This window comes from Nocardiopsis sp. NPDC058789 (genome assembly GCF_042745575.1).
Taxonomy (GTDB): domain Bacteria; phylum Actinomycetota; class Actinomycetes; order Streptosporangiales; family Streptosporangiaceae; genus Nocardiopsis; species Nocardiopsis eucommiae.
The window spans coordinates 139,024-369,709 of the sequence record NZ_JBHYOW010000001.1; the positions used below are offsets into that span (position 1 = coordinate 139,024).

General features: G+C 71.5%; 192 protein-coding genes, 3 tRNA genes and 1 riboswitch (1 of these 196 cut by a window edge). Of the genes, 76 read left to right on the forward strand and 119 right to left on the reverse strand.

Annotated features, from left to right (window positions below; genetic code table 11):
* Window positions 1-221: 221 nt before the first annotated feature.
* Window positions 222-674, reverse strand: a complete 453-nt coding sequence (locus ACFW3L_RS00660) for an SgcJ/EcaC family oxidoreductase (protein WP_378734790.1) — start codon at window positions 672-674, stop codon at window positions 222-224.
* Window positions 675-740: 66 nt separating this feature from the next.
* Window positions 741-1,208 (reverse strand): SgcJ/EcaC family oxidoreductase, encoded by a 468-nt coding sequence (locus tag ACFW3L_RS00665; protein WP_378734792.1) that lies wholly within the window; start codon window positions 1,206-1,208, stop codon window positions 741-743.
* Window positions 1,209-1,475: 267 nt separating this feature from the next.
* Here ACFW3L_RS00665 and ACFW3L_RS00670 point away from each other — a divergent pair, with 267 nt between their 5' ends.
* Both ACFW3L_RS00670 and ACFW3L_RS00675 read left to right on the forward strand, forming a co-directional pair.
* Window positions 1,476-2,654, forward strand: a complete 1,179-nt coding sequence (locus ACFW3L_RS00670; protein WP_378734794.1) for an acyl-CoA dehydrogenase family protein — start codon at window positions 1,476-1,478, stop codon at window positions 2,652-2,654.
* Window positions 2,655-2,688: 34 nt separating this feature from the next.
* The gene (locus tag ACFW3L_RS00675) at window positions 2,689-4,248 is read left to right on the forward strand and encodes a GMC family oxidoreductase (protein WP_378734796.1); all 1,560 of its coding nucleotides are present in this window, start codon (window positions 2,689-2,691) and stop codon (window positions 4,246-4,248) included.
* A gap of 146 nt (window positions 4,249-4,394) precedes the next feature.
* Here the strand turns inward: ACFW3L_RS00675 and ACFW3L_RS00680 are convergent, their stop codons facing one another.
* From ACFW3L_RS00680 to ACFW3L_RS00690, 3 genes are all read right to left on the reverse strand, one after another.
* On the reverse strand, window positions 4,395-5,969 hold the full coding sequence (locus tag ACFW3L_RS00680) for an MFS transporter (protein WP_378734798.1): 1,575 nt from the start codon (window positions 5,967-5,969) through the stop codon (window positions 4,395-4,397).
* A gap of 6 nt (window positions 5,970-5,975) precedes the next feature.
* Window positions 5,976-6,644: a DUF899 domain-containing protein gene (locus tag ACFW3L_RS00685; protein ID WP_378734800.1), complete on the reverse strand. Its 669-nt coding sequence runs from the start codon at window positions 6,642-6,644 to the stop codon at window positions 5,976-5,978.
* 131 nt (window positions 6,645-6,775) lie between these two features.
* Window positions 6,776-7,195: an SgcJ/EcaC family oxidoreductase gene (locus ACFW3L_RS00690; protein WP_378734802.1), complete on the reverse strand. Its 420-nt coding sequence runs from the start codon at window positions 7,193-7,195 to the stop codon at window positions 6,776-6,778.
* A gap of 263 nt (window positions 7,196-7,458) precedes the next feature.
* Between ACFW3L_RS00690 and ACFW3L_RS00695 the strand changes: the two genes are divergently transcribed.
* Window positions 7,459-9,330, forward strand: a complete 1,872-nt coding sequence (locus ACFW3L_RS00695) for a hypothetical protein (RefSeq protein WP_378734805.1) — start codon at window positions 7,459-7,461, stop codon at window positions 9,328-9,330.
* A gap of 198 nt (window positions 9,331-9,528) precedes the next feature.
* Window positions 9,529-9,759 (forward strand): hypothetical protein, encoded by a 231-nt coding sequence (locus ACFW3L_RS00700; protein ID WP_378734807.1) that lies wholly within the window; start codon window positions 9,529-9,531, stop codon window positions 9,757-9,759.
* A gap of 13 nt (window positions 9,760-9,772) precedes the next feature.
* On the opposite strand, the gene ACFW3L_RS00705 is transcribed toward ACFW3L_RS00700, so the two are convergent.
* The 9 genes from ACFW3L_RS00705 to ACFW3L_RS00745 form a co-directional block, all read right to left on the reverse strand.
* Complete coding sequence (locus ACFW3L_RS00705) at window positions 9,773-13,027, reverse strand: BTAD domain-containing putative transcriptional regulator (RefSeq protein WP_378734809.1); 3,255 nt, start codon at window positions 13,025-13,027, stop codon at window positions 9,773-9,775.
* Between the two features lie 240 nt (window positions 13,028-13,267).
* Window positions 13,268-14,083, reverse strand: coding sequence for a TIGR03084 family metal-binding protein (locus tag ACFW3L_RS00710; protein WP_378734811.1), 816 nt, complete (start codon window positions 14,081-14,083; stop codon window positions 13,268-13,270).
* Window positions 14,080-15,054 (reverse strand): carboxymuconolactone decarboxylase family protein, encoded by a 975-nt coding sequence (locus ACFW3L_RS00715; protein WP_378734813.1) that lies wholly within the window; start codon window positions 15,052-15,054, stop codon window positions 14,080-14,082. Before ACFW3L_RS00715 ends, ACFW3L_RS00710 begins: the two co-directional genes overlap by 4 nt.
* Window positions 15,055-15,141: 87 nt before the next feature.
* Window positions 15,142-16,791 (reverse strand): FAD-dependent oxidoreductase, encoded by a 1,650-nt coding sequence (locus ACFW3L_RS00720; protein WP_378734815.1) that lies wholly within the window; start codon window positions 16,789-16,791, stop codon window positions 15,142-15,144.
* Window positions 16,788-17,357, reverse strand: a complete 570-nt coding sequence (locus tag ACFW3L_RS00725; protein WP_378734817.1) for a DUF5987 family protein — start codon at window positions 17,355-17,357, stop codon at window positions 16,788-16,790. Before ACFW3L_RS00725 ends, ACFW3L_RS00720 begins: the two co-directional genes overlap by 4 nt.
* Window positions 17,358-17,402: 45 nt before the next feature.
* Window positions 17,403-18,755, reverse strand: coding sequence for a cytochrome P450 (locus ACFW3L_RS00730; RefSeq protein WP_378734820.1), 1,353 nt, complete (start codon window positions 18,753-18,755; stop codon window positions 17,403-17,405).
* Window positions 18,752-19,699, reverse strand: a complete 948-nt coding sequence (locus ACFW3L_RS00735) for a DUF1702 family protein (protein ID WP_378734822.1) — start codon at window positions 19,697-19,699, stop codon at window positions 18,752-18,754. The genes ACFW3L_RS00730 and ACFW3L_RS00735 overlap by 4 nt, the downstream gene beginning before the upstream one ends.
* A 149-nt stretch (window positions 19,700-19,848) precedes the next feature.
* Window positions 19,849-20,829, reverse strand: a complete 981-nt coding sequence (locus tag ACFW3L_RS00740; protein ID WP_378734824.1) for a DUF1702 family protein — start codon at window positions 20,827-20,829, stop codon at window positions 19,849-19,851.
* Window position 20,830: 1 nt separating this feature from the next.
* The gene (locus tag ACFW3L_RS00745; RefSeq protein ID WP_378734826.1) at window positions 20,831-21,619 is read right to left on the reverse strand and encodes a helix-turn-helix transcriptional regulator; all 789 of its coding nucleotides are present in this window, start codon (window positions 21,617-21,619) and stop codon (window positions 20,831-20,833) included.
* A gap of 720 nt (window positions 21,620-22,339) precedes the next feature.
* On the opposite strand from ACFW3L_RS00745, the gene ACFW3L_RS00750 reads away from it, so the two are divergent.
* Window positions 22,340-23,014, forward strand: a complete 675-nt coding sequence (locus ACFW3L_RS00750; RefSeq protein WP_378734828.1) for a TetR/AcrR family transcriptional regulator — start codon at window positions 22,340-22,342, stop codon at window positions 23,012-23,014.
* Between the two features lie 4 nt (window positions 23,015-23,018).
* On the opposite strand, the gene ACFW3L_RS00755 is transcribed toward ACFW3L_RS00750, so the two are convergent.
* Genes ACFW3L_RS00755 through ACFW3L_RS00770 form a run of 4 tightly spaced genes read right to left on the reverse strand, consistent with a single transcriptional unit; the run spans window position 23,019 to window position 31,426 of the window.
* Window positions 23,019-24,632, reverse strand: coding sequence for an acyl-CoA carboxylase subunit beta (locus ACFW3L_RS00755; protein WP_378734830.1), 1,614 nt, complete (start codon window positions 24,630-24,632; stop codon window positions 23,019-23,021).
* On the reverse strand, window positions 24,629-25,147 hold the full coding sequence (locus tag ACFW3L_RS00760) for a flavin reductase family protein (RefSeq protein ID WP_378734832.1): 519 nt from the start codon (window positions 25,145-25,147) through the stop codon (window positions 24,629-24,631). The genes ACFW3L_RS00755 and ACFW3L_RS00760 overlap by 4 nt, the downstream gene beginning before the upstream one ends.
* A 1-nt stretch (window position 25,148) precedes the next feature.
* Complete coding sequence (locus ACFW3L_RS00765) at window positions 25,149-25,604, reverse strand: acyl-CoA thioesterase (protein WP_378734834.1); 456 nt, start codon at window positions 25,602-25,604, stop codon at window positions 25,149-25,151.
* Window positions 25,604-31,426 carry an SDR family NAD(P)-dependent oxidoreductase gene (locus ACFW3L_RS00770; RefSeq protein WP_378734836.1) on the reverse strand — a complete coding sequence of 1,941 codons (5,823 nt, stop codon included), beginning with the start codon at window positions 31,424-31,426 and terminating at the stop codon, window positions 25,604-25,606. Before ACFW3L_RS00770 ends, ACFW3L_RS00765 begins: the two co-directional genes overlap by 1 nt.
* Window positions 31,427-32,438: 1,012 nt before the next feature.
* Here ACFW3L_RS00770 and thpD point away from each other — a divergent pair.
* From thpD to ACFW3L_RS00785, 3 genes are read left to right on the forward strand one after another with little or no spacing between them, the layout of a single operon-like run.
* The gene (thpD, locus tag ACFW3L_RS00775) at window positions 32,439-33,347 is read left to right on the forward strand and encodes an ectoine hydroxylase (protein WP_378734838.1); all 909 of its coding nucleotides are present in this window, start codon (window positions 32,439-32,441) and stop codon (window positions 33,345-33,347) included.
* A 54-nt stretch (window positions 33,348-33,401) separates the two neighbouring features.
* The gene (locus tag ACFW3L_RS00780) at window positions 33,402-34,127 is read left to right on the forward strand and encodes an ABC transporter ATP-binding protein (RefSeq protein ID WP_378734840.1); all 726 of its coding nucleotides are present in this window, start codon (window positions 33,402-33,404) and stop codon (window positions 34,125-34,127) included.
* Window positions 34,124-34,855, forward strand: a complete 732-nt coding sequence (locus ACFW3L_RS00785; RefSeq protein WP_378734842.1) for an ABC transporter permease — start codon at window positions 34,124-34,126, stop codon at window positions 34,853-34,855. Before ACFW3L_RS00780 ends, ACFW3L_RS00785 begins: the two co-directional genes overlap by 4 nt.
* Window positions 34,856-34,925: 70 nt before the next feature.
* Here ACFW3L_RS00785 and ACFW3L_RS00790 read toward each other — a convergent pair whose 3' ends face one another.
* Window positions 34,926-35,570 (reverse strand): HNH endonuclease family protein, encoded by a 645-nt coding sequence (locus ACFW3L_RS00790; RefSeq protein ID WP_378735359.1) that lies wholly within the window; start codon window positions 35,568-35,570, stop codon window positions 34,926-34,928.
* Between the two features lie 227 nt (window positions 35,571-35,797).
* Window positions 35,798-35,898, forward strand: a riboswitch (TPP riboswitch).
* Here ACFW3L_RS00790 and ACFW3L_RS00795 point away from each other — a divergent pair.
* Window positions 35,888-36,541: a TenA family protein gene (locus tag ACFW3L_RS00795; protein WP_378734844.1), complete on the forward strand. Its 654-nt coding sequence runs from the start codon at window positions 35,888-35,890 to the stop codon at window positions 36,539-36,541. Its footprint overlaps the riboswitch before it by 11 nt.
* A gap of 6 nt (window positions 36,542-36,547) precedes the next feature.
* Here the strand turns inward: ACFW3L_RS00795 and ACFW3L_RS00800 are convergent, their stop codons facing one another.
* On the reverse strand, window positions 36,548-37,024 hold the full coding sequence (locus tag ACFW3L_RS00800; RefSeq protein ID WP_378734847.1) for a nitroreductase/quinone reductase family protein: 477 nt from the start codon (window positions 37,022-37,024) through the stop codon (window positions 36,548-36,550).
* 146 nt (window positions 37,025-37,170) lie between these two features.
* On the opposite strand from ACFW3L_RS00800, the gene ACFW3L_RS00805 reads away from it, so the two are divergent.
* The 4 genes from ACFW3L_RS00805 (at window position 37,171) to ACFW3L_RS00820 (ending at window position 42,181) form a co-directional block, all read left to right on the forward strand.
* Entirely contained in the window at window positions 37,171-38,094 is a 924-nt protein-coding gene (locus ACFW3L_RS00805; RefSeq protein WP_378734849.1) for a universal stress protein, read from the forward strand.
* 244 nt (window positions 38,095-38,338) lie between these two features.
* Complete coding sequence (locus tag ACFW3L_RS00810; protein WP_378734851.1) at window positions 38,339-39,268, forward strand: alpha/beta hydrolase; 930 nt, start codon at window positions 38,339-38,341, stop codon at window positions 39,266-39,268.
* Window positions 39,269-39,454: 186 nt separating this feature from the next.
* Window positions 39,455-40,282, forward strand: coding sequence for a peptidoglycan recognition family protein (locus tag ACFW3L_RS00815; protein ID WP_378734853.1), 828 nt, complete (start codon window positions 39,455-39,457; stop codon window positions 40,280-40,282).
* Window positions 40,283-40,504: 222 nt separating this feature from the next.
* Window positions 40,505-42,181 carry a glutamate synthase-related protein gene (locus ACFW3L_RS00820; RefSeq protein WP_378734855.1) on the forward strand — a complete coding sequence of 559 codons (1,677 nt, stop codon included), beginning with the start codon at window positions 40,505-40,507 and terminating at the stop codon, window positions 42,179-42,181.
* 35 nt (window positions 42,182-42,216) lie between these two features.
* On the opposite strand, the gene ACFW3L_RS00825 is transcribed toward ACFW3L_RS00820, so the two are convergent.
* The 10 genes from ACFW3L_RS00825 to ACFW3L_RS00870 all read right to left on the reverse strand — a co-directional run bounded on the left by ACFW3L_RS00825 (window position 42,217) and on the right by ACFW3L_RS00870 (window position 52,063).
* Window positions 42,217-43,077, reverse strand: coding sequence for a JmjC domain-containing protein (locus ACFW3L_RS00825; RefSeq protein ID WP_378734857.1), 861 nt, complete (start codon window positions 43,075-43,077; stop codon window positions 42,217-42,219).
* Window positions 43,074-44,192, reverse strand: a complete 1,119-nt coding sequence (locus tag ACFW3L_RS00830; RefSeq protein ID WP_378734859.1) for a hypothetical protein — start codon at window positions 44,190-44,192, stop codon at window positions 43,074-43,076. The genes ACFW3L_RS00825 and ACFW3L_RS00830 overlap by 4 nt, the downstream gene beginning before the upstream one ends.
* Window positions 44,173-45,162: a hypothetical protein gene (locus ACFW3L_RS00835; protein ID WP_378734861.1), complete on the reverse strand. Its 990-nt coding sequence runs from the start codon at window positions 45,160-45,162 to the stop codon at window positions 44,173-44,175. The genes ACFW3L_RS00830 and ACFW3L_RS00835 overlap by 20 nt, the downstream gene beginning before the upstream one ends.
* Complete coding sequence (locus ACFW3L_RS00840) at window positions 45,159-46,529, reverse strand: radical SAM protein (RefSeq protein ID WP_378734863.1); 1,371 nt, start codon at window positions 46,527-46,529, stop codon at window positions 45,159-45,161. The genes ACFW3L_RS00835 and ACFW3L_RS00840 overlap by 4 nt, the downstream gene beginning before the upstream one ends.
* A 552-nt stretch (window positions 46,530-47,081) precedes the next feature.
* A complete protein-coding gene (locus ACFW3L_RS00845) occupies window positions 47,082-48,452 on the reverse strand; it encodes a class I adenylate-forming enzyme family protein (protein WP_378734866.1) in 1,371 nt (456 codons plus the stop codon).
* Window positions 48,453-48,465: 13 nt separating this feature from the next.
* On the reverse strand, window positions 48,466-49,416 hold the full coding sequence (locus ACFW3L_RS00850; RefSeq protein ID WP_378734868.1) for an ACP S-malonyltransferase: 951 nt from the start codon (window positions 49,414-49,416) through the stop codon (window positions 48,466-48,468).
* Window positions 49,413-50,360, reverse strand: a complete 948-nt coding sequence (locus tag ACFW3L_RS00855) for an ACP S-malonyltransferase (RefSeq protein WP_378734870.1) — start codon at window positions 50,358-50,360, stop codon at window positions 49,413-49,415. The genes ACFW3L_RS00850 and ACFW3L_RS00855 overlap by 4 nt, the downstream gene beginning before the upstream one ends.
* Entirely contained in the window at window positions 50,357-51,142 is a 786-nt protein-coding gene (locus ACFW3L_RS00860; RefSeq protein ID WP_378734872.1) for an SDR family NAD(P)-dependent oxidoreductase, read from the reverse strand. Before ACFW3L_RS00860 ends, ACFW3L_RS00855 begins: the two co-directional genes overlap by 4 nt.
* Window position 51,143: 1 nt before the next feature.
* Window positions 51,144-51,797 carry a GNAT family N-acetyltransferase gene (locus ACFW3L_RS00865; protein ID WP_378734874.1) on the reverse strand — a complete coding sequence of 218 codons (654 nt, stop codon included), beginning with the start codon at window positions 51,795-51,797 and terminating at the stop codon, window positions 51,144-51,146.
* Window positions 51,794-52,063 carry an acyl carrier protein gene (locus tag ACFW3L_RS00870; protein WP_378734877.1) on the reverse strand — a complete coding sequence of 90 codons (270 nt, stop codon included), beginning with the start codon at window positions 52,061-52,063 and terminating at the stop codon, window positions 51,794-51,796. Before ACFW3L_RS00870 ends, ACFW3L_RS00865 begins: the two co-directional genes overlap by 4 nt.
* Before the next feature lie 166 nt (window positions 52,064-52,229).
* Here ACFW3L_RS00870 and ACFW3L_RS00875 point away from each other — a divergent pair, with 166 nt between their 5' ends.
* Window positions 52,230-52,412, forward strand: a complete 183-nt coding sequence (locus ACFW3L_RS00875; RefSeq protein WP_378734879.1) for an acyl carrier protein — start codon at window positions 52,230-52,232, stop codon at window positions 52,410-52,412.
* On the opposite strand, the gene ACFW3L_RS00880 is transcribed toward ACFW3L_RS00875, so the two are convergent.
* The 5 genes from ACFW3L_RS00880 to ACFW3L_RS00900 all read right to left on the reverse strand — a co-directional run bounded on the left by ACFW3L_RS00880 (window position 52,391) and on the right by ACFW3L_RS00900 (window position 60,146).
* Window positions 52,391-53,434: a 3-oxoacyl-ACP synthase III family protein gene (locus tag ACFW3L_RS00880; protein WP_378734881.1), complete on the reverse strand. Its 1,044-nt coding sequence runs from the start codon at window positions 53,432-53,434 to the stop codon at window positions 52,391-52,393. The two genes, ACFW3L_RS00875 and ACFW3L_RS00880, sit on opposite strands and share 22 nt — an antisense overlap.
* On the reverse strand, window positions 53,431-54,732 hold the full coding sequence (locus tag ACFW3L_RS00885) for an MFS transporter (protein WP_378734883.1): 1,302 nt from the start codon (window positions 54,730-54,732) through the stop codon (window positions 53,431-53,433). The genes ACFW3L_RS00880 and ACFW3L_RS00885 overlap by 4 nt, the downstream gene beginning before the upstream one ends.
* A complete protein-coding gene (locus ACFW3L_RS00890; protein WP_378734885.1) occupies window positions 54,719-57,664 on the reverse strand; it encodes an ABC transporter permease in 2,946 nt (981 codons plus the stop codon). The genes ACFW3L_RS00885 and ACFW3L_RS00890 overlap by 14 nt, the downstream gene beginning before the upstream one ends.
* The gene (locus ACFW3L_RS00895) at window positions 57,665-58,321 is read right to left on the reverse strand and encodes an ABC transporter ATP-binding protein (protein WP_378734887.1); all 657 of its coding nucleotides are present in this window, start codon (window positions 58,319-58,321) and stop codon (window positions 57,665-57,667) included.
* Window positions 58,322-58,958: 637 nt separating this feature from the next.
* Window positions 58,959-60,146: an alpha/beta hydrolase gene (locus ACFW3L_RS00900; protein ID WP_378734889.1), complete on the reverse strand. Its 1,188-nt coding sequence runs from the start codon at window positions 60,144-60,146 to the stop codon at window positions 58,959-58,961.
* Between the two features lie 73 nt (window positions 60,147-60,219).
* Between ACFW3L_RS00900 and ACFW3L_RS00905 the strand changes: the two genes are divergently transcribed.
* The 6 genes from ACFW3L_RS00905 to ACFW3L_RS00930 all read left to right on the forward strand — a co-directional run bounded on the left by ACFW3L_RS00905 (window position 60,220) and on the right by ACFW3L_RS00930 (window position 68,934).
* Complete coding sequence (locus ACFW3L_RS00905; RefSeq protein WP_378734891.1) at window positions 60,220-60,915, forward strand: TetR/AcrR family transcriptional regulator; 696 nt, start codon at window positions 60,220-60,222, stop codon at window positions 60,913-60,915.
* A 176-nt stretch (window positions 60,916-61,091) separates the two neighbouring features.
* Entirely contained in the window at window positions 61,092-64,463 is a 3,372-nt protein-coding gene (locus tag ACFW3L_RS00910; protein WP_378734893.1) for a pyruvate carboxylase, read from the forward strand.
* A gap of 268 nt (window positions 64,464-64,731) precedes the next feature.
* Entirely contained in the window at window positions 64,732-65,445 is a 714-nt protein-coding gene (locus ACFW3L_RS00915; RefSeq protein WP_378734896.1) for a PIG-L deacetylase family protein, read from the forward strand.
* Between the two features lie 78 nt (window positions 65,446-65,523).
* Window positions 65,524-66,384 (forward strand): NAD-dependent protein deacetylase, encoded by an 861-nt coding sequence (locus ACFW3L_RS00920; protein ID WP_378734898.1) that lies wholly within the window; start codon window positions 65,524-65,526, stop codon window positions 66,382-66,384.
* Between the two features lie 131 nt (window positions 66,385-66,515).
* Window positions 66,516-67,721 (forward strand): FAD-dependent monooxygenase, encoded by a 1,206-nt coding sequence (locus ACFW3L_RS00925; RefSeq protein WP_378734900.1) that lies wholly within the window; start codon window positions 66,516-66,518, stop codon window positions 67,719-67,721.
* A gap of 100 nt (window positions 67,722-67,821) precedes the next feature.
* Window positions 67,822-68,934: a CobW family GTP-binding protein gene (locus tag ACFW3L_RS00930; RefSeq protein ID WP_378734902.1), complete on the forward strand. Its 1,113-nt coding sequence runs from the start codon at window positions 67,822-67,824 to the stop codon at window positions 68,932-68,934.
* A 182-nt stretch (window positions 68,935-69,116) separates the two neighbouring features.
* On the opposite strand, the gene ACFW3L_RS00935 is transcribed toward ACFW3L_RS00930, so the two are convergent.
* Complete coding sequence (locus ACFW3L_RS00935; protein WP_378734904.1) at window positions 69,117-70,133, reverse strand: LacI family DNA-binding transcriptional regulator; 1,017 nt, start codon at window positions 70,131-70,133, stop codon at window positions 69,117-69,119.
* A 217-nt stretch (window positions 70,134-70,350) separates the two neighbouring features.
* Between ACFW3L_RS00935 and ACFW3L_RS00940 the strand changes: the two genes are divergently transcribed.
* From ACFW3L_RS00940 to ACFW3L_RS00955, 4 genes are read left to right on the forward strand one after another with little or no spacing between them, the layout of a single operon-like run.
* Window positions 70,351-71,643, forward strand: a complete 1,293-nt coding sequence (locus ACFW3L_RS00940) for an extracellular solute-binding protein (protein WP_378734906.1) — start codon at window positions 70,351-70,353, stop codon at window positions 71,641-71,643.
* Window positions 71,640-72,527: a carbohydrate ABC transporter permease gene (locus ACFW3L_RS00945; RefSeq protein WP_378734908.1), complete on the forward strand. Its 888-nt coding sequence runs from the start codon at window positions 71,640-71,642 to the stop codon at window positions 72,525-72,527. The genes ACFW3L_RS00940 and ACFW3L_RS00945 overlap by 4 nt, the downstream gene beginning before the upstream one ends.
* Before the next feature lies 1 nt (window position 72,528).
* Window positions 72,529-73,359 carry a carbohydrate ABC transporter permease gene (locus ACFW3L_RS00950; protein WP_378734910.1) on the forward strand — a complete coding sequence of 277 codons (831 nt, stop codon included), beginning with the start codon at window positions 72,529-72,531 and terminating at the stop codon, window positions 73,357-73,359.
* A 25-nt stretch (window positions 73,360-73,384) separates the two neighbouring features.
* Entirely contained in the window at window positions 73,385-74,986 is a 1,602-nt protein-coding gene (locus tag ACFW3L_RS00955) for a glycoside hydrolase family 43 protein (protein ID WP_378734912.1), read from the forward strand.
* A gap of 43 nt (window positions 74,987-75,029) precedes the next feature.
* On the opposite strand, the gene ACFW3L_RS00960 is transcribed toward ACFW3L_RS00955, so the two are convergent.
* Window positions 75,030-75,737 carry a MerR family transcriptional regulator gene (locus tag ACFW3L_RS00960; RefSeq protein WP_378734914.1) on the reverse strand — a complete coding sequence of 236 codons (708 nt, stop codon included), beginning with the start codon at window positions 75,735-75,737 and terminating at the stop codon, window positions 75,030-75,032.
* Between the two features lie 51 nt (window positions 75,738-75,788).
* Between ACFW3L_RS00960 and ACFW3L_RS00965 the strand changes: the two genes are divergently transcribed.
* The gene (locus tag ACFW3L_RS00965) at window positions 75,789-76,664 is read left to right on the forward strand and encodes a CPBP family intramembrane glutamic endopeptidase (protein WP_378734916.1); all 876 of its coding nucleotides are present in this window, start codon (window positions 75,789-75,791) and stop codon (window positions 76,662-76,664) included.
* Window positions 76,665-76,907: 243 nt separating this feature from the next.
* On the opposite strand, the gene ACFW3L_RS00970 is transcribed toward ACFW3L_RS00965, so the two are convergent.
* Complete coding sequence (locus ACFW3L_RS00970; protein ID WP_378734918.1) at window positions 76,908-77,588, reverse strand: LysE/ArgO family amino acid transporter; 681 nt, start codon at window positions 77,586-77,588, stop codon at window positions 76,908-76,910.
* 93 nt (window positions 77,589-77,681) lie between these two features.
* On the opposite strand from ACFW3L_RS00970, the gene ACFW3L_RS00975 reads away from it, so the two are divergent.
* Window positions 77,682-78,563, forward strand: coding sequence for a LysR family transcriptional regulator ArgP (locus ACFW3L_RS00975; RefSeq protein WP_378734920.1), 882 nt, complete (start codon window positions 77,682-77,684; stop codon window positions 78,561-78,563).
* A 7-nt stretch (window positions 78,564-78,570) separates the two neighbouring features.
* On the opposite strand, the gene ACFW3L_RS00980 is transcribed toward ACFW3L_RS00975, so the two are convergent.
* Window positions 78,571-79,620, reverse strand: coding sequence for a LacI family DNA-binding transcriptional regulator (locus ACFW3L_RS00980; RefSeq protein ID WP_378735361.1), 1,050 nt, complete (start codon window positions 79,618-79,620; stop codon window positions 78,571-78,573).
* Window positions 79,621-79,869: 249 nt separating this feature from the next.
* Here ACFW3L_RS00980 and ACFW3L_RS00985 point away from each other — a divergent pair, with 249 nt between their 5' ends.
* From ACFW3L_RS00985 to ACFW3L_RS01005, 5 genes are all read left to right on the forward strand, one after another.
* The gene (locus tag ACFW3L_RS00985) at window positions 79,870-82,179 is read left to right on the forward strand and encodes an AbfB domain-containing protein (RefSeq protein WP_378734922.1); all 2,310 of its coding nucleotides are present in this window, start codon (window positions 79,870-79,872) and stop codon (window positions 82,177-82,179) included.
* A gap of 116 nt (window positions 82,180-82,295) precedes the next feature.
* Window positions 82,296-83,414, forward strand: coding sequence for an ABC transporter substrate-binding protein (locus ACFW3L_RS00990; RefSeq protein WP_378734924.1), 1,119 nt, complete (start codon window positions 82,296-82,298; stop codon window positions 83,412-83,414).
* Window positions 83,415-83,453: 39 nt separating this feature from the next.
* Window positions 83,454-84,974 (forward strand): sugar ABC transporter ATP-binding protein, encoded by a 1,521-nt coding sequence (locus ACFW3L_RS00995; protein WP_378734926.1) that lies wholly within the window; start codon window positions 83,454-83,456, stop codon window positions 84,972-84,974.
* On the forward strand, window positions 84,971-85,933 hold the full coding sequence (locus ACFW3L_RS01000) for an ABC transporter permease (protein ID WP_378734928.1): 963 nt from the start codon (window positions 84,971-84,973) through the stop codon (window positions 85,931-85,933). The genes ACFW3L_RS00995 and ACFW3L_RS01000 overlap by 4 nt, the downstream gene beginning before the upstream one ends.
* On the forward strand, window positions 85,930-86,940 hold the full coding sequence (locus ACFW3L_RS01005) for an ABC transporter permease (protein WP_378734930.1): 1,011 nt from the start codon (window positions 85,930-85,932) through the stop codon (window positions 86,938-86,940). The genes ACFW3L_RS01000 and ACFW3L_RS01005 overlap by 4 nt, the downstream gene beginning before the upstream one ends.
* Before the next feature lie 51 nt (window positions 86,941-86,991).
* On the opposite strand, the gene ACFW3L_RS01010 is transcribed toward ACFW3L_RS01005, so the two are convergent.
* Window positions 86,992-87,786 (reverse strand): winged helix-turn-helix domain-containing protein, encoded by a 795-nt coding sequence (locus tag ACFW3L_RS01010; protein ID WP_378734932.1) that lies wholly within the window; start codon window positions 87,784-87,786, stop codon window positions 86,992-86,994.
* 172 nt (window positions 87,787-87,958) lie between these two features.
* On the opposite strand from ACFW3L_RS01010, the gene ACFW3L_RS01015 reads away from it, so the two are divergent.
* Entirely contained in the window at window positions 87,959-88,807 is an 849-nt protein-coding gene (locus tag ACFW3L_RS01015) for a TIGR03620 family F420-dependent LLM class oxidoreductase (RefSeq protein WP_378734934.1), read from the forward strand.
* A gap of 55 nt (window positions 88,808-88,862) precedes the next feature.
* On the opposite strand, the gene ACFW3L_RS01020 is transcribed toward ACFW3L_RS01015, so the two are convergent.
* Window positions 88,863-90,677 carry an AMP-dependent synthetase/ligase gene (locus tag ACFW3L_RS01020; RefSeq protein ID WP_378734936.1) on the reverse strand — a complete coding sequence of 605 codons (1,815 nt, stop codon included), beginning with the start codon at window positions 90,675-90,677 and terminating at the stop codon, window positions 88,863-88,865.
* Window positions 90,678-90,941: 264 nt separating this feature from the next.
* On the opposite strand from ACFW3L_RS01020, the gene ACFW3L_RS01025 reads away from it, so the two are divergent.
* Window positions 90,942-92,156 carry an acyl-CoA dehydrogenase family protein gene (locus ACFW3L_RS01025; protein ID WP_378734938.1) on the forward strand — a complete coding sequence of 405 codons (1,215 nt, stop codon included), beginning with the start codon at window positions 90,942-90,944 and terminating at the stop codon, window positions 92,154-92,156.
* Window positions 92,157-92,212: 56 nt separating this feature from the next.
* A complete protein-coding gene (locus tag ACFW3L_RS01030; RefSeq protein ID WP_378734940.1) occupies window positions 92,213-92,446 on the forward strand; it encodes a hypothetical protein in 234 nt (77 codons plus the stop codon).
* Between the two features lie 5 nt (window positions 92,447-92,451).
* Here ACFW3L_RS01030 and ACFW3L_RS01035 read toward each other — a convergent pair whose 3' ends face one another.
* The 4 genes from ACFW3L_RS01035 to ACFW3L_RS01050 all read right to left on the reverse strand — a co-directional run bounded on the left by ACFW3L_RS01035 (window position 92,452) and on the right by ACFW3L_RS01050 (window position 95,367).
* Window positions 92,452-93,189: a class I SAM-dependent methyltransferase gene (locus ACFW3L_RS01035; RefSeq protein WP_378734942.1), complete on the reverse strand. Its 738-nt coding sequence runs from the start codon at window positions 93,187-93,189 to the stop codon at window positions 92,452-92,454.
* A gap of 70 nt (window positions 93,190-93,259) precedes the next feature.
* Window positions 93,260-94,309, reverse strand: a complete 1,050-nt coding sequence (locus ACFW3L_RS01040; RefSeq protein WP_378734944.1) for an aldo/keto reductase — start codon at window positions 94,307-94,309, stop codon at window positions 93,260-93,262.
* A 51-nt stretch (window positions 94,310-94,360) separates the two neighbouring features.
* Window positions 94,361-94,684, reverse strand: coding sequence for a putative quinol monooxygenase (locus ACFW3L_RS01045; RefSeq protein ID WP_378734946.1), 324 nt, complete (start codon window positions 94,682-94,684; stop codon window positions 94,361-94,363).
* A gap of 170 nt (window positions 94,685-94,854) precedes the next feature.
* Window positions 94,855-95,367, reverse strand: coding sequence for a lumazine-binding domain protein (locus tag ACFW3L_RS01050; RefSeq protein WP_378734948.1), 513 nt, complete (start codon window positions 95,365-95,367; stop codon window positions 94,855-94,857).
* A 272-nt stretch (window positions 95,368-95,639) separates the two neighbouring features.
* On the opposite strand from ACFW3L_RS01050, the gene ACFW3L_RS01055 reads away from it, so the two are divergent.
* The 3 genes from ACFW3L_RS01055 to ACFW3L_RS01065 all read left to right on the forward strand — a co-directional run bounded on the left by ACFW3L_RS01055 (window position 95,640) and on the right by ACFW3L_RS01065 (window position 100,400).
* The gene (locus tag ACFW3L_RS01055; RefSeq protein ID WP_378734951.1) at window positions 95,640-97,274 is read left to right on the forward strand and encodes a bifunctional aspartate transaminase/aspartate 4-decarboxylase; all 1,635 of its coding nucleotides are present in this window, start codon (window positions 95,640-95,642) and stop codon (window positions 97,272-97,274) included.
* Window positions 97,275-97,298: 24 nt separating this feature from the next.
* The gene (gene aspT / locus ACFW3L_RS01060) at window positions 97,299-98,990 is read left to right on the forward strand and encodes an aspartate-alanine antiporter (protein ID WP_378734953.1); all 1,692 of its coding nucleotides are present in this window, start codon (window positions 97,299-97,301) and stop codon (window positions 98,988-98,990) included.
* A gap of 174 nt (window positions 98,991-99,164) precedes the next feature.
* The gene (locus ACFW3L_RS01065; RefSeq protein ID WP_378734955.1) at window positions 99,165-100,400 is read left to right on the forward strand and encodes a PucR family transcriptional regulator; all 1,236 of its coding nucleotides are present in this window, start codon (window positions 99,165-99,167) and stop codon (window positions 100,398-100,400) included.
* 60 nt (window positions 100,401-100,460) lie between these two features.
* Here the strand turns inward: ACFW3L_RS01065 and ACFW3L_RS01070 are convergent, their stop codons facing one another.
* Window positions 100,461-101,426, reverse strand: a complete 966-nt coding sequence (locus tag ACFW3L_RS01070) for an LLM class F420-dependent oxidoreductase (protein ID WP_378734958.1) — start codon at window positions 101,424-101,426, stop codon at window positions 100,461-100,463.
* Between the two features lie 175 nt (window positions 101,427-101,601).
* Here ACFW3L_RS01070 and ACFW3L_RS01075 point away from each other — a divergent pair, with 175 nt between their 5' ends.
* From ACFW3L_RS01075 to ACFW3L_RS01090, 4 genes are all read left to right on the forward strand, one after another.
* Window positions 101,602-102,132, forward strand: coding sequence for a YbhB/YbcL family Raf kinase inhibitor-like protein (locus ACFW3L_RS01075; protein ID WP_378734960.1), 531 nt, complete (start codon window positions 101,602-101,604; stop codon window positions 102,130-102,132).
* Between the two features lie 257 nt (window positions 102,133-102,389).
* Window positions 102,390-103,433: an ATP-grasp domain-containing protein gene (locus ACFW3L_RS01080; protein WP_378734963.1), complete on the forward strand. Its 1,044-nt coding sequence runs from the start codon at window positions 102,390-102,392 to the stop codon at window positions 103,431-103,433.
* Window positions 103,430-104,218, forward strand: coding sequence for an inositol monophosphatase family protein (locus ACFW3L_RS01085; RefSeq protein ID WP_378734966.1), 789 nt, complete (start codon window positions 103,430-103,432; stop codon window positions 104,216-104,218). Before ACFW3L_RS01080 ends, ACFW3L_RS01085 begins: the two co-directional genes overlap by 4 nt.
* A gap of 124 nt (window positions 104,219-104,342) precedes the next feature.
* Window positions 104,343-104,798 (forward strand): DUF1707 domain-containing protein, encoded by a 456-nt coding sequence (locus tag ACFW3L_RS01090; protein ID WP_378734968.1) that lies wholly within the window; start codon window positions 104,343-104,345, stop codon window positions 104,796-104,798.
* A gap of 21 nt (window positions 104,799-104,819) precedes the next feature.
* On the opposite strand, the gene ACFW3L_RS01095 is transcribed toward ACFW3L_RS01090, so the two are convergent.
* The gene (locus ACFW3L_RS01095) at window positions 104,820-105,314 is read right to left on the reverse strand and encodes a DUF3145 domain-containing protein (protein WP_378734970.1); all 495 of its coding nucleotides are present in this window, start codon (window positions 105,312-105,314) and stop codon (window positions 104,820-104,822) included.
* A 433-nt stretch (window positions 105,315-105,747) separates the two neighbouring features.
* On the opposite strand from ACFW3L_RS01095, the gene ACFW3L_RS01100 reads away from it, so the two are divergent.
* From ACFW3L_RS01100 to ACFW3L_RS01110, 3 genes are all read left to right on the forward strand, one after another.
* Window positions 105,748-106,227 (forward strand): RNA polymerase sigma factor, encoded by a 480-nt coding sequence (locus ACFW3L_RS01100; protein ID WP_378734972.1) that lies wholly within the window; start codon window positions 105,748-105,750, stop codon window positions 106,225-106,227.
* A gap of 3 nt (window positions 106,228-106,230) precedes the next feature.
* On the forward strand, window positions 106,231-106,650 hold the full coding sequence (locus tag ACFW3L_RS01105) for a hypothetical protein (protein ID WP_352387743.1): 420 nt from the start codon (window positions 106,231-106,233) through the stop codon (window positions 106,648-106,650).
* Between the two features lie 333 nt (window positions 106,651-106,983).
* Window positions 106,984-109,026, forward strand: coding sequence for a CHAT domain-containing protein (locus ACFW3L_RS01110; protein WP_378735363.1), 2,043 nt, complete (start codon window positions 106,984-106,986; stop codon window positions 109,024-109,026).
* A gap of 48 nt (window positions 109,027-109,074) precedes the next feature.
* Here ACFW3L_RS01110 and ACFW3L_RS01115 read toward each other — a convergent pair whose 3' ends face one another.
* The 4 genes from ACFW3L_RS01115 to ACFW3L_RS01130 form a co-directional block, all read right to left on the reverse strand.
* Window positions 109,075-109,728 (reverse strand): MBL fold metallo-hydrolase, encoded by a 654-nt coding sequence (locus ACFW3L_RS01115; protein ID WP_378734975.1) that lies wholly within the window; start codon window positions 109,726-109,728, stop codon window positions 109,075-109,077.
* Between the two features lie 99 nt (window positions 109,729-109,827).
* Entirely contained in the window at window positions 109,828-110,652 is an 825-nt protein-coding gene (locus tag ACFW3L_RS01120; protein ID WP_378734977.1) for an enoyl-CoA hydratase-related protein, read from the reverse strand.
* 257 nt (window positions 110,653-110,909) lie between these two features.
* The gene (locus ACFW3L_RS01125) at window positions 110,910-111,488 is read right to left on the reverse strand and encodes a DUF5998 family protein (RefSeq protein WP_378735365.1); all 579 of its coding nucleotides are present in this window, start codon (window positions 111,486-111,488) and stop codon (window positions 110,910-110,912) included.
* 86 nt (window positions 111,489-111,574) lie between these two features.
* Complete coding sequence (locus tag ACFW3L_RS01130; protein ID WP_378734979.1) at window positions 111,575-114,295, reverse strand: GNAT family N-acetyltransferase; 2,721 nt, start codon at window positions 114,293-114,295, stop codon at window positions 111,575-111,577.
* Between the two features lie 428 nt (window positions 114,296-114,723).
* Here ACFW3L_RS01130 and ACFW3L_RS01135 point away from each other — a divergent pair, with 428 nt between their 5' ends.
* Window positions 114,724-115,659, forward strand: coding sequence for a carbohydrate kinase family protein (locus tag ACFW3L_RS01135; RefSeq protein ID WP_378735367.1), 936 nt, complete (start codon window positions 114,724-114,726; stop codon window positions 115,657-115,659).
* A gap of 194 nt (window positions 115,660-115,853) precedes the next feature.
* On the opposite strand, the gene ACFW3L_RS01140 is transcribed toward ACFW3L_RS01135, so the two are convergent.
* Window positions 115,854-118,055: a RecQ family ATP-dependent DNA helicase gene (locus tag ACFW3L_RS01140; protein WP_378734981.1), complete on the reverse strand. Its 2,202-nt coding sequence runs from the start codon at window positions 118,053-118,055 to the stop codon at window positions 115,854-115,856.
* Window positions 118,056-118,649: 594 nt separating this feature from the next.
* Here ACFW3L_RS01140 and ACFW3L_RS01145 point away from each other — a divergent pair.
* From ACFW3L_RS01145 to ACFW3L_RS01165, 5 genes are all read left to right on the forward strand, one after another.
* Complete coding sequence (locus ACFW3L_RS01145; protein ID WP_378734983.1) at window positions 118,650-120,992, forward strand: glycosyl hydrolase; 2,343 nt, start codon at window positions 118,650-118,652, stop codon at window positions 120,990-120,992.
* A 209-nt stretch (window positions 120,993-121,201) separates the two neighbouring features.
* Entirely contained in the window at window positions 121,202-123,697 is a 2,496-nt protein-coding gene (locus ACFW3L_RS01150) for a DNA topoisomerase (ATP-hydrolyzing) subunit A (RefSeq protein ID WP_378734985.1), read from the forward strand.
* Window positions 123,698-123,781: 84 nt separating this feature from the next.
* On the forward strand, window positions 123,782-124,312 hold the full coding sequence (locus tag ACFW3L_RS01155) for a beta-class carbonic anhydrase (protein WP_378734987.1): 531 nt from the start codon (window positions 123,782-123,784) through the stop codon (window positions 124,310-124,312).
* A 208-nt stretch (window positions 124,313-124,520) separates the two neighbouring features.
* Complete coding sequence (locus ACFW3L_RS01160; protein WP_378734990.1) at window positions 124,521-124,847, forward strand: tetratricopeptide repeat protein; 327 nt, start codon at window positions 124,521-124,523, stop codon at window positions 124,845-124,847.
* Between the two features lie 403 nt (window positions 124,848-125,250).
* Entirely contained in the window at window positions 125,251-126,378 is a 1,128-nt protein-coding gene (locus tag ACFW3L_RS01165) for a PLP-dependent cysteine synthase family protein (protein ID WP_378734992.1), read from the forward strand.
* Between the two features lie 82 nt (window positions 126,379-126,460).
* On the opposite strand, the gene ACFW3L_RS01170 is transcribed toward ACFW3L_RS01165, so the two are convergent.
* Window positions 126,461-128,566, reverse strand: coding sequence for a type IIA DNA topoisomerase subunit B (locus ACFW3L_RS01170; protein ID WP_378734994.1), 2,106 nt, complete (start codon window positions 128,564-128,566; stop codon window positions 126,461-126,463).
* Window positions 128,567-129,058: 492 nt separating this feature from the next.
* On the opposite strand from ACFW3L_RS01170, the gene ACFW3L_RS01175 reads away from it, so the two are divergent.
* The gene (locus ACFW3L_RS01175; RefSeq protein WP_378734996.1) at window positions 129,059-129,283 is read left to right on the forward strand and encodes a hypothetical protein; all 225 of its coding nucleotides are present in this window, start codon (window positions 129,059-129,061) and stop codon (window positions 129,281-129,283) included.
* 287 nt (window positions 129,284-129,570) lie between these two features.
* Here ACFW3L_RS01175 and ACFW3L_RS01180 read toward each other — a convergent pair whose 3' ends face one another.
* Window positions 129,571-130,263: a GNAT family N-acetyltransferase gene (locus tag ACFW3L_RS01180; protein WP_378734998.1), complete on the reverse strand. Its 693-nt coding sequence runs from the start codon at window positions 130,261-130,263 to the stop codon at window positions 129,571-129,573.
* A 102-nt stretch (window positions 130,264-130,365) separates the two neighbouring features.
* Here ACFW3L_RS01180 and yaaA point away from each other — a divergent pair, with 102 nt between their 5' ends.
* Window positions 130,366-131,160 (forward strand): peroxide stress protein YaaA, encoded by a 795-nt coding sequence (gene yaaA, locus ACFW3L_RS01185; protein WP_378735000.1) that lies wholly within the window; start codon window positions 130,366-130,368, stop codon window positions 131,158-131,160.
* Between the two features lie 295 nt (window positions 131,161-131,455).
* On the opposite strand, the gene ACFW3L_RS01190 is transcribed toward yaaA, so the two are convergent.
* On the reverse strand, window positions 131,456-133,126 hold the full coding sequence (locus ACFW3L_RS01190) for an RNA polymerase sigma factor (RefSeq protein WP_378735002.1): 1,671 nt from the start codon (window positions 133,124-133,126) through the stop codon (window positions 131,456-131,458).
* A 196-nt stretch (window positions 133,127-133,322) separates the two neighbouring features.
* A complete protein-coding gene (locus ACFW3L_RS01195; RefSeq protein WP_378735004.1) occupies window positions 133,323-135,380 on the reverse strand; it encodes a SpoIIE family protein phosphatase in 2,058 nt (685 codons plus the stop codon).
* Window positions 135,381-135,961: 581 nt separating this feature from the next.
* Here ACFW3L_RS01195 and ACFW3L_RS01200 point away from each other — a divergent pair.
* Window positions 135,962-136,246: a three-helix bundle dimerization domain-containing protein gene (locus ACFW3L_RS01200; protein WP_378735007.1), complete on the forward strand. Its 285-nt coding sequence runs from the start codon at window positions 135,962-135,964 to the stop codon at window positions 136,244-136,246.
* 249 nt (window positions 136,247-136,495) lie between these two features.
* Window positions 136,496-138,109 carry a hypothetical protein gene (locus ACFW3L_RS01205; protein WP_378735369.1) on the forward strand — a complete coding sequence of 538 codons (1,614 nt, stop codon included), beginning with the start codon at window positions 136,496-136,498 and terminating at the stop codon, window positions 138,107-138,109.
* Between the two features lie 69 nt (window positions 138,110-138,178).
* Here ACFW3L_RS01205 and ACFW3L_RS01210 read toward each other — a convergent pair whose 3' ends face one another.
* From ACFW3L_RS01210 to ACFW3L_RS01225, 4 genes are all read right to left on the reverse strand, one after another.
* Entirely contained in the window at window positions 138,179-138,976 is a 798-nt protein-coding gene (locus ACFW3L_RS01210; protein ID WP_378735009.1) for a tyrosine-protein phosphatase, read from the reverse strand.
* A 44-nt stretch (window positions 138,977-139,020) separates the two neighbouring features.
* Complete coding sequence (locus ACFW3L_RS01215; RefSeq protein WP_378735011.1) at window positions 139,021-139,755, reverse strand: NDP-sugar synthase; 735 nt, start codon at window positions 139,753-139,755, stop codon at window positions 139,021-139,023.
* 35 nt (window positions 139,756-139,790) lie between these two features.
* A complete protein-coding gene (locus ACFW3L_RS01220; RefSeq protein ID WP_378735013.1) occupies window positions 139,791-142,313 on the reverse strand; it encodes an AAA family ATPase in 2,523 nt (840 codons plus the stop codon).
* Between the two features lie 205 nt (window positions 142,314-142,518).
* Window positions 142,519-143,238: a ribonuclease HII gene (locus ACFW3L_RS01225; RefSeq protein WP_378735015.1), complete on the reverse strand. Its 720-nt coding sequence runs from the start codon at window positions 143,236-143,238 to the stop codon at window positions 142,519-142,521.
* 224 nt (window positions 143,239-143,462) lie between these two features.
* Between ACFW3L_RS01225 and ACFW3L_RS01230 the strand changes: the two genes are divergently transcribed.
* The 3 genes from ACFW3L_RS01230 (at window position 143,463) to ACFW3L_RS01240 (ending at window position 145,151) form a co-directional block, all read left to right on the forward strand.
* On the forward strand, window positions 143,463-144,089 hold the full coding sequence (locus ACFW3L_RS01230) for a DoxX family protein (protein WP_378735018.1): 627 nt from the start codon (window positions 143,463-143,465) through the stop codon (window positions 144,087-144,089).
* 75 nt (window positions 144,090-144,164) lie between these two features.
* A complete protein-coding gene (locus ACFW3L_RS01235) occupies window positions 144,165-144,821 on the forward strand; it encodes a hypothetical protein (protein WP_378735019.1) in 657 nt (218 codons plus the stop codon).
* A gap of 141 nt (window positions 144,822-144,962) precedes the next feature.
* Window positions 144,963-145,151, forward strand: a complete 189-nt coding sequence (locus ACFW3L_RS01240; protein ID WP_378735021.1) for a hypothetical protein — start codon at window positions 144,963-144,965, stop codon at window positions 145,149-145,151.
* Between the two features lie 106 nt (window positions 145,152-145,257).
* Here ACFW3L_RS01240 and ACFW3L_RS01245 read toward each other — a convergent pair whose 3' ends face one another.
* Window positions 145,258-146,718 (reverse strand): SPFH domain-containing protein, encoded by a 1,461-nt coding sequence (locus ACFW3L_RS01245; RefSeq protein ID WP_378735023.1) that lies wholly within the window; start codon window positions 146,716-146,718, stop codon window positions 145,258-145,260.
* Window positions 146,719-148,476, reverse strand: a complete 1,758-nt coding sequence (locus ACFW3L_RS01250; protein ID WP_378735025.1) for an SPFH domain-containing protein — start codon at window positions 148,474-148,476, stop codon at window positions 146,719-146,721.
* A 270-nt stretch (window positions 148,477-148,746) separates the two neighbouring features.
* Between ACFW3L_RS01250 and ACFW3L_RS01255 the strand changes: the two genes are divergently transcribed.
* On the forward strand, window positions 148,747-149,052 hold the full coding sequence (locus ACFW3L_RS01255; RefSeq protein ID WP_378735027.1) for a hypothetical protein: 306 nt from the start codon (window positions 148,747-148,749) through the stop codon (window positions 149,050-149,052).
* Here the strand turns inward: ACFW3L_RS01255 and ACFW3L_RS01260 are convergent.
* The 3 genes from ACFW3L_RS01260 to nrdR all read right to left on the reverse strand — a co-directional run bounded on the left by ACFW3L_RS01260 (window position 149,049) and on the right by nrdR (window position 152,941).
* A complete protein-coding gene (locus ACFW3L_RS01260) occupies window positions 149,049-149,477 on the reverse strand; it encodes a CBS domain-containing protein (protein WP_378735029.1) in 429 nt (142 codons plus the stop codon). The two genes, ACFW3L_RS01255 and ACFW3L_RS01260, sit on opposite strands and share 4 nt — an antisense overlap.
* Before the next feature lie 103 nt (window positions 149,478-149,580).
* A complete protein-coding gene (locus ACFW3L_RS01265; protein ID WP_378735031.1) occupies window positions 149,581-152,328 on the reverse strand; it encodes a vitamin B12-dependent ribonucleotide reductase in 2,748 nt (915 codons plus the stop codon).
* A gap of 130 nt (window positions 152,329-152,458) precedes the next feature.
* Window positions 152,459-152,941 carry a transcriptional regulator NrdR gene (gene nrdR, locus ACFW3L_RS01270; RefSeq protein ID WP_378735034.1) on the reverse strand — a complete coding sequence of 161 codons (483 nt, stop codon included), beginning with the start codon at window positions 152,939-152,941 and terminating at the stop codon, window positions 152,459-152,461.
* 687 nt (window positions 152,942-153,628) lie between these two features.
* Here nrdR and lexA point away from each other — a divergent pair.
* Window positions 153,629-154,282 carry a transcriptional repressor LexA gene (gene lexA, locus ACFW3L_RS01275; protein WP_378735371.1) on the forward strand — a complete coding sequence of 218 codons (654 nt, stop codon included), beginning with the start codon at window positions 153,629-153,631 and terminating at the stop codon, window positions 154,280-154,282.
* A gap of 50 nt (window positions 154,283-154,332) precedes the next feature.
* Window positions 154,333-155,418: an alpha/beta hydrolase family protein gene (locus ACFW3L_RS01280; RefSeq protein ID WP_378735036.1), complete on the forward strand. Its 1,086-nt coding sequence runs from the start codon at window positions 154,333-154,335 to the stop codon at window positions 155,416-155,418.
* A gap of 179 nt (window positions 155,419-155,597) precedes the next feature.
* Here ACFW3L_RS01280 and ACFW3L_RS01285 read toward each other — a convergent pair whose 3' ends face one another.
* From ACFW3L_RS01285 to leuS, 3 genes are all read right to left on the reverse strand, one after another.
* Window positions 155,598-156,275 carry a hypothetical protein gene (locus ACFW3L_RS01285; protein ID WP_378735038.1) on the reverse strand — a complete coding sequence of 226 codons (678 nt, stop codon included), beginning with the start codon at window positions 156,273-156,275 and terminating at the stop codon, window positions 155,598-155,600.
* Window positions 156,272-156,853, reverse strand: coding sequence for a hypothetical protein (locus tag ACFW3L_RS01290; protein ID WP_378735040.1), 582 nt, complete (start codon window positions 156,851-156,853; stop codon window positions 156,272-156,274). Before ACFW3L_RS01290 ends, ACFW3L_RS01285 begins: the two co-directional genes overlap by 4 nt.
* A 118-nt stretch (window positions 156,854-156,971) precedes the next feature.
* Window positions 156,972-159,467 carry a leucine--tRNA ligase gene (leuS, locus tag ACFW3L_RS01295; protein WP_378735042.1) on the reverse strand — a complete coding sequence of 832 codons (2,496 nt, stop codon included), beginning with the start codon at window positions 159,465-159,467 and terminating at the stop codon, window positions 156,972-156,974.
* A gap of 278 nt (window positions 159,468-159,745) precedes the next feature.
* On the opposite strand from leuS, the gene ACFW3L_RS01300 reads away from it, so the two are divergent.
* Window positions 159,746-161,326, forward strand: coding sequence for a long-chain fatty acid--CoA ligase (locus tag ACFW3L_RS01300; protein WP_378735044.1), 1,581 nt, complete (start codon window positions 159,746-159,748; stop codon window positions 161,324-161,326).
* A 72-nt stretch (window positions 161,327-161,398) separates the two neighbouring features.
* On the opposite strand, the gene ACFW3L_RS01305 is transcribed toward ACFW3L_RS01300, so the two are convergent.
* The 6 genes from ACFW3L_RS01305 to ACFW3L_RS01330 form a co-directional block, all read right to left on the reverse strand.
* The gene (locus ACFW3L_RS01305; protein WP_378735046.1) at window positions 161,399-162,295 is read right to left on the reverse strand and encodes a carbohydrate ABC transporter permease; all 897 of its coding nucleotides are present in this window, start codon (window positions 162,293-162,295) and stop codon (window positions 161,399-161,401) included.
* Between the two features lie 29 nt (window positions 162,296-162,324).
* Complete coding sequence (locus tag ACFW3L_RS01310) at window positions 162,325-163,224, reverse strand: carbohydrate ABC transporter permease (protein ID WP_378735373.1); 900 nt, start codon at window positions 163,222-163,224, stop codon at window positions 162,325-162,327.
* A gap of 60 nt (window positions 163,225-163,284) precedes the next feature.
* Window positions 163,285-164,568, reverse strand: a complete 1,284-nt coding sequence (locus tag ACFW3L_RS01315) for a sugar ABC transporter substrate-binding protein (RefSeq protein ID WP_378735048.1) — start codon at window positions 164,566-164,568, stop codon at window positions 163,285-163,287.
* A 155-nt stretch (window positions 164,569-164,723) separates the two neighbouring features.
* A complete protein-coding gene (locus ACFW3L_RS01320; RefSeq protein ID WP_378735050.1) occupies window positions 164,724-165,209 on the reverse strand; it encodes a hypothetical protein in 486 nt (161 codons plus the stop codon).
* A 180-nt stretch (window positions 165,210-165,389) separates the two neighbouring features.
* The gene (locus ACFW3L_RS01325) at window positions 165,390-166,676 is read right to left on the reverse strand and encodes a class I SAM-dependent methyltransferase (RefSeq protein WP_378735052.1); all 1,287 of its coding nucleotides are present in this window, start codon (window positions 166,674-166,676) and stop codon (window positions 165,390-165,392) included.
* 77 nt (window positions 166,677-166,753) lie between these two features.
* Complete coding sequence (locus tag ACFW3L_RS01330) at window positions 166,754-168,238, reverse strand: FAD-binding oxidoreductase (RefSeq protein WP_378735054.1); 1,485 nt, start codon at window positions 168,236-168,238, stop codon at window positions 166,754-166,756.
* 269 nt (window positions 168,239-168,507) lie between these two features.
* On the opposite strand from ACFW3L_RS01330, the gene ACFW3L_RS01335 reads away from it, so the two are divergent.
* Window positions 168,508-169,299, forward strand: a complete 792-nt coding sequence (locus ACFW3L_RS01335) for a glutamate racemase (RefSeq protein WP_378735056.1) — start codon at window positions 168,508-168,510, stop codon at window positions 169,297-169,299.
* Between the two features lie 34 nt (window positions 169,300-169,333).
* Here ACFW3L_RS01335 and ACFW3L_RS01340 read toward each other — a convergent pair whose 3' ends face one another.
* On the reverse strand, window positions 169,334-171,082 hold the full coding sequence (locus tag ACFW3L_RS01340; protein ID WP_378735058.1) for a hypothetical protein: 1,749 nt from the start codon (window positions 171,080-171,082) through the stop codon (window positions 169,334-169,336).
* A 186-nt stretch (window positions 171,083-171,268) separates the two neighbouring features.
* Between ACFW3L_RS01340 and ACFW3L_RS01345 the strand changes: the two genes are divergently transcribed.
* A complete protein-coding gene (locus ACFW3L_RS01345; protein ID WP_378735060.1) occupies window positions 171,269-171,616 on the forward strand; it encodes a hypothetical protein in 348 nt (115 codons plus the stop codon).
* A 195-nt stretch (window positions 171,617-171,811) separates the two neighbouring features.
* Window positions 171,812-172,336: a DUF6315 family protein gene (locus ACFW3L_RS01350; RefSeq protein ID WP_378735062.1), complete on the forward strand. Its 525-nt coding sequence runs from the start codon at window positions 171,812-171,814 to the stop codon at window positions 172,334-172,336.
* Between the two features lie 127 nt (window positions 172,337-172,463).
* On the opposite strand, the gene ACFW3L_RS01355 is transcribed toward ACFW3L_RS01350, so the two are convergent.
* From ACFW3L_RS01355 to ACFW3L_RS01375, 5 genes are all read right to left on the reverse strand, one after another.
* Entirely contained in the window at window positions 172,464-174,584 is a 2,121-nt protein-coding gene (locus ACFW3L_RS01355) for an ATP-dependent DNA helicase (protein WP_378735064.1), read from the reverse strand.
* A 94-nt stretch (window positions 174,585-174,678) separates the two neighbouring features.
* Window positions 174,679-175,152: an SRPBCC family protein gene (locus ACFW3L_RS01360; protein ID WP_378735066.1), complete on the reverse strand. Its 474-nt coding sequence runs from the start codon at window positions 175,150-175,152 to the stop codon at window positions 174,679-174,681.
* Window positions 175,149-175,493, reverse strand: a complete 345-nt coding sequence (locus ACFW3L_RS01365; protein WP_378735375.1) for an ArsR/SmtB family transcription factor — start codon at window positions 175,491-175,493, stop codon at window positions 175,149-175,151. Before ACFW3L_RS01365 ends, ACFW3L_RS01360 begins: the two co-directional genes overlap by 4 nt.
* Before the next feature lie 86 nt (window positions 175,494-175,579).
* Entirely contained in the window at window positions 175,580-176,800 is a 1,221-nt protein-coding gene (glsA, locus tag ACFW3L_RS01370; RefSeq protein WP_378735068.1) for a glutaminase A, read from the reverse strand.
* A gap of 113 nt (window positions 176,801-176,913) precedes the next feature.
* Window positions 176,914-176,986: transfer RNA gene (locus ACFW3L_RS01375), tRNA-Ala, on the reverse strand.
* A gap of 211 nt (window positions 176,987-177,197) precedes the next feature.
* On the opposite strand from ACFW3L_RS01375, the gene ACFW3L_RS01380 reads away from it, so the two are divergent.
* Together ACFW3L_RS01380 and ACFW3L_RS01385 are read left to right on the forward strand one after the other, a co-directional pair.
* Window positions 177,198-178,736, forward strand: a complete 1,539-nt coding sequence (locus tag ACFW3L_RS01380) for an endonuclease/exonuclease/phosphatase family protein (protein WP_378735071.1) — start codon at window positions 177,198-177,200, stop codon at window positions 178,734-178,736.
* Between the two features lie 192 nt (window positions 178,737-178,928).
* On the forward strand, window positions 178,929-179,162 hold the full coding sequence (locus ACFW3L_RS01385; protein WP_378735073.1) for a hypothetical protein: 234 nt from the start codon (window positions 178,929-178,931) through the stop codon (window positions 179,160-179,162).
* Here ACFW3L_RS01385 and ACFW3L_RS01390 read toward each other — a convergent pair.
* Together ACFW3L_RS01390 and ACFW3L_RS01395 are read right to left on the reverse strand one after the other, a co-directional pair.
* Window positions 179,134-179,451: an ArsR/SmtB family transcription factor gene (locus ACFW3L_RS01390; RefSeq protein WP_378735075.1), complete on the reverse strand. Its 318-nt coding sequence runs from the start codon at window positions 179,449-179,451 to the stop codon at window positions 179,134-179,136. The two genes, ACFW3L_RS01385 and ACFW3L_RS01390, sit on opposite strands and share 29 nt — an antisense overlap.
* 6 nt (window positions 179,452-179,457) lie before the next feature.
* Window positions 179,458-180,315, reverse strand: a complete 858-nt coding sequence (locus tag ACFW3L_RS01395) for an SRPBCC domain-containing protein (protein ID WP_378735077.1) — start codon at window positions 180,313-180,315, stop codon at window positions 179,458-179,460.
* Window positions 180,316-180,443: 128 nt separating this feature from the next.
* Between ACFW3L_RS01395 and ACFW3L_RS01400 the strand changes: the two genes are divergently transcribed.
* The gene (locus ACFW3L_RS01400; RefSeq protein ID WP_378735079.1) at window positions 180,444-181,043 is read left to right on the forward strand and encodes a DUF998 domain-containing protein; all 600 of its coding nucleotides are present in this window, start codon (window positions 180,444-180,446) and stop codon (window positions 181,041-181,043) included.
* Between the two features lie 136 nt (window positions 181,044-181,179).
* Here ACFW3L_RS01400 and ACFW3L_RS01405 read toward each other — a convergent pair.
* Window positions 181,180-181,252 (reverse strand) — tRNA-Ala (locus tag ACFW3L_RS01405).
* Window positions 181,253-181,424: 172 nt separating this feature from the next.
* On the opposite strand from ACFW3L_RS01405, the gene ACFW3L_RS01410 reads away from it, so the two are divergent.
* The gene (locus tag ACFW3L_RS01410) at window positions 181,425-181,718 is read left to right on the forward strand and encodes a co-chaperone GroES (protein WP_017545236.1); all 294 of its coding nucleotides are present in this window, start codon (window positions 181,425-181,427) and stop codon (window positions 181,716-181,718) included.
* 31 nt (window positions 181,719-181,749) lie between these two features.
* Here the strand turns inward: ACFW3L_RS01410 and ACFW3L_RS01415 are convergent, their stop codons facing one another.
* Window positions 181,750-182,337 (reverse strand): TetR/AcrR family transcriptional regulator, encoded by a 588-nt coding sequence (locus tag ACFW3L_RS01415; protein ID WP_378735081.1) that lies wholly within the window; start codon window positions 182,335-182,337, stop codon window positions 181,750-181,752.
* 144 nt (window positions 182,338-182,481) lie between these two features.
* Here ACFW3L_RS01415 and ACFW3L_RS01420 point away from each other — a divergent pair, with 144 nt between their 5' ends.
* Together ACFW3L_RS01420 and ACFW3L_RS01425 are read left to right on the forward strand one after the other, a co-directional pair.
* Window positions 182,482-184,227 carry an ABC transporter ATP-binding protein gene (locus ACFW3L_RS01420; RefSeq protein ID WP_378735378.1) on the forward strand — a complete coding sequence of 582 codons (1,746 nt, stop codon included), beginning with the start codon at window positions 182,482-182,484 and terminating at the stop codon, window positions 184,225-184,227.
* 244 nt (window positions 184,228-184,471) lie between these two features.
* Entirely contained in the window at window positions 184,472-185,347 is an 876-nt protein-coding gene (locus tag ACFW3L_RS01425) for an alpha/beta fold hydrolase (protein WP_378735083.1), read from the forward strand.
* 128 nt (window positions 185,348-185,475) lie between these two features.
* Here the strand turns inward: ACFW3L_RS01425 and ACFW3L_RS01430 are convergent.
* From ACFW3L_RS01430 to nadD, 4 genes are all read right to left on the reverse strand, one after another.
* Window positions 185,476-185,548, reverse strand: a tRNA-Ala gene (locus tag ACFW3L_RS01430).
* Between the two features lie 76 nt (window positions 185,549-185,624).
* Complete coding sequence (locus tag ACFW3L_RS01435; protein WP_378735085.1) at window positions 185,625-186,248, reverse strand: histidine phosphatase family protein; 624 nt, start codon at window positions 186,246-186,248, stop codon at window positions 185,625-185,627.
* A gap of 42 nt (window positions 186,249-186,290) precedes the next feature.
* Window positions 186,291-186,689: a ribosome silencing factor gene (gene rsfS / locus ACFW3L_RS01440; protein WP_378735087.1), complete on the reverse strand. Its 399-nt coding sequence runs from the start codon at window positions 186,687-186,689 to the stop codon at window positions 186,291-186,293.
* A gap of 49 nt (window positions 186,690-186,738) precedes the next feature.
* Window positions 186,739-187,347, reverse strand: coding sequence for a nicotinate-nucleotide adenylyltransferase (gene nadD, locus ACFW3L_RS01445; protein ID WP_304413744.1), 609 nt, complete (start codon window positions 187,345-187,347; stop codon window positions 186,739-186,741).
* 256 nt (window positions 187,348-187,603) lie between these two features.
* On the opposite strand from nadD, the gene ACFW3L_RS01450 reads away from it, so the two are divergent.
* Window positions 187,604-188,659, forward strand: a complete 1,056-nt coding sequence (locus ACFW3L_RS01450; protein WP_378735090.1) for a M48 family metallopeptidase — start codon at window positions 187,604-187,606, stop codon at window positions 188,657-188,659.
* A gap of 70 nt (window positions 188,660-188,729) precedes the next feature.
* Here the strand turns inward: ACFW3L_RS01450 and ACFW3L_RS01455 are convergent, their stop codons facing one another.
* The 4 genes from ACFW3L_RS01455 to ACFW3L_RS01470 form a co-directional block, all read right to left on the reverse strand.
* Window positions 188,730-189,455, reverse strand: a complete 726-nt coding sequence (locus ACFW3L_RS01455; RefSeq protein ID WP_378735092.1) for an alpha/beta hydrolase family protein — start codon at window positions 189,453-189,455, stop codon at window positions 188,730-188,732.
* A complete protein-coding gene (locus ACFW3L_RS01460) occupies window positions 189,452-191,887 on the reverse strand; it encodes a bifunctional salicylyl-CoA 5-hydroxylase/oxidoreductase (protein WP_378735094.1) in 2,436 nt (811 codons plus the stop codon). Before ACFW3L_RS01460 ends, ACFW3L_RS01455 begins: the two co-directional genes overlap by 4 nt.
* 93 nt (window positions 191,888-191,980) lie before the next feature.
* A complete protein-coding gene (locus tag ACFW3L_RS01465) occupies window positions 191,981-193,690 on the reverse strand; it encodes an AMP-binding protein (RefSeq protein WP_378735096.1) in 1,710 nt (569 codons plus the stop codon).
* 34 nt (window positions 193,691-193,724) lie between these two features.
* Window positions 193,725-194,879: an acyl-CoA dehydrogenase family protein gene (locus ACFW3L_RS01470; RefSeq protein WP_378735098.1), complete on the reverse strand. Its 1,155-nt coding sequence runs from the start codon at window positions 194,877-194,879 to the stop codon at window positions 193,725-193,727.
* Between the two features lie 168 nt (window positions 194,880-195,047).
* Between ACFW3L_RS01470 and ACFW3L_RS01475 the strand changes: the two genes are divergently transcribed.
* A complete protein-coding gene (locus ACFW3L_RS01475; RefSeq protein WP_378735100.1) occupies window positions 195,048-195,974 on the forward strand; it encodes a PaaX family transcriptional regulator C-terminal domain-containing protein in 927 nt (308 codons plus the stop codon).
* A gap of 23 nt (window positions 195,975-195,997) precedes the next feature.
* On the opposite strand, the gene ACFW3L_RS01480 is transcribed toward ACFW3L_RS01475, so the two are convergent.
* From ACFW3L_RS01480 to ACFW3L_RS01510, 7 genes are all read right to left on the reverse strand, one after another.
* Window positions 195,998-196,429 carry a RidA family protein gene (locus ACFW3L_RS01480; RefSeq protein ID WP_378735102.1) on the reverse strand — a complete coding sequence of 144 codons (432 nt, stop codon included), beginning with the start codon at window positions 196,427-196,429 and terminating at the stop codon, window positions 195,998-196,000.
* Window positions 196,430-196,443: 14 nt separating this feature from the next.
* A complete protein-coding gene (locus ACFW3L_RS01485) occupies window positions 196,444-197,271 on the reverse strand; it encodes an enoyl-CoA hydratase family protein (RefSeq protein WP_378735104.1) in 828 nt (275 codons plus the stop codon).
* Window positions 197,268-198,032, reverse strand: coding sequence for an SDR family NAD(P)-dependent oxidoreductase (locus ACFW3L_RS01490; RefSeq protein WP_378735106.1), 765 nt, complete (start codon window positions 198,030-198,032; stop codon window positions 197,268-197,270). The genes ACFW3L_RS01485 and ACFW3L_RS01490 overlap by 4 nt, the downstream gene beginning before the upstream one ends.
* 193 nt (window positions 198,033-198,225) lie before the next feature.
* Window positions 198,226-199,197: a hypothetical protein gene (locus tag ACFW3L_RS01495; protein ID WP_378735108.1), complete on the reverse strand. Its 972-nt coding sequence runs from the start codon at window positions 199,195-199,197 to the stop codon at window positions 198,226-198,228.
* A 295-nt stretch (window positions 199,198-199,492) separates the two neighbouring features.
* Entirely contained in the window at window positions 199,493-200,767 is a 1,275-nt protein-coding gene (locus ACFW3L_RS01500; RefSeq protein WP_378735110.1) for a glutamate-5-semialdehyde dehydrogenase, read from the reverse strand.
* A gap of 166 nt (window positions 200,768-200,933) precedes the next feature.
* Window positions 200,934-201,467 (reverse strand): type II toxin-antitoxin system PemK/MazF family toxin, encoded by a 534-nt coding sequence (locus ACFW3L_RS01505; RefSeq protein ID WP_378735112.1) that lies wholly within the window; start codon window positions 201,465-201,467, stop codon window positions 200,934-200,936.
* A gap of 64 nt (window positions 201,468-201,531) precedes the next feature.
* Entirely contained in the window at window positions 201,532-202,116 is a 585-nt protein-coding gene (locus ACFW3L_RS01510) for a TetR/AcrR family transcriptional regulator (RefSeq protein ID WP_378735115.1), read from the reverse strand.
* 102 nt (window positions 202,117-202,218) lie between these two features.
* Between ACFW3L_RS01510 and ACFW3L_RS01515 the strand changes: the two genes are divergently transcribed.
* Both ACFW3L_RS01515 and ACFW3L_RS01520 read left to right on the forward strand, forming a co-directional pair.
* On the forward strand, window positions 202,219-203,079 hold the full coding sequence (locus tag ACFW3L_RS01515; RefSeq protein WP_378735117.1) for an SDR family NAD(P)-dependent oxidoreductase: 861 nt from the start codon (window positions 202,219-202,221) through the stop codon (window positions 203,077-203,079).
* Window positions 203,076-203,825, forward strand: coding sequence for an SDR family oxidoreductase (locus tag ACFW3L_RS01520; RefSeq protein ID WP_378735119.1), 750 nt, complete (start codon window positions 203,076-203,078; stop codon window positions 203,823-203,825). Before ACFW3L_RS01515 ends, ACFW3L_RS01520 begins: the two co-directional genes overlap by 4 nt.
* Before the next feature lie 57 nt (window positions 203,826-203,882).
* Here ACFW3L_RS01520 and ACFW3L_RS01525 read toward each other — a convergent pair whose 3' ends face one another.
* From ACFW3L_RS01525 to ACFW3L_RS01600, 16 genes are all read right to left on the reverse strand, one after another.
* Window positions 203,883-204,770, reverse strand: a complete 888-nt coding sequence (locus tag ACFW3L_RS01525) for an alpha/beta hydrolase (protein WP_378735121.1) — start codon at window positions 204,768-204,770, stop codon at window positions 203,883-203,885.
* 72 nt (window positions 204,771-204,842) lie between these two features.
* Entirely contained in the window at window positions 204,843-206,030 is a 1,188-nt protein-coding gene (proB, locus tag ACFW3L_RS01530; protein WP_378735381.1) for a glutamate 5-kinase, read from the reverse strand.
* A gap of 99 nt (window positions 206,031-206,129) precedes the next feature.
* Window positions 206,130-207,494 (reverse strand): GTPase ObgE, encoded by a 1,365-nt coding sequence (gene obgE / locus ACFW3L_RS01535; protein WP_378735123.1) that lies wholly within the window; start codon window positions 207,492-207,494, stop codon window positions 206,130-206,132.
* Between the two features lie 134 nt (window positions 207,495-207,628).
* On the reverse strand, window positions 207,629-207,889 hold the full coding sequence (rpmA, locus tag ACFW3L_RS01540) for a 50S ribosomal protein L27 (protein WP_378735125.1): 261 nt from the start codon (window positions 207,887-207,889) through the stop codon (window positions 207,629-207,631).
* Between the two features lie 13 nt (window positions 207,890-207,902).
* Window positions 207,903-208,214 (reverse strand): 50S ribosomal protein L21, encoded by a 312-nt coding sequence (rplU, locus tag ACFW3L_RS01545; protein WP_017545212.1) that lies wholly within the window; start codon window positions 208,212-208,214, stop codon window positions 207,903-207,905.
* 280 nt (window positions 208,215-208,494) lie between these two features.
* On the reverse strand, window positions 208,495-211,647 hold the full coding sequence (locus tag ACFW3L_RS01550; protein WP_378735127.1) for a ribonuclease E/G: 3,153 nt from the start codon (window positions 211,645-211,647) through the stop codon (window positions 208,495-208,497).
* A gap of 157 nt (window positions 211,648-211,804) precedes the next feature.
* Entirely contained in the window at window positions 211,805-212,587 is a 783-nt protein-coding gene (locus tag ACFW3L_RS01555; RefSeq protein ID WP_378735129.1) for a TIGR03936 family radical SAM-associated protein, read from the reverse strand.
* Window positions 212,588-213,203: 616 nt separating this feature from the next.
* A complete protein-coding gene (locus tag ACFW3L_RS01560) occupies window positions 213,204-215,141 on the reverse strand; it encodes a TIGR03960 family B12-binding radical SAM protein (protein WP_378735131.1) in 1,938 nt (645 codons plus the stop codon).
* A gap of 110 nt (window positions 215,142-215,251) precedes the next feature.
* Window positions 215,252-216,436, reverse strand: coding sequence for a rod shape-determining protein RodA (rodA, locus tag ACFW3L_RS01565; RefSeq protein WP_378735133.1), 1,185 nt, complete (start codon window positions 216,434-216,436; stop codon window positions 215,252-215,254).
* Window positions 216,436-218,568 carry a penicillin-binding protein 2 gene (gene mrdA, locus ACFW3L_RS01570; protein ID WP_378735135.1) on the reverse strand — a complete coding sequence of 711 codons (2,133 nt, stop codon included), beginning with the start codon at window positions 218,566-218,568 and terminating at the stop codon, window positions 216,436-216,438. The genes rodA and mrdA overlap by 1 nt, the downstream gene beginning before the upstream one ends.
* 4 nt (window positions 218,569-218,572) lie before the next feature.
* Entirely contained in the window at window positions 218,573-219,127 is a 555-nt protein-coding gene (gene mreD / locus ACFW3L_RS01575) for a rod shape-determining protein MreD (RefSeq protein ID WP_378735137.1), read from the reverse strand.
* Window positions 219,124-220,023, reverse strand: coding sequence for a rod shape-determining protein MreC (gene mreC / locus ACFW3L_RS01580; protein ID WP_378735139.1), 900 nt, complete (start codon window positions 220,021-220,023; stop codon window positions 219,124-219,126). Before mreC ends, mreD begins: the two co-directional genes overlap by 4 nt.
* 1 nt (window position 220,024) lies before the next feature.
* Entirely contained in the window at window positions 220,025-221,059 is a 1,035-nt protein-coding gene (locus ACFW3L_RS01585) for a rod shape-determining protein (protein ID WP_026129377.1), read from the reverse strand.
* Between the two features lie 231 nt (window positions 221,060-221,290).
* The gene (gene ndk, locus ACFW3L_RS01590; protein WP_049565932.1) at window positions 221,291-221,695 is read right to left on the reverse strand and encodes a nucleoside-diphosphate kinase; all 405 of its coding nucleotides are present in this window, start codon (window positions 221,693-221,695) and stop codon (window positions 221,291-221,293) included.
* Between the two features lie 202 nt (window positions 221,696-221,897).
* Entirely contained in the window at window positions 221,898-222,233 is a 336-nt protein-coding gene (locus ACFW3L_RS01595; protein ID WP_378735386.1) for a DUF4233 domain-containing protein, read from the reverse strand.
* Window positions 222,234-222,280: 47 nt separating this feature from the next.
* Complete coding sequence (locus ACFW3L_RS01600) at window positions 222,281-223,633, reverse strand: bifunctional folylpolyglutamate synthase/dihydrofolate synthase (protein ID WP_378735143.1); 1,353 nt, start codon at window positions 223,631-223,633, stop codon at window positions 222,281-222,283.
* A gap of 97 nt (window positions 223,634-223,730) precedes the next feature.
* Between ACFW3L_RS01600 and ACFW3L_RS01605 the strand changes: the two genes are divergently transcribed.
* On the forward strand, window positions 223,731-224,984 hold the full coding sequence (locus ACFW3L_RS01605; RefSeq protein WP_378735145.1) for a hypothetical protein: 1,254 nt from the start codon (window positions 223,731-223,733) through the stop codon (window positions 224,982-224,984).
* Window positions 224,985-225,090: 106 nt separating this feature from the next.
* Window positions 225,091-225,987, forward strand: coding sequence for a hypothetical protein (locus ACFW3L_RS01610; RefSeq protein ID WP_378735147.1), 897 nt, complete (start codon window positions 225,091-225,093; stop codon window positions 225,985-225,987).
* Between the two features lie 63 nt (window positions 225,988-226,050).
* Here ACFW3L_RS01610 and ACFW3L_RS01615 read toward each other — a convergent pair whose 3' ends face one another.
* The 4 genes from ACFW3L_RS01615 to ACFW3L_RS01630 form a co-directional block, all read right to left on the reverse strand.
* Window positions 226,051-227,415 carry an LVIVD repeat-containing protein gene (locus ACFW3L_RS01615; RefSeq protein ID WP_378735149.1) on the reverse strand — a complete coding sequence of 455 codons (1,365 nt, stop codon included), beginning with the start codon at window positions 227,413-227,415 and terminating at the stop codon, window positions 226,051-226,053.
* A 94-nt stretch (window positions 227,416-227,509) separates the two neighbouring features.
* Window positions 227,510-228,928 carry an LVIVD repeat-containing protein gene (locus ACFW3L_RS01620; RefSeq protein ID WP_378735151.1) on the reverse strand — a complete coding sequence of 473 codons (1,419 nt, stop codon included), beginning with the start codon at window positions 228,926-228,928 and terminating at the stop codon, window positions 227,510-227,512.
* A 139-nt stretch (window positions 228,929-229,067) separates the two neighbouring features.
* Window positions 229,068-230,477, reverse strand: a complete 1,410-nt coding sequence (locus ACFW3L_RS01625; RefSeq protein WP_378735153.1) for an LVIVD repeat-containing protein — start codon at window positions 230,475-230,477, stop codon at window positions 229,068-229,070.
* Between the two features lie 186 nt (window positions 230,478-230,663).
* On the reverse strand, window positions 230,664-230,686 hold the end of the coding sequence (locus tag ACFW3L_RS01630; RefSeq protein WP_378735155.1) for an LVIVD repeat-containing protein. The gene runs 1,333 nt beyond the window's last position; 23 of the gene's 1,356 nt are visible here — the last part of the coding sequence; the start codon falls outside the window, past its right edge — the gene reads right to left on this strand; it ends in the stop codon at window positions 230,664-230,666.

The window sequence follows — 230,686 nt, forward strand, 5'->3', positions numbered from 1 at the left end:
CCGCGCCCGCACCCGCCCCCCCCGATGCGGGGCGCGGGCCCGTCCGCGACTGTTGGTCGCGGGGGTGGGGGGCCGGTGTGGGGGACCCCCGGCCCCACCTCTGTTTTCTCCTTCTGGCGAGGATCCCCGGTCCGGGTGACCGGCCGGACCCACAACGAAGGAGGGGGCGGTCCCCAGGACCGCCCCCTCCCCTCCGGCGGCGAAACCGAAGGGCCAGCCCGTCAGGCCACGGGGCTGGACTGGTAGGAGAACAGCTTCCACTCCCCGTCCCTGCGCACGGAGATCCACACCGTCCTCGTTCGGTACTCGGCCGCAGGAGACTCCTCACCCTCCTTGGCGACCCCTCCCTCAGTGACGACGACCGCCGTCCCCTCGTCGAGGAAGCGCATGTCGATGGGGCTCTCAACCAGGCGCGTGCCCTTGAAGGATCCGGTCAGCGCGCCGGTCATCGCCTCACGGATCTCCTCACGGCTCGTGTACTGGTCGTCCCCCAGGAGCAGGCTGCCGTTCTCGACGAAGACATCGGCCAGCGCGTCCCCGTCCCCGGCCTCCCAGGACGCCCGGGCACGCAGGACCGCGCTCAGGGCGGCTCCCTCCTCACCGTTGGGGAAGGGTCCGTAACTTCCAGCCCACTCCTTCGCCTGGGCGACGAGCGAGGCGGCGTCGTTGGCCATCGGTGTTCTCCTCTCCCGGCCGCTCGGCCGGACTCCACGGTTGGTCGATTCGGAGCTCGGGCGGGGTCACCAGCGAAGGGTGGCGCCCTCTCCACGGGGGCTGTTCTGGTAGGCGGCGAGCTTCCACTGCCCGTCCCTGCGGACCAGGACCCACGTCGAGCGGACGGCCAGCTCGGGGTCGATCTCGGTCTTGCCGGGCGCGAGGATGCCACCGTGGGTGCGCAGCAGGGCCACGTCGTCCGCGGCGAAACGCACGTCCACGGGTTTGCCCGTCACCCCGGTCCCCTTGAACGGCCCCGCGTAGGCCGCGGTCATGAACGCGCGGATCTCCTCGCGGTTCTTCTTGTAAACGTCGCCGGGCAGGATCATGACGCCGTCCTCGGTGAAGGTGTCGGCGACCTTGTCCCCGTCGTTCTCCTTCCAAGCGGCGACCAGCTTGAGGGGAACGCCGAGGACCTCCTTCTCGCGGTCGGAGGTGAAGGAGCCGTAGTAGTCGTCCGGGCCCGCGGACTTGGTGGGTGCCTTCGTCGACACAGGTACCTCCATGATCGTTTCGCTCTGGTCCGGATCCGCCGCGCCCCGTCCTGAGTGACCGGCGTTTCCGTTCCTTCATTTTCTCCTCGAAACAGAAACCGAACATCTCCTGGATTGTGCTGATTCAGGGAATGGAAATGAGCAGACGAAAAGCCGCAACCGAGAAGTCGTTCCACTCTGGCGGAAAGTGCGATTCTCCGAGGAGCCCGGCCCGCGCACGGACGAACGTGCAGGAGTGCCCGGGTCCAGAGCCGGAAGGAGCAGACGGTGCAGAACGCCCCGAACCGAGAAGAGCTCGTCAAACGCGCACGGGCCGTACAACCCCTCGTGCGCAGGCACGCGCCATGGCAGGAGGAGAACAGGAGGCTGCACGACGAGGTCGTCGAGGCCCTCGATGACGCCGGTGTCTTCCACATGCGTGTACCGACCAGGTACGGCGGCTTCGAGTCCGACGCCCTGACCATGTCGGAGGTGGCGGCCGCGCTGGCGAACGCGGACGGCGCCACCGCGTGGACCGCCTCCGTCTCGTGGATTCCCACCTGGATGGTCGGCATGTTCCCCGACCATGTGCAGGAGGAGGTGTTCTCCACCCACGGCGGGCGGGTCTGCGGCACCCTCAGCCCCAGCGCCATGGCGGAGCCCACGAAGGGGGGGTTCACCGTCAACGGCCGTTGGGGGTTCATCAGTGGCGCCCCCAACAGCCACTGGCAGGAGATCATCGCGCTGGCTCCGACACCCGACGGCGCGGACCGCTATCCCGTGGTGGCCCTGGTCCCCTTGTCGGACCTGCGAACCGTCGATGACTGGCACGCGGTCGGGCTCCGCGGCTCGGGAAGCGTCAGCACGGTGGCCGAGGACGTCTTCGTCCCCTCTGAGCGGGTCGTCCCCCTCATGTCCGTCCTGAGTGGGGAAAGCGCTTCCGAGGCCAATCGCGAGCTCCCGATGTACAGGGCGCCGTTGTTGGCCGTCGCCGCCGCCGCGTCGGTGGGTACACCGACCGGCCTGGCCGAAGCCGCGCTGGAGCTCTTCCTGGAGCGCGCCGGTGAACGTGGGATCACCTACACGGACTACTCACGACAGATCGACGCTCCGATCACGCACCTCCAGGTGGCGGAGGCTTCGCTGCGCACCGACCGGGCACGGTTCCACGGTGAGCGCACGGCCCGGCTGCTCGACGTCAAGGGCGCTCTGGGAGAGGAGTGGTCCCTGCTGGAGAGAGCTCGCTGCCGGGTTGACGTGGCCGCCGTGTGCAAGCTGGCCAAGGAGACGGTCACCATGCTCGGCGAGGCGAGCGGGGGGCGGTCCGTCTACACGGACCTTCCCATGCAGCGGATCGTACGGGACGTCACGGCCCTCAACCTGCACGCCCTGATGTACCCCGAGACCGGCTTCGAGCTCTACGGAAGGGTGCTCTCCGGACTCGAACCCAACACCCTCTACGTCTGACGACGAGCACTCCCCCGGAAAGGGCGGTACGACCTTGTTCGACTACGTGATCGTGGGAGCGGGCTCGGCTGGCTGTGTACTGGCCGCGCGCCTGAGCGAGGACCCCGACACCAACGTGTGCCTCATCGAGGCGGGTCCCGCGGACACCTTCGAGAGGATCCACGTTCCCTCCACCTTCGGCCATCTGTTCCGGACCGAACTGGACTGGGACTACCACACGCACGAGGAGCCCCACCTCGGGCGCCGGAAGGTCTACCTTCCAAGGGGGCGCGTCCTCGGCGGGACGAGCTCCATCAACACGATGATCTACGTCCGTGGGAACCGCGTCGACTTCGACGGCTGGGGCCAGGCCGGGTGGACCTTCGAGGACCTCCTTCCCTACTTCCTCCGCGCCGAGGACAACGAGCGCGGGGCCTCGCGGTTCCACGCGACCGGCGGGCCGCTCTCCGTCTCCGAGAACCGTTCCCGCAATCCGATGTCCACGGCCTTCCTCGAAGCCGCGGCGCAGGCGGGCCACCCGACCAACGACGACTTCAACGGAGAGGCGCAGGACGGCTTCGGCTTCTTCCAGGTCACCCAGAAGGACGGGATGCGGGCCAGTACCGCCACCGCCTATCTGCGTCCGGCGGCGGCCCGTCCCAACCTCACCGTACGAACGGATACCAACGTCCACCGAGTCCTCATCGAGGAGGGCCGGGCGACGGGGGTCGTGGTGGGCGGCGCTTCGGGTGAGGAGGTGGTCCGCGCCGAACGCGAGGTCGTGCTGTGCGGCGGGGCCTACAACTCACCCCAGCTGCTCATGCTCTCCGGGCTGGGACCCGCCGACGCCCTGCTGCCGCTGGGCATCGGAGTGGTCGCCGACCTGCCCGGCGTCGGTGCGGAGCTCCAGGACCACCTGCTGCTTCCCCTCGTCTACACCCACGACCATCCGATCAGCCTCCTCACGGCCGGTTCCGCGGAGAACGCACGGCGGTTCCAGGAGGACAGGTCCGGCCCGATGACGTCCAACGGTCCGGAGGTCGGCGGCTTCGTGCGCACGCGCCCGGACCTGCCCGCCCCCGACGTGGAGTTCCTGACCGCACCCGTCATGTTCGCTGACAGCGGCCTGGCGGCGCCGACCGGACACGCGCTGTCGTTCGGGCCGTCCATGCTCACCCCGACGAGCCGGGGGCGCGTGGAGCTGGCCAGCGACGTCCCCACAGCCAAGCCACGAATCGTGCACAACTACCTGGGCACGCCGGAGGACGTGGACTCGGCGGTCGAGGCGCTGCGCATGGGTTTGGAGATCGCCCGTCAGGACGCCCTGCGGGACTACACGAAGACGCCCTACAGGGTGCCCGCCTCGGAATCCACGGACGACCTGCGGGACTTCGTGCGCATGTACGCCCACTCGATCTTCCACCCGTCCTCCACCTGCGCGATGGGCAGTGTCGTCGACTCCGAACTGCGGGTCAGGGGGGTGGAGGGACTGCGTGTCGCCGACGCCTCGGTCATGCCGACCCTGGTGCGTGGCAACCCCAACGCGGCGACGATCACGATCGCGGAGCGCGCCGCGGACCTGGTCCGGGGCGTCAGTGGGGCGCCGACGGGCTGACCCTCCGAGCCGAGCCCTCGCGCCTCGGGACCGCCGACCCTTGGTCGGCGGTCCCCACACGTATGTCGGCCGCCCTGCTCACACTCTGGGCGGCCGACACTCGCCTGGTGCGGTCCGCTCCGAAACCGGGACCGACACCCGCCGACTCAGGAGGGCTCCGCCAGGGCGTCCCCGCTCTCCTCCTCCTTGCCCCCGCTCCCCCCGGTGGAGGCCTGGGACGACGCGGGCGGGACGTGTCGCAGTGCCACGGTGACGACCAGGGCGAACAGGACGAGGAGCGCCGCACCCGCGATGGAGACCAGGTTCAGCCCGTCCATGAACGCCACCCGCGCCGCGTCCAGCAGCGCCCCGCCCTCGGCGGCCGGGAGGGACTCGGCGGCCGCGACGGCCCCCGCCAGCGAGCTTTCGCCGGGGGTACCCGACATCTGGCTCTGGTAGGCGGCGGTACCGACACTGCCGAGCAGGGCGATACCCAGGGCGATGCCGAACTCACCACTGCTCTCGGACATCCCCGCCGCAGCTCCGGCCTTCTCCTCCGGCGCCGAACTCACGACCAGATCGGTCCCCAGGGCTCCCATGGGGCCCGTCCCGAAGTAGACGAGTGCATAGCCGAACACCACCAGGCCGAGGCCGCCGGAGGGCCCCACCGTGGCCAGGAGCAGGCAGCCGACGGCCCCGAAGAGCATGCCGGCGGCGATGACGTAGGCCGGTCGTATCCACTCGATCAGCACGGGCGCCGACATGGATCCGAGGATCATGCCGCCGGCGGCGGGCAGCAACCACAGCCCGGCGGTCAGCGGGGACATCCCGGCGACCAGCTGGAGGTACTGGGTGACGAACAGGGACACCCCCGCGACGGTGAAAGTCGCCATCAGGATGCCGACCAGGGCCGCGCTGAAGGACCGGTTCCGGAACAGGGACAGGTCCAGCAACGGCTCGGCCAGTCTCTGCTGACGCACCGTGAACAGCACGCCCATGACCGCACCGAACGCCACGGACCCCAGCGGGATCGCCCCGAAGTCGCCGGAGGCGATCTCCTTCAGCCCGTAGATGACCGGAAGCACGCTGGCCAGGATCAGAGCGGTGCTGGGCAGGTCCAACCGGGCCGTGCCCCTGGCCGGGGTCTCCGGCAGCAGGAAGGGCCCGACCGCCAGGAGCAGCACCATGACCGGTACCCCGGCAAGGAAGACCGATCCCCACCAGAAGTACTGGAGGAGCAGACCCCCCACGATCGGTCCCACCGCGAACCCGACCATGAAACAACTCATCCAGACGGCGACCGCGACACTCCTCTGGCGCGCGTCCTGGAAGATCGTGCGGACCAGTGCCAGCGTGCAGGGCATCAGGCTCGCGCCCGCGATACCGAGCAGCGCTCTGGTGAAGATGAGCATCCAGGCACTGGTGGAGAAGGCCGCGGCGACCGAGGCGGCGGCGAAGACGACGGCGCCGACGAGTAGGAGTCTGCGACAGCCGATGCGGTCGCCGAGCGTTCCCATGATCAGCAGGAACCCGGCGACCATGAAACCGTAGATGTCGGTGATCCACAGGAGCTGAACGCCGCTGGCACCCAGATCCGCTGTCAGGTGTGGCAGCGCCAGCAGGAGGATGCTCAGATCGATGGACAGCAACAGCGTCGGTAGGGCGAGGACCGCGAGCGCGATCCACTCCCGGGCGTGCGCGCGGGGTGCGGTCCCCTCGGGAGCGGAGGTGTTGTCGACCATGACGGCTCAGCTCCCGTACTCGTCGCGCAGGCGCCACCACGCGTACGGCGCGCTCTGCGGGACGCCCTCGGGGCTGTCCTCCCAGAGTTCCTGTCGGCCCAGCGGGGTCAGGTCGAGGAGGCTCCAGCTGGTGCCCAGCTTCTCCACGCCCCGTCCCTGGGTGAAGTAGGTCCGGTACACGGCGTCCTCGTCCCGGATGAACACGCTCAGCCCGAAGTTCTCACCACCGTCCACGGTGACGCCCATGTCCTCGTTGAACCCGCTCCCGAAGGACGAGTACCAGGGCACCGTCCACCCCATCCGCTCACGCACGGCCGCGATCTCCGGGTACGGGGCCCGCGAGACCACGGCCAACGTGGTGTCCCGGGCGTTGAGGTGCTCCGGCTCGCCCAGGTTGTCCACGAACATGGAACAGCCCTCACACTGGTGCTCCGCACCGGGCGGGAGCATGAAGTGGTACACGATCAGCTGACGGCGCCCCTCGAACAGGTCCGCCAGGGAGAACTCCCCGCTACCTCCCGTGAACACGTACTCCTCGGACATCCGGACCGCGGGCTGCCTCCGACGCTCGGCCGCGAGCCGGTCCTGGACCCGGGTCAGCTCCTTCTCCTTGGCCAGCAACTCCTCGTGCGCCTTGTTCCACTCGGCGGGTGGGACCTCTTCGGGCAAACGCATGGCTTCCTCCTTCGACGTACGTTCCGGTGCGGGTCGGCGACAACGCGGGGACGACCCTCCGTTCCCCACGCTGTCACCCCGCCCTTACGGTCGGCTGTCCGTCGCGCTTACGGTGCCGCCGTACCGGAGCGTCAGAGGTCAGCGCTGGTCGCCTTCGAATTCTGGTAGGCGGCGATGAGCCAGCCACCGTCACGTCGCACCATCACGCACGTCGCGAAGAAGGCGAGGTCGTCCGTGTCGGCGGGGACACCCGGAATCTCGACCCGGCCACGTGTGAAGACCAGTGCGACGCCCTCCCGCACGAACCTGACCTCCAGGGGTTCGACCACGACCCCCGTGCCCTTGTAGGGGCCCTCGAACCCCTGGGCCATGAACCCCCGCACGCCCTCGCGACCGCGCATGTAGGCGTCCCCGATCAGCGTGGCGTCCTCGTCGAAGAGTGCCGCGAACGCGTCGGCGTCGTTCTCGGCCCAGGCGGCCTCCACCTCCTTCACTACCGCTCGTACGGCGGCTTCCTCCTCGCTGCCCTCCCACACCGCGTTCCTGGTCATGTCCGGTCTCCTCTGCCTCTGACTCCGGTGAGCCTGGTGCCCGCCGGCCGCTCCACCATGCTTCTGGCGGTCACGGGATCGGACGTCTCCTCCCTTGCCGCACGGAGACGGGGAGGAGGCAGTGCACAAGCGGGAGGAAGCCAGGGCCGCAGTACGGGTCCCAGGATGGCTCCGAAAACCCGCCCCGAAACCGGAGAGGTACGCAAGTGACCGACTCGTTCCGCCCTCCACGGCCCCGGAGCTCCCGAAGAGTGTGGAGCCCCGTGCTGGTGACCGCCGCCCTCGCGGTGTCCCTCGTCGCCGCGCCCGCCACCGCCGACTCCGGATCTCCACCGACCATGACCGGGAAACCCTCCACGGAGCTCCCGGCAGAGGAGGTCCGGCTCCCGACCGGTGACACCGCGCGGCTTCTGTCGGAAGCCGGCACGGTCTCCATCGACCCCGGTGAAGGCCGAGACGGCGTCCGCTTCACGACCGTTCGGCTCGGGGAGCGGTCCTACGTGCTCCCGTCCGACGCCCACGGCCGCGCCTCCAGCCCGGGGAACCCCGGACAGGCCCACGAACTGACCGCCGGGACACCCGCCACCCGGCAGTCCCGGGATGACACCTGCGCGAGGGACACCTGCCACTCACTGACCGTGCGTCACACGGGTCCGGACGGTGAAGCCACCGACGGAGCCTCCTCGATGGTCCTCGGTCTGGACAACGAGCTGATGGAGTTGGGCGCGGACACCGCCAAGCTCGAATTCGACCTCCCCGAGGGCCGCTACATGATCGTCACCGACGTCACGGACTTCGACGACCCCGAAGCGGACTGGCACCGACTGGTCCGTCCCCTCCTCGTGCTCGACGGGGACACCGAACTGCACATGGACGCCACCACGACCCGGCCTGTCGGGACCGAACTGGCCGATCCAGGAGCCAAGCCCGCCCTGGTCGAGGTCGGCGTGGGAAACCAGGCGGGCGACGTCCCGGTCAGCGTCTCCCTCAGGGCGGACGCGTTCTCCGGCCTGCACACCGCGGGGATCGGCCCGGACGGCGACGCGGACGGTCACGACGGCCTCACGTCGTTCGTTGCCTCCACCTGGGCCCACCCGAACGCCGACGGGTCCTATCTCGGGTCACCGTCCACCTACCACCTCCTGGACACCATCGAGGGTTCCTTCCCCACGGGTTACGCGAGGACGGTGGTCCCGGAGGATCTGGCCGCGGTCACCGCCGAGCACCTGTCGCAGACCCCGGGAAACGGCGCGACGAAGGCGATGTTCGGTACGGCGCCCGGCGTGGACCACTCGGCGACCGTCTTCCTGCCGCACGCGCTGCCCTCCACCACCACTCACCACATGGAGCCCGGGGACGTGGAGTGGAGCAGCGCGTTCGGAGAGAACCGCGAGAACGGGGACGGACGCGTCGAGGACGTCACCGCCCTGGGTTCGGTGGCCCGTTCCTACGAGGCCGGGCGGGACTACACCGATCGATGGAACGCCTCGGTGGTCGGGCCCATGTTCCTGTGGTCCGAACACGCGGTGCGGACCGACGACGAGTTGTGGTTCGGCATGCCCATGTACTCCGACCAGGACAGGCACCAGGGCGGATCACGAACGGACTCCGCCTCGATCCGGCTGTTCGAGGACGGCGCGCTCGTCGCTGAGTCGGAGACCGGGCACCTGAACGCCTCCCTCTCCCCAGGTGACGCCGAGCTACGGCTGGAGAGCCGGACCTCGCGCGGGTCCGTGTCAGACCTCTCCACCCGGGTGGAGGCCACGTGGACGGTCACCTCGGCCTCGACCGGTTCCGAGCAGGAACGGCTCCCTCTCCGAGTCGTGCGCTACCAGCCCGAGGTGGACGAGTGGAACTCGGTCGACGCCCGGGGCGTGCTCCGGCTCCCGTTCACCGTCGAATCACAGCCGGGGTCCAACGCGGGGTCCATCGAGGACCTGAGCATCGAGGCGTCAGGCGACGACGGCGACACCTGGAGCGCGGCCCGTGTGGTCCCGCGCGGGGACGACACGTACACCGCGATCATCCGGCTGCCTCGCCACGGAACCGAGTACGTCTCCCTCCGAGCGGAGCTCACCGACTCCGACGGCAACTCCCTGGAGCAGACGATCGAACGCGCCGTGCGCCTGGGCTGAAATCCGCAGTGAACACCACGAATCCCGGAGGTTCCCGTGAAACCCCTTCGATCCACGGTCCTGGCCGCCTGTGCCACCGCCCTCACGGCGGCATCACTCCTTTGGGCCGCACCCGCCGCGGCCGTGCCCTCGCCCACGTCGGTCCCCTCGTGTCTGTCCGTACCGGCCGACCCGGCGCTCACCGCCGGAGGCACACACGTGGGCACGAGCGCGAGCAGTACCTGCGGGGCACCGACCGTCCTCTGGCTGGTGCGCCTGGCCACGCCCACACAGCCCCGTCTGATAGAGGAGCGCTTCGTCCTGCCCGGTGCCACCGGGTCCGTCCGGGTCGACTGCCGTCGCAGTGGAACCCATACCTACGAGGCCGTGGTCTGGGACCCGAACATGATGTTCAACCGAGTGTCCGACACGGTCACCCTCACCTGCTGAACGACAGGCGAACTCACTGACGATCCCGGGGCGCGGGCCGGACGAGCGCGAAGGCCTCCTCCGGGCTGAGTCCGCTCCCCTCGTCCGTCCCCGCCTCGAAGTCCGCGGCGCCGAGCACACGACGGGACACCTCCTCGACCCGTCGGACGTCACCGTTCTCCGCCTCTGGGAGCGGGGCCCCGACGGACTCCCGTGTGGCTCGGGCGGCACCCAGCAGCCGAGCGGAGACAAGGTGACGATCCTGGGCCGCCGTGGCGGACGCCAGACCCTCCAGGGACAGCGCGACGGCCCGAGGGTCTCCGACCCTCGCGGCGGCCGCGTACCCCTCCTCTTGGAGTCGCAGCGCGTCGCCGACCCTGCCCTGGAACTCCGCCACCAGCCCCAGTTCGACCAGGAGCAGCGAGTCCACGACGTCGGTGTCCACCTCGGAGCGGCGGTTCCACTCGAGGACCCCCTCCAGGTGGTCGCGGGCCTGTTCGAGCTCCCCCTCCCGACGCGCCCCGAGTCCGAGACCGATCCGGGCGAACAGTTCGCCCACCTTGTACCCGCAGCCGGACGCCAGCCGGACGGCCCTCTCGTGGTGCTCCCGAGCTCCCGCGTAGTCCTTCTCCAACAGGTCGAGCCGGGCGAGGCCGGTGACGGCGTCGGCCTCGTCGGGCCACATACCGAGGACGCGCGCCCTCTGGGCGCTGTCCCGGTGCAGTTCACGAGCCCGCTCGTAGTCACCGACGGCCTCGGCCAACGAGGCCAGGACGAACGAGGCGTGACTGACGCCCCAGTCGTCTCCGAGCTCCGCGAACAGACCCCGACCGCTCTCCCCCAACCTGCGCGCGACCACCAGATCCCCTCGGGACAGGGCCTGCCCCGCCAGCACGCAGGCCGTGGCGGCCTCGGCCCAACGGTCCCCGGACTCCCGAGCCCGCGCCAAGGCACGCTCGGCCAGGGGTTCCCCCGCCGTGTCACCCCCGGTGCTGAGCAGCGCGTAGGAGAGGAACCAGGACGTCCTGTGCGAACAGGCCCCGTCCGAGGAGAGCAGTCGCTCCACGATCCGTCCCGCCCGACCGTCGGTGTCCGCCCCGGCACCGTCCAACAGGGCGAGGCCGAGCCACCAGCCGTCCACGTCGTCGCGGGCCCGCACGGGGAGTGCGGCGCTCTGACCGGAGAGTTGGTGGAGCAGGGCGCGCCCCTCGGCCATCCTCCCCCGAAGTACCCAGTACCAGGTCAGCGGCTCGACCAGCTCCCAGGCAGCAGCCACCTCCTTCGCGCGTAGGGCGGACTCCACGGCGGCACGGATGTTCGACGACTCCGCGTCCAACCGGGCCAGGGCCCCGCGCTGCCTGGTGCCGTTCAGCAGCGGTGCCGCGTCGCGTACCAGCGCGGTCTGGTTCTCCCAGTGACGCCGGGACACCGACTCCCGTTCCTCCGAGTCCTCAAGGCGCTCGGCCGCGTACGCCGAGATGGTCTCCAGGAGGCGGAACCGTCGCGCCGCGCGGGCGGGAGCGTCGACCGGTGGCCGCTCGGAGACGACCAGGGATCGGTCCACCAACCGGGCCAGGGCTCCCGCCACAGCCTCACGCCGGACACCATCCCCGGAGCACACGGCCTCCGCGGAGGCCAGGTCACAGCCGCCAGCAAACACCGAGAGGCGACGCAGCACGGCGCGTTCCTCGTCCTGGAGCAGGTCCCAGCTCCAGTCGATCACCGCGCGCAGTGTGCGACCACGGCGTCCGGAGGTGGTGCGTCCCCCGTCCAGCAGGTGGAAACGGCCGTCGAGGCGTTCGAGCACCTCCCCCACGCCCAGGGAGCACACACGAGAGGCCGCCAGTTCCAGGGCCAGTGGCAGCCCGTCCAGACGTCGGCAGAGAGCGACGACGTCGGCCGCGTTGTTCCCGTCCAGCGCGAACCCGTGGCAGGCCGCTGCGGCGCGCTCCACGAACAGGCGCACCGCGGAACTGCGCGAGGCCGACTCCGGGGACGGATCCTCCTCCGCGCCCGGCAGGTCCAGGGGGGTCACCTCATAGCGACGCTCCGGTGGCAGGGCCAACGGCTCACGGCTCGTCAGGAGGGCCCGCGTCCCCGGAGCGTGGCCGAGCAGCGTGCCCATCAGAACGGCCAGCGGCTCGACGACGTGCTCTCCGTTGTCCACGACCAGAAGGAGGTCGCGTTCGGCCAGCGCCGCCACGACCGACTCCTGCGGGGTGAGGGGTCCTGTGCCCTTCCTGAGGTCCAGGGCCAGCGCCACCTGAGCGAGGAGGGGGTCCGTGTCGGTGGGGTCCGCCGAGGACGCGAGGTCGGCCAGTTCGACGCACACCACGTCGTGTCCCTCCTCGGACTCCAGCGCGGCGACCTCCCGAGCTACGCGGGTCTTGCCCACGCCTCCCGGACCGACGAGGGTGACGAGCCGGTGGTGGCACAGGAGTTCCCTGACCTCGTCCAGCAGCGCCTCCCTGCCCACCAGACGGGTGAGGCCGCGTGCCGGGGAGCGGGGTGGCCGTGACGGCTTCGGCGGGGGCGCGGGAAGGGAGGACACTGCCCCTCGCAGGATCGAACCCTGGAGTTCACGCAGCGGCTCGCCCGGTTCGAGGCCGAACTCCTCCGAGAGACGAGAACGCAGGTGGGCGTAGCTCTCCAGAGCCTCGCTGCGTCGTCCCGCGCGGTGCAGGGCCGTCATCTGGGCCGCCCGCAGACGTTCCCGAAGCGGGTACCGGCGAACCAGCTCCTCCAGCTCCCCGATGACCCGGGTGTGCTCACCCGCCTCGACCAGCGCCTCAGCCCTGGCCTCCAGTGCCGCGACGCGCTCCTCGTCCAGCCGGCTGGCTGACGCACGGACTGCGGACTCGTCCTCGAAGTCGGCGTAGGCGGGCCCCCGCCAGAGGTCGAGTGCCTCGGTCAGGACATCGGAACGTCTTCTGGGGTCGTCCTGACCGCGTGCGGCTCTCAACAGGTCGAGGAAGCGCCAGGAGTCCACTCCGTCGCGTGGCACGGCGAGGAGGTAGCCCGCGTCCCTCAGGGTGACCAGTTCCCTGGCGTCCTTCTCCGCACCCTCCAGGGCCCGGCGGAGCTGCGACACCTTGGCGTGCAGCGCGGCCCCCGGGTTCTCCGGTGGACGGCCCTCCCAGATGTCCTCGATCAGCCGTGACGGGGATACCGGACGCCCTTCCGCGAGGATCAGTGAGGCCAGCAGCGCCCGGACCTTGCGCCCCGGAACGGTGACCCGATCGCCCGACTCCGTCCACACGGCCACGGGGCCGAGAACTCCGAATCTCATAGGCTTCCGAAGACACGCCCCGCGGAAACTGGCGCCGCGACGTGTCCTTCCCCTCCGCAGTCGGCGTGACCGCGCGCGGTTTCGCGGCGGCCTCGCGGCCACGTTACTCCCGCGGGTGACCGACCACCAGCGTCCACGACACGGCCGCCGGTCGCCCGGGGGGTCGGCCGCGACGCTGATGGTCGGCGAGGAACCATGGGTACGGTCAGGCGGGACCTCCTCTGTTGCCCGCCCCCGGGGTCAGCTCCGGAACTGGCCGGGGCGGCGGCCCTCACCGGCGGGGCCCCGGTAGGCCTGGGCGATGTCCAGCCAGTGGTTCGCCTCCGCGCCCACGGCGCTCACGGCGAGGTCGTCGCGGTGGCGGCGGCGTGTCACCAGGAGGCAGAAGTCCGCGGCCTCCCCGGTGACGCGCTGTTCGGCGTCGGCGGGGCCGAACTCCCACTTCTCCCCGGAGGGCGAGGTGAGCTCGAAGCGGAACTCCGTGTCCGGTGGGGTGAGCCCCCGGGACTGGTAGCCGAAGTCCCAGGTCAGAATCGCGAAGCCCACCACGTTGCCGATCCGGTCGGTGCGCTCGGGGACGACGCCCAGCGCGTCCGCGATGTCCTGCCCGTGGGCCAGGACCTCCATCATCCCCGCACAGGCGAGGACGCCCGGGGGGATCGGGCGCACGAGCCAGGGCACCGGCTGGTCCGCGGGGGCGGCGGCGAGCGCCTCCACGGCGAAGTCACGGTCGGCCCGCCAGCGGGCGAGCAGTCTCTCCGGGTCGTCCAGCGGGTAGGTCGCCAGGACCGCGTTGACGGCGCCGTCGAAGTCCTCGCTGGCCTTGGCCGTCATGGCGGCGAAGGCCTCGGCGTCCGAGGCGGCCGTTCCGGCGAGCCGGAAGACGAAGCACAGGTGAGCGACCTGGTGGGCCACGGTCCACCCGGTCGCCGGGGTCTCCCGGGTCCAGTCGGCGGGGTCGAGATCGGCCACGAGGGTGTCGATCTGGGCCGCCTCGGCGGACAGGTGCCCGATGACGGCGGGCAGTTCCGTGATGACGTTGGGAAGGTTGTTCACGGCTGGTTCCTCTCGTTCTCCGTTGGTGTCTGGTGGGTCCGGGGCGAAGACGCGCGGACGGTGTGGCGGGCCGCGGTCATGGCGGCCCAGGAGACGGCCCGCACGAGGGTCGCGTCGTCGGCCCCCGTCTCCCGGCACGCGGCGACGGTCGCGTCACCGACCTGGTAGGAGGCGCGGGCGGTGAGCAGGGTCAGACGGCCGAGGGGGCGATCGGCGGCGGGAAGGTCTCCGACCGCCGTCTCCGCCCAGGAGGGGCTGACCCCGGCCGGCCCCGTTCCGTGTTCGGCGAGGTGCCGGTGGACCAGGCCCCGGACCGTGCCGGGAAGCACGCGGGCGCCGGCCTGCTCGATCGCGGAGACGGCGGCGGCCAGGGCCCGCTGGATCCGGGGCTCCCCCGCGGCCCAGCGCAGGTCGTCCTGTACGGGGGACCGCCGGGCGGTGTCCGGCAGCAGTTCGAGGGAGGTCCCGGGGACGGCGCTCCCCCGGTCCCCGGCGATGACGGCGCCCGTCGCCCGTCGCAGCGGCCCCCGGACCGGCGCGGGGGCGAAGTCGGGCAGGGGCGAGTCGGGCAGGAAGACGTTCACCAGGCGGTTGATGTGCTCGAAGGTCAGCGTCACCGCGCCCAGTTCGGCCCGTTCGACGGGGTCCCCGGTGGACCGGACCCTCTGGTCGTGCGTGCCGACGTCCGGGGCCAGTGAGTCGAGCGTGGCGCCGTGCACCTCCACGCAGTAGGGACAGGAGTTGTCCCGGGAGACGGCGGTCGCCACCGCCTCCCGGGCGGCCCGCGAGGTGCGCCCGTCGACCAGCAGAGACTCACGCAGCGCCACCCAGGTGGCCGCCGCGCACTCGGGAGCGGGGGTGAGCAGCGCGATCGGTGGCGCGAGGACCCCGAAGTCCCCCTCCAGCTGGCGGTAGAGGGCGGCGGTGCCGCCCCGGGCCGCTCGCGGCGGAACCGGACGCACGTGACGCACGTCCCTCAGGGACCTTCTGACCGCGGCTCTCAGAGCGGTCCGGAACACGGAGCACCTCCCGGGGTTCGGTGACGGGGGCCGGGCGTCTCAGGTCCTCTGCCCGACGAGTTTGAGGACGCCCCCGCGACCCGACGTGGCGCCGTCGGGAGCGGGAGCGCCGTACGTGACGTCGACGCCGCGTTCGCGGGCGGCGTCGACGATGCCCGGAACCGAGCGTTCGGCCAGGGCCGCGATGGTCATCGCGGGATTGACCGTGAGGGCGCCGGGGACCGCGGATCCGTCCGTGACGAAGATGCCGGGGTGTCCCCTGAGCTCGTGCCGGTCGTCCAGGGCCGAGGTGTGCGGGTCGTCTCCGATCCGGCACGAGGCCAGGGGATGGACGGTGTAGGCACCGACCAGGTCGTTGGTCCACGGCGCGACGCTGGCGATCCCGTCCTTCTCCAGGATCTCCTTGACCTCGGCGTCCGACTGGGCCCAGCCCTTCAGGGTGTTCATGGTGGGGCGGTAGCTGAGGGTCCCCCGGCCCAGCATCTGCTGGGAGAGCCGGGTGGCGTTTCCGGTGGGCGGAGGGGCGCCGAAGACGCCCTCGTTGTCGTCCTCGCTCATGGTGAAGACGATCAGCCACGACTTCCAGCGGCGCAGCATCTCCTTCTTGTCGGCGCCGAACCAGGACGGGGCCGGGGCTCCGGGGACCTGGGCGAGGATGGTGCCGAGCGCCGGCGGGAAGTAGAGCTGTTCGAGGGAGTAGCGGGAGTACTCGGGCAGGGCCGCGTCCAACCGGTCCCAGTTGGCCACGCAGGGGCCCTTGCCGACCTGGAAGGCCTCGTAGGCCCGCTCGTCGTCACGTTCCAGGCCGAGCACGTCGCGGACGCGGTCCTCGTCGACCACCGCCGTGTTGAGGCGTTCGCCGTTGCCGGAGAAGTAGCGGCCGACCGCGTTGGGCATCGTGCCGAGGTCGGGCTCGGAGCGCTTGAGGATGACCGGGGTGGCACCGGCACCCGCGGCGAGCACGACGATCTTGGCGTCGATGCTGCCGGAGTCCGTCCTGATCCGGTAGTCGTCCTCGTCGATGACGTCGTAGTGCACCCGGTAGCCGCCGTCGTCCGTCCGCTCCACCCGCTGCACCTCGTGCAGGGGCCGGATCGTCGCCCCGTGGGCGAGGGCGGCGGGCAGGTAGTTGAACATCAGGGACTTCTTGGCCTCGAAGCGGCAGCCCGCCATCATCCAGTTGCAGTTGACGCAGGTGTCCTTGTCGACCGCGACCGGGACGGGGTTGGCCGTGCGCCCGGAGTGGTCGCAGGCGGCGCCCCAGAGACCGCCCGGGTAGCTGACGTCGTTCCAGTCCTGGGTGCGGACCCCCATCGCCTCGGCGACCCGGTCGTACCAGGGGTCGAGGGTCTCCCTCGTGACGGCCTTCGGCCACATGCGCCGGCCGATGGACCCCTTGCGGTCGAAGACGAACCGGGGTGCGCGCGGCAGGGCGGCGAAGTACACCATGCTTCCGCCGCCCACGCAGTTGCCGCCCAGGATGCTCATCCCGTCGCCCACGGTGAAGTCGAAGGCCCTGGTATAGGAGGACCCGAGGAGGAAGTCGTGTTCGAAGTCCTCGCTCTCCAGCCAGGGGCCGCGTTCGAGCACGGTGACCCGCGCACCGCCCGCCGCCAGGTGGTAGGCGGTGATGGCTCCGCCGAATCCGCTTCCGACGACGAGCACGTCTGTGGTGTCGGTGGTGCTCATGCGGGGCTCCCCGAGGAGGTCGTGTCCGGGTGGAGGCGGGCCAGGGGCCTGCCGTAGGAGTACTCCTTGAACCGCAGCAGACCGTCCGGGTCGGGTGCGGCGAAGCCCATGGCCGTCAGCCCCGGGTGTCCGTTCGCGATGGCGACGGGGGTGCTGATGTGGGCCGCGCTGTCGTAGGCCATGTTGCAGAAGAGCGAGAGCATCACCCAGAACTCCTTCTCCGGGTGGCCCGGCGAGGTCAGGGCCCTGACCAGCGCGGTGCGTTCCTCGAAGGGCAGCTGGACGAACGGCGGCTCCTCCTCGGTCAGGGGCAGGGCGCACAGGTCGGCGTGGTGGCGGGCGTGGTCGTTGAGGAGGCCGACGAACTCGCCCAGACCGGAGGTGACCCCGGTGGCCGGTGTCCTCAGCAGCTCCAGCGCCCCGGCCTCGACCGCCCCGGCGTCGTGCGATCGCCCGGCGATCGCCGTGTCGTCGGGGGTGCGTCTGGCCCCGGGAAGGATGGTGTCGGCGAAGGCCTCGAGTGTTCGTGTCTCAACGCTGTCAGCGTCCGGGATGCCCTGGGGCATGGTCGTCTCCTCTGTGGGGGGTGTCACGCCGGATCCGAGGTCCGGTCAGCCGTTCCGCGCGCGGCGGACCGTCATGGGCAGTCCGTCCTTCACGCGCAGCGAGAGCATGGGTTCCGGCACGGCCCTGTGTCCCGGCGCGAGCGTGAGGCGCAGTTCCCGGGAGACGGTCGCCAGCACGAAGACCGCCTCCAACATCCCGAGGTTGCTGCCGACACAGACCCGGGGGCCCGCCCCGAAGGGGATGTAGGAGTAGCGGTGCCGGCCGTCGCGGTGGGCGGGGTCGAAGCGCTCCGGATCGAAGCGCTCCGGGTCCTCCCAGGAGTCGGGGCGCCGGTGCAGGGTGTAGGGGCAGATGAGGACGTCCGAACCGGCCGGTACGTGGTATCCGCCCACCTCGTCGTCGGCCAGGGACTTGCGAGGCAGGATCCACACCGGCGGGTACAGCCGCATCGTCTCCTGCACGACCATCGTCGTGTAGGTGAGTTCGTGCAGGTCCTCGTAGGTGGGTGGCCGGTCGCCCAGGACCCGCACCGCCTCCTCCCGGAGGCGCTCCGCCGTGCCCGGGTTGCGGTCCACCAGGTAGAACGCCCAGCTGAGGGTGCTGGCCGTGGTCTCGTGTCCGGCCAACAGCAGGGTGACCAGCTCCTCCCGGACGCGGCGTGCGCGGGCGCGGGGGTTCGGCTCGGTCGCGGCGTCGGCGAGCACGCGGGAGAGCGCGTCGTCCCCGCCCTCGGGGACGTGGTCCCGGACCAGGCGGCCCACGATGCGCTGGAGTTCCCTGCGGGCGCGCCGGAACCGCGTCTGGGTGGGGAAGGGCAGCCAGACGGGCAGTCCGTTCATCGTGACCATGTCGAGCATGGCCTGGTCCTGGACGGCCTCGAAGGACTCCCCGATCGTGTCGAACGCGTGGAGGTCGGTGTCGAGCAGTGTGCGGCCCAGGACCCCCAGGGTCAGTCCGGTGGCCTCGGCCGCGACGTCCACCGGCCCGTTGCGGGAACGCGCCCAGAGGCGGTCCACGAGGGCCGCCGCCTCCTTGGCCACGGCGTCGGCCTGACCGGCGATCCGCTGGTGGCCGAACACCGGCCGCATGGTCCGGCGCTGGGCCTTCCACAGCTCGCCCTCGCTGGTCAGGAGCCCGTCGCCCAGAGCCCTCTTGGCGTGGACCTGGCCGATGCCCTTGTGGTAGTTGGCGCTGTTCTCCGCCAGCACGCGCCTGGCGTGGTCGGGGTGGTTGAAGAAGTACAGGGTCTTGGGGCCCGCGGCCATACGGACGGCGTCGCCGTGGTCTGCGGTCGCGGTGGTCATCATGGCGAGCCGGTCCGTGACGAGGTCGCGGAGCATGGCGGGCGCCGCGGACAGGGCCGTGCGCGGTGGGTGACGCAGGTCGGGCCGGGTCACGACACGCCCCCCTCGCGCGGGACGAGCTCGCGGGCCAGGGAGGCCCGCCACTCCTCGTAGTGCGGGCGGGCGGGATCGGCGACCGGTCCCGAGGCGTCCGGGCGCAGCTCGCGGGAGGCGCGTGCCGCGCTCTCGGCGTCCGTCCCGCAGAGCACGGCCGCGCCGAGCTCCGCGTGGGGGACGAGCAGCCCGGCCCGGATCCTGGCCTCGGCGGCGAAGGCGCTCCCCTGCGCGAGGAAGCCCCGGTGTCTCCCCGCGTGCTCCCGGAGCCGGTGGAGTTCGGCCTCCTCCGCCCCTCCCGCATAGGTGGCGGCCAGGCCGATCCCCGCGTAGAGGTCGGAGTGCCGGGAGGCGGGAAAGCGGTCCACCAGCCGGGCGACCTGGTCGACGTCGGTGCCGCCGACGAACCACAGGGCCCGACCGATCCCCTGGTCGGCGGCCCGCAGCGCGTAGGCTCCGTCCCCGGTCCGCCGTGCGGCCCTGGCGTCACGGACCTGCCGGTGCACGTACTTTTCCGTGTGGAAGTAGGCCTGGTGGAATCCGTAGCCGTCGTGGACCAGCCACCTCAGCAGCGGGTCGAGCCCCCCGGTGTCCGGCCACAGCGGTCGCGGGAGACGGGCCATGGCCCAGCCGATGCCCACGTAGGCCATGTACACGTGTGCCTCACCCGGCCCGCGGAGGAAGTCCGCCGTCCGGCGGCTGCCCGGCAGGATCCCGTCCAGGAGCGCGAAACCCATGGCCGCGCCCTCGTAGGCGAAGCCCTGGTAGCGGGTGGGCAACGCCGTCAGCCGTCGGTCCGTCGCGGACGGGGACCCCGTCTCCACCGCGTCCCCGAGGCCGGTGAGGAAGGACTCCCCCACCGTTTCCAGGACCTCTCGGGCCTGCGGCCCCTTGTCGTGGAACCCTCGGGTCTCCAGCCTCGTCTCGGATGCGTTGGGTGTCATCACCCGGCGCCTGAGGGCGCCCACCACGGTGGCCAACTGGTCCTCGCTCCCGTCGATTCCGGATCGGTCTGTCCCCCATCCTTCTCGCGGCGGCGCCTCCGGATCTACTCAGGAATTGCCGTGCCGAGGGAGCACGGGGTCGTCGCACGCTAGGAGAATCGGCGGCGTACTCCGGCACGCCACTTCTCGTAGGCGGGTTCGTCGTCTCCGGCACCCGGTTCGACCCGCTGCTCGTCGGCGAGCACGGCCGCGGCACCGGAGTCGAGGCCGGTCAGGGCTCGGACGGCGGGCTCCGTGTGGTCGGGAACGTGCCCGGAGAAGACCCGGGCCTTGGCCGCGAAGACCGCTCCCTGGCTGACGTGCGGCGCGTCCTCACCCGCCCGGTCCAGGAGCACTCGGAGCTCCTCGGGGGCCGCTCCGCCCGCGAAGACCGCGGCGAGTCCGACCCCGCTCCACAGGTCGGCGCGTCGCTGGCGGGGGAAGCGCCCGACGGCGGCCGCGACCCCGTCGTGGCGGGCTCCGTGGACGAACCACAACGCCCGCCCCACCCCCTGGTCGAAGGCACGGGGGAAGTAGTGGGGCGCTCCCTCCCAGGGGTAGGGCTCGGGCGTGCGCCGTTGGTCGATCCAGCGCGTGGCGTCGAAGTAGGCCAGGTCGAAGCCGTAGCCGTCGACCGCCAGCCAGCTCATGGTCGGGTGGTAGGGGTTGCCCTCCAGGTCCGGCAGGACGTTCCGCCAGAGCGGGCGGGGCAGCCGGGACATCGCGAAACCGATGCCGATGTAGGAGAGGAAGGTGTGGGGCAGCGCGGGCCCGAGCATCAGGTCGCGTGTACGGTTCCTCCCACCGAGGGGGAGGGCGTCACGGATCGTGTAGGCCATGGCCACGCCCTCGAAGGCGAATCCGCGCAGGTCCGACGCGACCGTCTCCAGCCGCCGTTCCACCTCCTCGGGGTCCCGGACCTCGATCCCCCACTCGAAGCCGCAGACCACGGCCTCGGGGATTCTCTCCAGGTGGCGGGCCGAGGGGGAGTCCCGGCCGGGATGCCCCAGGTGGGTGAGTCCGACGTGGTGGAGCCGCGGCGTGAGCAGCATGCGTCTGAGAGCGCCGACGGGGCGCGGACGGGCGCCCATCTCAGGCGACGGTCTGACGGATGCAGGCGGCGCGGGTGAGCTTGCCCTCGAACGCCAGCGCCGGAGCCGCCAGGGTGATGGCGAGGGGCGCGTCCGTCTCCTGGACGTCCTCCAGTGGCAGATGGACGAAGGTCCGCAGGCCCCTGGCGATCCTCACGGGGTGCCGGGTAGAACTCATGAGCATCCTTCCCGAACGCGTGCGATCGCTCTTGGGAACCGCGGCGGCGATGACCACGTGCGGCCCGGAGGGGACGTCGGCGATGGTGAACTCCGCCCGTCCCGTCGCCGAGAAGACCTCGAAGGCCACCGGTGATCCCTGGGGCACCGATTCGGGAAACACCGCGACGATCACGTCAACGGGTCCGGCCTCCTCCGGAACGTCGACCGCGCCGCTGATCGTGTGGGACGGCCCCGGGGTGCCCGGCTTCAGGAACCGGGCACGGCGCATCTCGTCCATCTTGGGCAGACAGGAGTACTCGTGGGAGACGACGACGAGCAGCTCGGCCACGCGCGGGTCACGGTACTGGGTGGGGGACATCCCCACCGCGCGGGTGAATCGGCTCGTGAAGGTGCCCACACTGTTGTAGCCGACCCCGCAGACGATGTCGGAGACCGTGAGGTCGGTCGTGAGCAGGAGCCGCTTGGCGGCGAACAGGCGTACGGATGTCAGGTATCTGCCAGGGGGTACACCGGTCGCGCGAGCGAAGACCCGGGAGAAGTGGTAGGGGCTCACGAAGACCTCGGAAGCGATCTGGTTGAGGGTGAGCGGCTCCGTGTAACGCTTGTGCATGGTGTGGATCGCTTGACGGACGGACCTGTCCATTCTCTCCATACGGTTCTCCCAGGCGCAGCAGACGTCAGGAAACTCTTCGCATTCATCCGAACCGGGGGGCCGGGGTTCGGCGTACACGCAAGTCAGTCATAAATAACTCTGAAACAGAAGAAGCCGAGACTGACAAGATGAGGCACCCAAACCAGCGGGCCTCTAGTTCACACGGGAATTCAAATCAAACATGACCACCGCACCAACTTTCCGCTCCGGAACCACAGGCAACGCGACTCTAAGGTCCGTCAAGCAATCCTCATAGTTCCATCGAGCCAGAGCGACCATCATCTTCCAGATTGCTCCATAGGCACACGAAAGGGACAGACCGCCCCTATATTTGTACCTTCAAAAAAACACACAAAGTGACACCGAACAACGCTGCGTGATTGCTGATTGGGTGGAGATTAACCGAACGTAGTCGTTGAACAATTAACCAAACTGACTCGGGCGGGATATTTACATCGCCTGAAAACTCTGACCCGCAGTTACGACAAAGCTCCCACGACGCCCCTGCGTCGGTTACCCCAGGCGACTCCCCGCCCGCAACCCCAAGCACGGAGACTCGATCTTTCGGCCATTAGTGGCCACCATGGAAGGAGAGACCGAAACACACACCTCCGATTGCCCGAAAGAAGCGCCAGCCACAAGTAGCGGCCCACCCGCTCGGAGGTCAGAATCGGTCGCATGAGTCCCCGAAAGGCAGATCCCCTCGCCCGCGCCCACCTCGTCGACACCGCTGCCCGGCTCCTCACCGACGAGGGGCCCCAGGCCCTGTCCACCCGCAGGATCGCCCAGGAGGCGGGCAGCTCGACCATGGCCGTGTACACCTACTTCGACGGCATCGGAGGGCTCGTGCACGCGATGGTCCACGAGGGCTTCACCCGGCTCCAGGAGCACCTCACCGGTGTGCGCCGCTCCGACGACCCGGTCTCCGACCTCGCCCTGCTCGGCCGGGCCTTCCGCCACAACGCCTCACAGAACGAGCACCTCTACGCGGTCATGTTCGGCGGGTGCTCCCTGGCCGGGTTCAGCCTGTCCGAGGCGGACCGCCAGCACGGCCGCTACACGCTCCGCAACGTGACGGAGTGCGTGCGGCGCTGCATGGAGTCCGGCCGCTTCCACCAGGGCGATCCCGAACTGGTCGCCCACCGGCTCTGGTGCGCGGTCCACGGGCTCACCACCCTGGACCTCGGCGGCTACCTCGTTCCTCCCTACGACGCGGACCGCTGCTTCGAGGACCAGCTCGTGTCCCTCATGGTGGGCTGCGGGGACCTCCCAGGGGCCGCCGGGCTGTCCGTGGCGGAATCGGCGACCCGTCTGCCCAGCCTGGGGGCGGCCGCGCCCGAGCACTCCTCCTGACCGGTCAGAGCGGCACGTTTCCGTGCTTGCGCCGGGGCTGCTCCCGGCGTTTGTCCCTCAGGAGGGCGAGCCCGTCGGCCACGGCGGCACGGGTGTCCGCCGGGTCGATCACGTGATCGACGAACCCCTCCTCCGGGGCGCGGTAGGGGTGCATCAACCGCTCACGGTAGTCCGCCACGAGCTCCCGCCGCCGCGCCTCCGGGTCGGCCGCGGCCCGCAGCTCCCGGCGGTGCACCACGTTCACCGCCCCCTCGGCACCCATCACGGCGACCTCGTTGCAGGGCCAGGCCAGGGAGAGGTCGGTCCCGATGGATCGGGAGTCCATCACGATGTAGGCACCCCCGTAGGCTTTGCGCACGATCACCTGGACCCGGGGGACCGTCGCCTCGCAGTAGGCGTAGAGCAGCTTCGCCCCGTGCCTGATGACTCCCGCGTGCTCCTGTGCGGTCCCCGGCAGGAAGCCGGGGACGTCCACGAGGGTCACCAACGGGATGTTGAAGGCGTCGCAGAAGCGGACGAAGCGCGCGGCCTTCTGCGCGGCGTCACTGTCGAGCACCCCGGCCAGGGCCATCGGCTGGTTCCCGACGACCCCGACCACCGCGCCGTCCACGCGGGCGAGCGCGCACAGCACGTTGGGCGCCCAACCCTCGTGGACCTCGAAGAAGTCGCCCCCGTCCACCACCTCAGCGACCACGTCCCGCATGTCGTAGGGCCGGTGGGGCTCCACCGGCACGATCTCGGCCAAACGCGGACGCTCGTCCCCCCGGGCGCCCGTGGGCGGACCGGCGGGCGGGGCCTCGAGGTTGTTGCCGGGCAGGAGGGAGACGAGGTGGCGGACGTCCTCCAGGCACTCGTCCTCGTCGTCGTGGACTACCGCGGCCACGCCCGTCCGCCCTCCGTGGACGTCGGCGCCGCCGAGCTCGTCGTGGCCCACACGCTCCCCGCTCACCGCGGCGATCACGTCCGGCCCGGTCAGGTACATCCTCGCGGTGCCGCGGACCATGAAGGTGAAGTCGGCGAGCGCGGGCGAGTAGGCGGCGCCGCCCGCGCACGGGCCCAGGACCACGCTGATCTGCGGGATCACACCCGACGCCGCGACCTGCCTCCGGAAGATGCCACCGTAGCCGTCCAGCGCGGCCACACCCTCCTGGATCCGGGCCCCACCGCTGTCGTTCAACGCGACGATCGGCGCGCCGGCGTCCAGGGCCAGGTCCATCACCCGGTGGATCTTCCTCGCGTGCTCGGCGCCGAGCGAGCCGCCCAGGATCGTGAAGTCCTGGGCGTAGACGAACACCCGGCGGCCGTCGATCGTCCCGGATCCGGTCACCACCCCGTCCGTGTGCGGGCGTCGGCCCTCCGTCTCCGGGCCCGCGTCCCGGCGACGACGGAACATCCCGAGCTCGACGAAGGACCCCTCGTCCAGGAGTCGGTCCAGGCGCTCCCGGGCGGTGCGCTTTCCCAGCTCGTGCTGGCGTTCGACACCGCTGGGGTCGCCCGCCTCGGTACGGTCCCGGAGCGCGTCGCGCTCACGGCGCAGCACCGCCATGGTGCGGGGCTCCGGGCCGGGCTCCGCTCCGCGGACGGGCACCGGCCGCAGGTCCACCTCGGACACGCTCATGCGGTCCCCACCCTTCCGTCGGGCGCGTCGGCGGTGGCGCCGTCGGGCAGCCCGCGGAGGGTTCCCCGGTGGAACAGCAGGGCGGCGTCTCCGCTGCCCGAGGCCGCCTCCAGCACGCGGCCGACGAACACCGAGTGGTCGCCCGCCACGACCTCCTCCGTCACCTCGCACTCCAGCCAGGCGAGGGCCCCGGTGATCAGCGGAGCCCCCGTGTGGAGGCCGGGTACCCAGCTCACCGTGGCGAACTGCGCCCACCCGTGCGGGCGGGAACGGTCCGCGAAGTGGCGTGCGGTGGCCTTCTGCTCGGCGGACAGGACCGACACCGCGAAGCGTCCCTCGACCGCGACGGCCTTGTGCAGGCGCGCGGTGCGGGCCACACAGCACAGCACCAGCGGGGGGTCGAGGGAGACCGAGCAGAAGGCGTTGGCCGTCATGCCGTTCGGGTTCTCACCGCCGACCGTGAGGACCGTGACCCCCGTGGCGAACGTGGACATCACCTTCCGCAGGTCCGTCACCTCAACCCACCGCCCCTCGAAGGACCGTCGCCTCGGCCCGGTACGGGGCGAGGGCCTCCCGGAGCTCCTCCGGCACCCGGGTCGGGACGGTCGCGGTGTTCGGGCCGCGCATGCACGCGATCCGCTGCCGTCCCCGTGCCACGAGCGTTTCGGCCTCCTCCCCCAGCAGGACGTAGTCGAAGGTGAACTGGACCTGGGTCTGGGTGAGCTCCTCCAGGCGCATCCGGATCGAGAGCTCGTCGAAGGCGGTGATCTCGGCGAAGAACTCACAGTCGACCCGCAGCGTGAAGAGCTTCAGGTCGCCACGGACGTCCGCCAGGACCCCCGGGGCGCGCTCCTTGAGGAACATCTCCCGGCAGCGGCCCTGCCAGCGCAGGTAGTTGACGTAGTAGACGTTGCCCACCAGGTTGGTCTCCTCGAACCCGACCGTGTGGCGAACCTCGTAGTAGTCGGACATCAGCGCTCCTCTCCGCTCAGGACGGCGAACACGACGGGGTCGGGGTTCCCGTTCAGGGTGGTGCTCCAGGTGGCGATCCTGGCGTCCCCGGACGAGAGGACCACCCATCCGTGCTCGCCCACCTCCTCCAACGTCAGCGAGCGGCCGGTGCCGCCCGCCTTGCGCAGGCACTCCAGGGCGCCCCACAGGCGGGCGGCGGCCAGGTGCGCGGACTCCCCCGCCTGCTCGGCGACCAGGTCGCGCACCGAGAGGAGTCCTCCGCCGAGCAACCCGGCCCAGTCCTCGTCGGAGCGTTCCCGCACCGCCTCCACGTCACAGGCCAGGCGACCGCTTCCGGCGAGCGCCAGGGTCACTCCGGCTCCGTGCGACGCGGAGACGTCGGCCCCCTCGGCCTCCGGCCGTCCGTCGGGCCGGTACCGGACCCTGACGACGCGGTTCAGGGCCCGCCCCACCGCGAGCGCGGTCCTGGCCCTGCGCTCCTCGGTTCCCGCGGGGCCTCCGGGCACGGGGTCGGGGTCGACCACCACGGCCCGGGATCCGCCGAGCACGCGCTCCAGCTCCCTCTCCAGGTGGGAGCCGAGCAGCGCGGGAACCCAGGGCCCCGGCCCGCCGCTCCTGCGGACCGCGCGCAGCCGCAGCCCCTCCCAGCGTTCGAGCACGCCGCCGGACGGCTCCCGCACGTCCACGTCGTAGACGTAGGAGTCACCCTCCTGGGACCGTTCGCTGGCGACGAGGAGCACGCGGTCGGGCTCCTCCTGGTCCTGGGGCCGGGCCAGCACGATCCGCTCGACCCCCTCGGGCAGCAGGGTCCCGTCGGGGACACAGGCCTGGAGGACGTGCATCGCGGCGTCCCGCACACCCGGGTCGGCCAGCACCCGGCCCTGGGGCAGGAAGGTCCCGAACCAGTCCCCCTGCGAGGCCGTGGACAGTTCGGCGACCACGTGGCGGGCGCTGGCGCGCCGGTACGAGAGCAGCCGTTGGAACCGCTTGCCCTGGAACAACACGTCGCCGTACAGCTCCGAGGGGTCGGCTGCGACCCGGGGCAGAGCCGGGACGACCTCGGCGGCGTGGTCGTGCCCCGGGGCGGGGTCCGTGCGCGGCCACCGCAGGACGGCCCGGAAGTGGTCCGCGTCGAACCCGGTCTCCTCACTGCGGATGACCACTTCCACCGAGTGGGGGTCGCGCACCAGCGCGGCCACCCGTACGGTCGTCGTCTCGCCCGGGCGGACCGCCACGGGACGCACGAAGCGCGCCCCCTCCATCACCGGCGGGCCCGAGTGACCGCTGACCGCGGTCGCCACCTGAGCCATCGCCTCCATACCGATGACGGCCGGGAACAGCAGGTCGCCGTCGAGGCGGTGGTCCTCCAGGTAGGGGTCGTCCGTGGAGGAGAGGACGGCCTCGGTGACGAGTTCGACGCCGGAGTAGTGCACCAGGACGCGGTCCAGGAACCGGCCCAGCGGGAGCTCGCGTTCCCGGACGTCGAGGGTGGGCAGCCCCCCGGTCCGCCCGCTGACCACCAGGACCGGCCCCGCCGAGCGGTCGGCGAGGACGCGGTGGAGGATCGCGATCCCCTCCTCGGCGGCCACCGGGGTGATGCCGTCGCGCATCAGCGCCTCCACGACGCCCAGCCGCTCCCCCATCCCCGCACCGGACCAGACCGACCACTCCAGGGCCAGGACCCGGGTGTGCGGGTGCTCCCGGCCGTACTCGACCGTCATCTCGGTGAGCCAGTCGTTGGCCGTGGAGTAGTGGGCCTCACCTCGCAGACCCGCGCGCCCGATGATGCTGCCGAAGGTGACGAGCAGGCGGAGCCGGTCGGGGTCGAGGGCGTCGAGGACGGCCTCCAGACCGTCGGTCTTGGGAGCGAGGGTGCGCCTGAACGCCGCTTCCGTCAGACCTCCCAGCGCGGTCGGCTCGTTGCGTCCCGCACCGTGGAGCACGGCGGTGACCGTGCCGAGCTCCGCCTCGGCCGCGCGCACGGCGTCGCGGACCTCCTCGGGCCGGGTCACGTCGGCGCGCAGGTACACGAACCGGGCACCGGCCGCCGTCATCCGCTCCAGGTTGTCGGCGAGTTCCGCGTCCTCTTCCTCGGCGGCCCGGCCCAGCAGCGCCAGCGCCGACCCGTACTCGGTGGCCAGGGACAGCGCGCACTCGGCGGTGATGCCCTTGCCCCCTCCGGTGACCAGGACGACGTCGTCGGGGCCGAGCGGCGGGTCCTGCCCGGGGTCGTCCAGGGGGGTGGGGCTCAGGACCGGCACCGAACGGTTCCCGTCCGCGTCATGGTGGACCTGCGTGAACTCGGTGGTGGCGGCGACCTCGGCGGTCACGAGGCCGACCGCGTCCCGCACGCCCTCCGCCGTCGCGGGCTCGGGGTCGTCGAGGGTGACCACGGTGGTGCGGGTTCCCGGGACCTCCAGGTGCAGGGTCCGCGCCACCCCGGAGGCTCCGCGTCTGCCCTGGACCACGACGAAACGGGTCCCGGAGCCGGAGGCCAGCGCGGACCGCGCCGCGTCGAGCAGGGTCCCGGCCAGCTCGGGGCCGCCGTCGGCGGGAAGGCAGAGCAGCACCCCGTGTCCCAGGCCCGCGAGGGACCGGCTCAGGGGCTCGGACAACGGATGTCCGGGAGAGGCGTACACGCTCCACCCGTCCTCCGCGGTGGCCCTCTCCTCGGCCGCGGTGCGCGCGGGAACCGGTTCCGCCACGTGCGTGACCTCGAACGCCCGGACCCAGGGGGCGACACCCGCGACCTCACCGTCCGTCGCGCCCGCTCCGGCGGTGTCGGCCAGCCCGTCGATCACCTCGGCCAGCTCCCCCAGAGTGGACGTCGCGTACCCGGAGGTCGCTTCGAGGGGCGGCAGCCCCAGGCGTCGCGTCGCCTCGTTGACCACCTGACCGACCGTGATGGAACTCAGGTGGAGGTCGTCGAGCGGTCGCGTGTTCGCTCCCACCATGGAGACAGGGAGCTCGACGCGCTCGGCGGCCAGCGCCCGGAGGAGCTCCAGGGTGTCGGCCGCCCCGGCCGTCTCCGTCTCCTCGTCGTTCACGCCACCGTCGCCGGTACCGGCAGGCCCCGTCTCGGTGCGTCCCACGTCCAGACCGGGCGCCGTCTCGCACGGGTTCGCCAGGAAGGAGAACTCCTCGGGGAGCTCCCGGACCAGGCGACCGGTGAAGAGCCCGCGCACGTCCACCGCCGCCCCCAGCGCGTATGCGGCGGCCACAGTCCGGAGGAAGGGCACCAGGGAGGGCGAGTCCGAGTCCACGGCCTCGACCGGAACGTCGGTGACGGCCGCCGACGCCAGGCCCGAGAGGACCCGTCCCGGTCCCACCTCGACCAACAGGTCCGCCCCGTCAGACAGTTGGACGACCGCCTCGTGGAAACGCACCGGGAGGACGACCTGGTCGCGCAGGAGCGCACGCAGGTCGGTGTCCGGTCCGAGCTCCCTCCCGGTGACGGTGGACACCAGGCCGGGGGCCGGCGCGGTGAACCGCGTCTCGGCGAGCCTGCCGTCGAGGACCTCGGCCGAGGCCGCCACCAGCGGTGAGTGGAAGGCGTGGGAGACCCTGACCCGCGTCGCGGTGACTCCCGCGTCGCGGGCCCGCGCGCAGACCCGCTCCACGGCGTCGGCGGGGCCGGAGACGACCGTCTGGCCGGGGCCGTTGTACCCGGCGACGACCACCTCGGACTCGGTCTCGACCAGGGTCTCCGCCACCACGGGCCCGGTCTCCAGCCCGGCCATGGCGCCGTCCGCGCGCCCCGTCCGGGCCATCGCCCGCCCACGCGCGGCGGCCAGGTCGAGGATCTCCCGACCGTCGACGGCGCCCGCCCAGCACAGGGCGGTCAGTTCGCCCAGGCTGTGCCCCACCGCTCCGTCGGCCCGCACACCGAGATCGTCCAGCACGGCCAGGGCGGCGAGTGAGCCCGCCACGATCCGGGGCTGCGCGACCTCGGTCGCCACCTGGTCGCCGCCCTCGGGCAGGCCCGCGGAACCCAGGACCCGGTCGGCCGCCCCGAACCGGCGCCGGAGGGCGCCGGTGCGCCCGGTTCCGGCGCCCTGCCCCGGGAAGAGGTACCGGATCGTGGGCGCGGTCGTGCGGTGGGCGAGGTAGGCACCCAGCTCCGGTGCCCACACCTCCGTCCGCCCGGCGTCCATCCGGTCCAGCAGGACCCGCACCGACCGTTCGGCGGCCTCCGGTGAGGACGCGACCACGGCGGCCCGCGCGGGTCGGCCCTCGGAGCGCGCGGCGAGCGAGGCCGCGAGGTCGGTGAGTTCGGCGTAGGAGAGGCGGGGAAGCGTCTCCGCCAGCTCCTCCAGGCCTCGGCGTACCTCGGCCGGGTCGGCGCCGTCCACGACGAGGAGTTCCGCGTCCTGTCGGCCCGCGGCCAGGGTTCGGGTCCGTTCGGTGACGCCGACGCCCCGCTGCCCCTCAGCGGCCTCCACCGTGATGTGGGTGTTGACGCCGCCGAAACCCATGGCCGAGACACCCGCCCGGACGGGGTGGCCGTCCGGCCAGGCGAGCGGCCGGTCCGGTACCCGCAGGGCCGCCGACTCCTCCTCCAGCAGGGGGTGCGGGTCGTGGTGGCCGGTGGCGGGCGGAATCACCTCGTGGCGAACGGCGAGGATCGCCTTGATCAGCCCGGCGACCCCGGCGGCCGCCTTCGTGTGACCGAAGTTGGCCTTGATGGTGCCGAGCGCTGCGGGGGGCGCGGTGGGGTCGGCGGAGGTCCTGGCTCCGGAGAGCGCCGCGAGTTCGGTGGCGTCACCGAGCGCGGTTCCGGTGCCGTGTCCCTCGAAGTAGCCGATGGTCTCGATGCCGTAGCCGGCACGCGCGTAGGCCCGTTCCAGGGCGAGGCGGTGCCCGCTCTCCTCCGGCCGGGTGATGCCGCCCCGGCCGTCGGAGGAGACGGCCCATCCGGTGATCAGGGCGTGGACGCGCCTGCCCTGGGCGATCGCGTCCTCCTCCCGCATGAGAACGAGCGCACCCGACCCCTCCCCCGGCCAGAAGCCGTTGGAGTCCTTGTCGTACACCTTCATCTCGCCGGTGGCCAGTGCGCCGGTCTTGGCGAAGCCGATCACCTCGAACGGGTCGATGGACAGGTCCACCCCACCCGCCAGAGCGGCGTCCAGGTCCCCGTCCGCGAGGGCCGTGGCCGCGGTGGCCACGGACAGGAGGGAGGAGGAGCACGCCCCGTCCACCGTGTAGCCGCCGCCCCCCAGGTCGAAGTGGTTGCACACGCGGCCCGCGATGGTGTTGGAGAGGCCGCCCGCGAGGGTGTCCTCGTCGATGCGCGGGAAGGGCGCCTTGTAGGAGGTCTCCAGCGTGGCCAGGAAGCCCTCGGCCTCCTCCTCGTCCCATCCGTGGTCGAGCAGGGCCGAGGCGACGGTCCGGCGGACGTAGGGCCAACGCAGCCGGAGCGTGTTCGCCCGGGAGAACTCACCGGTGAGGCTGTTGCCGATCACCACACCGGTCGAGCGGCGTGGGAGCCCCTCCCCCTCGGGAAAACCGGCGTCCTCCAGCGCGCGGGACATCGTCTCCAGGGCCAGCCAGTGCGTCATGTCGGTTGACCGAAAAGAGCTGCCGGACACCCGGTACCGTGCCCTGTCGAAAGAGAAGCCCCGGAGGACGGCGGCCTTCGTGGAGTAGAACCGATCCTCGGCGGAGGGGTCCTCCGACCAGTAGTCCGCCAGGTTCATGCGCTCGTCCGGAATTCTGCGAAAAGCCCTCCTGCCTGCGAGGACGTTCTCCCAGAGCTCACTCGGAGAATTCGCGTCCGGGTAGGTCAGACCGATTCCCACCACGGCGATTCTGGTGCTTCTCATAATCCAACCCCGCACAATCCAGAGAGTCATCGATAACCCGGCAATCCTGGATCAATGATGCGACACACGCACCCGGGTGTCTTCTTCCAGACTGCTGCCCCGGGCCAGCCCATTCCATAACAGCGTAATTATTGCGGCGAAAACAGAATGGCTTCCGGTGTGGCCCACGCCACCGCACCTCCGTCCCGACCGACGCCCCACCCTGGGGGTACGCGGCCCGGAGCGATCCGGGAGGCGGCCACGTTCCCATCCGCCACGGCACGACGCTCGGGGCGCGCGGGTTCCCCTCCGACTTCCGGAACCAGGAGTCGCGGGAATCACCACGGCGGCGTGAATCCCCGGAACCCGGGAAACAATCCGGGTGGGACATGAAGGGAGCGACCCGCATTCGCGAGGCCACGAAGAAACGGAACATCGGAACCTTCCGAATACGAGCAGGGAAGGAAAGGCCGTCTCCGCACCCCCGCCGGAGGAGTTCCGGCTCCCACGCGACGCCTCTCCGGAACGACTGAGGCGGACCACGAACGCGACCAGTGAAAGGAAAGGGATCCGAACCGCGACGGCGTGAACGCGGGACGCACATCGCATTCGAACGGGGAACCGAACGAACCACCCCCTCCCGGGGGCACGGACGAGGTGCGGCCGACCGGCCCGTCCGCCTGAGGTCCTGCGCGGCCGACCCGCCTCCTGTCGCCCACCGACACGCGCTCGTGCCCAGATTTGGGGCCGCGTTTCCTGCCCGGAGGACGTGGGGACCGGCGGGAATGACCGTCCGTAGGCCGGACGCGCCCGTCCGATGCCCCCCATGTTCCGGCCGTACAACCCCCGTTGGAACCCCGTTGTCCCCGTGCTGGTCGTCCCGGTGCCGCACCGGCCCGGACGATGATTACCCGCGCGCACGCCAGGGCAGGGCGTAGGCCAGGGGCGGATCACCGTCCCTGGTCGCGAGACGCACCAGTACGCCTTGGACCACCGAAAGGACGAAGAACGGACCGGAAGGGAGCAGTCTGCCGTGACACTCGTAGACGCCCACATCCAGGATCGCTATCCCACCCGCGTGGACCCCGGCCAGGGGCACGGGTGGATCGAACGCCATGAACCGACCGTCTGGCCCGGGGTGACGGAGGGGCCCGCCACCACCGCCGAACTCGTCGCGCACGCCCGCGACGGATTCCACATCCAGCGGGACCTGCTGTCCCAGCCGGAGGTCGCCGCGGCCCTGGCCGAGCTCCGGGAGATGGTCGAGGATCCCGTGATCCGCGCCGACGAGCGCACCATCACGGAGCCCGCCTCCGACGAGGTGCGTTCCGTCTTCGACGCGCACCTGCTCAGTGACCGGATCGCCCGGCTCGTCCGGGAGCCCCGCGTCCTGGACCACGCACGACAGATCCTCGGTTCGGACGTCTACGTCCACCAGAGCCGGGTGAACTTCATGCCGGGGTTCCGGGGCAACGGCTTCTACTGGCACTCGGACTTCGAGACCTGGCACGCCGAGGACGGTATGGAGGGAATGGCGGCGGTCAGCCTGTCCATCGGACTGACCGACAACTATCCCTTCAACGGCGGGCTGATGCTCATGCCGGGCGCGCACCGCACGTTCGTGCCCTGCCTGGGACGCACGCCGGACGCCAACTACCAGTCCTCGCTGAAGGCCCAGAAGGTCGGGGTCCCGCAGGAGGAGGACATCGCCGCGCTCGCCCGCGAGCACGGGATCGAGCAGTTCACCGGCCCGAGCGGGTCGGCCCTGTGGTTCGACTGCAACAGCATGCACGGCTCCGGCAACAACATCACGCCGTACCCGCGCTCGAACATCTTCGTGGTGTTCAACAGCGTGGACAACGCGCTGGTGGAGCCGTTCTCCGCCCGTGAACGCCGCCCGGGCTTCGTCGCCTCGCGCGACTTCACCACGCTGCGCTCCTGACCTCCGCGAGTGGCGCCTTGACCGGTACCGGTTCGCCGCGCATGATGCTGCGCTATGGACCATGACCCGACCGCCGCCGTCGTCGTCCGTGACCTCCGGGTCCGGCGCGGCGGCGGAGTCGTGTTCGACGGGCTCGACCTGGAGGTGGCCCGGGGCGGGGTCACCGGCCTCATGGGGCCCTCCGGATGCGGCAAGACCACCCTCATGCGCGCGATCGTCGGAACGCAGCGTGTCCAGGGCGGCGGCGTCACGGTGTTCGGCCAGGCGGCGGGGAGCGCGGGCCTGCGCCACCGCGTCGCCTACGACACCCAGGCGGCGTCGGTCTACTCGGACCTCACCGTCGAGCAGAACCTGCGCTACTTCGCCCGGTTGGTCGGCGCCTCCCGGAAGGACGTGGGACGCGTCCTCGACCAGGTGAACCTGCGTGACCGGGCCGGTCAGCGGGTCGACACGCTCAGCGGGGGCCAGGCAAGCCGGGTCTCGCTCGCGGTCGCGATCCTGGGCCGCCCCGAACTCCTCGTCCTCGACGAACCCACGGTGGGCCTCGACCCGCTGCTGCGCGAGGAACTGTGGTCGGTGTTCCACACCCTCGTCGACGAGGGGGCGACGCTGATCGTCTCCAGTCACGTGATGGACGAGGCGCTGCGCTGCGACCGGCTGCTCCTGTTGCGCGACGGCCGTGTCATGGCCGACACCACGCCCGCGCGGCTGCTCTCCGAGACGGGGGCGGACGACCCCGACCGCGCCTTCCTGGCCCTCATCGAGAGGGAGGTCGGATGAACCTCACGCGCACCTTCGCCACGAGCGGCCGGGTCCTGCGCCAGCTCGGCCACGACCCGAGGTCGATCGTGCTGCTGCTCGTGGCACCGAGCCTGCTGGTCGGACTCTTCGCCTGGCTCTTCACCGACACGTCGGTGTTCGACGGCATCGGTCCGGCGATCCTCGCCCTCTTCCCGTTCGTGGTGATGTTCCTGATCACGAGCGTGACCACCCTGCGGGAACGCCGGTCCGGGACCCTGGAGCGCCTGCTGTCGACACCGATCGGCAGGTTCGACCTCATCTTCGGCTACGCGTTCGCGTTCGGTCTGGCCGCGATCGTGCAGGCCTTCGTCACGGTGCTGTTCGCCGTCCGCGTGTGCGGACTCGACGTCGAGGGGCCGCTCTGGTCACTGGGCCTGGTCGCGGTCGTGGACGCCCTGCTGGGGACCGCGCTCGGGCTCCTCGCCAGCGCGTTCGCCCGCACCGAGTTCCAGGCGGTGCAGTTCATGCCCCTGCTGGTGTTCCCGCAGATCATCCTCGGCGGGCTCTTCATGCCGCGTGACCAGATGCCCGACGTGCTCCACGCGATCTCGGACTGGCTGCCGCTGAGCCACGCGATCGACGCGGTGAACGCGGTGGCGGCCGGGGACCCCGCCTGGGACGTGTACCGGCCGCTGTCGATCGTGTCCGCCTTCACCGTGGGCGCGGTGCTGCTGGCCTCCCTCACCCTCCCCCGCCGCACGCCCTAGGGGGTCGACGCGATCACTGACCGGGGCCGACCACGTGTCAGGGGCGGCCCCGGTCAGCGGGGGTTCCGGGCTACAGGGCCGGGGTGGTCTCCACGACCGCGTCGGGGCACGTGTCCGCGACGGTGTTCAGCGCTTCGAGCTCGGCCTCGTCGACCGACAGGCTCCAGCGGGTCTTCACCGTGGTCCACTCGGTGACGTACCGGCAGTGCACCTCCTCCGCCGGGGGCAGCCACTCGGCGGGGTCCCGGTCGGCCTTGGACCGGTTGGAGGCCGCGCTCACGGCCACGAGCGCCACCGGCTCGTCCAGGTCGTTGGCGAAGTCCCTGCGCTGGTTCGTGCTCCACTCGGACGCCCCGGAGTCCCACGCCTCGGCGAGCGGGACCATGTGGTCGATGTCCAGCGAGCCCGCCTCGGTGAGGGTACGGCCGTCGTAGTAGGAGAACCACTCGCCCCCGGTCAGACGGCAGCGGTCCCCGACCTCCGGGGCGATCTCGGCCTCCTCGATGAGGACCTCCGCGCGGGTGTGGCACCCGTTCCTGTCAGCGTCCACCCAGTGCGGGAAGAGGCTTCGGTCGTATCCCGTGCGGGACTCCTCCGCGACGGTGAGGGCGGCGATCGCGTCGGCCAGAGGGGTGGCAGCGGCGTACGCCGGAGCGGGGGCCAGGAGTGCGGCGGTGAGCGGGACGGCGGCGAGGGCCACCAGGTGCGGGCGCATGAGAAGGCCTTCCAGATCGTTCACGGAACGTGTAGGTCCTGTGCCTGGGGGTCACGAGTCAAACCCGTCGCCGCTCGACGCACCCCGGGACGGCTGTACAGGTCGGGACCAGCCCGGACAAGACCGCCATCGCGGGTGTGGTTCCGGTCGGCCTTCCCGCCTTCGGGACTCCGGACCGTAACCGACGCCCCGGAGGCGGTCAGGTCGGGGGCCGAGCGGTAGGGTCCGGCTCAGGCACGGGGTGCCCCGGACGACACCGGGGCTGAGATCACACCCGCCGAACCTGCTCTGGATCGTGCTAGCGAAGGGATCGCCTGATGACTGGTTTCTGTGCCCGCGTGTGGGAGGAGACGGCGCCGACACGGGACGCCATCGACGCCCTCCCGTTCGTCCGGGGGATCGGGGACGGCACCCTGAGCCGGGAACGGTTCGAGTACTACATGGTTCAGGACGCCCTCTACCTGCGCGGATACGCACGCGCCCTGGCCACGGCGGCGGCCAGGGCCGACACCAGCGAGGAGATCGCGTTCTTCGCCAAGGCCGCGCACGGCGCGATCGCGGTGGAGAGCTCCCTCCACGAGGGCGCGGTGGGCAGCGTCGGTGAGGACGTCCCGCCGTCACCCACCTGCACCGCCTACACCTCGTACGTGCTGTCGCTGGCGCACACGCAGGGCTACCCCGAACTCGTGGCCGGGGTCCTGCCGTGCTTCTGGGTCTACACCGACGTCGGTGAGCGGCTCATGGCCAGGGCCGGGAACCTCGACGACCACCCGTACGGCGACTGGATCGCCGCCTACGGGGACGAGGAGTTCGCCCGGTCCACCGAGCAGGTCAGGTCGATCGCGGACCGGCTCGCCGCCGGTGCGGGCGAGGCGACGGTCACCCGGATGCGCGAGGCGTTCCGACGGGCCACCACCTACGAGTGGATGTTCTGGGACGCTGCCTGGCGCCAGGAGGCCTGGGGAGACTGACCGGGTTCAGGCGTCCGGGACCGGGGTGAGGCGGAAGACGGGGATCACCCGGTCGGTCCGCCGCTGGTAGAGGGCGAAGTTGGGCCAGACCCCGCACAGGCGTGCCCAGGCCCGGTCCCGGTCCGCCCCGGTGAGCTCCTCCGCCCGGACGGTCACCCGCCGCCCCGTCCTCCCGATCTCCGCCGTGCGCGCGGCCCTCAGATTGTGCGCCCACGCGGGGGTGGAGGGGGCACCGAAGGCCGATCCGGCCACCAGGTGATCCGCGCCGTCGGGGACACACAGGAGGGGTGTGGAGCGCGGTCGTCCGCTCCTGCGCCCCCGGACGGTGAGCACGGTGTTGGGCAGCCCGGCGAGGTCGAGCAGCCCGAGGCGCCCTCGGCTGAGGCGGTCCAGGTTCCGGTCCAGCCAGGTGATCTGGGGCAGGAGTCGCGGTGTCCACGCGAGGGCACCGATCCGCACGGCCAGGGGTGTGAGCAGACCCATGTGCGCATCGTAACCGTGTGGCCGCCCGGCCGCACTCCATCGTGACCTGCGGCGACACGCCCCACGGACTGGGATCCGCGCGTGGCGGGTGGAAGACTCCAGGGCAGAGCCGTGACGTGCGCGGCCGCTGCCGGAGGGGGCTGTCGATGGTGGAGGACGGGATGGTCGCGCCGAAGGTGCTGGTGGGGATCGACGGGTCGCCCACCGCCTCGTGGGCCCTGCTCTGGGCGGCCGCCGAGGCCGACCGGCGCGGTTGGCCGCTGCACGTGGTGCACGCCCTGGCGATGCCCCTGGTGATGTCCGTCTACGCCGGGCCCACCCGTTTCCCGCCTCCCGAGGAGGTCGCCGACCAGGGCCGCCGGGTCCTGGCCGAGGCCGCCGCGCACGTACGGGGGCGCCACCCCGGGGTGTCCGTGGAGGAGGACCTGGCGTTGGAGGAACCGGGCACCGCGCTGGTGCGGCGGGCGGGTCCGGACGACCTCGCGGTGGTGGGTTCGCGCGGGCTGGGCGCGGCGCGGTCGGTGCTGGACGCCTCGGTGAGCGTCCGGGTGACGTCCCGGGCGGAGTGTCCCGTGGTCGTGGTGCCCGGGACCGGGTCGGAGGACGTCGCCGTCCCGCCGCGCCGGATCGTGGTGGGGGTGGACGGATCCGACGACTCCCGGCGCGCACTGGCCTTCGCCCTGCGGGAGGCCTCCCTGGTGGAGGGTGGCGCGGTCGTGGCGGTGCACAGCTGGCAGGTGCCGGTGCCGCTCGACTCGGCGTATCTGGCGGCGGGCGGCTGGTCACCCCCGGACGACCTCCTGGACAGCAGGTCGCAGGAAATGGTGACGGAGATGGTGACCCGGGTCGTGGACGACGGGACCGACGGGGTGGCGGTCTCCGTCGTGCGCAGCGACCGGGACGCCGCCGAGGCCATCGTGGAGGCGGGCGCGGCGGCGGACCTGATCGTCGTGGGCTCCCGTGGACGGGGCAGCGTGCGCGGTCTGCTCCTGGGCTCGGTGAGCCAGGGCGTGCTGCACGCGGCGACCGTCCCGGTCGCGGTCCTGCCGAGGCACCCCCGGCCCCGCTGACCGGCGCGGAGCGCTCCGTTGAGGTGTGAGCACGCTCCCCCACCGGTGTGACGCCTCCGGGCCCGGGAACTACCACGGGCCCGGAGGAGTTCCCTTCCATGAAGGAACGCACCGACACCCGGAGAGACCACCCCCTGGGGGGTGACCGCCATGGGACCTCGGCACGAACGCCCCGGCTCGGCCGGGCACGGTCGGCGGCACACCGCCGTTCCCTCGCCTCCGCCCTGTCACCCGAGGAACCCCGATGTCCCAGCTCCACCCTGACCTGGCCCCTGCCCGATTCCTGCCCACTCCGACGTTCGGCCCCCGCACGGCGCGTCTGGCGCAGCGACTCACCGAACGCATGCGGCCGACGCGGACCCCCGCCGACCTCCTGGTCGAGGAGCACACGGCGCCGGGGCCCGAGGGCGCTCCGCCGCTCAGTCTGCGGGTCTACCGGCCCCGGTCGGTGGAGGGCCCCTCCCCCGCGCTGCTGTGGAGCCACGGCGGCGGGTACCTGTTCGGCAGTCCGGTCCAGGACGAGAGGGGCAGTGTCGAGTTCGCCCGTGAACTGGGCGCCACCGTGGTGGCGCTCCGCTACCGCAAGGCCCCGCAGCACACCGCCCCCGCACCGGTCGAGGACGCCCACGCGGCGCTCTCCTGGATGGTGGACCGGGCCGGACCGCTCGGGATCGACCCCGGACGCGTGGCGATCGGCGGCGCCAGCGCGGGCGGTGGCATCACGGCCGCGCTGGCCCAGATGAGCCTGGACCGGGGCGGCCCGCGCCCGCTGTTCCAGCTGCTCGTCTACCCGATGCTCGACGACCGCACCGTGCTCCGCTCCGACCTGGACGGACTCGGCGTGCGCATGTGGTCCCCGGCCAGTAACCGGTACGCCTGGCGGTCGTACCTCGGCACCGACGCCGGAGGCGCGGAGGTCTCCCCCTACGCGGCCGCGGCGCGTCGGGAGGACCTGTCCGGTCTGCCCCCGGCCTGGATCGGAGTGGGGACGCTGGACCTGTTCCACGACGAGGACCTCGCCTACGCCGAACGCCTGCGCGCGGCAGGAGTGCCCTGCGCGACCACGGTGGTACCGGGGGCCTTTCACGGGTTCGACACGTATCTCCCGCAAGCGGAGGTGGTCCGTGATTTCCGTCGTGAGCAGGTCGCGGCGCTGCGGGGGGCCTTCGGGTGAACGCCTTCCCGTTCCTCTGTGAAATGCGTCCAATACATCATTGAATGATGGCGAAACAGGGGACGTCGAGTGAATTCTTCTGGCCGGACCCGGTCAGCAGAATTCCTCGTTTCACCCCTGTGCGCACGTGTGCCTTCGTGTCTTTCATTAACTGGCAAGTAACCACGCCGAACACGAAGGACGGCCATGACGCCTATCCCCCACTCCGGTATGGACAGACGCGCACTCCTGAGGACGGCGGCCCTGACATCGGGGGCCGCGGTCCTCGGCGGGTCCCTCGGCGCCCTGGGCGCCGGCGGCGCCTCCGCCGAGACCACCGACCTCGCCGCCCAGGCGGCGCCCGAGCTGTACTGGCGCGGCGCCTGGAACGCTCGTCCGCCGAGCAGCCCCATCCAGGTCCTGGCCAGCCCGCCGCAGTACATCGTGGTCCACCACACCGCCACGGCCAACAGCACGAACTACACGCTCGACCACGCCCTGAACCTGTCCAAGTCGATCCAGAACTACCACATGGACAGCAACGGCTGGATCGACACCGGCCAGCAGCTCACGATCAGCCGCGGCGGCTTCCTCATGGAGGGGCGCGACCGCACGCCCGAGGCGATCGCCGCACGCCAGCACGTGGTCGGCACGCACGTGGCCAACAACAACAGCACGTGCATCGGGATCGAGAACGAGGGCACCTACATGACCCAGGGCCCGACCCAGGCCCTCACGAACACGCTGGTCGACACCCTGGCCTGGCTGTGCGGGGCGTACGGCCTCAACCCGGGCAGCGCGATCCGGGGGCACCGGGACTTCAACGCCACCGCCTGCCCCGGCGACGTGCTCTACTCCATGCTTCCCGACCTGCGCAACAGGGTCGCCCAGACCATGCGGGCCCAGGGCATCCCCGTCGCCGCCGAGCCCGCGACCGCCGAGGACGGCCCGACCTTCCCGCCGGTCCCCGACGACGAGCCGGACCACGAGTTCTACCACGGGCCGCTCCGGGGCCCGGACGACTTCTCGCGCTGACGCCCACAGAGGACATCTCCCCGTTCGGTGTCGCTCCCGCCCCTCCCACGGCGCCCGTCCGCTCCGGTCCCCCGGGGCTGGCGGGCGCCGCCCGTGTCCGGCTCCAGGCATGTCGGTGAACACGAAGAGTAGTCATGTCAATACACTTCTCCGTGATCCGTGTCCGCGCGGAGGACCGTCCCCGAAGGGGCGCGCTGGCACCCACGACCTGAGGAGCACGGTATGCGGGCCACGAAGGTAGCCGACTGGGACGACCTGGAGCCCCTCCGTCCCGCCCACGCGCGGGTCTCCAACGTTGACCTGGCCGTGATCCGCCTGCCGAGGTCCTCCGTGTCCGCCGACGACCCGACCCCGGCCACGGACGCGGAGGCCACGGGCTCCGGTGACGAGGTGAGGGTCCTGTTCGGACGCTGCCAGCACCGGGGCGCGCTCATGTCCGACGCCACCGTGGAGGACGGCGACCGGCTGGTCTGCGGGGTCCACGGCTCCGTCTACGACGCGCGCAGCGGCGTCAACCTCTACTACGAGGGCGAGGACCTGGAGCGGTTCGAGGCCTGGGTGGAGGACGGCGGGGTCTGGGTCGACGAGGACGAGATCCGCGCCTGGGAACGGGACCACCCGCAGAACTTCGACCGCTCCGCCTACCAGGGCTCCTACGCCGACTTCGAGGGCACCCCCGAGGAACCCTTCAACGACCGCATCCACCAGCTGGCCGAGGAGGGGCTCACCCGGGTGGGCCACCACGGCGAGGTGGCGGCGATGGGCGTGCCCCGGGACGAGCTCCCCTCCTGGGACGACCTCCAGATCGTCACCGCCGAACTCCACCGGCCTCCCCTGCTCGACGACGATCCGGTGGGCACCAGCGTGGTGGTCGGCCCCAACGCCCGCCGCCCGCTGGTCCTGGACATCCCGCTCCTGGTCTCGGACATGAGCTTCGGCGCGCTCTCCGCCGAGGCCAAGACCGCGCTGTCCCGGGGCGCGGAGCTGGCGGGCACCGGCATCTGCTCCGGCGAGGGCGGGATGCTCCCCGAGGAGCAGGAGGCCAACAGCCGCTACTTCTACGAGCTCGCCTCGGCCCGCTTCGGCTACACGATGGAGAAGGTCGCCCGCTGCCAGGCCTTCCACTTCAAGGGCGGTCAGGCCGCCAAGACCGGGACCGGCGGCCATCTGCCGGGCAGCAAGGTGAGCGGACGGATCGCGGAGGTGCGCGACCTCCCGGAGGGGGTCCCGGCCATCTCCCCGTCCCGGTTCCCCGATCTCGTCTCCGTCGCGGACTTCCGTCGGGTGGCCGCCGAGGTGCGCGAGGCCACCGGGGGCATCCCCGTCGGCTTCAAACTGTCGGCCCAGCACATCGAACGCGACCTGGACGCGGCGCTCCAGATCGGGGTGGACTACGTGATCCTGGACGGCCGGGGCGGCGGCACCGGCGCCGCCCCCCTGCTGTTCCGGAACAACATCTCCGTACCGACCATCCCGGCGCTGGCCCGCGCCCGGCGCCACCTCGACCGGCTGGGCCGCCGCGACGTCACCCTGATCATCACCGGGGGGCTGCGGGTGCCCGCCGACTTCGTGAAGGCGCTGGCCCTGGGCGCGGACGTCGTCGCGGTGGCCAACTCCGCCATGCAGGCCATCGGCTGCCTGGGCATGCGCGCCTGCCACACGAACAACTGTCCCGTGGGCATCGCTACCCAGCGGCCGCACCTGCGCGCCCGTCTGCCCGTGGCGGAGGCCGCCGAGCGGCTGAACCGGTTCCTGCGCTCCTCGGTGGAGCTCATGCAGGTGATGGCCCGGGCCTGTGGGCACGACCACCTGAACGGGTTCGAGCCCGACGACCTCGTGGCGTGGAAGCGCGAGCTGGCAGACCTGTCCGGGGTGTCCTACGGCGGCGTCTCCGTCTGAGCGGAGCCCGGTCTCGACCGACGCGCCCACGCCCCTCAGCTCCGTGGGGCCACCGCCGCGTTCAGCCGCTCCACCGCCTCGGCCAGCAGGTCGCGCCCGTCGAGGTCGGTGTGGCCCAGCGGGAGCATCTCGCGCAGGGGCGCGTGCTGGGTGTCGCCACGCAGGTGGGCCTGGAGAACGTCCTTCCAGGTCCGGGGCTTCACGGCGAAGGACAGGTGCAGGGAGAGCTCGTCCGTGGCGGTCCCGGCGTGCGGGTGGCCCCGTGGGATGTACAGCGTCCGTCCCGGGGTGAGCACCGTCTCCAGGACGGGGTCGAACGCGGGCTGGGAGTCGGCGCTCGGGACCGTCGGCCACGGCGTGTCCGGGGCACCCACCGACCAGCTCTTGGAACCGTGGACCTGGCAGAGGAACCCGCTGGCCAGGTCGTAGTGCGGACGCACCCCGGAGTTCCCGGCGGGGGTCAGGAAGGCCGCGCAGTAGACGCCGAAGCCCAGTTCCTCCTCCAGTTCCGTCGCGAGCCTCTCCACCTCGGGGACGAGGAGCCGGACCTCCTCGAAGACGATGGTCGCCCCGGCGTCGTGGGCGCGTAGCAGCGCGGACCGGTCGGCCAGGGGCTCCCTGCCCCGGCCGGGTCGTCCCCGGTCCGCACTGAACTCCTCCTGGGGAAGGGGGGCGCCGTCCTGGAACACCCGGAAGCAGGAGGCGGGCAGACCGGCCCGGTTGACCAGCGACAACGCCGCTTCCAGGGGAAAGGCCTCCGTCACGGCGGGTCCGGCCTCGGCGACCACCGGGCTGCGCTCCCAGTGGTCGAGGAAGGCGTCGGTGTCCCCGACGATCCGTGCGAGGACGGGGTGGTCGCCTCCGAGGGGTCGCGGAGTGGGGCTGGCGGGCGTCATGTGGTCTCCCTGACCGGAGTGGTGCGTGACTCGGCTTCCCGTTCGGCGGTGATCAGGACCGCCAGGCGCGGCACGTGTGCGGCCGGTGGCAGCGGCGGCTCCCCGGCCCGCGCCCTGACGAAGGCGTATCCGCTGTCGGCCGCGAGCGCCCGGGCCTCCCGGCCAGCCTCCGACGCAGGCTCCAGCCCGTCCAGTTCGCTGAGCACCGCGAACAGCTCCGCCTCGTCCCGCAGTGCGCGACAGTGGTCCGCTGTCCGGTGAAGGATCCGGGCGCCGTCCTCCGCGCGCCCACGAGAACGCAGGACCTCGGCCCCCGCGCGCAGGACGGCCACGAGGTCGGCCGACGGCGCGCCCTTCACCAGGATGTCCAGGCACCGCAGGAGGGAGTCGGTCCGCGACCCGTCGGCCGAGGCCGCGTGGATCTCGACGGCGGTGCCCGCCAGCGTCGGCACGGTCCCCGGTGGGATCTCCGGGAGCCGCGCGCCGCCCCTCAACGCGAGCAGCGCGGAGGCCTCCCGCACGTGCGGAAGCGCGCCCGCCGTCCCCTTCCATCGGCTGACGTGTGCGGCCAGCAGGTCCGCGCGCCGCCCGCGCGCCAGGGCCTTGGCGGTCTCCACCACGTGGGTGTTGGTGACGAAGGCCCGGCCGCTCTCGGAGCCCAGGACGTCCTCGGCCTCGTCCGGTGTCAGGCCGTGGTTTGGTCCGGGGCCTTCGGCGAAGACACCCGCCTCGTGCAGCCCCTGAGGAGAGGGGAAGTGCGGCAGCGCGCCCTCCCAGTCACCGCGGATCACCCGGAGCCGCCCGAGGTTGATCCAGGGCTGGAGGACGCGGACGGTCTCGGCACGGGGTAGCAGCCCCCTCCGGACGAGGGAGAGCAGGACGCGGGCCTGGCGCCGACAGGACCTCTCGCTCTCCGCGAGGTCACCGGCCATCGCGAGGACCAGTGCGCCCCGGTTCGCGGCCCGGCAGAAGGCCTCGGCGTCGAAGGGGGTCCGGCGCGACGCCCGGTCCATCTCGGCGGCGCACTCCCGTGCCCGTTCCCAAACCGACACCTTGGTCAGACGGTTCTCGGGGGACAGCAGGCGCAGGGGAAGGTCATGAACCGGTGCGGGCATCCGCCCCCACCTCCTTGTTCCTGGGCGCGGGCCGCTGCGGGCGCGCGGCGCGGTGCATCTGGGGCGGGGCCGACCAGAACGTGTCGATCTCCAGGGAGCCGTCGCGTGAGCGGATGTCCGCCCGTGCCGGGACGGGGAGCGACTCGAAGGTGTCTCCCTCGACGCTGATCAACCGGTTGTCGAACGAGAACACGCAGGGGACTCCTCGTGCCGCCAACTCACCCGGCACGTCGAACCCCCTCCCGCTGTTGACGTTGACCAGACGGGTCGGCCCCCGGCCGGGGGTCCGGGCGATGAGCCACTCCCCGCTGTGTGAGGCGCGGATCGCGTCGGCCTCGACGCCGAGTTCCCGTCGGTAGACGGGGTCGGAGGGGTCGGTCTCGGTGCGGTGGAACCGCGCCGTCCCGGGGGAGGCGGCCGGGACCGCCCAGACACCGCCCAGCACCTCCTCGTAGCAGGCCAGACGGTAGGTCTCGGCACCGGGCAGGTTCGCGGTCTCGGTCGTCCCGGTGACGGGGTCCGTCCGCAGGACGGTCCCGTCCGAGAGCACGCACAGGACGGCGCGCCGGCGGTGCTGCCAGGCCAGGAGCAGCGGCGGCGCGGAGAGCCGACGCGACACGGGGTCCGCGGCCCCGGCCAGCAGGACCAGTTCCTCGGTGGAGGCCACGACCAGGCGACCTCCGCCCGTGCCGGGTGCGGGGGCGTCGAGCAGCAGGGCTCCGGGTTCCGCCGTGCCCTCGTCCCGCAGGCCCTGCGCGGGGCTCCACGACCGGACGGTCGCGCCGTCCTGGAGGAGGAAGCGCCCCGTGCCCGCCCCGGCGTACACGGAGGTCCCCGGCCCCAGTTCGGTGATCCGTCCGCTCCGGGGGCCCCACAGTCCGAGCGCCCTGACCGGCCCGGACTCCGAGGTCCAGGCGCACCAGGTGCCGTCGTCGTCCGCCGCGACCTCAGCGCGGCGCGGGCCGGTCACCGCTGCCTCCCGTTGGAGGCCGCCGTGGTGATGGTGGGTCCGATCCAGACCTTCTGCGGCGGGCAGGGACGCGTCCCCTCCTGGATACGCACGAGGGGGCAGTGCGCGCCCTGGCAGGAGGGGCGGAAGAAGCAGGAGTGGCAGCCGGAGTCCGTGGCGTCGTCGTTGTCCACCCACAGGCTCATCAGCTCCGGGTCCAGCCCCAGGTCGCCCTCGGCGTCGAGCCGTCCCACCGCGTTGCGGGGGTCGCGCAGGGCCACGGTGCACTTGTTGACCACCCCGTTGGGGCGGATCACGAAGGACCACGGAGAGGCCGCGTAGCAGACCGAGCCGTTCGGTCTCAGGAACACGTCGTCGGCCGTGGTCAGGCCCGCCTCCGTCGCGTTCGAGCAGAGGTCGAGCTTGGTCATCTCCGCCTGCTTGCCCGCGTAGGCCTCGGACTCCTCGCCCTGCGGGCCGCCCCAGTCGCCGACGGGACGGTAGATGACCCTGAAGCGGGGATCCCCGGCGTAGAGCCCGCCCAGCTGGTCGATGAGCTCGGGCACGTGGACGCTGTTCGCCTCGGTGAAGTTGGTCCGGACGATCACGCGGAAGTCCGCGTCCGTCTCCGCCATCCGCGTCAGGTTGGCGATGATCTCGTCGAAGGTCCTTCCCCCGCCCATGAGGAAGCGGGAGGAGTCGTGCGTGTGGGCCGGGCCGTCCAGGGTGACCTGGTAGTTGCTGATGCCCAGTTCGACGCAGCGCCGCGCGACCTCGGGGGTGAGCAGCAGGCCGTTGGTGGTGATGCCCGCGCTGTACTCGATGCCCTCCTCGGCGCAGAACTCCAGGAAGAAGGTGCTGAGCTCCTCGATCACGTCGAAGGCCACCAGCGGCTCGCCGCCGAACCAGGCGACCGTGAGGCTCTCGATCCCCTGCTCGCGCCGGTAGCGCCTGACCAGTGACCTGACGCCCTCCCGCACCTCGGTGAGCATGCGGCCCAGCGCGAAGTCCTCGTAGCAGTAGGTGCACCGGAAGTTGCACGCCTCGGTCGGCATGATGATCAGTTCGAGGCGGTCGGTCCGGGTCTTGCGCCGGTCGCGCAGGGCGTCGGCCTCCGCCAGCTCGTCGTGGTCCTCGGCCACCAGGAACCCCTTGGTGACCAGGGTGTCGAAGAGGCGCGACTCGTCGGCGGCCTCCGAACCGGGACGGCTCAGGACGCTCCTGCGGTTGTGCAGGAGATCGTGCACCCGTCGGCCGACGGGGTCCTGGACGCGGAACACGCTCCCGCGCATCGAGTTGTACAGAACGACCGCGTCACCGTCGTCGGTCCTGGTGACGACGTTGAACCGGGAGGGTCGGAAGGTACTGGTGACGGTGGTGTCTGCCATGGTCGGTCCTCTGGTGCCGCGGGTTGTGAGACCAGGGCCCCGTGGCGGGAACCGGGATCCTCCGGTGACGCCACGGGGCCTGTGACTACCTCGTCCTCGACCGCTGGGCCGAGGACGGTCTCGGGCTGCTAGCAGCCGAAGTCGATGACCGAAACCTCGTCACCAGCGACGGACTCGGTGATGATCTCCTCGAACTCCTGCATGGGAACCATTCCTCTCAGTAATGTGAAAAACAGGGGGAGAAACACGGGACAGGCAGACCCGAATTCTCACGATGAATCCCTGGCATTCGCGTCGAAGCACAATCGCGAACGGTGCCGAGTCTAGGAGTCCTATTTTTCCCGTGTCAACACTCGAAGATCGCTTTTCATCAGTTTTCCCCAAGCCCGTCAATCAACCGAAAAAAGGCATGGCGAAACGACCGAGGGCTCGGTGTGCCATCAATACGGGGATCCTCGGATCCCAGGTCGAACACACGGAATACACCCTCGGCGCCTCGCCCGGACGATCGGATTCACATTCTTCCGGTCACCCTTCGCGCACACCTTTCATTCAATGAGCCTGATCCTTCTCCTTTTCCAGGGAGGCGGCCCGTGCCCGCAGGGCCCGGCGGTCCGGCTTGTCGGTACGTGTACGGGGGAACTCGTCCAGCAGGTGGATCTCCCTGGGCCGCTGGTGTACCGGGAGGTGCTCCCGCAGGGCGAGTCGCATCAGGGGGAGCGCCCGCTCCCGGTCCCGCGCGTCCACCACGGCGAACGCCACCAGCCGGTCCCCCCTGGCCCGACCGGTCGGGAGGCCCACCACCGCCGCCTCCCGCACCGGGTCGCAGGCGGCCAGGACGTCCTCGACGAACCTCGGCGGGATGGTCTCCCCGTGGACGACCAGGGACTCCTTGATGCGTCCCTCGATGACCAGGTGGCCGTCGGGTTCGACCGACCCCCGGTCCCCGGTGCGCAGCCATCCGTCCTCGGTGAAGGCGGCGGCGTTGGCGGCGTCGTCGTCGAGGTAGCCGTCCATCAGGCCCGGCCCGTGGAGGAGCACCTCCCCCTCGGCCGGGTCGATCCGGGCGGACGACCCCTTGATGAGGGGGCCCACCGTGCCGGGCCGCCAGTTCCCGGGCAGTGACTGCGTCACCCAGGCCACCGTCTCCGAGAGCCCGTAGCCGTCGTGGATCGGGCCGCCGACCAGTTCCGCGTACTCGCGCACCAGGCCGACCGGGAGCACGTCGCCGCCGCAGCCGCGGAAGCTCAGCGCGCCCAGCGCGGCCGCCAGTTCCCGGTCGCGGCGGGCCGCGACCAGGAGCGCGGCGTACATCGAACCGACACCGTCGAGCCGTGTGTGGGAACCCTCGCGCAGCAGTCCGGCCACCCGGTCCATGTTCAGCCGCGACTCCACGTGCATCTCGAACCCGTGCGAGAGCCAGTACTGGACGATGCCCCAGCCGTACGAGTTGAGGAGGGACATCGGGACCAGCATCCGGTCCCGGGTGTCCACCTCGGCGTGGGCGGCGACGTCGTACCGGTGGTAGCCCACGGCCGCGTGCGAGAGCTCCACCGCCTTGGGCTCGCCGCTGCTGCCCGAGGTGTACAGCAGGGTGTGCGCGGACTCCGCGAAGTCGGGCAGTCCCGTGTCCGGTTGGGCCGTCACCGACGGAGCGCCGTCCGCCCCCGGGGCGACCACGGCGGCCACCCGCCGGGTGCGGGCGACGCTGCGCCACCGCTCTCCCTGGCACAGCACAGGGAAACCGAGCGACTCGGCGGCCAGGGCCGTGACCACGGCGGTGCGGGGGTCGTCACGTGCGATGACGACCCCCCGGCCCGGTCCGGCACCGGCGGACGCCAGGGCCGTGGCGAGCGCCGCGGTCTCCTGGTGGAGTCGGCCGCGCGGGATCTCCTCGCCGTCGATGACCAGTCTTCCTGTCACCTGTCCCTCCCTCTCACGTGGTGGACGCGACCCGGCCGCCGCTCACCCGGGCGGGGCCCGAGTCGGGGACCGCCAGGCCGCGTGCCCGGGCGTCGGGCACCAGGACCGTCACGTCGAAGTGCTCCTTGGTCAGCCGTTCGAACAGGTTGCCCGGGCCGACCACGTGCACCCGTCTCACCCCGAGGTCGCGGAGGCGGTCCACGACCAGGGGGAAGTCGACCGGCGTGACGCAGTCGTCCCGCAGCAGGGAACGCAGCTCCTCCGCGGAGTCGACGAGCACGCCGTCCGCGCCCCGGACGAAGCCGAGCCGCGCGTCCCGGAAGCGGAAGCCCGCCACGGCCTCCCCGATCCGGTCCCGCAGCGGGGCGTTCACCCCGCTGTGCTCGGCCTGGGGGAAGGTGAGCACGGGCACCCCTCCCCCGGCCCGGACGGCCCGTTCGAGCCGGGGGAGGCTCCCCGCGGAGACGTTGAGCAGGTGGATGGTGTCACTGAAGTGACCCGCCACCTCGGCCCACCCGCCCTCGGCGGCCACCTCCGCGACCAGCTCCGCGAGGCGGTCCCGCCCGACCCGGTACATGAAGTGCGAGACGAGCCCGTGGTCGGTGGCGTTCCACGTGTTCTCGCACTCCGCGACCGCCTCTCCGAGCCGCATCACGTCCGCGAAGGACAGCGCCCCGCAGTAGTGCAGCGCGGGCAGGTGCCCGATGCTCGCCGCCGCGCACACGTCGGCCTCGCCGTCCTCCTCCCTGGCCCGGTCGGCCAGGGCCACGCAGGTGACGAGGTAGGCCTGCCGCGCCTCGGGGGAGTAGGACTCCGTGGCCTGGGAGAAGCGGGGCAGGACGTGCTGGCCCAGGACCTCCTCGGCCTCCTCCAGACGGGCACGGGCGTAGGGGTCGGTCTCCAGGAACTCGCCGACCTTGGCGTGCAGCGGCGGCACCGTCCCGCCGAACAGCACGGCCCTCACGACCGGACCGCCGGCTCTGCCGCGAACGAGGACGCCTGGTCGAAGCGGACGACGCTGGCCCGCCTGGCGGTGGTCATGAACCGGAAGGACTTCCCGATGAAGTGGCCGGGTCCGACCACGACGAACCGGGTCGTGCCCAGGTCCAGGAGCCGCTCGATCCCCCTGGCCCAGTGGACGGTCCGGGTGTACTGGGTGATCAGGGCGTCGCGCACCGCCTCGGCCGTCGCCAGCGGAGTGGAGTCCATGTTGCAGATCAGCGGCACCCTGGGGACGCGGACCCGGTCGCGCTGCCCCCACTCGGCGGCGAAGCGCTCCTCGGCGGGCGCCAGCATGGGCGAGTGGCCGGGCGGCCCGTGCGGGATGCGGACACCGACCCCGCCCCCGGCCGCCGCGAGCTCGTTGACGGCGGTCAGGGCGGCGGCCTCCCCCGAGACGACCATCTGGTCGTCCCCGGTGATGGCGCAGGGCGCGACGTCGTAGCCCCGGGCCGCGAGTTCCTCGATCTTCGCGAACACCGACTCCAGGTCCACGCAGTAGCAGAAGGTGCTCCCGTGGTCCCGCCCGGCGAAGACCTCGCCCTCGACCGTCGCCATGGTCCGCACGGTGCGCACCGCGTCGTCGAACGACAGGGCGCCACCGGCCGCGGCGGCGGTGATCTGCCCCAGGCTCAGGCCCGCCATGTACTCCGCGCCGTCGCGGTACTCGGCGGGCAGGGAGTCGTGAAGCGCCACCCCCAGGGCCACCGACATCGGCCGGATCAGCGGCCCCTGGTTCACCAGGTCCGCGTCGGCGGAGTGGAAGGCCTCCTCCAGGTCGACGCCGATCGCCTCGGAGGCCTGTGCCAGGCGCCGCCGCACGGGAGGCAGCGCCTCGTACAGGTCCCGGTAGTCCCCCGGGCGCATGGCGACCTGGGGGTTGAACAGAATCGCGGTCCCCTGGCTCATCTGGTCTTCGCCATCCCCCGGATCACCGACGTCAGGCCGCCGTCGACCACCATGGTCTGACCGGTCATGTAGCTGGAGCCGTCACGGGTGAGGAAGACGACCGTCTCTGCGATCTCCTCCGGCTGGGCCGGGCGCTGGAGCGGGATGCGCTCGTTGATGATGACCTCCTTCTGCTCGATCGGGAACTGCTGGATCATCCCGGTGTCGTCCGAGTAGCCGGGGGCGACCGCGTTGACCCGGACGCCGTGCGTGGCGAACTCGGCGGCCAGGGACGCGGTGAGCCCGGAGAGCCCGGCCTTGCTGGCGCAGTAGGCGCTCAGCCCGCCCTTGCCGACCAGGCCGAGGATGGACGAGACGTTGACGATCGCCCCGGAGCCCTGGAGCATCATCGGCAGGGCGCACGCCTTGATGCAGTGGTAGGCGCCCACGAGGTTGGTCTGGATGACGTCGGTCCAGCCCTCGGTGGAGTCCGTGGAGACGATGGTGCTCGCAGTGCAGATACCGGCGTTGTTGACCAGGATGTCGATGCGGCCGTGTTCCCTGGTCAGTTCCTGGACGGCGGCCGAGACCGCCTCGTAGTCGCGCACGTCGACCCTGAGCGCCCGGGCCGACCCGCCCGCCGCGCGGATCTCCTCGGCCGTCTTCTCCGCGACCTCGGCCCGGTTGAGGTAGCCGACGGCGACGGTGGCGCCGAGGTCGGCCAGGCGCGTCGCCACGGCGCGGCCGAGACCGCTGCCTCCCCCGGTGACGAGGGCGACCTTCGATTCGAGTTCCTTTGTCATCTCACGACTCCTCTGCGTAGGCTCTGCGAATGTCCTGTGGCCACTGCTCACGCATGTGTTCGCGCAGGAGTGCGCGGGCCGCGGCCTTGTCCGAGGCGGGAACGGTGTCCCCGAAGAAGGCGTCCCCGGTCATTCCGCTCTCGTCCGCGCTGTAGTACTCCTCGCGGAGGTACGACGTGACGATCGCGTCGTGATAGGCACCGTCGAGGAAGAAGTAGTCGCGCAGGACCCCTTCGATGACCATTCCGGACTTGATCAGCATTCGTACGACGCGGACGTTGAAAGCGGCGGTGACGAACTCGACCCGGTGCGCGTTCTGGGCGTGGAAGAGCTCGTGGACCAGCAGCCACGACGCCTCTCCCCCGCAGCCCGAGTCCCAGAGTTCGCTGTCCCCGATGACACCGCCGACGGTGTAGCTGCCGGGGTACTTGCGCTGGCGCCACTGCACCAGCCCGACCGGGACGCCGTCGTGCGTGCGGACCATCGCGTACCGCTCCGGTCCGCCCGTGACGGCCGCGCGGATGTCCGAGGTGCTCGTGAAGCGGGCGGAGCCGCCGGTGCTGAGCGCCCCGACCATGCCGCGCCGGAACCACTGCGCGACCAGGGGGTACTCGTCCTCCTCGATCGCGGAGACCGTGACCAGGGCGCCCCTCACTCGGCCGTCCCCCCGCGCTCGGAGAGGAAGACGGCGATGGACGCGGGCGTACGGAAGGTCTCGGTCGCGATCTCGGAGACGTCGAGGTCGTAGCGCTGGCGCAGGTCGGCGAGGAACCTCAGGACGTCCATGGAGTCGATCCCGTAGTCGCACTGCGGGCCGAACAACTCCTCCTCGCTGCCGATCGACTCCGGTTCCACGTCGATCTCGAACAGCTCGACGTAGACCTTCTTGACTTCGCTTTCGTAGGACTCGATGGCACTCATCAGACAATTCCAATCACTGTGGGGATGATGGATTCTCTTGTATGTTCATTCCTGGCCGACACGGATTCATCGAACCGGAAGAACGAGGTGGAAAATGGCAGGGGAATACTCAGTGGACGACGCGGTGACTCTCGGGATCATTCGCGAGGCGGTTGACGCCGTGGGAATGGATCTCGAAAGGGACGACCTCCTCCAGGACGTGGGGGTGGACTCGATCGCCGGGTACGAGATTCGCCTGCTGGTCAGGGAGAGGTGCGGGGTGGAGGTGCCGGAGGAGGGGTTCGAGGACCTCGGCAGTGTGGGGGACCTGCTGGACCTGGTGCGGTCTCAGGCGGCGGAGGCCTGCTGACGGAGGCACATGCTGCCCCAGAGGAAACCGGCCCCGATGACGGCGATGAGCACGTGCTCGCCGGCGCGGGGCCGGCCGCTCCTGCGGAGCCGGTCGAGCACGGTGAAGATCGTCGCCGCACCCGTGTTGCCGTACTCCTCGATCGTGGTCGCGGCCTTCTCCCTGGGTTGCCCCAGGGCGTCCATCAGGCCGGTCACGAGGTTCCGGTTGGCCTGGTGGAAGACGTAGTGGTCGATCTCGTCCGCTCGCAGACCGGCCAGTTTCAGCGTCTCCTCCACGCTCGGCGGGACGCGGGTCATGACCTGCTCCCAGACCTCCGGTCCGTTCATCTTCAGGTACTGGCGGCCGGTGCCCACGACCTCGGGGCCGAACGGCTCGCGCGTTCCCCCCGCGGGCACCTCGACGCCGTGGGAGAGGGTCCCGCCCAGGCTCCAGGAGAGCACGCCGCTGGACTCCTCGACGGGGCCGAGCACGGCGGCGCCCGCCGCGTCACCGAAGAAGACCCGCGTGGTGCGGTCGGTGGGGTCCGTGATGCGGGACAGCGCCTCGGCGCCGATCACCAGCACCCGCTGGAACTGGCCGCCCTGGAAGAGGTGCAGCGCCGTCCACATGCCGTACAGCCCACCGGAGCAGGCCGCCTGGTTCAGGTCGAGCGCGACCGCCCGGCGCGCGCCGATCCGTTCGGACACCGTCAGCGCCGTGGAGGGGAGCAGCTGGTCGAACGTGAAGGTGGCGACGATGACGCAGTCGAGGTCGGCGGCGTCGGTCCCCGACTCCCTCAGCGCCTCCTCGGCCGCCGCGACGCACATGTCCGTGGTGCCCGTGCCCTCCGGCAGGAACCGGCGCTCCCGGATACCCGTCCGCTTGACGATCCACTCGTCGCTCGTGTCGAGGCCCCGCGCGAGTTCCTCGTTGGTGACCACGTTGTCGGGAACGTGGGAGCCCACGCCCAGAATCCCCACGGGAAACCTGTTGGAGAGCGTGCTGCCGGAGGTGGAGGGAACATCCTGGTGCGGTCTCATGACACTTCCTTTGCACTGGGGGGTGCGTGGTCGGGGGGATTCCCCGGAGAGCGGTCCGGGGACGGGGGGAGCGAGCCCAGCCGCCGTGTACTGGGGTCGAACGAGACCCACACGGCGACGACCAACATGAGCACGGTGAATCCCAGGAACAGGGGCATCGTTCCGGCGAACTGGAGACCGAATCCCGCGGCGAGGGGGCCGAGGGGCGCGGCGGCCCCCGTGACGAACGTGCAGGCGCTGCCCACACGGGCCTGGAGGCGGTCGGGCGTGTTCAGGAGCTGGTAGGTGCCGAGGATGATGGACAGCAGCGGTGCGGCCGCCATGGCCGCCGCGAGGGGGAACACCACGGCCCAGTGGTCGACGAGGGGGATCGTGGCCACGACGGTGATCGGGAGCCACCACAGGGTGGCCAGCACCAGGCCCCGAGGGGAGAAGCGGCGCAGCAGGGCGGAGGCTCCCAGCGCGCCGCCGATCCCGCCGAGGCTGGCCACGCCGAGCACGGTCCCGATCTGGCCGGTGCTGACTCCCGCCTCCGCGCCGACCATGACGACGGTGAGCACGACCCCGGTGATCACCAGGTTCGGGGCGACGCAGCTGAGGAGCAGCACGCGCAGCTCGGGCCGGGCCCAGATCCACGAGAACGCCTCGGTCCAGGTGCGGAGCCGCGCCCCGTCCCCGCGCGCGGCGGGGGTCCGGGGGTGCTGCAACCGCTCCCTGACGAAGAGCAGCCCGATCGCGGCGAAGGCGTGGCCCAGCGCCGCGGCACCGAACGGGAGGGTGCGCGACACAGCCATCAGCCACCCTCCCAGCACGGGACCGATCAGGGAGGCGATCTGGTTGCGGGCCTCGTTCCGGCCGACGGCGGCGGACAGGTCGGTCGATCGGACGATGTGGGGCAGCGCGGCGCGTTCGGCGAAGCGGTAGGCCTCGTGCCCGACCACGTCCACCAGCGCCACGATCACCACCAGCCACAGCAGCCACGGCGACCCGGTGAGCAGCCCCAGGCACAGGACCACCATGGCCAGGGCCCGGGTGCCCTGCGCCGCGATCATGAGGGTACGCCGGTCGAACCGGTCGGCCGCCGCTCCACCGGGGAGCCGGGCGGAGACCGCCGCGACCCCCAGGAGGAAGGTGACCGAACCCGTCAGGGCCGGTGTCCCGCCCAGGTCCAGGAGGATGACGGGGTAGGCGACGGCTCCCATGCCCGGGCCGAGCTGCGCGGCGAACTGACCGGTCCACAGGATGCGGAACGACCGGTTGCGGCGCAGCGGGGCCGGTTCGTTCTCAGGACTGACCACGGAGCGCCTCCGCCGGGGGTACCTCGCCCGCCCTCCGCGACGTCAGGACGGAGACCACCGTGGAGAACACCAGGGTGACTCCGACGACCCCGACCAGCACGGACACGGGCACCGTGTAGACGACCCCCGGCAGGTCCACACGCAGTGAGTCGACGAGTCCGGGCGAGACCGCGAAACCGAGCCCGACACCGAGGGCGATCCCGCTCACGGTGATGACCAGGGACTCGATCAGGAAGAGCCTGCGGACCCCGGAGATCTGCATGCCGATGGCGCGCAGGACGCCGATCTGGTTGCGGCGCTCGGAGATCGACCGGATGCTGACCACTCCGAGGGCCGCGCAGCCGACCACGAGCCCGAAGCCCATGAACGCCATGAGGAGCCACTGCACGACGCCGTTGGACGAGGCCCGGAACTCCACCTCCTCGCGCATCGGGGTGGTGGTGACCCCGTGGTCCATCAGCGCCCTCTGGAGGGCGACCTCCAGCTTGCCGACCTCGTCCCGGTCCTGTGCCCGGACGAACCAGTTCCCGGGTACGGCGTCCTCACCGGTGACCCGGCTCAACCCCTCGGTCGAGGTGACGACGTCACCCAGGTACTCGGCGCTGCGGTCCACGACGCCGATGACCCGGAGCGTCGTGGTGGTGTCGCCGTCCGGTTCGGTGACCTCCAGCCTCAGGTTCGCGGGCAGGCCGTCGTCCAGGACGTCGACGCCCTCCAGTTCGAGGTCGCTCCCGCCGCCGACGAAGGCGGCGGAGTCGCTGGGGATCATGGCGGCGGAGACCACGGCGGTGTTCGGGGTGCGCCGGAGCTCGTCCCAGACCTCCTCGGAGGTGTCCAGGCCGTCCGCGCGCAGGAAGACCGGGTAGCGGTTGCCGAGCAGGTAGTCGTCGTCGGCCCCCCACACCCGCACCTCCTCCGCGTCCGCGTCCGCGTCGACCTGGCGGGCCTCGGTCGTGACCTCCTGGTAGCCGCCGACGCGCTCCACCTTCGCGGCGTCCACGCGCGGGCTCTCCGCCAGGACGGTGCCCAGTTCGGGCGGCGCGCCCTGACCGGCGACCCACTCGGCCCGCACGTCGAACCCGCCGGTCACCGAACGGTGGTCGGAGTAGACCTGGTTGACGGCGGCGGTGACGAACCCGCTGAGGGTGATGGTGAGGACCACGATGCTCAGCATCGCGATCGTCATCCCCGCCTGGGCACGGTTGCGCACGGAGTAGGCCACCGAGATGGGCACCACGGAGGCCATCGACGGCAGGGGCGCCAGGACGCGGCGCAGGAAGCTCTGGACGAGGTCGCTGTTGGCCACGAACAGCCACACCCCGGCGGCGACCAGCGCCATCCCGGCGAGGAAGAACAGCGTGATCCCGGAACCGGTGTCCCCGAACAGCTCCCCCGGCACGGACCAGAGCGCGATGATCACGGCGGCGCACAGCGAGTGGGCCGGGCGCCTGGGCACCCGCAGCCTCGGCAGGAGCGCGCCCAGGCCCCCGAGCGCCAGCGTCAGACCGGTCAGGGTCTCGGTCGCGGTGCCGTTCTGGACGCCCAGAGCGGCCGTGGCCAGCCCGAGCAGCAGGATCAGGGAGAGCAGGGGCACGGTCCACCAGCGGCGCCGCGACGGGGCCTCGGACCCGCGCAGCGCGGACACGATGTCCACCTTGGAGGCGCGCGCGGCGGCGAAGGTGAACACCACCGTGATGACGCCGACGCCGATGAGGTAGGCGGTCGCCATGGCCACGGGGTCGAACCCGAACTCCAGCGCGGGCGGGGGCAGGGCCGGGTCGGCGACGCGGTCGCTCAGCACCCGCGAGGCGGCCACGCCCGCCAGCCAACCGGCCAGTGTTCCGGCCGCCGAGGCCAGCACCGCGTAGCCCAGCCCCTCGACGGTCAGGACGAGGCCCAGCCGTCCGCGTTTCATGCCCATCGCCCGCAGGACGCCGAACTCCTGGCGGCGCTCCCCCGCGAGCATCATGACGACGAGCACGATGAGGAGCACGCCCGCGACCATGGAGAGCTGGCTGAAGAGGAGGAACAGGGTCGCCAGGTCCGTCGTGAGACGGTCCGCGCTCTCGTGCGCGGAGGCGCGGAGCGGTTCGGCCTCCCACCCGTTGGTCCTGACCAGGGAGGAGAGGTCGGTGCGGACCGGGTCCTCGCCCGCCTCCCAGGTGACCTCCTGCCCGTAGGACAGGGTGACGGTGTTCACCCGGCCGGTCAGGTCGGCGGTGCGCTGGAGCGCGGAAAGCGGCACGAGGGCGGACTCGGGCGGGGCGAGGGGCGCACCGGCCTCGTAGACGCCGACGACGCGTGCCTGGCGTCCGGCGACGACGACCGTGTCGCCGCGGTCGGCGCGCAGCTCCCGCGCGGCCTCCCGGCTCAACAGGACGTCGTTCTGGCCGAGGCCGCCGCGCGCGATCTCCGTGCCGTCGCCGTCCACGAGCCGGATCGCGGCGTCGTTGTTGGCGACGCCGAGCACCGTGAGCCCGGGGTCGCCGCGGTCGGCGCGCTCGTGGGCCACGGGGAGGCGCAGGGTGAGCAGGGAGGAGACGGTGGTGTCGGGGTCGTCCAGGGCCCTCTCGACGGACCGGACGTCGTCGCGCTCCAGCATGGGAGGTCCGGCGTCGGGGTCGTTGTCGGGGTCGTCCTCGTCGCGGTCGTCGTCCCCGCCCGGCGTCACGACCGCGTCGACCTCACCGAGGTCCGCGGTCTGCTGCGCGCGCATCGCCTGGTGGAGCGTGGACTCCAGCGTGAAGGAGGCCGAGAAGAGCAGCGCGGCCAGAGACAGGCCCATGGCCACGAGGAGGGTCTGCCCCGGGCGCCGCCCGACGTTGCGCGCCGCGATGCGGACGCTCAGTCGGCCCCGCGCCGAGAGCGCCACCAGTGCGATCAGCGCCAGGGGGGACGCGACCGCGACGGCCAGCGTGATTGCGTCGTTCATCTACTGGTCGCCCCCGGCGGCGGCGTCGGCGGTCCGCGTGGTGTGGTCCTCGACCCGGTCCACGAGGCCGTCGAGCATGTGGACCTCGCGGTCGCCGTAGGCGGCCACGTCGGGGTCGTGCGTGACCATGATCAGGGTGAGGCCGTCGGCGTGGAGCTCCCGGAGCAGCGTCAGCACCTCCTCGGTGGAGGCGGAGTCCAGGGCCCCGGTGGGCTCGTCCGCCCAGACGATGGCGGGGGCGTGCACGATGCCGCGGGCGATCGCGACCCGCTGCTGTTGGCCGCCGCTCAGTTGGGCGGGGACGTGGTCGGCGCGTTCACCCAACCCCACGCGGGTGAGCGCCGAGACCGCCTTGCGGCGGGCCTCCCTCGGCCGGACCCCGCCCAGGAGGAGGGGCATCTCCACGTTCTCCACGGCTGAGAGGACGGGGATGAGGTTGTAGCCCTGGAAGACGAAGCCGGTCCGGCGGGCGCGCCACGCCGTGCGCCTGCGCTCGGACATGGAGTGGATGTCCTCACCCTCGACGAGCACGCTGCCCCCGTCGATCCGGTCCAGGCCGGAGGCGCAGTTCAGCAGGGTCGACTTGCCGCACCCGGAGGGCCCCATCACCGAGACCCATTCGCCCTCAGCGACGTCCAGGGAAACACCGCGCAGCACCGGAACCGCAATCCGGCCGTCACCGTATGTCTTTGTTATGTCTTTCAAGCGCACGACTGGGTTGGTCACGAGTTCCCTTACTGATGTCACGAGTCCACCACCGACCAGTGGTGTCCCACGCGCCTGGACCGCCCACTCGATCAGTTTCACAGTTGATCAAGACTTGCGAGCCAAATCGAAGCAGAGGCAATGCACCTTGTCAACACTCCCCAAGGATTTCCGAACCGAAATGATCCGACCCGATCGACCACCCCCGGAAAGGGACCGGGTACCGGCCAGAACAATGGTTTCACCTTTGCCGCAAGCCGACCCACGGGCAGGTTGGGCGCGCTTCACCGGCGGAAATGGGGTTCCGCCCCAGACGTTTTCCCCGCTGCGCACGGAACCCGCCGGGACGCCGGGAATCACTGCCAGTAGGCGCTTCTGCACGCCAAGCCTCTTCTGGAGGCACTCCCGGAGGGTGAAATCAGGGGACCAGAACAATGAGGACACGATCCTGATACCGACTCTTAGGACTCCTTTAAGTTGAATCCCGGACCATGTGTCGAATCGGGAACCGCAGAAAACGCGAAAGAAGGCCGACTCACCGTGATGCGGATATCACGCACCGGGTCCGTCGGCCCTGGGAATACGGGACCTACAAATGGTCGCCGAGGAAGTCGTCAATACTCTGCCGCGCGACCTGACTGGAGAATCCACCCCAGTTCAGGTCGAACATGTGCTCGGTCCACGGCAGTTCCACGTGGTGGTGGGGAACTCCGACCGACGCGAGGCGGTCGGCCATGCGGTCGTTGTCCTCGGTGCCGAGAAAGAAGTCGTGGCCCGCCGTGATCAGCAGAGTCGGGGGACCGTCCTCGTCCACCTGGAGAAGGGGCGACATCGCCTCGTACTCCTCCGGATACTCCTCCGGTGGGCCGCCGACCATGCGCTCACTCGACTCCAGCAGGTCGTCCCCCACCGGGGACCGCCGCTGCCGCCAGGGGACCGGCGGGGCCTCGTCGGTGCCGTCGGTGGCCGAGTACCACGCCACGACCGCGTCCACCTCCGGAACCTCGGTGTCACAACTGGGTTCGGGGCCGTCCGCGTGCGCGGCCAGCAGGACCAGGAGCCCGCCCGCCGACTGGCCGTTGAGCGCGATCCGCGCGGGGTCGCCGCCGTAGTCGGCGGCGTTCTCGTGCACCCAGCCCAGGGCGCAGCGCACGTCGGCCAGCGAGGCCGACCAGTCGCCGTCCGGGAAGTACCGGTAGTCCACGTCGAACACCACCCGCTCGCCCCCGCTGTCCGCGAGCCAGGTGTCCCAGCGGGGCAGCAGGCTCTGCGGCAGGTCCTCCGCGCCTCCGTGCACGTTGACCACCACCGGGAGCCGGGCGTCCTCGGGGACCCCGCCCTCGGGTCGCCACACGTCGAGCTCCAGCGGGTCTCCCCCGGGGCTGGCGTACTCCAGCGTGACCGGTTCGCGGTCGGCCGTCGTGGCGAACCCGGCCGCGTACTGGAACGGGTCCAGCCGCACGCCCTCGGCGCGGGCCGTCCGCCAGACGGACACCGAGGGAACCAGTGCCAGGACCAGTAGGAGCACGTTCACCAGCGCCAGCAGGAGCGCGCCGCGGCCGCCCCGGGAACGCCTGGCCCACAGTGCCAGCACCACGCCGCACAGGGAGACCAGGGCGAACACGGCGGAGAACTCCAGCGCGACCAGCGCGGCCTGCCACATCGCCAGGGACACGGGCGGCAGGAGGACGAGACCGACCCCGGCCAGGGTGGTCAGGCACAGCAGGGCCGAGCCGGCGAGGAGGAGCCGCGAGCGGGCGGGGGCATCTTCGAGCAAGCGCGCACAACCTTAATACGTACGTATCGATACGAGCGTATCATTCCTGCGCGCCCTGTGCCAGAATGCGTCCGTGCCGAAGAACGTGGACAGGGAGGGCCGGCGACGCGAGATCGCCGAGGCCCTACACCGGATAGCCGCGCGCGAGGGCCTGGAGGGCGTCAGCGTCCGGACCGTCGCCGCGGAGGCGGGCCTCTCGGCGGGCGCCGTCCAGCGGGAGTTCGACTCCAAGGACAGGCTGCTCCGCTTCGCCCTCCGAGCGACCGTGGACGAGGTCACCGAACGCTTCGGGCGATTACGGATCGGGCCGGGAGGGCTGGACTTCTCGGCGGCCCTGCGTCAGGTGCTGCTGGAGCTGCTGCCCACCGACGGACGGAAGCTGGCCCAGGCCCGCATCTGGTCGGCCTACTACGCCCGCGCCGCCGTGGACCCGGTGTTCGCGGACACCCTCGAGGCCCTGACCGAGGAGACCCGCGCGAGCTTCCTGCGGCTCCTTGAGTACGCGCGGAGCCAGGGCGCCCTCGCGCCCGGCACGGACCTCGAAGCCGCCACCGAGATGCTCCTGGTGATCATCGACGGACTCTGGATCGGCTGCGCGCGACTGCCCGAGGCCGCCTCCCTGGACGGACACCGCGCGGCGGTCGAGGCCACCGTCGAGCTGCTGGGCCAGCCGACACCGGAGGGACCCCGGAGGAACGAGGACCCAAGGTCCCGAAATGCGCAGATCATACGAAACACCCCAGCGCAGAACGAACCTACCCACGGGTAACCCCGACCGGCGCCCCACTCCGCGCCGCTCGTTAGGGTTCCCGTGGCCCTGCCTGGGCACCGCTTCCCTGGAGTGGCGCCCTGCGCGGCCACCGGCAGCACCCGGAGTACCGGCAACACCGGCGACGGCGCCGGCCCGTGCCGGTACCGCGTCACGGAGTCCAGGAGGCATCCGGCATGTTCGAGAAGATACTGGTGGCCAACCGAGGTGAGATCGCCATCCGCGCCCTGCGCGCGGGGCACGAACTGGGGGCCCGCACCGTCGCGGTCTTCCCCCACGAGGACCGCCACTCACTGCACCGGCTCAAGGCCGACGAGGCCTACCAGATCGGTGAGCCCGGGCACCCCGTCCGCGCCTACCTGTCCGTGGACGAGATCGTCCGCGCGGCAAGGGAGGCGGGCGCCGACGCCGTCTACCCCGGCTACGGGTTCCTGTCCGAGAACCCCGCCCTGGCCCGGGCCTGCGCCGAGGCGGGCATCACCTTCGTCGGTCCGCCCGCCGAGGTCCTGGAACTGACCGGGAACAAGGCGACCGCCATCGCCGCCGCCAGGCGGGCCGGCATCCCCGTCCTGGACTCCACCGCGCCCTCCACCGACGTCGACGGCCTGGTCACCGCCGCCGAGGAGATCGGCTTCCCGGTCTTCGTCAAGGCCGTGGCCGGTGGCGGCGGCCGGGGCATGCGCCGGGTGGACGCTCCCGGCGCCCTGCGTGAGTCCATCGAGGCGGCCATGCGCGAGGCCGAGACCGCCTTCGGCGACCCCACGGTGTTCCTGGAGCGCGCCGTGGTGGACCCGCGCCACATCGAGGTGCAGATCCTCTCCGACGGCGAGGACGTGATCCACCTCTACGAACGCGACTGCTCGGTCCAGCGCCGCCACCAGAAGGTCGTCGAGCTGGCTCCCGCCCCCAACCTCGACCCGGAACTGCGCGAGCGCATGTGCCGGGACGCGGTGCTGCTCGCGCGGGAACTGGGCTACCGCAACGCGGGCACGGTCGAGTTCCTGGTGGGCCGGGACGGCCGACACGTGTTCATCGAGCTCAACCCGCGCATCCAGGTCGAGCACACGGTGACCGAGGAGGTCACCGACGTGGACCTCGTGCAGTCCCAGATCCGGATCGCCTCCGGTGAGACCCTCGCGGAGCTGGGCCTGTCCCAGGACGCGATCGTCCTGCACGGCGCCGCGCTCCAGTGCCGCATCACCACCGAGGACCCCGCCAACGGGTTCCGGCCGGACACCGGGACCATCAGCGCCTACCGGTCCCCCGGCGGCTCGGGCATCCGTCTGGACGGCGGGACCGCGGCGGCGGGGTCGGAGGTCAGCGCGTACTTCGACTCGCTCCTGGTCAAGCTCACCTGCCGGGGCCGCGACTTCGCCACGGCGGTGAGCCGCGCCCAGCGCGCGGTGGCCGAGTTCCGGATCCGGGGCATCTCCACCAACATCCCCTTCCTCCAGGCCGTGCTGGAGGACGAGGACTTCCGACAGGGCCGGGCCACCACCTCGTTCATCGAGGAGCGCCCCCAGCTCCTGACCGCGCGCCCCTCCGCCGACCGGGGCACCCGCCTGCTCACCTACCTGGCCGACGTCACGGTGAACAAGCCGCACGGCGAACGCCCCCACCTGATCGACCCGGCGTCCAAGCTTCCCGCCGTCCCCGAGGGCGCCCCGCCCGCCGGGTCCCGGCAGCGCCTGCTCGACCTCGGCCCGGAGGGGTTCGCCCGCTGGATGCGCGAGTCAGCGACGCTGGGCGTCACCGACACCACCTTCCGCGACGCCCACCAGTCGCTGCTCGCCACGCGGGTGCGCACCCAGGACCTCCTGGCGGCCGCGCCCGCCGTCGCGCACACCCTCCCCGAGCTCCTGTCCCTGGAGTGCTGGGGCGGGGCCACCTACGACGTGGCCCTGCGCTTCCTGGCCGAGGACCCGTGGGAACGGCTGGCGGCGCTGCGTGAGGCCGTGCCCAACGTGGCCCTCCAGATGCTCCTGCGCGGCCGCAACACCGTCGGGTACACCCCGTACCCCACCGAGGTCACGAACGCCTTCGTGCGGGAGGCCGCCGCCACCGGCGTGGACGTCTTCCGGATCTTCGACGCCCTGAACGACGTCGAGCAGATGCGCCCGGCCATCGACGCGGTCCGCGAGACCGGCACCGGGCTCGCGGAGGTCGCGCTCTGCTACACCGCCGACCTCTCCGACCCGGCCGAGAAGCTGTACACGCTGGACTACTACCTGAGGCTGGCCGAGCGGATCGTGGAGTCCGGCGCGCACGTGCTAGCGGTCAAGGACATGGCCGGACTGCTGCGCGCACCGGCCGCCTCCCGGCTGGTGAGCGCGCTGCGCCGCGAGTTCGACCTGCCGGTCCACGTGCACACCCACGACACGGCGGGGGGCCAGCTCGCCACGTACCTGGCGGCGGTGAACGCGGGCGCGGACGCGGTGGACGGCGCGGTCGCGTCCATGTCGGGCACCACCTCGCAGCCCTCCCTGTCCGCGATCGTGGCCGCCTTCGACCACTCGGACACCCCCACCGGCCTCTCCCTGGACGCGGTGAACGAACTGGAGCCGTACTGGGAGGCGGTGCGCAGGGTCTACGCGCCGTTCGAGGCGGCCCTGACCTCACCGACCGGCCGCGTGTACCACCACGAGATCCCCGGCGGCCAGCTGTCCAACCTGCGCACCCAGGCGGTCGCGCTGGGGTTGGGCGACCGGTTCGAGGACATCGAGGCCGTGTACGCCGCCGCCGACCGCATGCTGGGCCGCCTGGTCAAGGTGACCCCCTCCTCCAAGGTGGTCGGCGACCTGGCTCTGCACCTGGTGGGCGCGGGGGTCTCGCCCGAGGAGTTCGAGGAGGACCCGGACCGGTTCGACGTGCCCGACTCGGTGGTGGGCTTCCTCCGGGGTGAGCTGGGGGTTCCCCCGGGTGAGTGGCCCGAGCCGTTCCGCACCAAGGCGTTGCGCGGGCGTGGTGAGGCCCGTCCCACCACCCCGCTCAGCGAGGTCGACCGCGCCGGGCTGGACGAGGAGCCCCGAGCCACGTTGAACCGGCTCCTGTTCGCCGGGCCCACGAAGGAGTTCGAGGCGCACCGGGCCGCCTACGGCGACACCAGCGTGCTGGACAGCCGGGACTTCTTCTACGGTCTGCGCGAGGGCGAGGAGCACGTGGTGGACCTGGAGCCGGGCGTGCGCCTGCTCATCGGGCTCCAGGCGGTGAGCGAGGCCGACGAGCGCGGGATGCGCACCGTCATGACCACCCTCAACGACCAGCTGCGGCCGCTGCACGTGCGCGACCGCTCCCTGGCCTCGGACGCGCCCGAGGCGGAGAAGGCCGACCGCGACGACCCCGCGCAGGTCGCGGCTCCCTTCGCCGGGGTCGTCACCCCGACCGTGGCCGTGGGCGACGAGGTCGCCGCCGGGGACACCGTCGCGACCATCGAGGCCATGAAGATGGAGGCCTCCATCACCACCCCGCGTGCCGGGGTGGTGGCGCGGGTGGCCGTCGAGGGCGTCCAGCGCGTGGAGGGCGGCGACCTGATCGTCCACCTCCGGTGAGACTCCGGGTGGCCGCCCCGAGGGCGGCCACCCGCCGTCCGGCACACGGGAACTCCCGCGTGGCGGGGGCTTCCGGGGGCCGGGGTCGGCCCCGCCCGTTGGGCCGCCCGGATCCGGTGGAGGTGGGCGGCCCGCCGGGGACCGACAGGTACGGCGCGGTCGCGCGCACGCCCTGACCCGCCCGCGCCCCGGGGTGGTCCTCTGTGGCGGTTTCGTACGATGAAGACCGACTCGATCACGCGGGGCGTCCCGCGACGAAAGGAACCCCGTGGCTGACGTACCCGAACGCGCCCTGGTCGTGATGGCCCACCCCGACGACGCCGACTTCTCCTGTGCGGGGACCGTCGCGGTGTGGACCGAGGCCGGAGCCGAGGTGGTCTACCTGATGGTCACCGACGGTGAGGCGGGCGGTGACGAACTCACGCTGGAGAGCGCGGAGATCGCCGCCATGCGCCGCGAGGAGCAGCGCCGGGCCGCGGCCGAGGTCGGGGTCAAGGACGTGCGCTTCCTGGGCTACCCCGACGGGAGGGTGGAGACCACCCTCGACCTGCGCCGGGACATCACGCGGGTGATCCGCCAGGTCCGCCCCGAACGCATGGTCATCCCCAACCCCGAACGTGACTGGGACAGCGTCGCCGCCAGCCACCCCGACCACAGGGCCACCGGCGCGGCCGCGTTCGACGCGGTCTTCCCCGACTCCCGCAACCCGCACGCGCACCGCGAGCTCCTCCACGAGGAGGCCCTGGCCCCGTGGACCGTCCCCGAGGTGTGGGTGGTCGGCGGCCCGGCGCCACACACCCACTCGGACATCACCGACGTCTTCGAGCGCAAGGTGGCGGCGCTGGCAGCGCACGAGAGCCAGATCGGTGACATCGCCGAACTGGAGCCCATGCTGCGCCAGTGGATGGGCGTCAACGCCGCGGAGGCCGGGCTGCCCGAGGGGCGCCTGGCCGAGGTCTTCCGGGTCGTGCGCACCGTCTGACGCGTCCGGGGGGGGCGGCCCCACCGGCCCCGCCCCCGGCGACCGAGACGTCGGCGAGGCACGACCTATCCTCGAAGGGTGACGAACACGTTCCACCCCACCGGGGCGACCGAGGCCGCCCACCGTGTACGCGACGTCCTCGGCGCGGGGCCGGTGGTCGTGCTGACCGGCGCGGGGATCTCGACGGACTCGGGCATCCCCGACTACCGGGGCCCGGACTCACCGCCGCGCAGGCCCATGACCTACCAGGAGTTCGTCGGGGACGCGGCCTTCCGGCGCCACTACTGGGCGCGTAACCACGTGGGCTGGCGTCACGTGGCGGCCACCGCCCCCAACGACGGCCACCGTGCCCTGGCCGAGCTCGAACGCGCCGGGCTCGTGTCCGGGGTGATCACCCAGAACGTGGACACCCTGCACGACGCGGCGGGCAGCCGGAACGTCATCGACCTGCACGGCCGCTACGACCGTGTGGTCTGTCTGGGCTGCCGGGCCGTGACCGGCCGCGCCGAGCTGGCCGTGCGGCTCACCGACCTCAACCCGGGCTTCGCGGAGGAGGTGGCCGACGTCGAGGTGGCCCCGGACGCCGACGCGGTGCTGGCCTCCACCGCGCACTTCCGGGTCGCCGACTGCTCCGACTGCGGCGGCGTCCTCAAGCCGGACATCGTGTACTTCGGTGAGAACGTGCCCCGGCCACGGGTGGAGGAGGCCTACGCGATGGTCGACGGAGCCGCCGGACTCCTGGTCGTGGGCTCGTCGCTCACGGTCTTCTCCGGTCGCCGGTTCGTGAAGCGCGCCGTGGGGCAGGACCACCCGGTGGTCATCCTCAACCGGGGGCCCACGCGCGCCGACGACGCCGCCACCCTGACCGTGGGGTCGGGCTGCTCGGAGGTCCTGCGCGCGCTGGCGGACGGACACACCGCGCGTCGCGGATCTCCCTGACGCCACCGCACCCGACGTCCCGCCGTTGTGTACCAACCGGACGGTACAGTACACCCGAGGGCGTCCCGACGGCCCTCCGCCGGCTCCTCCGGGCGGGGAGAACCACCATCCGAGCGCACACGGAGGTCCACGTGCCGATCAGCAACAGGAACATCCTCGTCTCCGGGGGCGGCGTGGCCGGAAGCGCGCTGGCCACCTGGTTGGCCCAGCGGGGCTTCCGACCCACGGTGGTGGACGTCGCTCCGGGGCCGCGCCCGGAGGCCTGTCCCGCCGAGGTCTCCCGCCAGGGGATGGCCCTCCTGGACCGGATGGGCGCGGGCGAGAGGGTCCGCGCCCTCGGCTCACCCGTGACCGAGGTCCGCACCCACGTCAGCGGACGCCGGGAACCCACCTGCGTGCCCGGGGACCCCGGGACCCTGGTCGTCCGACACGAGGACCTGGTCGGCGCCCTGCGGGAGGACGAGGGCCGGGTCGAGTACCTTCCCGGCGACGGGATCACCGCGCTGAAGCAGGACGCGGACGGCGTCGACGTCACCTTCGCGCACGCTCCCGCACGCAGATTCGACCTGGTCGTGGGCGCGGACGGCCCGTACTCACCCGTGCGGGGGCTCGCCTTCCCCGGCCCGGACGAGAAGCGCCTGCGCTACCTCGGCACCAACACGGCGACCTTCGAGACCGACAACGTCCTCGGCACCGACAACGCCACGGCCTGGCACGTGTGGCCGCACCGGGGCTGCCTGGTCACGACCCTGCCCGGCGGCGACCGCGCTTCGGTCACCCTGGTGGTGCGCGAGCGCTTCCCGGTCGACGCGGACTCCCTGGACCAGGAGGCCCGGCGACGCTGGGTGGAGGAGGCCTTCGGCCGGGACGGCTGGGAGATGCCCCGGCTGCTGCGCGCCGCGCGCGAGGCCGACCTGCGCGTGGCGCCGTCCACCCAGGTGCGTATGGACGTGTGGGAGCACGGTCGCGTGGTGCTGGTGGGTGACGCGGCGTGCGCTCCCGACCAGCTGAGCGGACAGGGTCCGACGATCGCGCTGATGGGCGCCCTGGCGCTGGCGGGCGAACTGGTGTTCACGGAGGGCGACCACGGTCGAGCCTACTTCTCCTACGAGGCGGCACTGCGGCACTCCGTGCGCGAGGCCCAGACCGTGGCTCCATACGTGGTGGACAGCGTGGCCCCGGAGGCGGGGCGCTACGAGACGTGGATCCGGGAGCGCGCCGAACTGGCCCTGGCCCGGGGTACCCGGCTGATGGGGCGCCTCGGCATCCGCCCGCCCGTGGACGCGGTGGGCGGGGAGTTCGCGCTGGAACGCTACGCCTCGGTCCTCGACGGCTGAGGTTCCGGGGCCCTCCCGACGGGCGCACCCTGGTGTTCCGGGGTGACGCACGCGTGCGCTACGATAATGATTATCGTTTCCGCCCCAGGGAGGATCCCCCATGACCGTAGCGACACCCCTGCGCGTGGTCGTGGTCTCCGGGCTGCACCGGCTGGCCCGGCGCGGCACCGTGGACGACCTCGTCACCACCGTCCCCGGTGCCGTCACCCTCCACCACGACCTGGACGGGATCTCCGAGGGCGTCGTCCTCCGGGTCACCCGCGACAGGTGGGGCGTCCTGGACCGCGCTCCCGTCGACCTCGACCACCCGTGCGCCACCTGCGCGCTGCGCGAGGACCTGCTCCCCGTCCTGCTGGAGCTGGCCGCGCGCGGCGAGCACGGCCTGTGCGTGGTGGAGACCTGGGACGCGGTCGAACCCCGCTCCGTGGCCGAGGCGATCGCCGCGCGCGAGGAACTCCACCTGGCCGCCGTGGTCACCGCCGTCGACGCCGAACGCCTGCTCCCGGACCTGTCCAGTGTCGACGCCCTCTCCGACCGCTCCCTGGGCGTCGTCCCCGAGGACCGGCGCACCGTCGCGGGGGTCCTCTCCGGCCAGGTCGAGTACCCCACGGTGGTCACCCTCCACGGAGACCGCCATCGGGAGGAGGCCCGCGCGCTCGTCGAGCACCTGAACCCGGCGACCCTGGTGGTCCCGCCCGGGGGTGGCCTGGTCGCCCTCACCGAGGGGCGCTTCCGCCCCGAGGTCGCCGCGAACCGGCTCAACCCGACGTGGGCCCAGTACCGGGACGCGTCCGACGCGAGGGTCGGCACCGTGGTGTGGACCCGGAGACGCCCCCTGCACCCGGTGCGGCTGCACGAGGCCCTGGAGCGGATCGTCTCCACCGGACTGCGCGGGCGCGGCCGGATCTGGCTGGCCAGCAGACCCGACACCCTGCTGACCTGGGAGAGCCACAACGGCACCCTGGTACTGGAGAGCGCGGGCCCCTGGCTGGCCGCCCTGCCCGGCGCCGCCCTCGACCTGGTCTCCGACACCCGGCGCGCCTCGGCCTCCCTGGACTGGGACCCGGTGGTGGGTGACCGCCGCCAGCACCTGGCCGTCACCGGGGTGGACCTCGACGCCGACCGGCTGACGGACCTCCTCGACTCCTGCCTCCTCACCGACGAGGAGGCGGGGAGCCCCCTCGCCGTGGACCCCTTCGCCGACGCGCTCTAGCCCGCCGACCCGTACCGGTGGTGTCCGCCGTCGGCACCCACCGGTCCCGAGAACGGGGCCGACCGTTCGTGATCCGGTCGGCCCGAAGGGTTCCCGGGGTCCTCCCTCCCCGGAGCCCCCTCCCCCGCCCCGGGAACCCGCCTCCGCCCGGGGGCCCGGCCGGGAGCAACCGGCTCCCGCGCTCACTCCTTGGGCGGTGCCGTGCTGTCGCGTCGGACCAGACGGGTGGCCAGTTCCATCCGAGTGGTCTCGGGCTCGCCCCCGTTGACCAGGTCGAACAGCATGCGCGTGGCCATCTGCGCCATGTCCCGCAAAGGCTGCCGGACGGTGGTCAGCGGCGGGGTCGCCCACCTGGCCTCGGGGAGGTCGTCGAACCCCACCACCGAGACGTCGTCCGGCACCCTCAGGCCGCGTTCGTACAGGACCTCGTAGGCACCCCGGGCCATCTGGTCCGAGCCCGCGAAGATCGCCGTCGGCGGTTCGGGCAGGTCGAGCAGGACCTCCGTGAGCTCCTTGCCGGTCCCGGCCAGGAAGTCCCCGTGAGTGACGTAGCCGTCGAGCACGGGGAGCCCCGCGTCGCGCATGGCGCTGCGGTAACCGTCCACGCGGGCCCTGCTGCACATGACGTCCGGCGGGCCGGCGAGCATGGCGACGCGCCGGTGACCGAGGCCGATCAGGTGCTCGGTCGCGGTCAGACCACCGTCCCAGTTGGCGGCGCCCACCGCCGGGGTCTCCCGCGCGGGGTCTCCGACGGGGTCGACGAGGACCACGGGGATCCCCAGCGCGTCCAGCTGGTCCTGCTGCTGGGGGGAGAGCTCGGACAGCACCAGCACCACCCCGTCGGAGCGCCGGTCCTGGATGTTGTCGAGCCACCTGCGGCCGGGCCTGCTGCGCTTGCGGTCGTGCACGGCGGAGACCACGACCCCGAATCCCGCGTCGTGCGCGACCTCCTCGACCCCGGTGAGGATCTCCATGGCCCAGGGGCTGCCCAGGTCCAGGAAGACGAGGTCGATCAGCCCGACCGGTCGGCGCTTGCGGTGACGCCGTTGCTGGTAGCGGTGCTGCTCCAGCAACCGCTCCACCTGGCGGCGGGTCTCGGCCGCCACGTCGAGATGACCGTTGATCACCTTGGAGACCGTCGAGACGGAGACCCCCGCCTCACCAGCGATCTCGGCCAGTGTGGGGCGACTCTTCGCCATGTGCCTCCTCGTCGTCGAAGACCGGTGTCCCGTGGTTCACACTGCGCTGGATTCTATCCCGAAAGTTTTCGGAACCGAACACCGCAACCTCCTCGCAATCCACACTCCCCTTGACGGAGGCACAGGGACGACTTAGCGTCAGCCTTCCGAAAGCTATCGGAAATCTTTCGAATACTTTCGGCACCCCCCGGAACAACGGAAGAACGGTGTACACGCCATGAGTCGCACCCACCGGACACGTGTGATCGGCAGTACCTCCCTGGCCCTCTCCCTCCTCCTCGCCACCGGCTGCGGCACCTCCGGCCCGGGTGGAGCCGACACCGTGCAGGTCTGGGCCCTGGAGGACGCGGCGGTCAACGAGATCGTCGAACGGGGCATCGAGGCGCACAACGCGTCCCATGACGTGCCCGCCGAACTCGTCACCTTCGTCAACGACGCCTACAAGCAGCGCCTCCAGGTGGCGCTCGGCTCCCCCAACGCGCCCGACGTGTTCTTCAACTGGGGCGGCGGCAACCTCGCCCAGTACGCCGACCAGGGCCGGGTCCTCGACCTCACCCCGGCCCTGGACGACAACCCCGGGTTCCGCGACGCCTTCCTTCCCAGCGTCCTGGACGTGGCCGCCATCGACGGCTCCTACTACGGCGTGCCCCTCCTCGGCGTGCAACCCGTCGTCATGTACTACAACAAGCCCGTCCTGGCGGCGGCCGGACTCCAGCCCCCGCGGACCCTCGCCGAGCTCCACGAGGCGATCGACGTCCTCCAGGCCGACGGCGTCACCCCGATCGTCCTCCCCGGCGCGCAGGGCTGGACCCAGCTGATGTGGTTCTCCTACCTCGTGGACCGGATCGGCGGCCCCGACGTGTTCCAGGCGATCGTGGACGAGGAGGAGGGCGCCTGGCGGCACCCCGCCGTCCTGGAGGCGATGGAGGCCTGCCAGGACCTGGTCGACCGGGGCGCCTTCGGCACCAACTTCACCTCCATCGACTACGACAACGGCAGCGCCTCCACCCTCCTGGCCACGGGCGAGTCCGCGATGTTCCTGATGGGCAGCTGGGACCTCGCCCAGCAGATGGACGCCAACCCCGAGTTCGTCGAGAACGGTGATCTCGGGTTCACCTCCTTCCCCGCCGTGGAGGGCGGGGCGGGGGACCCCGACGCGATCGTCGGCAACCCCAGCAACTACTTCTCCGTCAACAGCGACAGCGAGCACGCCGACGCGGCGACCGACTTCCTCGTCGAGACCATGGCCTCCGAGGAGTACGTGGCCGAACTCATCAGGGAGGGCCAGGTCCCCGCCGTCGAGGGCATCGAGGACCAGCTCCAGGAGAGCGACCACGCCGAGTTCGCCACCTTCACCCACGCACTGGTCTCGGAGGCGCCCACGTTCACCCAGTCGTGGGACCAGGCCCTGCCCCCCGCCGCGGCCGAGGCCATGCTGACCAACCTCCAACTGCTCTTCATCGGCGACGTCACCCCCGAGGAGTTCGCCGAGGACATGGAGCAGCGGTGAGGAACTCCGCCACGGTACGGCCCGGACTCCTCTGGGTCACTCCGGCCCTGCTGTTCTTCGGCCTGTTCGGCCTGGCCCCCGTGGCCGTCGTGGGGTACCTCAGCCTCACCTCGTGGGACGGGATCGGCACCCCGCAGTGGGTGGGACTGGCCAACTGGTCGGCGCTCCCGGGCGACGGCCAGGTCCGCGGCGGACTCACTGTCACCCTGACCCTGACCGCCCTGTGCTGGGCGACCCAGACCCCGCTGGCGCTGGCCTTCGGGGTGTGGGCGGCCGGTCCCCAACGCGTCCGGGCGGTGGTGAGCGCCGTCTTCTTCCTGCCGCTGCTGTTGTCCACCGCGGCCATCGCCCTGGTGTGGAAGGCCCTGCTGGACCCGAGCTTCGGCATCCCCTCCCAGGTCAGCGAGTGGTTCGCGCTGAGCCACAGCAACGCGCTGGGAGATTCCACACTGGCGCTGTACGCGATCGTGCTCATCCTGCTGTGGCAGTTCCTGCCGTTCCACATGCTCCTGTACCAGGCGGCCGCGCGACAGGTGCCGCGATCGCTCCACGAGGCGGCCGAACTGGACGGGGCCTCGGGTCTCCAGCGCTTCCTGCACATCACCGTGCCACAGCTGCGGCACACGATCATCGCGTCGTCGGTGCTGATGCTCGTCGGCTCGATGACCTACTTCGAGACGGTCCTGCTGCTGACCGGCGGGGGGCCGGGCAACGCCACCCGCATCCTGCCGCTGCACATGTACAACCAGGGGTTCGTCTCCTTCCAGATGGGCTACGCCAGCGCCATCGCGGTGCTGCTGGTGGTCCTGGGAACCGGACTGTCCCTGGCGGTGGTACGGGTGACCGGCTACTCCCGCATGACCAGCCAGAGGGAGGGGATGTGACATGGCGTCCCGAACCGGTGCGCGACCCGCGTACGCCTCGGGGATCGGCGCCGCCCTGTGGCTGCTGGTCGTGTGCGTGCCCCTGTACTACCTGGTCGCCACGAGTCTGCGCGGACCGGGCGACTACCTGTCGCGGGGACCGCTCTCCCTGCCCGAATCACTCACCCTGGACAACTACCGCAACGCCTTCGAGGTCGGGTTCCTCGGCTTCCTGGCCAACAGCCTGATCGTGGCGTCCGGAGCGATCCTCCTGGTCCTGGTGGTGGCCGTACCCGCCGCGTTCGCGATCGTGCGCGGGCGCAGCCGCGCCATCCGGATCAGCTTCACCCTGTTCCTCCTGGGGCTGGCGGTCCCGGCCCAGGCGGTGATCATCCCCATCTACCTGATCATCACCCGACTGCACCTGTACGACAGCCTGCCGGCGATCATCCTGCCGACCGCCGCGTTCACGCTCCCGATCTCCATCGTCGTGCTCACCAGCTCGCTGAGGGACGTGCCCGGCGAACTGTACGAGGCGATGGCGCTGGACGGCGCCGCGACCTGGCAGGTGTTCCTCCGCCTGGTCTTGCCGCTGTCACGGCCGGGCGTGGTGACGGTGGCGATCTTCGTCGGCCTCAACGCCTGGAACAACTTCATCTTCCCGCTGGTGCTCACCCAGAGCGAGTCCAACCGGGTCCTCCCCCTGGGGCTCTGGGCGTTCCAGACCCAGTACGGCACCGACGTCCCCGGCCTGATGGCCGCCGTGGTGCTCTCCACCCTCCCGATCCTGGCCCTGTACCTGTTCGGCCGAAGACACCTGCTGGGCGGCCTCGCCGCCGGTTTCGGCAAGTAGAGGACCACCCCACCGAAAGGCCGTGATGACGAACGCGACCATCACCAACCCCGTCCTGCCCGGGTTCCACCCCGACCCGTCGATCCTGCGGGTCGGCGAGGACTACTACCTGGCGACCTCGACCTTCGAGTGGAGCCCGGGGGTGCTCCTGCACCACTCCCGGGACCTGGTCCACTGGCGCCCCCTCGGCGGAGTCCTCGACCACGACCGGCTGCTCGACCTCACCGGCCACCGCGACGGAGCGGGTGTGTGGGCGCCGTGCCTGTCCCACAAGGACGGGGTGTTCCACCTGATCTTCACCGACGTGGAGAACTACGCCGGAGGCTTCTGGGACACGCCCAACTACGTGACCACCTCCCCCACGCCCGACGGGCCGTGGAGCGACCCCGCGCCGATCCACTCGATGGGCTTCGACCCGTCCCTGTTCCACGACGAGGACGGCCGCAGCTGGGTGGTCAGCAGCCTCATGGACTGGAGGCCCGGGCACCACGCCTTCGCGGGGATCGTGCTCCAGGAGCTGGACACCGAGTGGATGCGCCTCCTGGGCGAGCCGACGGTGGTCTTCGAGGGCACCTCGGCCAGGGTGACCGAGGCCCCGCACCTGTACCGGGAGGACGGGTGGTACTACCTGGTGACCGCCGAGGGAGGGACGCAGTGGGACCACCAGGTGACGGTGGCGCGGTCCCGGGAGATCACCGGCCCCTACGAGGTGGACCCGGCCGGGCCCACGCTGTCCTCCCGGCGGCACCCGTCACTGCCCCTGCAGAAGGCCGGGCACGGGAGCCTGGTCAGCACCCCGTCGGGTGAGTGGTTCCTGGCGCACCTGACGTCCCGCCCGCTCACCGAACGCGGCCGTTGCGTGCGCGGTCGCGAGACGGCCCTGCAACGCGTGGACTGGGTGGACGGCTGGCCCCGGGTCCGCGACGGGGTGCCGCACGTGGAGGTCGAGGGACCCGCGCTGGAACCGCACCCGTGGCCGGAGGTGCCCGCGCGGGACGACTTCGACGCGCCGGTGCTGCGCCCGGAGTGGAGCACGCTGCGGCGGCACGTGGACGAGGAGTGGCTCTCGCTGACGGAGCGCCCCGGCCATCTGCGGGTCCAGGGCGGACAGTCGCCCTCGGGCACCCGCGGCCCCAGCCTGGTGGCGCGACGGGTCCAGCACGAGCGGTGCGCGATGGAGACGGTGATGGAGTTCTCCACCCACACCTTCCAGCGGATGGCCGGACTGACGGCGTACTACAACATGCGGCAGTGGCACTACCTGCGCGTCGGGTTCGACGAGCGGGAGGGCCTGTTCGCGGGGGTGCTCAGCTCGGACCGGGGCCGGGTCCGCGAGTCCGGTGAGCGGATCGACGTGCGGGGCTGGGAGCGCTTTCACCTGCGCGCGGAGATCGACGGGGCCGAACTGGCGTTCGCGCTCTCCCCCGACGGCCGCGACTGGACTCCCGTCGGCGGGGTCCTGGACGCCAGCATCCTGTCCGACGACTACGCCGCCGAGCGCGCGGCCGACGGTGAGACCGCCACCATCTGGGGATTCACGGGCGCCTTCCTCGGGCTGTGGGTCCACGACCTGACCGGCACGGGCTGCCACGCCGACTTCGACCACGCCACCTACCAGGGATCCTGAGAATCGGACGGGGAGTGCCGGACGGGCACTCCCCGTCCGGCACTCAGAGCCGGTCGAGCGCGTCGAGCTGCGCGGCGTTCAGACGCAGGCGCCGCAGTTCGTCGAGCAACCCCGCGAGCCTGCCCTGGGGAACCCGCACGCCCGCGAGTGACGACAGATGCGGGCGCAGCGCGTCGGCGACGTGGCCCCGCGCCGTCTCGTCGGCGTCGGGAGCGAGTGCGACGAGAGCGTCGATCGCGGCGAAGAACGAGGGGGCGTCCCTCAGACCGCCGATCGCGGCGAGGCCCTCCTCCACCACCGAGGTGTCCCCGCCGGACAGGTGCACGACGAGGGTGGCGATGTCGGAGTCGAGCCTGGCGGCCTCCGTCGGCAGGCCCGACGCCCGGTGCACGGCGGCGAGGGCGCCCACCACCCCGTCAGCGGACTCGGGCTCCCGCCACTGCTCGCGCAGGGAGCGCACGAGTTCCCGTTGGGTCCGCAGACGCGACATCCGGGCCTCGATGTCGGCCTCCACCCGGTCCAGGACCGCGACGGCGGACGCGTCCTCGTCCAGTGCCTCCCCGACGTCGGTGAGGCCGACGCCCGCCTCCACCAGGTGCCGGATCCGCAGCAGCCGGACCAGGTCGTCCGCCGTGTACCGCCGGTACCCGTTCACCGACCTCGGCGGCTCGGGCAGCAGTCCGATCTGGTGGTAGTGGCGCACCGTCCGCACGGTCACCCCGGCCAGGTCCGCCAACTCGCGTGTGCGCATCTTCTGGGCCTCCTTGACTACGACGCTACGTCATGGTTTGGGATGGTCCGCATGAACGCATCCGCCGCACCCTCGTACGTACACGCCCTGCGGTCCAGGCCACAGGTCTGGCGCACCCTCCTGGCCTTCGCCACGGGTCTGGGGGCCCTTCTCGTCGTGCTCCTCGTGGCGGCCGTCCCCGCCGGGATCGCCCTGGACCGTCTCCTCGGCTTGGAGCCCTTCGACCCGGCCGACCCGAGTTTCACCGTCGGGTTCTGGCTCGCCGGGAACCTGCTGCTCGCGGCGTTGATCCCCGTCTCCGGCCTGGCCCAGTGGGCGATCTACCGGGAGCGCCCCGGGTGGCTGTCGTCGGTCACGGGCCGGTTCCGCTGGGGGGTGCTGGCCCGCGCCGCGACCGTCGTGCTCCCGCTCTGGGTGGTCTACACCGCCGTGCTGCACCTGGTCATGCCGTTCGGGACCCCCGAGTTCACGGCGGCGACCCTCACGCTGGCGATCGTCGCGATCGTGGTCGTCCCCTTCCAGTCCGCCGGTGAGGAGTACCTGTTCCGCGGGCTGCTCTTCCGAGCGGTCGGCGCGCGCTTCCGCCGCCCGGGCTTCTCCCTGGCCGTCGCCACGTCGGTCACCGCACTGGCGTTCGGCGCGATCCACGGTTCCCTGGACGCCTGGGCGCTGGGCTACTACGTCGTCGCCGGGGTGTGCCTCGCCCTGGTGACGCACCGCACCGGGGGCCTCGAATCAGCGGTCCTGGTCCATGCCGTCAACAACACCGTGCTGATGGTGTCGGTGATCCTGGCCGATCAGCTGGATGATCTGGCGGTGGTGACCGGCCCGGTCCTCGTGGTGCCGATGATCGTGATGGTCCTGGCCACCCTGGGCCTCTGGAAGCTGGCCCCGGGAAGAGAGCCCGCCCAGGCGGTCGCGCCCTGAACCCACCCCCGCGTCGCGCGGAGCACCAAGGGGAGCCCGATCGTGACCGCCACCGATGGGGACCATCCCCGCATGCGCGGGGATCACCCTCTTTGACCTGCGACGCTGTGGAGCGAACCCGGCGGAATCTGCAAGTTGTCGAGAAACGGACTCCGGCGACAAACACCCCAGAGAGCACCTGAGTTCACTGTCGGCGGTGGCGTCAACACCCAGTCTCCCGCATCGCACCGACCATCGGGACGGCTAACCGCCCAGGGCCAGGCTGACGCCCAGGGTGAGCATCACGGCCGCGATGATCCCGTCCAGCACCCGCCAGGCGCCGGGGCGGGCGAAGACCGGGCGGAGCAGCCTCGCGCCGAAGCCCAGGGCGAAGAACCAGAGGAAGCTCCCGGCCACCGCCCCACCCGCCCACCACCAGCGGGCCTCCCCGGCCTGCTGGTTGGCGACCGACCCGAGGAAGACCACCGTGTCCAGGTACACGTGCGGGTTGAGCCAGGTGAGCGCGAGGGCGGTGAGCACCGCCGCCCTGAGCCCGGTGGACCGGGTCGCCAGCGCGGTGCCCGCGCCCCGTTCGGCTTCCGCCGGGGCGGGGGCGCCCTCCGCCGGGACCAGGACCTCGGCCCGTCCCGGCCGCAGGGCCCGGTGGGCCGCCAACAGGCCGTACACCACGAGGAAGCCCGCACCCAGGAGGCGGACCACCACCATCGCGGTGGGCATCGCCTCGACCAGGCCGCCGATGCCCGCGACTCCGGCGGTGATGAGCGCCGCGTCGGAGACCGCGCAGACCAGCACCACAGCCAGCACGGCGGAGGGTCTGCCGTCGATGCCGAGGCGGAGCAGGTACGCGTTCTGGGCGCCGATGGCCACGATGAGCGCCAGTCCGGTGCCCAGGCCCATCAGTGCGGGAAGGAGTGTCTCGTTCACTGGGAAAGCGTCCACCATGAGGACCCGTGCAGTAAAGCTACACTTTCTCAGATCCCCTTAGGACTTCTTATGACTGCACGTCAGGAGCGTACGATGCCCTTCCAGTTCGACCATCTGCGCACCCTGACCGCCCTGGTGGAGGAGGGCACCTTCGAGGCGGCCGCCCGACGTCTGCACGTCACCTCCTCGGCGGTGTCGCAGCGGGTCCGGGCGATGGAGCAGGCGGCGGGCCAGGTCCTGGTCCGCCGCACCAACCCGGTCCTGCCCACCGAGGCGGGCGACGCGGTCCTGCGCCACGCCCGCCAGGTGCTGCTCCTGGACCAGGAGGTGCGCTCGGAGCTCCGGAGCGTCGGCCACGAGCGGGGGCACGCGCGGGTGCCGCTCGCCGTGAACGCCGACAGCCTGTCCACCTGGTTCCTGGAGGCCCTGCCACCCGGGCTGGGCGCCGTCTTCGAACTCCACCGGGAGGACGAGGAGCACACCACGGGCCTGCTGAGGTCGGGAGCGGTGATGGCGGCGGTGACCTCCACTCCGGAGGCGGTCCAGGGCTGTTCCGTCGAACCCCTGGGCAGCCTGCGGTACCAGGCCGTGTGCGCCCCGGACTTCGCGGAACGCTTCGGCGCCACCGACCCCCGGCGCCTCCCGGACGCGCCGATGGTGAACTTCGACCGCAAGGACGACCTCCAGGACCGCTTCCTGCGCGACCTCACCGGCGGCGGCTCACGGGGGCCGACCCACTACGTCCCGGCTTCGGAGGACTTCGCCCGCGCCGTCCTGCTGGGCTGGGGCTGGGGTGTGATCCCCGAGCAGCAGTGCGCCGAGGGCCTGGCGTCCGGGGCTCTGGTGCCGCTGGCCCCGGAGCTCCCGGTGGAGGTCCGGCTGTACTGGCAGCGCTGGAACCTGCGGTCACCGCTCCTCGACGAGGTCACCCGGCACGTCCGTGCCGGGGCCGCCGCCCACCTGCGTCCGGTGTGAGCGGTCCTCAGGGTTTTCCCACGGTGCTCTCCCTGGGGACGAGGGCGAAGCCCGGCTGGACCCGCCGGGGCGGGATCGCGCCCCCCGGACCCTCGGAGAGGCGTTCCAGGAGCGCGTCCGTGGCGGCCCGGGCGATCGCCCGCTTGTGCGGGGCGACGGTGGTCAGGGTGGTGGTGCAGTACCGGCCGTCCTCGATGTCGTCGAAGCCCACCACCGCCACGTCCTCGGGGATGCGCAGACCGCGCTCGGTGAGGGTGCGCATGGCGCCTATGGCCACGAGGTCGTTGTAACAGAACACCGCGTCCGGGCGGACCCCCGAGTCCAGGAGGCGGGCCATCGCCTGGGCTCCGTCCTCACGGGCGTAGCCGTCGGTGACCGCGACGAACGCGTCGCCGGTGGGCCGCCCGTGCTCCGTCATCACCTCGCGCCATCCCTGGAGCCGCAGGTGGGCGGTCTGACGGGCACGCCCGTGCCGGGCTCCGAGGAAGGCGATCCGCCGTCGGCCGATCTCCACCAGGTGGGCGGCGGCCGTGCGAGCGGCGGCGACGTTGTCGATGGCGACGTGGTCGTGGGGGGCGTCGTACTCGCGCTCTCCGAGCAGCACCAGGGGCGCGTCGCTCTCGCGGGCGAGCAGGTCCTCGTTCTCCAGTTCGATGGGGCTGAGGATGAGCCCGTCGATCACCCGGGCCCGCAGCCCCTGGGCGAAGAGCACCTCCTGGTCGCGGCGCCCTCCGGTGTGGTCGAGCAGCACGATGTAGTCGAGCCCGCCCGCGTACTCGATGACGGCGTCCGCGAGTTCGGCGAAGTAGGGGTTGCCGAGCTCGGGCAGGGCGAGGGCGATCATCCCGGTCCTGCCCTTGCGCAGGTGGCGGGCGGTGAGGTTGGGGCGGTATCCGAGCTCGTCGATGACCCGCTGGACGCGCTGGCGGGTCTCGGGGGTGACGTGCCGGTAACCGTTGACGACGTTCGACACGGTCTTGACCGACACCCCCGCCCGTAGCGCGACGTCCTTCAGGCTGATGCCCACTCGCTTCCCCTTCCGGGCCGCTGCACCCAGGGCCGTTGAGTTTTACATCGTTATACAACACGGGTGCGGGCCCTGCACAGCGATGCTGACGGGCCCGTTTCACCGACACCACAGGGCTTGGGTGTTCCCCCGATGTCCAGCGGGTTTCCGTTCAGGGTCTGGACAGGACTCCTTGATCGTGCTGTCATCTTGGCTAAGTCAGGTTTCCCACGTTGTAAAAAGCGGGGGTGGCGCTGCCTCGTGCAGGTCCTCCCGCACCACTCGACACGGAGAACCCCCATGAGACGTCAACCCCCCGCGTCCCCGACTCCCCCACCGCCCCGCCGGACCGTCCGCGCGACCGCCCCCGTTCTGGCCGCGTTCCTGACCGCCTCGGCACTGGTCGCGCTCCCGGCCGCCGCCTCGGCCGAACCCCGCCTGGAGACCCCCTGGACCTCGGAGGTCTCCCCGGACAACGCCCTGCCCGAGTACCCGCGTCCGCAGATGGTGCGCGAGGACTGGGAGAACCTCAACGGCCTCTGGCAGTGGGCCCCCGCCGAGGAGGGCGAGGACCCGCCGTTCGGCACCGACCTGGACGGGGAGATCCTGGTCCCCTACCCGGTGGAGTCCGCCCTGTCCGGCGTGGAGGAGCACCACGACCGCCTCTGGTACCGCCGCACCGTGGAGGTGCCGGACTCCTGGGACGGTGACCGCGTCCTGCTCAACTTCGGCGCCGTGGACTGGGACTCCGAGGTGTGGGTGAACGGCACCTCCGTGGGCTCCCACCAGGGCGGATTCGACAAGTTCTCCTTCGACGTCACCGACGCCCTCCAGGAGGGTGAGAACGAGGTCGTCGTGGGGGTCCACGACCCCAGTGACGAGGGTGAGCAGGCCGTCGGCAAGCAGCGGCTGGAGCCCGGCGGCATCTGGTACACCACCTTCACGGGGATCTGGCAGACGGTGTGGATGGAACCGGTCTCCGAGGCCCACGTCACCCGCCTGGACATCACCCCGGACGTGCCCGGCGAACGGGTCGAGGTGGTGGTCAACGCGACCGGCGCCGAGGGCACCGAGGCCACCGTCACCGTCCGGGACGACGAGGGCACCGAGGTGGGCTCGGCCAGCGGCGACCCGAACTCCGCGATCACCGTGCCGGTCCCGGACGCCCGCCTGTGGAGCCCGGACGACCCCTACCTGTACGACGTCGACGTCACCCTCACCTCCGGCGACGAGGTCCACGACGAGGTAGCGGGCTACACCGGGATGCGCTCCATCGAGACCGGGGAGGTGGACGGGGTCCTGCGCCCGCTCCTGAACGGCGAGTACGTGTTCCAGGTGGGCACGCTCGACCAGGGCTACTGGCCGGACGGCGTCTCCACCGCACCGACCGACGAGGCCCTGCGCTTCGACATCGAGTCGCACAAGGAACTGGGCTTCAACACCATCCGCAAGCACGTGAAGGTGGAGCCGGACCGCTGGTACTACTGGGCCGACCGGCTCGGAGTGATGGTCATGCAGGACATGCCGTCGATGTCCGGTGACCCGAGCCAGGCCGGGCGCGACCAGTTCGAGACCGAACTGCACGCCCTGGTGGACGAGCACCGCAGCTTCCCGTCCATCGTCAACTGGATCGTGTTCAACGAGGGCTGGGGCCAGTACGACGGCGACGTCCGCCTCACCGAGGAGGTCCAGGCCTCCGACCCCTCCCGCCTGGTCACCGGCGCCTCCGGCTGGCACGACACCGGCAACGGGGACATCGTCGACTCCCACATCTACGTCGGTCCGGGCGACCCCGCTCCGGTGGAGGACGAACGGATCTCGGTGCTGGGCGAGTTCGGCGGCTACAACCTGCCGGTGGAGGGCCACGAGTGGAGCCCGGGCGACGGGTTCGGCTACGAGGACATCAGCGACGGCCACTCCCTGGCCACCCGGTACACGGGCCTGATGGCGGGCGTGCAGCGGCTGGAGCGCACCCACGGGCTGTCCGCCGCGATCTACACCGAGATCACCGACGTGGAGACCGAGCTCAACGGGTTCTGGACCTACGACCGCCGGGTGCTCAAGGTCGACCCCGAGATCGTCGCCCGGGCGCACGCGCGACTGCTGGCCGGGGAGCCGGTCGGCGGCGTCGCGGAGGTACCCGTGGAGGAGAACCTGTCCCTGCGGGTCACCACGCCCGGCCACGAGGACCGCTACCTCGCCCACGAGGGCGGGCTCGGCGTCACCACCCCGGTCGACGACGGCAGCCCCGAGGCCGACAGGACCGCCGCCACCTGGCGGTTCGTGCCCGGCCTGGCCGACGACCAGTGCCTGTCGCTGGAGTCGGTGGACCACCCGGGCGAGTACCTGCGGCACGCGGAGTCGCGGGTGAGCCGGGAGCCCGCCGACGGTTCCGGGCTCTTCGAACAGGACGCCACCTGGTGCGCGGTGCCCGGACTGAGCGGCGAGGGGATCTCGCTGCGCTCCTACAACTTCCCGGACCGGTACCTGCGCCACTACGACTCCGAGCTCTGGTTGTCCGGGGCGGGCACCGTCGGCGAGGACCGCGACACCGCCGAACACTACGACCACGACACCTCGTGGTCCGTGGAGTCCCCCTGGGCTCCCTGACCCGACCCGAGTGAGCCGAACCCCCTCCCCGGGGCGCCCCCGACCCGGCGCCCCGCTCCCCCACCCCTGCGCCGACTCCCCCGTCGGCGTCCCCTCGACCCGGGCGGAGACCGGACATGAACGAACACCACACCCACCACACCGGTGCGGGAGCGCTCCCCCGCCCCCGTCGGATCCTGCTGGCCACCGCCGCCGTGGGCGCGGCACTGGCGCTGGCCGCCACCGGCTGCGCCCGGGGCGAGGACGACGCCGCGGGGAACACCGCCACCGGGGACACCGAGGGCCAGGCCCAGGTGCTGGACGAGGCGGCCAGCGGGGGCGATACCTGCAACGCCGGGGACCACGGGATCGAGCCCTTCGAGCTCACCGACAGGAAGGTCGGCTTCTCCCAGTCCGAGGCCGAGTCCAACCCCTTCCGCATCACCGAGACGCAGTCCATCAAGGACGAGGCCGCCGCCCGGGGGATCGACCTCATCACCTCCAACGCCCAGTCCGACTTCTCCCAGCAGATCAGCGACGTCCAGGACCTCATGTCCCAGGGCGCGGAGGTGCTGATCATCGCCCCCCTCAACTCCGACGGCTGGAAGCCCGTCCTGGACCAGGCACGCGCCGACGCCGTCCCGATCATCACCGTCGACCGGCCCATCAACGGCACCGCCTGCGAGGACTACGTGACCTTCATCGGGTCCGACTTCGTGGAGCAGGGCCGCCGCGCCGCCGACCAGATGATCGACGCGCTGGGCGGCGAGGGCGAGGTGGCCATCCTGCTGGGCGCACCCGGCAACAACGTGACCACCGACCGCACGAGCGGCTTCCTGGAGCGGATCGAGGCCGAGGCCCCCGGGATCGAGATCGTGTTCCAGCAGTCCGGCGACTTCACCCGCGAGGGCGGCCAGTCGGTGACCGAACAGCTCGTCCAGTCGCAGCCGGACATCTCCGGGATTTACGCGCAGAACGACGAGATGGGCATCGGCGCGGTCACCGCGCTCAACGGCGCGGGCAAGGCGCCGGGCGACGTCGAGATCGTGACGGTGGACGGCACCCGGGCGGCGGTGGAGTACATCGTCGACGGGTGGATCTCGGCGGTCGTGGAGTCGAACCCGCGTTTCGGACCGCTGGCCTTCGAGGCGGCCTCGGCCTTCGGCGCCGGTGAGGACGTCGGCACACAGCTGATCATCACCGACCGCGAGTACGACGCGGAGAACGCCGAGGAGGAGCTTCCGCATGCCTACTAGGCCGGGCGGGGCGCCCACACGCGCGGAGGAGGTGGGGCGGTGACCGTTCCGGTCCTCGACACCCGCGGGCTGACCAAGCGGTTCCCGGGCGTCCTGGCGTTGGACGGGGTGGACTTCGAGCTGCTTCCGGGCGAGGCGCACGCGTTGGTCGGAGAGAACGGCGCGGGGAAGTCCACCCTGATCAAGGTGCTGACGGGGGTGTACCAGCCCGACGGGGGCGAGTTGCGCCACCACGGCGAGCCCGCCCGGTTCGCGACGCCCCTGCACGCGCAGCGGGCGGGTATCGCCACCATCTACCAGGAGGTCGACCTGTTGCCGCTGCTGAGCGTGGCGCGCAACCTCTACCTGGGGCGTGAGCCGAAGCGGTTCGGGCTGATCGACTTCGCCCGCATGCACCGCGACGCCGCCCGGACGCTCGCGGACTACGGGGTGGACGTGGACGTGCGCCGTCCGCTGGGGACCCTGTCCATGGGCGCCCGGCAGATGGTGGCGCTGGCCCGGGCGGTGTCGGCGCGGGCCCGCGTGGTGATCATGGACGAGCCGACGTCGTCGCTGGAGCCGCGGGAGGTCGAGACGCTCTTCGGGGTGATCGAACGCCTGCGCGGGGAGGGTGTGGCGGTGGTCTACGTGAGCCACCGCCTCGACGAGCTGTACCGGGTGTGCGACCGCGTGACGGTGCTGCGGGACGGGCGTCTGGTGCACCGGGGAGCCATGGCCGACCTGGAACGGCTGCGCCTGGTGTCCCTGATGCTGGGCCGGGACATGGAGCGGGTGGAGCGCGAGGGCGCCACCACGTTCTCCGGGGACCGCGAGGCGTGGTCGGGGACGCCCGCGTTGGAGGCCGAGGGGTTGGGGGCCCGGCACCGGCTGCACGACGTGTCCCTGACCGTGCGCCCGGGCGAGGTCGTGGGGCTCGGCGGCCTGCTGGGGTCGGGCCGCACCGAGACCGTGAAGGCGATCGCGGGCGCGCTGCCGCTGGACGCGGGCCGCGTCTCGGTGGTGGGCGTCCCCCTGCGGACGGGGTCCACGGCGGCCGCGATCCGGGCGGGGGTGAGCCTGCTGCCGGAGGACCGCAAGCACGAGGGCATCGTCCCCGGTCTGTCCATCCGGGAGAACATCGCGCTCGCCGCCATGCCGGGGCTGAGCCGGTTCGGGCTGGTGTCCGAGCGGGCGGTCGACCGGGTGGTGGAGCGGTTCATGGAGCGGCTGCGGATCAAGGCCGTGGGGCCGCACCAGAAGGTGGAGGAGCTGTCCGGCGGCAACCAGCAGAAGGTGCTGCTGGCCCGGTGGCTGGCGCTCGAACCGAGGGTGCTGCTGCTCGACGAGCCCACGCGCGGGATCGACGTGGGCGCCAAGGCGGAGGTGCAGCGGTTGGTGGACGAACTGGCCGAGGAGGGGCTGGCCGTGCTGCTGGTCTCCTCGGACCTGGAGGAACTGGTGGAGGGTGCCGACCGGGTGGTGGTGCTGAGGGACGGCGCGGTCGCGGGCGAGCTGGTCGGTGACGAGGTCACCGAGGACTCCCTCCTTGCCGCGATCGCCCGGGGCGGTGGGGAACCGTGAACCTCACCCTGCGGGGGCGCCCCCGCGTGGGCCGGGAACACGTCCTGCTGTGGATGCGGGACTACGGCGTGTACGTGGGCGTGGCGCTGGTCGTGCTGTTCAACGTGGCGTTCACGCCGCACTTCCTGACCTTCGAGAACTTCCGCACGCAGGCCGTGCAGGTCGCCCCGGTGCTGATCGTGGCCCTGGGGATGGCGCTGGTGATCGCGACCGGCGGCATCGACCTCAGCGTGGGTTCGGTGATGGCGCTGTCGGCCGCGATGATCTCGCTGTACCTGGGGTACGGACCGCTGGTGGCCGTACTCGTCGCGGTGGGCGTGGGAGCGCTCGCCGGGGCCGCCAACGGTGTCCTGGTGGCCTTCGCCGGTGTGCAGGCGATCATCGTGACGCTGGCGATGATGATCGGCGGACGGGGGCTGGCCCTCGTCCTGCTGCCGCAGCTGGACGGCGTCCGCAACCCGGACCTGCGGGAGCTGGGTTCGGGATCGTTCCTGGCCGTCCCCTACGTGGTGTGGATCGCCGCGCTGCTGGTGGCGGTGGTGGCGTTCCTGGTGCGCCGGAGCGTGTTCGGCCGGCGGCTGGTGGCGGTGGGCGGCAACCGCCGGGCGGCGGAGCTGTCCGGGCTGCCGGTGCGCCGGGTGCTGCTCGGCGTGTACGCGCTGAGCGGGGCCCTGGCGGCGGTGGCCGGGGTGCTGGTGACCGCGAGGTTGCAGGCCGCCGACCCGAACTCGGTGGGCGTGCTGATCGAACTGTCGGCGATCACGGCCGTGGTGGTCGGCGGCACCCCGCTGACGGGCGGACGGGTGCGGATCGCCGGGACGGTGGCCGGGGCGGTGCTGATGCAGCTGCTCGTGGCCACGCTCATCAAGCACGACCTGCCGCCGTCGTGGACGCAGATGGCGCAGACGGCCGTGATCATCGGCGCCGTCTACCTGGCCCGGGATCGGGGGAGGACATGAGGACCACCGTGGACGGGGCGGGGCCGCGCGTCGGCGGCCGGGAGTCGGCCCGGGGTGTGCCCTGGCGTGAGCTGGCCGCGCGGCACGGTGCCCTGGTGGTGCTGTTGCTGGTGGTGGCGGTGGCCGGGGCGAGCCTCGACGGGTTCCTGGCCCCGGGGAACCTGAACCGGATCGCCGTGAGCGCGTCGTTCCTGGCGGTCATCGCTCTGGGCATGACGTTCGTGATCATCACCGGTGGGATCGACCTGTCGGTGGGCACGGTGTTCGCGCTCGGCGGGGTGCTGGCCGCGTGGGCGTCGCGGTACGGGGAGCTGGCGCTGATGGCGGTGCCGCTGGCGGTGTGCGGTCTGATCGGTCTGCTCAACGGGGTGCTGATCGCGCGGGCGCGGCTGGCCCCGTTCATCACCACCCTCGCGACCATGCTGGGCGCCTGGGGACTGATGCTGTCGGTGTCCGACGAGGGCAACACCACCTACCTGGTGGCGGACGGGCTGGCCCTCTCGGCGCTGGTGCACGGGAAGCTGTTCGGGGTGCTCGGGTATCCGTTCCTGCTGGTCGTGGCGGTGTTCGTGATGGGCGGCCTGGTGCTGCGGCGCACCACGGTCGGCCAGCACGTGTACGCGGTGGGCGGGAACGAGCGGACGGCCGCCCTGATGGGCGTGCCGGTGGCGCGGACCCGGATCGCGGTGTACACGTTCTCCGGCCTGTGCGCGGGCACGGCTGGGGCCCTGAACGCGGTGTGGCTGGGCTCGGGGGTGACGATCTTCGGGATCGGCACGGAGCTCCAGGCGATCTCGGCGGTGGTGATCGGCGGAACCCTGCTGACCGGCGGATACGGGTTCGTGGGCAGCACCCTGGTCGGGGTCCTGCTGCTGGGGGTCATCCAGAACGTCATCAACGCGGTCGGTTCCCTGACCTCGGCGTTCCAGGAGGTGGTCAGCGGCCTGTTCCTGATCACCGTGGTGCTCGTGCAGCGGCGCCTCAGCAGGGGACGCGACCCCGGCTGAGGCGGTCGGCGCGCGTGGCGTCCACCGTTCCGCGCCCCGGGTCGGCGGGCGCTACGCGAGGGTCCTGGAGTCGCCCTGGTCGTCGAGCAGGCCCAGGTCCCGTTCGGTGACCACGCCGAAGTGGAGCGCCTTGTCGATGAGGACCTGGGACCGCCAGCCCTGGCCCTGGCCACCGCCCTCCAGTTCGACCTTGAACTTGTCCTTGAGGAGGTAGTTCACCTGGGCGTTCACGGCAGCGGTGCCGATTCCCAACCGGTGGGCCACCTGGCTCTGGGTCGGGACCGGCGGGGTGAGGCCGCGCAGCCGGGGTTCGCAGAAGGCGACCAGGACGCGGTAGTAGGTGTGCCACCGGTCCATACGGAAGCTGTTGGCCTCGGTGCGTTCACTGGTCGTGTCCGACCACCCGTCGTCGGCGCCGACGCCCCTCGGGGAGAGGACGGCGCTGCAGGCCGCCGGAGCCATCACCAGGAAGCTGTGTTCCCCCGTCGCTCCGGGGATGCGCACGCGGGAGGTCTCGAAGGGCACCACCATGCCGTGGGTGTTCGGCTGGACCTGGACGTACCCGGCCGACCGTTCGGTGTTCTCCACGATGTAGGACTTGTTGGGGCTGAGATTGCTGATCCGCCAGTGGTCCCCGTGTGAGGTGATCTCTCCGGCGTGCCGGTGTACCGCCCGGTCCCCGGCGCCGAGTCTCATGTCCACGTCGCGGCTGCGGCCGCCGCGCCCGAAGGTCCGGGTCTCCCCCGGACTCAGGTGGTGGGTGTCCATGGGGGTGTCGCTCTCGTAGTCCTGTTGGACCGTGACGACCAGGTCGAAGTCGTCGACCGGGAACAGGTGCACGCTCATCTCGCCGTCTCCAGGGGGTCAGAGGAGAAGCCCACGGGGTCGGGGCCCGCCCCCGCAGGATACTTCGGGGACCCCGACGGGCGGGGCGGGCGCGGGTCCGCGCCAGCGGGCCCGCACCGCCGTAGGTTGGTGGCGGCACCGCCGGGATCACCGAGCTCACCGAGGAGTATCCATGGGTCTGAACGCGACACCGGTCGACCTGGGAAGGTACGGCGTCTGGCTGCGCCACCAGGACCTCGACGAGGACGTCGCCGCCGAGATCGAGCGCCTGGGGTTCGGCGCCGTGTGGCTGGGCGGTTCCACCCCGGCCGACCTGGAGCCGGTGGCCACGGCCCTGGCGGCGACGTCCCGTCTGGCGGTGGCCACGGGGATCGTGAACATCTGGGCGGCACCGGCCGAGGAGGTCGCGGACGCCTTCGCGCGCCTGGAGTCCGCCTACCCGGGGCGGTTCCTGCTGGGGATCGGTGCCGGTCACCGGGAGCTCAACGGACCCGACGCGGTCCGGCCGCTCCAGGGGATGCGGGACTACCTGGACGTGCTCGACCGTGAGGGTGTCCCCGCCGACCGGAGGGTGCTGGCGGCGCTGGGCCCGAGGATGCTCACGCTGAGCGCGGAGAGGGCGGCGGGCGCCCACCCCTACCTGGTCCCCCCGGCCTACGACCGGTTCGCGCGCGGGGTACTCGGGGACGGCCCCCTCCTGGCCACCGAACACAAGCTGGTGCTCGGCGCCGACCGTGCGCGGACGCGGGAGGAGGCCCGCCGGGGGATGGCGTTCTACCTCGGCATGCGCAACTACGCGGCCAACCTGGAGCGGCTGGGGTACACCGTGCTCGACCTGGCCGACGACGGCAGCGACGTCCTGATCGACGCCCTGGTCGCGCAGGGCGGGGCGGACCAGGTGGCGTCGGAGTTGCGGGCGCACCTGGAGGCCGGGGCCGACCACGTGGTGGCGCAGGCGATCCCCGGGGAGTCCGGTCTGCTCGGCTCGCTCTCCCGGCTGGCTCCGGCGCTGACCTCCTGACCCGTCCCGGGCCGGGCCGCGCGGCGGCGCCCGGCCCGGAACGGGACCCCCGGGCTCAGTCCCGGTAGAGGGCGGCCACCTCCTCCGCGTAGCGCTCCTCGACCACACGGCGGCGGAGCTTGAGGGAGGGGGTGAGCTCGCCGGTTCCGGGCCCCCACTCCCCTGCCAGCAGCCGGTACCGCTTGACCTGCTCGGGACGGCTGAGCCGGGCGTTGGCCGCGGCCACCGCGCGCTCGATCTCGGCCAGCACCTCGGGGTGGGCGTCCAGCCCCGCGCCGTCGGCGTCCAGCCCGCGTTCGCCCGCCCACAGCGGAGTCATCTCGGGGTCGAGGACGAGCAGTGCCACCAGGTAGGGGCGGGCGTCGCCGTGCACGAGGGCCTGCCCCACCAGCGGGTGCTCCTTGAGCGTGTTCTCCACCAGGACGGGCGGGATGTTCTTGCCGCCCGAGGTCACGATGATCTCCTTCTTGCGGTCGGTGATCCAGAGGAAGCCGTCCTCGTCGATCCGGCCGACGTCGCCGGTGGCGAACCAGCCCTCCTCGTCCGTGGCGGGGCTGACGGTCCCGTCCGGTTGGAGGTAGCCCTCGAAGACCGAGCGGCCGCGCAGGTGTACCTCTCCGTCGTCGGCCAGCCGTACCTGGATGCCCTCGATCGGGCGACCCACGGAGCCGAGGCGGTTGCGGCCCACGTCCGGGGTGTTGAGCGTGGCCACGCCGACGGACTCGGTGAGCCCCCAGACGTCCATCACGGCCAGGCCCAGGGACGCCCAGAAGCGCAGCACGTCCACGGGCATGGGCGCCGAGGCGCTGGAGGCCAGGACCACCCGGTCCAGGCCGAGCCGGGCGAGCAGCGGCGTGAGCACGGAGGCGTGGACCTCCCGGTAGCGCGCCTCCAGTCCGGGGGGTATCTCCTCACCGCGTTCCCGGTGGCTGTGGTAGTCAGCGGCCACGTCCCGGGCCGTCGCGACCACGGCGGCGATCTCCTCGGGCAGGGCGGCGAGGGAGGCCCGTACTCCGGTGGCCAGCTTCTCCCACACGCGCGGCACCCCCACGAAGTGCGGGGGGCGGATCTCGGGCAGTGCCCCGGCGAGGGCGGCGGGATCCGCGCACATCCACACGTGGGAGACACGGAAGAGCGGCAGGTAGAGGCTGAGCAGCCGTTCCGCGATGTGGGCGAGCGGGAGGTAGCAGACGTGGCTGGGATGGTCGGGCAGGTCCACGGCGGCGTCGAGGGCGGTCGCCTGGGCGAGGACCTGGCGGTGGGTGATGGCGGCGCCCTTGGGGTCGCCGGTGGTGCCGGAGGTGTAGACGACGGTGACCAGGTGGTCGGGGGTGAGGTCGCGCCAACGGTCGAAGGCTCCGGAGGGCACGGTGTCGATCAGGCCGTCGTAGGGGGTGTGTCCGCGTCCGGGGTCGGGCCGCTCCAGCACCACCAGGGTCTCGAGGGCGGTTCCGGGGTCGTCGAGGAGCTTCTCCCAGTGGACGGCGACGTCGGGGTCCTCCACCACGGCGAGACGGGCACGGCTGTGGCGGCAGACGTACCCGATCTGTTCGGGGGCGGCGGTGGAGTAGACGGTGGTGGGGACCGCCCCGGCATGGACGAGGGCGAGGTCGGAGAGCCAGTGTTCGGGCCGGTTGCCCATCATGAGCAGGACGTGGTCGCCGGGGCGGACGCCGAGCGCGGCGTAGCCCTCGGCCAGGGCGGCGACCGCCTCGCGCGCCTGCTCCCAGGTGAGGGTGGTCCAGCCGGTGGCCCCGGGCTCCCGCCAGGAGAGCGCGGGGAGGCCGGGGTGCTCACGAGCGTTGCGCAGGAGGAGTTCGGGGAGGGTGCGGTTCGTGGGATCGTCCGTGGTGCCGGGGGCGGAGGTCATGTGTGCTCCTGGGGCAGCTTCCTCGTATATGTGATCCAGAACACACGAGAGCCTAGCAGTCCGCCTTTCCCCGGAAAGGGCGACGAAGAGGCGCTTTCCCGTGAAAGGACGGACCGAAACGGGGGCGTCGCACACCCCCGGGCCACCCCGCCCCGACTCTCCGGGGAGCCGGACGCTACTGATAAGTAATATTCATCTGGGGTAACCACTGGTAACACCCCGAGCGCCGTCCCCCTGTCCCGCGTGACCCCAAGGAGCCACCCCGTGCCCGACTTCTCCCTCCAGCTTCCCGAAGAGATCAGCGACGTCCGGGACTGGGCCCACGGGTTCGCCGCCGACGTCATCCGCCCCGCCGCCGCCGAGTGGGACGAGCGCGAGGAGACCCCCTGGCCGATCATCCAGGAGGCCGCCAAGATCGGCCTGTACTCCCTGGACTTCTTCGCGACCCAGGCCTTCGAGGAGAGCGGCCTCGGCATGGCCGTCACCATCGAGGAACTGTTCTGGGGGGACTCCGGGATCGGCCTGGCCATCATGGGCACCGGCCTGGCCGCCGCGTCGCTGAGCACGACCGGCACACCCGAGCAGATCGGTGAGTGGGCGCCGCAGATGTTCGGCACCCCCGACGACGTCAAACTCGCCGCCTTCTGCGCGTCCGAGCCCGACGCGGGTTCGGACGTCTCCGCGATCCGCACCCGCGCCGTCTACGACCAGGCCAAGGACGAGTGGGTGATCAACGGAGTCAAGACCTGGGCCACCAACGGCGGCATCGCCCACGTGCACGTGGTGATCGCCTCCGTCGAGCCCGAGCTGGGCTCGCGCGGGCAGGCGTCGTTCATCATCCCGCCGAACACCCCCGGCCTGTCCCAGGGCCAGAAGTTCGCCAAGCACGGCATCCGCGCCTCGCACACCGCCGAGGTCGTCCTGGACGACGTACGCGTCCCCGGCTCCTGCCTGATCGGCGGCAAGGACAGGTTCGACGAGCGGATCGCCCGCGCCAGGGAGGGCAGGCGCTCCAAGGGCCAGGCCGCCATGAAGACCTTCGAGGCGACCCGTCCCACCGTGGGCGCGATGGCGGTGGGCTGCGCCCGCGCCGCCTACGAGTACGCCCGCGACTACTCCACCCAGCGCGAGCAGTTCGGCCGCCCCATCGGCGACAACCAGGGCGTGGCCTTCCTCCTGGCCGACATGGCCACCCGCATCGACGCCGCCCGGTTGCTGGTGTGGCGGGCGGCCTGGATGGCGCGCAACGGCAAGGACTTCACCCACGCCGAGGGCTCCATGAGCAAGCTCTACGCCTCCGAGACCGCCACCTACGTCACCCAGAACTCCCTGCGCATCCTGGGCGGCAACGGCTACACGAGGGACTACCCCGTGGAGCGCTGGCACCGCGACGCCTCCATCTTCACCATCTTCGAGGGCGCCAGCGAGATCCAGAAACTCATCATCGGCCGTACCATCACCGGCCTGCCGATCCGCTGACACGGGGGTGAACCCGCAGGTGAGCGGGGAGGCTTAGGGACGAGGAGGTGAGGCCGGTGTTCGCATGGCCCGCACTCGGAGTCCTGGTCGGCATCGCCGTACCCGTCGCCGTCATCTTCCTGGTGCTGGGCATCTTCCGGATCGTCCAGCGCCAGGCGGAGAAGGCCGTCCGCTCACCCGACTACTGGAAGCAGGTCCCCGACGGGACCGGCCCGGCCGAGGAGCAGGACGCGGCCGACGAGACCGAGGAACGGGACGGGGCCCGGGGCCGCCCCGGCGACGACCGCTAGGGCGCTCACACGGCGCGCGCGACGGTGACGATCTCGCCCTCGGCGCCGGTGAACGGCCCCCGTTCCCAGTCGCCGTACCGCTCCGCGACCTCGAACCCGGCCCCGGCGAGGAACCGGTCGAGTTCCCTCGCCGGGGTGAAGCGCAGCGCGCCCCGGTCCACCCGGAGCGGGGCGCCGTCCCCGGCGGCGACGGTCTCGGTCAGGGTGACGACCCCCTCCGCCACCGACTCCACACGGTGCTCCACCCGGAGCGCGCGCCCCTGGTGGTCCACCACCTCGGCGGCGTTCTCGGGGACCCACCGTTCCCAGGCGCGCGCCACCGGGTTCCGCGTGCCGAACACGAACCGCCCGCCCTCACGGAGCGCGGCGCGGATCGCTCCCAGCGACCGGCGCAGCTCCTGGTCGGAGACGAACTCCTGGAAGGCGTTCCCGCCCATCAGCGCGAGGTCGAACTCCCGGCGCCGCGCCAGGTCCACCGCGCGCCCCTCGACCCACTCCACGTCCGCTCGCGTCCGTGCCCGGCAGAGGGAGGGCACGTCCGGATCGATCCCGAGGAGCCGCCCCGTGTGCCCCTCCCTCCGGGCCCGGTGCAACAGCGTCCCGGTCCCGCAGCCCACGTCCACCACGGCGTCGGCCGCCATCACGTGGGACAGGTGGAAGTCGTCGCACGGGGCCCAGGGGTTGAGCAGGTCGTAGAGAGCGGCGCCGTCGTCGTCCGCGTAGGGGCGGGGGGAGGTGGCCATACGTGTCAGTGTCGCCGCCCGCCCCCGCGACCGCATCCGGTTTTCGGGTGTTCGGTTTCCGGGCGCCCGGCTACTCCTTGGAGGCGGTGGCGCCCCACCAGATGTTGACGTCGGAGTCGACCGCCCACCGGTCGATGTCGCGCAGTTCCTCCTCGGTGAACTCCGTGTTCTCCACGGCTCGAAGGTTCTGCTCCAGCTGCTCCACGCTGGAGGCGCCGACCAACGCCGTGGTGACCGTGCGCGGCCCCTGGTCCCGCAGGACCCAGGAGATCGCCATCTGGGCGAGGGTCTGGTCGCGCTCGGCCGCGATCTGGTTGAGCGCCCGTGCCCGGCCGAGCACCTCCTCGGTGAGCATGTTCTCCCGCCAGCTGGGCCGCCCCACCCCCGCACGCGAGTCCGAGGGCACCTCGCCGCCGAGGTAACGCGACGTGAGCAGCCCCTGGGCCAGCGGCGAGAAGGCGACCACACCCATGCCCTCGTCCGACGCCGCCTCCAACAGGCCGTCCTCGACCCAGCGGTTGAGCATCGAGTACGAGGGCTGGTGGACGGTCAGCGGTGTGCCGAGGTCGCGCATGATCGCCGCGGCCCGCCGGGTCAGCGACGGCCCGTAGGAGGAGATGCCCGCGTACAGCGCCCGCCCGGACACCACCGCGTGGTGGAGGGCCAGCATGGTCTCCTCCAGCGGGGTGTCCGGATCCGGCCGGTGGCTGTAGAAGACGTCGACGTGGTCGAGGCCCATCCGGGCGAGCGAACGGTCCAGCGAGGACAGGAGGTACTTGCGTGATCCGCCCCGCTGGTGCGGCCCCGGCCCCATCACCCACCCCGCCTTGGTGGTGATCACCAGTTCGTCGCGGTAGGAGCCGAGGTCCTTCGCCAGGACGCGCCCGAGGTTGGCCTCCGCGCTACCCGGCGGCGGACCGTAGTTGTTGGCCAGGTCGAAGTGGAAGACGCCCAGGTCGAACGCGCGGCACAGGATGCGGCGCTGCCCCTCCAGGTCCCGGTCGTCACCGAAGTTCTGCCACAGTCCCAGCGACAGCCGGGGCAGGTTCAGCCCGCTCCTGCCGCAGTTCCGGTACTCCAGAGAGTCGTACCGGTCGTCGTCCGCCACGTACGTGCCCAAACTTCCGCTCCCCTTCCGCCTGGTTCCCGCCACCGTCGAAACGTGCCGACGCTACTCGTCGATCGTCAGCTCGCCCATCCGGTCCCAGCCCTCGCCGTCGACCACGCGACTGACGATCAGCGGGGTCTCCTTCAGCAGCGGCTTCATCGAGGCCAGTCCGGCGCGGAAGTGGTCGCTGTTGACGTGGGCCTCCGCGGCACCGTCCTTGAAAGCCTCGACGAGCACGAACTCGTCGTCGCGCTCGACGCTGCGGGACCACTCGAACCACAGGTTGCCCGGCTCGGCTCGGGTGGCCGCGGTGAAGTCGGCGACCGCGTCGAGGAAGCCGTTGACGGCCTCCGGCCTGGTCCGGAACTTGACGACGATCAGGATCATCCCGCATCTCCTTCGTTTTGTGCCACGGGGCGCGCGGTCGTGCCGCACCCCGTCGACCACTCTCCCAGAGCCCGGGGGCCGGGGCCGCGACGGCCCGGGCACCCGAGGTGTTCGTCCCCTCACCCGGGTCCGTGTCCGACACCGCACCCGGGGGAGGCCGCCGTCCGGTCTCAGGCTCCGCCGAGGGTGGTGCCCGGCAGGCGGGTGGCGCGCCACTCGTCGTCGGAGACCTCGCGCACCTCCAGGGAACCGAGGGTCTCCTCGGGGTGGACCATCTCGACGTTGGCGACCAGGGCCTCCCCGTTCAGGTCCTTGTTCACGGTGATCTCGCCGACCTCGATCTCCTCCGCTCCGGGCAGCCCGGCGACGTAGTCGGGGAAGGCCTCCACACAGTCCTGGCCGTCGTCTCCCTGGCCGACGATCGCCGCCTGGGCGCTCTCGTCAGCGAAGGTGCAGGCCAGCTCACCGTCTCCGGCGATCAACGCGGCCACGAACCCCTCCGCCACGGTACGGGCGGCGTCGGTGGCCTCGGCGGCGTCCTCCTCGCTGGGTTCGGTCCCCTCCTGGCCGTCCCCCTGGGCGGCCTCCTCGACGGCCTCCCCGTCGGGGGCCTCGTCCCCTCCGGAGCAGGCCGTGAGCGCGAGGAAGAGGGGCAGGGCTGCACACAGCAGGGTGCGTCGCATGGGGGTCGCCTTCCGTGGACGGGCGGGGAGGGCCGACAGCGGACTTCGGAGAAGCCCGGCGCCCGTCGACGCCTCCGGGGGACGCACCATTGTTACCGCATTCACCTGATTGATGACTACGTGTGCCCGCACCCGGTTCTCCGCGCACCCACTGACCAGGCAAAGCATGGGCCCTAGTTCGGTTCGGCTTGACCCCGTCCCGGGCAGGCCCCTCCAGCGCGCACTTAGCGCACACGCGCACTCACTTTGGGTAACCGCCCAGAAGGGGTTCCATGACCCATCTCGACGACGACCGCGCGACCCAGCGCGGACTGGAGGGGCTGAGCCCCTTCGAGCTCAAGGGCCATCTGATGGACCTGGCCGGGGAGTCCTCCCGCAAGAGCGCCCACGCCCTGCTCAACGCCGGGCGGGGTAACCCGAACTGGACCGCCGCACCGCCCAGGGAGGCGTTCTTCCTGCTCGGCCGGTTCGCCGTCCTGGAGTCCCGGCGCACCTGGAACGAGTGGCCCGCGGTCGCGGGGATGCCCTCCGCCGAGGGCGTGGGTGAACGGCTGTCGCTCTTCCTCGACCAGAACGCGGGCGAGCCCGGTGCCGACCTGCTCCGGCGCGTGCTCGACCGGGTGGATCCGCACCGCTGGGACGAGGTCGTGCACGAACTGGTCGACGGCGTGATCGGCGACAACTACCCGGTGCCCGACCGCGTCCTGCCGTTCGTGGCCGAGTCGGTGCACGAGTACCTGGTCCGGGCGATGGGCGATCGGGCCCCTGAGACCCCCTACGACCTGTTCGCGGTCGAGGGCGGTACCGCCGCCATGTGCTACGTCTTCGACTCCCTCCAGGCCAACCGGGTCCTGCGCCGGGGCGACCGGATCGCGCTGATGACGCCGATCTTCACCCCCTACCTGGAGATCCCCCGCCTGGACCGCTACGCCTTCGACGTCGTGGAGGTCAGCGCCTCGCGTACCACCGAGGGCGACTTCCACGCCTGGGACTACGACGACGCCGAGCTGGACAAGCTGGCCGACCCGTCCGTACGTCTGGTGTGCCTGGTCAACCCGAGCAACCCGCCCTCGGTGGCGCTCTCCGAACGCTCCCTGGAGCGCCTCCGCGACATCGTGGAGCACCGCAACCGCGACCTGGTGATCGTCACCGACGACGTGTACGGCACCTTCGTACGCGGCTTCACCTCGCTGTTGGAGGTGTGCCCGCGCAACACCCTCGGCGTGTACTCGTTCTCGAAGTACTTCGGAGCGACCGGCTGGCGGCTGGGGGTGATCGCCCTCCAACCGGACAACGTCGTGGACGACCTGATCGCGCGTCTGGAGGGGGTGGACGCCGAGGCGGTACGACGTCGCTACTCCTCACTGTCACTGGACGTGCCGGGGATGCGGTTCGTCGACCGCATGGTGGCCGACAGCCGGTCGGTGGCGCTGAACCACACCGCCGGGCTGTCCACCCCCCAGCAGGTGCAGATGGCGCTGTTCGCCCTCTTCGCGCTCACCCATGCCGACGAGGAGTACCACGCACCGGTGATGAGCGTGCTGGACCGACGGCTCGCGGCGCTGTCCGAGGGGCTGGGCGTGCCCCTGCCCAAGGACCCCCGGCGCGCGGGCTACTACGTCGAACTCGACCTGCTGTCCTGGGCCGAACGCCACTGGGGGGCCGAGTTCGCCGCGTGGACGCGCGCGAACTACGAACCGGTGGACCCCGTCCTGCGCCTGGCGCAGGAGGACGGGGTGGTGCTGCTCAACGGCGGCGGGTTCGACGGGCCGGAGTGGTCGGTGAGGATCAGTCTGGCCAACCTCGACCACGAGGCCTACGAACGGATCGGCCGCGTCCTGAAGGAGATAGGAGAGGAGTACCACCGGAGGTACACCGAGGCCACCAGGGCCACCGACCACAGCTGAGACCCCGACCGTGAGGAGTCCGCCGTGGGCGGCTGGATCACCGACCTGTTCAGGAACACCCCGGAGATCGCGCTCTTCACCGCGCTCGCCCTGGGGTACGCGTTCGGCCGGGTGCCGTTCGGACCGATCCGCCTGGGCGGGGTCTGCGGCACCCTGCTCATGGCACTGCTGATCGGCTACCTGACCGGGGCCGAACTCAGCTCCGGGGTACAGAACCTGGCGTTCGCGCTGTTCATCTTCGCCCTGGGGTTCAGCAGCGGACCGCAGTTCTTCGCCAACCTCAACCGCAAGGGCCTGCGTTACCTGGGCTTCCCGATCATCGAGGTGGTGTCGGTGATCCTCGTGGTGCTGGCGTTCACGGTGATCATGGGTCTGGACCAGGGCACTGCCGCCGGTCTGATGGCCGGTGGCGCCACGGAGTCGGCCGCGCTGGGCACCGCGAGCGAGGCGATCGGGCGGCTGGGGCTGTCGGAGGCGGAGACCCGCACCCTCCAGAACAACGTGGCCACCGCCTACACCGTCAGCTACCTGTGCGGGCTGATCACCATCGTGCTGCTCACCAGCCAGATCGCGCCCAGGCTGATGCGGGTCGACCTGCGCGCGGAGTCCGCGAGGCTGTGGCACCGGTTGAGCGGCGGGCACGACTCCCGGCCCGGAGAGCAGCCCGCCCTCCCGGACCTGGTGGGCCGCGTCTTCCGGGTGGAGGGCGGCGCCGGGCGCACGGTCGACGACCTCACCCACGCGCTGCCCGGAAGCGCGACCGTGGAGGAGCTGCGCCGGGGCGACCAGAACACGCGCCCCGAGGCCACCACGAGGGTCCGGGAGGGCGACCTGCTGACAGTGGTGGGCCGCCGTGCCGCCCTGGTCGGCGCGGAGGGCGTGATCGGCCCCGAGCAGGCCGAGGAGCCCGACGTCAAGCTGCGCTCCCTGGACGTGGTGCTCACGCACCGGGCCGCGCACAACCTACCGCTGAGCGGGATCAGGGACGTGCTCGGCCCGGGGCTGCGGGAGTCGGTGTTCGTGGAGCGGGTGACCCGCACCGAGAGGGAGCTCCCGGCGCTGCCCGGCACGGTGCTCCAGGTCGGTGACGTCCTCACGATCCTGGGGGCGCCCAGCGACGTGGAGGCGGCGGAGCGCAGACTGGGCTACCCGGTGGCGTCGCGGTACACCACCGACTTGGTCTACCTGGGCCTCGGGCTGGTACTCGGCATCCTGATCGGGCAGATCGTGATCCCGGTGGGCAACGCGGAGCTCACCCTGGGCACGGGCGGCGGCGCGCTGCTGGCCGGGCTGGTCTTCGGGTACCTCCGGGCCAGGCGACCCACCTTCGGCACCCTGCACCCGGCCGCCGCGGGCACCATGAAGGACCTGGGTCTGGCGACCTTCATCGCCGCGGTCGGGATGTCGGCGGGTCCGTCCGCTCTCCAGCTGGTGCAGCACTACGGGGTGATGCTGCCGGTCGCGGCGGTGCTGACCACCCTCATCCCGGCGACGGTGTCGATCATCGTGGGATGGAAGGTCCTGCGCATCGAGCCACCACTGCTCATGGGGGCCGTGGCCGGTCAGCAGTGCAGCACTCCGGCGATCAGCCAGGTGGTGTCCACGGCGGGCAACTCGGTCCCGATGATCGCCTACACCATCACGTACGCGATCTCGAACATCCTGCTGCCGCTGACCGGTCCGGTCATCGTGGCACTGGCCGGGATGGTGGTGTGAGCGGCGGGCCCCGGAACCGGGGCTTGTCCCCGGGGGACGACCTCTGGTCATATGGAGGAGGGTGACCGGCATCACGGTATCCACTGGCGCACAGAGCACGCGCGGGCGTGCCACCGGAGGTTCGGCGCGCGGGCGTGCGCTGCCGCGTCGGTGTGCGCCCGTGCCGGAGGTGACATGTCGTACCGACCACGGGAGGGCGCCCACGGCGCCCTCGTAGCGGACCTTCCCCCCGCCCTGGGAAGCAGGCTGCGTCCCCTGGTGCCGCATCTGACGGAGGAGGCCGTGGAGGCCGTCCGGCGCCGGGCCGAGGCCCACTCCCAGACGTTGGAACCCGCGCACGTGGAGTCGGTGCGGACGGTGATCGGCGCCGCCGCCCACGCCTTCCTCGACCGGATCGAGGACGGCTCGGGGACCGTGCGCCGCGCGGGCGCGGAGGACACCCCGGAGGGTCCGGGGGCGATCGGGCGGACCTTTCGCGCGTTCGGGGCCGGGGAGGCCCGGCAGGGACGCTCCCTGGAGTGCCTGCACACCGGGATGCGCACGTCGGCGGCGGTGGCGTGGCGACGCCTGGCCGGGGCCCACTCGATCGACCGCGACCAGATGGCCGCCCTGGGTGAGGCGCTCTTCGCGTTCCAGGAGGAGATCTCCACGGCCGCCGCCGAGGGGCACGCCCAGGTGCGGGGCGCGGGTGTGGAGGCGCTGCGGCGGCGCCGGTCCCGACTGCTGGACGTGCTGCTGGCGGAGTCGGGCACGGAACCGGAGGCGAGGACGGTGTCGTCCCTGGCGCGGGCGGCGCGGTGGCGGGTGCCCGAACGGGTGGCCGTGGCCCTGCTGCACCAGGAGGACGCGTCCGCCCCACCGGTGCCGCCCTCGGACGTGCTGGTGGACCTGGACCGGCTGGAGCCGTGCGCGCTGGTACCCGATCCCGAGGGCCCGGGCAGGCTCCGGTCCCTGGAGCGTTCCCTTCGGGGGTACCGAGCGGTGCTGGGTCCGACCGTTCCCCTGGACGAGGCTCCGGCCTCTCTGGCGCGGGCGCGGGAGCTGGCCGAGCTGGCGCGGTGCGGGGTGGTGTCCGGGCCGGGCGTGCTGCGGTGGAGCGACCACCTGCCGGAGCTGCTCCTCTCGCGGGACACGGCTCTGGTGGCGGAGCTGACCCGGTCGCGGTTGGCGCCGCTGGCCGGGATGCGGGAACCACAGCGGGAACGCATGGCCGACACCCTGCTGGCGTGGTTGGAGTCGGGGTTCAACGCCAACGAGGCGGCGGAGCGGCTGCGCATCCACCCGCAGACCGTGCGGTACCGGATGCGGCAGTTGGAGGAGCTGTTCGGTTCCCGGCTCCGGGAGCCCGGAGCGCGCTTCGAACTGGAGCTGGTCCTGCGGGCCCGCAGGCTGTTGGGACCCCTGGAGTGAGCGCATACCGAACAGTCGGGATGTTCCCCGCGCGATACGGCGCGGGGAACATCCCGGGGTTCAGTCCCGGGGGGCCAGGGCCCGGACCACGGCGGCCGGGTCGGTTCCGGGCGGGCTGATCGGGGCGATCACCGGGGTGTCCACCCCCGCCTCGGCGTAGGCGCGGATCCGTTCACGGCAGTGCGCGGCCGGTCCGTGCACGACGAGTTCGTCCACCACCGAGTCCGGGATCGCCGCGAGCGCCCCCTTGCGGTCCCCCTCCTCCCACGCGCTCCACATGGGGCCGAGTTCGTCGCGGCCCAGCCACTCGTGGAAGGCCCGGTAGACGGGGACGTTCAGGTACGCCGATATCGCCCAGCGACCGATCCCCCGCGCGGTCTCGGGGTCCGTGTCGGGCACGGCGAAGATCCGCGCCACCACCTCCTTGTCGTCACCCGACTCGCGCACGATCGGGGCGACGGTGCGCACGTCCTCGGCGGACAGCCAGTTGAGGATGGCACCGTCGGCCTCGCGGCCCGCCAGGCGCAGCATGCCCGGGCGCAGCGCGGCCACCAGGACGGGCGGGGACTGCTCGGGGACGGCGCCGAGCGTGAATCCCCGGACGGAGAAGGTGTCGTACTCGGCCGTGACCTTCCGGCCGGTCAGCGCCTCGCGCAGGAACCGCACGGTGTCACGGACCCTCTTGTAGGGCTCCTCGAAGGGGAGGGAGTTCCAGCGCTCCACGATCACGTTCGAGGAGGTGCCCACCCCCAGGACGAACCGGCCGGGCGCGGCGGCGGCCATCGTGGCGGCGCTCATGGCCAGGGTGGCGGGGCCCCGCGTGTAGGCGGGGACGATCGCGGTGCCCAGCCTCAGCCCCGGCGCCCACACGCTGGCCAGGGCCAGCGGGGTGAACGCGTCGGTGCCGTTGGCCTCGGACGACCACGCGTCGGTGTAGCCGAGGTCGGGCAGGGCCTCGAAGAGCGGGCGCTGGTCGGCCAGGGGGACGCCCTCGAAGGGAACGGTGATGCCCCAGCGGTCGGTCATGACGGCTCCATGGGTCGGTGTACGAACCGAACCGGATTCGGCCCGGTGTGGCACGACCGTACCCCCGCGGCCCGCCGCGCAGAAGACCGCGCCCGAGCCAGCCGAGGCGTATGTTCGGAGTCGGGGCCCCGCGGGCCCCGAACGGACGACCCCGAGAACGAAGGAGGCCATCCCCGTGGCCAAGCCACCCTCTCCCTACGACTTCCTGCCCGTCGTCGACGCGTTCACCGTGACCAGCGACGACGTCAAGGACGGTCAGGCCCTGCCCCGGGCCCAGGTCAGCGGGATCATGGGTGCCGGGGGCGTGGACGTCTCCCCGCACCTGTCCTGGAGCGGGTTCCCCGAGGGGACCCGGAGCTTCGCCGTCACGTGCTTCGACCCGGACGCGCCCACCGCGAGCGGTTTCTGGCACTGGTCGGTCTGCGACATCCCCGTCGACGTGACCGAGCTGCCGACCGACGCGGGCAACGGTTCCGGTCTGCCGGAACAGGCCGTGACCCTGCGCAACGACGCCGGGAGCCACCGCTACGTCGGCGCGGCCCCGCCCGCCGGACACGGGCCCCACCGGTACGTGTTCGCGGTGCACGCCGTGGACGTCCCGACCCTGGGCATCGATGCCTCCGCGAGTCCGGCGTTCCTCGGGTTCAACCTGTTCTCGCACGCGATCGGCCGCGCGTTCATCACGCCCACGTACGAGCAGGACTAGCAGGACCCGGGGGGGTGACCCCCGCCGCCGGAGGGCGGGTGACGCACCGAGCGCGTCACCCGCCCTCTGCCCTTCCTCCCGGGGCCATGGAGTACACGCGCGAGGGGCCCGTTCGGTTGTCCTGGGAACCGCATCCGGCCAATCCCGGGTCGCGGGAGCACTCCCCCGTCTAGGCTCGATCCATCCCCCGGCCCACTCGAATCTCGCTCGGAAGGGTTCAGCCGGTGCCACAGCAGACTTCGAGGAAACCGACCGTCGTGGTGACGACGGCGGGTTCCGCACCCACCCCCGGAACCATCCTTCACCTGCGCGAGAACGGCTTCCGAGTGGTGGCCACCGACGTGGACCCGGCCGCTCCCGGCCTGTACCTGGCCGACCGGGGCCACCTGGTCCCGCCGGGCGCCAGCGAGGCCTTCCTCCCCCGGATGCGGTCCCTGTGCGCTGAGGAGGGGGCCGCCGCCGTGGTGCCGCTGGTGGACGAGGAACTGGTCCGCGTGGGCGGTCTGTCCGAGGACGGAATCGCCGTCCTGCTGCCCCGTCCCGGGTTCGTCACCACCTGCCTGGACAAGTACGCCCTCATGCGTCGGTTGGAGGACGCCGGGATCGGGGTCCCCCGCACCTGGCTCGCCTCGACCTGGCCCGCCGACGCCGCCGACCGGCCCCCGGGCGGGCTGATCGTCAAGCCCCGCAGCGGTCGGGGCAGCCGGGGCGTGCGGGTGGTCGAGTCGTCCCGTGACGTGGCGGGCGTGGTCGCGGAGAGCGGATACGCGGCCGACGAGCTGATCGTGCAGGAACGCGTCACCGGCCCCGAGTACACGGTGTCCGTCGTGGTGTGGCGGGACGGCGAGGTGCAGGCGGTCGTGCCCAAGGAGGTCCTGCTCAAGCAGGGCGTCACCAGGTACGCGGTCACGCGCCGCCACCCGGAGGTCGCCCGGGCCTGCCGCGCCGTCCAGAGCGCCCTGCGCGCGGACGGACCCTTCAACGTGCAGCTGTGCCTGGACGACCGGGGGCGGCCCAGGATCTTCGAGATCAACCCCCGGTTCTCGTCCACGGCGGCGCTCACGGTGGCAGCCGGGGTCGACGAGATCACCGGCCTGCTCCGCCAGGCCGTGTGCGACGGCCCCCGGCTCACCGACGAGTGGCGGGAGGGCGTCACGATGGTGCGGCGCTGGACCGACGAGTTCATGTCCGAGGAGCGGTTCGCCTCACAGGGGATCTCCCCGGCCCCGCCCGAGGGGTTGGTCCCGCCGGGACCGGTGACCTCCGGTGCGCCCGCGACCGTTCCGGCGCGGGTCCGATGAGCGCTGAGACCGCGCTCGTGGAGGCGATGGCGCGCGCGGTCACGGAGGTCGGCGGGCTGCTGCGCGCGTGGCGTCCGGACCCGGCCGCGCGGGACGGCGTGTGGGAGGGAAGCCAGTTCAAGGCCGAGGCCGACGCCCGGGCGCACCGGGCGCTCTCCCTGCGGCTCACCGCGATCGACCCCGGCGTCCCGGTGGTGAGCGAGGAGGACCCCGCGTCCCTCACCCGGGAGCGCCCGCCCCGGTACTGGCTGATCGACCCCATCGACGGGACCGCCAGTTACGTCCACGGGTTCGACGGCTACGTGACCCAGGCGGCGCTGGTCGTCGGGGGGCGTCCCGAGGCGGCGGCGGTCTTCGCTCCCGAGCGGGGCACCCTCTACACGGCCGAGCGCGGGCGGGGTGCGCGGCGGAACGGGCGCGTACTGCCCCCGCGGCCACCCGCCCCGCCCGGCCGGGGTGTGCTGACCGACAACACCCCGGAACCCTCGGGGGTGGCCCGTCGCGTGTACGACCACTTCGGCTACGGCGGGTACCTGGAGAGCGGGAGCATCTCGCTGAAGCTCTGCCGGATCGCCGAGGGTGACGCCCAGTTGTTCGTGAAGGACGTCCCGGTGCGCGACTGGGACGTGGCCGCGCCCGGTCTGGTGCTGGCCGAGACGGGGGGTCTGCTGACCCGTCTGGACGGCTCGGGGTTCACCTATCAGGGGGCCTTCGAGCACGTCGGCCTGGTGGGCGCGGGCGACCCGTCCACGTGCCGCGAGGTGTCCCGTTGGCTAGCGCTCTGACCTGCGACGAAACCACCTCGCCGACGGTGGTTCGCAAACCGCTGGAACTGGGGTCCATCATCCCTTTCGCGCGCCGGACACGGCGCGTATCGTGTGGAAACCAACGCGCCTTTGGGGGTGGGAAGTGGAGGCCCAACGTCTGCCGCTGAACCAGATGCGCGCCTCGGACACCGAGCGGGACCTGACGGTCGACCGCCTCGCGGTGGCGTTCTCCGAGGGCCGTCTGGACCACGAGGAGTACGAGCGCCGCGTGGGCGCCGCCCTGAGCTCGGTCCTGGTCGGTGAGCTGCGCTCCCTGACCGCCGACCTCCCCGAACCCGAGATCCCCGTGCCGCCGCCGAGAGTCCACCGTGAGCGCCACCGCGACCGCGATCCCGCGGGTGCTCCGGTGCCCTGGGAGGAGTGGGGCGAGGAGTGGCGCTGGTGGCTGGGTGTGGCCGGGGCGCTGACGGGTGTCTGGGGCGTGGCCAGCCTGCTCGGCGGCGAACTGGTTCCGTACTGGCCCCTAGTCCCGCTGGGGATCTGGGCGGCGGTCCTGCTCGCCTCCGCCATCTGGCCGAGCGAGGACACCCCTCCCTGAGGTTCGGCGCCGGGAGGCGGCTCAGCCGACGGCGTGCAGCCAGCGCACCGGGGCGCCGTCACCCGCGTAGCGGAAGGGTTCGAGCTCCTCGTCCCAGGCACGGCCGGTGAGGCGGTCGAGTTCGGCGGCGAGGTCGGTGCCCTCGGCGGCGGCGGTGGCCATGGCGGCGCGCAGTCGGCCCTCGGGAACGAGGACCTCACCCGCGGCGCTGGTCACGGCGGTGAACACGCCGAGGCCGGGCGTGTAGCTGTAGCGCATGCCGTCGCAGCCGGGCGAGGCCTCCTCGGTCACCTCGAACCGCAGGCGCTGCCATTCGTTGAGTGCGGAGGCCATGGCGGCCGAGGTCCCCGCCCTCCCCTGCCAGTTGAGCTCGGCACGGTGATGGCCGGGGGCCGCCGGCTGCGCGACCCAGTCGAGTTTGACGGGTACTCCAACGACACCCGCGACCGCCCACTCGACATGTGGGCACAGCGCCGCGGGTGCGGAGTGGACGTACAAGACGCCACGTGCGGACACCGAACCTCCTGATACGAACGAGTGCGCTTCCCCGACGCCCTCGTACTACGAGAAGGTTGCATACCCGCCTGAATGCCTTTTGCCCCATTGTGCCCCAATGGCACCCTGAGAACCATCTCGCACGCTGGTATTTTCCAGCGTTCCCACCGCACCCGGGACACCCAGTGATTAGCGTGTGGCCCAGGCGGCGACAGGGAGTCCGATCATAGTGGGGGCGGATGTGCCAGACCAGACTCGAGAGGGCATCCAGTCTCCGGAAACCCGCGACAGAAACGCCCATCAGTACTGTTCAGGGTATGTTTCTACCACTTCTTCGCCGGTTCCGGCCACAACCGGCCCCGTTCCCGCGCCGTCTCCCGAGCCGGCCGAGGCCACCGACGCCGAACTCGTCCTGGGCGCCTGCCACGGCGGGGCCGACGCGTGGGAGGCGATCGTGGACCGCCACCTCGCGATGGTGAACGCCGTCGCGCGGTCCTACCGGCTCCCCCGGCAGGACCACGAGGACGCCGTCCAGACGGTCTGGCTCCGCCTCAACCAGCACCTGACCCGCCTCCACTCACCGCACCGGCTCGCCGCCTGGCTGCGCCGGGCCACGCACACGGCCTGTGACCGTCAGCGGCGCCACCGGCAGCGCTTCGTCCCCGTGGACCCCTCGGACATGGACGGGTACGCCCACGACCGGGACGACCCCGAGCTCCGGTACCTGCACGCGGAACGGCACGCCGCCCTCCTGCGCGCCGTCGACGCCCTCACCGACCCGGTGGACCGCCGGGTCGCACGCCTCTACCTCGACGACTCCCCCGACGCCGGACCGATCTCCCACCGGACCACCCCGAACCAGCGGCGGCATCTGATCCGCCAACTCCGCCGCTCCCTTCGAGCGAACGCGGATCCGAGCGAAAGGCGTGCGTGAACCGTGCGGAACGACCCAGACCCACGTCAGGACCGATCCGGTCGGGCCGCCGCGCTGGCCGCCTTCGACCGCTCCCTGGACGAGGCCCGGATGGCCAGAACCGTCAGTGACTCGGCCCCCTCCCCGGAGGATCCGCTCCAGCGCGACGGTCGGGAGAGCGCCCCGAGCCTCCTGGGCTTCGACCTGGACGGAGTCCACCTGGACCTTCAGGTGCGCGCGAGCGGCGGCCAACGCCTCCTGTCCGGCCTGGTCAGGGGCGACTTCGACCACGTGGACGTGCGCCTCCGGCGCCCGGACGCCACGCTTCTCCTGTTCGTCGGGATGGACGGCCGCTTCGACACCTCCGTACCTCCGGGGCCGCTGTGCCTGGTCGTCGAGTGCCCCGGCCGCCCCCTCACGGTCACGGACTGGTTCACCGTCTGAACCCGGAACGGGGGCGGCGGTCGCGGGCGGGGAGCGAGAATCGGCCACGGTCCGAACCCGCATTCGGATCGTGCACCCGAGCGACCCCATGCCCTCATGCGCCCGGGTTCGTCCTGATCCACGAACGACCGGATATCCACAGGTTGACGCGGGCCACTCCCGCCCGGCCGGACACACTGCTATCACTGGAGTGGACCGCCCCCTGGCGAAAGAAGGCTGCCGGACGTGCTCCCCCGCGCAACGCCCGCCCGCTCGACCACAAGCCCTCCCCCAGACGACGACCCCCCGTTCCTGGCCACCGGACGCGCACTGTTGGCGCAGGTCAACCAGGGTGTGAGGTTGGCCCAGGCCGGACGCTGCGACCAGACCGTGGTACTCCTCGACGACACCCGCAGGCGTCTGCGCGGCCACCCCGTCTCGGAGCTCGGCCCGGTGCTCCCCGGCGTCCTCACCGACCTCGGGCTGGCCCAGACCCTCTGCGGACGCTTCGGCGCTGCCCAGGACCATCTTCACGAGGCGCTCTCCCTGGCCGAGTCGCGCCGCCTCCCCCTGCTGGGGTTGGTGGCCCGGCACAACCTCGGCTGTCTGGACCTCTACAGGGGCCACACCGACACCGCCATCACCACCTTCCACGACCTCGCGCAGCGGATGCCCGACGACCGCCAGGGCCCGCTGCGGGTGGACCTGGCCGAGGCCCTGCTCTCGGTGGGGCTGGTGGAGGAGGCGGGGCGCACCCTGGCCGAGGCCCCCTGGCGCACCGACGAGGACGGCACCGCGCGCGTGCTGGTGGAGGCCAAGCTCCGTCTCATGGAGGGGGACCACCCCGGCGCGCTCCTCCTCACCCGGAGAATCCGCGCGGGCCTGGGCCCGGGTTCGCTCTGGAACGGCCTGGCACGCCGGTTGGAACGCGTGGCCGACGGCGCCACGCGGAGCCGCGCGCCCGCCCGCAGGGCCAGGGACCTCCTGGAACTCCGTGTTCCCGCCGTGGCACCACCCTTCGGCCCGAAGCCCTCGGGGTGTCCCGGTGACCGGTCCCCCGGCCACCGGAACGCCTGGGACGTCGCCGGAGGGCGTGGTCCGCTCACGGACGCCCGTCGAGCACTGGAGCGTCTCTCCGAGCGCAGGGGCGCCGCGCCCGGGCCCTGGCTCGGGACCGCCGTCCGCGACCCGCACGTGCTCCGGGCCGGTTTGGAGACCTCCCTGCTCGCCGGGGACCCCGCGACCGCCCTGGAGTGGGCCGAGCTGGGCCGCACCTGGGCCGAGGGACTGACGCCGACCCCCGAGTCCGCCTCCGCGCCCAGGATGGCGGACCCGACCGGCCGCTACCGCCTGGCCCTGGGACGCGGCGCCGGTCCCGAGGCCCGCCACCACGCCCGGCGCTGGGAGTCCGCGCACTGGCGGGTGCCCCGTACGGGGTCCCACGCGCCACGCGAGCACCGGCTCCCGGTCCTGGAGACGCTGTTGGAGCGCCTGGACGGCCGGGCGTTCGTCCACTACACGGTGGCCGGATCCGAGGCCGTCGCGCTGGTCGCGGTGGCCGGACGCGTGCACGCGCGCGGTCTCGGGCCCCTCGTGCGCGTCCGTCGGGCACTCGGCAGGTTCGTCCACGAGCGGACCGTGCCACGGACACGGCCGCCCCGTCGTTCCGATCCCGACCGCCCGGTGTCGGGCGCGGCGGCGCTGGTCTCCTCGACCCTCCTCGCCCCGCTGCTGCCCCTGATCGGGAACCGTTCACTGCTGGTGACGGCCGCGCCGTACGTGGGTGACCTCCCCTGGGGGCAGCTCCCGGGGCTGCGCGGGCGGCCGGTGCGCCTGGTGCCCACGGCGAGGTCCTGGGCGGAACGACCGCCTGTCCGGCCCCGCCGGGACCGGGTCCTGCTGGTGTGCGGGCCGGAGCCACGCCGGGCACGGCTGGAGGTGGCCGCCCTCGCCGGAGCGCATCCGGGCGCGCGGCTCCTGGTCCACGCGGGCCGGAGGCGGATCCTCGACGCGCTGGCCCGCTGCGACCTCGCCCATCTCGCCGGGCACGGGAACGTCGGGGACCGTACGCCCATGCTCGACCGGTTCGAGCTGCGCGACGGGCCGCTGCTCGCCTGCGACCTGACGGCGCTCCCCTCCGCTCCGGCGCTGGCGGTCCTGTCCAGCTGCTGGGGCGGGCACGGCTTCGGCGGCGCGCCGGGGCGGCCGGGCGGCTTCGTGGGTGCCCTGCTGGCCCGGGGCACGCGCACGGTGGTGGCCAGTCCGGTGCCAGTGGACGACGAGCGGACCGAAGTGGCCATGCGCTCGTTCCACCGGGAGCTCGCGCACGGCGCCGAGGTGGCCGAGGCCGTGGCGGAGCACCTCGGCCACCTCGGCTTCTGCTGTTACGGGACCTGAGTGACCGGGGCGCGGCGGACCGTGTCACCACCGCGCCCCGTCACGTTCCTACCAACCGCGCTCGCGCCACTCCGCGAGGTGCGGACGCTCAGCGCCCAGGGTGGTGTCTCCGCCGTGCCCGGGGTACACCCAGGTGTCGTCGCCCAGGGCGCCGAAGAGCCGCTCCGACACGTCACCGAACAGCGTCTGGAAGTCAGTGTCGGACCAGGTCTTGCCGACCCCGCCCGGGAAGAGGCTGTCACCGGTGAACAGGTGGGTGTGGCCGTCGGGGTCGTCGTAGCGCAGGGCGATCGACCCGGGCGTGTGGCCGCGCAGGTGGATGACCGTGAGTGCGCTGTCCCCGACCGGGACGGTGCCGCCGTGGGCGACCGGCTCGTCCACCGACACCGGCAGTTCGTCAGCGTCGTCGGGGTGGGCGACCGTGCGGGCGCCGGTCTGGCCGACGACCTCGGCCAGGGCCTGCCAGTGGTCCTGGTGGCGGTGGGTGGTGACCACTCGGGTCAGCCCGTCCTCACCGATCATCTCCAGGATTCGGTCGGGTTCGGCCGCCGCGTCGATGAGGACCGCCTCGCCCGTGCTCCGGCAGCGGAGGAGGTAGGCGTTGTTGTCCATCGGGCCCACGGCCAGCTTGGTGATCGTCAGATGCGGTAGTTGGCGCAGGTCGGCGGGGCCGCCGACCTTGGTATCTCCGGAGTAGCTCACCCGACCATTGTGGCCTGTCGTGGGAAGAGTGGAAACCCGGGTGGGGCACCCGGTGATTCGGGTGTCCCGTCTCCGGCGCCGAGCGGTGCCCGGACGGCGTCAGCGTGCCCAGCGTGGCGGGCGCTTCTCGAAGAAGGACGCCCGGCCCTCCGCCGCGTCCTCACCGGCGAAGAACTCGGCGGAGAGCTCTCCCATGCGGGTGAACACCTCGGTGCGCCGGTCCGGGGCCGCCTGGGCTCCGCCGCCGAGCTCCCCCAGGAGTTCCTTGGTGCGGGACAGCGCGGTCGGGGCCGAGCCGCGCAGCCCTTGGAGGACGGCGTCCAACGCCTGGTCCATGTCGCGGTCGGGGACGGCCTGGGTGATGAGCCCCGCCCGGGCCGCGTCGGAGGCGTCGAAGAGCTCCCCGGTGAGGAAGTAGCGGCTGAGCTGGCGCGAGTGCATGCGCGCCGAGACCGGGACGGAGATGATCGCCGGAACCACTCCGATCCGCACCTCGGTGAAGGCGAAGGTGGCGCTCTTGGGGGCGAGCGCGATGTCGGCGGCGGCCACCAGGCCGATCCCGCCCGCGCGGGCCGCACCGTTGAGGGCGGCGACCACCGGTTTGGGGCCGCCCATGATCTGCTCGAAGATCTCGGGGAGCTCCGGCGCGGGTGCGACCGGGGCCCCCTGGAGGGCCGCACCGACCTCCTTGAGGTCCGCGCCCGCGCAGAACACCGGGCCGCTCCCGGTGAGGACCACGCCCCGGACCTCGTCGTCGGCCATGGCGGCGGAGAGCGCCGCCGAGAGCTGGGAGCGCAGCCGGGCGGACAGCGCGTTGCGGTTGCGCGGGGAGTCCAGAGTGATGGTGGCGATGGCCCGGTCGACGTTCGAGCGTACGAGGGGGGCGTCGCCCGAGGGGTTCGGGGGTGTCGGGTGCTGCGTCATCGCTGGCTGACCTCTCTCCGTTGGACGCGCGCGGAGGCCACGGCGTCACTGGCGGCGGTACGGCGGCGGTCCCGGCCATGCCGACCGACGACGAGTCTGCCGGGTCCGTGTTACGGGCGAGCGCGCTCGTGTTACGTGCACCACACGCTAGCGTTCACGCCCGCCCCGGCTCCCACCGCCCCACGGAACGGGGCCGGGGCGGCCTCCGTGGAGATCGCCCCGGCCCCGCCGGGTGTGCTTGGCTCGCGTCCGCCGTGTCAGCGACGCGTGGTCGCGGCGGACAGCGCGTCCGCGAAGTGCAGCATGGTGGTGACCGCCTCCGCGCCGTCTGCCGCCTCGCTGACCCTCAGAGTGAGCGGCTCGGCGGTGAGGGCGCCCGTGTATCCGTGGTCGAGCTCGCAGCTCTCGTCCGCGCACGAGGCCGGTTCGAGGTCGATGTGCGCGACCGCGCCCCAGTTCACCGAGAGGTTCACGCTGAGCACCAGCTCACTGGGCAGGCTGCCCGGCGTGTACTGGGCGGGGTTGGGAACGACCCGGGTCAGCGCCACCGACTGGATGTTGCCCAGCTGGATGCTGTCGGTCGTGGTGGAGGCGTGCGAGGTCCCACCGGGTTCGGTGGGCGGGTGCTCGTCGGTGTGACAGACGACGAGACGGGTGGCGGTCAGCAGCATGACGGTGATGTGCCGACGCATCTCCATGGCCGGGTCGAAGGTCGCCTCATGGTGCACGATGAACGCCTCGGCGTCCTCCTCGCCCAGGGTGGTCGCGACGGCGTCGATCACCAGAGCCGGGTAGTAACCGCTCCGCTCGATCTCCAGGCGCCAATCCGTGGACACGGCACGTGTTTTCCTCATACCTCTATCCTGCCCCCTTCCGGCGACACTTCGCGACCGTCCGCCGAAACGGGAGACCCATTCCCTGATCAGAACGTCACCCCGCGCAGACGGCGCGGTCCCACGTCGGGACGGACCTCGGGGGCCTCGCGCAGCCACATCCGGGCGCCCAGGACGTGCGCTCCGGTGGCGTTGACCAGAACCGGGTCCAGGTCCACGTAGCCGATCTCCGGGAAGGCCTCCACCAGTCGGGACACCCGGATGAGCAGTTCCTCCAGGGCCTCCACGTTGGGCTGCTCGGCCAACGAGGTGGCGCCCGCGGGCAGTCCGAACAGCAGCGGGGCGGCCCGAACCGCGTGGATGAGGTCGGCCGCGTCCATGTCGGTCAGCGGCGCCAGCCGGAAGGAGCGGTCGTCGAGCAGCTCGGCGGTGACGTCCGCCAGCCCGAAGGAGACCACCGAGCCGAAGGACTGGTTGTCGCCCGCGCGCACCACCGTGGGAACGCCGGGCGCGGCCATCCGCTGGACCACCAGCTCCGCCTCGCCACCGAAGCGGTCCTCCAGGGACAGGTAGGCGCTCCGAACGTCCTCGGGCGTGCGCAGGTCGGCGCGGACGAACGTGCCTCCCGCGCGCACCCGCAGGTCGGGGGCGTCGGCCTTGACCACGGCGGGGTAGCCGAGCTCACCGGCGGCGACCACGGCCTCCTCGGCGGAGGTGACCCTGATGTCCGGGTAGGCGGCGATACCGTAGCAGGCCAGGAGGTCGCGGGCGTCCTCGGAGGAGATCGCCGTCTCCTCGTCGTAGCGTCGCTCGCCGCCGAACCAGGCGACGTCGTCGTCGGTCGGCGCGGCCTTCTTGAGCGCGCGGCCGATGGTGGCACGGGCCCGGGCGCGGTCGATGTCGGGCAGTTCGGGGTGGCGTCCGGGCTTGCGGTTGCGCCACTGGGCGTACCGGGTGGCGTGGGCGACGGCCCGGACGGCGTCCTCGGGAGAGGGGTAGGAGGGCACCGAGCCGTGCAGGGTCTGCCCCTGGTCACCGACGTGCCTGAGCTCCTCGGGGAGGCCCTGGCGCGCGAGATAGGTGGTGACGATGGGCTTGTCCGAGTCCAGGGAGCGGGCACGCAGGACACGGGCGACGTCGTCACCGATGGGGTGCAGGGCCGGGACGAAGACCACCACGATCGAGTGGACGTCCTCGGCGGCCTGCGCGGCCCGGATCGCGGTGTCGAAGTCGTCGGCGGTGGCCTGCGGACCCAGGTTGACCGGGTCGTGCGGCTTGAGCCCCTGACGGACCGCCGCGTCCTTGACCAGCAGCTCCAGGGAGTCGGAGTTGCCGATGATGCCCACCCGCGGCCCCTCGGGCAGCGGCTGGTAGGCGAACACCTGGGCGGCGTCGAACATCTGCGTGATGTCGTCCACGCGCACCACGCCCGCCTGCTGGAACAGGGACGTGACGGCGTAGTCGGGCAGGGCCAGGCCACCGGCGGCGTGCCCGGTGGGGGTGGTCCGCGCGGATCCGCCGCTGCGCACGGCGACGACCGGCTTCTGCTTGGCCAGGCGCCGGGCGAGGCGGGTGAACTTGCGCGGGTTGCCCAGGGACTCCAGGTACTGGAGGACCACCTTGGTGGCGGGGTCCTCCTGCCAGTACTGCATGAGGTCGTTGCCGGACACGTCCGCGCGGTTGCCCGCCGAGACGAAGGTGGACAGGCCCATGCCGCGTTCGGCCACCCGCTGGAGGATGGCCCGGCCCAGGGCTCCGGACTGGGAGAAGAAGCCGATGGGGCCCTGCGGGGGCAGGTCCGGGGAGAGGGTGGCGTTGAGCGAGACCGTGGGATCGCTGTTGGCGATGCCCAGGCAGTTCGGCCCGACCACGCGCATACCGGCGGCGCGGGCGGTGCGCACCAGTTCGTCCTGGCGGGCGCGCCCCTCGGGGCCGACCTCACCGAACCCGGAGCTGACCACGATCAGCCCGTGCACGCCCTTCTCCGCGCACTGTTCGACCACGTCGACGACGGTGTCGGCGCGCACGGCCACCACGGCGAGGTCGATCTGGTCGGGGATGTCGAGGACGGAGGGGTAGGCGCGGACGCCGACGACGGCCTTGGCCTCGGGGTGGACCGGGTAGACGGGGCCCTGGAACTCGCCGCCGAGCAGGTTGCGCAGCGCGGTCTGGCCGATGGTGTGCGCCGTGCGGCTGGCCCCGATGACGGCGACGGACTCGGGGAAGAGCAGGCGGGCGATGGAGCGCGACTCGGCGCGCTGTTCGCGGGCCCGCATGACCTCGGTGGAGTCGTCCGTGGGCTGGAGGTCGAGGGTGAGGCGGATGACGCCCTCGTCGAAGGTCTGCTGCGCGGTGTACCCGGCCTCGCGGAAGACGTTGATCATGCGCCGGTTCTCGGGCAGGACGTCCGCGATGAAACGGCGCACCCCGCGTTCGCGGGCGGCGGCTCCGATGTGCTCCAGGAGCACCGAGGCCAGGCCACGCCCCTGGTGCCCGTCCTCCACGACGAAGGCCACCTCGGCCTCCTCGGGGGCGACCTTGTCATACCGCACCACGGAGACCATGGAGTCGGAGATGGTGGCGACCAGGGCCACGCGGTCCTCGTAGTCGACCGTCGTGAAGCGTTTCACGTCCCGGTCGGAGAGCTTGGGGTAGGGCGCGAAGAACCGGTAGTAGATCGTCTCCGGTGAGAGCCGGGAGTGGAACTCGCGCAGCAGGTCGGCGTCGTCAGGGGTGATGGGGCGCAGGTGCGCGGTGCCTCCGTCGGTCAGGACGACGTCGGCTTCCCAGTGGTTCGGGTAGGACTGCACGACAGCGAGACTAGACGACAATCGGTCGAATTCGGGGAAAGTCCATGCGGGATGACCGAAATCGACCCCTCAGGCGGGCCTCGCGAACGGGGGGTCGAGACCCTCGGACACGCGCGGCGACCGGTGCGTGGGCGTACAGAGAGGGCCCCGAGGTTCCGGTTCCACGACACGAGCGGGACCCACGCCCTCGGAGTGTGCCCGACCGGTTCCGGTGACGGTCGGGCGTCCGAGATCACGCCGAGTGCGGATAGTCTTCCTGGGTGGGTCGAAACCCCCTCGTACGCCGGGCCTCACGATCCGCGGCGGCCCCCGCGCGACCGCGTGTCCCGGGCGCTGTCAGTTCGTTACCCGACACTGATCGTTAAGCTGTTAACGTCGTGCGGGCACAGATTCTCAAACCCTCGGTGGTGGCTGGCGAAATGACTCGAGTGGTCGTGATCGGTGATCTGATGACCGATGCCGTCGCGCGCGCGTTCCACCCGTTGGCCCGCGGCAGCGACACCCCGGCGTCGGTGATCATGTACGGCGGCGGTTCCGGGGCGAACATCGCCTCGTGGCTCGCGGTCGAGGGCACCGAGACCACGTTCGTCGGTCGTCGCGGCTCCGACATCACCGGGCGCACCCGCGAGATGGAGCTCATGGGCTACGGCCTGGACTCCCGCATGGTGATGGACCCCGAGCGCTCCACCGGCACCTGCGTGGTCATGATCACCCACCGGGGCGACCGGACGATGCTGAGCGACCCCGGCGCCAACGCCCGTCTCCAGCCCGAGGACCTGCCCCGCGACGTGTTCGGCCCCGACGGCCACCTGCACGTGTCCGGGTACACGCTGATCAACTCCGACTCCCGCCGCGCGGCCCGGGTGGCCCTGCGCATGGCGCGGGAGAGCGGCATGTCCATCTCCGTGGACGGCGGCTCGCACGCGCCGCTGGAGCGCGCGGGGGCGGAGAACTTCCTCGACTGGACGCAGGGCGCGCGGCTGTTGTTCGTCAACGTCGACCAGGCCCGGGTGCTCACCGGTCGGGACGACGCCGAGGCCGCCGCGAAGGTGCTCACCGCCTGGTTCCCCAACGTCGTGATCAAGCTCGGCGAGGAGGGTGGCCTGTGGGCCTCCAAGACCCGCGAGGACTGCGTGCGGGCCCCCGCCGAGCCGGTGGACCCCTCCCCCGGTTCGGTCGGCGCCGGTGACGCGTTCATCGCCGGGTTCCTCCCCGCGTGGCTGACCGGCCGGCACCCCAAGGAGGCACTGGGCCGGGCCAGCAGGCTGGCCGCCCGTGCCCTGCACCAGCCGGGTGCCCGCCCGGACCTGGGTGAGGGCCAGCCGGTGCGCCGGGGCGCGCCCCGGGGCCAGCGCCTGCGCTAGACCCGTCAGGTTCCTCCGACGAGACCCCGCACCCCAGGGTGGCGGGGTCTCGTCATGTCCGCCCGGCGACCCCGCCCGGCACGGTGCGTTGCCGGATTGACCCGCGCACCGCGAGGAGGCCCCGCCCAGCGGTTCCCGGCCGGGGACCGCTGGGCGGGGCAGGCGCACCGTCAGGGCCGTCCCGACCCGCGTGGTCACCCTCCCGTGGTGGACAGGGTCAGCGGCAGCACCTCCGGGGCTCCCGCCTTGCGGAGCAGGGCCGCGCCGACGGTCAGGCTCCACCCCGTGTCGGTCTGGTCGTCCACCAGCAGGATCGGGCCCGGGGTGTCTCTCTGGAGCTCGGCCACGCGGTCGGCCAGCGCGGGATCCACCACCAGCGCGTTGTACACCTGCTCCAGTCGCATCGCGCTGTTGTGGCGGCGCGGGCCAGGGCCCGCCGGGGTCCGGTAGGACAGGGAGCCGAGCGGCGCGAGTCGGCCGAGTTCGGAGATACGGGCGGCCAGGTCCCCCACGAGGGTCGGGCGGGAGAGCGAGGGCATCGCGACCACCCCGACCGGTCGGTTCTCCCATCCCCACGCGGCGAGCACACGCACCACACCCTGGAGGAGTCGCTCGTCCACGGGGGTGTCCGGGGCGTCCTCGGCGAAGACGCGGCGCAGCTCGGTACCCCAGCCGATGTCGGTGAGCCGGCCCAGGGCACGCCCCTCGCCCGCCCGCAGGTTCTCGGGGATCTTGCCGGACAGGCTCACACCGAGCGTGTTCATGCCGGACGGCCACTGGCGGCGCGGCGCGAGCGGCGTGCCGGGCCGGTCCAGGTGGTCGGCGGCCGCCTGGCGGCGGCCGGTGTCGACGTCGGTGGGCCAGTACTGCCCGGTGCACACGTCGCAGCGGCCACAGGGTTCGGCGGCGGGGTCGTCGAGCTGTCGGCGGAGGAACTCCATCCGGCAGGTGTCGGTGGAGACGTAGTCGAGCATGGCGCGCTGCTCGCGTTCGCGGGCCGCGCTGACGGCGGCGTAGCGCTCCGCGTCGTAGGTCCAGGGTTCACCCGTGGCGGTCCAGCCGCCGCGCACCCGGCGCACCGCGCCGTCCACGTCCAGCACCTTGAGCATCTGCTCCAGGCGGGTGCGGCGCAGGTCCACCCTGGTCTCCAGGCTGGCGGTGGACAGGGGCCTGTCGGACTCCGCCAGAGCCTGGAGGGCCTGGCGCACGGTCTCCTCCGGGGGAAAGGACAGACCGGCGAAGTACTCCCAGATCCGGACGTCCTCGCGGCCGGGCAGGAGCACCACCTCGGCCCGTTCCACGCCACGTCCCGCACGGCCGACCTGCTGGTAGTAGGAGATCGGTGACTGCGGGGCTCCGAGGTGCACGACGAAACCCAGGTCGGGCTTGTCGAAGCCCATCCCCAGCGCGCTGGTGGCCACGAGCGCCTTCACCCGGTTGCCGAGGAGGGCGTCCTCGGCGAGCCCGCGCTCGTCGGGATCGGTCTGCCCGGTGTACGGCAGCACCTCCAGGCCCTGCTCGGTGAGGAAGCGGGCGGTCTCGGCGGCGGCGCTGACGGTGAGCGTGTAGACGATGCCCGATCCGGGGATCTTGGGCAGGTGCTCGGCCAGCCAGCTGAGCCGCGCGGTCGGGTCGGGGAGCTCGGCCACGCCCAGGCTCAGGCTCTCGCGTTCCAGGCTGCCCCGCAGGACCAGCGTGTCGGCCCGGTCGGCACCGGCCTGGAGCTGTTCGGCCACGTCATGGGTGACGCGTTCGTTGGCGGTGGCCGTGGTGGCCAGGACCGGCACCCCGTCGGGCAGGTCGTGCAGGAGGGAGCGGATGCGCCGGTAGTCGGGCCGGAAGTCGTGGCCCCAGTCGGAGACGCAGTGCGCCTCGTCGATGACGACCAGGCCCGCCCCGGCGGCGAGTTCGGGCAGGACGCGGTCCCGGAACTCCGGGTTGTTGAGCCGCTCGGGGCTGACCAGCAGGACGTCCACCAGCCCCTGGGAGACCTCGGCGTACGTGGACTCCCAGGCGGTGGTGTTGGAGCTGTTGATGGTGCGGGCGCGGATGCCCGCGCGCTCGGCCGCGGCGATCTGGTTGCGCATCAGCGCGAGCAGCGGGGAGACGATGACCGTGGGCCCCGCCCCCTCGGCCCGGCGCAGGGCGGTGGCCACGAAGTACACCGCGGACTTGCCCCAACCGGTGCGCTGCACGACCAGCGCCCGGCGGTGCTCGGCGACCAGGGCGTGGATGGCGGTCCACTGGTCCTCGCGCAGGCGGGCGGACTCGCCCGCGAGGGCGCGCAGGTGCCCCTCCGCGCGCTCGCGCAGGGCGCCTTCGGCGGCGGAGAGGGCTGGCTCGGTGGTCGTCGGCGCGTCGGGGACGGGGACGTCAGGCTGGGTGGGAGTGGCCATGACTCCTTGGTACCAGAGGCGGTGGGGGTGGAGGGGGTCGTCCACAGGCACGACGGTTCCGGGGCGCCCTCGCGGACGGGTCGGCGCGTCGGTGCCGTGGGCAAGCTCTCAGGCGGGCCCGCCCCGGGTGCCCCGTGACGCGGCCCGCAGCGGCTCCTCCGGCGGCTCCGGCGCGCGCCCGCTCCTCCGGCGGCGTCCGGCTCCCGAACTACCGGACTACCGGATGGAGACCGGCCCCTGGTGGTGTCCGGTCGATGACCGGCGGCGCCCCGGGCCCGCTCACCGACGGTGTCCCATCCCGGGCGGTGATCGGCCCCAGGCACCCGAGCAGGGTCCACTTCCCCGGTGAGGGGGTGGTTCCTGTTCGGTGTCCGTCCCAGGCAGCCAAGCGGGACCCGGATCTCGATGGGGGCGTGGTTCCCGGTGGTGTCCGGTTCCGTGGACGGGGGCCAGCGGTAACAGAATGGAAACTTTCCAGTTATGTGGCATTGCGCTCACCGAGTGTCACCTGAACACTCGACGCCAGGGCTCCAGCCCCCCAATGGGAGCGCTCCCGAACCGGTCGCCCCTTGAGAGAAGCACGAAAGGCAGACGATGGCGCAACCACGAGGCCGCCCCACCAGCGGCTTCCTCCCCCGCTTCCCCCGACACGCACAACCGCGGACGCGGACCTCCCTCGGTCTGCTCGCCGCCGCCTCCGCCCTCGTGGTCGGCGGCACGGCCCTCGCGGTCACCGGCCCCACCTCCGTCACCCCGGTCTCCGCCGAGGGCGCGGCCGAGGTCCCGGTCGGCTCCGGCAGCTACACCAGCACCCGCCCCGAGGGCGCCTCCGGCCCCTCCGACCTCAACGGCGCCCCCGTCTCGCCCAAGGTCACCGACGAGCACACGGGCCCGGCCCCCACCAACGAGTGGTGGTCCTCGCTGATCTTCCAGCGCTACCCCGACAACCCCCACGGCGAGAACCTCTTCGCGCACCCCCTGAGCTACAAGCCCCACGAGGGCGGCCTCGACATGGGCTACCCCGACTCCCACCAGATGGTCGGCGACGACCTCAAGTACGAGTACACGGCTGTCTCCGACCTCACCCTGGGGGCCGCCGGGCTCGACTCCCCCGACACCCGGACCGCCGACAGCGGCGACTGGACGGTCACCGCCCAGTGGGAGGGCGGCGGGGCCCAGCTGCGCGTCACCATCGGCCAGGGACTCCCCTTCGCCTACGCCGAGACCGAGGGCGCCGGGGCCGAGGTGACCTTCTCCGGCACCCCCGAGATCTGGCACGAGGACGGCTCCACCGTCGGCGCCACCGTCAACGGCAGGCACTACGCCCTGTTCGCGCCCTCCGACTCGCCCTGGTCCGTCTCCGGTGACACCCTCACCGCGGACACCGGCGACGACGGGTACTACTCGGTGGCCGTCCTGCCCTCACCCGAGGACCTGGACACCTTCGCCCCCTACGCCCACTCCTTCGTCACCGGCTCGGTCGTGGAGTACGACTACGACGAGGCGGCGTCCTCCCTCACCAGCACCTACCGGCTGGAGACCGAGGCCAGGGAGGGCGAGGAGACCGGAACCCTCACCGCCCTCTACCCGCACCAGTGGGCCAACGTCACGGGCGACCTCACCGACCTCGCCTACGCCTCCCCGCGCGGCGAGATGAAGGTCTCCGAGGGCGCCTCCTTCACCACCGAACTCACCACGCAGGGCATCATGCCCAGCCTGCCCACCGTCGACGCCGCCGACCACGACCGGCTGGCCGCACTGATCGACGACGTCCTCGCGGAGGAGGAGCTCTTCCCCGAGCCCGGCGACACCTACTGGGACGGCAAGGCCATGGGCCGCCTCGCGCAGCTCATCCCCATCGCGGACTCCATCGGCCACACCGAGGCCCGGGACGAACTCCTCGCCCTGGTCCAGGAGCGCCTGGAGGACTGGCTCACCGCCGGAGGCACCCGCCAGTTCCACTACGACGAGGAGTGGGGCACGATGCTCGGCTACCCCGACAGCTTCGGGGCCGCCACCGAACTCAACGACCACGACTTCCACTACGGCTACTTCGTCTCGGCCGCCGCCGTTGTCGCCCGCTACGATCGCGACTGGGCCGACGAGGACGCCTGGGGAGGCATGATCCGCCTGCTCATCCAGGACGTGGCCGGCACCGACGGGGACATGTTCCCCCGGCTGCGCTCCTTCTCCCCCTACGCCGGACACGGCTGGGCCTCCGGCCACGCCGGGTTCGCCGCCGGCAACAACCAGGAGTCCTCCTCCGAGGGCATGCACTTCGCCGCCGCCACCGCCCACTTCGGCGCGCTGACCGGCGACGAGGAGCTGCGCGACCTCGGCGTCTACCTCCACACCACCCAGGCCTCCACCATCGCCCGCTACTGGCAGAACGCGGGCGGGGACACCTTCCCCGAGGACTACCCCGAGGACGTCGTGGGCATGGTCTGGGGCGACGGCGGCGACTACCGCATCTGGTGGGACGGCGGCCACGAGGAGCACTACGGCATCAACTACCTGCCCATCACCGCGGGTTCCCTGTACCTCGGGCACGACCCCGAGCACGCCGGGGTGATCTACGAGTCACTCGTGGACAAGCTCGGCGGTGAGCCGGACATCTGGCGGGACATCCACTGGGCCCACCGCGCGCTCTCCGACGGTGACGACGCCCTCAGGATGTTCGAGGAGCAGTGGCAGACCTACGAACCCGAGGCGGGCGGCTCCAAGCCGCACACCTACCAGTGGGTCTCCACCCTCGCGGAGTTCGGCACCGTGGACGTGTCCGTGACCGCCGACACCGCCCACTACGCGGTGTTCGACAAGGGCGGGACCAGCACGTACACCGCCTTCAACCCGGGCACGGGCCCGCTCACCGTCACCTTCTCCGACGGCACCTCCCTGGAGGTCCCGGCCGGGGAGACCGCCGTGACCACCGGCTGACCGCCGCTCCTCCGCGCGCCCTCCCGTGACCGGGCGCGCGGAGGAGGGCACGCGCGCGACACGCGAGTCGTGTTCTCCGTCCCCGGGCCCTCCCGGGGACGGAAAACCGGGTCGAAGACGGTGCGAAACCCCCCAGTCGCGCGACTCACACACGCCCAACCACGCGCCCCCGTACGTTTCAGTCCCTGGCACAGGCCAGAATTACGGACATGGCCCGTACTACTTCCCGTCCCCCCGAGGATCTCGCCGAGAAGATCATCGACATCGACGTCTCCGAGGAGATGCGCGGCAGCTTCCTGGAGTACGCGTACTCGGTGATCTACCAACGCGCTCTGCCCGACGCGCGTGACGGCATGAAACCGGTCCAACGGCGCATCCTGTACCAGATGAACGAGATGGGCCTCCGGCCCGACCGCGGACACGTCAAGTGCGCCCGCGTGGTCGGGGAGGTGATGGGTCGGCTGCACCCCCACGGCGACTCCGCCATCTACGACGCCCTGGTCCGACTGAGCCAGTCCTTCGCCATGCGCGTTCCGCTGGTCGACGGCCACGGCAACTTCGGTTCCCTGGGCGGCGACGACGCCCCGGCCGCCATGCGGTACACCGAGGCCCGGCTGGACAGCGCCGCCGAGCTCCTGGTGTCCTCCATCGAGGAGGACGTCGTCGACTTCAAGCCCAACTACGACGGTCAGGAGACCGAACCCGAGGTCCTTCCCGCGGCCTTCCCCAACCTCCTGGTCAACGGCGCGTCCGGCATCGCCGTGGGCATGGCCACCAACATGGCCCCGCACAACCTGGGCGAGGTCATCGCGGCCGCGCGCCACCTGATCGCCAACCCTGAGGCCACCCTGGACGAGCTCACCGAGTTCGTCCCCGGCCCCGACCTGCCCACCGGCGGCACCATCGTCGGCCTGGACGGCGTCCGCGACGCCTACCGCAAGGGCCGCGGCACCTTCAAGACCCGCGCCACCGTCGCGATCGAGAAGGTGTCCGCGCGCCGCACCGGCCTCGTCGTCACCGAGCTGCCCTACAGCGTCGGCCCCGAGAAGGTCATCAGCCGGATCAAGGAGCTGGTGCAGTCCAAGAAGCTCCAGGGCATCTCGGACCTCAAGGACCTCACCGACCGCAACCAGGGCCTGCGCCTGGTCATCGAGCTCAAGAACGGGTTCAACCCCGAAGCGGTCCTGGAGGAGCTCTACCGGCTGACGCCGATGGAGGAGACCTTCGGCATCAACAACGTGGCCCTGGTCGACGGCCAGCCCCAGACCCTCGGCCTGCGTGAGCTGCTCGAGGTCTACGTCAACCACCGCCTCGACGTGGTCCGCCGCCGCAGCGAGCACCGGCGCAAGAAGCGCCAGGAGCGTCTGCACCTGGTCGCGGGCCTGCTCGTCGCCCTGCTCGACATCGACCGGGTCATCGCCCTCATCCGCGAGGCCGACGACACCGCCGCCGCGCGCGAGTCCCTGATGGGCGCCTACGACCTCTCCGAGATCCAGGCGCGCTACATCCTCGACACCCCGCTGCGCCGCCTCACCCGCTTCGACCGGCTGGAGCTGGAGACCGAGCGGGACAAGCTCGACCTGGAGATCGAGGAGCTCACCTCCATCCTGGAGTCGGACAAGAAGCTGCGCCGGGTGGTCTCCAAGGAGCTCAACGACGTCTCCAAGAAGTTCGCGACCCCGCGCCGCACGCAGCTGCGCGAGAGCGACGGGGTGGCCCGCGCCGCCGTCATCCCGCTGGAGATGGCCGACCAGCCCTGCCACGTGCTGCTCGGGGTCGACGGCCACATCGGCCGTACCAAGGGCGCGACCCCGCCGCGCGTGTACACGGGTCTGCGCGCCAAGCACGACGCGATCGAGGTCTCCGTCCCGACCACCTCGCGCTCGGACATCGGGTTCGTCACCGACCTGGGCCGGATGATCCGGGTCCCGGTGGTGGAGCTGCCCGAGCTGCCCGCTGACGGTGACGGCGAACCCGAGCGCCCACCGTTGGCCGCGGGTCTGGGCGTCGTCGAGTTCGTCCAGCTCGACGAGGGGGAACGGGTCGTGTCGATCGTGTCCATGAACGCCTCCGGGCCCGGCTTCGTCGTGGGCACCGTCGGCGGTGTGGTCAAGCGGGTCGCCCCCGACTTCCCGCCGAACAAGGACGACTTCGAGATCATCTCGCTCAAGGACGACGACCGCGTGATCGGCGTCACCCAGCTCTCCACGGGCGAGGAGGACCTGGTCTTCGTCACCTCCGAGGCCCAGCTCCTGCGCTTCTCGGCTTCCACGGCCCGCCCGCAGGGCCGCCAGGCGGGCGGCGTGGCCGGTGTGCGGCTCTCCGAGGAGGCTCGCGTACTGTGGTTCGGCGCGGTCTCCAGCCCCGAGGACTCGGTCGTGGTGACCGTGTCCGGAGGCGGCGACGCCCTGACGAGCAGCCTGCCCGGATCCGCCAAGGTCACCCCCTTCACGGCCTACCCCTCCAAGGGGCGGGCCACCGGCGGGGTGCGCTGCCACCGCTACCTGAAGGGTGAGGACACCCTGACGTTCGCGTGGGTGGGACGCGCCCCGGCACGGGCGTCGCGCGCCGACGGCAAGCCGGTCCGCCTGCCGGACCTGACCGAGCGTCGGGACGGCTCCGGGGAGGCCCTGACCAGTGCCGTCGTCACGGTCGGCAGTGGTCAGACCGACTCCGGGATCACCCCTCCCGGATCAGGAGCCTGAGTTTCACGCCAGCCGTGCGCACGGGTGTGCTTACCTGTGTGCACGGCAGTCCATGCACCCATACGACACAGGGAGTCACCACAAGTGAGCGACAGCACCAACGTCACCCCTCCCCCCGGGGCTTTCGACGACGTGTTCGGTTCCAACGCCGACTACGCCGCCGACTTCTCACTCACCGGTCTCGAACCGTTGGCCGCGCGGGGGTTGGCCCTCGTCACGTGCATGGACTCCAGGATCGAGCCGCTGGACATGCTCGGCCTCAAGCCGGGCGACGCGAAGATCCTGCGTAACGCGGGCGCCCGCGTCACGGACGACACCCTGCGTACGCTGGTGCTGGCCGTCTACCTGCTGGGCGTGGACCGTGTGCTGATCCTGCCGCACACCAAGTGCAAGATGGCGTCCGTGGAGAACGACGACGTCGTCCACGACCTCATCCTGAACGACTTCGGGGTGGACACGCGCAGCCTGGAGTTCAAGACCGACAACGACCAGCTCGGCGCGCTCCAGCACGACCTCGAACGCATCCGGCACCACCCGCTGCTGCCCAAGGGCCTGCCGGTGGCCGGGGCGATCTACGACGTGGACAACGGCAGGGTGACCCCGGTCGACCTCTAGTCCCGCTGGTTCCACGCGTCCGCCCCCGGCCCGATCGGCCGGGGGCGGTCGTGTCGGAAGGTGTCACCGGGGTCCGGCGCGGGGATCACTCTGGTGGGTGGTGCGCACCACCACCCCCGGGCCCCGCACCCGCCTCCCCCATCCCCGGGAATGCCGCCACCCCCGCGGCGGTTGTGACCCGGGACGGTGGACACCTGAGAGGAGCACCGTGGAAGAGAGCACCTACGACACCTACAACCGAGCCCGCATGTTCATGGAGCTGGGCGACCCCATCTACGCCGCCCAGATCCTCGAACCCGTGGTGGAGAACGAGCCGGGCAGCCGCTCGATGCTGGAGCTGCTGGGGCGCGCCTACTTCCACTCCGCTCAGCTCAACAAGGCCGAGTCGGCCTTCCGCAGCCTGATCGAGCTAGACCCGGTGGACAACTGGGCGCACATCGCCCTGGCACGCACGCTGGAGAGGCAGAGCCGCCACGAGGAGGCGGCCACGTACCGGCGTATGTACGCGGTGATGTCCGGCGGATCCCTGGACTGAGTCCCCTGGGGCGCTCGAACGGGTAACCCCCTGCGGCTGAGGTGACCGGCTCTGCTCAGCGGCGAGCGTGAGTCCTGGGCGCGCGTGCCCAAACCACAAGGGGGTGCCCCGTCCGGCGCCGGAGAGGGTTCTGGAGGTGCCGCAGGTGGGATCGCGAGGAACGAGCCATCACACCGAAGGTGCCGAAGGTTCCTCTGCAAAGGCGCCGGACCCGGGCCGAAGCGAAGCGGAGGCCCAAAAAGACGTGAGCGAGGCGCCGGAGAGGGTTCTGGAGGTGCCGCAGGTGGGATCGCGAGGAACGAGCCAGGCGCGGACGACGATGAAGAATCCCTCTGCAAAGGCGCCGAAGCAAAGGCGCCGAAGCGAAGCGGAGGCCCAAAAAGGTACGGGTACCCTCCTCACCATGGCTCCCATTCCAGACCCTGACCTGCCCTGGGTCGACCGATGTTCCGACAGCGCCCGTTCCTGGGCGGACGAGGCGGTCCGCAGGGTGGTCGCCGACGACACGCGTTCGGCCGACACCCACCTGCACGTGTTCCCCCTGCCTCCGGAGTGGGGCATCGACCTGTACCTGAAGGACGAGTCGGTGCACCCCACCGGCAGCCTCAAGCACCGGTTGGCGCGTTCGCTGTTCCTGTACGGGCTGGCCAACGGGTGGATCACCGAGGGCACCACGATCGTGGAGGCCAGTTCGGGTTCCACTGCGGTGTCGGAGGCGTACTTCGCGCAGCTGGTGGGGCTGGACTTCATCACGGTGGTCCCGAGGCGGACCAGCCCGGAGAAGATCGCGCTGATCGAGCGGTACGGCGGGCGCTGCCACTTCGTCGACAACCCGCCGGACATGTACGGCGAGGCCGAGCGCCTGGCCGCCGAGACGGGCGGCCACTACATGGACCAGTTCACGTACGCGGAGCGGGCCACGGACTGGCGCGGCAACAACAACATCGCCGAGTCGATCTTCGAGCAGCTCGCCATGGAGCGTCACCCCGATCCGGACTGGATCGTGGTGGGCGCGGGCACGGGCGGCACCTCCGCGACCATCGGCCGCTACCTGCGGTACCGGCGCCTGCACACCCGCCTGGCCGTGGTGGACCCGGAGAACTCGGCCTTCTTCCCCGGTTGGGTGACCGGTGCCGCCGACTACTCCACGGGCATGCCCTCCCGGATCGAGGGCATCGGCCGTCCGAGGATGGAGCCGAGCTTCGTGCCGTCGGTGATCGACCTGATGATGCCGGTGCCCGACGCCGCGAGCATCGCGGCGATGCGCCACCTCAACGACGTCACCGGCCGGTGCGCGGGCGGATCGACCGGCACCAACCTGTGGGGCGTGTGGCACCTGGTCTCCAGGATGCTCCGTGAGGGCCGCAAGGGCAGTGTGGTCACCCTGATCTGCGACGGCGGCGAACGGTACCAGCACAGCTACTACAACGACGCCTGGGTGTCGGAACGGGGCCTGGACCCCGGCCCGTACCGGGTGGCGATCGACCGTTTCCTCTCGGACGGGGTCTGGGAGCCTCCGAAGGCCCCCTGAGCGGAGACGTGAAGGGGCCCGCACGGGTCCGGGGTTCGAGAACCCCTGGCCCGCGCGGGCCCCTTCACGTGGGGGGGGACGGTCAGGCGTCGATGCGCTCCAGGTCCAGCTCCTGGGCGCCCTCCTGGATGAACTTGCGGCGCGGCGCCACCTCGTTGCCCATGAGCAGGTTGAACACGGACGCGGCCTCCTCCGCCTGTTCCACCCGGATGCGACGCAGGGTCCGGTAGCGCGGGTCCATGGTGGTCTCGGCCAGCTGGTCGGCGTCCATCTCGCCCAGGCCCTTGTACCGCTGCACCGGCTCCTTCCAGGAGATCTTGCGCTTCTCCAGGTCCAGAAGGGTGCGCCGGAGCTCGGCGTCGGAGTAGGTGTAGACGTACCGGTCCTCGGGCTTGGCCCCGCGCTTGCGCCGCACGTTGGTCAGCTCGATGCGGTGCAGCGGCGGCACGGCCGCGTACACGCGCCCGGCCTCCAGCATCGGCCGCATGTACCGGTAGATGAGGGTGAGCAGCAGGCAGCGGATGTGCGCGCCGTCCACGTCCGCGTCGGCCATGAGGATGACCCGGCCGTAGCGGGCCGCGTCGAGGTCGAAGGTGCGCCCCGACCCGGCCCCGATGACCTGGAGGATCGCCGCGCACTCGGCGTTCTTGAGCATGTCCGCGACCGAGGACTTCTGCACGTTGAGGATCTTGCCCCGGATGGGCAGCAGCGCCTGGAACTCGGAGTCGCGGGCGAGCTTGGCGGTGCCCAGCGCGGAGTCACCCTCGACGATGAACAGTTCGCTGTGCTCCAGCCCCTCGCTGCGGCAGTCCACCAGCTTCGCGGGGAGCGCGGAACTCTCCAGGGCGTTCTTGCGGCGCTGGGTCTCGCGCTGCTGTCGGGCGGCGAGCCGGGCCTTGGCCGCGCCGACGACCTTCTCCATGACCGTGCGGGCCCTGGCCTTCTCCGCCTTCTTGGTGGAGGTGAGGAACTCGCGCAGCTCCTTGCCGACCACCTGGGAGACGATCCGTGAGGCCGCGGAGGTGCCGAGGATCTCCTTGGTCTGTCCCTCGAACTGCGGCTCGGGCAGGCGCACCGTGACGACGGCGGTCAGGCCCTCCTGGGTGTCGTCCTTGGTGACCGGGTCGTCGCTGTTCCTGAGGAGCTTGGTCGCGCGCAGCTGGTCGTTGATCACCCGGACCAGGGCGCGCTCGAAGCCGTTGATGTGGGTCCCGCCCTTGGGCGTGGAGATCACGTTGACGAAGGAGCGCACGGTGGTGTCGTAGCCGGTGCCCCAGCGCAGGGCGACGTCCACGTCCAGGCGGCGCTCGACGTCGGCGGGCACCATGTGGCCGGACTCGTCCAGGACCGGGACGGTCTCGGTGAAGTTGCCGGAGCCCTGGATGCGCAGGACGTCGCTGACCGGGTCGTCGGGGGCGAGGAAGGTGCAGAACTCGCTGATCCCGCCGTCGAAGCGGAACTCCTCGGTGTAGGGGGCCTCACCCTCGGCGCGCTCGTCGCGCACCGCGATGGTCAGTCCCGGGACGAGGAAGGCGGTCTGCCGGGCCCGGTCGAGGAGGTTCTCCCGGGTGATCTCGGCGTCCTTGAGGAAGATCTGCATGTCCGGCCAGAACCGGATGCGGGTGCCGGTGATCTTCTTGGCGACCTTGCGGATCTGCTCCAGGCCGGACACCGGGGTGAACTCGGCGTCGGGGCCCGCGCCGGCGAACCGCCCGGCGATGCCCCGGCGGAAGCTCAGGGCGTGGGTGTGGCCCTGGCGGTCGATCTCCACGTCCACGCGGGCCGAGAGGGCGTTGACGACGGAGGCGCCGACACCGTGCAGGCCGCCGGAGGCGGTGTAGGAGCCCGAACCGAACTTGCCGCCGGCGTGGAGCTTGGTCATGACCAGTTCCACACCGGAGAGTCCGGACTTGGGCTCGTTGTCCACGGGGATGCCGCGACCGTCGTCGCTGACGGCGACGGATCCGTCGCTGTGCAGCGTCACGTCGATGCGCCCGCAGTAGCCGCCCAGCGCCTCGTCGACGGAGTTGTCGATGATCTCCCACATGCAGTGGGTCAGGCCTCGGCTGTCGGTGGACCCGATGTACATGCCCGGACGCTTGCGCACCGCTTCGAGGCCCTCCAGGACCGACAGGTGCCGAGCGGAGTAATCCTCGGGATCGTGGACGGCTGCGGTCAAGGCGGTCACTCGGACATCTCCTGCGTCTTGAGGGCCATCGTGGCTGTGCGGCGCGTGCCCTTTGTACCGCGCCGCGCCGACTGTTGAGGGGGCCAGGCTACGGCGAGCCGGGGACTTTGCCGTGGCACGGCCGTGTGTGGGCGGGGTCGTGTCCCCCGGGTGCGGGTCTCCGGCGTCGACGCCGGGTCCGCCGTGGCGGGCTCCACGAACCGTGTGCGGGTCGGAGCGGACCGACGTGGGGGTCGGACGGGCCTGCCCGCGCGAGACTACCACCTCTGGTGGATGCGACCTGGATACTCCCGTTTTCCGGGGATAGTCGGGCCTCCCCCAGGGGTACAACGACAACGAGGTAGCGTGTCCGACGAATTTGCCCCACGGGGCACCAGACGGACACGAACCGGGCGGATTCCGCTGTCGGCGTACACGGGACCCGGTTGGGAACGTCTGGGTCGGGTTAGATGTTGTCAGAGGTGACTAACGCCGAGTATTGAGGATGGCGAAGTGACTGGAACCCTTGCCCCCACTCAGCCGCTGACGGCTGCTGACCGCTGCGACCGCTGTGGTGCACAGGCGTACGTCCGGGTGCTGCTGAACTCCGGCGGCGAACTCCTGTTCTGCGCGCACCACATGCGCAAGCACGACGACTCGCTCCGCAAGATCGCCTCGGACATCCAGGACGAGACGGACAAGCTCACCAAGAGCGACAAGAACGCGGAAGAGCGTTAGCCACGACGACCACGAAACGTCGACGGCGGTCCCCGGATTCCGGGGGCCGCCGTCCTCGTTCCAGGGGGGACCCTGGGACACGAGTGACGTGCTCGATCTCGTGAGGGCTGCGGCGCCCGGCCCCGAGAACAGCCGGGTCCCGGGGTCCCATGCGCTGGGACACGGTGACGTACGCGACCTGACACGGGTGACGTGCTCGCAGCCGGAGAGGCGTGTCCCGGTGCCCGTGGCCGGAGCCCGTCCTCCGGACCCGCGCCAAGAACCCTCCGTCGGGCCGGGGCGGGGCCTCAGTCGGCCAGGACCCGGTTGTGGTAGCGCGAGACCTCCTCGAACCCCGCGCGCCGGTACAGGCGCAGCGCGGCCCCGTTGTCGGCCACCACGCACAGGTAGGCCCGTCTGGCACCCCGGTCATGCGCCCAAGCGAGGAGGTCGGCGAGGATCGCCCCCGCCACACCACGGCCACGGGCCTCGCGGGCCGTGACCATCGAGCAGATCGCCACCGACTCACCGTCCAGCACCGCGCAGCCCCGGCCGATCCCCTCCTCGTGGACCCCGTAGGCCGTGGTCACCTGCCCGAGGATGCGCACCACGCCCTCGGCCCACTCCGGCGACACACCCGTCTCCGCGAAGAGCTCCCTCCAACGCGGCGTCGGAGCCGACGAGACCCGGGTCCGCCCGGGGGCCTCGGGCCGCTCCGGGAGTTCCCTGGCGAGCACCAGGGTGGGCTCCACCCGCTCGTATCCGTGCTCCGCCAGACGGGCGTCCACCGCCTCCTCCCCCGGCCACACCTGCACGCAGGGACGCAGCCCGTGCTCACGGTAGAACCGGGTGACCTCCGCCACCTCGGCTCCGGGGTCCTCCACCAGGGCACAGTTCGCCCGCTTGGTGAACCCCTCCGCGAGGCCGAACCGCCAGCCGGCGCGCGACTCGGTCCGGAAGGCGGGCCAGTCCCTGGACACCCGTTCCGCCCACGTGTGCATGTACGCCCCTCACTGTCCCGGTGTCGGAAGCGGCACATCCTATCCAGCCGTACACGCCCTACCATGGGCACGGTCCCACCTCACCCCTGACCTGGAGAGTCCATGTTCATCCTGCTCCCGCCCTCCGAGGGCAAGGCCACCTCCGGCGAGGGCCCCAAGCTCGACCCGGGCGCGCTCACCCTGCCGGAGCTGGCCGAGAGCCGGGAACGGGTCGTGACCGCGCTGACCGCGCTCTGTTCGGGCCCCGAGGACACCGCTCGCGAGGTCCTGGGCCTGTCGGTCTCCCAGACCGACGCCCTCAAGCGCAACCTGGACCTGACCACGGCCCCCACGCTGCGCGCGGCCGACCTCTACACGGGGGTGCTCTACGACCGGCTCGGGCTGCCCGACCTGCTCAGCGACCACGGGGACACGGTCCGGGACCGGGTCCTGGTGTTCTCCGGCCTGTGGGGCGTGGTGGGCCCCGCCGACCAGCTCCCGCCCTACCGCCTGTCCATGGGGGTGAAACTGCCGCCGCTGGGCGCCCTGGGAACGTACTGGCGCGGTGCCATGACCGGCCCGCTCGGTGAGCTCACGGAGGACCGTCTGCTGGTGGACTGCCGGTCCGCGGCCTACGCGGCCGCGTTCAGGCCGACCGGTGCCGCCGCCGAGCGGACCGTCGCCGTGCGGGTGCTGCGCGAGCGCGAGGTCGACGGGGTGACCAGGAGGTCCGTGGTCAGCCACATGGCCAAGGCCACCCGTGGGGACATCGCCCGGGTGCTGGTCCGGGAGAACGTCCGAGCCGACAGCCCGGAGGAGCTGGTCGCGGCGCTGCGCGACCTAGGGCACACCGTGGAACTGCCGCCCGCCGCGAAGCCGCGCACGGCACGCACGATGGACGTCGTGGTCCGCGACTGATCCCGCCCTCGCCCCAACCGCAGGTCACACGGGACGCACCGCGCGGATAACCGGACCAGACCACCTTTATGCCGCACCTACAGCACGTGGGGCAGCATGGTGCGCATCGGATGGAGATCGGACTCCGTGCGGGGACAGTGAGTGCCTGATGGCATGCGAGGGACACGCGGGCGTCGCCACACCCGTGAGCATGGCAGGGGGCACGAACACCGGGCGCGCCCTCCCGATTCATCTCGGGAGGGCGCGCCTGTTTGCTTCTCAGCCTGAAGCGTGGGTCTGCTCCTGGACCGGCTGACTAGTCCAGGTAGTCGCGGAGCACCTGGGAGCGCGACGGGTGACGGAGCTTCGACATCGTCTTGCTCTCGATCTGCCGGATGCGCTCACGGGTGACCCCGTAGACCTTGCCGATCTCGTCTAAAGTCTTCGGCTGACCGTCGGTGAGCCCGAAGCGCATGGAGACCACGCCGGCCTCGCGCTCGGACAGGGTGTCGAGCACCGAGTGCAGCTGCTCCTGGAGCAGGGTGAAGCTGACCGCCTCGCCCGGCTGGATCGCCTCGGAGTCCTCGATGAGGTCACCGAACTCGCTGTCGCCGTCCTCGCCCAGGGGGGTGTGCAGGGAGATCGGCTCGCGGCCGTACTTCTGCACCTCGACGACCTTCTCCGGGGTCATGTCGAGTTCCTTGGCCAGCTCCTCCGGGGTGGGCTCGCGGCCCAGGTCCTGGAGCATCTGGCGCTGGACGCGGGCCAGCTTGTTGATGACCTCGACCATGTGCACCGGGATACGGATGGTGCGGGCCTGGTCGGCCATCGCGCGGGTGATCGCCTGGCGGATCCACCACGTGGCGTACGTGGAGAACTTGAAGCCCTTGGTGTAGTCGAACTTCTCGACGGCGCGGATCAGACCGAGGTTGCCCTCCTGGATCAGGTCCAGGAAGAGCATCCCGCGGCCGGTGTAGCGCTTGGCCAGGGAGACGACCAGACGGAGGTTGGCCTCCAGCAGGTGCTTCTTGGCGCGGCCGCCGTCCTCGGAGATCCACTCCAGCTCGTCACGGAGCTCGAAGGTGAGGACGTCGTTCTCCTCGGAGAGCTTCTCCTCCGCGAACAGCCCGGCCTCGATGCGCTTGGCGAGCTCGACCTCCTGCTCCGCGTTGAGGAGCGGGACCTTGCCGATCTGCTTCAGGTAGTCCTTGACCGGGTCCGCCGTGGCACCGGCCGCGACCACCTGGGCGGCGGGGGCGTCGTCGTCATCGTCGTACAGGACGAAGGAGTCGTCGTCCTTGCTCGGCTTGACGGGCGCGCCGACGGTCTCGGGCTTGGCCGGCTTGGTCTCCTTCTCGGGCTCGGCCGTGTCCTCGACCAGCTCCAGCTCGGCGCCGGTGTGCTCGAGGTCGTCGTCCAGGCCCTCCTCGGCGAAGTCACCGGAGTCGGAGGCGAGTTCGAGGTCCTTCTTCGTGGACTTCTTGGTCGCCGTCGCCTTCTTGGCCGGGGCCTTGGCCGCGGGCTTCTTGGCGGCCGCGGCCTTCTTGGGGGTGGCCGCCTTCTTCGCGGTCGCCGCCTTCTTGGCCGGGGCCTTCTTCGCGGAGGAGCCCTCGGAGGAGTCGACGACGGCGGTGACCGTCTCCGGCTGGTCCTGGGCGGCCGCGGCACGGGCGGGCTTGGCGGCCCGGCTCGTGGTGGTGGTCGAGCGGGTTGTGGTGGTGCTGGACCGAGGAGCCGCCGACTTGCGCCGTGTGGTCTTGCGCCGCGAGGAGGCCGACTCGGGGACGAGTACGGTCACGCCCTCCTTGGCGAGGCTGCGGAGCACGGACTGCGCCTGCGACATCGGGATTTCGGCCTCTTCGAAGGCACGGCGCACGTCCTCGGGCTCAAGAAAGCCCTGGGACCGCCCACGCTCGATCAGCTGCTGAATGACGGGCTCTTGCAGTGACTCGGACTGCTTCGAGCGAGTCGAACTGGCAGATGACACAAACACCTCTCGAACGGACGTGTGGCGAGAATTGATCGGACCCGGTGGTCCGGATTGGCCGGGACCGGGCACTGCACCCTCTCCCACCTGCGGCCTGGGATCGTCCCCACTGGGCGGGGAAGCCGTGGTCACCTCCGCTTCGCGGGGCGCGGCGGCTTCTTCACTGTAGGCAAGGCAATGGACTTGTTCGTACGGTCTACCGCTCCGACACGGAATCGATCACCGGAAGCTGAACGGCGAGCAGAGTGACATCATCGTCCTGCTCATACCCATCGAGCATGCTCTCAACAAGGTACTCCAGCATCTGCTGTGGATCGCCCACCACCTCGGGACGGGCCCTCGACGCGACCCTGACGAGCTCGTCCAGACCGGCGTCGACGGAACGTCTGCGGTTCTCAACCAGTCCATCGGAGTAGAGGGCGACAGTGTTACCGGGTTGCACGAAGAATTTGTGATGCCCCCTCGGAGAGCTGACGCCGAGCGGTGTGTCGGGCTCGGTGTCGAGCAGTGAGGGCCCGGCGTTCCCGGCGACCACGAGCGGCGGGAGGTGCCCCGCGTTGCTGAGGTCGAGCTGTCCGGTGACCGGGTCCAGGACGAAGTAGACCAGGGTTGTCACCTGATCCATTCCCTCTGTGGCCGTGAACATGCGGTCGAGCCCGGTCAACACGTCGGCGGGTTCCGGCATGGAGAAGGCCAGGGCACGCAGAGCGTTACGAATCCGGCTCATTCCGGCGGCGGCCTGGATGCCCTTGCCCATGACGTCACCGAGGACCCCGGCGACGCGTCCGTCGGACAGCGGGAAGGCGTCGTACCAGTCGCCGCCCACCTGCACGTGCTGCGAACCCGAGCGGTAGTAGGCGGCCAGGCGCACACCCGCGACCTCGGGGAGCTCCTCGGGCAGGAGACTGCGCTGGAGTTCCTCGGCGGTGCCGTGCTCGCGTTCGTAGACGATGGCCCGGCCGATGGCCAGAGCGCACTGTCCCGCGAGTGCCTCCAGGAAGACGCGTTCCTCGTCGGTGACGTCCCGCTGGGCCCTGAACGAGAAGCGCAGGGCTCCGATCGGGCGTCCGGCGGCCATCATGGGCAGTGCCACCCAGGCGCGCTCCCTGGTGCGTTCCAGCAGGTCCTCGACCTCGGGGGCGTGATCCATGAGCTCGCGCAGGTCGGCGGGGCCAGCCACCAGGCACGGCGCGCGGGTGGCCACGGCGCGGGCCGCGACGTCCGGGTAGTCCAGGGAGAAGCCGCGTTCGGGCAGACCCGCGCAACCGTCGGCGGAGAGGATCCGCAGGCGCAGCCGGTCGCGGTCGAACAGGGCGACCGAGGTGTGGTCGGCGCCCACGCCGGAGCGGCCGATCTCGGACATGGCCTGGACGACCTCGTCGGCGGTGAGGGCCTCGGCGAGGTCGGAGGTGGCCTTCTGGAGGCGGGCGGTGCGCATGGCCGCCTCACTGAGCTGCTGGTTGAGGCGCTGGCGGAGTTCGTCGGCCTCACGCTCGTTGGTGATGTCCACCAGGGTGCCGACCCATTCGGCGGTCTCCGCGCCGTCCATGACCGGGTTGGCTCTCGCCCGGTAGTGGACGTGGCCGCCCGCTCGGGTGCGCACGCGGAACATCGCGTCGAAGGCGGTGACGTCGAGGACGGCGTCGTCCCAGGCGCGTTCGACGCCGGGGCGGTCGTCCGGGTGCACGGCGTCCAGCCAGCCGCGACCGAGGTAGGCGTCCAGGTCCTGGCCGGTGATGGCCCGCCACTGGGGGCAGTCCTCGCGGACGTCGCCGCCCGACCCGGCCGACCAGACGATCTGGTTGCCCGCCTGGAGCAGGGCGCGCAGGCGCTGTTCCTCGCGGTGGGCGACCCCGTCCTCGTGGTCGCGGGCGGCGATGAGGGCGATGTGCCGTGCGCCGTCGGCGGGGTCGTTGACGGGGAACCAGGTGAGGTCCCAGGTCTGACCGGAGGCGGTCCGGTGGCGGCCGCGTACGGAGCGTCCGGTGTCGCGGACCCGGGCCAGGGAGGCGCGGTGGGCACTGGCTTCGGCGGGGGCACCGGCCTGCTCACCGGCCTCGTCGGGGGTGCGTCCCAGACAGCGGTCGGGGGTGCTGCCGAGGACGGAGGCCATGCGGGCGTTGATCGAGACGAAGACGTCGTCGGGGCCCAGGAGCGCGAAACCGATGGGGGCGTCGGTGAGGAGGGACTTCACCGCGTCCGGGAGTTCCGCCGCACTGATCCTGGGAGGGGGGATGGACGTCTCGGCGCTCAACTGCTCGACACCTCCGGAACCGTCGGATTCCCCAGCCGGTTTTCGATGGGGGGCTTTCTGGACCGCGTGGTCCCCTGTCGCACCGTGCTCGCCACCCGCTCGCGGTGGCACTCCGGCGCGGGGTGCGCGGCGCCGATTCCGGCCGGGGGGCTCCGCGGCTCCCAGGAGTCACGCTCCATGACTCCTCTCGGCCGCTGTCACGGCTCAAGCATAAGACACACCCGCTGACACGCAACGGCCGTCGGTGAGGGGAAGCCGCCGTGGACACGGAAGGTAAATGTTAGGCCACGGTGTCACCCCGACACCGACGACCGGGGGTCCTGCGGGCGTGTTTTCCCATAATTCACGATGGATGGCGAGGAGGCCCGGTTTGCGAGGAAGTCCGCGAAACCGGAGTGCCATATGTCCGATTCGCCCATTTATCCACTGTGACCTGCGGCGACGAGGGCCACAGGGTAAACGGCAGCTCCCCCAGGTTTTATCAACAGCGTGCCGCGACGGGGGTTGACTGTCCGCTCAGAACAAGTGGAATAGGTGGAGGTCACCGTCCAGACCATCATCAGCCAGGAGTGTGAGCGAGAATGCTCCAGACCTTCCCGGTCCAGGATCTCAGACAGATCTCGGCACGGCTTCACGACGAGTTCAGCGGGCTGTCGCCCCGCTGCGTGGAGCGCTGTGTCAGCGACACCTGGCACTGTGCCGAACACCTGGGCATCCCGGTCACACCGCACCTCGTCGAGCGGGTCGCCCGTGAGCACCTGGAGGCCATGGTGAACTCGGTGCCGCCCTCCACGGTCCGCAAGACCGTACGTCGATCGGGAACCACCCTGCTCACCGGCCACCGCGCGGTGCCCGAACCACGCTGACGCCGGTGGCACGACAGCCGGGCACGAACCCCCAGGGGACCCGCGCCCGGCTGTCGCGCCGCCCGCCTCGGAACGGCCGTGGCCGACCGCCCTCGCAGCCGCGCGCCGCCGCCCGGGGACCAACGCCTCGCGGACCGGTTGTCCACAAGCGGGAGCGGACCCGCTTCGCGCTGGCATACGCTTCAGTTCGTGCCATCCCCTTCACCCTCACCCACAGGCCCCGACGTTCCCGCCGCCGCCTTCGAGGAGATGCTGCGCGCGGCCAGAGCCCTGCTCGCCATGCGGCACCCGCTCGACGCGGAGCTGGCCTTCAGTGCGCTCCTGGGCTCATGGTGGGGTGAACGGCTGCCCGGGGTGGACGTGGAGCGGCTGCTCGGCGAGGGGCTGATCACGCACGCCACCGCCTCCGGAAAACCGGCCGGACTGGGCGTGTTGGCCGCGATCACCGCTCTGGGCACCTCGCCCTCCCAGCGGGAACTGGCCGAACAGGGGATGATCGCCCTGCGCGAGCGGGGGCTCCAGGCCCCGGCCTGGGCCGCCCAGCTGGGCGCGGTCTCCCCCGTGGCCGCGTACGTCAACGGCGACCGGTTCGGCGACACCGACGACGTCGTGTGCGTGTTCAGCCGGGACGCGCCCGACAGTGACGGCGCGATGCCGCCCGAGCACGCGCTCATCCTCGTCCTCGACCACAACAGCGGCGGCCTGCTCCGGGACGCCTGGGTCACCACCAAGGTGGACCTGCTGCTGGAGCAGTGCCGCGAGCGCGCCGAGAACGACGACCTGGCCCGGTTCGACCGGCTGGAGCTGAGCGAGGCGCGGGCGCTGCTCTCCCGCGCGCTGGAGCGCACGGAACGGGTGGTCACGGGCGCCACGGCGGATCCCTCCGCCGGGCCGACCGTGGAGCCGGTCGGGATCTCCGCCGCCGACCTCACCGGAGGTTCGCTGGCCTCGCACTTCGCGCTGGCCGCGTCCCGGGTCCAACGCCTCCCGTTGCCTCCCGAGGGGGTCACGGCCTCACCGGTCCCCGTGTGGCGGCGCGACCGGCGCGCGGTGCTGGCGGCGCGCTTCCTCGCCTCGGACCAGGCGGCCGAGCTGTCGGACTCCTACGCGGCGAGCCGGTGCGCGGACCACATCATCGCGCACGGCTGCGACGTCGACTCGGGCCGTCCGCTGCGCGTGAGCCCCCGCAAGGTGGAGTCGTTCCTGCTGCACTGGCTGCCCGGCCGGGTGGTGCTGCTGCCCGAGGAGCAGGAGGCCATGCCGCACGTCCTCGCCGCCTGGGTGCGCTGGGCCGGTGCCCGCTCCCAGCTCCCGGAGGTCGCCGTGGCCGCCACGCTGGACGCGGTGTGGGAGACCATCTCGGCCTTCGCCGCGACCTACCGGGACCCGGCCCGGCCCCTGGGCCTGCGGCAGGAGGCGGTCCGGCGGCTGCTCCCGGACGGCGATTTCGCCTCCCTGGCCCGGCGGATGTTCGCGTTTCCCCTGTTGGCCAGCGAGATCGTCACCGGTGCTCCGGAGGAGTTCGCCCCGGACACCTCCAGGGGTCGCCGGGCCCTCCTGCGGCTGGACCACTACGGCGAGTACGAGGCCGCCACCCCGCACAGCGGCCGCCACCACTCGACCGGGCAGGACCGCTGGTACCGCCCGGTGACCGGGCGCGATCCCGACCGGGAGCGCGAACTGGACCGGCACGAACGCCTCGCCAAGCGGCTCTGGGACGGCAGACCCGCCAACCTGTGGGCGGCGGCCCGCCGCATGCTCGACCGGGGTCAGGACCGCGCGACGGTGCTGGCCACCCTCACCGAGGAGCTGTTCAGCGCCACCAGCGAGAGCGACCTCCGCCGAAGACTGGACGCGCTGTAGGAGTGCGGGCTCCGGGAGGGCGAGGAACGGGAGGACGGCGCCGCCACCCCGTCCGGCGCCCTCGGGGTGTCAGTCGAGCATCCGGGTCCTGAGGGCCTCCAGGGTCCCCTCGGAGAGCTTCAGGCCGTCGGCCACGTAGGCGTCGAAGGAGCCGTACACCTCGTCGACGTGGGTGAAGGCGGTGTCCAGGTAGGAGGCGCGGACCCGGGTCATGGGCTCCACGTCCTCCCACGGGAGCTGGCTGTCCTTGGACAACTGGCGCATCCACTGGTCGGTGTTGGCCTGACGGTCGTTGCTGACCAGGAAGTCCTCGGTGACCGTCGTGCGGTCGACGCCCAGGAGGGTGAGGAGCAGCGCCGCTCCCCAGCCGGTCCGGTCCTTGCCCGCGCTGCAGTGGAAGACGAGGGCGGTCGGGCCCTTGGCGGCGCGTTCGACCAGGTCGCGGTAACCGTCCAGGGCCTCGGTGTCGGCGACGAGGGCGCGGTAGACCTCCAGCATGAACCGCTCGGCCGCTCCGTCTCCGAACATGGCCCTGGCCCGGTCCGGGTCCGCGAGCAGGTCGACGAAGTTGGCTCCCGCCGCCTCCGCGTTCTGGACGCCCACGGCGGCGTACTCGGCCCCCTCCGGGACCACGTCGGGCAGACGGTCGCGTTCGTGGTGGGTGCGCAGGTCGATCAGCTGGCGGATGCCGAACCCCTGGTACACGGGGAGGTCATGGTCGGCGATGGTGTGCAGGGCGTCGGAGCGGTAGAGGAGACCGCCGCGCACGGTCCGGCCTTCCCTCGTGCGGTGGCCGCCGAGGTCGCGGAAGTTGGGGGCACTGGAGAGGAGGAAACCGTCATTCGTCACGACGCAGACGATACCCACCGCCCCGGTGCCCCGTCACCCCACGATTCCGAGCGGACGGGCGCTCAGCCGTCGGTCGCGCGCAGGGCCTCGATCTCGGCGCCCGCCTCCTTGACGTCCTTCGCGGTGTCCACGCCGCGCCAGAACCCGTCGATCCGGTAGGCGGTCAGCTTCCCCTCCTTGGCCAGGTCGGGGAAGGTCGAGGACTCGTGGTCGCCCTTGGTCGGCAGGAGCGGCGTCAGGCCCGGCTCGAACAGGTAGACGCCCGCGTTGATCCAGACCGGCAGCAGCGGGCTCTGGGTGAAGCCCTCGATCCGGTCGTCACCGTCGACGTCCACGATGCCCCAGGTGGTGCGGAACCGGGCCAGGGCCAGGGTCCCGAGGCCGCCCCTGGCGCGGTGGCGCCGGGTGAGCTCGTCCAGCGGGAACCAGGTGAGCACGTCGCCGTTGAGGGCGAAGTACGGGGCCTCGGGGTCGCGGAGCCCGGTGGCGGCGTAACGCAGGGCGCCACCCCGCCCCAGGGGCTCGTCCTCGACCAGCAGGGAGATCTCGAGGCCCTCCCTCCGGTTCTCCAGGTGCTCGCGCAGGACCTCGGCCTTGTAGCCGCAGGAGACGACGACCTGCTCGACTCCGTGCGAGGCCAGCCACTCCAGCTGGTAGTCGATGATGGGCCGTCCGGCCACCTCCACCATCGCCTTGGGGCGGGTGTCGGTGTAGGGCCGCAGCCGGGTGGCCTGTCCTCCAGCGAGGATCAGCGCCTGCCTGACGGGGGACTCGGAGGATGTCGGTGCAGCGGTCATGTACTGGACAGTAGCAGGAGGGGGTCCGGGATTCCCTAGCTCTGCTGGGTCGCGTCGGAGTAGGCCCTGCGCACGTCCTCGCTGGTGACCACGGTCAGCTCGGCGGCGGTGGCCGACTCCCCCACTTCCTGGGAGACCCGCAGGTCACGGTGGGAGCAGGCCCGTTCGTAGAGCGACCTCGCGAAACGCCCGTTGCCCAGTTCGTCGATCCACCCGGTCTCACACACGTGGGTGAAGATGCTGTGCAGGTCCTCGCGGGCCGTGTCGTCGAAGGCGTCCCCGGTGCGCGCGGCCACCGTGTCCGCGATCTCGGACAGCTCGTCCGGGCTGTAGGAGGGGAACCGCACCCGCACGTTGAACCGCGAGGAGAGTCCAGCGTTGGAGGCCAGGAAGCGGTCCATCTCGTCGGTGTAGCCCGCGAGCACCACCGCCAGCCGGTCGCGGTCGTCCTCGGCCCGCTTGAGCAGGGTCTGGATGGCTTCCGCCCCGAACGCGTCGCCGCCGCTGTAGCCGGGGTTGACCAGGGAGTAGGCCTCGTCGACGAACAGCACTCCGCCCAGGGCGCGGTCCACCAGGCGGTTGGTCTTGACGGCCGTCGCGCCCAGGTGCTCACCGACGAGGTCGGCGCGCTGGGCCTCCACCACCTCGGAGCGGCCCAGCATGCCCAGGGCGGAGAAGACCCGGCCGAGCACGCGCGCGACCGTCGTCTTGCCGGTGCCGGGAGGGCCGGTGAAGACGAAGTGCCGCATGGGCGGCTGGTGCGGCAGCCCCTGCTCCTCGCGCAGGCGTGCCACGCGCAGCTGCGCGACCAGGGAGCGCACCTGCTCCTTGACCGGCTCCAGACCGATCATGCCGTCGAGCTCGGCCATCGCCTCCTCCAGGCCGGGGGACTCCCCGAAGCCCGGAAGACGCGAGGTGAGCTCGGAGTAGGCGGACTCGACGTCGGCCGCGTGCACGGTGACCAGGGCGTCGGCGGTGGGTCGGGGAGCCGGTTCGTCGCCGCTGGCCCCGGAGGTGACCACGCGAACGTCCCGGGCCTGGGAGGCCTTCTCCACCATGGAGCGCGCGAAGCGGCCGTTGCCGAGCTCGTCGACGGCCTCGCGCTGGACGGTCTGGTCGAACCGCCGCCGCAGGGCGCGGGCGGCGTCGGGGTCGAGGAGGTCGCCGCGCTGGGCCACGAGGGCCTCCGCGATGCGGAACAGTTCGGCGGCGGAGTAGCTGGGAAAGCTGATGCGGGTGGCGAACCTGGACGCCAGGCCGGGGTTGGTGGCCAGGAAGGCGTCCATCTCCTTCTCGTATCCGGCCAGGATGACGACCAGCTGGTCGCGGTCGTCCTCGGCCCGCTTGAGCAGGGTCTGGACGGCCTCGTTGCCGAACCGGTCGGCCTGGCCGTCACCCTCGTTGACCAGGGAGTAGGCCTCGTCGACGAACAGCACTCCGCCGAGGGCGCTGTCGATGAGCTCGTTGGTCTTGATGGCGGTGGCGCCGAGGTACTCGCCCACGAGGTCGGCGCGCTGGGCCTCCACCACCCGGGAGGTGGGCAGGAGGCCGAAGGAGTGGAAGATCGTGGCGAGGGTACGGGCGACGCTGGTCTTGCCGGTGCCCGGCGGCCCGGAAAAGACCAGGTGGCGCAGGGGGCGTTCCACGGACAGTCCGGCGTCGGCGCGCAGCCGGGCGGCCTCGATGGAGGCGGCGATCCCCCGGACCTGCTGTTTGACGGGGTCGAGGCCGATCATGCCCTCCAGCTCGGCCAGCGCCACGTCCACGGGGACGGGTTCCTCCGCACCGTCGGCGCCGTCGGCGGCGGCCACACCCCGGCGCGGAGTGTCCGAGCCCCGGCCGCGCAGCCCCTGGCCGCCCGCCTGACCGTCGGAACCAGCGGGGGTCCCGTTCCGGCCCGGCTTCCCGGAGGTGGTCCCCCGGGGTGCCTGGGCGTCCCGTGGCCCCGGCCCGGATCTGGAGGTGCTGTTCCTCCGCTTCTCGTCGTTCTCCCGGCTCTCCTTGGCCACCTGCCCGGAGGCGACCAGCCGCCAGACCAGGCAGGCTCCGGCCGCGGCGTAGAGCGCGGCGATCCCGGCTCCGGCAGGGAAGGGTTCGACGATCATGCCGAACAGGGCCACGGAGAAGCCGACGACCAGGCCCGCGGTGAGCGACAGCAGGGCGGTGTGCCAGGCCGGGAACTCACGGGCGCGACCCGCCGCGAGGACCACCAGGAGGGGCAGCGGCACGACCAGCAGGGTGACGGGCTCCCCGGTGAGGGGGATCTGGAACAGCGGCACGGCGATGGCGAGCCAGACCACCGAGACCACGACGGTGAGCAGGGCGTCGAGGGAGCGCATCAGGGCGGAGAACGCCACCAGCACGAGCAGCGTGCCGAGCAGGACGTTGAGCACCGGCAGGCTGAGGACGAGTGCCACGACGGCGACCACCGTGAGCACGACCAGGGCCGCCACCAGGCGGCGCCCGAGCGGAACCCGGTGGTAGACGGCGCGTAGGCGGTCCAGTCCCGATGCGCGGTCCGGCCGCGCGGCGGCGGTGGAGAGCGTCTCGCGCGTCATCCGTAGCCCCTTCCTGCGTGGGGGTCGCGTGGTTGGCCCCGGGGTGGGCCGGGGTCGGAGGGGGCCGACTCCCGCGATGCGGCCGTGGGCCGGGTCGTCTTCCTCTGGTCCCGTGCTCGGCGGGCACGGCCCAGGAACAGCCTTGCCCCAAGTGGGGCCGGATGTCCAGTGCGGGGCGGCGTGTCGCGGGCCGCCCGGGCCCGGATCAGAGCAGCGGGATCTGACCGCCGGGGGCGGGGCGCACCTGGCGCAGGTGGCTCCATCGGGGCAGGTCGTCAAGGTAGGACCAGCTCATGCGGTGCTGGGGGGTGGGTCCGTGCTCGGCCAGGGTCGTGCGGTGCGTGGGCGAGGGGTATCCCGCCGCCCGCTCGAATCCGTAACCGGGGTGGACCTCGGCCAGCTCGGCCATGAGGGCGTCGCGGCGCACCTTGGCCAGGATCGCGGCGGCGGCCACGCTCACGCAGGTGAGGTCGCCCTTGACCTGAGTGCGCACGCGCCAGGGTCGACCGATGAAGTCGTGGCGGCCGTCCAGGATCACGGCGTCGGGGCGGGGCTCCAGCGCGTCCAGGGCCCGGCGGGCGGCCCGGTGCAGGGCCTCGGTCATGCCGACCTCGTCGATCTCCGTCGCCTCGGACCAGCCGAAGGCGTGGTCGGAGACCCAGGGTTCGATCTGCGCGGCGAGCTCGCGTCGGCGTTTGGGGGTCAGGCGCTTGGAGTCGGTGAGACCGGCGGGGGGCTCGCCCTCTCCGGGGATCGCGGCGCAGACCAGGAGGGGCCCGGCCCAGGCGCCTCGGCCCACCTCGTCCACACCGGCCACCACCCGGGCTCCGGAGGCGCGGAGTTCGTCCTCGACCTCGGAGGTCGGAGCGGGGGGCGGGTCGCTCTTCGGGGAGGGGCTGTTCTTGGGGGCAGTCGTCGTCGGCACGCCACAACCCTAGGACGGTCGGGTGACCTTCCGGGCCGGTTCTCCGGCGCCCGGGGCTTCGGCCGGGGCCCGGGAGACGCCTCGGGCCGGACCGATCGGGCTCACGACGACCAATCCGGCGGGTTTTGCGCGACTCACCGAGCGTGACAACGAGTCATGCGACGTGACGTTCGGTAGTTTCCGCTTGTTGGAACCGCCGTGTCGGGCCCCCGGGAGGAATGGACATGCAGCACACGAGGCCGAGAACACGGCCCGTACCCCCACCGCGGCTCCCGGCCCGCCCGTCCCCGAAGCGCCGGACCGCGCCGCCGTTCCTGCACGGTCGGCTCTACGACGTCATCGCCGCCGCGACCCGGGTGGGCGTGGGGTGGGTGTTCGCGGGGTACGGCCTGGCCCTGCGCGGTCGGGTGGACCTGGTCGCGGACCGGCTGTCCGATTCCGGGGTGCCCGCCGCCGGGGTCGTCGCCCCCGTCGTCCCGGCGCTGCTCGTCGCGCTCTCCGTCTCCTTCGCCGTGGGTCTGCTCACATGGCTGACCGGCCCGCTCCTGGCCCTGTCCGCCGTGGTCGGAACACTCACCACGACGGCCGCCGACCCGTCCCCGTTCGGATCGTGGGGGGCGACGGCGCTGGTCACGGCGGTGTGCGTGCTCATGGCGGTCGGCGGGGGGCGGTGGTCGTGGGACTACCTGGTCCTCGCTCCCCGTCCCCGGGCATCCCGGCGGCTCCGGCGCCGGGCCCGCTCCATGGCGCGGCGGAAAGCTCCGGCCATTTCGCCCCGCCGCCCCGAACACGCCCCGCCTCTGCTCTATCCTGTGGAGCAGGCCGCACCGCGTCGGCCGAATCGACTGTGACGCGGCCCGTTCGCGCCCCCACGGCCGTCCATCGGGCCCGCGTCGCCGTGTCCCGGATCCGATGGAGGAATCGCCATGTCCGCCTCAGCTTCCGGCCCGAACCCTGACGGGTCCGTGGCCAAGCTGATCGAGATCGCCGAGAAGCCGACGCCGGGCCAGCGACTGATCAGCTGGGCCTCCCGTCCGCCCGGTCGCCTCTACATCCCCGCCTGCGCGGTGATCGGACTCGTCCTGCTCTTCGAGGACAGCATGCCCGCCGGGCACCTTCCCACGTTCGTCATCGGTCTCGGCGGCGGCCTCCTCCTCGCCGGGATGGGCGCGCTCCGCCTGGGCATCGCGCTGGCCGTGGCCCGGCCGATGATCCGCCACTACTGGCTGCGGTGGATCTCCGCCCCGCTCATCGCGTTCGTGGCCCTGGGCCTGGCCGTCGCGGACGTGCCCCTCCAGACACGCGTGCAGGCCTCCTCCGAACAGCTCCTCGAACTGCGCGACGCGGTGGCCGACCCCACGACCATCCCCCGCAACGGGGAGTGGACCGGCCTGTACTCCCTGCGCAGCGTGTCGGTGACCGGCGACGTCACCCACTACGAGGTGGAGAAGGCCGGGCTCCTCCAGCCCGCCGGGCTGGCGCACAGCACCGAGGAGATCCCGGTGGGGGTCTTCGTGCCCGGCCAGGGATCGCGGATCTACGAGCACGTCTCCGGTGACTGGTACGTCTGGGTCGACCACTAGAGCGGAACGGACCCCCTCTTTACTCGGCGCTGTCCCGCTCCAACCTGGCTCTCACCCTCGACGTGTAGACAGGACGCGTCCCCCGGGAGACACCCTCGCGGTGCTCCCCCACGGCAGTCTCGCCACCCGAGAAGAGGAACCATGCGCGAGTTCGCGCTCACCCTTCACCTGCGTCTGCACGACTCCCTCACCGCGCTGCGCCGAGCCCACGCCATCGGCGACGACGACCTGGCCGTCGCCCAGGCCGGAGAGGTCGAGGACCTGGTGGAGATCGCCGCCCGGCACGGGATCGACATCGCCGGGTACGCGGCCCTGACCACCGCCAGCTGAGCCCGCGCTCCGGTCACACACGCGAGGGCCCCGCCCCCCACCCGTAGTACGGGTGGGGGGCGGGGCCCTTCACGTTCCGCCGTTCCGTACGGTCGGTCAGCGGGGATCAGCGCTTGCCGCGACCGCCCCCGTAACCGTCACCGCGCTCGAACTGCTGGCGCATCGCGGTCTCCTGCTGGCTCTGGTACTCCTCAGCCATCTGCTGCTGGCGTCCGGCCGCGGCGGCCACCGAACCCTGCACGCCGTCGAGGACGTCCTGCGCGGACGGGGCGCCCAGCGAGCGGGAGGAACCGCCACCGCTGTTGAGCACCTGCGGCAGCAGCTGGGCGGTGAGCAGCGTCGACAGTGCCGAGCCGTCTCCGGAGCCGCCCTCGGTCTGGACCACGACCGGGCGCGGTGCACGCTCGGCCAGCGCCGCGCCCACGTCCAGGCGGCGGCGGGCCAGCTCGTACTCCAGCACCGCCCGGTTGTCCCGGTACGCGGTGGCCAGCCGGTGCTGCGCCTTGGCCTCGTTCTCGGCGGCGACCAGGTCGGCCCGGCCGCGCGTCTCGATCTCGTACCGCACCCGCTGGGCCTCGGTCTCCTGCTCCTCCAGCATCTGCGCCACGTCCTTGCGCGCCTTGTTCAGGGAGGCGTTGACCTCGACGATCTTGGCGTCGCGGGTCTTCTTGGAGCGCTCGATGTCCATGAGCAGGGTGTCGATGCGGCGCTTGCGCGTGAGCTCCCACTCCTGCTCGTAGGCGACCAGCTCCTTGGCGACCCGTTCCCGGGTGGCCAGGTGCTGCTGGTACTGGCTGGGCAGCTGCACGTCCGGGATGTTGCAGCCGGTGATGGTGACGCCGTACTTGTGCAGCTGGGTGTTGAGCAGGCTGCGCATGTCCTCGACGTTGGAGCCGCGCAGGTCGTAGGCGGACTCCGTGTTGACCATGCGGCTGCGCTGGCGGATGGCGTCCTGCACCGCGCTCGACAGCACCAGGTCGAAGTTGCTCGCGCCGATCGAGGTGACGAACCGGTACGGCTCCTCGATCCGGAACTTCAGGAAGAACTCGATCGACTTCAGCGGCACGTTCTCCCGCGTGGGGCAGGCCAGCACCGGGGCGGTGTACGGGATCTCCGTGCGGGTGTCCACCACGAAGTCCACGCGTGACCACGGGTGCCACAGGTAGTGGCGGCCCGGGCCGATGCTCTTGGCGAAGGCACCGTACTTCGTGAGGATGCCGGTGGTGCCCTCCTCGATCTCCACGATCGCGCCGCGCCACCACCAGAGACCGGCGGCGAGCACGCTGAGGACGCCGACGAACAGGGTGGGCACCGCCAGGGCGCCGTAGGCGAGGCCCGCCACGGCGCCGCCGAAGGCGACGTTCAGCGACATCATCAGTGCGGAGCAGATCGCGAACAGGCCGAACCAGACCAGGATGGTCCAGCGCAGGCCGCGGTTGTCGCGGGGGATGACCACGGGAACGATGGCTCCCTGGTCACCGCCGCGCAGCAGACCCGCGAGGTCGCTCCACGAGGCCAGGGACTCCTTGATGTTGGAGCCGCCGCCGGGATTGAAGGACTCACTCATCTACTGACCTCCCGGGTGCTGGCCCTCGGAACCGCCCTGCGACCACGGGGGCAGCGGCGGGTCCTGCGGGTTCTGGAACGGTGCGCCGGAGGGCTCCGGCGGGTCGACGGGGGCGGACTCGGAGATGCGCTCGTCGATGGCGTCGTCGCTCACCGACTGGCGGATCTCCTCCACCAGGTCCTCACCCGGGTCCTCGGCCGAGGGGCGGCGCTCGTCCGCCTCGTCCTCGACGATCGCGCTGATCTCCTGCTGGCGCTCGGTGATGCGGGCGTTGATGGCGCCCAGACGCTCGCGGATCGCGGCCATGTCCTCGTCGGAGAACAGGGCGGCGTCGGTCTGACCGATGATCTCCTGGGCGATCCGCAGGTAGTCGACACTGGCGCCGTCACCCGAACCGATCCGCAGCACCTGCGGGAGGCTGTCCGCGACCGACTCCAGCTTGTCCAGGAGGTTCTCCCGGAAGCGGTAGTTGAGGATCTCGGGGGCCTCGGCGGCGCTGACCGCGCGGATGTCCAGGGCCTGCGCCTGGAGGAGCGCGGCGTTGGCGTTGGCCTCGGACTCGGCCTCCACGAAGCGCTGTCGGGCCGTGGCGCGGGCCCGGTTGGTCTCGCGCTCCAGGGCGGTGTCCATCTGCGCCTGGTACTGGGCGATGTCGGCCTGGATCGCGGAGAGCGTCTCGTTGAGGGTGGCGAGTTCCTTGTTCAGGTCACCCTCGTTCTGCTCCTTGCGCAGCTGGAGCTCGTACTCGAAGGTGTAGGCGTCCTTGGCGACGCGGACCATCTCGGGCGCCGCCAGGTCCATCCGGTACTCCTGGCTGGAGGGCTCGGCGTGGGTGATGTTGGCGCTGGTCAGAACCACGATGCCGCCGAACTGGCGGTTCAGGGAGTCCAGCAGGGCCTGGGTGCTCTCCCCGACCATGTCGTAGATCGCCGAGGCCTCCTGCTCGTAGATGAGGCTGCGGGTGGTCTCGCTGATGGCGTTGTTGAGCTTCTCCTGGAAGCCCGGGACGCCGCCCAGCGTGTAGACGAAGTCGGTGGCGTTCTCGATCTTGAACTGCACGAAGAGGTCGACCGAGGCCTGGACGCCGCTCTTGGTGGGGGCCGAGCGGATCGGGGCGTTGAACGGGTACTCGCGCGTGGTGTTGACGATGTAGGAGACGCGCTTCCAGGGGTTGAACAGGGTGACCCTGCCCGGCTGGTAGAGGTTCTCCATCTTGCCGAAGCGGGTCACGATGGCCTGGCAGCCCTCGGGAACCATGACCATGCCCTGGCGCCACCACATGAAGCCGGTGACGGCCGCGGTGATGATCCAGTAGTGGACCCCGAAGAGGGGGTTGAGCAGGGGGTTGGCGCCCGTGACCATGGCCGTGGCGGCGGTGGTGGAGAAACCGACGACGCCGATGACGACCAGGGCGATCGCCGGGAGCATCGTCACGAAGGTGCGTCCGCGGGGGATGACCATCGGGCAGATGACGTGGACGGGGCCGCCCCGGCCGCGCTCGTAATAGCTGCGGTTGAGGGCCTCGCCCGCGTTGCTGAGCGAGGTGGTCTTCTGCTCGATCCGGGTGTCCACGGAGGCACCCTGCTCGCGTGCCGCGACGAAGTCCCGGGGATCGAGGCCGCCCTCCGAACTCTGACCGGACCGCTGGCCGGTCACCTGGCCTGCGGCCTGTTGGACTGCGTCGGTCACGGCCTGACGCGGGTCGCCCCCCTGGGCGACCGCGCTGGCCGCGCCGCGCACCGTTTGCGCGAACGACATAGGCATGCACTTCCTTGAGACGGAACGTCGGGAACTATCGGCTTCGACGTCGCGTACCGCGATCTGGTTCCAGCTCGGGGCGGGTCCGTCGTAGGACAAACCGGTAGTGGTCGGGCCCTAGCTTGTCACGGTGGCCAGCCGAAACCCATGGGTCGTGTCCCGAGCGTGACGCGGTATCGGCCACACGGTGACCCACGCGCGCCGGATGGCGCGCCCCCGAGGGCGGGGCTAGCCTCGTCATGACCGAAACTCACGGAACGGGAGCCCTCGATGCCCGCAGTACCCAGTGCCGTCCTGACCACCGCCGGGCTGATCGGCGGCTACTCCGTGGCACGCGCCACCGGCAACCGGCCCCTCGGCGGCGCCGTCCTGGCCGGGTTCGGCGCCGCGGCCTTCGAGACCACGCGCCGCAGCACCGGCCTGGGCACCGCCATCGCCCTGACCGGCGTGTACGTGGCCGCCTTCGGCCTGTCGCACCCGCTCGCCAGGAAGGTGGGCTCGTGGCCCGCCGTCCTGGGGGTGACCGCCGCGACCGCCGCCGTCGCCGTGGCCTCCAGCGACCGATCCGAGGCCTAGCGTCCGTGGATGTAGGCCTCCAGCTGGGCCCGGTCGTTCTCGAGGACCCGTAGACGGCTCTTGACCAGGTCACCGATGCTGACGATCCCGGCCAGCCGCCCCTCCGAGGTCACGGGGACATGGCGGAACCGGCGCACGGTCATGCGTTCGCTGACCTCCTCGACGGAGTCGTCGGGGGTGCAGGTGACCACGTCGGCGGTCATGATGTCGGAGACGGGGGCGGAGAGGACCTCGGGTCCCCGGCGCTCCAGGTGACGCACCACGTCACGCTCGGAGACGATCCCGACGAGGGTGTCGTCCTCCGCGACGACGACGGCGCCGATGTTGTGCCGGGCGAGTTCGGTGAGCAGCCGGGCGACGGTCTCCTCCGGGGCGACGCTCACCACCTCCGGGCCCTTCGCCCGCAGGATCGCGGCTATCAGCATGGGAACCACCTTCCGCCGGGGTTTCAGGGGGTACCCGCTCCCCTCCCCCGCCAACCACAGGTGTGGACCACGCCCCGGGACCGGGGTCCCGGGGCGCCGGCGGTCAGCTGCAGCCGCTGGTGGCGCCGCAGCCCTCGCACGCGTAGCAGCTGCCGGACGGGCGCATCCTGGTCCCGCACGTGGTGCACAGGGGCGCGTCGGCCATGAACCCCTCCGAGAAGTCCTCGCTGGGGTGCTTTTCCGGCGCCGGAACCTCGGCCGGGGCGGCCGACTGCGCGTACGACTCCACCTGCACGGCGGCCTGGACCGGGTCCTCCCCGTGCAACCGGGCCTCGCGCTCCGAGGCGGAGAGCACCCCCAGCGCGGCCCGCTCCTCGTAGGGCAGGTGGTCCAGGGCCAGGCGGCGGAAGATGTAGTCCACCACCGACTGCGCCATACGGATGTCCGGGTCGTCCGTCATGCCCGCCGGGTCGAACCGCATGTTGGTGAACTTCTCCACGTAGGTCTCCAGCGGCACCCCGTACTGGAGGGCGATGGAGACCGCGATGGAGAAGGCGTCCATCACCCCGGCCAGGGTGGAGCCCTGCTTGCCGAGCTTGAGGAACACCTCCCCGAGACCACTGTCCGGGTAGGAGCCCGCGGTGATGTAGCCCTCGGCCCCGCCCACCGAGAACGAGGTCGTCTCGCTCGGCCGCTTCTTCGGCAACCGCCGCCGCACGGGCTTCGGCGCCTCCACGGTCTCCCCGGCCGCACCCGAGGTGGACAGCGGCTGACCCACCTTGCAGTTGTCGCGGTAGACCGCCAGCGCCTTGAGCCCCAGGCGCCAGCCCTCGTAGTAGATCTCCTCGAAGTCGGTGACCGTCGCGGCCTCCGGCACGTTCACCGTCTTCGAGATCGCCCCCGAGAGGAACGGCTGGGTGGCGGCCATCATGCGCACGTGCCCCATGGGCTGGATGTACCGGCGTCCCATGGCGCAGTCGAACACCTCGTAGTGCTCCCGCCGGAGTCCGGGCGCGTCCACCACGTGCCCGTGCTCCGCCACGTGGTCCACGATCGGCGCGATCTGCTCCTCCTTGTAGCCCAGGTTTCGCAGCGCCCGGGGGATCGCCTGGTTGACGATCCGCATGGACCCGCCGCCGACCAGTTTCTTGTACTTGACCAGCGAGAAGTCGGGCTCGATCCCGGTCGTGTCGCAGTCCATCATGAACCCGATGGTTCCGGTGGGGGCCAGGAGGCTGGCCTGGGCGTTGCGCCAACCGTGGCGTTCACCGGTCTCCAGGCACCGGGCCCACTCCCGGGTGGCGGCCTCGTGGACGGGTTCCTCCAGGGCCCCCACGGTGCGCAGGTCGTCGTTGGCGGCGGCGTGCTTGCGCATGACGCGTGTGTGCGCCTTCTCGTTGCGCCCGTATCCCTCGTAGGGGCCGACCACACCGGCCAGTTCGGCGCTGCGACGGTAGGCGGCGGCGGTCATCAACGAGGTGATCGAGGCCGCCACGGCCCGCCCGCCCTCGGAGTCGTAGGCGTGGCCGGTGGCCATGAGCAGGGCGCCCAGGTTCGCGTAGCCGATCCCCAACTGCCGGTACGCGCGGGTGGTCTCCCCGATCCGCTCCGTGGGGAAGTCCGCGAAGGTGATGGAGACGTCCATCGCGGTGATCACCAGTTCGACGAGGCTGGTGAACCCCTCGACGTCGAACGTGTCGTCCTCGCGCAGGAACTTCAGCAGGTTGACCGAGGCCAGGTTGCAGGACGAGTCGTCCAGACTGAGGTACTCACTGCAGGGATTGCTCGCGCTGATGCGGCCGGTCTCGGGGTTGGTGTGCCAGTCCTGGATGGTGCCGTCGTACTGGATGCCCGGGTCGGCGCACTCCCACGCCGCACGGGCCATCCGGTGGAAGAGCTCCTTGGCGTCGACGGTGGCGACGACGTCGCCCGTGGTGCGGGAGGTCAGGCCGAACTCGGAACCGGTCTCCACGGCGCGCATGAAGGCGTCGGACACGCGGACGGAGTTGTTGGCGTTCTGGTACTGGACGCTGAACATGTCGTCTCCGCCCAGATCCACGTCGAAGCCCGCGTCGCGCAGGGCGCGGATCTTGTGCTCCTCACGGGACTTGGTCTCGACGAACTCCTCGATGTCGGGGTGGTCCACGTCGAGTACCACCATCTTGGCGGCCCGGCGGGTGGCGCCGCCGGACTTGATGGTCCCGGCGGAGGCGTCCGCGCCGCGCATGAAGGAGACCGGACCCGAGGCCGAGCCCCCGGAGGACAGCAGTTCCCTGCTGGATCGGATACGCGACAGGTTCACACCCGCGCCGGAGCCGCCCTTGAAGATCAGCCCCTCCTCCTTGTACCAGTCCAGGATCGACTCCATCGTGTCGTCCACGGAGAGGATGAAACACGCGGAGACCTGGGCCCTGGACGAGGTTCCGACGTTGAACCAGACCGGCGAGTTGAAGCTGAACAGCTGGTGGGCCAGGGCGTACTTGAGTTCGTGGTCGAAGACCTCGGCGTCCTGCTCCGTGGCGAAGTAGCCGTGCTCGCGTCCGGTGCTCGTGTACACGTCGACGACCCGGTCGATGAGCTGCCTGAGGCTGGTTTCGCGTTCCGGAGTGCCGACGGCCCCGCGGAAGTACTTGCTCGCCACGATCTGGGTGGCGTTCACCGACCAGGTGGTGGGGAACTCGACGCCGCGCTGCTCGAAGTTGACGGTGCCGTCGCGCCAGTTGGTCATGACGACGTCACGGAGTTCCCATTCGAGGGTGTCGTAGGGATGGACGCCCTCGGTGGTGTTGACCCGGCCGACGCGCAGGCCCCCGCCCTCGCGCCTGGTCGTACCGCTCGTCTTTCGCGCCATGGCGGCGCCTCCCCCGAAGGTCATGCGCGGACCCGGCGGTGACCGCGCGGACGTTCATGTGTTCGGGATGGTGCGGAGGTACGGTGTTCGCCGTGCTCCCGCCCACCTCGCGGTGGCGGTTCCGGGTTCCCTACCCGGTGGTGTCGACCGCGGGCTCCGCCTGGCCCTCGCGGTCCTCTCGCAGGCTGGCGATCTCGGCCTCGAAGTCCGCGAGGCTCTCGAACCCGCGGTAGACGCTGGCGAAGTGCAGGTAGGCGACCTCGTCCAGGTCACGCATGGGACCCAGGATGGCCAGGCCGATCTCGTGGGCGGGCACCTCGGCCACGCCGCGCCCCCGGATCTCCTCCTCGACCTGCTGGCCGAGCTTGGCCAGCGCGTCCTCGGAGACGGGGCGGCCCTGGCAGGCGCGGCGCACCCCGGCGATGATCTTGGTACGGCTGAAGGGTTCGGTGACCCCGGACCGCTTCGCCACCATGAGCAGGACCGTCTCCTGCGTGGTGAAGCGGCGTTCGCAGACGGGGCAGGTCCGACGGCGCCGGATGGCCGCGCCGTCGTCGGTGGACCTGCTGTCGATCACCCGGGTGTCCGGATGACGGCAGAACGGACAGTGCATCCCGGTTCACCTGGCTTTCCTGTACCCGACCAACAACCCTTGGAGTCTACTTAACCACAACTTATTGACCACGGCCCCCGTGTCAACACCAGATGTTGTGGTCGAACCTAGGCGCTCAGGCGGACACCCGCAACCCGGCCCACGGCGTGTCCCCAATCCGGCGGCGGAGGCCGCCAAGGAACGGGGTTCGAGGAGGTGGAAACGGGGGTGCGCGACTCCGGAAGCCGAATCCCAGGATAAGGGGGCGGGGACGCGCCGCCCGACGCCCGCCACACCGAACCGCCGACCGAATTCCCCTCCCTCCCGAGGCCGTGGAGCGACGGCGGGGCACGGCGAGACGAACCCCATACCGGATCCCGCATTCGACGGACAACGGCCACCGCACGCGTGTACACACATAAGTCCGGCCACCGGAAATCGGCGCGTGAAAACACAAAGGGAAATCCCTCCGCGACCCCGTCCACGGACTCTCGAACGCTTGTTTGATATCACCGTGTGCAACGACTAAAGTTGACCTTGATTTCACACCGGCTTCGCCGTCCGGTCCGCGTGGCCGGTGACCGGCCGCACACGCGCCCTGACCGAACCGAACACCGAGGAGGCCCGGCCGTGCCGGAGGAGAACCCCGGAGCCGTCGGCTCCGGACCCACCACCGTTCTTTCGCCCGTCGGCGAACCGGGCGCGTCCGTGCCCGACACCCCCAGGCTCACCGCGCGCCAGCAGAGTGTCCTCAACTGCATCCAGAGGTACGTCCGGGAACGGGGGTACCCGCCGTCCATCCGGGAGATCGGGGACACCGTCGGCCTGTCCAGCCCCTCCAGCGTGGCGCACCAGCTGAAGGTGCTCCAGCGCAAGGGGTACCTGCACCGGGACCAGAACCGGCCACGCGCCGTGGAGCTGCGGACCCCCGGCAGGGAGACCTCCCAGACCCTCACCCAGGAGGAGCTCACCGCCGACTCCACCAGGGCGGCCTCGGTCCCGCTGGTCGGCCGGATCGCCGCCGGTGGCCCGATCCTGGCGGAGGAGGCCGTGGAGGACGTCCTCGCGCTGCCGCGCCAGCTGGTCGGTGAGGGCCGCCTGTTCATGCTCACCGTGGTGGGCGACTCGATGATCGACGCCGCGATCACCGACGGCGACCTGGTGGTCGTCCGTCAGCAGCAGACGGCCGAGAACGGTGACATCGTCGCGGCGATGCTGGACGACGAGGCGACCGTCAAGGTGCTGCGCAGAGAGCCGGACGGGCACGTGTGGCTGATGCCGCGCAACGACGCCTACGAGCCCATCCAGGGTGACGAGGCCACCATCCTCGGCAAGGTCGTCACGGTCATGCGCAGGGTCTGAGCGCGGATCCCCGAAGCCGGGGGCGGTGGGTGGGCCGATACGCTGAGGACGTGTCGTCACCTGTCTCCGCCCCCGTGTCCCCCTCCCCGACCCGCGCCCTCCTGGCCGCGACCCTGGCCGCCGGGACGCTGCTGGTCTCCGCCTGCGCGCCCAGCGACGGCGGTGACGGGCCCGCCCTTCCCGGCGCCTCCGGGCAGGAGCGCGAGGTCTCCTTCGAGGGCGGCGGCTTCACGGTGCCCGGCACCTTCACCACCCCCGGGGGTGACGGGGGCACCGTCCCCGGGGTGCTCATCATCTCCGGCAGCGGCCCCACCGACCGGAACGGCAACGGCCCCGGGCGCCCCGAGGCCAACACCAACCTGAACCTCGCCCGTGTGCTGAGCGGGGCCGGTGCGGCGTCGCTGCGCTACGACAAGTTCGGCAGCGCCGACCCGGACGCCATGAGCGAAGCCGAGGAGGAGGCCCTCGACCAGCCGGTCGACCCCCTGGTCTTCGAGCGGCAGATGGCCGCCGCCTACGCGGAACTGGTCGCCCAGCCCGAGGTGGACCCCGAGCGCACCGTCATCCTGGGCCACAGCGAGGGCGCCCTGTTCGCCCTGCGCGCCCATGAGGTCCTCGACGCCGAACCGGCCCTGGTGCTGGCCGCCCCGCCCGGCACGCGCATGCTCGACCTCATCGACCGACAGCTGTCCGAGCAGGTCCGCACCGCCGAGGCCCAGGGCGGCGTCGGCGAGGTGACCGCCGCGACGATGCTCTCCGACCTGCGGGCGGGCCGGGCCGCGGTGCGCTCCGGCTCGGAGCTGCCCGAGACCGACTCCACCGGCCTGTTCGACGCGAACGGCGCGGACTACCTGGCGTGGATCGATTCCTTCGACCCGGTCGAGCTGGCCGAGGAGCTGCCCGGGGACACCCCGGTCCTGGTTCTGTGGGGCGACCGGGACGCCCAGGTCAACGAGGAGGAGATCGACCGGCTCATGACCGGTATGGACGGTGCCGAGCGGGTGGACCTGCCCGGCGCCGACCACATCCTGCGCGAGTACGACGACTCCCCCGGCGCCGCCGCCCTCGACGCGGACCGCGCCTTCTCACCCGACGTCACCCCGGCCCTGGAACGGTTCCTCGGCGGCCTGCGGTAGGCGGTCCCCGGACCGCGGGCCACCGGCCGGACTCGGTCGATCGCCCGGATCACCCGGGCGGGGACGCCCGCGAGGAAGTCCCGGCCGCCGGAGCGTTCCGCGACCGCGACGACGCCGGGCCGCCTCGCGCGTCCACGGCCGCTCCGCCGCCACCGGCGGGAGCATCCGCGGAACACGCCCTAGTCGTCCTGGTCGTCCCCGGAGGCGGGCAGCCGCTCGACGACGGCACGGGCGAGGACTTCGGCGTCCTCGGCCGCGACCGCCCCGTCCACGGACCCCACCGCGTCGTAGTCGGTGGCGGCGGTGTAGCAGGACTCGACGTACAGGTTGGAGACCCGCACGCCCACACAGCCCACCTCGAACGCGCCCTCCTCCACCCACGTGAGGGCCTCGTCGCCCAGGCCGTCCACCGGCTGGGCGTCGTTCCCTCCCGCCGTGGAGCGCAGGGTGTCGGCGGCGGTCTCCTGGCCGCCCTCGACCGGGGCGGCGACCATGACCAGGGTGGCGGCGGAGGGCACGGACTCGCCCGCACCCTCGGGGGTGGCCCAACGGCACTGCCAACCGGTCCCGAAGGCGTCCTGGGCGGTGCCGACGGTCTCCTCGATCTCGCTCTCGTAGCCCGGCACGAGTTCCGCCAGGGCCTCGGTCTCGCCGACCCCGCACTCGGGCGCGGCCTCGAACTCGCCCTCTTCCACGCCGTTGCCCAGCAGGTACCAGGCGAGCCAGCCCGCGAGAGCCAGCACGGCCACGATCAGGACGACGAGCAGGGTGACGGCCAGGCCCCGGCTCTGCGGCGGTGCGGCACCGGGGTCCTCCGGCTGACCGAAGTGCCGGGGTTCGGGATACGGGCCGGTCACAGGGCCTCCCCCAGCTGGTCGGCGAAGGCCACGATGGTCTCCTCGGCACGGTCGAAGGCCACCGGGTCGTCCTCGTCCACGGCGGTGTAGGAGACGCGGACCAGCAGGTTGTCGGTGTGGAAGGCGAGCTCTGCGGTGCCGGGGACCTGGCCGCGCCAGACCTCGGCCTCGGCTCCCGACCCCAGAACCACGGACGCGCCGCGCGGGGGCACGAGCGCGGCCTGGGCCAGGGCGGCGGACGCGTCACCGGTCACGGTCGGCTCGGCGGAGGCGTCGGTGAAGCGCGCGGTCAGGTCCACCCTCAGGACCCCCTGCTGGTCACCCCCGAGCCCGGCCGTGGTCCACACGCACGCGGTGCCGTCACCGCCCGCCAGGGGGCCGCCGTCGTCCGACTCCAGGACCGCCCCGGGCAGCGCCTGGGCGACCGCGTCCTCGGGGACCGCTCCGCACGGGGGCGCGGCGGTGTAGGCGTCACCGCCCCCGGGCTGGTCCGGGTCGCCCCCGGCGATCCAGAGGCCGCCTCCGACTGCGGCCGCGGAGACCACCACCGCGCCCGTCACCACGATCGCCGCCCGCACCCAGGGTCGTGGTCCAGCACCCGTCGCAGAGCCCACCCGGCCACCGCCTCCCAATCAGTTGTCACGCCCAAGGTAGGGGGCGGTGGTCGCCACCGCGACCACCGCCCCGCGCGACGGATCAACCGACGACGATGTTCACCAGCTTGGGCGCGCGGACGATCACCTTGCGCACGGTCTTGTCACCGATGAAGCCCTGGGCCTTCTCCGAGGCCAGGGCCAGGCGCTCCAGCTCGGCGGGGTCGATGTCGGGGGACACCGACAACTTGTCGCGAACCTTGCTCTGCACCTGCACCACGCAGACGACGGACTCCTGGACCACCAGCGCCGGGTCGGCCTCGGGCCAGTTGCCGACGGCCACCGAGCCGCTGTGGCCCAGCTTCTCCCAGCCCTCCTCCGCGATGTAGGGCGCGAACAGGGACAGGGCGACGGCCACGAACTCGGCCGCCTCGCGCACCGCCGGGTCGGCGGCGCCGGGGCCCGAGTCGATCGCCTTGCGGGCGGCCGACACCAGCTCCATGCAGCGGGCGATGGCGACGTTGAACCGCTTGTCCTCGACCAGCGCCGTGATCTGCTCGATGGAGCGGTGCGTGAAGCGGCGCAGGTCGGTGTCGCCGGTGGCCGGGTCGGCGCCGGGGGCGCTGGCCGCTCCGGCCTCGCTCATCACGCGGTAGGCGCGGTTGAGGAACTTCTGCGCGGCGACCACGGACACGTCCGCCCAGTCGACGTCCTCCTCGGGCGGTGAGGCGAAGAGCATGGTCAGCCGGACCGCGTCCACACCGTAGGCGTCGATCTCCTTGCCCAGGTCCACACCGTTGCCGAGCGACTTGGACATCGCCCGGCCCTCGTTGATGACCTGGCCCTGGTTGGTGAGGCGGCGGAAGGGCTCGGTGAAGTCGAGCATGCCCATGTCGTACAGGACCTTGGTGAAGAAGCGCGCGTACATCAGGTGCAGCGTCGCGTGCTCCTTGCCGCCGATGTAGTGGTCGACGGGGCCCCACTTGTTGACCTCGTCGGTGTCGAAGGGGGCCGTGTCCAGGTGCGAGGAGACGTAGCGCAGGAAGTACCAGGACGAGTCCACGAAGGTGTCCATGGTGTCCGTGTCGCGCTCGGCCGGACCGCCGCAGGACGGGCAGTCCACGTGCAGCCACTCCTTGGCGGCGGCCAGCGGGGAGATTCCCTTGGGGGCCAGCTCGGCGCCCTGGAGGTCGGGCAGCGTGACCGGCAGCTGCTCGTCGGGGACGGCCACCTCACCGCACGAGGGGCAGTGGATGATCGGGATCGGGGTGCCCCAGTAGCGCTGGCGGGAGAGCAGCCAGTCGCGCAGGCGGTAGTTGACCGTGGCGTCGCCGGTGCCGCGCTCGCGCATGATGCCGATGATGCGCTCGATGGCGTCGGTCTTCGTCAGGCCGTCCAGCGGGCCGGAGTCGCGCAGCACGCCCTCACCGGCGGTGGCCACGCCGGTCTCGGCGGGGTCGGCCTCGCCGGTCTCGACCACGACCCGCACGGGCAGGTCGAACGCGAGGGCGAAGTCCAGGTCGCGCTGGTCGTGCGCGGGGACCGCCATGATCGCGCCGTGGCCGTATCCGGCCAGCACGTAGTCGGCGGCCCAGACGGGCATGCGCTCGCCGTTGACCGGGTTGATCGCGTGGCGGCCCAGGAACACGCCGGTCTTGGGGCGCTCGGTGGTCTGGCGCTCGATGTCGGAGAGCTTGGCGACGTCCGCGCGGTAGGCCTCGAAGGCCTCGCGCTGCTCGGGCGCGCACAGGTCCTCGGCCAGGTCGGCGTCGGCCGCCACCACGAAGAAGGTGGCGCCGTACAAGGTGTCCGGGCGGGTCGTGTAGACGGTGACCGGCTCGTCGCGGCCCTCGATCTCGAAGTGCACGTCGGCGCCGCTGGAGCGGCCGATCCAGTTGCGCTGCATGGCCAGGATCTCGTCCGGCCAGCGGCCGTTGTCCAGCTGGTCCATGTCGTCCAGCAGGCGCTGGGCGTAGTCCGTGATCTTGAAGTACCACTGGTTGAGGGCGCGGCGCTCGACGTCGGCGCCGCAGCGCTCGCACCTTCCCTGTACGACCTGCTCGTTGGCGAGCACGGTCTGGTCCTGCGGACACCAGTTGACCAGGCCGTCCTTGCGGTAGGCCAGCCCCCGCTCGAAGAAGCGGGTGAACAGCCACTGGTTCCACTTGTAGTACTCGGGGTCACTGGTGTGCAGGCGGTGCGACCAGTCCAGGGCCAGGCCGTAGCGGCGCATCGAGGAGGCCTGGGTCTCGATGTTGGCGTACGTCCACTTGTAGGGGTGGTCGTTGTTCTTGATGGCCGCGTTCTCGGCGGGCAGGCCGAAGGAGTCCCAGCCGACCGGGTGCAGGACGTTGTCGCCGCGCTGGAAGCGGTAGCGGCCGATCACGTCACCGATGGCGTAGGCCTCCGCGTGGCCCATGTGCAGGTCACCGGAGGGGTAGGAGAACATGTCGACGATGTAGGAGCGGGGGCGCGTGTCGCCCGGGTCCATGGTGGCCTCGAACGGAAGCTCGGCGGCCCAGCGCGCCTGCCACTTGTCCTGGAGGGCGCGGGCGTCGTAGGTGTCGCCCGTCGTCTGGTCGCCGTCTACCGCTGTCATCGCTGAGTGTTCCTTAGCCGGTTCTGGGTGTGTTGCCTTCAGGTTAGCGGCTGCGGTACCCGGCCGAAGACCGGATTTCCGCCATCCGGGACGCACCTCGAACCTGGGCGTCCTCACGGAGGGTGATCGCGACACCGGTGGTCTTTCGGACCCTCGGCCCCTCCACACCGACCGCTCGGTTTGTTACTCTGCCGTCAAAGTGGCGCAGAACACGCGATTCAGGTCACACCCTGTCTCTCGTCTCACCGGTCCGGATTCACTTGTCTGCGGAGGCCCCCATGTTCAACCTGTCCGCTCTCCTGGAGGACGGCGCCCGTTCCGCGCCCGAGAAGGAGTGCCTGGTCTTCGGTGACACCCGGCTCAACTACGCGGTCACCGACATGATCGCCAACCAGGTGGCCAACCTGCTCGTCTCCCGGGGTGTCCGTCCGGGTGACCGGGTGGCGCTGGCCAGCCCCAACCTTCCGTACTTCCCGTTCGTGTACTTCGGCGCGCTGAAGGCGGGCGCCGTTGTCGTCCCCCTGAACGTCCTGCTCACCCCACGTGAGATCGCCTACCACCTGGAGGACTCCGGCGCCAGGGCGCTCTTCGCCTTCACCGGAAGCCCCGAGCTCCCGCTGGGCCAACGCTCCTTCGAGGCGTTCAACCAGGTGGAGGGCTGCGAGATCTTCGTGGACATGCCCGCCACCGCCGGGGCCACCGAGTCCACCATCGAGGGCGCCGAGACGATCTGGGCGGCGTTGGCCGGACAGCCGGGCACGTTCGAGACCGTGCAGTCCGGGGCCGACGACACGGCCGTCATCATCTACACGAGCGGCACCACCGGCAAGCCCAAGGGCGCCGAACTGAGCCACCACAACCTGATGATGAACGCGGTGGTCGCGTCCAGCCTGGTCAACGCGCACCCCGACGGACGCGACGTGTCCCTGACCGTCCTTCCCCTCTTCCACATCTTCGGCCAGACCGTGATGCTGAACGCGTCGCTGTACCGCCACGGCACCATGGTCCTCATGCCGCGCTTCGACGGGGACCAGGCGCTGGAGCTCATGCAGAAGGAGGGCGTCACCGGGTTCGCCGGGGTCCCCACCATGTACTGGGGTCTGCTCAACGCCGCCCGGAACGCCGAGCCCGGCCGGTACGACCTGGAGGGCATCGCCGCGAACGTGGTCGACGCCGTCTCCGGTGGTTCGGCCCTGCCCGGTCAGCTGGCCGAGGACTTCACCAAGCTCTTCGGCGTGGGCATCAAGGAGGGCTACGGCCTGTCCGAGACCTCCCCCGTGGCCTCCTTCAACAACCCCGCCACCGGCGCCAAGACCGGCTCCATCGGCCGCCCGGTCTGGGGTGTGGAGATGAAGCTGATCGACCCCGAGTGGAACGAGGTGGTCGGGGAGGGTGACCGGGACCCGGTCGGGGAGATCGCGGTCCGGGGACACCTGGTGATGAAGGGCTATCACCACCGCCCCGAGGTGAACGCCGAGGTGATCAGGGACGGGTGGTTCCGCACCGGGGACATCGCCCGCCGCGACGGGGACGGCTTCTACTTCATCATCGACCGTTCCAAGGACATGATCATCCGTGGCGGCTTCAACGTGTACCCCCGCGAGGTCGAGGAGGTGCTGATGACCCACCCGGCGGTCAGCCTGGCCGCCGTGGTGGGCGTGCCGCACGAGAGCCACGGGGAGGAGGTCAAGGCGTTCGTGATCCTCCAGGAGGGCGCCGAGACCTCCGTCGAGGACCTGGTCGCGTTCGCCCGCGAGCGGCTGGCCGCGTACAAGTACCCGCGCCACGTCGAGTTTCGCACGGAGCTGCCGATGACCTCCACCGGCAAGATCCTCAAGCGCGAACTGCGCGACGCCTAGGAGACGGTGCCCCGGTCGTCCGACCGGGGCACCGCGCCCTCACGGGGCGACCATCCTCCGCGGTCCTCGCGGCTAGCCCTTGACGGCACCCTGGACCAGGCCGGAGACCATCCATCGCTGGACGAGGATGAAGAACACCATCACCGGAATGGTGATGATCGTCGAGGCCGCCATCACGTGGCCCCAGTCGTTGGCGTACTGGCCGAAGAACTGGCGCAGGCCCACGGCGACCGTGTAGTTCGTGCTCTGCGTCATGAAGGTGAACGCCAGCACGAACTCGTTCCAGGCGACGATGAACGAGAAGATCGCCGTGGCCACCAGCCCCGGGGCCACCAGCGGGAACAGCACCTTCCAGAACATCTGCGGCCAGGTCGCGCCGTCGATGTAGGCGGCCTCCTCCACCTCCTTGGGGACCGCCGCCACGAAGCCGCGCATCATCCACACCGCCAGGGGCAGGGACAGCGCCACGTAGACGATGCTCAGCCCGATCACCGTGTTGAGCATCTGGAGGTCGCGCACCTGGATGAACAGCGGGATGACCAGCGCCTCCAGGGGCACCATCTGCACGATCAGGATCATCACCAGCACGGCGGTGCGGAACCGGAAGCGGAAACGCGCCACCGCCACGGCCGCCAGCATCGACAGCACGCAGGCGAAGGCCACGGTGATCCCGGCGACGGTCAGCGAGTTGCGCAGGTACCGGCCGAAGTTGCCCTCGGTCATGACGTACACGAAGTTGTCGAGCGTGAACGAGGTCGGCAGCAGCGCACCGGTCCCGGAGGTCGTGCTGTCCGAGAACGCGCTCATCAGCATGAAGTAGACCGGGAACAGCGTGAAGAACAGGAGCACGCTCACCCCGGCGGCCTTGCCAACCGTGCGCCAGACCCGGAGCGTGCCGCCCCGGCGCCGGGAGGCCCGGACCCGTGCCTCCCACGCTCCGGAGGACGTGTCGGGGGTGTGCGTCTCCAAGGGACCTCCTCGTCCGGGCGGGATTCGCGTCATCTCAGCTCCTCTTCCCGGAACAGCGCGCGCAGGTAGACGACGGTGATCCCCAGCAGGAGCAGCGTGAGCAGGGCCGCGATGGCCGAACCCATGCCGAAGTCGTTCTGCCCGAAGGACCGCACGTAGGCCCACACACCCAGGTTGAGCATCTGGGAGCCGCCGACGTCACCCCCGGGCATCAGGTAGATCTGCGCGAACACCTTGAAGTCCCAGATGGTGGAGAGCACAGTCACCACCGCGAACACCGGACGCAGCGTCGGGAAGGTGACGTGCCAGAAGCGCTTCCACGCGCCGGCGCCGTCGATCCGGGCCGCCTCGTGCAGTTCCTTGGGGACGGTGAGCAGCCCGGCCAGGACCGTGACCGCCACGAACGGGAACCCGCTGTGCACGATGTTGAGCGTCACGATCGCGTAGAACCAGAAGCGGTCGGCGAACCAGTTGTAGCCGGAGGGTTCGATCAGGCCCAGGGATTTCAGGGCCTGCGCCACGACCCCCTGGTCCACGTCGAAGATCCAGATCCACACGTAGGTGCCGCTGACGGCGGGCATCGCCCAGGCCACCATCACGCAGGAGACCACGACGACCCGCGTCACGGGCTTCAGGTTGGCCAGCAGCAGGGCGACGAGCGTGCCCAGCACGACGGTCGTGACCACCGCGACCACGGCGAACACGACCGTGTTGACCAGGACGACGCGCCACAGGTACGGGTCGGTGAGCAGGCTGACGTAGTTGCCCAGCCCGACGAAGTCCGAGTCCCCCGAGACCAGGTTGCGCAGCTTGAAGTCCCGGAAGGACAGCCACACGATCCGGCCGATGGGGAACAGCAGCAGTACGCCGATGACCCCGAGCGGGGGCACCAGCAGGGCCCAGGGCAGGAGGGCGCGCCGCCCCCTCATACCCAGGAGCGGCGCGCGTCGGCGGCCGTCGGGCGGCCGGACCGGTGTGGCGGGTGGCAACTAGTTTCCCTCGTTGAGGATGGTCTCGATGGACTCGGCGGCGCGGTCGGTGGCCTCCTCCACGGTCGCTTCGCCGTTGAGGATGTCCTGCTGCATGCCGACGATGATCCCCTCGGCCTCCACCTGCGACCAGGCGGGGACGGCCGGGGTGCTCTTGCCCGCTTCCAGGAGCTGGACGGCGAACGGTTCGACCAGCGGGTCACCGGACTCGGCGTAGGCCTCGATCTCCGCGACACCGGCCGGGAAGAAGCCGCTCTCCTCGCCCCAGCGGTCGAAGTACTCACCCTGGGTGAGGAGGTCGACGTACTCCCAACCGGCCTCCTCGTTGCCGGTCCCCTCGAACACCGACAGCAGGGAGCCACCGGCGAAGGAGTCCATGTAGCCCTCCTCCTGGCCGGGAAGCACGAACGCGCCGAGCTTGCCCTCCAGGTCGGGGTTGGACTCGATGATGGCCTTGGGGTTGGAGCTGTTGGAGATGGCCATGACGGCGTCCTCGTCAGCGAGGGACTCCATGACGTCGATCTCGTTCCAGTTGACCGCGCCCGTGGTGGACAGGCCGTCCTCCAGGGAGAGGTTGGTGAAGAACTCGACCCCCGCGCGACCCTCCGGGGAGTTGATCGTGGAGGTCCAGGTGCCGTCGGACTCCTGGACCGCGACCTCACCGCCGCCGCCCCACACCCACGGCATGACCGAGTACTGGGCCTGGCCGGGCACCGGGAAGCCGATCATGCCGTCCTCGGCCTCGGCGAGCTCCGTGGCGGTCTCGCGCAGCTCCTCCCAGCTGGTCGGCTCCTCGTGGCCGTGCTCCTCGAAGATGTCCTTGCGGTAGATGATCGAGCGGATCGACGCGTACCAGGGCACCCCGTACGCGGCGTCGTCCACGACGCCCATCGAGTACATCTCCTGCTGGAACCGGGAGGGGTCGTCGACGTACCCCGACAGGTCGTGCAGGGCCCCGGCGTCGGCGAACTCCGGGGTGAAGGTGGTGCCCAGCTCGACGACGTCGGGCACGGTGCCACCCGCGATGGCCGTGGAGATCTTGTTCTGGGCGTCGGCCCAGGGCACGAACTCGACCTCGACGTCGATCCCGGTCTGCTCGGTGTAGGTCTCGTTGACCGCGTCGAAGAAGGCGCTGGCGTCCGGGTTGGTTCCCTCCATGATCCACACCTGGAGGGAGTCGGTGTCCCCGCCGCCGCCACCGCCCCCGCAGGCCGTCGCCGCGAGCACCAGGGTCAGTGTGGCCGCGGGAAGGGTGACGTACTCGTGTACTCGTCTGCGGGCCATCGGCTCGCCTCCCGTTTCTTTCGAGGGTCCCCTGAGGGTTGGTAGGAAACCTACGTAAAGAACGACATCTTGTGAAGTAAACCACTGCGACTTGTGTCTGACCTGTTAGGCAGGCGGTTCCGGCCGGTGTTTCCTCCCGGTCGTGCGGGTCACCGTCAGTCGCTGAGACCGGTCACCTGGCGCAGGGTCGAGACGAGTTCGGCGCGTTTGTAGACGGCGAGCCCGACCGCCGAGCAGAAGGCGGCGAGCATGTGGGCGAACACCATGCGGTCGCCCTGCGCGAGGCGCTCGGCCGTCTCCTCCTCACCGATCGAGTGGGCCTCCCACGCGGTGGACACGGCGAACTCCAGCTCCGGCGGGAGCATCTCCGCGACGGTGCGCGCCACCGCCTCCCGCGAGTCGGCGGGTTTCCACACGACTCCGGTCTCCTGGACGCGGCGGCCGAGGAAGGCCGCGATCACCCTGAGCTCGGACATGACGTCCTCGACGTCGTCCGCCGCCCGGGGGATGACCCGGTCCAGCTCCTCGCGGTTGTGGTCCGCGTAGGCGCTGATCAGCGCGATCGCGGTCTCCCTGACGTGCTCCGGCAGGTCGTGGTCGGGTGTCGGGGCGCCCTGGGGCGCGTTGTCGTCGGAGGACACGGTGTGGGTCCCTTCACGGCTGCTGGATCTGACGGCTCCATGATGCCGCGTCGACGCCGTTCCATGGCGCAGGCGGAGGCTGGGTGCGGGGGTGTCCGCGCAACGCGAACGCCCCCGCCCGGGACGGCCCATGGAGCGGCGATCCCGGTGGACGGCCGTGGTGGGCCGACGTGGGCTCGGTCAGAAGTTCGGCCGCAGCGGCATGTGCGCGTCGGTGCCGTCGAGCTTGACCCCCAGGATCTGGTGGAGCTGCACGACGTTCCGCTCGAAGCCCAGGACGCACCCGGCCATGTAGAGGCGCCACACACGGGCGGTGCCCTCCCCCACCTCGGCGACGGCCCGGTCCCAGTCGCGCTCCAGGTTGGCGCCCCAGTGGCGCAGGGTCAGCGCGTAGTGCTCGCGCAGGTTCTCCTGGTGACGGATCTCGAAGCCGGCGTCGTTCATGGCGGTCTGGATCTGCCCGGGGCCCTCCAGCTCGCCGTCGGGGAAGACGTACCTGTTGATGACGCCCTTGGTGTTCATGGGCTTGAGGTTGTTGCTGGGACGGGTGATGCAGTGGTTCAACAGCCGACCGCCGGGCACCAGCTTGGCGTTGAGCGAGGCGAAGTAGGGGTCCAGGTTCCGGGCCCCGATGTGCTCGGTCAGCCCGATCGAGCTGATCCGGTCGAAGCTGCCGTCCGGGACGTCCCGGTAGTCCATGTGCCGGATCTCGGCCAGCCCGGTCAGGCCCTCCTGAGCGATCCTCTTCGCGCCCCACTCGGCCTGTTCCTTGGACAGGGTCACGCCGACCGCCCTGACCCCGTGCTCACGAGCGGCGTGGCGCACCATGCCGCCCCATCCGCAGCCGACGTCGAGCAGCCGCATGCCCTTCTCCAGGCCCAGCTTGCGCGAGACCAGGTCGTACTTGCGGAACTGCGCGCTCTCCAGGGCCCCGTCGAAGTCGCCCACCCGGTCCAGGGCGCCGTCCTCCTCGTCGAAGACCGCACAGGTGTAGGTCATCGACGGGCCGAGGACCGTCTCGTAGAACTCGTTGGAGACGTCGTAGTGGTGGTGGATGACCTCGGCGTCGCGCTTCTTGGAATGCCGAATCCCCCGCCCGAGCAGGGTGCCCCTCCGCATCTCCTGGGGCGGCGGCGCCACCCTGTTCACGAACTTCACCCACCCCACCGAGCCCACGATGGCGAGGAGGTCCCGGGGGGTCACGTTGACGCCCTCCGCGAAGGTGAAGTCCGCCATGTGTCTCAGCGCGGTGTACATGTCGCCCTCCAGCTCCAGGTGGCCGGAGACGTAGGCACGTGTCAGCCCCACCGCGTTGGGCGACTGGGCCAGGTAGTTGACGGCCACCGGGGTCCGCACGTTCACCGTGACCTCGCTGTCCGGGTCCCCCGCCGAGCTGCCGTCGTAGGCGGTGAACCGGATGGGCGCGTCGGGTCCGACGACACGCTCGAAGATCTCTGCAAGCCGCATGCTCATGTCCTTCCCTTCCGTACGCGGCCCCTGCCCACAGGTCGCCGCCCGGTGGTGCTGTCAACTCGGCGGTGGGTTCAGCGGTTGCGTACGCACTTGGCGTACAGGTCCAGGAGACGGCCTCGCGGGTCGTAGGTCTCCTTGAGGTCCTCGTAGTCGGTGCCGTTGTAGAGGGCCCAGAAGTCCTCCTCCGAATAGAAGGAGTCCGAGTACAGGGACTTGTGGCCGCCCAGCCGGGTGACCTCCTCCTCGACCCTGCGGTTGTGGTGGGCCCCGCCCTGGCCGGGCCGGGTGTCCACCAGCCCCCAGAAGCCGAAGTTCACGTACAGGCGGTCGTTCTCCAGGGGGTAGAGCGGCCAGACGTGCTCGTCCTCGGAGAGTCCCTCGCGGCGGGGCTCACGGAGCCGGAGCGGGCACATCCACAGGGGGGTCATGCCGATCTCCGCGTGGTAGAAGTCCAGGAACTCCGCGCCGCGCTCCACCCCCACCTCGATGTCCTGGATGAGGGGCTCCTGACGCGGGCGGCCCCGGTAGTGGTTCAGGAGACGGGAGAATCCGGTGCGCCGGTCCCAGGCCACCAGCCTGCGGTAGACGTCGGAGCGCTTGAGGGAGCGCGGCCAGAACGGGCGCAGGAACCGGTTCTGGGTGCCGAAGGCGCGGGAGCACCAGAACCAGTCGGTGTCCCAGCGCCAGAGGTAGTCGTGCACGGTGAGGTAGTCGCCGGGCCCGGTGGAGCCGTCCTCGGGGTCGGCGTAGCGCGCGATCGAGCGGTAGTAGACGTCGTTTCCGGTGTAGTCGCTGGTCCAGGGCGCGTGGTCGGTGAAGCGGGCCAGGGTCACGTACAGCTCGTCGGGGCCGAACACCACCCCGTCCACGAAGTCCACGGGCCGCCCCTCGTGGGAGCCGTCGGCGCAGATCCGGGCGAGCGCGTCCATCGCCGTCGAGGAGTCGTGGAACCGCAGGTGGCGCAGGTGCACGTAGGGGGAGACGGGGTCGAGCTCCACCCGCAGGCGCAGTGCGTACCCGAGCGTGCCGTAGGAGTTGGGGAAGCCGTGGAACAGGTCGCTGTGCTCGTTGTCCCGGGTCGCCGTGACGACCTCGCCGGAGCCGGTGAGGATCTCCATCTCCTGGACCGCCTCGTGCGGGAGGCCGTTGTGGAAGGAGGAGGACTCGATCCCCAACCCGGTGACCGCCCCGCCCACGGTGATGGTGCGCAGCTGCGGCACGACCGTGGGCATGAGGCCGTGCGGGAGGGTGGCCGCCACCAGTTCCTCGTAGGTGGTCATGCCGCCGACGTCGGCCAGGCGCTCGACGGGGTCGATGGCGATGACCCCGGAGAAGGCCGACACGTCCAGGGCCGGGGCGGAGGACCGCTCACGGAACCGGAACAGGTTGGAGGTCGGTTTGGCCAGCCGCACGGGGGCGCCCTCGGGGAGGGCCCGGTAGTCGCTCCGCAGCCGTTCGACCGCCGCGACGTGGTCCGCGAGCCCCGTACCCGCCGACGGCCCCCGTGGGGACCGGGGGCCGGGATCGGATGTCGTACCGGGCTGTTTCGGAGTCATACCGGGTTCCCCTGACTGTTGACGACGCACAGCTTGGGTCGGCCAGGACCGGTGGTGGCGTGCCGGGGCAGGCCGATCCCCTCAGTTCTACCTAGCGGTATCGGTCCACGGCCACCCCATTTCGGTACGTGTCTTACCCACTCTCGGGCGGCGAAGGGTGCGGGTGGGGGCGCGGAGGCCGGGAGGCGCGGGGGGACCGGAGGCGACGACGCCGCTGTCACCTGGGGTGATGTGAGTGTTACCGGACGGTCCGCATAGGATGCGGTTCCGTGCGCATCGCTCTCGTTGACTCCGGTATCGGCATGCTGTCCACGGCCTCGGCCCTGCACGCGGCACGGCCCGACGCCGACCTGTACCTGTCCATGGACCCGGACCACATGCCGTGGGGGCCCCGTACCCCGGAACAGGTGATCGACCGGGCCCTGGCCGGGGCCCGTGCCGCCCTGGACGCGGCCGGTTCCCTGGACGCCGTGGTGGTGCCGTGCAACACGGCGTCGGTGCACGGTCTGAACCGGCTGCGCACCGAACTGGAACCGGACGTCCCGGTGATCGGGACCGTCCCGGCCATCAAACCCGCGGCCGCCGCCGGGACCCCCATCGCGGTGTGGTCCACCGAGGCCACCACCCGCAGCGACTACCAGCAGCGGCTCGTGGTGACCTTCGCCCGGGACGTGGCGGTGACCCCGGTCGCCTGCCTGGGCCTGGCCGAGGCGGTGGAGTCCGCGGACCCCGCGCGGATCGGCGCCGCCGTGGCGTACGCCGCCTCCCTCACCCCACCGGAGGTCCGGGGGGTGGTGCTGGGCTGCACGCACTACGACCTGGTGGACGAGGAGATCTCCCGGGCCCTCTCCGGCAGGGCGGAACTGTTCACCGCGGCCCGGGCTGTGGCCGCCCAGACCCTGCGCAGGGTGGGCGCGGCCGAGGGGAGCGGTCAGGAGAACGCGACCGCCCCGGCCTCCGACCGTCCCGGCCGGGTCACCGTGCTCGCCAGTGGCCGTCCGGCCGAGCTCCCCCCAGCGGCCCTCACCTACCCGGCGGGCCGTTCACTCCTGCCCCGTTGAGCACCCCTGTCCCCGGTGGCACCAGTGGGTGCGCTCAGCCGCCGGCCCCGAACCGCACGGCCCCCGCGGCCTCCCGCGTCTCCCGGACGGTCGGGTGGTCCGGGACCGGCTGGGGCTCCACCACCTGGGGTCGCACCGGAACCCACGCTGCGTCGTCCGCACGCGGGCGGTCCTGGGCCGTCTCCGGTTCCCGCAGCTCCGTGACCGGCCTCCGGTCCCCCGCCTGAGGGCGGTCCGGAACCGGCGGTGACTCCACCCGCGACGCGTGTTCGCGTACGAGCGCCCCGGCCGCCAGAGTGCGGACGAGGTCGCGCACCCCGGCCGTGTCGTTGTCGTGCAGAAGCGTCTCCAGGAGCGACAGGGCGGCGCGCTGGTCTCCCGGCTGTTCACGGACGTGGCGCCACTGGGGTTCGGTGGCCACGTCGGAGAGCATCAGGGTGCGGCCCACCTGTCCGAGCGCGCTCAGCAGCGCGGAGTCGTGCGGGCGCTCCATGAGCGCCACGTTCACCTGCTCCGCCTGCTGCTCGGGGTTGACCTCCTCGGCCTTCTGTGCCCGGAGGAAGTCGAGGATGCCGCCGGAGGGGGCCAGGGGGTGGGCGGCCTCCAACCCCCGCACCATCGATCGCACCTCCACCAGGTCACCGGTGATCTCCTCGGCGGCACCGAGCTCCCGGATGAGGCGCTCGGCGCGCTGCGCGGAGCACTCGGCCACCCACCGTGCGCCCCGACCGCTGGCCAGCCGGGAGGCGGCCAGGGCGAGCTCGGCGCCACGGCGGGGCGCCCCCACCCGCTCGAAGTAGCGGGACCAGGTGGTCACCCGGACGCCCAGCCGCCAGTCGTTGCGGACACTGCCCTGGCAGACCAGGTTCTCCACCGACTCCACCCACGCCGAACGCAGCTTGGGGTAGGTCTCGGCCTCCTCCACGGTGGGCAGGAGGCCGATGGCCTGGCGGGCGTCGCAGAGTCCCAGGCGGGCCAGCCAGGACAGCAGCCGGGCGCGCTCGAAGCGGATCATCCGCAGCAGGGCGGCGCGGCGCGGGTTGACGGCGGAACCGTCGCCGCCCCGTCCGCCCAGCTCGAGCTCGGCCTCCATCCGGTCCAGGGCGTCCAGGGCGTCGGTGTGCTTGTCCTGGTGGCGCAGGGCCCTGACGAGGGCGAAAACACCCTCCGCGCCGAGCACGGCGGGGCCGGTGGCGGTGTGGTCGTAGCGGCGCAGCTCCGCCTCGGCGCGGTCGGCCTGCCCCTCGTCGATGAGGAGGTGGACGCGGGCCAGGGTGAAGGCGGGCCAGGCCGGGGTGGCCTCCCAGCCGGACAGGCGGCGGGCGGAGAGGAGTTCGCGGCGCTGGTCGGTGGTGCCCCTGGCGTCGATGTTGGCGTGGCAGCGAACCAGTGTCTCCAGGGCGGAGACGGCCAGCGGCCCGTACTGGTTCGGCGCGGGTTCGTCCTCCACGACGGCCCTGGCCTGTTCCAGGGCGCGCCGACCCTCCGCCAGGGATCCCACGCGCACGGCGAGCGGCCAGTGCGCCAGGAAGAACAGGGTCGGCGGGCCGAACACCCCCGGGACCGAGGCCGGAACCGCCGTGGGCGCGGGGTTGTCGGACTTCCCGGCCTCGGCGACGAGGCGGCGGGCGGTGCGCATGGCCGACCTGGCCAGCGCCTCCACCTTGACCGCGTCGCCCGCTTCGCTGAGTACGGGCAGCTCGGTGACGGCTTCGGCGAGTTCGTCCTGTCCGGCGGCGCGGAGTTGACGTCCGGTCTCCCCCACCCATGTCCACATCGTCATGGTGTCTCCCCCCAGTGGCATGTGCGAACAGAACGTAGCAGCGTGGTGACAGAGCTGTCTGGAGAACGCGTGAACCCGGTGTGGGGGAGGCACTCCGGCTCGGCCTGTGGCGGATCACGGCCGATAGACTCGGAGGTGTACAGCGGACGGCTGGTACAGGGCGGCACGAGGGAGACATGAGCGCCGATGGGATGGCGAGACCGGTTCGGACTCCGTAAGGCCAACCGCAAGGGCAAGGCCCGCTTCGACCGCGCCGCCGAGGATTCGGACATCAAGGCGCTGATCGACTTCGCCAAGAGCCGGGTGGGGGTCGAGTTCTTCGTGGAGCCCGAAACCTTCGCCACACGGGCCACGGCGGTCGCCGTCGCCACGGACGGGGAGTGGATCCGGCGGCGCTGCGGCTCCCCAGACGTGATCCGCAAGGTGGCGAGCGACCTGGCCACGCCCGCGTACGACGTGCAGATCGTGGGTTATCCGCAGCGGATGCGGGACTGGACCGCGCGCAACAAGCGCGGTCTGTCCATGGACGAGTGAACCCTCGACCGGTGCGGGCGGAGCATACCGCCCCCGCGTGAGACCGGCCACGTCCACACCCCCTCTGAGCACGTCCGAAACCCGTCACTCGGTCATTTTGGGCATTGATGACGAGTCCTTGCCGCGACTTCCTTGCCGAACGGGTTCCCTAACGGCCTCCATCCGTCGCATACTCGCCTGGGAGGGGGGACTCCGATGAAGCAGGATCTCACTGCCTTGTGTTGCGAATGCGGCATGGTTCGCGAGGTGAGCGACCACCAGAGTGTCGGTGAGGCGCAGTCCGCCTACGGACTGGCCCGCTGCGTGGTCTGGCGCAAGTGCCGCCCGTGCGGCTACCGCACCTACCACGCCTACCTGCGTGCCGACGAGGACCGTGACGAGCTGGAGGACGCGCTGCGGCTCGACGGCGCCCTGGCCGCGGAGGCCCTCGACGAGGAGGTCGAGCAGCTGCGGTTGTGCGGGGTCGAGATCGGCCACGCCACCGTCCCGGCGATCTGGGACGGCCAGTCCGTGGGCATGGTGACCCAGCGGCTCACCGACCACGCCTACGCGATCGTGCTCGACCCCGAGGCCTCGGTGGTGTCCCGGCTCAAACTCATCGACATGATGTGGAACGAGCTGCTGGTGGGCGAACACGACGACCGCTGGCAGATCCAGGAGCCGGAGGACGACTCCCCCGGGTACGCGATCCGGCTCTTCGGTTACCGCACGCGGGGCTGACCCCGCGCGACACCGGGACGACACGGGCGGCGCACGGGCGCGGGCCGTCGGCCCCCGGCTCGACAGCGACCACGGCAACGGCCGGGCACCCCAGGGGCGCCCGGCCGCCGTCGTGTCACGGACACGTTCAGGCGGCGGACTCGTCCCGCGCCGCCCCGGCCTTCTCGGCCAGACGGCGCAGGGCCGAACGCGCGACCTCGGGGTCGGCCGTCCCCCAGTAGGGCGGCAGGGAAGCCCGCAGGAACCCCCCGTACCCGGCGGTGGCCAGGCGCGGGTCCAGGACGGCGATCACGCCCCGGTCGTCGGTGGAGCGCAGCAGACGCCCCGTCCCCTGGGCGAGCAGCAGCGCCGCGTGCGTGGCCGACACCGAGAGGAAGCCGTTGCCCCCGTGCGCGGAGACCGCTCTCTGGCGGGCCGAGGCGAGCGGGTCGTCGGGGCGCGGGAAGGGGATGCGGTCGACGATCACCAACTGGAGCGAGGGGCCCGGCACGTCCACCCCCTGCCAGAGGGACAGGGTCCCGAACAGGCAGGACCGCTCCTCCTCGGAGAAACGGCGGACCAGCTGCCCGGTGGAGTCCTCCCCCTGGCACAGGATCGGCTGGTCCAGGCGCTCGCGCAGTTCCTCGGCGGCCTGCTGGGCGGCGCGCATCGAGGAGAACAGGCCCAGGGCACGGCCGTCGGAGGCCTCGATGAGCTCCGCGATCTCGTCGAGGTAGGCCTCGGAGAGCCCGTCGCGACCGGGTTTGGGCAGGTGGCGGGCGACGTAGAGGATACCGCTGCGGCCGTGGTCGAAGGGCGATCCGACGTCCAGGCCGCGCCAGCGCGGTTCCCCGGCCGCCCGGTGCGGGCCGTCCTCGTCGGTGTCCGCCCCGGTTTCGGTGTCCGGGTCCGCGGGACCGGCCGGGGCCTCCTCCACCGCTCCGGCGCCGCGGGCGGCGCGTTCCGCGGCCTCCTGGGTGACCTCGCGGCCGAGCCCCCACTGCCGGGCCAGGGCGGTGAAGTCGCCGCCCAGGGTGAGCGTGGCGGAGGTGAGCACCACGGTGCGGTCACCGAAGAGCTTCTCCCTGAGCAGGCCGCCCACGCCGAGCGGCGCGACGTTGAGTGTCGGCGGACGCGCGGGGACCTTGGTGAGCCAGACGATCTCGGTGCGGTCGCGGAGCGGCGGCTCGAAGGACTCCAGGACCCGCTCGGCCGCCTCGCGGACCTCGGAGAGCGCCGCCAGGGCCAGGCGCCGGTCGGAGGCGGTGTCCGGGTCGAGTTCGCCCGGTGAGGGGCCGATCGCGGCGATACAGGCGGCGGAGGCGTCCCGTGCCGCCGCCACGGCACCGGCGAGCCCCTCGTCGATGTGGTCGAGGCGCCCCTCGGGCACCTCGGTGAACATCAGCGCCAGTCCGTCCGCGCACTCGCTGAGGCGTTCGCTGATCCCCGGCTCGACCAGGCGGGCGGCGCGTTTGGCGGCGGTGGTCACGGTGCGCTCGGTGAGGCTTCCGGTGGCCACGGAGGTGGCACGGTCCACCAGCTCGTGCGCCTCATCGATCATGATCGTGTTGTGCTCGGGCAGGATGTGGTAACCCTGCGACATGTCGATGGAGAGCATGGCGTGGTTGGTGACCACCACGTCGACCCCGGTGGTGGCCTCGCGGGCGAACTCCGCGAAGCACTCCTGACCGAAGGAGCACACGCGGGCGCCCATGCACTCGTTCCCTCCCACGGACACCTGACGCCAGGCCAGGTCGCTCACGCCGGGCACGAGTTCGTCGCGGTCCCCGGTGAGGGTCTCCTCGGCCCACTCGTGCACGCGGGCGACCTGGCGGCCCAGGGAGGAGAGCTGGCGGGCGTCGAAGAGCTCGCTGCCCTCGGCCTCCTCCTCCGACGCGGTCTGCATGCGGTTGCGGCACAGGTAGTTGCGTCGCCCCTTGAGCACCGCGAAGGTGGGTTCACGGGGCAGCAGCGGCGCCAGGGCGGCGGCCAGGCGCGGCAGGTCGCGGTCGATCAGCTGGTTCTGGAGCGCGATGGTGGCGGTGGAGACGACCACGGTGGTCCGTGTCGCCATCGCGTGTCTGATCGCGGGCACGAGGTAGGCCAGGGACTTACCGGTACCGGTACCGGCCTGGACCACCAGGTGTTCACGTTCTTCGACCGCCTCGGCGACGGCGCCGGCCATGGTCTGCTGACCCTCTCGGCTGCTGCCGCCCAGGGACTTGACGGCCGCGCCGAGCAGGGTGGGTACGTCGGGGAGATCTGCCACGGATCGACAGTACCCGCCGGTGACGACAGGTTCGGCGCCGTCCACAGGCCCGGTTCGCGGCCCGTCCGCAGGCCGGGCCCCGAGTGCCCGTGGTTCAGACCAGGGAGCGGACCAGTTCCTCCAGCTGGTCCATGGACTGCCCGGCGCCGGTCTCCATGCCGGAGGCGAGCATGCCGTCCCGGTCCTCCACGCTCTGGAAGACCGCAATGGAGGTGTACCTCGTACCTCCGTCGACCTCCTCCAGGCGGTGGGTCTCCATCAGGACGTGCCCGGGCATGCCCTCGAACTCGAAGGTCTGGGTGTAGCTCTCGGGTGCGCTGACATCGTGGATGACGCCGTGGAAGCCGTACTCCTGCCCGTCCGCGTCGCGCTCGACGATCCGCCAGTTGCCCTGGGAGCGGAAGTCGAACCGGTCGACGACCGTCTCGGTCTCCCTGAGCCCCCACCACTTCGGGAGGAGCGCGGGGTCGGTCATGGCACGGAAGACGACGTCTCGCGGGGCGTCGAAGGTGCGGGTCATCACGATGTCCTGACGACCCGGTTCGGCGACGACACTGAGGTCACTCATGGCTCTGCTCCTTCGGTGCTGCTCCGCATCCTGCGAAGTTCCTCGTCCAGGCGGGCGAAGCGCCCCTCCCAGTGGCCCCTGTAACGGTCCACCCACTCGTTGACCTGCTCCAACGGCGCGGACTCCAAACGACAGGGGCGCCACTGGGCGTCGCGTCCCCGGGTGATGAGCCCGGCCCGTTCCAGGACCTTCAGGTGCCGGGAGACCGCCTGGAGGCTGATGTCGAACGGCTCCGCCAGGGTGTTGACCGTGGCCTCGCCCTCCGCGAGCCGGGCGAGGATCGCCCGACGGGTCGGGTCCGCCAACGCGGCGAACGTCAGACTGAGCGGATCGTGCGCCATCTGCCTGTTCAACCTTCCAGTTAATCAACCAACACGTTGATTATGCGCCGAGCGCGGCCTCTCGTCAAGGGCGTGCCGCCCGTCCCTCAGGCGCGGCGGACGCCCCTGGGGTCGCTGACGGTGGCCTCGACTCCGGCGTCGGCCAGCTCGGAGAGTTCGGCGGCCAGCAGCGACCGGGCCGCGTCGCTCAGTCCGGACACCCGCTCCAGGGCCACGCTCACCGAGCTCACCCGCGCGTCGTCGATCGCCTCCTCCAGCCGGGACACGATCTGCTCGGCGGCGAGGAAGTCGATCTCGCCCCGCAGCCGCACATCGAGCCGGTTCCCCTCCCTGGTCACGCTGTGCATCGGGGATGGCGGCTCCGACGGTGTCTGGAGCATGTGCAGGTCGTAGTCGTCGGAGAGTCGCTCCAGCGCCGCCACCCCGCGCACGCTGTTGCCCGCGTCGTCCAGCGGAGGGCTGAAGACGCCCACCCCGAACGCGCCGGGGGCGGCCGCGAGGATGCCGCCGCTCACCCCGCTCTTGGCGGGGATGCCCACCCGCAGCCCCCACTCCCCCGCGCGGTCGTACATGCCGCAGCTGGACATGATCGACAGGGTGTGCCGGGCGGTGCGCTGGGAGACCACCCGCTCCTCGGTCACCGGGTTGACCCCGCCGACCGCGAGGGTCGCGGCCATGACCGCCAGGTCCCGCACGGTGACGCTGAGGGAGCACTGGCGGAAGTAGTCCTGGACCGCGTCCTCGACCCGGCCCACCAGGACGCCTCCGGCCAGGCTCAGGTATCCGAGGGCGCGGTTGCGGTGTCCGGTCTCGGCCTCGGAGTGGTACACGTCCTCGTCCACGTCCAGCTCACGCCCGGCGAAGGACGACAGCACCGACCGGACGCGCTCGAAGCGCCGAGCCGGGTCCGCGCTCTCCACCAAGGAGGTGGTCACGATGGCGCCCGCGTTGATCATCGGATTCTCGGGGCGGCCGTGCTCGTCCAGGCTGATGGCGTTGAAGGGCTCCCCGCTGGGTTCGGCGCCGACGTGTTCGTGCACCACGTCCAGGCCCAGCTGCTCCACGGCGATCGCGTACACGAAGGGCTTGGAGATCGACTGGATGGTGAAGGGAAGTTCGGACTCCCCCACGCAGTAGGAGCGGCCGTGCGCGCTGATCGCGGCGATCCCGAACAGGTCCGGGTCGACGTGCGCGAGTTCGGGGATGTAGTCGGCCACCCGGCCTCCGGTGAGCCCGGCGACCTCGGCACGGATCTTGTCCAGCACCTGGATGACGGGGCTGGTCTCATCGGCGGGGTCGTGGTCCATCCGCCCAGTCTAGGAAGGCGGGGACCCGCGACGGTCCCGGCCACGCGGCCCCCGGACGAAACGACCCGGCGAGGAGGACAAAGTCCCCCGAGCAGGATCGTTCCGGAGTGGAGTGGAGCTATGGGGATTCGAACCCCAGACCTCCTCCATGCCATGGAGGCGCGCTACCAACTGCGCCATAGCCCCGTGTGCCTTGCGGCGACGGTTCGATTCTAACGGATGTCGGGCGGTGCCGGGAACATCGTCCGTGTCAGGCGCCCCACACCGGGGAGCTCCGGCGCCGGTCGGAGTTCATCCGGCCTTCAGCCGAGGTCCCCCCATGTTGGACATGCCCGTTTCCGGGGTACCGGATGGTGGCTTGAGTCTGGACATCCCCCGAACGAGAGGCTTCCCCCGGATGCGTGTCCGTTTCCTGATCCCGACGGTGCTCACCGCACTCCTGTTGGCGCTGGGCGCCCACCCCGTGTCCGCCGCCCCGCAGGGCACCCTGAGCCCGACCGAGGGCGAGGACCTCACCTTCGCCTACACCACCCCCGATCCGCACGCCGCCAACTGGATCGGGCTGTACCGCTCCTCCGGCGGGGGTCCCGTGGACGAGGAGTACGTGGCGCCCTCCCTCGTCTGGGAGTACGCGCCCGAGGCCGAGGGGAGCGTGCGCCTGCCCGTCGACTCCCTGGAGCCGGGCACCTACACGGCCTACTTCCTGGCACGCGACGGCTACGAGTGGCTGGCCGAACCGGTCGAGGTGCGGCTGTCGGCCGACGGCCCGGTCTCCTTCCCCGTCGAGGAGGCCACACTGCACAACGCCCGCCAGGGCCAGGCCTACGAGGCGAGGCTCGGCGGCCTGGTCTCGGGCGGGGCCACCGGGTTCACCAAGGTGGGCGGTGACGGCTGGGTCGAGGTCTCCTCCGACGGGACGCTCTCGGGCACCCCGCGCGCCTCGGTTCACCGGGAGACCCCGGCGGGTGTCTCCCGCGCCGACCGTTCCTCAGCCCGCGTGACCGTGGAGGCCACCGGCGAGGACGGCTCCTCCGCGCGCCTGGACGTCATCATCCCCGTGCGCCGCCACGACCAGCCGCTGGTCGACGAGGTGGGCGTGATGAGCCTCAACACCTGGCACGGCGGTACTCGGATCAACGGGTACCACGAGAAGCAGCTGCGGTTCCTGCTGGAGAGCGGCGCCGACGTCGTCGGGCTCCAGGAGACGCAGGGCACGCACGCGGCCCGGTTGGCCGAGGCCCTCGGCTGGCACCACTGGCAGGGTTCGGGGAGCCTCGGGGTGATCAGCAGGTACCCGATCGCCGAGGAGTACGGCGAGGTCAACGCCTCCGGCGGGGTGCGGATCGCGCTCGACGGCGAGGAGTCCCAGGTCAACCTCTGGAACGTGCACCTGGGGTACACCCCCTACGGCCCCTACGACTTCTGTTTCGACGGCATGGACGTGGACCGGGTCCTGGAGCGCGAGGCGGAGTCCGGGCGCACCCCGCAGATCACCGACACCCTCGCCGCGATGTCCGACCAGGTGGAAGCGGCCGACGAAATCCCCGTGCTGCTCGTGGGTGACTTCAACGCTCCCTCGCACCTGGACTGGACGGAGGAGCTGCGGGAGAGGAACTGCGGGTACGCGGACGTGCCCTGGCCGACCTCGGTGCTGCCGACCGAGGCCGGGTTCACCGACTCCTACCGGGTGGCCCACCCGGATCCCGTGAGCGCCCCGGGGCTCACCTGGTCGCCGCTGTACCCGTTCCACGAGGGGTCCACGGGCCGCGAGGAGCCGCAGGACCGGATCGACTTCGTCTACCACGCGGGAGATCTCACGGTCCGGGACTCGCGGGACCTGGTCGTCGGGGACCCCGCCCCGGTACCGGAGCACGCCGACAACGAGTGGACCACCGACCACGCCGCGGTGCTGACCTTCTACTCGCTCCCCTCCTAAGCGGGTTCGGTCCCGCCGACGGGTGCTCGCCGGGACCCTGACGGCGCCCGGCCGGGAGTCCCGGCCGGGCGCCGTCCCGCCCGCTGCTCGGCTCTCGGGCGCGCCACCGTCGGCGGGACGGTTCGCCCCGTCTGGGAGCCGCCCTCGTACCCTGGAGGTGTCGGTGTCGTCACCTCCGGGGAGGAAGCTTCCGTGCACTCCGCAGAGAACCCGCAGGTCGCCGCCCTGCTCCGCTGGGAGGAGCACGGCGCTCTGTGGCGGGTGGTGGAACGCGGCGACGCCACGGTGACCGTGTCGATGCTCACCTGCGACGGCGGCACCGAGGTGGACCGCATCACCTCGGACGATCCGGCCCTCCTCTCCTTCATCGGCCAGCGCGGCGGCTCCGAGGAGCCGTTCAGCCCCTCTCCTCCGCGATCGACCTGATCCCCTCCAGCCTGCGGTCCCACGCGGCGGCGATGCCGCGCAGGTTGCGCCCGACCTCGTCCAGGCGGGCACCCTCCACCTCGTGAACGATCGAGCGACCACTGCGTCTGGTACGCACCAGCCCCACCGTGCGCAGGACCTCCAGGTGCTTCACGATCGCCTGTCGGGACACGGGCAGTTCCCGGGCCAGTTCCGACGCGGAGGCGGGCTCCCGTCCGAGCCGGACCAGGATGCTCCACCGGGTGTCGTCGCCCAGAGCGGCGAAGACGGGGGGCAGTGTGGTGTCCACGGCGCCTCATCTCCCCCGTGTGGCGGAGAGGTGGCCCGCGAGGGTGGTGAACCCGCTGTTCCACCCCTCGAGTTCGGCCGAGGCGTTGCCCGCGGCGTCACCGAAGCGCTCGGCCAGGGCATCGAACCCGACCTGTGTGACCGTGAGCAGGCTCCCCGCGCCCGAGGCCCTGACCTCGAAGGTCACCAGGGTGCTGTCGTCCGTGCCGGGGTCGGTCTCGGGCTCCATGGCGATCCGGTAGGCGAACCGGCGGGGGGCCTCCACCTCGACGACCCGGCCCCGGAACGTTCCGTGCTCGGCCCAGCGCAGTTCCATCGGCGCCCCCTCGCGCGCCTCGAAGTCAGCCCCGTCGAAGGCGTACCAGGCCGCGAAGTGCTCCGGTGTCGTCACCGCCGCCCAGACCCGTTCCGGGCTGGCGTCCACGTGCACGGTCCGCTCGACGGTGACCGGATCGAGCAGGCCGCGCGCGGCGGCGAGCTCGATCTCCCAGCCCTCGATCTGCCCGGCGACGTGGTCGCGCAGTTCGGCCTCGGCCAGGCCCAGCGTCTCGAATCCGCTCTCCACGACCGTGAGCGTCACCCCGCCCGGGCGCTCGCGCACCCAGATCTCCACCCGGGTGGACTGCTTGTCGTCCACCCTGCCGAGCCAGCTGAACACGGCGTGGTGCGGTGGGTCGAGCTTCTCCGTGCGCACCAGGAACTCACCGTGCGTGGGGTCGTGCACCAGGTGCACGCCATCCTCGACCTCGTCGATCCGGTGGTCGACCACGCGACCGTCGTTGATGAACCAGCCGGGCCGCGAGACGAGGTCCCAGACCCGCTCCGCGCTGGCGTCGATGTCGATCCGCCGTTCGATCCTGTCCATACGAGCCTCCCTTGTGCAACTCCAGCGTTGCACATGCGTGACCCGGAGAGCAACCCCCGGGTTGCATGATTCCCTCGCGCCCGACCCCGGACTAGAATCCGGCCACGGTCTAGGTTCGGAGTCCCCCCATGACCCCACTCCTGTGGTCCGGAGCCGCCGGTTCCTGGCTGTTCGTCGCCGTCTTCCTGCTGGACGGTCTCACACGACCCGGATACCACCCGGTCAGACACCCCGTGAGCGCACTCGCGCTGGGCCCGCGCGGGTGGGTCCAGACGGCCAACTTCCTCCTCTGCGGGCTGCTGGTCACGGCGGGGGCCCTCGCCCTGCCCGGCGCCACCGGCAGCACGGCCCTGGCCCTCGGCGTGGGAGCCCTGGGGTTGGGCCTCGTGGCCTCGGGAGCGTTTCGCATGGACCCGATGCGGGGCTACCCGCCCGGCACCCCCGACACCACGCCGGAGGAGTACTCCGCACAACACCAGACGCACGACTGGGCGGGCATGGTGGTGTTCCTGCTGCTGCCGGGGGTCCCGTTCATCGCGGTGTTCGGGCTCGACGACCCGGCCTGGAGGGTGGGGTCGGGGATCGTCGCCGCCGTGTCGGCGGTGGCCGCCGGCGCCTTCGGCCACCTGTGGGAGAGGGACGCACCCCGGACGGGCCTCGTCCAGCGAGCGGCGATCGCTGTCAGCCTGGTCTGGCTCGGCTGCCTCTTCGCCTGGGCGACTACCTGAAGTCCGCCGCGTGGTCACGCGCCCACTGTCGGCGACAGCCGAGTCGTTTCGGAGGTCGTGAGCTCGGAGCGTCCCCGGAAAAGCAGAAGGACCCGCGGGCGGGTTGCTGGGCAACCGACCACGCGGGTCCTGCTCGTGGAGCTATGGGGATTCGAACCCCAGACCTCCTCCATGCCATGGAGGCGCGCTACCAACTGCGCCATAGCCCCTGGTAGGCCGGACGGTTTCCCCGCTCGGCACACCTCAACTCTACAGGAAGTCAAGGGTGGGTGGGACCAGGGTCAAACCCGGGGTGGACGTCCGGTGTCCCGGTGCGCGGGGTCCGCTCACGGACGGGCCGAATACTCTGGGGAGGTGGCCGAATCAAAGCTTGAAATCCAGATGCTCCACGACCGCCTCCTCGTGAAGACGGTCCCGGACAAGAGTGAGCGGCGCAGCAGCGCGGGTCTGGTCATCCCGGACACGGTGAAGCTGGCGACCCGGCTGGCGTGGGGCGAGGTGCGCGGCGCCGGGACCGGCGCGCGCCACGTGAAGACCGGCGACCGCGTGCTCTTCGACCCCGAGGAGCAGGGTGAGGTCGAGCTGAACGGCGAGCGCTACGTCATCCTGCGGGAGCGGGACGTCCACGCGATCGCGAACGAGGCTCCGGACCGGGGCACCGGCCTCTACCTGTGACTCCACCGGCGGCCGGGCCCCGCCCGCCCGGTCAGCCCTGCCTCTCCCGCGAGACCGCCTTGACCAGCGACAGCACGCACATGTTGTGGGCCTCGAAGGCGGGGACCCTCGCCGAGCTCACGTACAGCCACCCCCCGTAGAGCGTGGACCACAGGAGCTGCTGCGCCCACAGCGGCGTGATCCGGGGGTCGATGGTGCCGTCCTCGTGCCCGCGCTCGACGACCTCGTAGAAGGCGAGGTCGCTGGGTCCGCACTCCTCCTCTTCCCGCTCCTGCGACGGGTCGTCTCCGCCGAAGGAGAGCATGGAGATCTTCTGGAGCGCGAAGTACTCGGACACGAGGCGGGAGAAGGCCTCGATGGCGGTGCCCTCCGTGGGGCGGGCGCGTTCGGTGGCCTCGTTGGCCAGTTCACTGGCGTAGTCGCCCAAGGCGGCGACGAGGTCGGCGCGTTCGGGGAAGTAGCGCTGGAGCGTGCTCCGGGCCACCCCGGCCCGCGTGGCCACGTGGGACAGCGGCGCGGCACGGTTCTCACCCAGCACGTCGACGGCGGCGTCGAGGATCGCCCGGCGGGTCCGTGCACGGGTTCTGGTCTCTTCCTCGGAGGGATCGCTCTTCACCATGCCCTCATAGTAGGGGCGTCGGTAATCTGTTGACAATAATCGGTCGCCTATGACCTAATTTCATCCATGACTGATCATCCACCGGCAGCACCGGCCCCACCCGACCCCAGACCCATGCCGGAGCCCCGCTTCGCCCAGCTGCGGGTGCTCTGGTCCTTCGTCCGCCCCCACCGGAACAAGCTCCTCCTGGGCCTGGTCCTCGCCCTGTTCGGCTCGGCCCTGGAGCTGGCCAACCCGATGGTGGTCAAGCTCGTGCTGGACACCATCTCCGACTCGGGCAGCCTCGCGATGCCCATCGCGATCCTGCTGAGCCTGTTCTGCGTCGGCCTGGTGACCGGTCTGTGGCACTGGATCGTGCTCGGCACCGTCGCGGAGAAGGTCGTCCTGGAGGCGCGCACCTCCCTCGTGCGCCGCTACTTCCGAGCCGCGCTGTTCCCGATGTCCAAGCGCCCCTCCGGCGAGCTCGTCACCCGGGCCACCTCGGACACCGTCCTCCTCAAGGAGGCCGCCTCCAGCAGCATCATCAGCCTGGTCAACGGCAGTGTCCTCATGGTGGGCACACTGATCATGATGGGCGTCCTGGACCTCGTCCTGCTGAGCGTCACGGTCGTCGCGGTGGTCGTCGTCACGGTCCTGTTCCTCACCCTGATGCCCGCCATCGCCAGGGCCCAGGAGAAGGCGCAGAACTCCCTCGGGCTCATGGGCGGGGTCCTCGACGGCTCCCTCCGCGCGATCCGCACAGTGAAGGTGAGCAGGGCCGAGGAGCGCCTGGGCTCGCAGATCCTCGAACACGCGGAAGACGCGACCCGGTACGGCATCCGTTCGGTCCGACGCGAGGCCGTGGCCTGGACCATCGCCTTCGGCGGGGTCCAGCTGGCGATCATCGCCATCCTCGGCGTGGGCGCGACGCGGGTGGCCTCCGGGGAGATCGCGGTCTCCACGCTGGTCGCGTTCCTGCTCTACGCCTTCACGCTGATGAATCCGGTCATGGAGCTCTCCCAGAGCGTGACCACCCTCCAGTCGGGCATCGCCGCCGCCAAGCGCATCCGGGAGGTGGAGGCCATCCCGCTCGAACCCACCGCCGAGGCCCCCTCCGGGAGCGCTCCGGCCGCCAGCAACGGTCACGGGAGCCCGCTGCTGGAGCTGCGCGGTGTCACCGCCCGCTACGCGCCCGGAGCCGCCGCCGCGCTGGAGCGGATCGACATGACCATCCCCCGGCGCGGGCACACCGCGATCGTCGGCCCCTCCGGGGCGGGCAAGACCACCGTCCTGTCCCTGCTCCTGCGGTTCCTGGAGCCGGAGGAGGGCCGGATCACCGTCAACGGCACGCCGTACCGGGAACTGTCCCCCCAGCAGGTGCGCGGGCACTTCGCCTACGTCGAGCAGGACACCCCGGTGGTGCCCGGGACCATCCGCGAGAACCTGCTGTTCACCAACCCGGAGGCGTCGGAGGAGGACGTTCGGCGGGTTCTGGACGAGGTGCTGCTGACCGACAAGGTCGCCGCTCTGGAGGAGGGGTTGGACACCCCGTTGGACGCCGGTTCGATCTCCGGAGGCCAGCGCCAGCGCATCGCCCTGGCCCGCGCCCTGCTCGGGTCCCCGGACGTGCTGCTCCTCGACGAGGCCACCTCACAGGTGGACGCGATCACCGAGGCGGCCATCACCCGCAGCGTGCGCGGGCACGCCGACCGTGCCGCGGTGGTGACCATCGCGCACCGGCTGTCCACGGTGATCCATGCCGACCGCATCCTGCTGCTGGAGGACGGGGGCATCCGCGCGCAGGGCACGCACGCGCGGCTCCTGGAGGAGGACGAGCTGTACCGGGACCTCGTCTCCGCGCTGCACATCGCGGACGTGGAGGGCCGCGACGAGGAGGTGGCCTCGGCCTGATCCCGTGGGAGACCGCCCCGCCGGGCGGTCTCCCGGGAATCCCCTGAAGGCGTTGACTTCCCGACCCTCCGGCCTAGCATGACCAGATAGACGAATCTGGTCATCAAGGCTGGACGGACCATGGTCCGACCACGGCATGGGCGAACTGGTCGCGCGCGGCGGACGCCGAGACCACCGACACCACGCCCGGCAAGGTGTGCTTCGCGCGCCTCGCCGACGACCTCGAAGCCCTCTGGAGCCGACCATGACCCTCCTCCCGCACGGTGCCCGTTCCGAGTACCTCGACCTCGACGGCGGCCGGGTCCGTGTCCTCCGCGGGGGATCGGCCGACGCCCCGCCCCTCCTGCTGGTCCACGGCGGCAGCAACGACAACGCGGCGATCTCCTGGTACCGGATGTTCACGGAGTTCGGCTCCGACCACAGCGTGATCGCGCCGGATCTGCCCGGGTTCGGCGGCACCGTGGGAATCGAGCCGCTGGGCGGACCGGCGGCGCAGGCCGACTTCCTGTCCCGGCTCCTGAGCGGGCTCGGAGTGGAGAGGGCCGTGGTCGCGGGCGTCTCGATGGGAGGTGACGTGGCCCTGAACCTGGCCCGGCGTCACCCGGACCGGGTCCGGGCGCTGGTCCTGATCGCCCCGGGCGGGCTGGGGGACCGTGTCGGGAACCGGTTCACACACAGAGCCGCCTGGTGGGCCGCACGGATGCCCGACCCGCTCCTGTTCCGGTTCTCGGCCCTGGCCAACCGGTTCGTCGGCCTGGCCCTGCGCGCGGTGGTCCACGACGTGTCGACGATGCCGCCCGAGGTCGTGGCGGAGTTCCGCCGCGAGGGGCGCCGTCCCGGCGCCTCGCTGGGATACCTCCGCTACAACCAGGCCAACCTCGGCCCCCACGGGATGCGCAACGACCTCCTGCCCGTGGTCGGGGAGATCAGCACCCCCACGCTCTTCTTCCACGGCGAGAGGGACCCGATCGTGCCGCTCCGGGGTTCCCGGCGGGCCGCCGAGCTGATGCCGGACGCCCGGCTCGTCACGGTCCCGGAGTGCGGGCACTGGGCGCAGCTGGAGGCACACGACCGGTTCGTCGAGGAGACCCGGGCCTTCCTGGACACCGTCGGGGGCTGAGCCCCCGAGTTCCGGGGAGGCCCGCGTCGGCGGTTCGGTGCGCAGCCACGACATGATCGGGCCCACGGGAACGACGAAGGCGGCCCTGCTCGCGCGTGATCGCGTGAGCAGGGCCGCCCTGATACGAGTGGAGCTATGGGGATTCGAACCCCAGACCTCCTCCATGCCATGGAGGCGCGCTACCAACTGCGCCATAGCCCCGTGTGGGAGTCGTGGAGGCGTGTGCCCCTCCGACTCCCTGAACCTTAGCGGAAGATGCGCGGTTCGTCTAAACGGATCAGGCGTCGTCGCTGAGCACCACGGGCTCGGGAAGGCTGGCGGCGTTGTGTTCCATGAGGCGCCAGGTGTCCCCCCGGGTCTGGAGCACGGACCAGCAGGCGTTGCTGAGCGGGCCGAGGATCTCGCGCTGCTCGTCGGGGACGCCGAGCATACGGGTGATGCCGATCCTCAGGGCCGCCCCGTGGCTGACGATGACCAGCAGCCCCCCGGGCGGGGTCCGGTCGATGCCCCGGTGGATGGCCGCGTGCATGCGGTCCCCCACGTCGGAGATGTGCTCCCCGTCGGGGATGTCCATCCGGGGGTGTTCCACGGGCCAGCGCGCGGCGAGCTCGGAGGACGTCTGCCCCTCCCAGGAACCGCCGAAGCGCTCCCGAAGCCCCTTGTCGTACTCCACGGGGAGTCCGGAGGAGCGGGAGAGGTACCCGGCGGTGTCCGCCGCGCGCCTGAGGTCGGACGCGACGATGAGGTCGGGCGTCAGTGTGGCGAGCAGCCGACCGGCCCGCTCGGCCTGTGCGTGGCCGACCGGGTCGAGGTCGATGTCGGTCTGTCCCTGGAAGCGCTTCTCGACGTTCCAGGCGGTGCGTCCGTGCCGCCAGAACAGCACACGAGGGGCGTCACTCACGTGGTGTGTCTCTCTAGTTCGACGTCTGGGCGGCCTCGGAGGTCACAGCTCGTCCAGCGGGGTGCGCTCGGCGCCCCGGGCGCTCTCCGGGAGTTCGATCTCCGGGCAGTCCTTCCAGAGGCGTTCGAGACCGTAGTAGCCGCGCTCCTCCTCGTGCTGGACGTGGACGACGATGTCGGCGTAGTCCAGGAGGACCCAGCGGCCGTCGCGCTCGCCCTCGCGGCGGACCGGCTTGGCGCCGGACTGGATGCGGAGCTGGTCCTCGATCTCGTCGACGATGGCGCGGACCTGACGGTCGTTGGGCGCCGAGCACAGGACGAAGGCCTCGGTGATGACGAGCTGTTCGCTGACGTCGTAGGCGATGATCTCCTGGGCGAGCTTGTCGGAGGCGGCCTCTGCGGCGACCTTGACGAGTTCCAGGGCCCTGTCGGTGGCTGTCACGTTGTGCCTGCTGCCTTACTTGTTCGGGGTGCGGGTCCGCGTGGCGCGGTCAGGACTCCAGGTAGAGCCCGGTCTTGTGGATGTAGCGGACGATGCCGTCGGGCACGAGGTACCAGATGGGTTCGCCCTTGCGTACGCGTTCGCGGCACTCAGTGGACGAGATGGCGAGCGCGGGGACCTCCACCAGGGAGACCTTGCCCTCGGGCAGGCCGGTGTCGCTGAGGTGGTGTCCGGGCCGGTTACAGCCTACGAAATGTGCGAGGTCGAAGAGTTCGTCGACGTTGTGCCAGCTCAGAATGGCGCCCAGCGCGTCGGCCCCGGTGATGAAGAAGAGCTCCACGTCGGGGCCGTAGGCGGCGCGCATCTGGCGGAGGGTGTCGAGGGTGTAGGTGGGGCCGGAACGGTCGATCTCGACGCGGTCGACCCTGAACTGGGGGTTCTCGGCGGTCGCGATGACCGTCATGAGGTAGCGGTCCTCGGAGGGCGTGACCTTGTCGAGGTCCTTCTGCCAGGGTTGCCCGGTGGGCACGAAGACGACCTCGTCGAGGCCGAAGAGGTGGGCGACCTCACTCGCGGCGACGAGGTGCCCGTGGTGGATGGGGTCGAAGGTGCCGCCCATGATGCCGACCCGGGTCGGCGCGGAGCCGTCCCGTCTCACGGGTGGGCTCCCTCCCTGGGAGCCGCCGGTGGCCTGGTGTGTCACTGTGCGCTCCGTTCGCTGCCGTCTTGCCGGTTTCGGCCAACCGAGATTAACCGACCCCGACGGATCGCGGGCGTGAAGGTCCTGGCAACACCAGGAACAAGGAGCGGGGCGCCCTGCTTCCCTCGGGGTTCGTGAAACACTCGCGAATCACGTCATATCTCGATGGCTCCGAACCGTGGCCAACGGGCATCGTGCCGCATAGCATGCCGTTATGGCCAACTCACCAGACCGCGTACGCGTCCGGCTCACCGATATCTCCCCGCGTGCCTACGAGCACCCCGCCGACCGCGGCGCCCTGGTAGCGCTGCGTTCGCTGTCCGGCTTCGACACCCTCGTCAAGTCACTGTTCGGGCGGATCAACGAGCGCTCGCTCCGCCTGATGTTCCTCTCCAGCGCGGTGCGGGTCAGCCCCACCCAGTTCCCGGAGCTGCACGACTACCTCCGCGACGCCGCCTACGTCCTGGACCTGGACGAGGTGCCCGAGCTCTACGTGAAGATGGACCCCCAGCCCAACGCCATGGCGATCGGCCGCAAGAAGCCGTTCATCGTCATGACGACCGGTCTGTTCGACCTCTTCAACGCCGAGGAGAAGCGGTTCGTCATCGGCCACGAGGTCGGTCACGTGCTGAGCGGACACTCCGTGTACCGCACCATCCTCCTCCTGCTGGTGTGGCTCTCCACCAAGATCATGTGGATTCCGCTGGGCGCCATCGCGATCCAGGCGATCCTCGCGGGCCTGCGGGAGTGGCAGCGCAAGTCGGAGCTCTCCAGCGACCGCGCCGGGCTTCTGACCTGCCAGAACCCCGAGGCCGCCAAGAGTGCCCTGATGAAGCTGGCCGGTGGGTCGAACCTGTCCCAGATGAACCCCGACGCGTTCATGGAGCAGGCTCGCGAGTACGAGGGCGGCGGCGACGCCGTGGACAGCGTGCTCAAGCTGATGACCACCCTTCCGCAGAGCCACCCGTTCGCGGTGGTCCGGGTGGCCGAGCTCCACCGGTGGACCGAGAGCGGTGAGTACCAGCGGATCCTGGACGGCCAGTACCCGCGCCGCGCCTCCGACAAGGACGCCAGTGTCTCCAAGGAGGCGAGCGGCGCGGCCAACTCCTACCGGGAGGGCTGGAGCCGTTCCTCCGACCCGCTGGTGAAGACCATCCGTGACGTGGCGGGCGGCGCGGGGCGCGCCGGCGGGCAGATCTTCGACACGGTGGCCGACCGCTGGCGGGGTGGCCAGAGCGGCGGCACCGAGGGCGACAGCACCAGGAACTAGCTTCCCTGACACGGGGCGGCGTCCGGTTCCGGCCGGGCGCCGCCCTCCGTCGTGCCCGGGGGTGCGGCGGTCAGCCCCAGCCGTGCGCGAGCGCGTCGCGCACCTGGCGCCAGGCGGCGCGTTCGGGGTCGATGACGGCGAAGTGGTCGATGCCCGGGACCTCCCGGTAGTCAACGGTCTCCCCGGCGGCGCGGGCCGCGGCCACGTAGTCCCGGCTGTGCTCGACCGGCACCCGCTGGTCCGCGTCGCCGTGGACCAACAGCTGCGGCACTCCGAACGGAACCCGGTACCGGGGAGAGGACTCGGCGTAGAGCGCGGGCCCGGGGTCGGGTCCGAGGAAGGGAGCGACGGCGCCCTCCCCCAGCTCGGCCTCGGCGCAGCGGCGCAGGTCGGTGATGGGCGCGATGGGCACCACGGAGGTCACCGGCGAGTCGGCGGCCGTCATCAGGGCGAGGTGTCCCCCGGCGGAGTGGCCGATCGACACCACCCGGGAGGTGTCCAACCCCGGGTCGTGTTCCGCCGTCTCCGCGAGGAGGTCGAGGGCGCGGGCGACGTCGTCGCGGGTCTGCGGCCAGCCGCCTCCGTCCGCGCCGGTGCGCCGGTACTCGACGTTCCACACCGCCCACCCGGAGTCGGCGAGGTCGCGGGCGATCGGGTCCATCAGGTGGGCGTCGTGCAGGTCGCGCCACCAGCCGCCGTGCAGGAGCACCGCCACGGGGGCGGGACCCTCGGTGCGGCGCGGGTCCCAGCGGTGGACGATCTGGCTGGGGTGCTCACCGTAGGGCGTCGTCGTCACCGTGGTCCTCCGTCGTTCGGGGCCGGGTCCGTCCCGGGGGCGTCCGGGCGCCACCGCCGGTGCCGGGTGGTCGTTGTCTCGGAGGAACGTAGCAGGTCGAGTCGGGGGCGGGGCCCGTCGGTCCGGCCGGTGGGCGGCCTGCGGCTGCCCGCTCTGAAGGGGACGGGCCAGGTGGCCCCCGGTCCGGAGTAGCCCTGATCAGCGGCGGCGTGCAGGGTCCACTGGGGGTCGTACAGGTGGGGGCGGGCCAGGGCGCAGAGGTCGGCCCGGCCCGCGAGGACCGTGGAGTTGACGTCGTCGTGGGAGGAGAGGGCGCCGACCGCGATGACCGGCACACCGAGTTCGCGGCGGATGCGTTCGGCGAAGGGCACCTGGTAGCTGCGGCCGAAGGCGGGGCGCTCGTCCGGGGTGACCTGGCCCGTGGAGACGTCGATGGCGTCCGCGCCCGCCTCGACCAGGGCTCGGGCGATACGGACGGAGTCGTCGGCGGTGGTGCCGTCCCCGACCCAGTCGGTGGCGGAGATCCGGACGGTGAGGGCCTTGTGGTCGGGCCACGCGGCGCGGACCGCGGCCAGGACCTCCAGGGGGTAGCGGAGCCGTCCGGTCAGGTCTCCCCCGTAGTGGTCGGCGCGGTGGTTGGTGACCGGGGACAGGAAGGAGGAGAGCAGGTAGCCGTGGGCGCAGTGGAGTTCGAGGAGGTCGAACCCGGCGCGGTCGGCGGAGCGGGCGGCGGAGACGAAGTCGTCGCGGATCGCGGCCATGGCGGCGGGGTCGAGTTCCCGCGGGACCTGGTTCACCCCGTCCCGGTAGGGCAGCGGTGAGGGGGCGACCAGGGGCCAGTTCCCGGCGTGCAGGGGTTGGTCGATGCCCTCCCACATGAGGCGGGTGGAGCCCTTGCGTCCGGCGTGGCCGAGCTGCACGCCGATCCTGGCCGCGCTGTGGGTGTGCACGAACTCGGTGACGCGGCGCCAGGCGGCCTCGTGCGCGGGCGTGTACAGGCCCGCGCAGCCGGGGGTGATGCGGGCGTCGGCGGACACGCAGACCATCTCGGTCATGACCAGCCCGGCCCCGCCCAGGGCCTTGCCGCCCAGGTGGACGAGGTGGAAGTCGCCGGGAAGGCCGTCCGTGGCGGAGTACATGTCCATGGCCGAGACGACCACCCGGTTGTCCAGTTCCAGGGGCCCCAGCCGGAAGGGATGGAACATGGGCGGTCGTGGCGCGGGTTCGGCGGGGATGGTCTCCGCTGTCGCCGCGCCGCCCTCCGGAGCGCGTTCCGCCGCGACCTCACCGGCGAACCACCGGTCCACGCGCGCGACGAACCCGGGGTCGCGCAGGCGCAGGTTGTCGTAGGTGACGCGACGGCTGCGGGTGAGCAGGTCGAAGGCGAACTGGAGCGGTTCCGCGTCGACGTGCCGGGCGATGTCCTCGAACCACTCCAGGCTGGCCCGGGCGGCGCGCTGGGTACTGGCCACGACGGGACGGCGCTCGTCCTCGTAGGCACCGAGTGCCGCCTCGACGGTGGGCTGTTCCCTCAGGCACGCGGCGAGGGCGAGCGCGTCCTCCATGGCCAGTTTGGTGCCGGAACCGATGGAGAAGTGGGCGGTGTGCGCGGCGTCCCCGACAAGGACGATGTTGCCATGGCGCCAGGTGCGGTTGCGCACGGTGGTGAATCGCTGCCAGCGGGAGTGGTGGGGACGGAGGCGGTGCCCGCGCAGCACCTCGGCGAAGAGGTCCTCGCACCGGGCGATCGCCGCGAGGTCGCTTTCCCCCGGCGCCAGGTCGCGGTCGAGGAACCCGGCCCCGCGCCACACGTCCTCGGCCATCTCGACGATGAAGGTGCTGGAGTCGGTGGAGTACGGGTAGCAGTGCAGCTGCATGACCCCGTGCGGCGTCTCCAGGACGTGGAAGTTGAAGGCGTCGAAGACGAGGTCGGTGCCGAGCCACATGAAGCGGTTGCGGTGCCGTTGGAGCTCGGTGCCGAAGGCGGTGGGGCGGGCGGACCGGGTGTGGCTGTTGACTCCGTCGGCGGCGACGACCAGGTCGTGGGTGGCTGCCAGCTCGGCGGCGGGTGGGGCCTCGGTGCGGCCGAGGACCCGGACCCCGAGTTCGGCGCAACGGGCGCGCAGGATCCCGAGGAGTCGGCGGCGGCCGATGGCGGCGAAGCCGTGCCCGCCGGAGGTGGTGACGGTGCCGCGGTGGTGGACGTCGATGTCGTCCCAGCGGGCGAACTCGGAGGCCATGGCCTCATAGACGGCCGGGTCGGCGTGTTCGATCCCGCCGAGGGTCTCGTCGGAGAGCACCACCCCGAACCCGAAGGCGTCGTCGAGGGCGTTGCGTTCGTAGACGGTGATGTCGTGGGTGTGGTCCAGCTGTCGGGCCAGGGCCGCGAAGTAGAGCCCGGCCGGGCCCGCCCCGATACACGCGATACGCATCGTCTGCCTTCCTGTTCGCCGGGCTTCCGTGTCCGTTCGCCGGGGTGGGAACGCGCCCCGGGTGCCCGGACGGCGCCCTCCCGGGGACGCTCCTCACTCCTCGTCGGCGGCGCCCTCCCGGAGCCGGAAGCGCTGGAGTTTGCCGGTGGCGGTGCGGGGCAGCGCGGTGCGGAAGACGACGGCGCGCGGGGTCTTGTAGGGCGCGATGCGTGCGCGCACGTGTTCCTTGAGCCGGTCGGCCAGGGCGGCGTCCGGGGTGCTCCCCCGGCGCGGGACCACGTGGGCGTGGACCACCAGGCCCCGGTCCGGGTCGCGGGCGCCGACCACGGCCGCCTCCTCGACCTCGGGCGAGGTCAGCAGGGCCTCCTCCACCTCGGCGGGAGCGATGTTGTACCCGGCGGAGACGATCATGTCGTCGCTGCGGGCCCGGTACCAGAAGTAGCCGTCCTCGTCCCGCACGTACGTGTCCCCCGTGTGGTTCCAGCCGTGGCGGACGTACTCGCGCTGGCGGTCGTCGGCCAGGTAGCGGCAGCCGACCGGGCCCCGGACCGCGAGGTGCCCGGGCTCCCCGTCGGGGACGGGCCGCCCCTGGTCGTCGAGGATCCGGGCCTCGAATCCGGGTACGGGGCGCCCGGTGGAGCCGGGGCGCATGTGTTCATCCGTGGCGGAGACGAAGATGTGCAGCATCTCCGTCGCGCCGATGCCGTCGAGCATCCGGATACCGGTGGCCTCGTACCAGGCCCGCCACGTGGCGGCGGGCAGGTGTTCCCCTGCGGAGACGCACCGGCGCAGCGAGGACAGGTCACGGTCACCGATCCGCGTGAGCATGGTGCGGTAGGCGGTGGGTGCGGTGAACACGATCGTGGCGCCCCGTTCGCTGACGGCGTCCAGGAGGGCCTCGGGGCGCGGGCGTTCGAGGAGGATCGTGGCGGCCCCGGCCCGCAGCGGGAAGATCAGGAGTCCGCCGAGGCCGAAGGTGAACGCGAAGGGCGGGCTGCCGACGAAGAGGTCGTCCGGCACGGGCCGGAGGATGTGGGCGGAGTAGGTGTCCGCGACGGCGAGGACGTCCCGGTGGAAGTGGACGCAGCCCTTGGGGTCGCCGGTCGTGCCGGAGGTGTAGGCGATCATGCAGGCGTCGTCTGCGGCGGTGGGCACCGCGGTGAAGTCCGCGGGCGTCCCGTCGGCCCGGGGTCCGGCGATCCGCGCGGCGAGGTCGTCGGGACCGTCGCCGCCGTACACCAGGAGGTCCGGGGCCTGGTCTCCGAGGTTCGCGGAGGCCTCGGTGAGGTCGTCGAGGAACCGGGCGTCGCAGACCGCGTGGGAGACCTCGGCGGAGCGGAGGAGAGTGGTGAGCTCCCCGGCGCGCAGGACCGGCAGGACGGTGACCACCACTCCCCCGGCCTTGAGGATCGCCAGCCAGCAGGCGGCCAGCCAGGGGGAGTTGGGCCCGCGCAGCAGGACCCGTCGCCCCGGGCGCAGGCCGTGTTCGTCGACGAGCACGTGGGCGATCCGGTCCACCCGCTCGCGGAGCTGGCCGTAGGTGAGGCTCTCGTGGTCACCGATGACGCAGGGGCGGTCCGCGCCGAGGCGCGCGATCGTGCCGTCGAGCAGTTCCGCCGCGCAGTTGAGGAGCTCGGGGTGGTCCAGCGGCCGGATCAGCGGCCACTCCTCGGGCGGGGGCAGGTGGTCCCGGGTGAAGGTGTCCTCGTGTGCCGTGGGTGTGAGGGTCACGGCCGCGTGTTTCGGGGTCGCGGAAGGGTCGTCGGAGTGGTCGGGGCGGTCGGCCGGGTTCTGGTTCGACATGCTGGACCTCCGAGGTGCGGGGGACTTCGGCCGGCTACAGGTGGCGGGCGATGATCTGGCGCTGGACCTCCGACGCCCCTTCGTAGATCCGCGGGGCGCGCACCTCCCGGTAGAGGTGTTCGAGCAGGTGCCCCCGGCGCAGGGCGCGGGCTCCGTGCAGCTGCACGGCGGCGTCCACCACGTACTGGGCCGTCTCGGTGGCGAAGAGCTTGGCCATGGCGGCCCTGAGGGTGACGTCCGGGCCGCCGGTGTCGTACTCGGCGGCGGCCGCGTGGACGAGGAGCCGGGCCGCCTCGGTCCGGGTGGCCATCTCCGCGAGCGTGTGCGCGACCGTCTGGAGGGAGCCCAGCGGGCCGCCGAAGGCCTGGCGGTGCGCCGTGTGCTCCCGTGTCGCGGCGAGGGCGGCGTCGGCCATGCCGACGGCGAAGGCCCCGACGCTGGGACGGAACAGGTCGAGGGTGCGCATGGCCACCGCGAACCCCTGGTCGGGCGGGCCCACGACGTCGTCGGGGCCCACCTCGACCCCGTCGAACACCAGGTGGCCCAGAGCGTGCGGGGAGAGCATCTCCAGCGGGGATCCGGAGAGTCCGGGCCGGTCGGCCGGGACGCAGAAGGCGGTGACCCCTCGGGAGCGGGTGCCGGGGGTGGTGCGGGCGAACACGGTGTAGAAGTCGGCGTCGGGAGCGTTGGAGATCCAGGTCTTCTCGCCGTGCAGTCGCCAACCCGTGCCCGAGGGTTCGGCCCGGAGCGCGAGCGCGGCGGCGTCGGAGCCCGCGTCGGGTTCGGTGAGGGCGAAGGCCGCGACGGCCCGGCCCGAGGCGGCCTCGGGGACCCAGCGTCGGCGCTGGTCGTCGGTGCCCGACTGGAGGAGCGGATAGGTGCCCAGCCCCTGGAGTGCGAGGGCGGTCTCGGCGTGGGTGTCGACACGGGCGAGGTGCTCCCGTAGCTGGCACAGGCGGGCGGCGGGCGCCTCCCGGAGGGGACCGCCCTCCGCCGTACCGGGGAAGAGCGCCGGGAGGAGGCCCGACTCCCCGAGGCGGAGGAGCAGGGGGCGGTCCACCCGGCCCGTGGGCGGGGAGGCGGTGGCGGTGGCGGTGGCGGCCGTGGACGGTCTCGGGGCGAAGTCGGCGGCGCGCTCCCGGACCCAGCGCGCGAAGTGGTGGTCGGTGTCGACGCGGGGCAGCTCCATGGGTGACCTCGGCTCTCGTCAGTACGTGATCCACCCCACACCGCAAATGTACAATAACCGTGACGATCGTCAAGAGGCCGATATGGAGTCTCTTTCACAGTGCTCCGAACCGCCGGTGACGACGGGGATCGTCCCAGGACCGCGCGCGGCGGCCGCTATCGTGTCCGCGTGACGTCCAACACCGACCGGCCAGCCGGAAGCGCCGATCCCCCTCCGGACACCCCCGTCGCCTCCGCGACGGACACGGAGCGACGGCGGCCGAGGGCCCTGATCGTCTCCTTCTTCGGCTCCTACGCCCGTGACGTGGGCGGCTGGATCGGGGTCTCCGACCTCATCGCGCTGATGTCCGGGCTCGACGTGGACGGGCCCGCCGTCCGCTCGGCCGTGTCCCGGCTCAAGCGGCGGGGACTCCTGACCTCCGAACGTCTCGGCGGGGTGGCCGGGTACCGCCTCTCCGACCAGGGACGACGCATTCTCGCGGAGGGCGACCAGCGCATCTTCGGCCATCGGGTCGCCCGTGTCCAGGACGGTTGGGTACTCGTGGTGTTCTCGGTGCCCGAGTCCGAGCGGCACCGCCGCCACGCCCTGCGCACCCAGCTCACCCGGCTCGGCTTCGGCACCACCGCGGCCGGGGTGTGGATCGCCCCGGCCCACCTGACGGAGCAGGCCCGCGCCGTGCTCCGGGACCTCGGTTTGGAGGAGCACGCGGAGCTCTTCCACGCCTCCTACCTGGACTTCCGCGATCTCACCGCGTCCGTGGCGCGCTGGTGGGACCTGCCCGAGCTCCAGGCGATGTACGAGGGGTTCCTCGATGAGCACGAACCCGTGGCGGCGGCCTGGCGCCGCCGGGGCGCCCGTGCCCTCCGCTCCCCAGAGGAGCGTGCGACGGCCTTCGCGGACCACCTGCGGGCGGTGGACGCCTGGCGGCGGATGCCGTTCCTCGACCCGGGTCTGCCGCCGGAGCTGCTCCCCGACCGCTGGGCGGGCAGCCGTGCGGCACGGGTCTTCTTCGAGCTGCACGCCCTGCTCCACGGTCCGGGCCTGGAGCACGTCCGCGCCGCCGCCACCCTGGGGCCGGACGACTCGTGGCGGTGACCGCCCGGCTCACCGGTCCGGCGTCAGTGGGCGGGCCCGGGGATCACGGCGAGGCCGACCAGCTCGACCAGCGCACCGGGTTCGAAGAGCTCGACCACCCCCAGCAACGCCATCGCCGGGTAGTGACGGCCCAGGTGGGAACGGTAGGCACGGCCGATGTCACGCGCGGCGGCCCGGTATCCGGGGACGTCGGTGGTGTAGATGGTCAGGCTCACGAGGTGTTCGGGCGCTCCCCCACAGGCACGGAGGGCGGTGACGACGTTGCCGAGGGCCACCCCGAACTGCTCCGGCAGGGTACGGGCCGCCAGCGCGCCGTCCGGCCCCGAGGCGATCTGCCCGGCCAGGTGGACCGTGCGTCCGGGGGCGGGCAGTACCGCGTGGGAGAAGCCCGAGGCGGGGCCGAGCTCGGGCGGGTTGACCGGTGTGTGCGGACTCGGGGGATGTCCGGGTTCCACGCGCTCCTCCTCCACTAGCGCCCCTTCCACGAGGGTTCGCGGCGGCCGGTGAAGGCCGCGTGGAACTCGGCGTAGTCGGCGCTCTTCATCAGCAGCGCCTGGGTCACGGCCTCCAGCTCGATCGCCCCGGACAGGCCCATGTCCAGTTCGCGGGAGAGCAGCGCCTTGGTCTGCGCGTAGCCGAAGGCGGGCCCCTCGGAGAGCCGGGTGGCCAGCCGGGTGACGGCCTCGTCCAGCGCGTCGTCCTCGACCAACTCGCTGACCAGCCCGTAGCGGTCGGCCTCCGTGGAGTCGAGGGTGTCCCCGAGCATGAGGATCTTCGTGGCGTTGCCCAGGCCCACCATGCGCGGGAGCAGGTAGGCGGCGCCCATGTCGGCGCCGGACAGGCCCACCTTGGTGAACAGGAAGGCGAAGCGGGCGGAGCGGGTGACGACGCGGAAGTCGGCGGCCAGGGCCAGGACCGAGCCCGCACCGGCCGCGATCCCGTGCACGCCCGCGATCACGGGGACGGGGCACTCGCGCATGGCCCGGACCACCTCGCCGGTCATCCGGGTGAAGGCGAGCAGGTCGTCGGGGTCCATCTCCAGGGTCCGGCCGATGATCTCGTCGACGTCCCCGCCCGAGCAGAACCCCCGGCCGCCCCCGCGCAGCACGAGGACGCGGGTGTCACCCCGGTGCGGGAGTTCGGTGAGCAGGTCGCGCAGGTCGGCGTAGGCATCGAAGGTCAGGGCGTTGAGTCGGTCCGGCCGGTCGAGGGTCAGGGTGGCCACCCCGTCCGCCCGGTGGAGGTCGAAGTTGCGCCAGTGCTCGGTCAGGGGCGCGGACGCCCGGAAGGGGCTCATCGGTGGGTTCCTCCGCCGTCGATGGTCAGCGACTGGCCGTTGACGGCTCCGGCCAGGGGGCTCGCGAGGTAGGTGACGGCGGCCGCCACCTCGTCGGGTTCGATGAGTCGGCCGAGCGGGCCGGACGTGGCCAGGACCTCCTCGGCCTGTTCGAGGCCACGCCCCGTGCGTTCGGCTATGCGGGCCACGGAGCGCTCGGTCATGGGAGTGCGGACGAAGGAGGGGCACACGGCGTTGCTGGTGACGCCGGTGCCCACGACCTCGGCCGCCACCGCTCGCGCCAGGCCGAGCATCGCGTGTTTGGAGGCGGTGTAGGCGGCGGTGTAGCGGGAGCCGGTGTGCGCGGCGGTGGAGGCGATGAAGACGATTCGCCCCTGGTCGCGGGCGAGCATGCCCGGCAGGAGCGCCCGGGTGAGCAGGAAGGCGGAGGTGGTGTTGGTGCGCAGGTGGGTGTCCCACAGGTCGAGGTTGGTGCCGCGCAGGGGGGCGCTCCGTGCCGTGCCCGCGTTGTTGACCAGGACGGACACCTCTCCGAGGTGGTCCGCCAGGGACTCCACCGCCTGTTCGTCGGTGATGTCGCAGATCCGGGTGGTGACGTTGAGGCCGTGTGCGCGGGCCCGGCGCTCCAGGGCGGCGAGCCGACCGGAGTCGCGCCCGAGGGCGACCACCTCGTCGCCCTCACTCGCCAGGGCGAACACGATGGCCCGCCCGATCCCGCCGGAGCCACCGGAGACCACGACACGCCGTTCGGAGTCAGCCATGCCCGGAATGTATCACCGGACCATGACCGTCGTCACTGCTACGACATAACTGTGGTGATTGTGGGACAGATGGGGGTGAAGGGGGAACCGTGGAGGGTCGGGCCACACGAGAACAGCGCCGACGGCAGGGGCCGTCGGCGCTGCGGAGGGGTACCGGACCTGAGCGGCCGGATCGACCGGAAGGCGGGACCTCCTAGAAGGCGGGACCGGCTTCGAGGGCGTCCGCGATGGTCTGGGCGCGGAGCTCCTCCACCGTCTCCTCCAGGTCGGCCTCGTGCGCCTCGAACTCGGCGGTCACCTCGGCGGCCAGCGCCCGCAGCGCGACCTCCTGGGTGACGATGCCGCCGCGCACGCGGTTGTTGTCGCCGACCTGCGCGGTCGGGCTGTTGTCGGAGGTGGTCAGGTCGCCGCCCACGATGTTGTTGTCGACGTACACGCCACCGGAGACGCCGGTGACCGTCAGGTCGCCGTCGATGTAGTTGAGCGAGCTGGCGAAGCCCGCCTCCGCGCCGGCGCCCACGGCCACCGGGCCGTTGCCGCCGGTGTAGGTCGCGTCACCGATGACCTCGCTGTCGGCGAGGATGCCACCGGCCGCGGCGTCGGTGACGGAGAGGTCTCCGCGCACCACGCTGTCGAAGATGTCCACGTACTCCACGCCCTCGGCGGTCACGCCGCCCAGGCGGGAGTCGGTCACGTAGACCTCACCGACGCTGGCGTCGACGGAGGAGGCGGAGGAACCGACCACGAAGACGAAGCCGTCGTTGTCGGCGCCCTCGGCGGGCACGGCGCTCAGACCGGCGACCGAGGTGCCCTTCTCCAGGTAGGTCCCGTAGGAGCCCGTGTTGACGACGTCACCGGCGACCTCGGTGTCGGAGGCGTCGAAGTAGCCACCCTTGGAGACGGTCACGCCGCCGTCGATCTGGCCACCGACGACGTGCAGGTTGGCGTCGCCCTCGACGGTGACCTTGCCCTGGATGACGGTGCCGTCAAGGAAGCAGCTCGCACCGGCCGGGACCTTGAGATCAGTGGGCAGGGTGACCGCGCCACCGTGCCCCGAGCAGAGAGTGATCAGGTCCGCCTGGGCGGGGGCTGCCATGAGGGTGACGCCGCCGATGGCCAGGGCCGCGGTGGCGGTGGACGCAGCGATCTTGCTCCCGAACTTCATGCGGGGGAATTCCTTTCGTCGTGACCGGTGGGGTCCGACGCTCCTGATGAGGGTGCGGGAAGAGCGCCTGGGGACACCACAGAGAAAGTACCGACCCCGCAGCGCTTTGGGAATACTTGCAGGAGAAGATTCGCTTCTGTCCAGGTTTCGGGAAGAAGAACATACCTGGTGACGTGTGTTACCCGAGGAGCGGCGGACCAGTCCTGGTGGGCCCGCGCCTGGCCGGAACCGCGAGACGGGAATGGCCGCCCGGACGTCCGGGCGGCCATTCCCGGTCCCGTCGACGGTCACCCGACTACTTCAGGTGACCGTCCCCGGTGACCACGTACTTGGTCGAGGTCATTTCGGTGAGCCCCATCGGGCCCCTGGCATGCAGTTTCTGGGTGGAAATGCCGATCTCCGCGCCGAAGCCGAACTCCCCGCCGTCGGTGAAGCGCGTGGACGCGTTCACCATCACCGCCGCCGAGTCCACCCGGGCCACGAAGTACCGGGAGGTGCGGAGCGAGTCGGTGACGATCGCCTCGGTGTGCCGGGTGGAGTACCGCCTGATGTGCGCGATCGCCGCGTCCACGTCCGGGACCACCCGGACGGCCAGGTCCAGGGACAGGTACTCCGTGGCCCAGTCCTCCTCCGTGGCCTCGACCACCGTGGCGCCGGTCGGGTGGGCGGCGGCGACGGCGAGGACGCGTTCGTCACCGTGCACGGTCACCCCGGCCTCGGCCAGGGACGAGAGCACGCGCGGCAGGAAGTCCGCCGCGACCGCCTGGTGTACCAGCAGGGTCTCGGCGGAGTTGCACACCGAGCAGCGCTGGGCCTTGGCGTTGGTCGCGATGGCCACCGCCTTGTCGAGGTCGGCGTCGGCGTCCACGTACACGTGGCACAGACCCTCGCCGGTCTCGATGACGGGGACGGTGGAGTCGCGGACCACGGCCTGGATGAGCGAGCCGCCGCCGCGCGGGATGAGCACGTCCACGAGTCCACGGGCCCGCATCAGCGCGGTGGAGGACTCCCGGGTGCGGCCGGGGACCATCTGGACCGCGTCGACCGGGACCCCCGTGCCCTCCAGGGCGTCGCGCAGCACCGTCACGATGGCGGTGTTGGAGTCGTAGGCGGAGGAGGAACCGCGCAGCAGGGCCGCGTTGCCGCTCTTGAGGCAGAGGGCGGCGGCGTCCGCGGTGACGTTGGGACGCCCCTCGTAGATGATGCCGACCACCCCGAGCGGAACCCTGATCTGACGCAGGTCGAGGCCGTTGGGCAGGACGCCGCCGCGCACGGACTCACCGACGGGGTCCGGGAGCTCGACGATCTCGCGAACCGCCTCCGCGATCGCCTCGATCCGGGCCGGGTTCAGGGTGAGGCGGTCGATCATGGCCGGGCTGGTTCCGTCCAGGCGGGCCCGCTCGACGTCCGCCGCGTTGGCGGCCGTGATCTCGTCCGCCCGCTTGACCAGGGCGTCCGCGATGGCCAGCAGGGCACGGTCCTTCACCGACCGGCTGAGCGGGGCGAGCTCGGCCGCCGCGTCCTGGGCACGTTCGGCTACCGCGTGGACCACGCGCTCGATGTCACTCATGGCAGTCATCCTTGTCGGGGCTTCCTTGCTCGGGAGGCCGCCCGGCCGGTGAACCCACCCCTTCGTAGGGCACCGGACCAGGGGGATCTCCCTCAGCGTATAGCGCCGCGCACCCGGACACACGGAGTTATCCACAGGGTGAGACGGCGGCGCGACCCGCGACCGCTCAGCTCCAGCCGTAGCGCTCCCGCAGGACCGCGGCGACCTTCCAGAACAGGTCCTCGTCCATGACGGCGGCCTCCCTGCGGATGGCCGCCTCGTCGAACTCGAAGAGGCGGTCCACCCGAACGAAGGAGTCGCGGCCCTCCCGGTCCCAGGCGCCCGCGCCGATCGGCAGCCAGTCCTGGCGTTCGTGCTCGTCGGGGACCTGCGTGGAGAGCATGAGTCCGTGCAGGTCGCGCCCCCGCCGCCCCACCACGAGCAGGGGTCGGTCCTTGCCCTGGGTGGCGTCCTCCTCGTAGGGCACCCAGGTCCAGACGATCTCGCCCGCGTCGGCGAGACCGTCCTTCTCCGGTGAGTAGACGAGTCGGGTGGCGTTGCGCCCGGTGGGGACCTCGCGGACCGCGCCCTCCTGCGGGTGGGACTCGGTGCCCTGCTGGAGTCCGCCCCGTTGCTGGGTGTCACCGTCGCGCCGGGTGCCGTCGTTCCGTCGGGGGCCGCCCTGCGGCGGGTTTCCGTGCTGTGTCGTGTGTTGGCTCACGCACCGCATCCTAGGACCCGCAACGCGTCGGCGCACGGGGCGCCCGGGGCGGTCGTCCGCCCGATCAGTCCAGGTCCAGCAGTGCTCCCAGGGCCCGGACGCAGTGGTCGGCCTCCTCGACCGGGCCGGTGGTGCGCCGGTCGGCGGGGACGGCGGACCAGCGCAGGGCTCGGGCCTCCAGGTAGGCGGTCCAGGCGTCGGTGACCGGGGCCACCGTCTCGGGGGCGTCCAGCAGGGCACGCACGCGGGCACCCATGGTCTCGCGCAGGTCCTCCACGCGGGCGCCCTCCAGGGTCACCGCTCCCCCGCCGAACACCAGCGCCGCGTACGAGGCCCGGCGCCGGTCCACCTGCTCGAAGTAGCGTTCCGCGAACTGGGCCACCGCGTCCCAGCCGGAGCGGTCACCGTCGGGCGCGGTGTTGCGGAGCACGCGCCGTCCGGCGGCGGCCACCACGGCGTCGTGGAAGGCGGTCTTGTTGGGGAAGTAGTGGAAGAGCAGCCCTCGGGAGATGCCGGCCTCACGGGCCACCTCGTCCACCGCCAGCTCCTGGATGGGGCGTTCCACCAGCATGCGCAGGCCGATCCCGACCAGTTGGCGCCTGCGCTCGTCCTGGGTCATCCGCGTCCGTCGCGGGGCTGCCTCGCTCACCCTGTTGAGCATTGCTCAACAAGACCGTAGTGTCAACGACATGGACTTCGCACCCTCCCCCCGCGTCGCCGCGCACGAACCCGCGACCCACGGGGTCCGACGATGACCGCCCCCGGGCGGGGCGCCCCTCCCGGCGGCTCCGGCCGCCGCGTCCTGGTCACCGGAGGCGCCTCCGGGCTCGGCGCCGCCCTGGTCTCCGCGTTCGCCGCACGCGGGGACCGGGTGATCGCCACCGACCTGGCCGCGGACGCGCCCGACACCCTTCCGGACGGGGTCGGCTACCTGTGTCTGGACGTGACCTCCGACGACGACTGGGCGTCCGCCCTCGCCCACGTCGAGGAGCGGTGGCGCGGGCTCGACGTGCTGGTCAACAACGCGGGGATCGCCGCCGGCGGACGGATCGACGTCCTCACCGTCGAGGACTGGCGGCGGATCACCGAGATCAACCTGTTCGGCGTGGTTCGGGGCTGCCGCGTGTTCACCCCGCTGTTCAAGCGCCAGGGCTCGGGGCACCTCGTCAACGTCGCCTCCATGGCGGGGCTCGTGCACCCGCCGGTGATGAGCTCCTACAACGCGGTCAAGGCGGCGGTCGTCGCGCTCAGCGAGACCCTCCAGCACGAGCTCGCCCCCTACGGCGTCACCACCTCGGTGGTGTGCCCGTCGTTCTTCCGCACCAACCTGGCCTCCTCCCTCAGCGGCAGCGACCCCGAGGTGGAGGCCTCCGCCGTTCGGCTGATCGACGGGTCGCGCCTGTCCGCCGACGAGGTCGCCGCCCGGGTGCTCCGTGGGGTGGACCGGAGAAGACCCGTCATCCTCACCGACCGGGCCGGACGGACGGCGGTCCGCGCCAAACGGTGGCTGCGGCCCCTCTACGACCGCGCGATGCGCGGGGTGGCCGAGGGTGTGCGCCGCCGCGTCGATCCCACCTCCACCGCACCCGACCACACCACGGAGAAGGCATGAGCAGGGGAACCGTCGTGATCACCGGGGCCTCGGCGGGACTGGGCGCGGAGATGGCCCGCCAGTTCGCCGCCCTCGGCTACGACCTCGGACTGTGCGCCCGTCGGACCGCGCCGATGACCGCCCTCCGGGACGAGATCGCGCGGTCCCACCCCGACCGCCGCGTGGAGCTGCGGGCCCTGGACGTCACCGACGACGAGGCGGTCCACCGGGTCTTCGGGGAGTTCACGACCGAGTTCGGCACCGTGGACCGGGTCATCGTCAACGCCGGGCTGGGCAAGGGTGCCGCGCTCGGCACCGGTCGCCACGACGCCAACCGCCAGACGGCCATGACCAACTTCGTGGGCGCCCTCGCCCAGGCGGACGCCGCCATGGAGATCTTCCGCGCGCAGGAGCGCGGTCACCTCGTGCTGGTCTCGTCCATGTCGGCCCTGCGCGGCATGCGCAGGGCCATGACCGTCTACGCCGCCACCAAGGCCGGGGTCGCCGCCATCGCGGAGGGACTGCGTTCGGAGGGCGTGCCCGGCCTGGACGTCTCGGTGATCTATCCCGGCTACATCCGCTCGGAGATGAACGAGCACGTCACCCAGCGGACCCGGTTCATGGTCGAGACCGAGGTGGGCGTCCGGGCGATGGTCGCGGCCATCGAGAGGCGCCGGGTGCGGGCGTACGTCCCCGCCTGGCCCTGGGTACCCATCGGCTTCCTGATGAGGCGGCTGCCGCTGTCCGTGGTCAGGAGGCTGACGTGAGCCGAGCGGCAGCTGGCAGGGCGGCCGTCCCGGAGGCGTCACCGCGCCCGGTCCGCCTCACAGCTCCCGGACCGTCCTCATGATCCGCTCGCGCGCGTCGCCGCCCTCGGGGACCGGGACCAGGGGGTGGATGTGGAAGGCGCCCTCCTCCACGAAGAGCTCGGCCACGCCCCCGGCCTCGGTCACCCTCTCGTGCAGGCGCCGTGTGTCCGGCAGGAGCAGGTCCCGGGTGCCGATGTACAGGTCCATGGGCGGCAGCCCCGCCACCGGCCCGTACAGCGGGCTGAGCCGTGGTTCGGCCAGGTCGTCCCCGCCCGCCCACTCACCCGCGGCCTCCAGCAGACCCACCGGAGCCAGCCAGGGGTCCGCGTCCTCCACTTCCGCGATCTCCGGGTTCGACATCGTGAGGTCCGTCCACGGGGAGATCAGCACCAGCCGCGCGGGCGGCGGGAGCTCCTCCCCCGCCAGGGTCTGGGTGAGGGCCAGCGCGAGCCCGCCACCGGCGGAGTCGCCCGCGATCAGCGTGCGCGAGGGCGAGGCGTCCTCCAGCAGCTCCCGGTACACGGCGGTGACGAACGGGAAGGCCTCGCGGTAGGTGTGGTCGGGGGCAAGACCGTAGATCGGCACCTCCACCCGGCAGCCCGCGTCGGCCATCCGTGAGACCAGCACCCAGTGCCAGGCGGCGATCTCGCTGACGTAGGTACCCCCGTGCAGGTACAGCACGGCCCTCCCGGGTTCGGTGACCGCGCGGGGGCGCACCGTGTAGACGCGGAAGCCGCCGACCTCCCGGCGGGTGATCCAGTGCCGGGCGGCCAGCCAGTGCGGCGGGTCCGCGTGCTCCTTGGGCTCCCGGAGCCACTCCCGGGTGTCCTCCACCGATTCCAGGGTCGGTTTGCGCAGGACCCGGAGGGCCAGCGCGGCCAGGTGCGTCGTCAGGCTGGACACGGTGGGCGCTCCTCGGGTCGTCCTGTCACGGAGCCCTCCACGCGCGGACGACGGCGCCGGGCGGCTCTTTGGTCAGAGCACCACGAGGTCGTCGCGGTGCACGAGCTCGCGCTCGTAGGAGGGGCCCATCTCCCGGGCCAGCCACCGGGTGGACCGGCCCATCAGGTCCGGGACCTCGGTGGCGTCGTAGTTCACCAGTCCCCGCGCGACCACCGTGCCCTGCTCGTCGCGCAGGTCCACGGGGTCACCCGCGCTGAAGTCGCCCCGGACCCGGACCACCCCGGCGGGCAGCAGCGACGCCTTCTCCCGCACCACCGCGTTGACCGCTCCCGGGTCCAGGACGAGGCTGCCCCGGCCCGCGGTGGCGTGCGCCAGCCACAGCTGGCGCGCCGAGGGGCGGCGCCCGCCGGCCGCCGCGAAGAAGGTGCCCACCCGCTCACCGGACAGGGCGGCGCGGGCGTTGGCGGCCGAGGTCAACAGGGTGGGCACGCCCGCCTCGGTGGCGATGCGCGCGGAGTCCACCTTGGTGACCATCCCGCCGGTGCCCACGCCCCGCCTGCCCGAGCTCCCGATGTCGATCCCGTCCAGGTCGGCCCGACCGCGCACCAGGTGCACGACCGAGGTTCCCTCGTCGGCCGGGTTGCCGTCGTAGAGCGCGTCCACGTCGGAGAGCAGCACGAGGGCGTCCGCCCGCATCAGGTGCGCCACTAGCGCGGCGAGGCGGTCGTTGTCACCGAACCGGATCTCGTGCGTGGCCACGGTGTCGTTCTCGTTGACGATCGGCAGGGCGCCGATGTCCAGGAGACGGCGCAGGGTGCGCTGGGCGTTGCGGTGCTGCACCCGTCGCATCATGTCCTCCACCGTGAGGAGGACCTGGGCGGCGGTCAGCCCGTGTCCGGCCAGCTCGGCCGCGTAGGAGGCCACGAGCAGCCCCTGGCCCACACTGGCGGCGGCCTGCTGCGAGGCGAGGTCGTGCGGGCGGCGAGCCATGCCCAGCGGCGTCATCCCGGCCGCCACCGCGCCGGACGAGACCAGGATCACCTCCTGCCCGCGGGCCCTGCGGTCCGCGAGGACCTCGACCAGGTCCCGGATCCGACCGGAGTCGATCAGCCCGTCGGGGGTGGTCAGTGAGGAGGACCCCACCTTGACCACGACCCGGCGGGCCCCGGCGACCGCCGTCCGCCCGGCCGACTCCAGGGCGTCGACGTCACTCCGACCGGCCCGCTGGCCGGTGTGCTGCTGGGTGTCTGCGCTGTGCACCACGAGGGGCTTTCCGTCCGTGGCACGGCGCCCTGCCCGAGCGCCGTGCTCGTACCTTGTCTGGGTCAGGCTGGAGTGGAGCGGCGGTCCCCGCGCGGGTCAGCCCAGCCGGGCGTCGGATCCGCGCGGGCCGGACGGGACGGCCTCGGCGTCCATGGAGTTGTCCCAGTCGAAGACCACGGCGTCCTCGTCCGTGCCGATCTGCACCTCGGCGCCCTGGGTGGCCCCGGCCTTGGCCAGCGCCTCCTCGATGCCGAGGCGGTTGAGGCGCTCGGCCAGGTAGCCGACGGCCTCGTCGTTGGAGAAGTCGGTCTGGCGCACCCACCGGGCGGGCTTGTCGCCGCGCACCTGGAAGGAGTTGTTCCCGAGCGGCACGACGTCGAAGGGGACGTCCCCGATCATCTTCGGCCGCAGCACGATGCGGGTGGGCTCCTCCACCGGCGCTGCCTGACGGGCCGCCGTGATCTGCTCGGCCAGGGCGAAGGAGAGCTCACGCAGGCCCTCACGGGAGGCAGCGGAGACCTCCATCACCTTGTAGCCGCGCTCCTCCAGCATGGGGGTGACCATGTCGGCGAGGTCACGGGCCTCGGGCACGTCCACCTTGTTCAGGGCGACGATGCGCGGACGGTCGGACAGGTCCACCCCGGCCTGCTCGCCGTAGGCGGACAGCTCGGCCTCCAGGGCGTCGAGGTCGCTGACCGGGTCGCGGCCCGGCTCGTAGGTGGCGCAGTCCAGGACGTGCAGCAGCGTGGAGCAGCGCTCGATGTGGCGCAGGAACTCCAGGCCCAGCCCCTTGCCCGCGCTCGCGCCGGGGATCAGGCCGGGAACGTCCGCGATGACGTACTGGGTGGTACCCGCCTCCACCACGCCCAGGTTGGGGATGAGGGTGGTGAAGGGGTAGTCCGCGATCTTGGGTCGGGCCGCCGACATCGCGGCGATCAGCGACGACTTGCCGGCGCTGGGGAAGCCCACCAGGCCGACGTCCGCGATGGTCTTCATCTCCAGGCGGACGTCGAAGGCCTCGCCCTCCTCGCCCTTGAGGGCGAAGCCGGGGGCCTTGCGCTTCTTGGAGGCCAGCGCGGCGTTGCCCAGGCCGCCGTGGCCGCCCTGGGCCAGGACCAGGCGGGTGCCGTGGCCGACCAGGTCGGCGACGACCTCACCGTCGGCCTTGGTGACCACGGTGCCGTCGGGGACGGTCAGGACCAGGTCCTGCCCCTTGGCCCCGGCGCGGTGACCGCCCTGGCCGGGGGTGCCGTTCTGGGCGTTGCGGTGCGGACGGCGCTGGTAGTCCAGCAGCGTCGCGGTCTGGGCGTCGACCTCCAGGACGATGTCACCGCCCTGGCCGCCGTTGCCGCCGTCCGGGCCGCCCAGCGGCTTGAACTTCTCACGGTGCACGGAGGCACAGCCATGCCCGCCGTTCCCGGCCTTGACGTGCAAGACCGCCTCGTCGACGAAGTCAGGCATAGCTCTCCCCGTTACTCATGCGGCCCCCACCACCTGGCGGGGACCGGTACTCCTCACGCGTCACCAGTGACAACGCGAGGGGCGGGCCAGTGTTCCCTGGCCCGCCCCCGAAGAACCGCTGTTGCCGGCGCAGCCTACTCGGCGGCGACCGGAACGATGTTGACGGCCTTGCGACCGCGGTGGTTGGCGAACTTGACCTCGCCATCGACCAGCGCGAACAGCGTGTCGTCGCCGCCACGGCCAACGTTGGCACCGGGGTGGAACTTGGTGCCGCGCTGACGGATCAGGATCTCACCGGCCGAGACGGACTGACCGCCGAAGCGCTTCACGCCGAGGCGCTTGGCGTTCGAGTCACGACCGTTACGGCTGGACGAAGCGCCCTTCTTATGTGCCATTTCTCCAGGCCTCCTACTTCGCCGCGATGCCGGTGACGCGCACCTGGGTGTGCTTCTGGCGGTGACCCTGGCGCTTCTTGTAACCGGTCTTGTTCTTGTACTTCAGGATGTTGATCTTGGGGCCCTTGGTCTCGCCGAGAACCTCGGCGGTGACCGTGTAGCCGCTCAGCTTGTCGGCCTCGCTGATGACGTTGTCACCGTCGACCACAAGGATGGGCTGCCACGTAAGGGTGGCGCCGGTCTCGTCGGAGACCCTGTCGATGTTCAGGACGTCATCGACAGACACCTTCTCCTGTCGGCCGCCCGCTCGCACGATCGCGTACACCGGGTAACTCTCTTCCTGCTCGCTCAACGAATAATGCGCTCACTCATGACCGTGATGCCACGATCCACGAATCGCCTGTAGCGGGGCGCGGGGATCTGAGGGAAACAAACCCACCTTGGTGGAGAGCACTGCGGTCTCGGGGCGCGCGAACATTTGGGGCGCGCCGACGCACCGTCCATCAGATTACCACCGACCCGACACAGGCCCGCACACGTACTCCTGGTCCGGACCCGTGGGAAACCGGGTCCGGACCAGGCTGCTGTCCCGCCTCGACCGCTGGTCAGCCGGCGTCGACCGCGGTGGACTCACTGGTCTGTGAGCTCACCGCCGCCTTGGTCCGCCGGGTACGGCGGCGCTTGGGCCGCTCGCTGGCGCCCTCGGCGTCACCGTCAGAGGTGGCGGGTGTCTCGGTGGCGTCGGTGTCCGAGACCTGCTCGGTACCGCTCGCCCGCGTCTGCTCACCCTCACCGCTGTCGGCCGGGGCCGCCTTGCGGGTGGTGCGCCGACGGGTCTTCCTGGCCGGGGCCTCCTCGGCCACGGGGGCCTCCGAGGGCTCCTCAGACGGCTTGTCCTCCGACGCGGACCCCTCGGCCGACTCCGTGGGCTCGGCGGCCTTCTTCGCGCGTGAGGAGCGCTTACGCGTCTTCTTCACGGGAGCGGCCTCCTCGGCCGCGGGGGCCTCGGCCTCCGCGGGAGCGGACTCGGTCTCGGCGCCCGGGGCGGCCTCGGCCTGGTCGGTGTCGGCGGCCACCGGCTCCGCGGCCTTGCGGCCGCGCTTCCTCGTGGTCCTCTCCGCCTTCGCGGCCTTGCCGGGCTTCTCCGCCTGCTCGACCGCCTGGTCGGCGGTCTCCTCGCCGCCAGCGGGGCGGTCGTCGCCGTCCTGCTGGTCCGCCTTGTCGGAGGCGTCGGAGGACGCCTTGTCCCCGGACGACTCGGCGTCGCCCTTGCCCTTCTTCTTCTTGCGCCCGCCGGTGCCGCCACCGCCGCCGCCCTTGTTCTCCACCGGGTCGCTGGAGAGCAGCAGGCCGCGACCGTTGCAGTGGTCACAGGTGTGCGAGAAGGCCTCGAGCAGGCCCTGGCCGACCCTCTTGCGGGTCATCTGGACCAGTCCGAGCGAGGTGACCTCGGCCACCTGGTGCTTGGTCCGGTCCCGGGACAGGCACTCCAGCATCCGGCGCAGCACCAGGTCGCGGTTGGACTCCAGCACCATGTCGATGAAGTCGATGACGATGATGCCGCCGATGTCGCGCAGGCGGAGCTGGCGGACGATCTCCTCGGCCGCCTCCAGGTTGTTCTTGGTGACCGTCTCTTCGAGGTTGCCGCCCTGGCCGGTGAACTTGCCGGTGTTGACGTCGACCACGGTCATGGCCTCGGTGCGGTCGATGATGAGCGAACCGCCGCTGGGCAGCCAGACCTTGCGCTCCAGGGCCTTGTTGATCTGCTCGTCGATCCGGTACGCGGAGAAGACGTCGCGGTCCTCGCCCCAGTGCGACAGCCGCTCGGAGAGGTTGGGCGCCACGTAGTCCACGTACTCGTGGACGGTGGTCCAGGCCTCGTCGCCGGAGACGACCAGGCTGGAGAAGTCCTCGTTGAAGACGTCCCGCACCACGCGCACCGTCAGGTCCGGCTCGCTGTTGAGCAGGGACGGGGCGTTGGCCGACTTGGACTTGCGCTTGATCGAGTCCCACTGCTTGGCCAGACGCGTGATGTCGCGCTCCAGCTCCTCCTCGCTGGCTCCCTCGGCGGCCGTGCGCACGATCACGCCGGCGCCGGAGGGCATCACCTTCTTGAGGATGGTCTTGAGACGCGCGCGCTCCTTGTCGGGGAGCTTGCGGCTGATGCCGGTCATCGAACCGCCGGGCACGTACACGAGGTAGCGGCCGGGCAGGCTGATCTGGCTGGTCAGCCGGGCACCCTTGTGACCGACCGGGTCCTTGGTGACCTGCACCAGGACCGACTGGCCGGACTTGAGCACGGATTCGATGCGCTTGGGCTGGCCGTCCAGGCCGAACGAGTCCCAGTTGACCTCGCCCGCGTACAGCACGGCGTTGCGGCCCTTGCCGATGTCGACGAAGGCGGCCTCCATCGACGGCAGGACGTTCTGCACCCGGCCCAGGTACACGTTGCCCACGTAGGAGCGGTGGGTGGCGCGGTCCACGTAGTGCTCGACCAGGACGTCGTCCTCGAGGACGGCGATCTGGGTACGGTCACCCGTCCGGCGCACGACCAGGTCGCGCTTGACCGCCTCGCGGCGGGCCAGGAACTCGGACTCGGTGACGATGGGCGCGCGGCGGCGGCCCTGCTCGCGCCCCTCACGGCGGCGCTGCTTCTTGGCCTCCAGCCGGGTGGAGCCCCGGACCGCCTGGACCTCGTTCTCGATGGGCCGTTCCTGGCGCGGCTCGCGCACCTTGACCACGGTGTTCGGCGGGTCGTCGTTGGTGGAGTCGCCACCGGAGCCCGAACGCCGACGACGGCGGCGACGGCGACGGCTGCTGCCGCGCTCGCCGTCGGCGGAGTCGTCACCGGACTCGTCCTCGGAGTCGTCCTCCTCGGCGGCGGCCCGGTCGTCCCCGCGCTGGCCCTTGGCGTTGTCCTCGGACGCGCCGGCCTCACCCTGGGCGTCGTCGTGGTCGGCGTCCTCGGCGCCGCGCGAGCGGCCGCGCCCGCGTCCGCCGCGACGGCGGCGGCGACGGCTGGGGCGCTCGTCCGAGCCGGTCTCCTCGGCGGGGGCCTCGGCGGACTCGTCCTCGGTGTCGTCCTCGTCCTCGTCGGTGTCGTCCTCGACGACCGGCTCGGCCTTGGGCTTGGGCTTGGTCTGCACGGGCGCGCTGGCGACCGGGGGCTGGAAGAGCATGCCGCCGGGCGGCTGGAAAACGGCGCCGCCGGTCTCGGCGGGGGTCTCCTCAGGCTCCTCGACGACCTCCGGGGCCGGGGCCTCGGCGGTCCTGGTGGAACGGGCGCGCGTGCGGCCGCGCGTACGACCGCGACCGGTCTCCTTCTCCCCGCCCTCCTTGGCGTCGCCCTCGGGCTCGGCGGGCCGGTCGGCCGAGGCCGTCTCGACGGCCTCGGGGACCGGCTCGCTCGCCTTCGCCGAGGTGGCGCGACCACGGCTCCGGCGCTGCGAGGCGGCCGGGGCGTCGTCGGGGCGGCCCGCCGCGCGCACGGTGCGCTTGCGGGAAGCGGCGGACACGGAGGTGTTGACCGTGCCGACCTCACCGGAGCCAGCCAGCTTGGTGACCGGCGCGGAGGGAGCGGAGAAGACGTCGTCCGGTTCGGGGGGTGGTCCTGCCGCGCGGCGAGCGCCCTTGGCGGGGGCGGGTGTGGTCACCCGCACCGCGCCGTCCCCCGCGGGGGGCGCCGCCGCCGTGTTCTCGGTTGTTTCAGTTGTACCCGCGGCGCCTTCGGCGCCGTTGTTGGGCTCGTTCTCGAGCATCCGGGCGGTCTCCCGTCAAAGCGCTCGGGCGCACCGCGACCTCATCGGTCGGTGGCGCGGCTCACGAGAGCTGTCGTCTGTGTCAGCGCCGACGACACTGGTGTGCCGTCGGGGCAAAGTCCTGTGGTTCGCCCATGTTTCCCCGCCTTGGGGCCCTTCATGACGAAGGTCCCGTCATGGGCGATGACGTCCGTGGTGAGCGGGTGCGTCGATCGTTCTTCTGGTCGTGCGCGGCCCCGGTGCGCCCAGTCACGGGAGCTTCGGGTCGGTCCGCGTCGAACGGATCAGCGATCACACCTGTCGCCTCGTCCAGTGGCCCCTGCGCCAGCCTGGTCATCGTCGGTGATGACGGCGGCGCGAGGTCGGCCAGTTGGCGGAGGCCGGTCAGCACGTCGTCCGGTCGTACAGCAGGTGTCGTGTGCCGTATGACCATTCGAAGTATGGCATATGTCGCGTGTCGGTCCCGTGGGACGCGCCCATGGGATCGGTGAGACACGTCGATGTCGAGGACGGCCGGTCGGGTGTCGAAGCGGCGCCGGCCCTTCTTCGTCATCCGTTCCACCTCGACGCTCTCGGCGGCCAGGTAGGTGGCCACCGCCCTGGCGGCGTCGTCGGGGTCGACGTCCGCCATCTCCACGCGCCACTGGGAGGCCTCGAGCCGGTCGGCCAGGCCCTGAGTCCGGGCCTCGACGACCTCGACCACGTCGATCCCGTCGGGCATCGCCGCGTCGATCGCGGTCCTGACCTGTTCGGGTCGGCGTGCCTCGGCCAGGGTCAGCTCAAGATACTCCGCCTCGCTGGCGACCCCGGTCGGGGCCGCGCCCGTGTAGGAGATCTTGGGGTGCGGTGAGAAGCCAGCGGAGAAGGCCACGGGAACCGAGGCCCTGCGCAGGGCTCTCTCCAGTGCCCGGGCGATGTCGCGGTGGCTCGCGAAGCGCATGCGCCCGCGTTTGGCGTAGCGGACGCGCAGCCTTTGGCCGGGGTTGGCGGTGGAGGGTGAGGTGGTGCCCTCGTGTGCGGGGGGCAGCTCAACTCCTTTCCTCAGTGCCCCCTGGGTTCCGGGCCGTCTGTGGCGGCCCTCAGGGGCTGTTCCTCGTCCTGTTCAGCGTACGGTGCGCCGAAGTGCACACGCGCCAACGGGACACGCATACCGGTACCTCCCCCAACGGCCCCCGATCGAAAAGTCCCGACCGGGTCCGAGCGGGTGCCGAACCGGCGTTCACCACGAGAACACAGGGGCCCGGAAAAAAAATCCAAAGAAATCCCGCAACCATGGCAACCCCCGGTATCCCCCGCGAGTCTTACTTCACGTACGGCCCGGCGCGAGCGGGGCGCCGGGCCGTACACCTTCCTCCCCGGACACTCCCCCGGTGCCAGTGGCGCACGACGGGGTCGAGGCACACGGCGGAGAGCGCCCGGAGCGCGCATCCTACTCTCTTTCCCCCCATCGCACGCGGATCGCCCCCCTTCCCGGGCGCGACTCCGGTGCCCACCAGAACTCCCCCGCCCCTCCCGGGGCCGGTCCCACCCCCGGCGGGACCGGCCCCGTCCTCTGTTCAGACCACGGTCAGCGGCAGCATGGGGCGGCCCCCGGCCTGGTCGTTGATCTGGATCTCGGTCCCCATCGTCGGGCACACCCCGCAGTCGTAGCAGGGGTTCCAGCGGCAGTCGTCGATCTCCAGGGACTCCTCGCCGTGCAGCGAGTCCTGCCAGTCCTGCCAGAGCCAGGAGCGGTCCAGCCCGGCGTCCAGGTGGTCCCAGGGCAGGACCTCGTCCTCGTCACGCTCGCGGGTGGTGAACCAGTCCACATCCACCCCGGTCCCGGCCAGACCGGCCTCCGCGGCCCTCATCCAACGGTCGTAGGAGAAGTGCTCGCTCCAGCCGTCGAACCGGCCACCCGCCAGCCAGGCCTCCTCGACGATCCGGCCGACCCTGCGGTCGCCCCGGGACAGCAGGCCCTCCATGATCGACGGGCGCCCCTCGTGGTAGCGCAGCCCGATGGATTTGCCGTACCTGCGGTCCCCGCGCAGGCGGTCGCGCAGCTTGCGCAGCCGGGCGTCCACCTCCTCGTGGGAGGTCTGGGCCGCCCACTGGAACGGGGTCTGGGGCTTGGGGACGAACCCGCCGATGGAGACCGTGCAGCGGATGTCCTTGCGCCCGGTCACCTCACGGCCGGTCCGGATCACCTCGGTGGCGAGGTCGGCGATCGCCAGAACGTCCTCGTCCTCCTCGGTGGGCAGCCCGCACATGAAGTACAGCTTCACCTGACGCCACCCGGCCGCGTAGGCGGCGGTGACGGTGCGGATGAGGTCCTCCTCGGTGACCATCTTGTTGATCACCCGGCGCATGCGTTCGCTGCCGCCCTCGGGGGCGAAGGTCAGCCCGGAACGGCGGCCGTTGCGGGTGAGCTCGTTGGCGAGGTCGATGTTGAAGGCGTCCACGCGGGTGGAGGGCAGGGACAGGCCCGTGTTGGTGCCCTCGTAGTGGTCGGCGAGGTTCTTCGCGATGTCACCGATCTCACTGTGGTCGGCGCTGGAGAGCGAGAGCAGGCCGACCTCCTGGAATCCGGAGGCCTTCACCCCCTCCTCCACCATCTTCTGGACGGTCTCCTGGTTGCGTTCGCGTACCGGCCGGGTGATCATCCCGGCCTGGCAGAACCGGCAGCCGCGGGTGCAGCCCCGGAAGATCTCCACGCTGTACCGCTCGTGCACGGACTCCGCGGTGGGGACGATGGGGCGCTTGGGGTACGGCCACCGGTCCAGGTCCATCACGGTGTGCTTCTGCACGGTGTCCGGGACGCCGGGGCGGTTGGGCAGGTACCCGCCGATCCGTCCGTCGTCGAGGTAGGCCACGTCGTAGAAGCGCGGCACGTACACGCCGCCGGTGGCGGCCAGGCGCAGCAGGAGGCCGTCCCGCCCGCCGGGCGCGCCCTCCTCCTTGAACTCGCGGATGATCTCGGTGATGGCCAGGGTGATCTCCTCGCCGTCCCCGAGCACCACGGCGTCCAGGAAGTCGGCGATGGGCTCGGGGTTGAACGCGGAGTGGCCCCCGGCCAGGACCACCGGGTCCTCCTCCGTGCGGTCGGCGGAGCGGCGCGGGATCCCGGCCAGGTCCAGCGCGGTGAGCATGTTGGTGTAGCCCATCTCGCTGGCGAAGCTCAGACCGAGCACGTCGAAGGCGCGGATCGGCCGGTGGGAGTCCACCGTGAAGTGGGGGACGCCGTGCTCACGCATCAGCCGTTCCATGTCCGGCCAGACCGCGTAGGCGCGCTCGGCCAGCACGCCCTCGCGTTCGTTGAGGACCTCGTAGAGGATCTGCACGCCCTGGTTGGGCACGCCCACCTCGTAGGCGTCCGGGTACATCAGTGCCCAGCGCACCCGCGCGGAGTCCCAGGGCTTGACCACGGAGTTGAGCTCACCGCCCACGTACTGGATCGGCTTGCTCACCTGGGGGAGCAGGGCTTCGAGGCGCGGGAAGAGGCTTGCGACGGACATGGTGTGGGCCCTCGGTCGGCGGACATCGTGTCTGGCTGGACCACCAGGTTAGCCCTCCGAAGGGCCCCGGACCGGTGTGTACACAGGACCGGTCCGGGGCGGGTCCCGGATCAGAACTCGAAGCCGCGGTCCCGGGAGTTGACGCCGAGCACCAGGCCCAGGGCCAGCATGTTGGCCAGGATCGCCGTGCCTCCGTACGACACGAACGGCAGCGGAAGCCCGGTCACCGGCAGGATGCCCAGGCCCATCCCGATGTTGATGAAGGCCTGGAAGCCGAACCAGGAGGCCACACCCACGCAGAGCAGGCGCGGATAGGGCTGGTCGCATCCCCGCGCGATGCGCAGGATCCGCCAGATCACCACGGCGAAGAGCACGATGATCGCCCCGGAGCCGAGGAACCCCAACTCCTCCCCCGCCACCGTGAAGATGAAGTCCGTGTGCTGCTCGGGGACGAACCGGCCGTGGGTCTGCTCCCCCTGGAACAGCCCGGTGCCGTCGAAGCCGCCCGACCCCACGGCGATCAGCGCCTGCGCCGAGTTGTAGCCCGCGCCCTGCGGGTCGGCCGCCGGGTCCACCAGGGTGGCGATCCGGTCGAGCTGGTAGGGCTCCAGCAGCTCGAACCACCACACGGCCAGCACGGCCAGCGCGCCGCAGGCGAGCATGCCCGCCACCCACATGACCGGGGCCCCGGACAGCGTGAGCATGCCGAGGAAGATCGCGCACAGGACCAGGCTCGTCCCGAGGTCGGGCTGGAGCATGACGAGCCCGAGCGGGACCGCCATCACCAGCAGGCAGAACAGCACGTCCCTCGTCATCGGGCGGGTCTCGCCGTCCCGGGGCTCGCCGAGCAGCGTCGCCAGGACCAGGATCAGTCCGACCTTGGCCAGCTCACTGGGCTGGAACTGGAAACCGCCGACCACGATCCAGCCGCGAGAACCGTTGATCACGGCGCCGAGCGGGGTCAGCACCAGGACGAGCGAGACCACACTGAACGCGTAGGCGATCGGCGCGTAGGCACGGACGGTGCGGTAGTCCACCGCCGCGACGACCAGGCACACGACCACGGCCACCCCGAGGTGGAGCAGATGGCGCACGAGGTGGTCCACGGACTCCAGCGGGTCGCCCCCGTCGCCCGGCAGCGTCGCGGACCACACCAGCAGGGACCCGAGCCCGGCGAGCACCAGCACGGCGCCGATCAGGATCCAGTCGAGGCGGCGCGCGCCACCCGCCGCCGAGCTGAGGGTCCGCCCCAGGTCACGCTGGCGCCGGGGCGGACCGCCCATGTTCGTGATCATCAGGGCTCCAGCGTCTCGATGGAACCGTCCTGGCGGACGACCGGCAGTTCGGTGTGCGGCTTGCCTCCGGGCAGCAGCGGCTTGCCCTCCTTCACGTCCTCGGTGTCACCGGTGGACGAGAAGCCGTACAGACCCTCGTAGATCTCACGGGCGATGGGCGCGGCGGTCTCACCACCGGTACCGCCCTGGGAGACCAGGACGACGATGGCGTACTGCGGGTCGTCCACCGGCGCGTAGGAGGCGAACCAGGACGACACCTGGCGGCCCTGCGCGTCGGCGCTGCCGGTCTTGCCCGCGACGGCGACCTGGTCCTGCGGGAAGTCGGAGAAGGCGCCGCCACCGGTACCGGACGTGGTCACCTCGGCCAGGGCCTCCTGGAGGTACTTGATCGTCTCGTCGCTGACCGGCACCTCGTTCTTGACCGTCGGCTCGATCTCCTGGACCTTGGAGCCGTCGGCGGCGACCATGGCCTTGGCCACGCGCGGCTCGTACAGAGTCCCGCCGTTGGCGATGGAGGCGTAGGCGCTGGCCAGCTGGAGCGGGCTGACGAGGACGTCGCCCTGGCCGATCGAGAAGTTGATCGCCTCACTGGCCCGCCACTCGAAGCCCTCCACGCAGTGTTCGTGCGCGAGCTGCTTGAGGTAGGCGGCCTGGGACGGGTCGTTCTCCGCGATGTCCGGGTAGCCGGACTCGGCCCGCTCGCAGTTGACCTCCCGGGTCTCCTCCCAGAAGGTGCGCTTCCACTCGCGGTCCGGGATACGGCCACCGGTCTCGTACGGCAGGTCCACGCCGGTGGGCGAGCCGAACCCGTAGCCGCGGGCCATCTCGGCCATGGCCTCCTCGGGCTCGCCGTCCGGGTGGAGTCCGCCGTCCTTGGACCACATCTGGTAGCCGAAGTTGTAGAACACGGTGTTGCAGGAGGCGATGATCGCCTGCTTCAGGGTGATGCTGCCCTGACCCGCGCCCGCGTAGTTCTCGTAGTTCTGGCCGGCGAGGTTGACCGAGCCGGGGCACGCGTAGGAACTGCGCAGCGAGTACCCGTTCTCGACGGCCGCCGACAGCGACGACACCTTGAAGGTGGAGCCGGGCGGGTACGTGCCCTGGACGGCGCGGGAGAGCAGGGGCTCCCCGGCCTCCTCGCTGAGCATGGCGTCGAAGGTCTCCTGGTCGATCCCGCCGTCCCAGATGGCCGGGTCGTAGGTGGGCATGCTGGCCATGGCGACGACCCCGCCGTTGGTGACGTCCAGGACCACGGCGGCGCCGGAGTCCGCCTTGTACTTGGGCCGGGCGCCCTCCATCCCCCGGGCCAGGGCCTCCTCGGCGACCTTCTGGACGTTCATGTCCATGTGGGTGACCAGGTGCATGCCCGCCTCGGGGAGGCGTTCGGAGATGACGTCCATGATCTCGCCGTGGTTGTTCACGCCCAGGGTGCGCAGGCCCGCGACGCCGCGCAGCTCCTTGTCATAGACGGCCTCCAGGCCGTCACGGCCCACCATGTCGATCCCGGTGAACCCGGTGCGCAGCTCCTCGCGCGCCTCCAGTTCCTCCTGGGTGACGGGCTGGAGGTAGCCGAGCATCTGACCCGCGTGTTCGCCGTAGGGATACTCGCGCACGGCCTGGGCCTGTGCGGTGATCCCGGGGAAGTCGTCGGCGCTCTCCATGATCTGGAGCGCGACCGGGCCCTCCACGTCCTCCGCGAGGGTGACGGGCTGGTAGGGCGAACCGGGCCAGCAGGGACGCTGGACCTCGGGGCCGCACAGACGCATGCGCTGCTGGAGTTCCTCCAGGGGGATGTCCAGCACGCCGGAGAGGTCGCTGAGGACCTTCTCCCCGCCGTCCTTCATTCCCTGGAGTTCGTGGTAGTCGGCCGAGACCAGGAGCTGGGTCTTGTTGTTGACCACGACGCGGCCGCTGGAGTCGAGGATCTGCCCCCGGGTGGCGGGGACGACCAGCTCCTGGTGGTGGTTGGAGACGGCCAGTTCACGGTAGTGGTCGGCCATGGGCACCTGGAGGTACCAGAGCCGGGCGACCAGCACCGCGAACAGGGCCAGGACCAGGAACTGCGCGAGGAACAGCCCGAACCAGCCGAGTCTGCGCCCCGGCAGGGACGGGTTGGTGGGTGGCTTGTGCACCGGTTCACCACCCTCGCAGGGAGGTCGGGCCCTGGATCGTGGCGAAGTCGCTCTCCGCGAGCGCGGCGCGTGTCCACAGGATCGGTAGGACGACCAGCGCCCCGATCAGGGTGGTCAGCAGGGCGCCGACGCCGACCCGGACGCTCACCGCGGCGAGGGTGACGTTGCCGTCGCCCAGCATGAAGCCGACCAGGGCGTAGCTCAGGCCCACCCCCACGGCCGTGACGGCGGTGATCCCCAGCGCGGTCCAGGGCGAGACCGTGTTGCCCACGGCGCCGCCGAGGCCGGTGTTGGCGCGCAGCAGCGAGACGAGGTAGGCGGCCACGCACAGCACCAGCGCGTAGCGGCCCATCGGGTGCTCGGCCGGGGGCAGGACGTCCATGGCCAGCCCGGCGGCGAACCCGCATCCGGCGGCAGCCGCCGGGTTGGTGGTCAGCGCCACGGCGACGACGGCCGCGAGGACGAGGTCCGGTCCCCATTCGAAGGGCAGCCGGTTGACGATGGCGGCCTGGGCGAGCACCGCGACGGTCACCATGAGCAGGGTCGCTGCGGCCCTCATTGGTCCCCCTTGGGATCGGGTTTGGGCGGGAGCACGGAGTCACGCGGGTCCTCGGCGGGACCGGAGACGACCACGCCCACCATGTCCAGGGACGCGAAGTCCACGGCCGGGGTGATGCGGGCGATCCGGCTCAGCGCCCCCGGCGCCACGTGGACCTCGTCGACGGTGCCGATCGGCACTCCCGGGACGAACGGCGCGCCGTCGTGCGAGCCGAGCGTGACGACGCGGTCGCCCTCCTCGATGGGCGCCTCCATGTCGAACAGTTCCAGGGTGAGGTCGGCCTCGGGCCCGCCCGGGACGCTGCCGCCGCTGATCGCGCCGATCTTGCGCGTCTGTTCGAGCCGCGCGCCGACCGTGGAGTTGACGTCGGTGGCGAGCTTGACGGTGGCGAGCCTGGGACCGGCCTCGATCACCCGTCCGACCAGTCCGGCACCGCTGACCACCGTCATGTCGGGACGGATCCCGGAGTCGGTGCCCGCGTCGATGGTGACGGTGTGCGCGTATCCCTGCGCGGTGGTGCGGGTGACGGCCTGGGCCGGGACGATCTCGTAGCCGCCCCGTCCGGACAGGTGCAGGAGCTCGTCCAGCTGGTCCACGCGGCCGTCGTCGAGCCGAGCCGACTGGAGGTCCGCCTCCAGTTCGGCGTTGGCGGCCTCCAGCTCGGCGATCCGGGCGGCCGCCTTGGGTCCCTGGCTCACGCCCTCGTAGAGCGTGGCGGCGGGGCCGGCGATGAGGCCGACCCCGGCGGCGGCCGGGGCGAAGGCCAGTTCGCCGCCGCCCCGGGCGACCGAGGTGACGGGGTTGCCCCCCGCCCGCGTGTCCAGGACCATCAGGGCCACGGCCGCCACGACGAGCACGGCGAGGAACAGCCGGGACCGCGAGGAGTCGCGGAGCATGTCAGCGCCGCCGTTCCGGAACGAGGACCTGGTGGAGTCGCTCGTAGTTCTCCACGCAGGTGCCCGAACCCACCGCGACCGAGTCGAGCGCGTTGTCGGCCACGTGGATGGGCATGCCGGTCTCGTGCAGGAGCCGGTCGTCGAGGCCGCGCAGCAGGGCGCCGCCGCCGGTCACCGCCACGCCCCGGTCCATGATGTCGCCGGACAGCTCGGGCGGGCACTTGTCGAGGCTGGTGCGGACCGCGTCGATGATCGCGGTGACCGGTTCCTCGATGGCCTGGCGCACGTCGGACTCGGACAGGACGATGGTCTTGGGCAGGCCGCTGATGAGGTCGCGTCCGCGGACCTCGGCGTGCAGCTCCTCCGCTCCCGTGGGGTAGGCGGAGCCGATGGCGAGCTTGAGCTCCTCGGCGGTGCGCTCCCCGATCATCAGGGAGTACTCCTTCTTGATGAAGGTCATGATCGCCTGGTCGAGTTCGTCGCCGCCCACCCGGATGGACTGGGAGGTGACGATGCCGCCCATGGAGATGACGGCGACCTCGGTGGTGCCGCCGCCGATGTCGACCACCATGTTGCCGGTGGGCTCGTGGACCGGGAGCCCGGCGCCGATCGCCGCCGCCATGGGCTCCTCGATGATGTACACGCGGCGCGCCCCGGCCTGGTAGCCCGCCTCCTTGACCGCGCGGTGCTCGACCGAGGTGATGCCGCTCGGGACCGCGACGATGATGCGGGGCTTGGCGAAGTGGCGGCGGCGGTGGATCTTCTGGATGAAGTACCGCAGCATCCGCTCGGTGACCTCGAAGTCGGCGATGACGCCGTCCTTGAGGGGGCGGATGGCGGTGATGTTGGTCGGCGTGCGGCCGATCATCTGCTTGGCCTCGATGCCGACCGCCACGATCTTGCCGGTCGAGGTGTTGAGCGCGACCACCGACGGCTCGTTCAGGACGATGCCGCGTCCGCGTACGTACACGAGTGTGTTGGCGGTACCAAGGTCTACGGCCATGTCCCGGCCGAGAAATGCAAGGTTGTTGGGCATGTAACGTCCTCAGAGGCGCCGTGTCGGGCGGGGACGTGCGTCACGACCATACGTGGTCGTTCCGGCACGTTAGGTATCCAGTCCCCCGCATCGTAACGGTCAGCACTTAGTCCGTTACGCAAACACACCGATTTGTTGCCTCGTCACCGGACAAGGGTGAGAAAAGAGAGGTGCCCTGGGGCGCGTACGCACCCCAGGGCATCAAGACTAGGCCTCACGGGCCCGATTCCCCTACAGGTCGGGGAAGAACAGCTTGATCTCGCGCTCCGCCGAGTAGGTGGAGTCCGAGCCGTGGACGATGTTCTTCTGCACCTCGAGGGCGAAGTCGCCCCGGATGGTCCCGGGCGTGGCGGTCACCGGGTCGGTGGCACCGGCCAGGGCGCGGAAGGCCTCGATGGCGCGCTCGCCCTCGACCACCATGGCGACCAGAGGACCACCGGTGATGAACTCCACCAGCGAGTCGAAGAACGGACGCGAGGCGTGCTCCTCGTAGTGCGTCTTCGCGGTGTCCGCGTCGAGCGTGCGCAGCTCCATCGCGACCAGGTTCAGGCCCTTGCGCTCGATGCGCGAGATGACCTCACCGACGATGTTGCGGCGGACACCGTCGGGCTTGATGAGAACGAGAGTGCGCTCCACGTGCGTTTCAACTCCTCACTGGGGACCCCCGCGCGGCACGCGGGGGCCTGGGCCCGCGGTGGCGAGCGCACGCGGTGGGGTGAACGGATGTGTGCCCGGGGCTCGGGGACGAGACAGGGGGACGGCGGTGCCGTTCGTCTGCCCGGACGTGCGTCACACTATCGCGTTTGCCCCTGGGGCGCGGTGGGAGAGGCGGAAGGGCCTAGGCCCCGCCGACCTCGGCGCCCTCCTGCTCGGCCCGCTCCTCGTGGGCGGCGCGGATCGCGTCGACCCTGCGGCCCATGATCACGCCGACGACCCACAGGGACACGAAGACGATCGCCACCAGGGGCGCGCCCGTGACCATGAAGGAACTGAACAGGAAACCGGCCTGGAGCACCCACGCCGCGTAGTGCGCCCAGGTGTGCTTCTGGAGCCCGGACAGCAGCAGAGCGGCCAGGGCCATGCCGCCCCAGAGACCGCCCGCCACGGCGGGGTCGGCGCCCTCCAGGTTGATGGCGATGGGGATCGCCAGGCCGATCACGATGGCCTCGAACACGAGGACTACGGCGCAGAGTGTGCGCACGGCGTTCTCCCTTCGTCTGGTTACTGGTCGCCGGAACCGCGCAGCAGGTGGACGGCGTCACCCGAGGTGACCACCGACCCGGTGACCAGCACACCGGTTCCGCCGAACTCGCCGCCCGACTCGGCCAGGCCCACGGCCTGGTCGATGGCGTCGTCGAGCCGTGCGGCCACGTGCACGCGGTCCTCACCGAAGATCTGCCGGGCGATGTCGGCCAGCTGCGCCGGGTCGAGGGACCGGGGCGAGGAGTTGCGGGTGACCACGATCTCGTCGAGCAGCGGTTCCAGGGGCTCCAGGACGCCCTCGACGTCCTTGTCGGCCATGATGGCGACCACGCCGACCAGCCGGGAGAAGGAGAAGGCCTCCTCCACTGCCGCCACCGTGGCGATCATCCCGGCCGGGTTGTGCGCGGCGTCCGCGATGACCGTCGGGCTGGTGCGTACGACCTCCATGCGGCCCGGGGAGTCGATCCCGGCCAGCGCCTCCCCGACGATCACGGGGTCGAGTCCGGCCGCGTCCTCGGAGGCCGAGAAGGCCTCGACGGCCGCGATGGCGACCGCGGCGTTGCTGGCCTGGTGCTCCCCGAACAGCGGCACGAAGAGGTTCTCGTAGTTGCCCGTGAGGCCCTTGACGGCGACCTGCTGGCCGCCGACGGCGACCTCGCGGGAGGTCACCCCGAACTCCAGCCCCTCCCTGGCCACCGTGGACCCGACCTCGGCGGCGTGCCGGAGCAGGACCTCGGCGGCGGGCAGCGGCTGCTGCGCCATGACGGTGACCGACCCGGGCTTGATGATTCCGGCCTTCTCCTCGGCGATGCCGTCGAGGGTGTCGGGCAGGTACTCGGTGTGGTCGATGCCGATCGGAGTGACCACGGCCACGTCCCCGTCGACGACGTTGGTGGCGTCCCAGCTGCCGCCCATGCCGACCTCCACCACGGCGACGTCCACGGGGGCGTCCGCGAACACGGCGTAGGCCATCACGGTGAGGATCTCGAAGAACGACAGCCGGACGTCGCTCATCGCGTCGGCCATCTCCAGGAAGGGACGGATGTCGTCGTAGGCCTCGACGAACCGCTCCTGAGAGATCGGCTCCCCGTCCACGACGATGCGCTCCCGCACCGTCCGCAGGTGGGGGCTGGTGTAGCGGCCGACCCGGAGGCCTCGGCCGCGCACCAGCGCGTCGATCATCCGGGCGGTGGACGTCTTGCCGTTGGTCCCGGTGACGTGGACGACCCGGAAGTTGCGGTGCGGGTCACCCAACAGGTCCAGGACCGTGCGGACGCGGTCCAGGGTGGGGTCGATGTCGGATTCGGGCGCGCGGGAGAGAATCTCCGCGGTGACCTCGGCGTAGCGCTCATGGGCGCCCGCGCCACTCACGGCGTCTCGGTGGTCGGGGTGTACACCCGCGCCAGTGTACGCGGCCCCACCTGGGCTCGGATGCGGGGTGGCGCGTACGGGGACCATACTTGGGGGCATGCCCAGCCCTGACCCGATCGTCGAACCGTTCTTCTCCGAGTGGGCGCACCGCCGTCCCGGACGGACACGCAGCCTCGACCGTGCGGCCGCGCTCCTGGCCGCGCTGGACCCGGCACCGCTTCCCGTGCTCGGGGTGGTCGGGTCCAAGGGCAAGGGCAGCACGGCCACCTACGCGGCGGCGACGCTGTCCGCCGCCGGGCTGCGGACCGTCCTGGTGACCGGCCCGAGTTTCCGGGGGTACCGCGAACGGGTCCGGGTGGACGGCGTGTCCGTGACCGACGACGAACTCCGCGCCCTCGGCCGCACCGTGGAGGCCGCCCGGCGGACCCTGCCCGAGGAGGAGGGCTACCTGGCGCCGAGCGGACTGTTCCTGATCGCCGGGTTGCTGCACGCCCAGGCGGTCGGCGCCGACGTCTGCGTCCTGGAGGCGGGGATGGGAGGGCACCGCGACGAGCTCCGCCTCCTGGGGCCGCGGGTGGTGGCGCTGGGCATGGTCTTCGCGGAGCACGTGGGGGTCCTCGGTGACACCGTGGCGGAGATCGCACGTGAGAAGACCCGCGTGGTCCACCCTGAACGCACCCGGGCCCTGGTGACGCTGCCCCAGAGCGCCGAGGTGGCCCCCGTCGTGGACCGCACCCTCACCGAGGTCACCCGGGGACGGCTTGCCCCCGAGGTGGTGGACCCCGCCGCCGCGACCGAACCGCCCGCGCACCTGCGCCCCCGGGGCCTGTCGGCCGCCAACGGCGTGCTGGGCACCGCCGCCGCGACCCGCGTGCTGGACCTGATGGAGGCGCCGCCCGCGCCGCCCGCCCGGCTCCACCGGGTCCTGGAGACCGTGAACCTGCCCGCGCGGCTCTCGCGGCACGCTGTGCCGGGCGCGACCACCGAGGTCGTGGTGGACTCCGCCATCGACCGGGTCGGTGTGGCCGCCGCGCTGTCGCACGCCCGCGACCTGTGGGGCGGCGTGGACCACGTCCTGCTGTGCCTGCCCGACCACAAGGACGTGTCCGGGGCGGTCGACGCCCTCCGGGAGGTCCCGGTCACCGCGGTGCGCCTGCCAGAGGAGCACCTGCGCTTCGATCACGCCCTGCCCGCACACTGGGACAGCGTCCGCGCCGAGGACCTCTCCCCCGCCTCCGTGGCCGCTCTGGGCCAGCGCGTCCTGGCCTTGGGCACGGTCTACTTCACCGGCCGCGTGCTGGAGGTCCTCGACGCCCCCACCGACCGCCTCTTCGACCCGCATACCGCATAACCCCCACGCATAACCCGACATCACGGCAGCATCGTCCTTGGTCACCCCTGGTCGTCCCATGCCGTGATTCGTCACGCGCTTCGGACCCCCGACTCCGAGGAGCCCTATGCCCACACGAGAGCACGAGATCCCCCTGCGGCTCGTGCAGAACCAACCCGCGCTGGCGCCCGTACTGGTGCGGGCCCTGGGTTTCGAGATCCCCCGCCACACCGAGGTGGTCAATACCAACACGGCCCTGACCAACTGCGACCCCAGGGAGCTCAACGCCGACGGCGCGGTCCTCCTGCGTGACGGGCCCCGGAACGTCATGGCGGTGGTGGTCGAGCGCCAGAACGGCCGTGACAAGGAGAAGCGCCTGACCTGGCCCGCCTACCTGGTCAACCTCCACACGCGACTGGAGTGCCCGACGCTGCTGGTGGTGCTCTGTCCCACGGACTCCCTGGCGAGCTGGTGCGCCGCCCCGATCCGCACCGGGCACCCCGGATTCGACCTCGCCCCGCTGACCATCGGTCCGAGCAGGATGCCGGTGATCGCGCGTGACGAACAGGCTCGTGAGCTTCCGGAGCTGGCCGTCCTGTCCGCCCACGCGCACGGGAACTCGGATCCGCGCACCCTGCGTGCCGTGGTCGAGGCCCTGGATTCCACGCCCGAGCGAAATCGGGCGTTCTACTATGACTATGTGCTGTCCGGCCTCAACGAGGCCGCTCGGGAGGAGTTGGAGGGCTTGATGGCTGTGGAGACCTACGAGTGGCAGAGCGACTTCGCCCGCAAGTACGTCGGCATCGGCCGCGAGGAAGGCCGGGAAGAAGGCCGGGAGGAGGGCCGCGAGGAAGGCCGCGCGGCTGAGGCGGCGCGCAGCGTCCTCTCCGTTCTTGAGGCACGGGGGTTCACCGTCTCGGACGAGGTCCGGCGACGCGTGGAGGGCTGCGCCGACCTGGCGACCCTGGAGAAGTGGGTCCCCGCCGCCGTCACCGTGGACCGACCGGAGGACCTCCTCGACTGAGGCGAAACAACGCTGAGGGGCCGGGGAACATGTTCCCCGGCCCCTCACCACGTCACCGCCCGGCTACCGGCCGGGGCGGTAGACCGGCTGGGTCTGCGGGTTGAACTCCTCGTAGGTGACGCGCTCCGCCGCGCGCAGGCGCGGGTCGGTCAGCTTGAGGACGTCCAGACCCCGGTCGATGTCGGACGAGTACACGTAGCCGTTGTAGTAGTACGTCGACCATGTGTCGTTGTTCTGGACGTCCGGGTCGATCCGGTCGTCGGCGTCGAAGTAGCCGATCTCCCGGGGGTTGGTCGGGTCGTTGAAGTCGATCACCGAGACGCCGCCCTGGTACCACGACTGCACGAAGAAGTCCTGGCCCGGGACCGGGATCAGCGAGCCGTTGTGCGCCACGCACACCTGGTCGCCCTGGTGGCGGTCGATCTTGAAGTAGCTCGCGAACTCCAGCGTCGTGTCGGCGCCCTCACCGTCGAGGGCGTAGATCGCGTTGGCGCCGCGCTCGGGACCGATCTCCTCGGTGCAGGTGGGCGCTCCGCCACCGCCGAGCTCGTCGGTGAACAGCACCGTCCGGGCGTCGTTGGTGAAGGTCGCGGAGTGCCAGAACGCGAAGTTCTCGTCCTGGACCACCTCGGTGACCACCGGGTCGACCGGGTCCGAGATGTCCATGATGATGCCGTCACCCATGCAGGCGCCCGCGGCGATGTCCTTGGACGGGAAGACCGTGATGTCGTGGCAGCCGGTGGTCGTGCGGTGGCCACCGTCCGGGAACAGCACCGGCTCGTTGACCAGGGACGCCTCCGAAGGAGCGTCCAGCGGCACCTCGATGATCCCGATCTTGTCGTGCGGCGGCTGGCAGTTGGGGAAGCTGGCCGAGGGCGAGTACGAGGACACGTACACGTACTCGCGCTCCGCGTCACCCGGCACGAGGGTCAGGGTGTGCGAGCCGCAGTCGGTGCGCACGGCCGAGACGTACTGCGGGTTGGCCTTGTCCGAGATGTCGAAGATCCGGACGCCCTCGAACCCGTTCGGGTCGGTGACCGGGACGGAGGGGGCGCCGCACTCGTCGTTCGCGCGGGGGTAGTCCACAGCGAAGTACAGGAGGTCACCGCTGACCGCCACGTCGCCCTGGCCACCGGGGCACAGGACCTCCGAGACGATCGTCGGGGACTCGGGCTCGGAGATGTCGTAGATCACGAAGCCGTCGTAGTTGCCGCCGATGGCGTAGTCGCCGGTGAAGGCCAGGTCCGAGTTGGTGTTGCTGATCGCGTCGGGCTTGGGGACGTTCGCGACGTGCTCGACGTTGTCGCTGGAGATCTGGTCCGAGGGCGGGGTGTCCGCGTACGCGGCCGCCGGGCCGAGGAGCCCGGCGAACAGCGTCGCGGCCGCGGCGGTCGCGAGTGCGGCGACACGGCGCGAGGAGGAGCGCATGGGTCGGCCTTTCCTGGTGGGGGTTCGGGGATGGGTGACAGCACGCGGGGGTGCCGCGCGTGGCCCGCGCGGCACCCCGGTGCGTCGTGGCCGGTTACCGCCCGGGACGGTAGGCCGGCTGGGTCTGCGGGTTGAACTCCTCGTAGGTCACCCGTTCCGCCGCGCGCAGGCGCGGGTCGGTGAGCTTGAGGACGTCCAGGCCGCGACGCATGTCCGAGGAGTAGACGTGGCCGTTGTAGTAGTACGCGGACCAGGTACTGCCGTTGTCGATGTCCGGGTCGATCCGGTCGTCGGGGTCGAAGTAGCCGATCTCGCGGGGGTTGCTGAGGTCGTTGAAGTCGATGATCGAGACGCCGCCCTGGTACCAGGACTGCACGAAGTAGTTCTTCCCCGGAACGGGGATGAGCGACCCGTTGTGCGCGACGCAGGTCTGCTGGTCGCCCTGGTGACGGTCGATCTTGAAGTAGCTCGCGAACTCGAGGCTGTGCCCGCCGTCGGCGGTCTCGTCCAGGGCGTAGATCGCGTTGGCGCCGCGCTCGGGACCGATCTCCTCGGTGCAGGTGGCCGCGCCGCCGCCGCCGAGCTCGTCGGTGAACAGGACGGCCTCGGCGTCGTTGGTGAAGGTCGCGGAGTGCCAGAACGCGAAGTTCTCGTCCTGGACCACCTCGGTGACCACCGGCTCGATCGGGTCGGAGATGTCCATGATGATGCCGTCACCCATGCAGGCCCCGGCGGCGAGGTCCTTGGACGGGTAGACCGTGATGTCGTGGCAGCCCTCGGTGGGACGGAGCAGACCGGGCTGGTCGTGGTTGCCGCCGTCCGGGAACAGCACCGGCTCGTTGACGATCGCGGCCGACCCCGGGTCGTCCAGCGGGACCTCGATGATGGCGATCTTGTCGTGCGGCGGCTGGCAGTTCGGGAACGCGGCCGAGGGCGCGTAGGACGAGACGTAGACCAGCTCGGTCGAGGGGTCCGCGCCGGGCACGAGGGTCAGGGTGTGCGAGCCGCAGTCGGTGCGCACGGCCGCGACGTACTGGGGATTGGCCTTGTCCGAGATGTCGAAGATCCGGACGCCCTCGAACCCGTTCGGGTCGGTGACGGGCACCGCGGGGGCGCCGCACTCGTCGTTCGCGCGGGGGGAGTCCACCGCGAAGTACAGGAGGTCGCCGCTGACGGAGACGTCGCCCTGGCCGCCGGGGCACACCACCTCGGTGACGATCGTCGGGTCCGCGGGGTCCGCGACGTCGTAGATCACGAAGCCGTCGTAGTTGCCGCCGATGACGTAGTCACCGGTGAAGGCCAGGTCCGAGTTGGTGTTGCTGACCGCCGCCGGCTTGGGGACGTTGGCCAGGTGCTCGACGTTGTCGCTGGTGACGCTGTCGGAGGGCGGGGTGTCGGCGTACGCTGCCGCCGGGCCGAGGAGCCCGGCGAACAGGGTCGCCGCCGCGGTCAGCGCGACGGCCGTCGCACCGCGCCGGACGCGACCGGCCCGTGACGGGGGAGGTGCGGGCATGGTTTCTCCAGATCGGTTGGGGGACGGGGAGTGGAGGGGGCGGGACGCGGCGGGGCCGTGGCCGTCGAGCCACGGCCCCGTTCTCTCCCGTTTGCCCTGACTCCCCAGGAGGAGCCACCGGGAGAGGTCGTGGCCCGCGTCAGCGGCCCGGTCGGTAGCTCGGCTGCGACTGCGGGTTGAACTCGTCGTAGGTGACGCGAGCGGCGGAGCGCAGGCGGGGGTCGTCGAGTCGGATCACGTCGAGGCCGCGCGTGATGTCGGAGGAGTAGACGTAGCCGTTGTAGTAGTACGCCGACCACGAGCCGCCCAGGACGAGGTTGTCCTCGTCGATCGGGGCCCGGTCGAAGTAGCCGATCTCGCGGGGGTCGGTCGGGTCGTTGAAGTCGATCACCGAGACGCCGCCCTGGTACCACGACTGCACGAAGAAGTCCTGGCCCGGGACCGGGATCAGCGAACCGTTGTGCGCGACGCAGTTCTCGGTGTCGCTCTGGGTGCGCGGGATCTTGTAGTAGCTCTCGAAGTCGAGCTCGGGCGCGCCGTCCTCGCCGCCGATGGTGTAGATGGCGTTGGCGCCGCGCTCGACGCCGTAGTCCTCGGTGCAGATGGCGCCGCCACCGCCGCCGAGCTCGTCGGTGAAGATCACGGTGCCCGCGTCGTTGGTGAAGGTCGCGGAGTGCCAGAACGCGAAGTTGTCGTCCCGGACCACGTCGGTGACCTCGGGGTGCGCCGGGTCGGAGATGTCCATCAGGATGCCGTCACCCATGCAGGCTCCGGCGGCGAGGTCGATCTCCGGGTAGGCGGTGATGTCGTGGCAGCCCGTCGTGTTGCGGTTGCCGCCGTCCGGGAACAGCACCGGTTCGTTGACCAGCGCGGCCTCGGAGGGGTTGTCCACGGGGATCTCGATCACGGAGATCTTGTCGTGCGGCGGCTGGCAGTTGGGGAAGTTGGCCGAGGGCGAGTACGAGGACACGTACACGTAGTCGTGCTCGCCGTCCTTGCCGGGCACCAGGGTGTTGGTGTGCGAGCCGCAGTCGGTGGCCACGGCCGCGACGTAGGCGGGGTTGGCCTTGTCCGAGATGTCGAAGACGCGGATGCCCTCGAACCCGTTCGGGTCGGTGGTGGGGACCGAGGGGGCGCCGCACTCGTCGTTGGCGCGGGGGTAGTCCACGGAGAAGTACAGGAGGTCGCCGCTGACGGAGACGTCACCCTGGCCGCCGGGGCACAGGACCTCGGAGACGACCGTCGGGGACTCGGGCTCGGAGATGTCGTAGACGACGAAACCGTTGTAGTTGCCGCCGATCGCGTAGTCACCGGTGAAGGCCAGGTCGGTGTTGTAGTCACCCATGGCCTCGGACTTCGGGACGTTGGTCACGTGAGTGACGTTCGCGCTGGTCTCGGCGTCGCTCTCGAAGGGGATCTGGTCCGCCGAGGCGGCGGCCGGGCCGAGGAGGCCCAGGGTCAGGGCTGTGGCACCGACGAGAGCGAGGGCCGTGGAGCCACGACGGAACCGCGGGCGTCCTGAACGGGAGGGGACGGGGGACGACGCCATGCGTACTCCTGATTCCTAATGGAGCGAAACAGGAAGAACGTACACAGTTCAACATCAATATGTATAGAGGGAAACAAAAGAAACATGGTTGTTTACAGGGTGTCGAGCCGACCCGATCCCCCTACGCACCGTGTCGAGACCGGCCCGGTTCCGGGTGCGGCGGCCACCGCCGCCGCACCCGTCCGGTCAGCCGTTCGGGAGCTCCGGCT

Bases quoted from the DNA above. Each gene is read 5' to 3' on its own strand.
- ACFW3L_RS00660 (WP_378734790.1), bottom strand. From the start codon at position 674: ATGGCCAACGACGCCGCCTCGCTCGTCGCCCAGGCGAAGGAGTGGGCT.
- ACFW3L_RS00680 (WP_378734798.1), bottom strand. From the start codon at position 5,969: ATGGTCGACAACACCTCCGCTCCCGAGGGGACCGCACCCCGCGCGCAC.
- ACFW3L_RS00685 (WP_378734800.1), bottom strand. From the start codon at position 6,644: ATGCGTTTGCCCGAAGAGGTCCCACCCGCCGAGTGGAACAAGGCGCAC.
- ACFW3L_RS00690 (WP_378734802.1), bottom strand. From the start codon at position 7,195: ATGACCAGGAACGCGGTGTGGGAGGGCAGCGAGGAGGAAGCCGCCGTA.
- ACFW3L_RS00705 (WP_378734809.1), bottom strand. From the start codon at position 13,027: ATGAGATTCGGAGTTCTCGGCCCCGTGGCCGTGTGGACGGAGTCGGGC.
- ACFW3L_RS00720 (WP_378734815.1), bottom strand. From the start codon at position 16,791: ATGAGCACCACCGACACCACAGACGTGCTCGTCGTCGGAAGCGGATTC.
- ACFW3L_RS00725 (WP_378734817.1), bottom strand. From the start codon at position 17,357: ATGCCCCAGGGCATCCCGGACGCTGACAGCGTTGAGACACGAACACTC.
- ACFW3L_RS00735 (WP_378734822.1), bottom strand. From the start codon at position 19,699: ATGACACCCAACGCATCCGAGACGAGGCTGGAGACCCGAGGGTTCCAC.
- ACFW3L_RS00740 (WP_378734824.1), bottom strand. From the start codon at position 20,829: ATGGGCGCCCGTCCGCGCCCCGTCGGCGCTCTCAGACGCATGCTGCTC.
- ACFW3L_RS00745 (WP_378734826.1), bottom strand. From the start codon at position 21,619: ATGCACAAGCGTTACACGGAGCCGCTCACCCTCAACCAGATCGCTTCC.
- ACFW3L_RS00750 (WP_378734828.1), top strand. From the start codon at position 22,340: ATGAGTCCCCGAAAGGCAGATCCCCTCGCCCGCGCCCACCTCGTCGAC.
- ACFW3L_RS00755 (WP_378734830.1), bottom strand. From the start codon at position 24,632: ATGAGCGTGTCCGAGGTGGACCTGCGGCCGGTGCCCGTCCGCGGAGCG.
- ACFW3L_RS00765 (WP_378734834.1), bottom strand. From the start codon at position 25,604: ATGTCCGACTACTACGAGGTTCGCCACACGGTCGGGTTCGAGGAGACC.
- ACFW3L_RS00770 (WP_378734836.1), bottom strand. From the start codon at position 31,426: ATGAGAAGCACCAGAATCGCCGTGGTGGGAATCGGTCTGACCTACCCG.
- ACFW3L_RS00780 (WP_378734840.1), top strand. From the start codon at position 33,402: ATGGACCATGACCCGACCGCCGCCGTCGTCGTCCGTGACCTCCGGGTC.
- ACFW3L_RS00785 (WP_378734842.1), top strand. From the start codon at position 34,124: ATGAACCTCACGCGCACCTTCGCCACGAGCGGCCGGGTCCTGCGCCAG.
- ACFW3L_RS00790 (WP_378735359.1), bottom strand. From the start codon at position 35,570: ATGCGCCCGCACCTGGTGGCCCTCGCCGCCGTCCCGCTCACCGCCGCA.
- ACFW3L_RS00795 (WP_378734844.1), top strand. From the start codon at position 35,888: ATGACTGGTTTCTGTGCCCGCGTGTGGGAGGAGACGGCGCCGACACGG.
- ACFW3L_RS00800 (WP_378734847.1), bottom strand. From the start codon at position 37,024: ATGGGTCTGCTCACACCCCTGGCCGTGCGGATCGGTGCCCTCGCGTGG.
- ACFW3L_RS00805 (WP_378734849.1), top strand. From the start codon at position 37,171: ATGGTGGAGGACGGGATGGTCGCGCCGAAGGTGCTGGTGGGGATCGAC.
- ACFW3L_RS00810 (WP_378734851.1), top strand. From the start codon at position 38,339: ATGTCCCAGCTCCACCCTGACCTGGCCCCTGCCCGATTCCTGCCCACT.
- ACFW3L_RS00815 (WP_378734853.1), top strand. From the start codon at position 39,455: ATGACGCCTATCCCCCACTCCGGTATGGACAGACGCGCACTCCTGAGG.
- ACFW3L_RS00820 (WP_378734855.1), top strand. From the start codon at position 40,505: ATGCGGGCCACGAAGGTAGCCGACTGGGACGACCTGGAGCCCCTCCGT.
- ACFW3L_RS00825 (WP_378734857.1), bottom strand. From the start codon at position 43,077: ATGACGCCCGCCAGCCCCACTCCGCGACCCCTCGGAGGCGACCACCCC.
- ACFW3L_RS00830 (WP_378734859.1), bottom strand. From the start codon at position 44,192: ATGCCCGCACCGGTTCATGACCTTCCCCTGCGCCTGCTGTCCCCCGAG.
- ACFW3L_RS00840 (WP_378734863.1), bottom strand. From the start codon at position 46,529: ATGGCAGACACCACCGTCACCAGTACCTTCCGACCCTCCCGGTTCAAC.
- ACFW3L_RS00855 (WP_378734870.1), bottom strand. From the start codon at position 50,360: ATGAGCCAGGGGACCGCGATTCTGTTCAACCCCCAGGTCGCCATGCGC.
- ACFW3L_RS00860 (WP_378734872.1), bottom strand. From the start codon at position 51,142: ATGACAAAGGAACTCGAATCGAAGGTCGCCCTCGTCACCGGGGGAGGC.
- ACFW3L_RS00870 (WP_378734877.1), bottom strand. From the start codon at position 52,063: ATGAGTGCCATCGAGTCCTACGAAAGCGAAGTCAAGAAGGTCTACGTC.
- ACFW3L_RS00875 (WP_378734879.1), top strand. From the start codon at position 52,230: ATGGATCTCGAAAGGGACGACCTCCTCCAGGACGTGGGGGTGGACTCG.
- ACFW3L_RS00880 (WP_378734881.1), bottom strand. From the start codon at position 53,434: ATGAGACCGCACCAGGATGTTCCCTCCACCTCCGGCAGCACGCTCTCC.
- ACFW3L_RS00890 (WP_378734885.1), bottom strand. From the start codon at position 57,664: ATGAACGACGCAATCACGCTGGCCGTCGCGGTCGCGTCCCCCCTGGCG.
- ACFW3L_RS00910 (WP_378734893.1), top strand. From the start codon at position 61,092: ATGTTCGAGAAGATACTGGTGGCCAACCGAGGTGAGATCGCCATCCGC.
- ACFW3L_RS00930 (WP_378734902.1), top strand. From the start codon at position 67,822: ATGACCGTAGCGACACCCCTGCGCGTGGTCGTGGTCTCCGGGCTGCAC.
- ACFW3L_RS00935 (WP_378734904.1), bottom strand. From the start codon at position 70,133: ATGGCGAAGAGTCGCCCCACACTGGCCGAGATCGCTGGTGAGGCGGGG.
- ACFW3L_RS00940 (WP_378734906.1), top strand. From the start codon at position 70,351: ATGAGTCGCACCCACCGGACACGTGTGATCGGCAGTACCTCCCTGGCC.
- ACFW3L_RS00950 (WP_378734910.1), top strand. From the start codon at position 72,529: ATGGCGTCCCGAACCGGTGCGCGACCCGCGTACGCCTCGGGGATCGGC.
- ACFW3L_RS00955 (WP_378734912.1), top strand. From the start codon at position 73,385: ATGACGAACGCGACCATCACCAACCCCGTCCTGCCCGGGTTCCACCCC.
- ACFW3L_RS00960 (WP_378734914.1), bottom strand. From the start codon at position 75,737: ATGCGCACACGCGAGTTGGCGGACCTGGCCGGGGTGACCGTGCGGACG.
- ACFW3L_RS00965 (WP_378734916.1), top strand. From the start codon at position 75,789: ATGAACGCATCCGCCGCACCCTCGTACGTACACGCCCTGCGGTCCAGG.
- ACFW3L_RS00975 (WP_378734920.1), top strand. From the start codon at position 77,682: ATGCCCTTCCAGTTCGACCATCTGCGCACCCTGACCGCCCTGGTGGAG.
- ACFW3L_RS00985 (WP_378734922.1), top strand. From the start codon at position 79,870: ATGAGACGTCAACCCCCCGCGTCCCCGACTCCCCCACCGCCCCGCCGG.
- ACFW3L_RS00990 (WP_378734924.1), top strand. From the start codon at position 82,296: ATGAACGAACACCACACCCACCACACCGGTGCGGGAGCGCTCCCCCGC.
- ACFW3L_RS01005 (WP_378734930.1), top strand. From the start codon at position 85,930: ATGAGGACCACCGTGGACGGGGCGGGGCCGCGCGTCGGCGGCCGGGAG.
- ACFW3L_RS01010 (WP_378734932.1), bottom strand. From the start codon at position 87,786: ATGAGCGTGCACCTGTTCCCGGTCGACGACTTCGACCTGGTCGTCACG.
- ACFW3L_RS01015 (WP_378734934.1), top strand. From the start codon at position 87,959: ATGGGTCTGAACGCGACACCGGTCGACCTGGGAAGGTACGGCGTCTGG.
- ACFW3L_RS01020 (WP_378734936.1), bottom strand. From the start codon at position 90,677: ATGACCTCCGCCCCCGGCACCACGGACGATCCCACGAACCGCACCCTC.
- ACFW3L_RS01035 (WP_378734942.1), bottom strand. From the start codon at position 93,189: ATGGCCACCTCCCCCCGCCCCTACGCGGACGACGACGGCGCCGCTCTC.
- ACFW3L_RS01045 (WP_378734946.1), bottom strand. From the start codon at position 94,684: ATGATCCTGATCGTCGTCAAGTTCCGGACCAGGCCGGAGGCCGTCAAC.
- ACFW3L_RS01050 (WP_378734948.1), bottom strand. From the start codon at position 95,367: ATGCGACGCACCCTGCTGTGTGCAGCCCTGCCCCTCTTCCTCGCGCTC.
- ACFW3L_RS01055 (WP_378734951.1), top strand. From the start codon at position 95,640: ATGACCCATCTCGACGACGACCGCGCGACCCAGCGCGGACTGGAGGGG.
- ACFW3L_RS01065 (WP_378734955.1), top strand. From the start codon at position 99,165: ATGTCGTACCGACCACGGGAGGGCGCCCACGGCGCCCTCGTAGCGGAC.
- ACFW3L_RS01070 (WP_378734958.1), bottom strand. From the start codon at position 101,426: ATGACCGACCGCTGGGGCATCACCGTTCCCTTCGAGGGCGTCCCCCTG.
- ACFW3L_RS01085 (WP_378734966.1), top strand. From the start codon at position 103,430: ATGAGCGCTGAGACCGCGCTCGTGGAGGCGATGGCGCGCGCGGTCACG.
- ACFW3L_RS01120 (WP_378734977.1), bottom strand. From the start codon at position 110,652: ATGACGCAGCACCCGACACCCCCGAACCCCTCGGGCGACGCCCCCCTC.
- ACFW3L_RS01140 (WP_378734981.1), bottom strand. From the start codon at position 118,055: ATGGCCACTCCCACCCAGCCTGACGTCCCCGTCCCCGACGCGCCGACG.
- ACFW3L_RS01145 (WP_378734983.1), top strand. From the start codon at position 118,650: ATGGCGCAACCACGAGGCCGCCCCACCAGCGGCTTCCTCCCCCGCTTC.
- ACFW3L_RS01150 (WP_378734985.1), top strand. From the start codon at position 121,202: ATGGCCCGTACTACTTCCCGTCCCCCCGAGGATCTCGCCGAGAAGATC.
- ACFW3L_RS01165 (WP_378734992.1), top strand. From the start codon at position 125,251: ATGGCTCCCATTCCAGACCCTGACCTGCCCTGGGTCGACCGATGTTCC.
- ACFW3L_RS01180 (WP_378734998.1), bottom strand. From the start codon at position 130,263: ATGCACACGTGGGCGGAACGGGTGTCCAGGGACTGGCCCGCCTTCCGG.
- yaaA (WP_378735000.1), top strand. From the start codon at position 130,366: ATGTTCATCCTGCTCCCGCCCTCCGAGGGCAAGGCCACCTCCGGCGAG.
- ACFW3L_RS01200 (WP_378735007.1), top strand. From the start codon at position 135,962: ATGCTCCAGACCTTCCCGGTCCAGGATCTCAGACAGATCTCGGCACGG.
- ACFW3L_RS01205 (WP_378735369.1), top strand. From the start codon at position 136,496: ATGCTGCGCGCGGCCAGAGCCCTGCTCGCCATGCGGCACCCGCTCGAC.
- ACFW3L_RS01215 (WP_378735011.1), bottom strand. From the start codon at position 139,755: ATGACCGCTGCACCGACATCCTCCGAGTCCCCCGTCAGGCAGGCGCTG.
- ACFW3L_RS01220 (WP_378735013.1), bottom strand. From the start codon at position 142,313: ATGACGCGCGAGACGCTCTCCACCGCCGCCGCGCGGCCGGACCGCGCA.
- ACFW3L_RS01230 (WP_378735018.1), top strand. From the start codon at position 143,463: ATGCAGCACACGAGGCCGAGAACACGGCCCGTACCCCCACCGCGGCTC.
- ACFW3L_RS01235 (WP_378735019.1), top strand. From the start codon at position 144,165: ATGTCCGCCTCAGCTTCCGGCCCGAACCCTGACGGGTCCGTGGCCAAG.
- ACFW3L_RS01240 (WP_378735021.1), top strand. From the start codon at position 144,963: ATGCGCGAGTTCGCGCTCACCCTTCACCTGCGTCTGCACGACTCCCTC.
- ACFW3L_RS01245 (WP_378735023.1), bottom strand. From the start codon at position 146,718: ATGAGTGAGTCCTTCAATCCCGGCGGCGGCTCCAACATCAAGGAGTCC.
- ACFW3L_RS01250 (WP_378735025.1), bottom strand. From the start codon at position 148,476: ATGTCGTTCGCGCAAACGGTGCGCGGCGCGGCCAGCGCGGTCGCCCAG.
- ACFW3L_RS01255 (WP_378735027.1), top strand. From the start codon at position 148,747: ATGCCCGCAGTACCCAGTGCCGTCCTGACCACCGCCGGGCTGATCGGC.
- ACFW3L_RS01260 (WP_378735029.1), bottom strand. From the start codon at position 149,477: ATGCTGATAGCCGCGATCCTGCGGGCGAAGGGCCCGGAGGTGGTGAGC.
- ACFW3L_RS01265 (WP_378735031.1), bottom strand. From the start codon at position 152,328: ATGGCGCGAAAGACGAGCGGTACGACCAGGCGCGAGGGCGGGGGCCTG.
- nrdR (WP_378735034.1), bottom strand. From the start codon at position 152,941: ATGCACTGTCCGTTCTGCCGTCATCCGGACACCCGGGTGATCGACAGC.
- leuS (WP_378735042.1), bottom strand. From the start codon at position 159,467: ATGACAGCGGTAGACGGCGACCAGACGACGGGCGACACCTACGACGCC.
- ACFW3L_RS01300 (WP_378735044.1), top strand. From the start codon at position 159,746: ATGTTCAACCTGTCCGCTCTCCTGGAGGACGGCGCCCGTTCCGCGCCC.
- ACFW3L_RS01310 (WP_378735373.1), bottom strand. From the start codon at position 163,224: ATGAGGGGGCGGCGCGCCCTCCTGCCCTGGGCCCTGCTGGTGCCCCCG.
- ACFW3L_RS01315 (WP_378735048.1), bottom strand. From the start codon at position 164,568: ATGGCCCGCAGACGAGTACACGAGTACGTCACCCTTCCCGCGGCCACA.
- ACFW3L_RS01325 (WP_378735052.1), bottom strand. From the start codon at position 166,676: ATGCGGCTTGCAGAGATCTTCGAGCGTGTCGTCGGACCCGACGCGCCC.
- ACFW3L_RS01330 (WP_378735054.1), bottom strand. From the start codon at position 168,238: ATGACTCCGAAACAGCCCGGTACGACATCCGATCCCGGCCCCCGGTCC.
- ACFW3L_RS01340 (WP_378735058.1), bottom strand. From the start codon at position 171,082: ATGACGATGTGGACATGGGTGGGGGAGACCGGACGTCAACTCCGCGCC.
- ACFW3L_RS01345 (WP_378735060.1), top strand. From the start codon at position 171,269: ATGGGATGGCGAGACCGGTTCGGACTCCGTAAGGCCAACCGCAAGGGC.
- ACFW3L_RS01350 (WP_378735062.1), top strand. From the start codon at position 171,812: ATGAAGCAGGATCTCACTGCCTTGTGTTGCGAATGCGGCATGGTTCGC.
- ACFW3L_RS01360 (WP_378735066.1), bottom strand. From the start codon at position 175,152: ATGAGTGACCTCAGTGTCGTCGCCGAACCGGGTCGTCAGGACATCGTG.
- ACFW3L_RS01365 (WP_378735375.1), bottom strand. From the start codon at position 175,493: ATGGCGCACGATCCGCTCAGTCTGACGTTCGCCGCGTTGGCGGACCCG.
- glsA (WP_378735068.1), bottom strand. From the start codon at position 176,800: ATGGACCACGACCCCGCCGATGAGACCAGCCCCGTCATCCAGGTGCTG.
- ACFW3L_RS01380 (WP_378735071.1), top strand. From the start codon at position 177,198: ATGCGTGTCCGTTTCCTGATCCCGACGGTGCTCACCGCACTCCTGTTG.
- ACFW3L_RS01395 (WP_378735077.1), bottom strand. From the start codon at position 180,315: ATGGACAGGATCGAACGGCGGATCGACATCGACGCCAGCGCGGAGCGG.
- ACFW3L_RS01400 (WP_378735079.1), top strand. From the start codon at position 180,444: ATGACCCCACTCCTGTGGTCCGGAGCCGCCGGTTCCTGGCTGTTCGTC.
- ACFW3L_RS01410 (WP_017545236.1), top strand. From the start codon at position 181,425: ATGCTCCACGACCGCCTCCTCGTGAAGACGGTCCCGGACAAGAGTGAG.
- ACFW3L_RS01415 (WP_378735081.1), bottom strand. From the start codon at position 182,337: ATGGTGAAGAGCGATCCCTCCGAGGAAGAGACCAGAACCCGTGCACGG.
- ACFW3L_RS01425 (WP_378735083.1), top strand. From the start codon at position 184,472: ATGACCCTCCTCCCGCACGGTGCCCGTTCCGAGTACCTCGACCTCGAC.
- ACFW3L_RS01450 (WP_378735090.1), top strand. From the start codon at position 187,604: ATGGCCAACTCACCAGACCGCGTACGCGTCCGGCTCACCGATATCTCC.
- ACFW3L_RS01460 (WP_378735094.1), bottom strand. From the start codon at position 191,887: ATGCGTATCGCGTGTATCGGGGCGGGCCCGGCCGGGCTCTACTTCGCG.
- ACFW3L_RS01465 (WP_378735096.1), bottom strand. From the start codon at position 193,690: ATGTCGAACCAGAACCCGGCCGACCGCCCCGACCACTCCGACGACCCT.
- ACFW3L_RS01470 (WP_378735098.1), bottom strand. From the start codon at position 194,879: ATGGAGCTGCCCCGCGTCGACACCGACCACCACTTCGCGCGCTGGGTC.
- ACFW3L_RS01485 (WP_378735104.1), bottom strand. From the start codon at position 197,271: ATGAGCCCCTTCCGGGCGTCCGCGCCCCTGACCGAGCACTGGCGCAAC.
- ACFW3L_RS01490 (WP_378735106.1), bottom strand. From the start codon at position 198,032: ATGGCTGACTCCGAACGGCGTGTCGTGGTCTCCGGTGGCTCCGGCGGG.
- ACFW3L_RS01495 (WP_378735108.1), bottom strand. From the start codon at position 199,197: ATGAAGTTCGGGAGCAAGATCGCTGCGTCCACCGCCACCGCGGCCCTG.
- ACFW3L_RS01500 (WP_378735110.1), bottom strand. From the start codon at position 200,767: ATGAGTGACATCGAGCGCGTGGTCCACGCGGTAGCCGAACGTGCCCAG.
- ACFW3L_RS01515 (WP_378735117.1), top strand. From the start codon at position 202,219: ATGACCGCCCCCGGGCGGGGCGCCCCTCCCGGCGGCTCCGGCCGCCGC.
- ACFW3L_RS01520 (WP_378735119.1), top strand. From the start codon at position 203,076: ATGAGCAGGGGAACCGTCGTGATCACCGGGGCCTCGGCGGGACTGGGC.
- obgE (WP_378735123.1), bottom strand. From the start codon at position 207,494: ATGCCTGACTTCGTCGACGAGGCGGTCTTGCACGTCAAGGCCGGGAAC.
- rpmA (WP_378735125.1), bottom strand. From the start codon at position 207,889: ATGGCACATAAGAAGGGCGCTTCGTCCAGCCGTAACGGTCGTGACTCG.
- ACFW3L_RS01550 (WP_378735127.1), bottom strand. From the start codon at position 211,647: ATGCTCGAGAACGAGCCCAACAACGGCGCCGAAGGCGCCGCGGGTACA.
- ACFW3L_RS01555 (WP_378735129.1), bottom strand. From the start codon at position 212,587: ATGCGCTTCGCGAGCCACCGCGACATCGCCCGGGCACTGGAGAGAGCC.
- ACFW3L_RS01560 (WP_378735131.1), bottom strand. From the start codon at position 215,141: ATGTCCGTCGCAAGCCTCTTCCCGCGCCTCGAAGCCCTGCTCCCCCAG.
- rodA (WP_378735133.1), bottom strand. From the start codon at position 216,436: ATGATCACGAACATGGGCGGTCCGCCCCGGCGCCAGCGTGACCTGGGG.
- mreD (WP_378735137.1), bottom strand. From the start codon at position 219,127: ATGAGGGCCGCAGCGACCCTGCTCATGGTGACCGTCGCGGTGCTCGCC.
- mreC (WP_378735139.1), bottom strand. From the start codon at position 220,023: ATGCTCCGCGACTCCTCGCGGTCCCGGCTGTTCCTCGCCGTGCTCGTC.
- ACFW3L_RS01585 (WP_026129377.1), bottom strand. From the start codon at position 221,059: ATGCCCAACAACCTTGCATTTCTCGGCCGGGACATGGCCGTAGACCTT.
- ACFW3L_RS01605 (WP_378735145.1), top strand. From the start codon at position 223,731: ATGCCCAGCCCTGACCCGATCGTCGAACCGTTCTTCTCCGAGTGGGCG.
- ACFW3L_RS01610 (WP_378735147.1), top strand. From the start codon at position 225,091: ATGCCCACACGAGAGCACGAGATCCCCCTGCGGCTCGTGCAGAACCAA.
- ACFW3L_RS01615 (WP_378735149.1), bottom strand. From the start codon at position 227,415: ATGCGCTCCTCCTCGCGCCGTGTCGCCGCACTCGCGACCGCCGCGGCC.
- ACFW3L_RS01620 (WP_378735151.1), bottom strand. From the start codon at position 228,928: ATGCCCGCACCTCCCCCGTCACGGGCCGGTCGCGTCCGGCGCGGTGCG.
- ACFW3L_RS01625 (WP_378735153.1), bottom strand. From the start codon at position 230,477: ATGGCGTCGTCCCCCGTCCCCTCCCGTTCAGGACGCCCGCGGTTCCGT.